244 protein-coding genes, 4 tRNA genes, 73 pseudogenes, 3 riboswitches and 1 other annotated feature (2 of these 325 cut by a window edge) are annotated in these 230,686 nt (G+C 33.7%); of the genes and pseudogenes, 57 read left to right on the plus strand and 264 right to left on the minus strand.

Translation table 11 applies throughout. The annotated features are described in order from the left end of the window. The 13 genes and pseudogenes from PWK10_RS12095 to PWK10_RS12145 all read right to left on the minus strand — a co-directional run. A protein-coding gene (locus tag PWK10_RS12095) for a hypothetical protein (protein ID WP_274766210.1) crosses the window boundary here: on the minus strand, positions 1–48 show its start. It extends 123 nt beyond the left edge of the window; only the first 48 of its 171 coding nucleotides appear in the window; it begins with the start codon at positions 46–48; its stop codon lies off the left edge, out of view. A gap of 118 nt (positions 49–166) precedes the next feature. After that, positions 167–433 (minus strand): hypothetical protein, encoded by a 267-nt coding sequence (locus PWK10_RS12100; protein ID WP_274766211.1) that lies wholly within the window; start codon positions 431–433, stop codon positions 167–169. Between the two features lie 131 nt (positions 434–564). Further along, positions 565–717 carry a hypothetical protein gene (locus tag PWK10_RS12105; protein WP_274766212.1) on the minus strand — a complete coding sequence of 51 codons (153 nt, stop codon included), beginning with the start codon at positions 715–717 and terminating at the stop codon, positions 565–567. 137 nt (positions 718–854) lie between these two features. Beyond that, complete coding sequence (locus PWK10_RS12110) at positions 855–1,124, minus strand: AAA family ATPase (protein WP_274766213.1); 270 nt, start codon at positions 1,122–1,124, stop codon at positions 855–857. Positions 1,125–1,138: 14 nt separating this feature from the next. Continuing rightward, a complete protein-coding gene (locus PWK10_RS12115; RefSeq protein WP_274768259.1) occupies positions 1,139–1,363 on the minus strand; it encodes a bacterial transcriptional activator domain-containing protein in 225 nt (74 codons plus the stop codon). A 645-nt stretch (positions 1,364–2,008) separates the two neighbouring features. Further along, entirely contained in the window at positions 2,009–2,251 is a 243-nt protein-coding gene (locus PWK10_RS18790) for a hypothetical protein (protein ID WP_342455512.1), read from the minus strand. Further along, positions 2,238–2,747 carry a nitroreductase family protein gene (locus tag PWK10_RS12120; protein WP_342455513.1) on the minus strand — a complete coding sequence of 170 codons (510 nt, stop codon included), beginning with the start codon at positions 2,745–2,747 and terminating at the stop codon, positions 2,238–2,240. The genes PWK10_RS18790 and PWK10_RS12120 overlap by 14 nt, the downstream gene beginning before the upstream one ends. Positions 2,748–2,803: 56 nt before the next feature. Continuing rightward, a pseudogene (locus PWK10_RS12125) lies at positions 2,804–3,429 on the minus strand (cyclodeaminase/cyclohydrolase family protein). Continuing rightward, entirely contained in the window at positions 3,398–3,994 is a 597-nt protein-coding gene (locus PWK10_RS18800; RefSeq protein ID WP_342455516.1) for an amidohydrolase family protein, read from the minus strand. The pseudogene PWK10_RS12125 and the gene PWK10_RS18800 overlap by 32 nt, the downstream one beginning before the upstream one ends. Next, on the minus strand, positions 3,955–4,605 hold the full coding sequence (locus tag PWK10_RS18805; protein WP_342455517.1) for an amidohydrolase family protein: 651 nt from the start codon (positions 4,603–4,605) through the stop codon (positions 3,955–3,957). The genes PWK10_RS18800 and PWK10_RS18805 overlap by 40 nt, the downstream gene beginning before the upstream one ends. A 75-nt stretch (positions 4,606–4,680) precedes the next feature. Next, entirely contained in the window at positions 4,681–5,583 is a 903-nt protein-coding gene (gene ftcD, locus PWK10_RS12135) for a glutamate formimidoyltransferase (RefSeq protein ID WP_274766214.1), read from the minus strand. A gap of 50 nt (positions 5,584–5,633) precedes the next feature. Beyond that, positions 5,634–7,665: pseudogene (locus PWK10_RS12140) on the minus strand (urocanate hydratase). 92 nt (positions 7,666–7,757) lie between these two features. Then, positions 7,758–9,438: pseudogene (locus PWK10_RS12145) on the minus strand (formate--tetrahydrofolate ligase). 397 nt (positions 9,439–9,835) lie between these two features. Here PWK10_RS12145 and yjeM point away from each other — a divergent pair. The 3 genes and pseudogenes from yjeM (at position 9,836) to tnpB (ending at position 13,010) form a co-directional block, all read left to right on the plus strand. Next, complete coding sequence (gene yjeM, locus PWK10_RS12150) at positions 9,836–11,353, plus strand: glutamate/gamma-aminobutyrate family transporter YjeM (RefSeq protein WP_274766215.1); 1,518 nt, start codon at positions 9,836–9,838, stop codon at positions 11,351–11,353. A 106-nt stretch (positions 11,354–11,459) separates the two neighbouring features. Next, the gene (locus tag PWK10_RS12155) at positions 11,460–11,789 is read left to right on the plus strand and encodes a hypothetical protein (protein ID WP_274766216.1); all 330 of its coding nucleotides are present in this window, start codon (positions 11,460–11,462) and stop codon (positions 11,787–11,789) included. 120 nt (positions 11,790–11,909) lie between these two features. After that, positions 11,910–13,010 (plus strand): annotated as a pseudogene (tnpB, locus tag PWK10_RS12160) (IS200/IS605 family element RNA-guided endonuclease TnpB). Between the two features lie 576 nt (positions 13,011–13,586). Here the strand turns inward: tnpB and PWK10_RS12165 are convergent. The 27 genes and pseudogenes from PWK10_RS12165 to ftcD (PWK10_RS12285) form a co-directional block, all read right to left on the minus strand. Continuing rightward, entirely contained in the window at positions 13,587–13,961 is a 375-nt protein-coding gene (locus PWK10_RS12165; protein WP_274766217.1) for an SHOCT domain-containing protein, read from the minus strand. 18 nt (positions 13,962–13,979) lie between these two features. Further along, positions 13,980–14,129, minus strand: a complete 150-nt coding sequence (locus tag PWK10_RS12170) for a hypothetical protein (RefSeq protein WP_274766218.1) — start codon at positions 14,127–14,129, stop codon at positions 13,980–13,982. Between the two features lie 124 nt (positions 14,130–14,253). After that, positions 14,254–15,959, minus strand: a pseudogene (ade, locus tag PWK10_RS12175) (adenine deaminase). 4 nt (positions 15,960–15,963) lie between these two features. Further along, positions 15,964–16,917 carry a xanthine dehydrogenase family protein molybdopterin-binding subunit gene (locus PWK10_RS12180; RefSeq protein ID WP_274768260.1) on the minus strand — a complete coding sequence of 318 codons (954 nt, stop codon included), beginning with the start codon at positions 16,915–16,917 and terminating at the stop codon, positions 15,964–15,966. A 31-nt stretch (positions 16,918–16,948) separates the two neighbouring features. Beyond that, on the minus strand, positions 16,949–17,785 hold the full coding sequence (locus tag PWK10_RS12185; RefSeq protein WP_274766219.1) for a xanthine dehydrogenase family protein molybdopterin-binding subunit: 837 nt from the start codon (positions 17,783–17,785) through the stop codon (positions 16,949–16,951). A 47-nt stretch (positions 17,786–17,832) separates the two neighbouring features. Further along, on the minus strand, positions 17,833–17,901 hold the full coding sequence (locus tag PWK10_RS18810; RefSeq protein ID WP_342455788.1) for a hypothetical protein: 69 nt from the start codon (positions 17,899–17,901) through the stop codon (positions 17,833–17,835). A gap of 44 nt (positions 17,902–17,945) precedes the next feature. Then, positions 17,946–18,185: a hypothetical protein gene (locus PWK10_RS18815; protein ID WP_342455518.1), complete on the minus strand. Its 240-nt coding sequence runs from the start codon at positions 18,183–18,185 to the stop codon at positions 17,946–17,948. Beyond that, a complete protein-coding gene (locus PWK10_RS12195) occupies positions 18,178–18,657 on the minus strand; it encodes a (2Fe-2S)-binding protein (protein WP_274768262.1) in 480 nt (159 codons plus the stop codon). The genes PWK10_RS18815 and PWK10_RS12195 overlap by 8 nt, the downstream gene beginning before the upstream one ends. A gap of 81 nt (positions 18,658–18,738) precedes the next feature. Continuing rightward, a pseudogene (locus tag PWK10_RS12200) lies at positions 18,739–18,939 on the minus strand (FAD binding domain-containing protein); the annotation flags it as partial. Positions 18,940–19,066: 127 nt separating this feature from the next. After that, complete coding sequence (locus PWK10_RS12205; protein WP_274766220.1) at positions 19,067–19,510, minus strand: FAD binding domain-containing protein; 444 nt, start codon at positions 19,508–19,510, stop codon at positions 19,067–19,069. 12 nt (positions 19,511–19,522) lie between these two features. Then, positions 19,523–20,407 (minus strand): amidohydrolase family protein, encoded by an 885-nt coding sequence (locus PWK10_RS12210; protein WP_342455519.1) that lies wholly within the window; start codon positions 20,405–20,407, stop codon positions 19,523–19,525. Between the two features lie 43 nt (positions 20,408–20,450). Next, positions 20,451–20,846, minus strand: coding sequence for an amidohydrolase family protein (locus PWK10_RS18820; RefSeq protein WP_342455520.1), 396 nt, complete (start codon positions 20,844–20,846; stop codon positions 20,451–20,453). A 47-nt stretch (positions 20,847–20,893) separates the two neighbouring features. Then, positions 20,894–22,230: pseudogene (locus PWK10_RS12215) on the minus strand (NCS2 family permease). 9 nt (positions 22,231–22,239) lie between these two features. After that, entirely contained in the window at positions 22,240–22,851 is a 612-nt protein-coding gene (locus tag PWK10_RS12220) for an adenine deaminase C-terminal domain-containing protein (RefSeq protein WP_274766221.1), read from the minus strand. Next, positions 22,848–23,486, minus strand: a complete 639-nt coding sequence (locus PWK10_RS12225) for an amidohydrolase family protein (protein ID WP_274766222.1) — start codon at positions 23,484–23,486, stop codon at positions 22,848–22,850. Before PWK10_RS12225 ends, PWK10_RS12220 begins: the two co-directional genes overlap by 4 nt. 45 nt (positions 23,487–23,531) lie before the next feature. Continuing rightward, complete coding sequence (locus PWK10_RS12230) at positions 23,532–24,044, minus strand: amidohydrolase family protein (RefSeq protein ID WP_274766223.1); 513 nt, start codon at positions 24,042–24,044, stop codon at positions 23,532–23,534. Positions 24,045–24,056: 12 nt separating this feature from the next. After that, positions 24,057–24,326, minus strand: a complete 270-nt coding sequence (locus PWK10_RS12235; RefSeq protein WP_274766224.1) for a EutN/CcmL family microcompartment protein — start codon at positions 24,324–24,326, stop codon at positions 24,057–24,059. A 414-nt stretch (positions 24,327–24,740) separates the two neighbouring features. Beyond that, positions 24,741–25,019 carry a propanediol utilization microcompartment protein PduA gene (gene pduA, locus PWK10_RS12240; RefSeq protein ID WP_008908516.1) on the minus strand — a complete coding sequence of 93 codons (279 nt, stop codon included), beginning with the start codon at positions 25,017–25,019 and terminating at the stop codon, positions 24,741–24,743. A 12-nt stretch (positions 25,020–25,031) separates the two neighbouring features. Further along, positions 25,032–25,340, minus strand: coding sequence for a BMC domain-containing protein (locus PWK10_RS12245; protein WP_008908515.1), 309 nt, complete (start codon positions 25,338–25,340; stop codon positions 25,032–25,034). A 14-nt stretch (positions 25,341–25,354) separates the two neighbouring features. Further along, complete coding sequence (locus PWK10_RS12250) at positions 25,355–25,576, minus strand: hypothetical protein (protein WP_274766225.1); 222 nt, start codon at positions 25,574–25,576, stop codon at positions 25,355–25,357. Positions 25,577–25,587: 11 nt separating this feature from the next. Continuing rightward, positions 25,588–25,850 (minus strand): annotated as a pseudogene (locus PWK10_RS12255) (BMC domain-containing protein). 13 nt (positions 25,851–25,863) lie between these two features. After that, complete coding sequence (locus PWK10_RS12260) at positions 25,864–26,184, minus strand: hypothetical protein (protein ID WP_342455789.1); 321 nt, start codon at positions 26,182–26,184, stop codon at positions 25,864–25,866. Then, positions 26,127–27,167: a UbiD family decarboxylase gene (locus PWK10_RS12265; protein WP_274766226.1), complete on the minus strand. Its 1,041-nt coding sequence runs from the start codon at positions 27,165–27,167 to the stop codon at positions 26,127–26,129. The genes PWK10_RS12260 and PWK10_RS12265 overlap by 58 nt, the downstream gene beginning before the upstream one ends. Further along, entirely contained in the window at positions 27,160–27,723 is a 564-nt protein-coding gene (locus PWK10_RS12270; protein WP_274766227.1) for a UbiX family flavin prenyltransferase, read from the minus strand. The genes PWK10_RS12265 and PWK10_RS12270 overlap by 8 nt, the downstream gene beginning before the upstream one ends. A 52-nt stretch (positions 27,724–27,775) precedes the next feature. Then, positions 27,776–28,387 (minus strand): cysteine hydrolase family protein, encoded by a 612-nt coding sequence (locus PWK10_RS12275; RefSeq protein WP_274766228.1) that lies wholly within the window; start codon positions 28,385–28,387, stop codon positions 27,776–27,778. A gap of 11 nt (positions 28,388–28,398) precedes the next feature. Continuing rightward, on the minus strand, positions 28,399–29,814 hold the full coding sequence (gene allB, locus PWK10_RS12280; RefSeq protein WP_274766230.1) for an allantoinase AllB: 1,416 nt from the start codon (positions 29,812–29,814) through the stop codon (positions 28,399–28,401). A gap of 13 nt (positions 29,815–29,827) precedes the next feature. Continuing rightward, the gene (ftcD, locus tag PWK10_RS12285; RefSeq protein ID WP_008908508.1) at positions 29,828–30,733 is read right to left on the minus strand and encodes a glutamate formimidoyltransferase; all 906 of its coding nucleotides are present in this window, start codon (positions 30,731–30,733) and stop codon (positions 29,828–29,830) included. A 170-nt stretch (positions 30,734–30,903) separates the two neighbouring features. Between ftcD (PWK10_RS12285) and PWK10_RS12290 the strand changes: the two genes are divergently transcribed. The 5 genes from PWK10_RS12290 (at position 30,904) to PWK10_RS12310 (ending at position 33,215) form a co-directional block, all read left to right on the plus strand. Further along, entirely contained in the window at positions 30,904–31,605 is a 702-nt protein-coding gene (locus PWK10_RS12290) for a cyclase family protein (RefSeq protein ID WP_274766231.1), read from the plus strand. A 104-nt stretch (positions 31,606–31,709) separates the two neighbouring features. After that, positions 31,710–32,258: a hypothetical protein gene (locus PWK10_RS12295; protein WP_274766232.1), complete on the plus strand. Its 549-nt coding sequence runs from the start codon at positions 31,710–31,712 to the stop codon at positions 32,256–32,258. A gap of 23 nt (positions 32,259–32,281) precedes the next feature. Further along, the gene (locus tag PWK10_RS12300; protein ID WP_274766233.1) at positions 32,282–32,638 is read left to right on the plus strand and encodes a hypothetical protein; all 357 of its coding nucleotides are present in this window, start codon (positions 32,282–32,284) and stop codon (positions 32,636–32,638) included. Between the two features lie 38 nt (positions 32,639–32,676). Further along, positions 32,677–32,991: a hypothetical protein gene (locus PWK10_RS12305; protein WP_274766234.1), complete on the plus strand. Its 315-nt coding sequence runs from the start codon at positions 32,677–32,679 to the stop codon at positions 32,989–32,991. A 47-nt stretch (positions 32,992–33,038) separates the two neighbouring features. Beyond that, positions 33,039–33,215, plus strand: a complete 177-nt coding sequence (locus PWK10_RS12310) for a hypothetical protein (protein WP_274766235.1) — start codon at positions 33,039–33,041, stop codon at positions 33,213–33,215. Positions 33,216–33,389: 174 nt separating this feature from the next. Here PWK10_RS12310 and PWK10_RS12315 read toward each other — a convergent pair whose 3' ends face one another. From PWK10_RS12315 to PWK10_RS19960, 6 genes and pseudogenes are all read right to left on the minus strand, one after another. Continuing rightward, the gene (locus PWK10_RS12315; protein ID WP_274766236.1) at positions 33,390–33,536 is read right to left on the minus strand and encodes a helix-turn-helix domain-containing protein; all 147 of its coding nucleotides are present in this window, start codon (positions 33,534–33,536) and stop codon (positions 33,390–33,392) included. A 282-nt stretch (positions 33,537–33,818) separates the two neighbouring features. Continuing rightward, complete coding sequence (locus PWK10_RS12320; RefSeq protein WP_274766237.1) at positions 33,819–34,025, minus strand: hypothetical protein; 207 nt, start codon at positions 34,023–34,025, stop codon at positions 33,819–33,821. Then, positions 34,022–34,621: a hypothetical protein gene (locus tag PWK10_RS12325; protein WP_274766238.1), complete on the minus strand. Its 600-nt coding sequence runs from the start codon at positions 34,619–34,621 to the stop codon at positions 34,022–34,024. Before PWK10_RS12325 ends, PWK10_RS12320 begins: the two co-directional genes overlap by 4 nt. A gap of 81 nt (positions 34,622–34,702) precedes the next feature. Continuing rightward, positions 34,703–35,058, minus strand: a pseudogene (locus tag PWK10_RS12335) (PucR family transcriptional regulator ligand-binding domain-containing protein); the annotation flags it as partial. After that, positions 35,059–35,319 (minus strand): hypothetical protein, encoded by a 261-nt coding sequence (locus PWK10_RS12340; RefSeq protein ID WP_274766240.1) that lies wholly within the window; start codon positions 35,317–35,319, stop codon positions 35,059–35,061. It lies immediately after the preceding pseudogene. Between the two features lie 28 nt (positions 35,320–35,347). Further along, positions 35,348–35,647: a LysE family transporter gene (locus tag PWK10_RS19960; protein ID WP_446715375.1), complete on the minus strand. Its 300-nt coding sequence runs from the start codon at positions 35,645–35,647 to the stop codon at positions 35,348–35,350. A gap of 179 nt (positions 35,648–35,826) precedes the next feature. On the opposite strand from PWK10_RS19960, the pseudogene speD reads away from it, so the two are divergent. Then, positions 35,827–36,650 (plus strand): annotated as a pseudogene (gene speD, locus PWK10_RS12345) (adenosylmethionine decarboxylase). 193 nt (positions 36,651–36,843) lie between these two features. Then, positions 36,844–38,157 (plus strand): uracil-xanthine permease family protein, encoded by a 1,314-nt coding sequence (locus PWK10_RS12350; protein WP_342455521.1) that lies wholly within the window; start codon positions 36,844–36,846, stop codon positions 38,155–38,157. A 30-nt stretch (positions 38,158–38,187) separates the two neighbouring features. Here the strand turns inward: PWK10_RS12350 and PWK10_RS12355 are convergent, their stop codons facing one another. The 3 genes and pseudogenes from PWK10_RS12355 to PWK10_RS18830 form a co-directional block, all read right to left on the minus strand. Further along, positions 38,188–39,393, minus strand: a complete 1,206-nt coding sequence (locus tag PWK10_RS12355) for a DUF438 domain-containing protein (RefSeq protein WP_274766241.1) — start codon at positions 39,391–39,393, stop codon at positions 38,188–38,190. Positions 39,394–39,540: 147 nt separating this feature from the next. Continuing rightward, positions 39,541–40,754: pseudogene (locus tag PWK10_RS12360) on the minus strand (carboxypeptidase M32). Next, entirely contained in the window at positions 40,751–40,957 is a 207-nt protein-coding gene (locus PWK10_RS18830; RefSeq protein WP_342455524.1) for a hypothetical protein, read from the minus strand. The pseudogene PWK10_RS12360 and the gene PWK10_RS18830 overlap by 4 nt, the downstream one beginning before the upstream one ends. Positions 40,958–41,175: 218 nt before the next feature. Here PWK10_RS18830 and PWK10_RS12365 point away from each other — a divergent pair, with 218 nt between their 5' ends. Beyond that, on the plus strand, positions 41,176–41,799 hold the full coding sequence (locus PWK10_RS12365; RefSeq protein WP_274766242.1) for a hypothetical protein: 624 nt from the start codon (positions 41,176–41,178) through the stop codon (positions 41,797–41,799). A 48-nt stretch (positions 41,800–41,847) separates the two neighbouring features. Here PWK10_RS12365 and PWK10_RS12370 read toward each other — a convergent pair whose 3' ends face one another. The 36 genes and pseudogenes from PWK10_RS12370 to PWK10_RS12560 all read right to left on the minus strand — a co-directional run bounded on the left by PWK10_RS12370 (position 41,848) and on the right by PWK10_RS12560 (position 65,760). After that, positions 41,848–42,186 carry a cupin domain-containing protein gene (locus tag PWK10_RS12370; protein ID WP_274766243.1) on the minus strand — a complete coding sequence of 113 codons (339 nt, stop codon included), beginning with the start codon at positions 42,184–42,186 and terminating at the stop codon, positions 41,848–41,850. 12 nt (positions 42,187–42,198) lie between these two features. Further along, complete coding sequence (locus tag PWK10_RS12375) at positions 42,199–42,423, minus strand: DUF1858 domain-containing protein (protein ID WP_008908489.1); 225 nt, start codon at positions 42,421–42,423, stop codon at positions 42,199–42,201. Between the two features lie 146 nt (positions 42,424–42,569). Beyond that, on the minus strand, positions 42,570–43,004 hold the full coding sequence (locus tag PWK10_RS12380; protein WP_274766244.1) for a substrate-binding domain-containing protein: 435 nt from the start codon (positions 43,002–43,004) through the stop codon (positions 42,570–42,572). A gap of 46 nt (positions 43,005–43,050) precedes the next feature. Beyond that, positions 43,051–43,587, minus strand: a complete 537-nt coding sequence (locus tag PWK10_RS12385; RefSeq protein ID WP_274766245.1) for a LacI family DNA-binding transcriptional regulator — start codon at positions 43,585–43,587, stop codon at positions 43,051–43,053. Between the two features lie 44 nt (positions 43,588–43,631). Further along, on the minus strand, positions 43,632–44,348 hold the full coding sequence (locus PWK10_RS12390; protein ID WP_342455790.1) for a DUF1861 family protein: 717 nt from the start codon (positions 44,346–44,348) through the stop codon (positions 43,632–43,634). Beyond that, on the minus strand, positions 44,338–44,436 hold the full coding sequence (locus PWK10_RS12395; protein ID WP_274766246.1) for a hypothetical protein: 99 nt from the start codon (positions 44,434–44,436) through the stop codon (positions 44,338–44,340). Before PWK10_RS12395 ends, PWK10_RS12390 begins: the two co-directional genes overlap by 11 nt. A 157-nt stretch (positions 44,437–44,593) precedes the next feature. Beyond that, positions 44,594–45,500: pseudogene (locus tag PWK10_RS12405) on the minus strand (glycoside hydrolase family 130 protein). A gap of 21 nt (positions 45,501–45,521) precedes the next feature. Next, entirely contained in the window at positions 45,522–46,088 is a 567-nt protein-coding gene (locus PWK10_RS12410) for an oligopeptide/dipeptide ABC transporter ATP-binding protein (protein WP_274766248.1), read from the minus strand. After that, positions 46,085–46,267, minus strand: coding sequence for a hypothetical protein (locus tag PWK10_RS12415; protein ID WP_274766249.1), 183 nt, complete (start codon positions 46,265–46,267; stop codon positions 46,085–46,087). The genes PWK10_RS12410 and PWK10_RS12415 overlap by 4 nt, the downstream gene beginning before the upstream one ends. Further along, entirely contained in the window at positions 46,264–46,380 is a 117-nt protein-coding gene (locus tag PWK10_RS19965) for an ATP-binding cassette domain-containing protein (protein ID WP_446715253.1), read from the minus strand. The genes PWK10_RS12415 and PWK10_RS19965 overlap by 4 nt, the downstream gene beginning before the upstream one ends. A gap of 20 nt (positions 46,381–46,400) precedes the next feature. Continuing rightward, positions 46,401–46,523, minus strand: coding sequence for a hypothetical protein (locus PWK10_RS12420; protein ID WP_274766250.1), 123 nt, complete (start codon positions 46,521–46,523; stop codon positions 46,401–46,403). A 63-nt stretch (positions 46,524–46,586) separates the two neighbouring features. Continuing rightward, a complete protein-coding gene (locus PWK10_RS12425) occupies positions 46,587–47,501 on the minus strand; it encodes an ABC transporter ATP-binding protein (protein ID WP_274766251.1) in 915 nt (304 codons plus the stop codon). Then, positions 47,501–48,091, minus strand: a complete 591-nt coding sequence (locus PWK10_RS12430; RefSeq protein WP_274766252.1) for an ABC transporter permease — start codon at positions 48,089–48,091, stop codon at positions 47,501–47,503. The genes PWK10_RS12425 and PWK10_RS12430 overlap by 1 nt, the downstream gene beginning before the upstream one ends. Beyond that, positions 48,091–48,375 (minus strand): hypothetical protein, encoded by a 285-nt coding sequence (locus PWK10_RS12435; protein WP_274766253.1) that lies wholly within the window; start codon positions 48,373–48,375, stop codon positions 48,091–48,093. The genes PWK10_RS12430 and PWK10_RS12435 overlap by 1 nt, the downstream gene beginning before the upstream one ends. Continuing rightward, complete coding sequence (locus PWK10_RS12440; RefSeq protein WP_274766254.1) at positions 48,372–48,731, minus strand: ABC transporter permease subunit; 360 nt, start codon at positions 48,729–48,731, stop codon at positions 48,372–48,374. The genes PWK10_RS12435 and PWK10_RS12440 overlap by 4 nt, the downstream gene beginning before the upstream one ends. After that, entirely contained in the window at positions 48,695–49,048 is a 354-nt protein-coding gene (locus PWK10_RS12445) for an ABC transporter permease subunit (RefSeq protein ID WP_274766255.1), read from the minus strand. The genes PWK10_RS12440 and PWK10_RS12445 overlap by 37 nt, the downstream gene beginning before the upstream one ends. A 24-nt stretch (positions 49,049–49,072) precedes the next feature. Beyond that, the gene (locus tag PWK10_RS12450; RefSeq protein ID WP_274766256.1) at positions 49,073–49,357 is read right to left on the minus strand and encodes a hypothetical protein; all 285 of its coding nucleotides are present in this window, start codon (positions 49,355–49,357) and stop codon (positions 49,073–49,075) included. A 21-nt stretch (positions 49,358–49,378) separates the two neighbouring features. Next, positions 49,379–51,178: an ABC transporter substrate-binding protein gene (locus PWK10_RS12455; RefSeq protein ID WP_274766257.1), complete on the minus strand. Its 1,800-nt coding sequence runs from the start codon at positions 51,176–51,178 to the stop codon at positions 49,379–49,381. A 181-nt stretch (positions 51,179–51,359) separates the two neighbouring features. Further along, positions 51,360–52,699, minus strand: a pseudogene (locus PWK10_RS12460) (sodium-dependent transporter). Positions 52,700–52,737: 38 nt separating this feature from the next. After that, positions 52,738–52,964: a binding site (T-box leader), on the minus strand. Between the two features lie 68 nt (positions 52,965–53,032). Continuing rightward, positions 53,033–53,771 (minus strand): annotated as a pseudogene (locus tag PWK10_RS12470) (ROK family protein). Further along, positions 53,732–53,926, minus strand: coding sequence for a hypothetical protein (locus tag PWK10_RS12475; protein ID WP_274766261.1), 195 nt, complete (start codon positions 53,924–53,926; stop codon positions 53,732–53,734). The pseudogene PWK10_RS12470 and the gene PWK10_RS12475 overlap by 40 nt, the downstream one beginning before the upstream one ends. A gap of 70 nt (positions 53,927–53,996) precedes the next feature. After that, positions 53,997–55,157 (minus strand): glycoside hydrolase family 38 C-terminal domain-containing protein, encoded by a 1,161-nt coding sequence (locus PWK10_RS12480; RefSeq protein ID WP_274766262.1) that lies wholly within the window; start codon positions 55,155–55,157, stop codon positions 53,997–53,999. 223 nt (positions 55,158–55,380) lie between these two features. Then, on the minus strand, positions 55,381–55,635 hold the full coding sequence (locus tag PWK10_RS12485; protein ID WP_342455792.1) for a hypothetical protein: 255 nt from the start codon (positions 55,633–55,635) through the stop codon (positions 55,381–55,383). After that, complete coding sequence (locus PWK10_RS12490) at positions 55,581–56,621, minus strand: glycoside hydrolase family 38 N-terminal domain-containing protein (protein WP_274766263.1); 1,041 nt, start codon at positions 56,619–56,621, stop codon at positions 55,581–55,583. The genes PWK10_RS12485 and PWK10_RS12490 overlap by 55 nt, the downstream gene beginning before the upstream one ends. Before the next feature lie 12 nt (positions 56,622–56,633). Next, positions 56,634–57,005, minus strand: a complete 372-nt coding sequence (locus PWK10_RS12495) for a hypothetical protein (protein WP_274766264.1) — start codon at positions 57,003–57,005, stop codon at positions 56,634–56,636. A gap of 110 nt (positions 57,006–57,115) precedes the next feature. Further along, entirely contained in the window at positions 57,116–58,777 is a 1,662-nt protein-coding gene (locus PWK10_RS12500) for a glycoside hydrolase family 38 C-terminal domain-containing protein (RefSeq protein ID WP_274766265.1), read from the minus strand. Next, positions 58,774–59,432: pseudogene (locus PWK10_RS19970) on the minus strand (glycoside hydrolase family 38 N-terminal domain-containing protein). Before PWK10_RS19970 ends, PWK10_RS12500 begins: the two are co-directional and overlap by 4 nt. Continuing rightward, positions 59,411–59,575, minus strand: coding sequence for a hypothetical protein (locus PWK10_RS12515; protein WP_274766268.1), 165 nt, complete (start codon positions 59,573–59,575; stop codon positions 59,411–59,413). The pseudogene PWK10_RS19970 and the gene PWK10_RS12515 overlap by 22 nt, the downstream one beginning before the upstream one ends. Positions 59,576–59,587: 12 nt before the next feature. Further along, positions 59,588–60,669: pseudogene (locus PWK10_RS19975) on the minus strand (ABC transporter ATP-binding protein). A 432-nt stretch (positions 60,670–61,101) separates the two neighbouring features. Continuing rightward, positions 61,102–61,536 carry a hypothetical protein gene (locus PWK10_RS12530; RefSeq protein ID WP_274766271.1) on the minus strand — a complete coding sequence of 145 codons (435 nt, stop codon included), beginning with the start codon at positions 61,534–61,536 and terminating at the stop codon, positions 61,102–61,104. Positions 61,537–61,547: 11 nt separating this feature from the next. Beyond that, complete coding sequence (locus tag PWK10_RS12535; RefSeq protein WP_274766272.1) at positions 61,548–62,261, minus strand: carbohydrate ABC transporter permease; 714 nt, start codon at positions 62,259–62,261, stop codon at positions 61,548–61,550. A gap of 247 nt (positions 62,262–62,508) precedes the next feature. Continuing rightward, positions 62,509–63,624 carry an extracellular solute-binding protein gene (locus PWK10_RS12540; protein WP_274766273.1) on the minus strand — a complete coding sequence of 372 codons (1,116 nt, stop codon included), beginning with the start codon at positions 63,622–63,624 and terminating at the stop codon, positions 62,509–62,511. Between the two features lie 2 nt (positions 63,625–63,626). Next, positions 63,627–63,959 (minus strand): hypothetical protein, encoded by a 333-nt coding sequence (locus PWK10_RS12545; protein WP_274766274.1) that lies wholly within the window; start codon positions 63,957–63,959, stop codon positions 63,627–63,629. A 96-nt stretch (positions 63,960–64,055) separates the two neighbouring features. Beyond that, positions 64,056–64,226: a hypothetical protein gene (locus PWK10_RS12550; protein WP_274766275.1), complete on the minus strand. Its 171-nt coding sequence runs from the start codon at positions 64,224–64,226 to the stop codon at positions 64,056–64,058. 149 nt (positions 64,227–64,375) lie between these two features. Beyond that, the gene (locus PWK10_RS12555; protein ID WP_274766276.1) at positions 64,376–65,044 is read right to left on the minus strand and encodes a hypothetical protein; all 669 of its coding nucleotides are present in this window, start codon (positions 65,042–65,044) and stop codon (positions 64,376–64,378) included. An 11-nt stretch (positions 65,045–65,055) separates the two neighbouring features. After that, a complete protein-coding gene (locus PWK10_RS12560; protein ID WP_274766277.1) occupies positions 65,056–65,760 on the minus strand; it encodes an alpha-amylase family glycosyl hydrolase in 705 nt (234 codons plus the stop codon). A 372-nt stretch (positions 65,761–66,132) separates the two neighbouring features. On the opposite strand from PWK10_RS12560, the gene PWK10_RS12565 reads away from it, so the two are divergent. The 3 genes and pseudogenes from PWK10_RS12565 to PWK10_RS12575 all read left to right on the plus strand — a co-directional run bounded on the left by PWK10_RS12565 (position 66,133) and on the right by PWK10_RS12575 (position 68,293). Beyond that, positions 66,133–66,471 (plus strand): LacI family DNA-binding transcriptional regulator, encoded by a 339-nt coding sequence (locus PWK10_RS12565; protein ID WP_274766278.1) that lies wholly within the window; start codon positions 66,133–66,135, stop codon positions 66,469–66,471. Between the two features lie 44 nt (positions 66,472–66,515). Then, entirely contained in the window at positions 66,516–67,148 is a 633-nt protein-coding gene (locus PWK10_RS12570; protein WP_274768268.1) for a substrate-binding domain-containing protein, read from the plus strand. Between the two features lie 30 nt (positions 67,149–67,178). Beyond that, positions 67,179–68,293: pseudogene (locus PWK10_RS12575) on the plus strand (glycerate kinase). A 28-nt stretch (positions 68,294–68,321) separates the two neighbouring features. On the opposite strand, the gene ppaX reads toward PWK10_RS12575, so the two are convergent. The 3 genes from ppaX to PWK10_RS12590 form a co-directional block, all read right to left on the minus strand. Further along, positions 68,322–68,960 carry a pyrophosphatase PpaX gene (ppaX, locus tag PWK10_RS12580; protein WP_274766279.1) on the minus strand — a complete coding sequence of 213 codons (639 nt, stop codon included), beginning with the start codon at positions 68,958–68,960 and terminating at the stop codon, positions 68,322–68,324. A gap of 69 nt (positions 68,961–69,029) precedes the next feature. Next, positions 69,030–70,697 carry a glycoside hydrolase family 13 protein gene (locus tag PWK10_RS12585; protein WP_274766280.1) on the minus strand — a complete coding sequence of 556 codons (1,668 nt, stop codon included), beginning with the start codon at positions 70,695–70,697 and terminating at the stop codon, positions 69,030–69,032. Between the two features lie 12 nt (positions 70,698–70,709). Continuing rightward, positions 70,710–70,892 carry a hypothetical protein gene (locus tag PWK10_RS12590; protein WP_274766281.1) on the minus strand — a complete coding sequence of 61 codons (183 nt, stop codon included), beginning with the start codon at positions 70,890–70,892 and terminating at the stop codon, positions 70,710–70,712. A 166-nt stretch (positions 70,893–71,058) separates the two neighbouring features. Here PWK10_RS12590 and nadA point away from each other — a divergent pair. The 3 pseudogenes from nadA (at position 71,059) to nadC (ending at position 74,059) form a co-directional block, all read left to right on the plus strand. Continuing rightward, positions 71,059–71,960, plus strand: a pseudogene (nadA, locus tag PWK10_RS12595) (quinolinate synthase NadA). 1 nt (position 71,961) lies between these two features. Then, a pseudogene (locus PWK10_RS12600) lies at positions 71,962–73,254 on the plus strand (L-aspartate oxidase). Continuing rightward, positions 73,235–74,059: pseudogene (gene nadC, locus PWK10_RS12605) on the plus strand (carboxylating nicotinate-nucleotide diphosphorylase). The pseudogenes PWK10_RS12600 and nadC overlap by 20 nt, the downstream one beginning before the upstream one ends. Positions 74,060–74,077: 18 nt before the next feature. On the opposite strand, the gene PWK10_RS12610 reads toward nadC, so the two are convergent. The 4 genes and pseudogenes from PWK10_RS12610 to PWK10_RS12625 form a co-directional block, all read right to left on the minus strand. Further along, the gene (locus PWK10_RS12610; RefSeq protein WP_008908452.1) at positions 74,078–74,266 is read right to left on the minus strand and encodes an H-type small acid-soluble spore protein; all 189 of its coding nucleotides are present in this window, start codon (positions 74,264–74,266) and stop codon (positions 74,078–74,080) included. Between the two features lie 60 nt (positions 74,267–74,326). Then, positions 74,327–75,108, minus strand: a pseudogene (thiD, locus tag PWK10_RS12615) (bifunctional hydroxymethylpyrimidine kinase/phosphomethylpyrimidine kinase). A 41-nt stretch (positions 75,109–75,149) separates the two neighbouring features. Continuing rightward, positions 75,150–76,382, minus strand: coding sequence for a S41 family peptidase (locus PWK10_RS12620; protein ID WP_274766282.1), 1,233 nt, complete (start codon positions 76,380–76,382; stop codon positions 75,150–75,152). Positions 76,383–76,402: 20 nt separating this feature from the next. Beyond that, a complete protein-coding gene (locus PWK10_RS12625) occupies positions 76,403–76,702 on the minus strand; it encodes a hypothetical protein (RefSeq protein WP_274766283.1) in 300 nt (99 codons plus the stop codon). 197 nt (positions 76,703–76,899) lie between these two features. On the opposite strand from PWK10_RS12625, the gene PWK10_RS12630 reads away from it, so the two are divergent. From PWK10_RS12630 to PWK10_RS12640, 3 genes and pseudogenes are all read left to right on the plus strand, one after another. Beyond that, positions 76,900–77,202 carry a DUF2325 domain-containing protein gene (locus PWK10_RS12630; RefSeq protein WP_274766284.1) on the plus strand — a complete coding sequence of 101 codons (303 nt, stop codon included), beginning with the start codon at positions 76,900–76,902 and terminating at the stop codon, positions 77,200–77,202. Positions 77,203–77,508: 306 nt separating this feature from the next. Further along, positions 77,509–77,777: pseudogene (locus PWK10_RS12635) on the plus strand (DUF3793 family protein). A gap of 65 nt (positions 77,778–77,842) precedes the next feature. Continuing rightward, positions 77,843–78,232, plus strand: coding sequence for a bacteriohemerythrin (locus PWK10_RS12640; RefSeq protein WP_274766285.1), 390 nt, complete (start codon positions 77,843–77,845; stop codon positions 78,230–78,232). Between the two features lie 19 nt (positions 78,233–78,251). Here the strand turns inward: PWK10_RS12640 and guaA are convergent. The 9 genes and pseudogenes from guaA to PWK10_RS12685 form a co-directional block, all read right to left on the minus strand. Then, positions 78,252–79,782 (minus strand): annotated as a pseudogene (guaA, locus tag PWK10_RS12645) (glutamine-hydrolyzing GMP synthase). 66 nt (positions 79,783–79,848) lie between these two features. Next, positions 79,849–81,297 (minus strand): annotated as a pseudogene (gene guaB / locus PWK10_RS12650) (IMP dehydrogenase). Positions 81,298–81,380: 83 nt separating this feature from the next. Beyond that, positions 81,381–81,481: riboswitch (purine riboswitch) on the minus strand. Between the two features lie 57 nt (positions 81,482–81,538). Beyond that, positions 81,539–81,961 carry a type VII toxin-antitoxin system HepT family RNase toxin gene (gene hepT, locus PWK10_RS12655; protein WP_274766286.1) on the minus strand — a complete coding sequence of 141 codons (423 nt, stop codon included), beginning with the start codon at positions 81,959–81,961 and terminating at the stop codon, positions 81,539–81,541. After that, complete coding sequence (gene mntA, locus PWK10_RS12660; protein WP_008908444.1) at positions 81,958–82,377, minus strand: type VII toxin-antitoxin system MntA family adenylyltransferase antitoxin; 420 nt, start codon at positions 82,375–82,377, stop codon at positions 81,958–81,960. Before mntA ends, hepT begins: the two co-directional genes overlap by 4 nt. An 11-nt stretch (positions 82,378–82,388) precedes the next feature. Further along, positions 82,389–83,542, minus strand: a pseudogene (gene larC / locus PWK10_RS12665) (nickel pincer cofactor biosynthesis protein LarC). A gap of 1 nt (position 83,543) precedes the next feature. Then, positions 83,544–84,304: pseudogene (gene larB, locus PWK10_RS12670) on the minus strand (nickel pincer cofactor biosynthesis protein LarB). Next, a pseudogene (gene larE / locus PWK10_RS12675) lies at positions 84,304–85,111 on the minus strand (ATP-dependent sacrificial sulfur transferase LarE). The pseudogenes larB and larE overlap by 1 nt, the downstream one beginning before the upstream one ends. Before the next feature lie 37 nt (positions 85,112–85,148). Further along, positions 85,149–85,334 carry a Uma2 family endonuclease gene (locus PWK10_RS12680; protein ID WP_274766287.1) on the minus strand — a complete coding sequence of 62 codons (186 nt, stop codon included), beginning with the start codon at positions 85,332–85,334 and terminating at the stop codon, positions 85,149–85,151. Next, on the minus strand, positions 85,307–85,699 hold the full coding sequence (locus tag PWK10_RS12685) for a Uma2 family endonuclease (RefSeq protein WP_274766288.1): 393 nt from the start codon (positions 85,697–85,699) through the stop codon (positions 85,307–85,309). The genes PWK10_RS12680 and PWK10_RS12685 overlap by 28 nt, the downstream gene beginning before the upstream one ends. Before the next feature lie 302 nt (positions 85,700–86,001). Between PWK10_RS12685 and adhE the strand changes: the two genes are divergently transcribed. Further along, complete coding sequence (adhE, locus tag PWK10_RS12690) at positions 86,002–88,587, plus strand: bifunctional acetaldehyde-CoA/alcohol dehydrogenase (RefSeq protein ID WP_274766289.1); 2,586 nt, start codon at positions 86,002–86,004, stop codon at positions 88,585–88,587. Between the two features lie 31 nt (positions 88,588–88,618). On the opposite strand, the pseudogene PWK10_RS12695 reads toward adhE, so the two are convergent. Both PWK10_RS12695 and PWK10_RS12700 read right to left on the minus strand, forming a co-directional pair. Next, positions 88,619–89,820 (minus strand): annotated as a pseudogene (locus PWK10_RS12695) (Nramp family divalent metal transporter). Positions 89,821–89,885: 65 nt separating this feature from the next. Then, on the minus strand, positions 89,886–91,133 hold the full coding sequence (locus tag PWK10_RS12700) for a sialidase (protein ID WP_274766290.1): 1,248 nt from the start codon (positions 91,131–91,133) through the stop codon (positions 89,886–89,888). 450 nt (positions 91,134–91,583) lie between these two features. On the opposite strand from PWK10_RS12700, the gene PWK10_RS12705 reads away from it, so the two are divergent. Further along, positions 91,584–91,712, plus strand: a complete 129-nt coding sequence (locus PWK10_RS12705; RefSeq protein ID WP_008907973.1) for a hypothetical protein — start codon at positions 91,584–91,586, stop codon at positions 91,710–91,712. Positions 91,713–91,734: 22 nt separating this feature from the next. Beyond that, positions 91,735–92,079: a hypothetical protein gene (locus PWK10_RS12710; protein ID WP_274766291.1), complete on the plus strand. Its 345-nt coding sequence runs from the start codon at positions 91,735–91,737 to the stop codon at positions 92,077–92,079. Between the two features lie 195 nt (positions 92,080–92,274). Here the strand turns inward: PWK10_RS12710 and PWK10_RS12715 are convergent, their stop codons facing one another. From PWK10_RS12715 to PWK10_RS12740, 6 genes are read right to left on the minus strand one after another with little or no spacing between them, the layout of a single operon-like run. Further along, positions 92,275–92,715 (minus strand): hypothetical protein, encoded by a 441-nt coding sequence (locus PWK10_RS12715; protein ID WP_274766292.1) that lies wholly within the window; start codon positions 92,713–92,715, stop codon positions 92,275–92,277. Positions 92,716–92,759: 44 nt separating this feature from the next. After that, entirely contained in the window at positions 92,760–92,966 is a 207-nt protein-coding gene (locus tag PWK10_RS12720; RefSeq protein ID WP_274766293.1) for a hypothetical protein, read from the minus strand. Beyond that, positions 92,963–93,433 (minus strand): alpha-amylase family glycosyl hydrolase, encoded by a 471-nt coding sequence (locus PWK10_RS12725; protein ID WP_274766294.1) that lies wholly within the window; start codon positions 93,431–93,433, stop codon positions 92,963–92,965. Before PWK10_RS12725 ends, PWK10_RS12720 begins: the two co-directional genes overlap by 4 nt. Continuing rightward, a complete protein-coding gene (locus PWK10_RS12730) occupies positions 93,433–94,257 on the minus strand; it encodes an alpha-amylase family glycosyl hydrolase (RefSeq protein ID WP_274768269.1) in 825 nt (274 codons plus the stop codon). Before PWK10_RS12730 ends, PWK10_RS12725 begins: the two co-directional genes overlap by 1 nt. An 8-nt stretch (positions 94,258–94,265) precedes the next feature. Then, a complete protein-coding gene (locus tag PWK10_RS12735) occupies positions 94,266–95,102 on the minus strand; it encodes a hypothetical protein (protein WP_274766295.1) in 837 nt (278 codons plus the stop codon). A gap of 59 nt (positions 95,103–95,161) precedes the next feature. Then, positions 95,162–97,231, minus strand: coding sequence for a pullulanase X25 domain-containing protein (locus PWK10_RS12740; protein ID WP_446715376.1), 2,070 nt, complete (start codon positions 97,229–97,231; stop codon positions 95,162–95,164). Between the two features lie 282 nt (positions 97,232–97,513). Between PWK10_RS12740 and PWK10_RS12745 the strand changes: the two genes are divergently transcribed. The 4 genes from PWK10_RS12745 (at position 97,514) to PWK10_RS12760 (ending at position 99,211) form a co-directional block, all read left to right on the plus strand. Beyond that, complete coding sequence (locus tag PWK10_RS12745) at positions 97,514–97,675, plus strand: hypothetical protein (RefSeq protein WP_274766297.1); 162 nt, start codon at positions 97,514–97,516, stop codon at positions 97,673–97,675. Further along, positions 97,672–98,118, plus strand: coding sequence for a PDC sensor domain-containing protein (locus PWK10_RS12750; RefSeq protein WP_274766298.1), 447 nt, complete (start codon positions 97,672–97,674; stop codon positions 98,116–98,118). The genes PWK10_RS12745 and PWK10_RS12750 overlap by 4 nt, the downstream gene beginning before the upstream one ends. Before the next feature lie 161 nt (positions 98,119–98,279). Continuing rightward, the gene (locus PWK10_RS12755) at positions 98,280–98,486 is read left to right on the plus strand and encodes a hypothetical protein (protein WP_274766299.1); all 207 of its coding nucleotides are present in this window, start codon (positions 98,280–98,282) and stop codon (positions 98,484–98,486) included. A 35-nt stretch (positions 98,487–98,521) separates the two neighbouring features. After that, a complete protein-coding gene (locus PWK10_RS12760; RefSeq protein ID WP_274768270.1) occupies positions 98,522–99,211 on the plus strand; it encodes a methyl-accepting chemotaxis protein in 690 nt (229 codons plus the stop codon). 34 nt (positions 99,212–99,245) lie between these two features. On the opposite strand, the gene groL is transcribed toward PWK10_RS12760, so the two are convergent. The 9 genes and pseudogenes from groL to PWK10_RS12800 all read right to left on the minus strand — a co-directional run bounded on the left by groL (position 99,246) and on the right by PWK10_RS12800 (position 106,492). Then, positions 99,246–100,868 carry a chaperonin GroEL gene (gene groL / locus PWK10_RS12765; RefSeq protein ID WP_008909804.1) on the minus strand — a complete coding sequence of 541 codons (1,623 nt, stop codon included), beginning with the start codon at positions 100,866–100,868 and terminating at the stop codon, positions 99,246–99,248. 22 nt (positions 100,869–100,890) lie between these two features. Beyond that, positions 100,891–101,166, minus strand: coding sequence for a co-chaperone GroES (locus PWK10_RS12770; RefSeq protein ID WP_008909805.1), 276 nt, complete (start codon positions 101,164–101,166; stop codon positions 100,891–100,893). Positions 101,167–101,553: 387 nt separating this feature from the next. Next, on the minus strand, positions 101,554–102,795 hold the full coding sequence (locus tag PWK10_RS12775; RefSeq protein ID WP_274766300.1) for a hypothetical protein: 1,242 nt from the start codon (positions 102,793–102,795) through the stop codon (positions 101,554–101,556). Further along, positions 102,768–102,899 carry a hypothetical protein gene (locus PWK10_RS19980; protein ID WP_446715254.1) on the minus strand — a complete coding sequence of 44 codons (132 nt, stop codon included), beginning with the start codon at positions 102,897–102,899 and terminating at the stop codon, positions 102,768–102,770. Before PWK10_RS19980 ends, PWK10_RS12775 begins: the two co-directional genes overlap by 28 nt. 51 nt (positions 102,900–102,950) lie before the next feature. Further along, positions 102,951–103,806: pseudogene (locus PWK10_RS12780) on the minus strand (DNA-3-methyladenine glycosylase family protein). Between the two features lie 71 nt (positions 103,807–103,877). Continuing rightward, the gene (locus PWK10_RS12785) at positions 103,878–104,102 is read right to left on the minus strand and encodes a hypothetical protein (RefSeq protein ID WP_274766301.1); all 225 of its coding nucleotides are present in this window, start codon (positions 104,100–104,102) and stop codon (positions 103,878–103,880) included. Next, positions 104,099–104,758 carry a glycosyl hydrolase family 18 protein gene (locus tag PWK10_RS12790; RefSeq protein ID WP_274766302.1) on the minus strand — a complete coding sequence of 220 codons (660 nt, stop codon included), beginning with the start codon at positions 104,756–104,758 and terminating at the stop codon, positions 104,099–104,101. The genes PWK10_RS12785 and PWK10_RS12790 overlap by 4 nt, the downstream gene beginning before the upstream one ends. An 11-nt stretch (positions 104,759–104,769) precedes the next feature. Beyond that, positions 104,770–105,777, minus strand: coding sequence for an SH3 domain-containing protein (locus PWK10_RS12795; RefSeq protein ID WP_008909809.1), 1,008 nt, complete (start codon positions 105,775–105,777; stop codon positions 104,770–104,772). Between the two features lie 73 nt (positions 105,778–105,850). Then, positions 105,851–106,492, minus strand: a complete 642-nt coding sequence (locus tag PWK10_RS12800; RefSeq protein ID WP_274766303.1) for a redox-sensing transcriptional repressor Rex — start codon at positions 106,490–106,492, stop codon at positions 105,851–105,853. 194 nt (positions 106,493–106,686) lie between these two features. Between PWK10_RS12800 and PWK10_RS12805 the strand changes: the two are divergent. Together PWK10_RS12805 and PWK10_RS12810 are read left to right on the plus strand one after the other, a co-directional pair. Continuing rightward, positions 106,687–108,074: pseudogene (locus PWK10_RS12805) on the plus strand (ISLre2 family transposase). 154 nt (positions 108,075–108,228) lie between these two features. Continuing rightward, positions 108,229–110,125: pseudogene (locus tag PWK10_RS12810) on the plus strand (ABC-F family ATP-binding cassette domain-containing protein). On the opposite strand, the gene PWK10_RS12815 reads toward PWK10_RS12810, so the two are convergent. From PWK10_RS12815 to PWK10_RS19990, 19 genes and pseudogenes are all read right to left on the minus strand, one after another. Next, positions 110,116–110,610, minus strand: coding sequence for a response regulator (locus PWK10_RS12815; protein ID WP_274768271.1), 495 nt, complete (start codon positions 110,608–110,610; stop codon positions 110,116–110,118). The pseudogene PWK10_RS12810 and the gene PWK10_RS12815 overlap by 10 nt on opposite strands. Before the next feature lie 32 nt (positions 110,611–110,642). Continuing rightward, a complete protein-coding gene (locus PWK10_RS18835) occupies positions 110,643–110,852 on the minus strand; it encodes an ATP-binding protein (protein WP_342455793.1) in 210 nt (69 codons plus the stop codon). A gap of 162 nt (positions 110,853–111,014) precedes the next feature. Continuing rightward, positions 111,015–111,161 (minus strand): annotated as a pseudogene (locus PWK10_RS18840) (histidine kinase dimerization/phospho-acceptor domain-containing protein); the annotation flags it as partial. A 25-nt stretch (positions 111,162–111,186) separates the two neighbouring features. Further along, entirely contained in the window at positions 111,187–111,582 is a 396-nt protein-coding gene (locus PWK10_RS12825) for a hypothetical protein (protein WP_274766304.1), read from the minus strand. Between the two features lie 269 nt (positions 111,583–111,851). Next, positions 111,852–111,992 carry a hypothetical protein gene (locus PWK10_RS12830; RefSeq protein WP_274766305.1) on the minus strand — a complete coding sequence of 47 codons (141 nt, stop codon included), beginning with the start codon at positions 111,990–111,992 and terminating at the stop codon, positions 111,852–111,854. Positions 111,993–112,056: 64 nt separating this feature from the next. Continuing rightward, positions 112,057–112,338: a hypothetical protein gene (locus PWK10_RS12835; protein WP_274766306.1), complete on the minus strand. Its 282-nt coding sequence runs from the start codon at positions 112,336–112,338 to the stop codon at positions 112,057–112,059. A gap of 252 nt (positions 112,339–112,590) precedes the next feature. Beyond that, positions 112,591–113,612, minus strand: a pseudogene (gene tsaD, locus PWK10_RS12840) (tRNA (adenosine(37)-N6)-threonylcarbamoyltransferase complex transferase subunit TsaD). 204 nt (positions 113,613–113,816) lie between these two features. Then, entirely contained in the window at positions 113,817–114,230 is a 414-nt protein-coding gene (locus PWK10_RS12845) for a nitroreductase family protein (protein WP_274766307.1), read from the minus strand. A 5-nt stretch (positions 114,231–114,235) separates the two neighbouring features. Continuing rightward, positions 114,236–114,601: a nitroreductase family protein gene (locus tag PWK10_RS12850; protein WP_274766308.1), complete on the minus strand. Its 366-nt coding sequence runs from the start codon at positions 114,599–114,601 to the stop codon at positions 114,236–114,238. A gap of 10 nt (positions 114,602–114,611) precedes the next feature. Then, a pseudogene (gene thiI / locus PWK10_RS12855) lies at positions 114,612–115,745 on the minus strand (tRNA uracil 4-sulfurtransferase ThiI). Continuing rightward, positions 115,742–116,877, minus strand: a pseudogene (locus PWK10_RS12860) (cysteine desulfurase family protein). The pseudogenes thiI and PWK10_RS12860 overlap by 4 nt, the downstream one beginning before the upstream one ends. A 12-nt stretch (positions 116,878–116,889) precedes the next feature. Beyond that, positions 116,890–117,581, minus strand: a pseudogene (locus PWK10_RS12865) (heparan-alpha-glucosaminide N-acetyltransferase). Between the two features lie 62 nt (positions 117,582–117,643). Further along, positions 117,644–118,162 (minus strand): Uma2 family endonuclease, encoded by a 519-nt coding sequence (locus tag PWK10_RS12870; RefSeq protein ID WP_342455525.1) that lies wholly within the window; start codon positions 118,160–118,162, stop codon positions 117,644–117,646. 131 nt (positions 118,163–118,293) lie between these two features. Beyond that, on the minus strand, positions 118,294–118,704 hold the full coding sequence (locus PWK10_RS12875; RefSeq protein WP_274766310.1) for an ABC transporter permease subunit: 411 nt from the start codon (positions 118,702–118,704) through the stop codon (positions 118,294–118,296). 471 nt (positions 118,705–119,175) lie between these two features. Then, positions 119,176–119,724, minus strand: coding sequence for a carbohydrate ABC transporter permease (locus tag PWK10_RS12880; protein WP_274766311.1), 549 nt, complete (start codon positions 119,722–119,724; stop codon positions 119,176–119,178). Positions 119,725–119,729: 5 nt separating this feature from the next. Further along, complete coding sequence (locus PWK10_RS12885; RefSeq protein WP_274766312.1) at positions 119,730–120,446, minus strand: hypothetical protein; 717 nt, start codon at positions 120,444–120,446, stop codon at positions 119,730–119,732. A gap of 84 nt (positions 120,447–120,530) precedes the next feature. Further along, complete coding sequence (locus PWK10_RS12890) at positions 120,531–121,796, minus strand: sugar ABC transporter substrate-binding protein (RefSeq protein ID WP_274766313.1); 1,266 nt, start codon at positions 121,794–121,796, stop codon at positions 120,531–120,533. Between the two features lie 248 nt (positions 121,797–122,044). Next, complete coding sequence (locus PWK10_RS19985) at positions 122,045–122,335, minus strand: SH3 domain-containing protein (protein WP_446715377.1); 291 nt, start codon at positions 122,333–122,335, stop codon at positions 122,045–122,047. A 68-nt stretch (positions 122,336–122,403) separates the two neighbouring features. Further along, a pseudogene (locus tag PWK10_RS19990) lies at positions 122,404–125,574 on the minus strand (metallophosphoesterase). A gap of 485 nt (positions 125,575–126,059) precedes the next feature. Between PWK10_RS19990 and istA the strand changes: the two are divergent. The 6 genes from istA (at position 126,060) to PWK10_RS12930 (ending at position 130,081) form a co-directional block, all read left to right on the plus strand. Next, complete coding sequence (istA, locus tag PWK10_RS12905) at positions 126,060–127,058, plus strand: IS21 family transposase (RefSeq protein WP_342455794.1); 999 nt, start codon at positions 126,060–126,062, stop codon at positions 127,056–127,058. Then, a complete protein-coding gene (locus tag PWK10_RS12910; protein WP_274766316.1) occupies positions 127,055–127,228 on the plus strand; it encodes a hypothetical protein in 174 nt (57 codons plus the stop codon). Before istA ends, PWK10_RS12910 begins: the two co-directional genes overlap by 4 nt. A 40-nt stretch (positions 127,229–127,268) precedes the next feature. Then, positions 127,269–127,469 (plus strand): hypothetical protein, encoded by a 201-nt coding sequence (locus PWK10_RS12915; RefSeq protein ID WP_274766317.1) that lies wholly within the window; start codon positions 127,269–127,271, stop codon positions 127,467–127,469. After that, positions 127,457–128,206 (plus strand): IS21-like element helper ATPase IstB, encoded by a 750-nt coding sequence (gene istB, locus PWK10_RS12920; protein WP_274766318.1) that lies wholly within the window; start codon positions 127,457–127,459, stop codon positions 128,204–128,206. Before PWK10_RS12915 ends, istB begins: the two co-directional genes overlap by 13 nt. A 47-nt stretch (positions 128,207–128,253) precedes the next feature. After that, on the plus strand, positions 128,254–129,144 hold the full coding sequence (locus PWK10_RS12925; protein WP_274766319.1) for an AAA family ATPase: 891 nt from the start codon (positions 128,254–128,256) through the stop codon (positions 129,142–129,144). Between the two features lie 571 nt (positions 129,145–129,715). Further along, entirely contained in the window at positions 129,716–130,081 is a 366-nt protein-coding gene (locus PWK10_RS12930) for a hypothetical protein (RefSeq protein ID WP_274766320.1), read from the plus strand. 1,215 nt (positions 130,082–131,296) lie between these two features. On the opposite strand, the gene PWK10_RS12935 is transcribed toward PWK10_RS12930, so the two are convergent. The 28 genes and pseudogenes from PWK10_RS12935 to PWK10_RS13080 form a co-directional block, all read right to left on the minus strand. After that, positions 131,297–131,983, minus strand: a complete 687-nt coding sequence (locus PWK10_RS12935; RefSeq protein ID WP_342455795.1) for a substrate-binding domain-containing protein — start codon at positions 131,981–131,983, stop codon at positions 131,297–131,299. A gap of 211 nt (positions 131,984–132,194) precedes the next feature. Next, complete coding sequence (locus PWK10_RS12940; RefSeq protein WP_274766321.1) at positions 132,195–132,305, minus strand: LacI family DNA-binding transcriptional regulator; 111 nt, start codon at positions 132,303–132,305, stop codon at positions 132,195–132,197. A gap of 64 nt (positions 132,306–132,369) precedes the next feature. Continuing rightward, positions 132,370–132,627: a GH36 C-terminal domain-containing protein gene (locus tag PWK10_RS19995; RefSeq protein ID WP_446715378.1), complete on the minus strand. Its 258-nt coding sequence runs from the start codon at positions 132,625–132,627 to the stop codon at positions 132,370–132,372. Beyond that, positions 132,516–133,736 (minus strand): alpha-galactosidase, encoded by a 1,221-nt coding sequence (locus tag PWK10_RS12945; RefSeq protein ID WP_446715379.1) that lies wholly within the window; start codon positions 133,734–133,736, stop codon positions 132,516–132,518. The genes PWK10_RS19995 and PWK10_RS12945 overlap by 112 nt, the downstream gene beginning before the upstream one ends. Before the next feature lie 21 nt (positions 133,737–133,757). Then, positions 133,758–134,275: pseudogene (locus PWK10_RS20000) on the minus strand (glycoside hydrolase family 36 N-terminal domain-containing protein); the annotation flags it as partial. Then, positions 134,245–134,451, minus strand: coding sequence for a hypothetical protein (locus tag PWK10_RS12955; RefSeq protein ID WP_274766324.1), 207 nt, complete (start codon positions 134,449–134,451; stop codon positions 134,245–134,247). The gene PWK10_RS12955 and the pseudogene PWK10_RS20000, both read right to left, overlap by 31 nt. Continuing rightward, complete coding sequence (locus PWK10_RS18845; protein ID WP_342455796.1) at positions 134,448–134,645, minus strand: Beta-galactosidase C-terminal domain; 198 nt, start codon at positions 134,643–134,645, stop codon at positions 134,448–134,450. Before PWK10_RS18845 ends, PWK10_RS12955 begins: the two co-directional genes overlap by 4 nt. Before the next feature lie 18 nt (positions 134,646–134,663). Beyond that, positions 134,664–135,610: pseudogene (locus PWK10_RS18850) on the minus strand (beta-galactosidase); the annotation flags it as partial. A gap of 5 nt (positions 135,611–135,615) precedes the next feature. Further along, positions 135,616–136,391: pseudogene (locus tag PWK10_RS12970) on the minus strand (beta-galactosidase). A gap of 212 nt (positions 136,392–136,603) precedes the next feature. Next, positions 136,604–136,825, minus strand: coding sequence for a family 43 glycosylhydrolase (locus PWK10_RS12980; RefSeq protein ID WP_342455797.1), 222 nt, complete (start codon positions 136,823–136,825; stop codon positions 136,604–136,606). Continuing rightward, positions 136,801–137,426 (minus strand): annotated as a pseudogene (locus PWK10_RS20005) (family 43 glycosylhydrolase). The gene PWK10_RS12980 and the pseudogene PWK10_RS20005 overlap by 25 nt, the downstream one beginning before the upstream one ends. After that, positions 137,378–137,545 (minus strand): hypothetical protein, encoded by a 168-nt coding sequence (locus tag PWK10_RS12995; RefSeq protein ID WP_274766331.1) that lies wholly within the window; start codon positions 137,543–137,545, stop codon positions 137,378–137,380. The pseudogene PWK10_RS20005 and the gene PWK10_RS12995 overlap by 49 nt, the downstream one beginning before the upstream one ends. 41 nt (positions 137,546–137,586) lie before the next feature. After that, positions 137,587–138,333, minus strand: a complete 747-nt coding sequence (locus PWK10_RS13000; protein WP_274766332.1) for a glycoside hydrolase family 2 TIM barrel-domain containing protein — start codon at positions 138,331–138,333, stop codon at positions 137,587–137,589. Between the two features lie 5 nt (positions 138,334–138,338). Then, positions 138,339–139,325: a glycoside hydrolase family 2 protein gene (locus tag PWK10_RS13005; protein WP_274766333.1), complete on the minus strand. Its 987-nt coding sequence runs from the start codon at positions 139,323–139,325 to the stop codon at positions 138,339–138,341. 17 nt (positions 139,326–139,342) lie between these two features. Next, positions 139,343–141,390, minus strand: a pseudogene (locus PWK10_RS20010) (glycoside hydrolase family 43 protein). A gap of 12 nt (positions 141,391–141,402) precedes the next feature. After that, the gene (locus PWK10_RS13015) at positions 141,403–141,828 is read right to left on the minus strand and encodes a carbohydrate ABC transporter permease (protein ID WP_274766334.1); all 426 of its coding nucleotides are present in this window, start codon (positions 141,826–141,828) and stop codon (positions 141,403–141,405) included. A gap of 37 nt (positions 141,829–141,865) precedes the next feature. After that, a complete protein-coding gene (locus PWK10_RS13020; RefSeq protein WP_274766335.1) occupies positions 141,866–142,288 on the minus strand; it encodes a hypothetical protein in 423 nt (140 codons plus the stop codon). 11 nt (positions 142,289–142,299) lie between these two features. Next, complete coding sequence (locus PWK10_RS13025) at positions 142,300–143,181, minus strand: carbohydrate ABC transporter permease (protein ID WP_274766336.1); 882 nt, start codon at positions 143,179–143,181, stop codon at positions 142,300–142,302. A gap of 41 nt (positions 143,182–143,222) precedes the next feature. Beyond that, positions 143,223–143,519, minus strand: a complete 297-nt coding sequence (locus PWK10_RS13030) for a hypothetical protein (protein ID WP_274766337.1) — start codon at positions 143,517–143,519, stop codon at positions 143,223–143,225. Between the two features lie 44 nt (positions 143,520–143,563). Beyond that, complete coding sequence (locus PWK10_RS13035; RefSeq protein WP_274766338.1) at positions 143,564–144,505, minus strand: ABC transporter substrate-binding protein; 942 nt, start codon at positions 144,503–144,505, stop codon at positions 143,564–143,566. Positions 144,506–144,677: 172 nt separating this feature from the next. Next, a pseudogene (locus PWK10_RS18865) lies at positions 144,678–145,826 on the minus strand (galactokinase). A gap of 5 nt (positions 145,827–145,831) precedes the next feature. Continuing rightward, positions 145,832–146,188, minus strand: a complete 357-nt coding sequence (locus tag PWK10_RS18870; protein ID WP_342455798.1) for a hypothetical protein — start codon at positions 146,186–146,188, stop codon at positions 145,832–145,834. After that, on the minus strand, positions 146,185–146,817 hold the full coding sequence (galT, locus tag PWK10_RS18875) for a galactose-1-phosphate uridylyltransferase (RefSeq protein ID WP_342455528.1): 633 nt from the start codon (positions 146,815–146,817) through the stop codon (positions 146,185–146,187). The genes PWK10_RS18870 and galT overlap by 4 nt, the downstream gene beginning before the upstream one ends. Positions 146,818–146,966: 149 nt before the next feature. Next, on the minus strand, positions 146,967–147,830 hold the full coding sequence (locus PWK10_RS13060) for a hypothetical protein (protein ID WP_274766343.1): 864 nt from the start codon (positions 147,828–147,830) through the stop codon (positions 146,967–146,969). Positions 147,831–147,891: 61 nt separating this feature from the next. Continuing rightward, positions 147,892–148,335 carry a hypothetical protein gene (locus PWK10_RS13065; RefSeq protein WP_274766344.1) on the minus strand — a complete coding sequence of 148 codons (444 nt, stop codon included), beginning with the start codon at positions 148,333–148,335 and terminating at the stop codon, positions 147,892–147,894. Then, complete coding sequence (locus PWK10_RS13070; protein ID WP_274766345.1) at positions 148,329–148,637, minus strand: hypothetical protein; 309 nt, start codon at positions 148,635–148,637, stop codon at positions 148,329–148,331. The genes PWK10_RS13065 and PWK10_RS13070 overlap by 7 nt, the downstream gene beginning before the upstream one ends. A 46-nt stretch (positions 148,638–148,683) precedes the next feature. Continuing rightward, entirely contained in the window at positions 148,684–149,010 is a 327-nt protein-coding gene (locus tag PWK10_RS13075; RefSeq protein ID WP_342455799.1) for a restriction endonuclease subunit S, read from the minus strand. Positions 149,011–149,595: 585 nt separating this feature from the next. Continuing rightward, positions 149,596–149,967 (minus strand): N-6 DNA methylase, encoded by a 372-nt coding sequence (locus tag PWK10_RS13080; RefSeq protein WP_274766347.1) that lies wholly within the window; start codon positions 149,965–149,967, stop codon positions 149,596–149,598. 106 nt (positions 149,968–150,073) lie between these two features. Here PWK10_RS13080 and PWK10_RS13085 point away from each other — a divergent pair, with 106 nt between their 5' ends. Both PWK10_RS13085 and PWK10_RS13090 read left to right on the plus strand, forming a co-directional pair. Then, positions 150,074–150,445: a hypothetical protein gene (locus PWK10_RS13085; RefSeq protein ID WP_274766348.1), complete on the plus strand. Its 372-nt coding sequence runs from the start codon at positions 150,074–150,076 to the stop codon at positions 150,443–150,445. 41 nt (positions 150,446–150,486) lie between these two features. After that, positions 150,487–150,885 (plus strand): cache domain-containing protein, encoded by a 399-nt coding sequence (locus tag PWK10_RS13090; RefSeq protein WP_274766349.1) that lies wholly within the window; start codon positions 150,487–150,489, stop codon positions 150,883–150,885. Between the two features lie 182 nt (positions 150,886–151,067). Here PWK10_RS13090 and arcC read toward each other — a convergent pair whose 3' ends face one another. The 6 genes and pseudogenes from arcC to PWK10_RS13115 all read right to left on the minus strand — a co-directional run bounded on the left by arcC (position 151,068) and on the right by PWK10_RS13115 (position 155,865). Continuing rightward, the gene (gene arcC / locus PWK10_RS13095; protein WP_274768275.1) at positions 151,068–151,997 is read right to left on the minus strand and encodes a carbamate kinase; all 930 of its coding nucleotides are present in this window, start codon (positions 151,995–151,997) and stop codon (positions 151,068–151,070) included. 72 nt (positions 151,998–152,069) lie between these two features. Continuing rightward, a pseudogene (gene argF / locus PWK10_RS13100) lies at positions 152,070–153,058 on the minus strand (ornithine carbamoyltransferase). Positions 153,059–153,077: 19 nt separating this feature from the next. After that, positions 153,078–154,295: an arginine deiminase gene (gene arcA / locus PWK10_RS13105; protein WP_274766350.1), complete on the minus strand. Its 1,218-nt coding sequence runs from the start codon at positions 154,293–154,295 to the stop codon at positions 153,078–153,080. Positions 154,296–154,618: 323 nt separating this feature from the next. Beyond that, positions 154,619–154,747 (minus strand): DUF1576 domain-containing protein, encoded by a 129-nt coding sequence (locus PWK10_RS20015; RefSeq protein WP_446715255.1) that lies wholly within the window; start codon positions 154,745–154,747, stop codon positions 154,619–154,621. Then, on the minus strand, positions 154,707–155,660 hold the full coding sequence (locus PWK10_RS13110) for a DUF1576 domain-containing protein (RefSeq protein ID WP_274766351.1): 954 nt from the start codon (positions 155,658–155,660) through the stop codon (positions 154,707–154,709). The genes PWK10_RS20015 and PWK10_RS13110 overlap by 41 nt, the downstream gene beginning before the upstream one ends. A 25-nt stretch (positions 155,661–155,685) precedes the next feature. Further along, on the minus strand, positions 155,686–155,865 hold the full coding sequence (locus PWK10_RS13115) for a hypothetical protein (RefSeq protein ID WP_274766352.1): 180 nt from the start codon (positions 155,863–155,865) through the stop codon (positions 155,686–155,688). A gap of 96 nt (positions 155,866–155,961) precedes the next feature. On the opposite strand from PWK10_RS13115, the gene PWK10_RS13120 reads away from it, so the two are divergent. From PWK10_RS13120 to PWK10_RS13130, 3 genes and pseudogenes are all read left to right on the plus strand, one after another. Further along, a complete protein-coding gene (locus tag PWK10_RS13120; RefSeq protein WP_274766353.1) occupies positions 155,962–156,150 on the plus strand; it encodes an MATE family efflux transporter in 189 nt (62 codons plus the stop codon). Between the two features lie 82 nt (positions 156,151–156,232). Continuing rightward, on the plus strand, positions 156,233–157,291 hold the full coding sequence (locus PWK10_RS13125) for an MATE family efflux transporter (protein WP_274768276.1): 1,059 nt from the start codon (positions 156,233–156,235) through the stop codon (positions 157,289–157,291). 34 nt (positions 157,292–157,325) lie between these two features. After that, positions 157,326–158,779, plus strand: a pseudogene (locus PWK10_RS13130) (aminoacyl-histidine dipeptidase). 71 nt (positions 158,780–158,850) lie between these two features. Here the strand turns inward: PWK10_RS13130 and PWK10_RS13135 are convergent. Then, positions 158,851–158,997, minus strand: coding sequence for a DUF6485 family protein (locus tag PWK10_RS13135; protein ID WP_446715256.1), 147 nt, complete (start codon positions 158,995–158,997; stop codon positions 158,851–158,853). A 200-nt stretch (positions 158,998–159,197) separates the two neighbouring features. Between PWK10_RS13135 and PWK10_RS13140 the strand changes: the two genes are divergently transcribed. From PWK10_RS13140 to PWK10_RS13160, 5 genes are all read left to right on the plus strand, one after another. Next, entirely contained in the window at positions 159,198–159,284 is an 87-nt protein-coding gene (locus PWK10_RS13140) for a hypothetical protein (protein WP_274768277.1), read from the plus strand. Then, a complete protein-coding gene (locus tag PWK10_RS13145) occupies positions 159,281–159,430 on the plus strand; it encodes a hypothetical protein (protein WP_274766354.1) in 150 nt (49 codons plus the stop codon). Before PWK10_RS13140 ends, PWK10_RS13145 begins: the two co-directional genes overlap by 4 nt. A 5-nt stretch (positions 159,431–159,435) precedes the next feature. Beyond that, positions 159,436–159,486, plus strand: a complete 51-nt coding sequence (locus tag PWK10_RS13150) for a hypothetical protein (RefSeq protein WP_274768278.1) — start codon at positions 159,436–159,438, stop codon at positions 159,484–159,486. 48 nt (positions 159,487–159,534) lie between these two features. Continuing rightward, positions 159,535–159,610 (plus strand) — tRNA-Trp (locus PWK10_RS13155). Positions 159,611–159,687: 77 nt separating this feature from the next. Continuing rightward, positions 159,688–159,933 carry a hypothetical protein gene (locus PWK10_RS13160; RefSeq protein WP_274766355.1) on the plus strand — a complete coding sequence of 82 codons (246 nt, stop codon included), beginning with the start codon at positions 159,688–159,690 and terminating at the stop codon, positions 159,931–159,933. Positions 159,934–159,988: 55 nt separating this feature from the next. Here PWK10_RS13160 and PWK10_RS13165 read toward each other — a convergent pair. The 7 genes and pseudogenes from PWK10_RS13165 to PWK10_RS20020 form a co-directional block, all read right to left on the minus strand. Then, positions 159,989–162,225: pseudogene (locus PWK10_RS13165) on the minus strand (heavy metal translocating P-type ATPase). A 63-nt stretch (positions 162,226–162,288) separates the two neighbouring features. Continuing rightward, positions 162,289–162,642 (minus strand): ArsR/SmtB family transcription factor, encoded by a 354-nt coding sequence (locus tag PWK10_RS13170; RefSeq protein WP_274766356.1) that lies wholly within the window; start codon positions 162,640–162,642, stop codon positions 162,289–162,291. A 96-nt stretch (positions 162,643–162,738) separates the two neighbouring features. Further along, positions 162,739–163,188, minus strand: coding sequence for a ribosomal protein S18-alanine N-acetyltransferase (gene rimI / locus PWK10_RS13175; RefSeq protein WP_274766357.1), 450 nt, complete (start codon positions 163,186–163,188; stop codon positions 162,739–162,741). After that, on the minus strand, positions 163,181–163,429 hold the full coding sequence (locus tag PWK10_RS13180) for a hypothetical protein (RefSeq protein ID WP_274766358.1): 249 nt from the start codon (positions 163,427–163,429) through the stop codon (positions 163,181–163,183). Before PWK10_RS13180 ends, rimI begins: the two co-directional genes overlap by 8 nt. 47 nt (positions 163,430–163,476) lie before the next feature. Next, complete coding sequence (tsaB, locus tag PWK10_RS13185; protein ID WP_274766359.1) at positions 163,477–163,878, minus strand: tRNA (adenosine(37)-N6)-threonylcarbamoyltransferase complex dimerization subunit type 1 TsaB; 402 nt, start codon at positions 163,876–163,878, stop codon at positions 163,477–163,479. Beyond that, a complete protein-coding gene (gene tsaE / locus PWK10_RS13190; protein ID WP_274766360.1) occupies positions 163,875–164,306 on the minus strand; it encodes a tRNA (adenosine(37)-N6)-threonylcarbamoyltransferase complex ATPase subunit type 1 TsaE in 432 nt (143 codons plus the stop codon). Before tsaE ends, tsaB begins: the two co-directional genes overlap by 4 nt. Before the next feature lie 94 nt (positions 164,307–164,400). Beyond that, positions 164,401–166,198 (minus strand): annotated as a pseudogene (locus tag PWK10_RS20020) (heme NO-binding domain-containing protein). A 134-nt stretch (positions 166,199–166,332) separates the two neighbouring features. Here PWK10_RS20020 and PWK10_RS13210 point away from each other — a divergent pair. After that, complete coding sequence (locus PWK10_RS13210) at positions 166,333–166,899, plus strand: HD-GYP domain-containing protein (protein ID WP_274766364.1); 567 nt, start codon at positions 166,333–166,335, stop codon at positions 166,897–166,899. 264 nt (positions 166,900–167,163) lie between these two features. Beyond that, entirely contained in the window at positions 167,164–167,565 is a 402-nt protein-coding gene (locus PWK10_RS13215; protein WP_274768279.1) for an HD-GYP domain-containing protein, read from the plus strand. 24 nt (positions 167,566–167,589) lie between these two features. Here the strand turns inward: PWK10_RS13215 and PWK10_RS13220 are convergent. The 9 genes and pseudogenes from PWK10_RS13220 to PWK10_RS18890 all read right to left on the minus strand — a co-directional run bounded on the left by PWK10_RS13220 (position 167,590) and on the right by PWK10_RS18890 (position 173,285). Then, positions 167,590–168,152 (minus strand): annotated as a pseudogene (locus PWK10_RS13220) (ECF transporter S component). A 74-nt stretch (positions 168,153–168,226) separates the two neighbouring features. Next, a riboswitch (FMN riboswitch) is annotated at positions 168,227–168,341 on the minus strand. A 32-nt stretch (positions 168,342–168,373) separates the two neighbouring features. Beyond that, entirely contained in the window at positions 168,374–168,628 is a 255-nt protein-coding gene (locus PWK10_RS13225) for a helix-turn-helix domain-containing protein (RefSeq protein WP_274766365.1), read from the minus strand. A gap of 55 nt (positions 168,629–168,683) precedes the next feature. Beyond that, on the minus strand, positions 168,684–169,040 hold the full coding sequence (locus tag PWK10_RS13230) for a cyclic nucleotide-binding domain-containing protein (RefSeq protein WP_274766366.1): 357 nt from the start codon (positions 169,038–169,040) through the stop codon (positions 168,684–168,686). A gap of 80 nt (positions 169,041–169,120) precedes the next feature. Continuing rightward, positions 169,121–171,276, minus strand: a pseudogene (locus PWK10_RS13235) (Tex family protein). After that, on the minus strand, positions 171,206–171,799 hold the full coding sequence (locus tag PWK10_RS13240; RefSeq protein WP_274766367.1) for a GGDEF domain-containing protein: 594 nt from the start codon (positions 171,797–171,799) through the stop codon (positions 171,206–171,208). Before PWK10_RS13240 ends, PWK10_RS13235 begins: the two are co-directional and overlap by 71 nt. A 246-nt stretch (positions 171,800–172,045) precedes the next feature. Further along, complete coding sequence (locus tag PWK10_RS13245) at positions 172,046–172,339, minus strand: hypothetical protein (protein ID WP_274766368.1); 294 nt, start codon at positions 172,337–172,339, stop codon at positions 172,046–172,048. A 127-nt stretch (positions 172,340–172,466) separates the two neighbouring features. Continuing rightward, positions 172,467–172,751: a CorA family divalent cation transporter gene (locus PWK10_RS18880; protein WP_342455529.1), complete on the minus strand. Its 285-nt coding sequence runs from the start codon at positions 172,749–172,751 to the stop codon at positions 172,467–172,469. A 43-nt stretch (positions 172,752–172,794) separates the two neighbouring features. Further along, complete coding sequence (locus PWK10_RS18885; RefSeq protein ID WP_342455530.1) at positions 172,795–173,154, minus strand: CorA family divalent cation transporter; 360 nt, start codon at positions 173,152–173,154, stop codon at positions 172,795–172,797. Then, entirely contained in the window at positions 173,151–173,285 is a 135-nt protein-coding gene (locus tag PWK10_RS18890) for a hypothetical protein (protein WP_342455531.1), read from the minus strand. Before PWK10_RS18890 ends, PWK10_RS18885 begins: the two co-directional genes overlap by 4 nt. Positions 173,286–173,569: 284 nt before the next feature. On the opposite strand from PWK10_RS18890, the gene PWK10_RS13255 reads away from it, so the two are divergent. From PWK10_RS13255 to PWK10_RS20025, 4 genes are read left to right on the plus strand one after another with little or no spacing between them, the layout of a single operon-like run. After that, the gene (locus PWK10_RS13255) at positions 173,570–174,058 is read left to right on the plus strand and encodes a hypothetical protein (RefSeq protein WP_274766369.1); all 489 of its coding nucleotides are present in this window, start codon (positions 173,570–173,572) and stop codon (positions 174,056–174,058) included. Positions 174,059–174,087: 29 nt separating this feature from the next. Then, positions 174,088–174,264 (plus strand): hypothetical protein, encoded by a 177-nt coding sequence (locus tag PWK10_RS13260; protein WP_274766370.1) that lies wholly within the window; start codon positions 174,088–174,090, stop codon positions 174,262–174,264. Beyond that, positions 174,261–174,572 (plus strand): M28 family peptidase, encoded by a 312-nt coding sequence (locus PWK10_RS13265; RefSeq protein WP_274766371.1) that lies wholly within the window; start codon positions 174,261–174,263, stop codon positions 174,570–174,572. Before PWK10_RS13260 ends, PWK10_RS13265 begins: the two co-directional genes overlap by 4 nt. Before the next feature lie 41 nt (positions 174,573–174,613). After that, positions 174,614–174,952 (plus strand): M28 family peptidase, encoded by a 339-nt coding sequence (locus tag PWK10_RS20025; protein WP_446715380.1) that lies wholly within the window; start codon positions 174,614–174,616, stop codon positions 174,950–174,952. 24 nt (positions 174,953–174,976) lie between these two features. Here PWK10_RS20025 and prfB read toward each other — a convergent pair. From prfB to PWK10_RS13310, 9 genes and pseudogenes are all read right to left on the minus strand, one after another. Further along, positions 174,977–176,085, minus strand: a pseudogene (prfB, locus tag PWK10_RS13270) (peptide chain release factor 2). A 12-nt stretch (positions 176,086–176,097) separates the two neighbouring features. Continuing rightward, positions 176,098–178,596 (minus strand): preprotein translocase subunit SecA, encoded by a 2,499-nt coding sequence (gene secA, locus PWK10_RS13275; RefSeq protein WP_274766372.1) that lies wholly within the window; start codon positions 178,594–178,596, stop codon positions 176,098–176,100. Positions 178,597–178,703: 107 nt separating this feature from the next. Next, positions 178,704–179,235 (minus strand): annotated as a pseudogene (hpf, locus tag PWK10_RS13280) (ribosome hibernation-promoting factor, HPF/YfiA family). Positions 179,236–179,690: 455 nt separating this feature from the next. Further along, the gene (locus PWK10_RS13285) at positions 179,691–180,311 is read right to left on the minus strand and encodes a ComF family protein (protein ID WP_274766373.1); all 621 of its coding nucleotides are present in this window, start codon (positions 180,309–180,311) and stop codon (positions 179,691–179,693) included. A gap of 17 nt (positions 180,312–180,328) precedes the next feature. Next, on the minus strand, positions 180,329–180,691 hold the full coding sequence (locus tag PWK10_RS13290) for a hypothetical protein (protein WP_274766374.1): 363 nt from the start codon (positions 180,689–180,691) through the stop codon (positions 180,329–180,331). A 391-nt stretch (positions 180,692–181,082) separates the two neighbouring features. Then, positions 181,083–181,907, minus strand: a complete 825-nt coding sequence (locus tag PWK10_RS13295; protein ID WP_274766375.1) for a hypothetical protein — start codon at positions 181,905–181,907, stop codon at positions 181,083–181,085. 22 nt (positions 181,908–181,929) lie between these two features. Then, a pseudogene (gene recD2, locus PWK10_RS13300) lies at positions 181,930–184,141 on the minus strand (SF1B family DNA helicase RecD2). Positions 184,142–184,150: 9 nt separating this feature from the next. Further along, positions 184,151–184,339, minus strand: a complete 189-nt coding sequence (locus tag PWK10_RS13305; RefSeq protein WP_274766376.1) for a hypothetical protein — start codon at positions 184,337–184,339, stop codon at positions 184,151–184,153. Next, entirely contained in the window at positions 184,308–184,667 is a 360-nt protein-coding gene (locus PWK10_RS13310) for a hypothetical protein (protein ID WP_274766377.1), read from the minus strand. Before PWK10_RS13310 ends, PWK10_RS13305 begins: the two co-directional genes overlap by 32 nt. A 128-nt stretch (positions 184,668–184,795) precedes the next feature. Here PWK10_RS13310 and PWK10_RS13315 point away from each other — a divergent pair, with 128 nt between their 5' ends. Continuing rightward, entirely contained in the window at positions 184,796–185,035 is a 240-nt protein-coding gene (locus PWK10_RS13315) for a hypothetical protein (RefSeq protein ID WP_274766378.1), read from the plus strand. Here the strand turns inward: PWK10_RS13315 and PWK10_RS13320 are convergent. Next, the gene (locus PWK10_RS13320; protein ID WP_274766379.1) at positions 185,032–185,319 is read right to left on the minus strand and encodes a hypothetical protein; all 288 of its coding nucleotides are present in this window, start codon (positions 185,317–185,319) and stop codon (positions 185,032–185,034) included. The two genes, PWK10_RS13315 and PWK10_RS13320, sit on opposite strands and share 4 nt — an antisense overlap. A gap of 193 nt (positions 185,320–185,512) precedes the next feature. Between PWK10_RS13320 and PWK10_RS13325 the strand changes: the two genes are divergently transcribed. After that, the gene (locus PWK10_RS13325; protein WP_274766380.1) at positions 185,513–186,022 is read left to right on the plus strand and encodes an MFS transporter; all 510 of its coding nucleotides are present in this window, start codon (positions 185,513–185,515) and stop codon (positions 186,020–186,022) included. A 39-nt stretch (positions 186,023–186,061) separates the two neighbouring features. Here the strand turns inward: PWK10_RS13325 and PWK10_RS13330 are convergent, their stop codons facing one another. The 7 genes and pseudogenes from PWK10_RS13330 to PWK10_RS13360 all read right to left on the minus strand — a co-directional run bounded on the left by PWK10_RS13330 (position 186,062) and on the right by PWK10_RS13360 (position 188,758). Continuing rightward, complete coding sequence (locus PWK10_RS13330; RefSeq protein WP_008907755.1) at positions 186,062–186,208, minus strand: YvrJ family protein; 147 nt, start codon at positions 186,206–186,208, stop codon at positions 186,062–186,064. 69 nt (positions 186,209–186,277) lie between these two features. Beyond that, positions 186,278–186,433: a DUF2922 domain-containing protein gene (locus PWK10_RS13335; protein ID WP_274766381.1), complete on the minus strand. Its 156-nt coding sequence runs from the start codon at positions 186,431–186,433 to the stop codon at positions 186,278–186,280. Positions 186,434–186,473: 40 nt separating this feature from the next. Further along, a complete protein-coding gene (locus PWK10_RS13340) occupies positions 186,474–186,698 on the minus strand; it encodes a DUF1659 domain-containing protein (RefSeq protein WP_008907753.1) in 225 nt (74 codons plus the stop codon). A 115-nt stretch (positions 186,699–186,813) separates the two neighbouring features. Next, positions 186,814–188,003: pseudogene (gene metK / locus PWK10_RS13345) on the minus strand (methionine adenosyltransferase). Between the two features lie 123 nt (positions 188,004–188,126). Continuing rightward, positions 188,127–188,229, minus strand: a riboswitch (SAM riboswitch). A 284-nt stretch (positions 188,230–188,513) separates the two neighbouring features. Next, positions 188,514–188,599, minus strand: a tRNA-Tyr gene (locus tag PWK10_RS13350). 3 nt (positions 188,600–188,602) lie between these two features. After that, positions 188,603–188,677: transfer RNA gene (locus PWK10_RS13355), tRNA-Thr, on the minus strand. A gap of 5 nt (positions 188,678–188,682) precedes the next feature. Beyond that, positions 188,683–188,758, minus strand: a tRNA-Val gene (locus tag PWK10_RS13360). 247 nt (positions 188,759–189,005) lie between these two features. Between PWK10_RS13360 and PWK10_RS13365 the strand changes: the two are divergent. After that, positions 189,006–189,744: pseudogene (locus PWK10_RS13365) on the plus strand (tRNA lysidine(34) synthetase). Between the two features lie 10 nt (positions 189,745–189,754). Here PWK10_RS13365 and PWK10_RS13370 read toward each other — a convergent pair. Then, complete coding sequence (locus PWK10_RS13370) at positions 189,755–189,994, minus strand: hypothetical protein (protein WP_274766382.1); 240 nt, start codon at positions 189,992–189,994, stop codon at positions 189,755–189,757. A 147-nt stretch (positions 189,995–190,141) separates the two neighbouring features. Between PWK10_RS13370 and yyaC the strand changes: the two genes are divergently transcribed. Then, positions 190,142–190,594 (plus strand): spore protease YyaC, encoded by a 453-nt coding sequence (yyaC, locus tag PWK10_RS13375; RefSeq protein ID WP_274766383.1) that lies wholly within the window; start codon positions 190,142–190,144, stop codon positions 190,592–190,594. A gap of 106 nt (positions 190,595–190,700) precedes the next feature. On the opposite strand, the pseudogene mreB reads toward yyaC, so the two are convergent. The 53 genes and pseudogenes from mreB to sleB form a co-directional block, all read right to left on the minus strand. Continuing rightward, a pseudogene (mreB, locus tag PWK10_RS13380) lies at positions 190,701–191,622 on the minus strand (rod shape-determining protein MreB); the annotation flags it as partial. A gap of 78 nt (positions 191,623–191,700) precedes the next feature. Beyond that, positions 191,701–191,955: a sporulation transcriptional regulator SpoIIID gene (spoIIID, locus tag PWK10_RS13385; protein WP_008907747.1), complete on the minus strand. Its 255-nt coding sequence runs from the start codon at positions 191,953–191,955 to the stop codon at positions 191,701–191,703. A gap of 112 nt (positions 191,956–192,067) precedes the next feature. Further along, positions 192,068–192,445 carry a peptidoglycan DD-metalloendopeptidase family protein gene (locus PWK10_RS20030; RefSeq protein ID WP_446715381.1) on the minus strand — a complete coding sequence of 126 codons (378 nt, stop codon included), beginning with the start codon at positions 192,443–192,445 and terminating at the stop codon, positions 192,068–192,070. Positions 192,446–192,447: 2 nt separating this feature from the next. Then, entirely contained in the window at positions 192,448–192,864 is a 417-nt protein-coding gene (locus PWK10_RS13390) for a hypothetical protein (protein ID WP_274766384.1), read from the minus strand. 85 nt (positions 192,865–192,949) lie between these two features. Further along, complete coding sequence (locus PWK10_RS13395; RefSeq protein ID WP_342455800.1) at positions 192,950–193,192, minus strand: SpoIID/LytB domain-containing protein; 243 nt, start codon at positions 193,190–193,192, stop codon at positions 192,950–192,952. Positions 193,193–193,292: 100 nt separating this feature from the next. Then, positions 193,293–193,979, minus strand: coding sequence for a SpoIID/LytB domain-containing protein (locus PWK10_RS13400; protein ID WP_274766385.1), 687 nt, complete (start codon positions 193,977–193,979; stop codon positions 193,293–193,295). 80 nt (positions 193,980–194,059) lie between these two features. Next, a pseudogene (gene murA, locus PWK10_RS13405) lies at positions 194,060–195,312 on the minus strand (UDP-N-acetylglucosamine 1-carboxyvinyltransferase). A gap of 16 nt (positions 195,313–195,328) precedes the next feature. Beyond that, the gene (locus PWK10_RS13410; protein WP_274766386.1) at positions 195,329–195,529 is read right to left on the minus strand and encodes a YwmB family TATA-box binding protein; all 201 of its coding nucleotides are present in this window, start codon (positions 195,527–195,529) and stop codon (positions 195,329–195,331) included. Then, on the minus strand, positions 195,526–195,738 hold the full coding sequence (locus PWK10_RS13415; protein ID WP_274766387.1) for a hypothetical protein: 213 nt from the start codon (positions 195,736–195,738) through the stop codon (positions 195,526–195,528). Before PWK10_RS13415 ends, PWK10_RS13410 begins: the two co-directional genes overlap by 4 nt. Positions 195,739–196,117: 379 nt before the next feature. Further along, positions 196,118–196,372, minus strand: coding sequence for a hypothetical protein (locus tag PWK10_RS13420; protein ID WP_274768281.1), 255 nt, complete (start codon positions 196,370–196,372; stop codon positions 196,118–196,120). Positions 196,373–196,427: 55 nt separating this feature from the next. Next, positions 196,428–197,810: a F0F1 ATP synthase subunit beta gene (atpD, locus tag PWK10_RS13425; protein ID WP_446715257.1), complete on the minus strand. Its 1,383-nt coding sequence runs from the start codon at positions 197,808–197,810 to the stop codon at positions 196,428–196,430. A gap of 14 nt (positions 197,811–197,824) precedes the next feature. Next, a pseudogene (gene atpG / locus PWK10_RS13430) lies at positions 197,825–198,662 on the minus strand (ATP synthase F1 subunit gamma). A 5-nt stretch (positions 198,663–198,667) separates the two neighbouring features. Then, positions 198,668–200,180 (minus strand): annotated as a pseudogene (gene atpA / locus PWK10_RS13435) (F0F1 ATP synthase subunit alpha). Positions 200,181–200,190: 10 nt separating this feature from the next. Continuing rightward, a pseudogene (locus tag PWK10_RS13440) lies at positions 200,191–200,723 on the minus strand (F0F1 ATP synthase subunit delta). 251 nt (positions 200,724–200,974) lie between these two features. Next, a complete protein-coding gene (locus PWK10_RS13445; protein WP_274766390.1) occupies positions 200,975–201,187 on the minus strand; it encodes a F0F1 ATP synthase subunit B family protein in 213 nt (70 codons plus the stop codon). A 64-nt stretch (positions 201,188–201,251) separates the two neighbouring features. Next, positions 201,252–201,488, minus strand: coding sequence for an ATP synthase F0 subunit C (gene atpE / locus PWK10_RS13450; RefSeq protein ID WP_008907736.1), 237 nt, complete (start codon positions 201,486–201,488; stop codon positions 201,252–201,254). A gap of 14 nt (positions 201,489–201,502) precedes the next feature. Continuing rightward, positions 201,503–202,201: pseudogene (locus PWK10_RS13455) on the minus strand (F0F1 ATP synthase subunit A). After that, positions 202,176–202,616, minus strand: a complete 441-nt coding sequence (locus PWK10_RS13460) for a hypothetical protein (RefSeq protein WP_274766391.1) — start codon at positions 202,614–202,616, stop codon at positions 202,176–202,178. The pseudogene PWK10_RS13455 and the gene PWK10_RS13460 overlap by 26 nt, the downstream one beginning before the upstream one ends. 195 nt (positions 202,617–202,811) lie before the next feature. Further along, a pseudogene (wecB, locus tag PWK10_RS13465) lies at positions 202,812–203,964 on the minus strand (non-hydrolyzing UDP-N-acetylglucosamine 2-epimerase). A 9-nt stretch (positions 203,965–203,973) separates the two neighbouring features. Further along, a pseudogene (locus PWK10_RS13470) lies at positions 203,974–204,980 on the minus strand (glycosyltransferase family 4 protein). A gap of 86 nt (positions 204,981–205,066) precedes the next feature. Continuing rightward, positions 205,067–205,513 (minus strand): deoxycytidylate deaminase, encoded by a 447-nt coding sequence (locus tag PWK10_RS13475; protein WP_008907730.1) that lies wholly within the window; start codon positions 205,511–205,513, stop codon positions 205,067–205,069. An 8-nt stretch (positions 205,514–205,521) separates the two neighbouring features. After that, a complete protein-coding gene (upp, locus tag PWK10_RS13480; protein ID WP_274766392.1) occupies positions 205,522–206,151 on the minus strand; it encodes a uracil phosphoribosyltransferase in 630 nt (209 codons plus the stop codon). Positions 206,152–206,162: 11 nt separating this feature from the next. Next, a pseudogene (gene rpiB / locus PWK10_RS13485) lies at positions 206,163–206,611 on the minus strand (ribose 5-phosphate isomerase B). 52 nt (positions 206,612–206,663) lie between these two features. Then, the gene (locus PWK10_RS13490) at positions 206,664–207,023 is read right to left on the minus strand and encodes a low molecular weight protein arginine phosphatase (RefSeq protein ID WP_274766393.1); all 360 of its coding nucleotides are present in this window, start codon (positions 207,021–207,023) and stop codon (positions 206,664–206,666) included. 14 nt (positions 207,024–207,037) lie between these two features. Beyond that, positions 207,038–207,109 (minus strand): arsenate reductase/protein-tyrosine-phosphatase family protein, encoded by a 72-nt coding sequence (locus tag PWK10_RS13495; protein WP_274768283.1) that lies wholly within the window; start codon positions 207,107–207,109, stop codon positions 207,038–207,040. Positions 207,110–207,119: 10 nt separating this feature from the next. Next, positions 207,120–208,153: pseudogene (locus PWK10_RS13500) on the minus strand (L-threonylcarbamoyladenylate synthase). Positions 208,154–208,400: 247 nt separating this feature from the next. Next, the gene (locus tag PWK10_RS13505) at positions 208,401–208,637 is read right to left on the minus strand and encodes a ZIP family metal transporter (RefSeq protein WP_274766394.1); all 237 of its coding nucleotides are present in this window, start codon (positions 208,635–208,637) and stop codon (positions 208,401–208,403) included. Beyond that, the gene (locus tag PWK10_RS13510) at positions 208,625–208,891 is read right to left on the minus strand and encodes a hypothetical protein (RefSeq protein ID WP_274766395.1); all 267 of its coding nucleotides are present in this window, start codon (positions 208,889–208,891) and stop codon (positions 208,625–208,627) included. The genes PWK10_RS13505 and PWK10_RS13510 overlap by 13 nt, the downstream gene beginning before the upstream one ends. 59 nt (positions 208,892–208,950) lie before the next feature. Beyond that, the gene (locus tag PWK10_RS13515) at positions 208,951–209,268 is read right to left on the minus strand and encodes a hypothetical protein (RefSeq protein WP_274766396.1); all 318 of its coding nucleotides are present in this window, start codon (positions 209,266–209,268) and stop codon (positions 208,951–208,953) included. A 284-nt stretch (positions 209,269–209,552) separates the two neighbouring features. Beyond that, positions 209,553–210,621 (minus strand): annotated as a pseudogene (prfA, locus tag PWK10_RS13520) (peptide chain release factor 1). A gap of 48 nt (positions 210,622–210,669) precedes the next feature. Continuing rightward, positions 210,670–210,984 carry a N5-glutamine methyltransferase family protein gene (locus PWK10_RS13525; protein ID WP_274766397.1) on the minus strand — a complete coding sequence of 105 codons (315 nt, stop codon included), beginning with the start codon at positions 210,982–210,984 and terminating at the stop codon, positions 210,670–210,672. A gap of 20 nt (positions 210,985–211,004) precedes the next feature. Beyond that, positions 211,005–211,526, minus strand: a complete 522-nt coding sequence (locus tag PWK10_RS13530) for a N5-glutamine methyltransferase family protein (protein WP_274766398.1) — start codon at positions 211,524–211,526, stop codon at positions 211,005–211,007. 13 nt (positions 211,527–211,539) lie between these two features. Continuing rightward, positions 211,540–212,199: pseudogene (locus tag PWK10_RS13535) on the minus strand (DUF1385 domain-containing protein). Beyond that, positions 212,142–212,423, minus strand: a complete 282-nt coding sequence (locus tag PWK10_RS20035) for a hypothetical protein (RefSeq protein ID WP_446715258.1) — start codon at positions 212,421–212,423, stop codon at positions 212,142–212,144. The pseudogene PWK10_RS13535 and the gene PWK10_RS20035 overlap by 58 nt, the downstream one beginning before the upstream one ends. Before the next feature lie 202 nt (positions 212,424–212,625). Next, positions 212,626–213,534 (minus strand): transposase, encoded by a 909-nt coding sequence (locus PWK10_RS13540; protein ID WP_274766399.1) that lies wholly within the window; start codon positions 213,532–213,534, stop codon positions 212,626–212,628. Between the two features lie 78 nt (positions 213,535–213,612). Continuing rightward, entirely contained in the window at positions 213,613–213,822 is a 210-nt protein-coding gene (locus PWK10_RS13545) for a DUF3006 domain-containing protein (protein WP_274766400.1), read from the minus strand. 58 nt (positions 213,823–213,880) lie between these two features. Then, complete coding sequence (locus PWK10_RS13550; RefSeq protein WP_274766401.1) at positions 213,881–214,456, minus strand: thymidine kinase; 576 nt, start codon at positions 214,454–214,456, stop codon at positions 213,881–213,883. Between the two features lie 45 nt (positions 214,457–214,501). Continuing rightward, positions 214,502–214,717 (minus strand): 50S ribosomal protein L31, encoded by a 216-nt coding sequence (gene rpmE, locus PWK10_RS13555; protein ID WP_008907717.1) that lies wholly within the window; start codon positions 214,715–214,717, stop codon positions 214,502–214,504. 181 nt (positions 214,718–214,898) lie between these two features. Continuing rightward, positions 214,899–216,269: pseudogene (rho, locus tag PWK10_RS13560) on the minus strand (transcription termination factor Rho). A 207-nt stretch (positions 216,270–216,476) separates the two neighbouring features. Then, positions 216,477–217,124, minus strand: coding sequence for a fructose-6-phosphate aldolase (gene fsa, locus PWK10_RS13565; protein ID WP_008909972.1), 648 nt, complete (start codon positions 217,122–217,124; stop codon positions 216,477–216,479). A gap of 1 nt (position 217,125) precedes the next feature. Beyond that, complete coding sequence (locus PWK10_RS13570; protein ID WP_008909971.1) at positions 217,126–217,518, minus strand: hypothetical protein; 393 nt, start codon at positions 217,516–217,518, stop codon at positions 217,126–217,128. Next, positions 217,485–218,504, minus strand: coding sequence for a glycosyltransferase family 39 protein (locus tag PWK10_RS13575; protein WP_342455532.1), 1,020 nt, complete (start codon positions 218,502–218,504; stop codon positions 217,485–217,487). The genes PWK10_RS13570 and PWK10_RS13575 overlap by 34 nt, the downstream gene beginning before the upstream one ends. Before the next feature lie 779 nt (positions 218,505–219,283). Beyond that, positions 219,284–219,709, minus strand: a complete 426-nt coding sequence (locus PWK10_RS18895) for a glycosyltransferase family 2 protein (protein WP_342455533.1) — start codon at positions 219,707–219,709, stop codon at positions 219,284–219,286. Between the two features lie 37 nt (positions 219,710–219,746). After that, positions 219,747–221,355, minus strand: a pseudogene (locus tag PWK10_RS13585) (CTP synthase). 83 nt (positions 221,356–221,438) lie between these two features. Further along, positions 221,439–222,079: pseudogene (locus PWK10_RS20040) on the minus strand (MBL fold metallo-hydrolase). A gap of 31 nt (positions 222,080–222,110) precedes the next feature. Next, the gene (locus PWK10_RS18910; protein ID WP_342455536.1) at positions 222,111–222,200 is read right to left on the minus strand and encodes a helix-turn-helix domain-containing protein; all 90 of its coding nucleotides are present in this window, start codon (positions 222,198–222,200) and stop codon (positions 222,111–222,113) included. Positions 222,201–222,202: 2 nt separating this feature from the next. After that, positions 222,203–222,505, minus strand: coding sequence for a hypothetical protein (locus tag PWK10_RS13595; protein WP_274766402.1), 303 nt, complete (start codon positions 222,503–222,505; stop codon positions 222,203–222,205). Beyond that, a pseudogene (locus PWK10_RS13600) lies at positions 222,472–222,952 on the minus strand (sigma-54 factor interaction domain-containing protein). The gene PWK10_RS13595 and the pseudogene PWK10_RS13600 overlap by 34 nt, the downstream one beginning before the upstream one ends. 273 nt (positions 222,953–223,225) lie before the next feature. After that, the gene (locus tag PWK10_RS13605; protein ID WP_274766403.1) at positions 223,226–223,657 is read right to left on the minus strand and encodes a DUF1934 domain-containing protein; all 432 of its coding nucleotides are present in this window, start codon (positions 223,655–223,657) and stop codon (positions 223,226–223,228) included. Positions 223,658–223,673: 16 nt separating this feature from the next. Then, positions 223,674–224,480, minus strand: coding sequence for a glutamate racemase (gene murI, locus PWK10_RS13610; RefSeq protein WP_274766404.1), 807 nt, complete (start codon positions 224,478–224,480; stop codon positions 223,674–223,676). A gap of 453 nt (positions 224,481–224,933) precedes the next feature. Next, positions 224,934–225,104 (minus strand): annotated as a pseudogene (locus tag PWK10_RS13615) (small, acid-soluble spore protein, alpha/beta type); the annotation flags it as partial. A gap of 75 nt (positions 225,105–225,179) precedes the next feature. Further along, positions 225,180–226,463, minus strand: coding sequence for a germination protein YpeB (ypeB, locus tag PWK10_RS13620; protein ID WP_274766405.1), 1,284 nt, complete (start codon positions 226,461–226,463; stop codon positions 225,180–225,182). An 89-nt stretch (positions 226,464–226,552) separates the two neighbouring features. Then, positions 226,553–227,188, minus strand: a pseudogene (sleB, locus tag PWK10_RS13625) (spore cortex-lytic enzyme); the annotation flags it as partial. A gap of 177 nt (positions 227,189–227,365) precedes the next feature. On the opposite strand from sleB, the gene PWK10_RS13630 reads away from it, so the two are divergent. Both PWK10_RS13630 and PWK10_RS13635 read left to right on the plus strand, forming a co-directional pair. Continuing rightward, positions 227,366–227,602 carry an MGDG synthase family glycosyltransferase gene (locus PWK10_RS13630; RefSeq protein ID WP_274766406.1) on the plus strand — a complete coding sequence of 79 codons (237 nt, stop codon included), beginning with the start codon at positions 227,366–227,368 and terminating at the stop codon, positions 227,600–227,602. 34 nt (positions 227,603–227,636) lie between these two features. Further along, on the plus strand, positions 227,637–228,302 hold the full coding sequence (locus PWK10_RS13635; RefSeq protein WP_274768285.1) for an MGDG synthase family glycosyltransferase: 666 nt from the start codon (positions 227,637–227,639) through the stop codon (positions 228,300–228,302). A 173-nt stretch (positions 228,303–228,475) separates the two neighbouring features. Here PWK10_RS13635 and spoIIR read toward each other — a convergent pair whose 3' ends face one another. The 5 genes and pseudogenes from spoIIR to PWK10_RS13660 form a co-directional block, all read right to left on the minus strand. Further along, a complete protein-coding gene (spoIIR, locus tag PWK10_RS13640) occupies positions 228,476–229,096 on the minus strand; it encodes a stage II sporulation protein R (protein ID WP_274766407.1) in 621 nt (206 codons plus the stop codon). 57 nt (positions 229,097–229,153) lie between these two features. Next, on the minus strand, positions 229,154–229,795 hold the full coding sequence (locus PWK10_RS13645) for a Ger(x)C family spore germination C-terminal domain-containing protein (RefSeq protein WP_274766408.1): 642 nt from the start codon (positions 229,793–229,795) through the stop codon (positions 229,154–229,156). After that, positions 229,792–230,160, minus strand: a pseudogene (locus PWK10_RS13650) (Ger(x)C family spore germination protein); the annotation flags it as partial. The gene PWK10_RS13645 and the pseudogene PWK10_RS13650, both read right to left, overlap by 4 nt. Before the next feature lie 29 nt (positions 230,161–230,189). After that, complete coding sequence (locus tag PWK10_RS13655) at positions 230,190–230,327, minus strand: hypothetical protein (protein WP_274766410.1); 138 nt, start codon at positions 230,325–230,327, stop codon at positions 230,190–230,192. Continuing rightward, on the minus strand, positions 230,324–230,686 hold the 3' portion of the coding sequence (locus tag PWK10_RS13660; RefSeq protein ID WP_274768286.1) for a GerAB/ArcD/ProY family transporter. It continues 147 nt past the right edge of the window; 363 of the gene's 510 nt are visible here — the last part of the coding sequence; its start codon lies beyond the right edge, outside the window — the gene reads right to left on this strand; the stop codon is at positions 230,324–230,326. The genes PWK10_RS13655 and PWK10_RS13660 overlap by 4 nt, the downstream gene beginning before the upstream one ends.

Consider the following 230,686-nt stretch of genomic DNA (forward strand, 5'->3'; position numbering starts at 1 on the left):
CTTTACTGCCTTTAATCTCTCTCCTGCACCTTCAAAGTGGTAAATCAACCCTTCATAATAATAGGCATCCTTCTTATCTCCCTTTAATTTAGCTTCAATAAGGTTGGCTATTTTAAGATGAAGTATCCTCTTTTAGCCTCCGACAGATTTTCATAGACAAAGTCCCTTAGCTTTTGGTGGGTAAATTTATAAAATATATCTTCTTTTTTGTTTCGGTCAAAATGAATTTATAAATAAGCTCATCTAAAATATCTAGTAGCTCATCGTCCTCCATATTGGATAAAAGTTTAATATATTCATAGGGTGCCTTATCGTAAAACATGGATATTATATCTAATACCCTTTGAGCTCCCTTGGATATCCCTAAAAATCTCGTATTGAGTATTTCCTTTAATTTTACATTAAAGCTTTCTAACTTTTTTCCGTTCTTCAAAAGGTTTACATATTCTACAATAAAAAATGTGTTACCTTCCGTTTCAATGTAGATGTTCTGTAAAATTTCATCAGGAACTTCCTTTGAAAGGGCCTTTAGGACAAAATTTTTGGTATCTTCTTTGTTAAACCTTAAAAGCTCAATTTTTCTATCCTGTCGTATTTTACGATTTCAGAATAGAAGTTATTTATCTTTTTATCATATCTTGCAGTTAGAATAAAGGAAAGGTTTTTTCTTTCTATGGCTAACAGCTTTTTTAGTATTGAAAGGCTGATATTATCCATCCAATGCAGATCCTCAAATATAAAAAGGAGTTTATGTTTGTTTGATAGGTTTAAGATAATACTCATAACAATTTCTTCAATGAGTTTATACTTGTTGGTATCGTAATTTATTGCTTCGTCGATTTTAAAAACTTTTTCTAAGGAAGGAAAAAGGATGATAGGGCTATTTTCCAGGATTTTGGAATGTCCTCCATCTTAAGTTCTTCACCAAGGGAATTTAAAATATCACCCCAGGGTTTTAAAATATAGCTCTCCTCCGCTGCATAGCAGTTTACCTTTATTATTTTACATCCTTTAAAGGAGGCTAAAAATTCTTCAACCAGCCTTGTTTTACCTATTCCTGCTTCGCCTACTATTAATATATTTTTAAAGTTTGAGCCATCAGTAAAACTCGAAAAGTTTTGCAATAGTTTTGAATATTCTAAATCTCTACCATAAAAAATTTTTTCTTCTCATCTTTTCTTTCTAAAATTATTTTTTCATAAAGATTTTTAGTTTTTGCCTCAGGATTTATTCCAAGCTCCCTTGATAGCTTTTCCTGAAAATTTTTATAAAGCTCAACAGCTTTATTTATCTCACCGTTTTTTGCATAAACTTGCATTAAAATCCTTATAGCCCTTTCATCAAATTCATCTACAAGGAGTATCTTTTAGCATAATCCTTTGCTTCGTTAATTTTATGTTCCTTAATAAATAGGTTTATTTTGTAATATAGCCTTTTTTGTATATTTCCTTTAACTCTTCTCTTTTTGCATTACAAATTCCTCAAAGGGCTCACAATCCTTAATGCAAAATCCTTCTAAAAAATCACCTTTATATTCTTCTATGGAATCGCTGTTTAAAAAATTTATAACATCGCAGTTTATATTAAGTTCAGGGTTTAAAGTAAGGTTGGATTTACCGAAAGATATAAAAACTTCTATGTTAAAGGCTTTTTTACAGAGTATATTGCATTTCTTAAATTTTTTCTACCCGTCTCCTCGTCCTGGTCAGCCCAAAAAGGCTAATTAGCTCTTCCCTTGTTGCATCCCTTTTAAGAAGCATATAGTAAAAAGAGCCTCAGCCTTTTTAAATGGAAATGTTATCGTTTTATTGTTAAAGGTAACTAAAGGACTTCCAAACAGCTTAACCCTCACCATCATAACCCCTTTTAAAAAATTTGACATTTAGTTAACTTATTTATTATTATACACCTTTTCTTTTAAAAAGAATATAATTTGTATAAAACAAAGCATAAACCCCCATATTTATTTAATATGGAGGTTTTGAATGTAAAAGTATATTAAATGATTTTATCTAAAATTTTTCAAATAAACCGATGCAGATCTATTCATTTCCTTTGCAAAATCTGAGGCATATTTTCGGTTGTGAATCGCTTTAATCTCTTCTATTGTATCTTTTCCTTCTAACCCAGCCTTTTCAAACCTTCTTTCATGCATTTTTATATGTTCTTCTTTTGTTAGTCTTTTATATTTATTTTCAAACACTAAAAATTCTTTATCAAACCTTGCTGGTTTTTTTCTATTTTTGTGCATCAGTAGGATACCCATATACAACCATTGCAGCAGGAATAACATAATCAGGAAGATCAAGTATTTTTCTAACCTCTTCACAGTTTTCTAAAATATCTCCAATATAGCAGGAGCCTATACCAAAGGATTCTGCTGCAATCACTGTGTTTTGTGATGCTATTATTGCATCAGCACATGCAAGGAGTATATCTCCTTCTCCTGGTTTTCTTGGTTTGCATTCTGCATAGCTGTAAGCATCATACCATCTTTGATAATCTGCAAGAAATATTAAAACAAAAGGCGCCTTTGCAATGAAGGGCTGATTGTCGCATAATACCGAAAGCTTTTCCTTTAAATCATTATCCGTAATTTCAATTATGCTATAGAGCATCATGGCACCTGCACTGGGTGCTTCAAAGGCTGCATTTAATATCTCTTCTTTTATTTCCTCAGGAATTTTTCTATCCTCAAAGACTCTAACAGATTTTCTGTTTTTTATAAGCTTTATTACATCGTTCATAATAACCCTCCAAATATTATTTAAAAGCACCCTACTAAAATGGTAGGGTGCAAATTTTACAGTTCAACCTTCGCTAAGATTTCCTTTTCTAATTTATGTGACCTTTCTTCAAGTTCCGCAACTTCCTTTGAAACTTTGTTTACAAACTCTTCATCCTTGATTGATGCAAGATTTATTTTTACGTTTAATAGGGCTGAAAGGATTGCTGTTCTTGCCATCATGCAAGATACAGCACCATCAGTTACAGCATTTTTGTTTCCCTTTACTATAACTTTCTCAGCAAGATCAAATATCTTTTCAGCATCCTTTGCAACTTCAAGGGGAACAAGGGCAGCTTCTTTAAGGGCACTTTGAATTGCCTCTCTTCTTCTTTCCTTTTCTTCATCTGTGTCCTTTGGCATCTTAAAGGCATCCATAACTTTGTCAAAGGCCTTTGAGTCTTTGTCTATATCTTCTAATAATTTATCCTTAAGTTCCTTTGCCCTTTCTAATATTTCCTTCATTTCCTCTTGAACTTCTTCATATCCTTTTTGCCAATAGTTAGGTTTGCAACCATACCTGAAAGGGCAGCAGCAAGTGATCCTGCAAGGGCTGCAACGCTTCCGCCGCCTGGCACTGGTGATGCGCTAAATGTCTCTTCTACAAATCCTTTAACTGTTTTTTCTATAAGCATATCTATCATCCCTCTCCTTATCGTAAATCAATTTTCCATTCTTAAATACCTTTTCAACTATACTAACCCCAATATGATATGGAATAAATTTATATGATGGATGTTCTAATATTATTATATCTGCCTTTTTGCCTACATCAATGCTTCCTATTTCCTTTTCCCTTCCTACTGCCGCTGCAGCATTTATCGTAACAGCGGTTATTGCCTCCTCTAAGGACATATTCATATAAAGTGTTGCAAGAGCAATCACAAGAGATAAGTTTTCAGTAAAGCAGCTTCCTGGGTTAAAATCGCTGGCAAGGGCTACAGCTAGTCCACTATCTATCATATATCTTGCTCTTGCAAAATTTTCCTTTAAGCTAAAGGCTGTTGCAGGAAGAAGCGTTGCTATAACTCCCCTTTTGGCCATCATCTCTATTCCTTTATCGCTGGCTTGCAATAGGTGATCAGCAGAAACTGCTTCAACCTCTGCAGCAAGTTCAGCACCGCCAAGGGATACTATCTCATCGGCATGGAGCTTTAACTTAAATCCCATCATCTTTGCAGCAAGAAGAAGCTTTCTTGATTCATCCACAGAAAATACATTTTTTCGCAGAAAACATCCACAAATTGTGCAAGATTCTTTTCCTTTATGTAGGGTAATACTTTTTCTATTATAAAATCTATATATTCCATGTTTCTGCATCTGTATTCCCTTGGAATTGAATGGGCACCAAGAAAGGTTGGAACTATGTCAATTGGATGAATATCATTTAATTCTTTATAAACCTCTAGCTGCTTTATTTCCGTATCAAAGTCAAGGCCATATCCTGATTTTCCTTCAACAGTTGTAACCCCAAAGCTTAGCATAGAGTCAAGCCTCTTTTTGCCAAGCTCAATAAGCTCCTCTTTGCTTGCCCTTCTTGTGGCCTCAACTGAGTTTATTATTCCTCCACCCTTTTCCATTATCTCCATATATGTGGCACCCTTGAGCCTTAGGTAATATTCATCGGCTCTGTAGCCGCCAAATACAAAATGGGTGTGGGAATCTATAAATCCAGGCAATACTGCCTTTCCCTTTGCATCGTAAACTTCATATTCCCTTTCATTTATTTCCTTTAATATTTCTTCAGTTTTTCCAACTTTTTTAATTATTCCATCTTCTACTAATACTGCACCATTTTCGATTATATTTAGCTCCCTCATATCTTCCCCTTTTTAGGAGAAGTGCCGCTGCAGGTTACAAGTTCACTGGCATTTTTTATTAAGATTTTCATATTATCACTCCATAATTCTGTTTTCAAGAATCTGGTCCATTGAGAAATCTTCTACTCCAAGGTAATAAACTGCAGTATCGATTAAAGCTTCCATAGGAACAAGGCCTATTATTTCGCTGCCTATAACAGGAACGCCATATCTTCTTGCCTCAACCTTGATAAGTTCAAAGGCTCTGTAAAGGGCGGTCTTTGTATAGTCGGTCATGTTCATTGAAACTTGAACAATACCTCTATCTTTAAGCTCTACTCCTATGGCTTTACAGTATCTTAATCCTCCATTTAAGAAACGAACATTTCTTGCAATCTTGTTAGCAATTTCTATGTTGTTTGTTCCAAGATTTACGTTAAAGGCAACAAGGGGCATTCTTGCACCAACTGCAGTAACTCCAGCTGTTGGATGCACCTCTTGAGGTCCAAAATCAGGCTTCCATTCAGGCTGCTTTATCTTTTCAAACATTCCTTCAAATTCGCCCTTTCTGATGTTTGCAAGGTTTTCCCTATCAGGACTTGTTGCTGACTTTTCATAAAGGAAGATTGGAAGGTTATATTTTTCTGATGCTTCCCTTGCAAATTCCTTTGAAAGCTCAACTGCTTCAGTCATAGTCATATTTTTCACAGGTATAAATGGAACAACATCTACTGCTCCCATTCTTGGATGCTCTCCCTTGTGGTTTCTCATATCTATAACTTCAATTGCAACTCCCATCGCCTCAAGCATAGCCTCTTTAACCGCCTGTGGTTCGCCAACTACAGTTACAACAACTCTATTGTGGTCAACGTCTCTGCTGTAATCAAGTAGTTTAACTCCTTCTTTTCCTCTAAAAGGATTAACTATTTTTTCTATTTTATCAAGGTCCCTTCCCTCGCTAAAATTGGGAACGCATTCAATTATCTTTGTCATTGCCATAATGATTGCTCCTTTCCTTTAAATATTGGATGGGCCAATGGCCCATCCTATTATCTTTCTATTCCATGCTTTTTAAATGCAAAGTCAACTACTTCCTTTACAAGGCCATCGTCTGCAAGATAAGGGAGTGTAATATGGTCTGTTGTGCTCTTTTTGTTGTGTTCCATTGAAACTTCGATTGCATGTTCGTTTCTCGCCCAAGCTCTCCTTGCAACTCCTCCCATAACGTCCCACATCATAGCGCTCTTTATTATCTCATCTACTCTTAAGCTTCCATCAAGCACAAGGCCAAATCCACCGTTTATGGACTTTCCAATTCCAACACCGCCACTGTTGTGGAGGGCAACAAGGCTCATTCCTCTTGCTGCATTTCCTGCAAAGCAGTGGGTTGCCATATCAGCCATTATGTTGCTACCATCCTTAATGTTAGCTGTTTCTCTAAATGGTGAGTCAGTTCCTGATACATCGTGGTGGTCACGGCCGAGCATTATAGGACCTACTTCTCCCTTTCTTACCATTTCGTTAAACTTAAGGGCTATTCTTGTTCTTCCTTCTGCGTCTTGGTATAGGATTCTTGCCTTTGTTCCAACAACAAGCCTATTCTTTTCTGCATCCCTGATCCATATCCAGTTGTCTCTATCCTGTGGTCTTCTGTTTGGATCTATGCATTCCATAGCAGCTCTGTCGGTCCTTCTTAGGTCTTCTTCACTGCCGCTTAGGCATACCCATCTGAATGGTCCATAGCCATAATCAAAGAGCATTGGTCCCATTATGTCTTCAACATAGGATGGGAATATAAATCCATTCTTTGATCGCCGCCCCTTGCAATTTCCTTAACTCCAGCGTCATAAACTGCCTTCATGAAGGAGTTACCATAGTCAAAGAAGTAGGTTCCTCTTTCAACAAGTATTTTTATAAGTTCATAATGTCTTCTAAGGCTTCTATCTACTAATTCTTTAAACTTTTCTCTATCAGTTTCAAGAAGCTTTGTTCTTTCTTCAAATGTAAGTCCCTGTGGGCAATATCCTCCCTCATATACTGCATGGCAGGAGGTTTGGTCTGATAATAGATCAACATGGACGTTGTTCTTTACTATATATTCAAGAAGGTCAACTACATTTCCATAGTATGCAATTGATATAGGTTCTTTTTATCAAGGTGTTCCTTTGCAACCCTAAATACTTCATCAAGATCTGATGAGATATATTTTACCCAGCCTTGGTTGTATCTTGTCATTATTCTTGAGTAGTCAACTTCAGCTATTATTCCAACTCCGTTTGCAATTTCTACTGCCTTTGGCTGTGCACCTGACATTCCTCCAAGACCTGAGGATACGAAAAGTCTTCCTCTAAGGTCTGCATCATGGCCAAGGCCAAGCTTTAATCTTCCTGCATTAAGTATTGTATTGTATGTTCCGTGAACTATGCCTTGAGGTCCTATATACATCCATCCGCCGGCAGTCATCTGTCCATAGTTTGCAACACCCATCTCTTCAGCAATTTCCCAATCATGTGGATTGTCAAACATACCAACCATAAGGGCGTTTGTTATAATTACCCTTGGGGCATCTGGCTTCGATCTAAAAAGCCCAACAGGATGTCCTGATGCAACAACAAGTGTTTGGTCTTGAGTCATAACCTCAAGATATTTTTTAATTAATCTATACTGCATCCAGTTGTGGCATACAGATCCTGTTTCACCGTATGTTACAAGCTCATATGGATAAAGCGCCACATCAAAGTCAAGGTTGTTATCTATCATAACTTGGAAGGCCTTACCTTCAATGCAGTTTCCTTTGTATTCATGGATTGGCTTTGCCTTTATATTTCCTTCTGGTCTAAATCTGTATCCGTAAATTCTCCCTCTTGTTAGAAGCTCTTCCATAAACTCTGGTGCAAGCATTTCATGATATTCTTCTGGAATGTATCTTAGTGCATTTTTAAGAGCAATCTCAGTCTGTTCCCTCGTTAGCCTAAATCCTCTACTTGGCGCTCTTCTTATGCCTTCAACAAATTTAGGATATTCAGGTATTTCGTCGAGTTTTATTTTCATTGCACTTTTAATATCAAGATTAGTAATCATTATCCCACTCCTTAAAATCTTAATTTTAGGTGCCTGGCACCTTAGTTTAAGTTTCTAAATGTAAAAATCTTAAATCTTAAGTGCCTGGCACTTTAAAATAATCCTACTATATTGCCGTTTTCGTCTATATCTATCTTTTCAGCCGCAGGAACCTTTGGAAGTCCAGGCATTGTCATTATATCCCCTGTTAAAACAACTATAAATCCTGCACCGGCAGATAATCTAACTTCTTTAACTGTTATATCAAAATCCTTTGGTGCACCAAGTAATGAAGGATTATCTGAGAAGGAATATTGAGTTTTTGCCATACAAATTGGTAGTTTATCAAGCCCAAGTTCCTCTATCTTTTGAACCTGTTTCATTGCCTGTGCTGTAAATGTTGCACCATTTGCTCTGTAAATTTCCTTTGCAATCTTATCTACCTTTTCAACTATTGAGAGGTTAATATCATATAAATAATTGAAGTTAGGCTTGTTGTTTTCAACAAGGTTTACTAATTTATTTGCCATGTCAATTCCGCCTTCGCCACCCTTTGCCCAAACTTCGTTTAATGAAACTTCTACATTGAGCTTTTGGCATAATTTATGAAGAAGTTCAATTTCAGCCTCTGTATCGCTTACAAATCTGTTTATCGCAACTAAGACAGGAAGACCAAATTTTCTTACGTTTTCAACGTGTCTTTCAAGGTTTTCAAATCCCTTTTCAAGAGCTTCTAAGTTTTCTTTTGAAAGATCTTGCTTTGCAACTCCACCATGCATCTTAAGAGCCCTTATTGTTGCAACTATTACAACTGCATCTGGTCTAAAGCCAGCATAACGGCAAACTATGTCAAAGAATTTTTCTGCACCAAGGTCAGCACCAAAGCCTGCCTCTGTTACAAGATAATCTGCAAGTTTTAATCCAAGCTTTGTTGCTATTATACTGTTTGTTCCATGGGCAATGTTTGCAAAGGTCCTCCATGAATTAGTGCTGGTGTATTTTCCAATGTCTGAACAAGGTTTGGCTTTATTGCATCCTTCATTAAAACTGCCATTGCACCTTGAACATTTAAGTCTCTTATTGTAACCGGCTTTCCGTCGTAAGTATAGGCAACAACCATTCTTGCAAATCTTTCCTTTAAGTCCATAAGGTCGCTTGCAAGGCAGAGGGCTGCCATAACTTCTGATGCAACTGTAATCATAAATCCGTCTTCCCTTGGGAATCCATTTGCCTTTCCGCCAAGGCCAACAACGATTTGCCTTAGTGCTCTATCATTCATATCAAGAACCCTTTTCCAAACTATTTGCCTTGGATCTATTCCAAGGGCATTTCCCTGATGGATGTGGTTATCTATAGCAGCTGAAACCAAGTTATGAGCTGCAGTTATAGCATGCATATCGCCTGTAAAATGTAAGTTTATATCCTCCATTGGAACAACCTGTGCGTATCCTCCACCTGCTGCACCACCCTTTACTCCAAAAACAGGACCTAAGGAGGGTTCTCTTAAGGCTATTATTGCCTTTTGCCTATCTTGTTAAGGGCCTGTCCAAGTCCTACAGTAGTTGTTGACTTTCCTTCTCCAGCTGGAGTTGGATTTATCGCTGTAACTAGAATCAATTTTCCATTTGGTTTATCCTTTAATCTCTTAAAAATATCAAGAGAAATTTTTGCCTTATATTTTCCGTAAAGCTCTACTTCGTCCTCTTCGATCCCCCACTCTTTTGCTATATCCATTATGGGTTTTAACTTTGCACTTTGTGCAATTTCAATATCACTTGGAACTCTAATTTCCATAACCCTACCCCTTTCTTTTATTTCTTTATATTATATTTTACATTTTAAGTGTCTAAAAATCGTCTAAACATTATTTAAGATTATGAATTAATTATGAAGTAAAATTTAATTTTAATATTTATTAAAATATCATTTTAAGATTTAAGGCAAAAATATTTTAATTTTGTTTTTTCAAAAAAAGACATAACAATGATTTTTGTTGTGCATTTTTTATGTTAAACAATGTTTTTATTCAATTTTTAAGCCTTATTTTGATAACTTGGTCTTATTTTATCCCATCCGTCTAAATTTATTAAATTTACAGAATTTTACTACTTTTTGTAGAATTATTGATTTTATTGTCGATTTTAGTATAATGTATATTTGTGAACAAAATGTAAAAAAGGGAGGTTTTATAATGTCACACGGTCCAAATAAAGGCCAAAAGTTAACATTGGTATCATTAATTCTTATGATCTTTACTTCCGTGTATGGCTTTAACAACATTCCAAGATCCTTCTACAAGATGGGATACGCTGCTATTCCATGGTATATTCTTTCAGCTATAACATTCTTCGTTCCATTCGCTCTTATGATGGCAGAATTCGGAGCTGCCTTCAAGGATGAAAAGGGTGGAATTTATTCATGGATGGAAAAGTCAGTAGGACCTAAGTTTGCATTCGTTGGAACCTTCATGTGGTATGCTTCATACATCATCTGGATGGTTAACGTATCATCAGGTATTTGGGTTCCACTTTCAAACGCTATTTTTGGTAAGGACACTACTAAGAGCTGGGCATTCCTTGGTTTACAAGGGCCAAAACTTCTTGGTGTTTTAGGTATTCTATGGATACTTTTTGTAACTTACCTTTCATCAAAGGGACTTGAAAAGATTAAGAAAGTAACTTCACTTGGTGGATCAGCAGTTGCTGCATTAAATATCTTACTTTGGGTAGGTGCACTACTTGTTCTTGTATTAAATAAAGGACACCTTGCTGAACCAATAGTTGGACTTTCAACATTTACTCAATCACCAAATCCAAAGTTTGCTGGAAACATCTTAGCTGGACTTGCATTCGTAGTTTATGCTATATTTGCTTATGGTGGAATTGAAGTTGCAAGTGGACTTGTTGACCAAACTGAAAATCCAGAAAAGACTCTACCAAAGGGAATTGCAATTTCAGCTGCTATAATTTCAGTTGGTTATTCATTAGGTATTTTCCTTGTTGGTATATTCACTAACTGGGCAAAGGTTATAAATGTTGATGGCGTTCACCTTGGAAATGCAAGCTACGTTATAATGGGTAACCTTGGTTACCAAATTGGTATGGCATTAGGCACAAGCGAAGCTACAGCAATTGCTATGGGACAATGGATTGCTAGATTCATAGGACTTTCAGTATTCCTTTCAATAACTGGTGCATTCTTCACATTAACTTACGCACCACTTAAGCAAATGATCGAAGGAACTCCTGCAGAACTTTGGCCAGGAAGATTCGGCGAAGTTAAGGATGGAATGCCAAAGTTTGCTATGTGGGTTCAAGGAATCACAGTTGCTGTAATGATAGCACTTGTTTCCTTCGGTGGAGATTCAATGGCAAAATTCTTCGATATTCTTGTTATGATGACTAACGTAGGTATGACATTACCATATATGTTTATCTCTTATGCATTTGCTCCATTTAAGAAGAATACTAATATTCATAAGCCATTTGAAGTATTCAAAAGCTACAACAGCGCATTGTTCTGGACAGTAATCGTTACTTTAACAGTTGGTTTTGCTAACTTCTTTACTGTTCTTGAACCAGCGCTTCAAGGAGATAAGCTAACAACATTCTGGTCAGTAGCAGGACCAATCTTCTTCTCAATCGTTGCACTTGCAATATATGGAAGATATGAAAAGAAGGTAGCTAATAAGGCTGATAAAGCTGCATAATAAAAAGTCCGGCAAATGCCGGGCTTTTTTATTCTAATAATTTTTTAATAGGGGTAACCCCGCATAATAGTTATCAAACAATTGTGTATTGACAGGAGGTCTTAACATGCGAAAAATATTATCAAAATCATTTCTTTTCATTCTGATTTTAACAATGTCTCTTGTTTTAAACCAACAATTCATATTTGCAGCTACAACGCTAGGTTCCAACGATCATTTAAAATCTGCTTTCTTTTCTCATCTTGTTTACTATAATCTTGATAACTATACTAACAAAAAATTGATAGATATTAATTTTTCTGGGGATAAAAATATAGCAGAATTCTCAAATGGATTTATAGATGCAATCATGGATAAAGAAACATACGAAGGAAAAAAACTATCAATTTATTTGAAACAAAATAATTTGATTAAGAAAGCGTCCACACACTCTTGACTTTAGTCATGAGTAAGGACGCTTAAATAATAACATATGTTATCTGTGTATCATAACTTATATTAGTTAAAAGTTTGTTTTGTGTAACAACATATGTTAAAATAACTATGAGGTGAAAGTATGGAAAAAGCTTTTAAATTTAGGCTTTATCCTAATAAACAACAAGTAGAGCTCATAAATAAAACCTTTGGTTGTGTTAGGTTTGTATATAACTATTATCTTGCAAAACGAGAAGAAATATATAAAATTCAAGGTATAACATTTAATTATAAAGATTGCTCTGCTGATTTAACAAAACTAAAACAAATTAATATATGGCTAAAAGAAGCAGATAAGTTTGCACTTCAAAATTCGCTCAAAGACTTAGACAAAGCATTTAAGAATTTTTTGAAGGCAGAGCAAATTATCCAAAGTTTAAGTCAAAGAAATGTAAATATCAAAGCTATAGAACAACATTTACAAATAATAACATTGAAATTAAAGGAAACAAGATCAAGCTACCCAAATTAGGCTGGGTAAAGTTTGTAAAATCAATGGAAGTAAAGGGTAAAATACTAAATGCAACTATAAGTAGAACTCCAACAGGGAAATATTTTGTTTCAATTTGTTGTAGGATAGAAAAAACTACAGAAAAGTCTAAAACTAACAAAGTAATCGGTATAGATTTAGGAGTAAAGCATTTCCTGATAGATAGTGAAGGTAACAAAATATCCAATCCTAAATATCTTATAAAGTTAGAAAAAGACTTATTAAGGAACAAAGGAAGCTTTCTAAAAAACAATTAGGTAGTAGTAACTATAAAAAACAAGCTAAGAAAGTAGCCAAAATACATGAGAAGATAAGAAACCAAAGGGAAGATTTTTGCAAAAGCTGTCCTCTAAAATTATAAACGAAAACCAAGTTATAATTTTGGAGGACTTAAAGGTTAAGAATATGTTAAGAAATAACAAACTATCAAAGTCCATATCAGATGCAGCATGGTCAAAATTTGTAAACATGCTTGAATATAAAACATTATGGTATGGAAGAACAATAGTAAAAGTAGATATGTTTTATCCATCAAGTCAAATATGTAGTGTATGTGGTTATAAAAATGAAGAAGTAAAAGACTTAAACGTAAGGGAGTGGGAGTGTCCAATATGTAGGACAGTCCATGATAGAGATGTAAATGCAAGTAAAAATATATTAAAAGAAGGAAAGAGGATATTAGGTATAGCATAAGTAAAAACAGTAGGGTAGGGACTACCCGAATTAACGCCTGTGGAGATAGTAGGTTACGAGGTTGATGAAGCAGGAATCCCGCGACTTTAGTCGTGGGAGGTTCAAGCTCCCCATTCAACAGATCTTCTAGATAGAATAAAACAAAATAAAAACTCATTTAAAGGTAGACTTAACAATTACTATGCTTCATACGATATATGGAAAGATTTTACTTACTCAATAATGAAGGAAAAACAATCTTACTTTGATGTTAATTGGTTAGACTATAAAAAAGAAAATTATATAATTAAAACTCTAGATCAAAATAACTTAATCAAACAAAATTGTGTAAGTATAGAAAAAAGCTTAAAAACTTTAGAAGCATTAAAATATGAAATTCAGCAATCTGCATATAGAAGCTTGAAAACCGAAGCTGAAGCAAATTTAAGGCTAACATTACATAAAGTAACAAATTTTTACTTATATTTATACAAATAACATCTTGTATTGCTATCTATAATTAGTCTAACACAAGTTTTAACCCCACCTTCTTTTATAAAGGGTGGGGTTTTATTTGGGGATCCAAATGAACTTAATTTAGTTGTCGTTATCGTTTCTTTTATTATCATTATCTATTTTTAAATCATCCTGCGCCATATCACTCTTTACTTTTTGTTCTTTATATATCTTTTTAATTTTCTTTCCTAATATAAGTTCCTTTTTTCTTAAGTATTCATCCTCTGTTATTTCACCTAAAACAAACTTTTTATTCAACATTTCAAGTGCAAAATTATTGTTCATCATATACCTTCTTATTAAAAAGTAAATGATAACAGCAGCAGCTAGAATTAAAGCCAACATCATTAAAAGTCCTATCCAGTGAAATCCAAAGCCTCTTTCCCATAGACCTCCTTCAAAACCTCTTCCGTAAAATCCCGGTACACCTGGAAAACCTTTAAAACCTCTATGCATATCATCACCTCATTTTATTTAATAGTCTTTTTTAGTTATGTAATCCTCTTCGCTTATCTCTCCATTTACAAGCATTAAGTCAAGTTTTTCACTTGCAGAGGAAAAACTTGCAAAATGGCCTTTACATAAATAAACTAAAGCTACAATGATCAAGATGTCTAATAACAACATTTTCAACACTCCCTTCATCTTTCTTGATTGTTATTCTAATGCCTATTTGTGTCAATTCTGTGGCAATAATTATGAATAATTTGAAAATAAAAAAGCACTTAGGCACAGCCTAAATGCTTTTTTATACTTCAAATGTAAAATTAATTACATTAAATAGTCCCATATCGGTTAATTTTAGCTCTGGTATTACAGGCAGAGCTAAAAAGGCAAGGGTCATTACAGGGTCAAAATCCCGAGATACATTAAGCCTTTCATAGGCTATTTTTATAATCTCCGATAATTTTTAGTTTACCGTTTCTATATCCTCATCGCTCATGAGCCCTGCAATTGGAAGGGTAATGTCGATAAAACTTCTCCCTTTGAAACTACCGTTACTCCACCCTTTACCCTTTGAATCTCTAAGGCTGCAGTAACCATATCCCTATCGTTATCGCCAATTATAATCAAATTATGGGAATCGTGGGCTATAGTTGTAGCGATGGCACCACCCTTAAGTCCAAATCCTTCAACAATGCCAAGGCCTACATTACCTGTCCCTTTGTGCCTTTCAATTACAGCAAGTTTTAAAAGGCCTTCATTGTCTTCACATCTAAACTCCTTATCCCTTAAAAGCACCTTCTTTTTCACCTTTTTTGTTACAAGGCTAAAGGGCAAGAGCTTAATTATATTTGCAACATCCTCCTTAAGCTTTAGCCTAAACATATCTTCATTGATATCCTTTATATTTATCCTATTTAAAACGCTGCTGTCTACAACCTTTTTAACATCAAATAACGGTCTTCCATCCTTTGCAACAAGTTTTCCATTTTTAAATACCATTATCGGCTCAAAGGATTCAAGGTCTTTAAATAAAACTATATCAGCATCATACCCTATAGATATAGCTCCTTTTCCCTTAAGGTCATAGCATTCCGCCGCATTTAATGTAGCCATGGCAATTGCAGAAATTGGATCTAAGCCATTTTTAACAGCAACCTTAAGATTATTATTAATATGTCCATCTTTAATTATATCTTCAGGATGCCTATCGTCGGTGCAGAAAAGGCATCTTCTTAAATTGTATGGGTTTACCGCCTTTATAAGTTCAGAAAGGTTTCTTGCTGCAGAACCCTCCCTAATTAAAATATACATTCCAAGCCTTAATCTATCTAAAAGCTCCTTTGTAGTTGAACATTCGTGCTCAGTTTTTACCCCTGCTGCCACATAGGCTGCAAGTTCTTTATCTTCAATGGAAGGTCCGTGTCCGTCTATAATTTTCCCCCTTGCGGCATTTATCTTTTTAAGGACCTTTTCATTACAGCTTATTACCGATGGATAATCCATAAGCTCCCCAAGGCCTAATATCCTATCATTATCTATAAGGGCTTTTATATCCTCATCTGAAAGGACAGCCCCAGAAGTTTCAAATTGAGTTGCTGGAACACATGATGGGAACATTAAAAAGACATCTAAAGGAAGATTCTCACTTGCCTTTAGCATATATTCTATTCCACTTGTCCCACAAACGTTGGCTATCTCGTGGGGGTCTGCAATTATACAGGTAGTTCCTTTAGGAACTACTGCCTTTGCAAATTCACCTGGAGTTACAAGGGACGATTCTATATGAACATGTCCATCAATAAGGCCAGGAGATGCATATAGTCCTTTTCCATCGATTTCCTCTTTTCCTTTATAGCTTCCTATAGCAACTATTTTCCCATCTTCTATTGCGATATCTCCCTCTATAATTTCATGGGAAAATACGTTTACTATTTTTAAGTTCTTTAAAACCAGCTCTGCCCTTTCCTTTCCCTTTGCTATTTCTATCCTTCTTTTTAAATCTAACATCAAATCACCCTTTACTTTGAAGTGCTAATAATACCCTTTCAGGGGTTACGGGGATCTCATAAAATCTTACACCAATAGCGTCATATATTGCATTTAAAATAGCTGGTGCAACAGGAATCATAACAGGTTCTCCAATTCCCTTTGCACCATAGGGTGCAGTATCCTCAGGATATTCTATAAGAACCTTTTCAATTTCAGGAATATCTAAGGATGTTGGAATAATATATTTTTCAAAGCTTCCATTGGTCATTTTGCCATCTTTAAGGCCAATATCCTCCATAAGGGCATATCCAACCCCCATTGCAAAGCCACCATCAATTTGACCTTCTACAAGGGATGGGTTAACCGCTCTGCCTACATCTAAAACATGTTTTGCCCTTAATATCGAAACCTCCCCTGTTTCAGTATCCACCTCAACCTCCACAGCACAGGATGCAAAGGTATACGGCCAATAGGGAGCTCCCTGTCCATTTTCATCCATCTGGGTAGTATGGGCTGTAAAAACTCCTTCTGCCTGAAGATCTTTATTAAGCTCACCAATTTCCATAAAGCTTACCTTTTTTGAAGGATATGATTTAACATAAATTAATCCGTCCTTAATACACAAACCAACTTTAGTATTAACTCCTAATATTTTAGCAGCCTCATCTAATATTTTTTCTTTTAAATTTTCGCAGGCGATCTTTACTGCATTTCCAGTATTATAGGTTTGTCTTGAGGCAGCTGCAGTTCCTGCATCTGGAGTTTTGGATGTGTCTTCATTTATCAATACTATATCTTTATCTAAAAGCCCTAACGTTTCTGCAGCAATCTGGACCATTACAGTTTTGGCACCTTGACCTACCTCCGTTGCACCAACGGATATTTCAACCTTTCCATCCTTTAATAGCCTTGCATAAGCCCTTGATACATCAGGGAATCCATTGCCATAACCTGTTCCATAAAATATGCACGCAATGCCCTTTCCTCTTTTTTCAAAATATCACCACCTAAAAGGACTTTAATTCTTCAATACATCTTTCAAGAGGGACAAATCCCTCAAGAACTTGACCTGTCGCAGTTTCAGAACCTTCTCTAAAGCAATTTTTAAGCCTTATTTCAATGGGTGTTAAGCCTAGTTTCTCCGCTAAAATATCCATCTGCTGTTCATAGGCTATAGGAACCTGTGTTGCCCCAAATCCCCTCATGGCACCTGTAAAGGGATTATTTGTGTAAACTGCAAAGCTGTCTACTTTTACATTTGGAACATAATATGGCCCCGTTGCATGGACCGCTGACTTTCTTAAAACATTCATAGCCCATGAAGCATATGCACCAGAATCCCCTATAATTTTTGCTTCTAAAGCTAAAAGGGTTCCATCCTTAAGAGCCCCGGTTTTATAATACATTTTCATTGCATGCCTTTTTGAGTGGGCCAGGAAGGATTCTTCCCTTGAGTAAGCTGTTTTAACTGGCCTTTTTAAAGTTAAGGCTGCAATAGCAAGATGAATTTGAACAGTTATATCCTCCCTTCCTCCAAAGGCACCGCCAACTGCTGGTGTTAAAACTCTTACCATTTCTTTATTAACTCCTAAGCTTTCTGCAATTTCCTCCTGATCAAAGTGGGGATATTGTGTTGATGCAATAACTACCACCCTGCCATCCTCATCTAAAAATGCAACACCGGCCTCAGGCTGTAAAAAGGCATGGTCCACCATTGGAACTTTGTATACATTTTCAACTATAACGTCGCATTCCTTAAAGGCCTTTTCTACATCGCCACGCCTTATTTTAAAATGATAAAACACATTATCCCTATCATGAACCTTTGGACTATCTTCCTTCATTGCCTCCTCAGAGTCAAAAACAGCGGGAATATCTTCGTATTCAACTTTTATAAAGTTTTTGCATATTCGGCTATTTCCTTTGTTTCTGCAACTATGAAGGCTATTGGATCTCCTATTCTTCTTACCTTTTTACTTGCAAATACTTCATGGTCCTTTAATACTACACCATGATGGTTTTCCCTGGAACATCCTTATACGTAAATACTTTTATAACCCCGTCGATTTTTTCCGCCTCTTTTGTATCCACCTTTATAAAAGCATGGGGTCTTGTGGATCTTATTGTAATCCCAAAGGCCATGTTTTCTAAATAAATATCCTGAGGATATATTGCCCTGCCATCGACTTTATCCTTTGCATCAATCTTATTAATGCTCTTTCCTACTATTTTAAGATCATTCACCATCCCCACCCCTTTTAAGCTTGGCTGCTTTTTTTACTGCACTTACTATCTTATTGTAGCCTGTGCACCTGCAAAGGTTTCCTGAGATAGCTTCCCTTATTTCTTCTTCCGTAGGATTTAAATTTTTATCAAGAAGGCTCTTTGCTGCAAGCACCATTCCTGGGGTGCAAAATCCACATTGAACTGCACCTTCCTCTATAAAGGAATTTTTAATTACATCATCTTCCTCTATCCCTTCGATTGTAATTATCCTGCTTTTGTCTGCTTGGAAGGCAAGAACAAGACATGAATTTACAATCTTCCCATCCATTATAACTGTGCAGGCGCCGCATTCTCCTTCACCGCAGCCTTCCTTAGTTCCTGTTAACTTAAGTTTGTCCCTTAAAAGATCAATAAGCCTTAAATTTTCCTCCACATCAAGGCAGTAATCCCTTCCATTTATGTTAACTTCAATTTTTTCAAAATCATTCACCCCTTTGCAAAGATAAAGGGCATTTAAAAGGGCCTTTTTAAAGACTCCCTTTGCTGCAATGCTCTTAAACCTTGCCGTTTGTCTTCCCTTTAATCTTTCGAATATAACCCTTTCTAAAAGAGTCTCAGCCTCTTCTATTGTATTTTCATTTATGATTCTTCCAGTAAGATACTCTTCAATTTCTAATTCCCTCATTGGGAATTTTCCTATTGCGCCGCTGGCAATTCTAACAATTTCTATTCTATTCATCTCATCGATTTCTAAAAATACAGCAAAACTCAACCTTGAAATTGCAAGGGCTTTTCTAAGGCCTAATTTATAAAAACCAAGTCCTTGATTTTTTAAAGGATTTTTAAATTTAATTTTTGTTAAAATCTCGTCCCCTTCAAGTTCTGTTTTTCCTTTGTCTTTAAAAAATCCTTAAGATAAATTTCTCTTTTTTGCCTTTTCCTTCTATCACAAGAATGCTGTCAAGGGCAAGAAGCGGCGGAACAGTGTCTGCAGCTGGAGAGGCATTGCATATATTTCCACCTACTGTTCCTCTATTTCTAATTTGAGGTGAACCAACGCTTCTTGCAGCATCTTTAAGTCCCTTAAGGTTTTTGTTTAACAGGATACATTCACAAATTTCAGTAAAGGTGGTTGCAGGACCTATTTCAATGTATTCTAAAGTCTCTCTAATTCCTTTTAGCTCATTAAGGGAGCTTATATCTATTAGGGCCTTAGGATTTTCCTCGCCTTTTCTAATTTTGATAATAAGGTCCGTCCCCCCGGCAATTATCTTTGTATCACCCTTGTATTTGCTTTTATACTCCAATACCTCTTCTAGGCTTTTAGGTTTTATAGCTTCCATAATGTTATCCCCCTAAATTAAGCTAACCTGTTTTTTGATTATTCTATTTACATCCTCCTTGAGGGAATTTTCATCTATTGTAAGAAGTTTTCTATCCTTCATTAAAATCTTCCCATCCACAATTGTCGTCTCAACATCCTCTGCCTTTGCTGAATAAACTATTTGTGATATTATATCAACTTCCTCCGTAGGCATGTTGTGAAGCTTATTAAGATTTAAGATAATGATATCAGCAAGTTTGCCCTCTTCAATGCTTCCTAACTTATCCTCCATGCACATAGCCTTTGCACCGTTTATCGTGGCCATCTCTAGCACCTTCATCGCAGGCATAACCGTTGGGCTTAAAAGTCTTGCCTTTTGAATTAGAGCTGCTGTTCTCATCTCTATGAATATGTCAAGGTTATTATTGCAGGGTGCACCATCTGCTCCTATCGATACATTAGCTCCCATATCCAAAAGTTCAGGAATCTTTGCTATACCTGAAGCAAGCTTTAAATTTGAGCTTGGGCAGTGGGCTATCTTAGTCCCTGTATCTGCAAGTATTTTCATCTCCTCATCATCAAGCCATATACAGTGGGCAAGAACAACCTTTTCACCAGTAAGTCCTAACTTATGAAGATAAAGAATATTTCTCATTCCCCTATCCATTTCAACAAATTCAATTTCCCCTCTATTCTCAGATGCATGGGTATGCACTAAGCAATCGTATTCCTTTGCAAGATCCCTAACCTTTAATAAAAGATCTTCTGTGCAGGAAACTGCAAATCTTGGATTAAAGGCATATTGTATCCTTCCAGCCTTTCCGTGCCATTTTTTAAGAAGTCTTAAGCTCTCTTTTATAGAGTCTTCTGCATTTTCCATTAACGTCTTTGGAACTTCACTTCCGTAATCCATCATGCATTTGCCTGCAACAGCTCTAAAGCCTGTTTCATATATTGCCTCAAAGGCACTTGTCAGTATGATGAACTGTTTCCATATCTATGATAGAGGTTGTTCCGCACTTTATAAGTTCCGCAATTCCAAGCTTTGCAGAGATATAATTGGACTCCTCTGTATGTCCACCTTCAAGGGGCCATATTTTTTTCTTCAACCAATCTAGAAGTTCAAGATCATCGGCCTGGCCTCTAAATAGGGTTTGGGTAAGATGAATATGGGTTTGAATAAATCCAGGCAAAACCACCTTACCTTCTGCATCTATAACTTCATCAGCTTCAACGCTTATATTTTCTTTTATTTCCTTAATTTTATTGTCTTCAATTAAAATATCAGCCTTTAATATTTCTCTATCTTTATTCATTGTAACTATTAATCCATTTTTTATTAAAATTCTTTGCATCTTTATCCCCCCATTAGATTAAGGATGAGGCCTAGGCCTCATCCTGATTATAGAATACTCTTTAATATGAATAGGATAGCCAATATATACATCGTAACAGAGATATCCTTTGTCTTTCCCGATATGAGTTTTAATACAACGTATGATACTATACCAAATACTAAACCTTCTGCGATGCTGTAAGTAAACGGCATCATTATTATTGTCAAGAAGGCTGGAATTGCTTCTGTATAATCTTCAAAGTCGATCTTAAATATAGGTGATAACATGAATAAACCGATGATTATTAAAGCTGGCGCTGTAGCTGCAGCTGGAACTATTGTAAGTATTGGTGCAAACAATAGTGAAAGAAGCATTAAAACTGCAACTGTTAATGCTGTAAGACCAGTTCTTCCGCCTTCAGCAACACCTGCTGCACTTTCAACGTAGGTTGTAACTGTGCTTGTTCCAACTATTGCACCAAAGGTTGTTCCTATCGCGTCTGCTAAAAGAGCTTGTCTTGCTCTTGGAAGTTTTCCACTCTCATCCAGCATGTCAGCCTTTGATGCAACTCCAACTAATGTTCCAATTGTATCGAACATGTCAACAAATAGGAATGTAAACATTACAACTAAGAATTCACCAGTAAAGACCTTACTAAAGTCAAACTTAAATAATATTGGTGAAAGTGATGGTGGTGCACTTATTATTGATGCTGGCATTGGAGTAACCTTTAAAGGAATTCCTAAAACTGTTGTAACCAAAATACCGATTAAAAGTGCTCCCTTAACTCCCTTTGCAAGAAGATATCCAGTTATTATTAAACCTATAATAGCTAAGATAACTTCTGGACTCTTTAAGTTTCCTAATGTAACTCCTGTTGCTTCTGAGTTTACAACAAGTCCTGCACTTCTTGCACCTATGAAGGCTATAAAAAGTCCTATACCAACGCTAACCGCATGCTTAATTGATTTAGGTATAGCATTAACTATTGCTTCACGAACACGGGTTACTGAAAGTATTATGAATATAATACCTTCTATGAGGATTGCTGCAAGGGCAACCTCCCATGAATATTTCATCCCAAGAACTACCGTAAATGCAAAAAGGCATTAAGCCCCATTCCTGGTGCAAGAGCAAAAGGATAATTTGCATGGAAGGCCATAACTAAAGTCGCAACTGCAGCTGAAAGAGCTGTTGCTGTAAATAAAGCTCCCTTATCCATTCCTGTATTGCTAAGTATCTGTGGATTAACTATTAAGATGTAAGCCATTGTCATAAATGTAGTAAATCCTGCAATAATTTCTGTTCTAACATCGGTCTTATGTTCCTTTAGCTTAAATATCCTTTCTGCCCAAGCTGAAAATGCCGAATTAGTTTTTACTGTTTCAGGCTTGGTTGACACAAAACCCCCCTATTCAATTATTGGACTTAAAATTTTAAAATTATTTACGTCGATAAGCCCTTTGTCGGTAATCTTCCATTTTGGACTTGTAGTTAAAGCCAAGAATGAAAGATGCATAAATGGTGCATGAACTTTACATCCTAAGACGTTTCTTGTTATGTCTTCTAATTTCTTAATCTTTTCTGCCACCTCATGTCCGTCAAGTTCATCTGTGATTAGTCCACCAACTGGAAGTCTTAGCTCTTCTAAAATTTTTCCTCTGTTTGATATTGCAATACCACCTCCCATTTCAATTACTCTATTTACTGCAATTACTATATCTTTAATATTGCAGCCAACGGCGATAATATTGTGGGCATCATGGGAGACGCTCTCTGCAAAGGCACCCTCTTTAAGTCCAAAGCCTTTAACAAAGGCCTTACCTATCCCATTAGTTCTTCCGTATCTTTCTACGCAGACTATTTCTAATGCATCCTTTTGTATATCCGGTAAAACTATGCCTCCACTTACCCTTAATTCTTCTTCAAAGGTATCCGTTAAATTTTGATCTGGAATAAGACCAATGCATCTTACCTTTTCGTAAGATTTATTGCTCCTTATTGCAATATCTTCTTCGGTCACCTTTGAACATTTAACTGACCTTTTACTTCATCTGGATATGTGTATTTTGGAAGATCAATGATAAGTCTTCCCTTAACAGCAACAAGCTTTCCTTCTATAAATACCGCCTCAACCCTCATGCTTTCTAAATCATCAATAATCGCAATGTCAGCAAGGTATCCTGGTAAAAGCGCACCTCTATCTTTAAAGCCAAAATATTCAGCAGGATTAATAGTTGCCATCTGAATAGCTTTAACAGGTTCAACGCCCTCTTTAATAGTTCTTCTTATGATTTCATTCATATGGCCTAGAGTTTCTAAATCTGCTGCAACCATATCATCAGTTGCAAGGATTAGTCTTCTTGTATCTAAGTTTTCCTCAGTATATGCCCTTATACATTCTGCCATGTTCTTTTGGGTTGAGCCTTCCCTCATAAATACATATACACCCTGTCTTAGCTTTTCAATGCACTCTTCCTTTGTTGTTGTTTCATGGCAGGAACATCTTGTTCCTGTTGCTATTATGTGGGCAGCAAGTTCAGAGCCAAAAGCTCTGGCGCATTTCCATCTACGACCTTGCCTATTGATTTGGCATATGTAGTTGAAGCTAAAGGTCATCAATAATCTCCGGTGTATTTCTATAAACATGTTTTGCATTGCTAAATCCCTGAAGTTCTCCTATTCCAATTATGTTTTTATAGTTTAAAGGTCCTCCATGTCCTTTGATGTTATGTCGTATCCTGCAGTTTCAAGTTTAGGACAATCAGGAGTTAAAGATGGAATAACAAGATGGACATGATTTGGAACGTTAGATATTTCATCTGCCATAGCCTTAATACCTATGGGGCCTAATGCGTTCCCTATTTCATGGGGATCTGCTACTAAGGTTGTTGTTCCAGATGGGATTGAAAGTCTTGAAAATTCCGTTATTGTTAGCATGCTACTCTCAAAGTGCATGTGGGAGTCAATAAATCCCGGCGATATGTATTTCCCCTTAATATCGATTACTAAAGTATTATCTCCTATTAGCTTATCAGCCTCCCCAACCATTAAAATATATTTTCCCTTTATTGCAACATCAGCTTCGTAAATTTCCCCTGAAACTACGTTAATAACTTTTCCTCTATGTAAAACTATATCTGCATGCCCATTCCCCATTAGGATATCAATAAGTTGTCTATATTCTATTGCTCTTTTAACATTTTCAAGTTTCAATATGCCACCTCCTTATCCTATGTCAACCCTATCCACTATTCCTACGATGGCAATATCGATTGGAGCCTCCATCCTTCTTGCTGCAAGTCTTGCTGCTGTTCCTGATGTTGTATAGATTACAATTTCACCTATTCCAGCGCCTACTGTATCTACTGCAATAAATGGATTCCCGAAGGGTTTATAATTATAATCAACCGGCTGCGTTATGAGAAGTTTGCAACCGGTTAATCTTTCGTCTTTTCTTGTTGCTACAACTGTTCCGATGACCTTTCCAAGGTTCATATATTTAACCTCCTTATACTGCTGCAGAAAAGATTTGTAAGGAATATAGTCAAAGTTTAATTTTCTTTGACTATAATGATTCCCTTTTTCCTTGCAGCATCCTTTGCAAGGGAGTGAGAATTGCGTCATGTGGCAAAAAGAGCTTTTCAACATTCATGTTTAAAATATCATTTTCGGTTAAAACAACTCTTTTACCATTATGATGGTTTAACTTTTGTTCTGTTGCGGTTTCTGTTTTTTGTCTTTATCTTGATTTAAAAAGCTTTCTAAAGTAACGTAAGATGTCTTTTTGCTCCCCTCTTTTTTCCCTTTAATCTATCCGTCAGATCTTTTAAGATGGAATCTGCAAAATCCTTTTTATCCATCATATTCACCCTTAAATTTTTTCAAAGTTGAAAAAATTGAGAACCGTCCCTATTGTTCACTCTTTAGGATAACCCTTTCAACTTCTGCGTGTGGTCTTGGTATTACATGAACAGCATGAAGTTCTCCAACTTGTCTTGCAGCCTCAGCACCAGCATCAACTGCAGCCTTAACGGCACCAACGTCGCCTCTTACCATTACAGTAACAAGACCAAATCCTATCTTTTCATATCCTACTAAAGTAACATTTGCAGCCTTTACCATAGCATCTGCAGCCTCGATTGCTGCTGTTAATCCCTTAGTTTCAACTAAACCTAAAGCTTGACCCATAAAACTTACCTCCTATTCAATATTTTTTATGTTTTTCTTTAGCTCATTTAATATCTTATCAAGTTCCTCATGAGGTCTTGGAATGACCTTATAATATGCAACTTTTCCAACTCTATTTGCTGCCTCTACCGCAGCATCTACAGCAGCCTGAACTGCTGCAACTTCCCCTTCAAAATGAATTGAAACTCCAACGGCTTTGTTTACACCAATGACTCTATCCATTCCCACAAGATTAACATCTGCAGCCTTTGCTGCTGCATCCATTGCAGCAACAGCTGCACTAAATCCTACAGTTTCCACAATTCCTAGTGCCCTTCTCAATGCTACACCCCTCATCACTTTAGTAGCTTCTCAAGGTCATCGATTGTTATATAGCCTTGGGATACTACCTTTACTTCCCTTGATGCATTAGTGCTGAATCCATTTTTATATAAAATCTCCTTTAATATTCTTTCTTCCTTCTCTCCTAAATTTCCTGCCCTTTTTTCTGAAATTTCCAAATTTTTATCTGCCAATGTTTTTTCAATAAAGTTGTTAAAGGCAACCCTATTTAACATTTAATCACCCCTTAAAACATCCTATCAACTTCATCATGGGGTCTTGGAATTACATTGAAGGAAATAACTTCAGAGATCTCTTCTGCAACTTTTTGCCGTTTTCAACAGCCGCTTTAACAGCTGCAACTTCTCCACTTACCGTTATTGAAACCAAGCCTGAACCTACTACTTGATAGTTCATTATTTTGACATTTGCAGTTTTAACCATCGTATCGGCAGCTTGAATAGCAGCAACAAGACCTCTGGTTTCAACAATACCTATAGCTTCCCTCATCCTATCACCTCAATTAAACTTTAGGAATTTTACATCTTTCAAACCTTTCATTGTTAAGGGGCTTTGTGGCATCAAGTCCTAATTTATCTGTGACTCCCCTTAATGTATGGGATGGATCTAATGTCGTTCCACAGGCATCTTGAATTACAACAAGATCCTTTGAAGCCTGAAATCTTGTTGCTATTGCAAGCTCAACATCCTCCATGTCGAATATATCTATATCATCATCAACAATAACAACATGCTTTAAATCCTTTATGCTGCTTAAGGCTCCAATTATAGCAGTTTTTCCATCGCCCTCTTGTTTTTCTTTATGGAGGCTACTGCATGAAATCTATAACCTCCTGCTAATGTGACATGAACATCCTTAACATCTACAAGCCTTTTTAAGGAATAATAAAGCTCAACTTCCCTTAAAAGACCATTTGCAAGATGTTCCTCTCTACATGGAAAGGCTGTCTGATAAATTGGATTATTCCTGTGCATTATAGCCTTAATCTCTATTATTGGATGCATTCCCTGCTGTCCATAATATCCCATAAGCTCCCCAAAGGGGCCTTCCTTTTCCCTCCTATTTGGAACCATAATTCCTTCTAGAACTATTTCAGCATGGGCTGGAACTTCTAAATCCACAGTTTTACACTTTACAACTTCTAGCGCTTCTCCCCTTATTGCACTATCGATCTCGTATTTATCTACCCCATAAAGTTCGCTACTAACCTGTGATGCAAGTAAAAACGGAACATCATATCCTAAAACAATAGCAACCTCTAATGGCTTATTCTGTTTTTCCATTTCTAAAAACTGATTTGTAAGATAAGGGGATGCTATAAGGGCACTTATTTTATTTTTGTCTATCACTTGGAACCTTCTAATTGATGTATATCTTTTTCCAGTCTTTATGTCCTTTACAACTAACATGCCAGCCGTTATGTATGTAGAAGAATCCTTTTCATGAAAATATGGATTAGGAAGTGTTCTCACATCCACATTCCCTGTAATTATGTTTTCCATAACAGGCCCATAATTTAAAAGCTTTACAGGTTTTGGGTTTGCAATTGCCTCCATAAGTTTAAAAATTCTTTCTTCATGTCTTATTCCTGTAAGCTTATATAAAACTTCTCTATCGGTATAAAGGGCTCCGCATACAGGCATCCTATAACCCTTTACCTTGTTAAATATAATAGGCCTTCTGTTTTTATATTTTTTAAGTATACTTCCAAGCTCAAACCTAGGATCCACTTCATTATTAACTTCCATCAAAAGTCCCATTTGTTTTATTTTATTAAGTTCATATCTTAACATCTGCCTATCCATTTTGTTCACCCCATCTTGTAAAGAGGCTATGCTCTATATCTAATTGATCGAGTATCCTTCCAACCATAAAGGCAACAAGGTCGCTAATGGATTTTGGATTATTATAAAAGGCTGGAGAGGCAGGCATTATTTTAACTCCTATTCTTGAGAGCTTTAGCATGTTCTCAAGATGAATAGGGCTCAAGGGTGTTTCCCTTGGAACAAGGATTAATTTTCTTCCTTCTTTTATACAAACATCAGCAGCCCTTGTTAAAAGACTTTCTGAATATCCATTAGCAACCGCCGATAAAGTCTTCATAGAACATGGCACAATAACCATGCCATCAGTTTTAAAGGAACCGCTAGCAATTGCTGCCCCTAAATCTTTGTTGTCATATGAGTAGCTTGCAAGCTTTCTTACATCTTCTAATTTATATCCGCACTCGTGCTCTAAAACATATTCCCCCATCGTGGAAACCACAAGGTGGGTTTCGATGTTTAGCTCCTTTAAAACCTTTAAAAGACCTACCCCATATATTGCACAGCTTCCACCTGAAATACCAACTATAAGCCTCATAAGCACCACTCTTTACTTAAATATTGGACAAAGGGGCAGATTACCTGCCCCATTATTCAACTTTATTTTCCCTATCTCCAGCACCTGTCCATGGATCTATGCCCTTTTCCCATGCATCTATATATTCATCGATTGTCATTATTTTTGAAAAGAGGCTAAGATCCCTAAGTCCTGATTCATGCATTTCTTGAGTTTTTGATTGGGTTCCATCTGATAAAACAATAACCTTGTATGCACGATGGATAGCATCTGATGCTGTGCTTCTTACACACACATTTGTCCAAACTCCTGTTAAAACAACAGTGTCAATGTCTTCTTCCCTTAAGTATAAATCAAGATCTGTGTAGGCAAAGCCTGAATGTCTTCTCTTTTGAACTATATATTCATCTCCCTCTGGCTTTAACTCTTCGATAAAATCTGAACCCCAAGTTCCCTTAACAGCATGAACTGGTCTTACCCTAAAGTCTGCATCGTTCTTTCTGTGGGCTTCTTGGATATGAACAAGTTGAACTTCGTCCTTTCCGTTTGCCCTTCTTTCTCTAACCCACTTAAAGAGCTTTTGAAGATTAGGCACTATAAGGTCTGCACCTGGGCATCTTAAAGTTGCCTTTTCACCAACAAAGTCATTTAACATATCTATAACCAAAATCGCGTGTCTTGGCATATTAATCCTCCTTAGAATTTGATTACCCTATCAAGCTTTTGAATACTTTGTCTCTTTATCCATTGACCATATCCTGGCTTTCCAACTATACCCTTTTCATCATCATAAACTAATGTTCCACGAACTATTGTCTTTACAACTTTACCCTTTAGCTTCATTCCATCGAATGGAGTGTATTTATTGAGGCATTGCATCTTTTCCTTTTCAATTACCCATTCTTTGTTAAGGTCAATAATTGTAAAGTCAGCATCTGATCCTATCATTAAAGCACCCTTCTTTGGATAGAGTCCATAGTGCTTTGCTGCATTAGTTGATAATATTTCAACTAATCTTGAAAGGGATATTCTTCCCTTGTTATATCCTTCGCTAACTATAATTGGAACCATAGTCTCTGTTCCTGGAATTCCAGGGAAGGCAGTCCAAATTGTCATGCCTGGAGCATCCTTTTCAGTTGGAATTTCGTATGGTGCGTGGTCTGTTGCGATAAAGTCAACGCTACCATCTTGAAGACCTTGCCATAATTCTTCGTTGTCCTTCTTTGTTCTTATTGGAGGTGCTATTTTTACAAACTGCTTAAACTTAGTCATGTGTTCTTGATAGTTTAATGTAAGGTAGTGTGGGCAAGTTTCTGATGTAACATCAATACCCCTCATCTTTGCTTCCTTAACAAGTTTTGCTCCTATTCCTGTTGACATATGAACTACATGGAATCTTGCTCCTGTTTCCTCTGCATAGCTTATGCATAGCTGAATTGCAACCTTTTCAGCAAGTTCCATTCTTGCCTCTGCCCAAGCTGGTGCATCCATCCTTCCTTCTTCCTGGAACTTTTTAACCATGTAATCGCAGATTGCAAAGTTTTCAGCATGAACTCCAACTGGAAGACCTGTTTTTGCTACTTCATAGAATATTTCAAGCATTTCTGGGTCAGTAACCCTTGGATACGACGGAACTGATGGAGTCATGTAAACTTTAAATGCCACAACTCCTTCCGCTGCCTGTTCTTCTATTACTTTTAGATTCTTATTCCTTACATCTTCCCCAGTAACTCCACCCCACATAGCATAGTCGACTATTGCCTTGTCCTTTATAGCATTAATCTTGTTATGAAGTTCTGCAACCCCTCTTACTGATGGAACTGAACAGCATGGCATATCGATTATAGTTGTAACTCCGCCAACTGCCGCACCGCTTGTTCCTGTTAAGAAGTTTTCTCTGTGGGTAAATCCTGGGTCCATGTAGTGGGTATGGGAGTCGATACATCCTGGTAATGTTAAATGTCCTTCTGCATCGATTATGTTGTCAGCTTCAATCCCCGCAATATTGTCAACAAAGCCTGCAATTTTCTCATCCTTAACAAGTATGTTTGTCATAACTGTTTCGTCACCATAAGGTATTCTTGCATTTTTAACAATTAGATCATACCTCATAATTTATCCTCCTTTAATCCATTAAATGATATTCAATAATTTGTTCCTTTCTAAAGTTTTCAAGGCCTAAGAAATATTCAAGGGAATTTAAAAGATAATCAAGCTTAACTGGTCCTACTATTTCTGAACCGGTAACCTGCACTCCATATCTTGCAGCCTCTGACTTTATAAAGTTATATGCCCTATAAAGTGGAGTTAAACCGCAGTCAAACATATTCATTGAAACAACAACACCGCTTCTTTCTGGGAATTTGATTCCGACTGCCCTAACAGTTGAGAACCCACCGCTTGGTCCTCTTACTGCCTTTGCTATTTTCTTTGCGATATCTAAATCTTCAGTTGCAAGGAATACGTTATATGCAGTTAATCCTTCATAGTCGGCACTTACTATTGTTGCACCAGCTGTAGGATGAAGGGCTGCAGGCCCAATATCTGGGCGTCTTTCCTCTGTATGGGCAACCTTCTTTAATCCTTCATATTGTCCTTCCCTTATATTTGATATTGATTTTCTAAATTCATTTCTTGCATTTTTTCCTGAGAAGTAAACAGGAACTTTATATCTTTCATAGATTTCCTTTCCTATTTCTTCTGCAAGTTGAATAACTTCTTCAATAGTTATATTTCTAAATGGGAAAAGAGGAATTGTATCCTGAGCGCCTATCCTTGGGTGTGTTCCCTGCTGCTCTTCCATATTAATAAGCTCATAAGCCTTTCCTGCCATATTAAGTAGTGCTTCCTTTAAAGGCTCTGGCTCCCCTATTACAGTAACAACAGTTCTGTTAAAGTCATATTCAGGTTCGTAGCTTATAAGCTTTACACCCTCAACATTTCTTACTTGATCAACGATTGCTTCAATAACTTCCTTTCTTCTTCCTTCACTAAAGTTTGGAACGGCTAATACATATTTCTTTTCAGCCAATTCGATCCCCCTTCAAAATACATGTTTATTAAAGTTTTCAACAAATATTATCAAAAACCTTTATATAGTTTTTATAATATCCTTATCGATTTTTACAAATTTCTTCTTGTATTTTTGTGTAATATTTATAATTGAAAGGAGTATAATTAAAATTAAATTCATTTTTGGGGGTGTTTTTATTGCCGTTTAAAGTAATAGATTTATCTCAGGAGATATATCAAGGCATGTCAGTATTCCCAATGCATCAAAAGACATTTATAATGGTTAATATGACGCACGAAGAGAATATGAAACAGACAGGAAGCAAAACATTAGGTTTTTCAGCAAGAAATTTACTTATAAGCGAGCATGGCGGAACCCACTGCGACGCCGTTTGGGAATATAAACCTACAGGAGCAACGATTGAAAAGATGCCACTTGAATATTTCTTTGGTAGTGCCGTTTGTATAGACGTATCCTTTGTTCCTGCATCAAGATACATAGAAGTTAAAGACCTTCAAATGGCAATAAAAAATTCAGGACAGGAAATCAAACGTGGAGATATAGTTCTTTTATATACAGGACATTATGATAGGAACTTTGGAACAGAAAAGTGGCAGACTGAATATACAGGCCTTAGCTACGATGCTGCAAAATACCTTGCTGAACTTGGAGTTGTAAACATAGGAGTTGATTCCCCATCAATAGATCACCCTGATGATTTGGATTTTTCAGGCCACCTTGTATGCGGAGAATATAATATAACCAATACAGAAAACCTTTGTAATCTTGATAAAGTTGTTAACAAAAGATTTTTATACTTTGGTCTTCCCCTTAAAATAAGGGACGGTTCTGGATCACCAATAAGGGCAATAGCACTTCTAGAAGAATAGGAAACCCATTAGGGTTTCTTTTTGTTGATTTATGTAGCAATAAGTAGAAGTATTACATAATGTAATAGTAGGTTAGTAAAATTTTTTCAATTGGAGGGAAAGTTATGACATGTAATAAGTGCATGGGTGATAACTACTTTGACTGGTGTTTTAAATGGCTTTGCAAAGAGGAAGAAGTTGAAAATGGAAATGGGAATGGACAAATTCCTTCTTGTGATGCTGGGTATATTTATAGGCTAGAAGGAAGCGATTTTGTTAATTTTGATGAAGGTTCAGCTATTGAGTTTCAAGGGGCAGTTTTAAGGGGTGGGATAGGCTTTCAAGCTTCTTCACCTACAGATATAACGATAAGTTCTCCTGGACTTTATAAGGTGACATTTTATTTGAATTGCCAAAGCAGATCCATCGTTGGATTACAGCTTGTAGTTAATAACACTCCTCAACCCGTTTTACCTCAATATACCTACAAAAACAATGCAGCCAGCCAATTTATATATGGTCAGGCCTTAATTGAAATTACAGCACCTAATACAATTTTAAGAATATTTGTTTTAAAAGACGTTACATTGGATAAAACTCAACAAAATGAACCACAGAGTGTTAATGCATCCGTTCTTATAAAAAGGTATGCCAAAGCTAATAGAGCTAAATAAAATAATAATAAGGAGGAATATGTATGTCCCAAAATAGTATTCCAGATGAAATATTAACTCAATTTGAGAGCATCGATGCTATTGCTGAAGCTGAATCAGGTATTTTAACTTGTTTAAGTAACCTTTTATATAAACCGACATCCTCGGAAGATCCTACTCCAAGCTCACCATCTTTGCTTTTTAACATTTATAAGCTACTAACTGATGACTATAATAATGTCTTGCCATTAACTTCAGAAGTTGCATCTTTAATCAAGAAAATACTTTTAGCTTATGCCTGCAAAGAATTTGCAGTAGCTGAGATAGTAAATGCCCTTGCATGTAAGCTTGGTTTGGTAAAGGGACTAGTGCCGGATGAAAAGGAAAAATGCTGCTGTTAATTTAGGATAGCTAAATTTTATAAAATGGAGGGAATAATATGCCTGCAATAGAACCAAACAATCTAGACCTTGAGTCAATGGAGGTTATAATGGCTGCAATTGCCAATGAGCTTAAGGGACTTGCGTGGCTATTTTGTAATGTTTTAAAACCGTCCCTTGAGAAGACAGTTACAGATCCTAGAGATATAAATCAAATCAAAGAACAACTTTCCTTGTTAAAGTCTATTCTCTGCGGTTATACCGTAAAGGAAAAGGCTATTGCCGATATAATTAAAGCTGTTGCTAAAAAGGAAGCTGCTGATTTAGGAGTAAGTCCCAATAAAGTATGTGAATGTCTAAAGTGTAAAAATTAGCTGCCCATAAGGGCAGCCTACATAATCAATTAAAGGGAGTTATTAATATGGGAATGGATTATCCTTTTGAATCGAAGGAATGTAAAATAAATAAATCTGTAGAGAACATTTTAAATTCTGAGGCTGAGATAGCTGAATGCCTTAGCTGTCTTTTTTGCAATATTTCAGATGAGTTAAAAGATGTTTATCCCATCGAAAAAGGGTTTTACTTACAAAACAATTAGTAAACGCCTACGCCTGCAAGGAAAAGGCGATGGCCGATTTATTAAAATCCCTAAGCTGCCTTAGCATAATTCCTAAAAAGCCATGCAAAAGAAGGGTTGATTTAGATAGAATTCTTTCGGTCTTAATATTTTTATTCATTCTTAGAAGAATCTTTTATTGCTGCTAATCACTTTTTAATTTTTAATGACATCTCTTATTTTAAGTGCTAAATGCAAGCAAAGTCTATCATTTTCCTTTTCAACATCAAGACCTGTAATTTCTTTTATCCTCTGAAGCCTGTAAAGTATAGTATTATAATGCGTATATAAAACCTCTGACATCCTTTTTAAATTTCCATTGCATTCAAAATATGTCTTTAAAGTCTTTACAAATTCTGTGGATTTTTGCTATCATATTCGTCCAAAACTTCTATTGTGCTTCTATAAAAATCCACTATTTCATCTTTTATTTCTTCATTGCAAAGAAGTTTATATACTCCAAGATTATCATATAAAACTATATTTCTGTCGTTTAAAATATCAATCGCCCTAATAGATTTTTGTGCTTCCTTAAAGCTCTTTTCAATATTTTTTATTCCCCTTAAACATCTTCCAACCCCTACTTTATATTCTAAAAAAATTTTTTGTTAAAAGGTCTAATACTTCATCCTTGAAGACATTTATTCTTCTTTTTACATCCTCATCCCTTTTAAAACAAAGCAGAATATCGATTTGATCCTTTCGACCTACCACCAAACCGTTTAGCTTTAATTTTGATAGTATTTCTTCTAATATATTCGAAAGATAAATATTGTCACTATATAAATTCAAATCAGCTTTTTTATAGCTTCTTTTATTTTTACTATTATATAACAGAAAATATCCTCTGGACCAAAATTGTAAATGCTAAAGCTTCCTTCAGCCTTTTTCTTTCTTTTTTCGTCATTAGAGCAGAGATCTTCAATAAATTCAATTTTATGAGTATTTTCTGCCTCCCTTAAGGATAAAAGCTTTAATATTTCTACAGCCATAGTGGTTGCAGCGATCTCCAAAACTGAAAGGTCAAATCCACCAAGAGGTGTATTTATTGCCCAGGAAAAAATATGGCCGTAAATTGTATTTTTAACTACAATAGGCATAACCATTCTTGAAACATTTTTCCCTTGAATTCTTTCTACCGATTCATAGAATTTCTTTTCTAATGTCCCTTTGTTTTTGGTGTAAAACTCTTCAAAATTTTTCTTTAGCTTCTCCTTTGTATACTCTTCAACTCCATCAAGTTTTAAAATGTTTTTTTCCGGGTAATTCAGTTTAAGAATTACAGGATTTTTTATGTTTTCATATACTACATTTATAATCTCCCTCAATACTTCCTCCCTTAGCATTATATTCATCATGCTCTCATAAACATTTTCCAGCCTTTGCAAGAGTATCGTCTGCTTGTTGAAAATCTCTTTAAATATGGGGGTGATTATTTCTGAAAAGGGAGTTGCATAATAAAGGTCTATTATAGGAAACGAAATACTATTTGCAAGCTCTATAACAGATTCGTCTAATTTTTCTATGTAGGGATAAATTTTAATCCCGAGACCTGAAAGTTTCTTTTGGCTGCAGGATAATATAAATTTTTTTGAAATTCTACATCATTTGTTAAGGCATATGCCGTTGTAAGTAAAAGCTCTCCTTCGCTAACCCAATTCAAAATATCCGGATCCGCCATTATATTTACCCTTGAAACTGTATTTTTTATTCCCCCAAACCCTGCGATTATTTTGCTTCTTTCCATACATTCCATCTTTAAAACATCCTCTATGGTAATTCCATTTTGCCTTGCCATACCCATCCCCCTAGAAATTTTCTTCATTTAATTAATCAATAAAAATCCATAGAGTAAAAATCCAATTCCTATAATAAACATAATAGTTATCATGGCCTTTTCTGTCCCTTTATCATTTCCTTCTATAAATCTTCTAAATCCCTTTAGTGCTAAAATGTTTAAAACAATAAACCATGCTGCCATACCTATTATCAAAAACACCAAAAAGGAATAATATATAAATGGTCCGTTATCACTAAATCTATGGATAATAGTTCCGCTAACAGTTATCCAAAAGGAGTGAGTCATCGGATTAAAAAGGCAAGGAAAAATCCCTTTAAAAATGGCGTTGACTCATATTTTTTATAAAATTATTATTAGGTGCTTTTTTTAAATCTAAAATTGCAAATACTATAATTAAGAGTCCGCATATTATAAAAAACATTGCTTCTAACCTTTTATTATCGTTAAAAAGGCTAAAAAGCCCTACATTTATTAAAACTAAATCTAAAGCATCCGCGCTTATGGCGCCAAGGGCAACTTTTATTCCTTCTTTTATTCCCTTTTTTAATGTTTGTTTAATCGACTCAAGCCCAGCAGGGCCTAAAGGTAGGGCAAAAATATTCCCGTTATAAATCCAGTTATTATAGTCGTAATAAGCTTAAAAATCTGCTGCATTTTACCACATTCCTTACTTTAAATTTTTATCTTCATTATAATTATAATATATTTTACTATTTAGGTAAAAAATAATTCTTGACAAAAAATAGAAGATTTATAATCAATTTCGTCGAATAAATTTTTGAAAACGAGGGGATGAAATTGGCAAAGGAAAATAATGGTAAAATCAAACTATACGGCTTCAACAACCTAACAAAATCATTAAGCTTTAATATTTACGATGTCTGCTATACAAAAACGATGACGAAAGAAAAAGATACATCGAATATATTGATGAACAATATAACTCTGAAAGATTGACAAAAATCTTAACAGACGTTACAGAAATGATAGGGGCAAACGTTTTAAACATCGCAAAGCAGGATTATGATCCTCAAGGTGCAAGTGTTACTATACTTATTTCCGAAGAGGAAGTTCCACTATATGTTCTTGATCCAAGCTGCAATAAAGGTGTTCTAACTCCAACAAGGGAAAACATTGTAGCTCACCTTGATAAGAGCCATGTTACTGTTCATACTTACCCTGAGAGCCATCCAAAAAGAGATATTTGCACCTTTAGAGTGGATATAGATGTTTCAACTTGTGGAACAATATCCCCATTAAATGCGTTAAATTATCTAATAAAAAGCTTTGATTCTGATATAATCACCATTGATTATAGAGTTAGGGGTTTTACAAGGGACATCGATGGCAGAAAACATTTTATAGATCACGAAATTTTCTCCATCCAAGACTATATTGAAGAAGATATTTTAAGAAGATATGATCTTATCGACATGAACGTTTATCAATCAAATATTTTCCATACAAAGATGAAGGTTAAAAACCTTGACCTTTCAAATTACCTATTCGATATTGATGAAAACAGCTTGTCAGAAGAAGAAAAATCAGAAATCCTTAAGAAATTAAATAGAGAGATGACTGAAATTTTCTACGGAATAAACATAAACAACGTTTAATCTACGGGCACAATATTTTATATTGTGCCCGTTAATTTTTATAAATATTTAACACTTTCAAGATATTGAATTCCCTTTATTTTTTCCTTTTCATCCTTTAAAACAAATTTTACGACAAGTTTTTTGTTAATAAATTACAAACAATTTCATTTAAACTTTAAGTGAAAATTTTTTACTTATGAGGGGGTATTATATGGGTGAGATTGTTAAGCAGACGACAATCAAAAGGAACGAAATAGTTTATAAGGTTGATGACAGACCTCCACTACCTTTAAGCATCGTCCTTGCTCTTCAGCACATCTTGGCTGCCTTTGGAGGAATTGTTGCAGTTCCTTTGATTGTCGGACAAGCAATTGGAGTAAAAATCGACGACCTTTCTTATCTTGTTAGTGCTGCAATTTTTATGGCAGGTCTTGCAACGTTTATTCAAGCAAGAGGAATTGGAAAATGCGGAGCAAGGGTTTCTTGTATGATGGGAACGGACTTTTCATTTGTAAGCGCTGGAATTTTAGTAGGTCAAAGCATGGGACTTGCAGGGTATTTTGGTGCAACAATTTTAGGTTCCTTTGTAGAGATTATATTAAGTAGATTCATTAAGCCTTTGATGAAATACTTCCCACCAGTAGTTACAGGAACTGTTGTTACCTTAATAGGACTTACCCTTTTGCCAGTATCCATAGACTGGGCAGCCGGTGGATATGGCGCTCCTGATTATGGAAGTCTTCAAAACATATCAATTGCAATGGTAGTTCTTTTAATTGCCCTTTTCTTAAACAAATATGGTAAAGGAATCGTAAGTAGCGCGTCGGTTTTAATTGCTATATTCTTTGGATACATAATCTGCTCTTTCCTTGGTATTTTAGATTTTAAGCCCGTTTTAGACGCAAAATGGATTGAACTTCCAAGAATATTTAAATATGGAGTAAATTTTAGTCTTGTAGGAGTGTTACCTTTTATAGCTCCCTATCTTGTTACAACAATCGAAACTGTTGGTTGTCTTATTGCAATAGGTGAAGCTTCCGAAAAACCTCTATCAAGCGAAGAAGTTTCTGCAGGTATTTTAGCTGATGGTGTTGGAAGTTTTCTTGCAGGATTTTTCGGTGCCGGACCAAATACATCCTTTAGCCAAAACGTTGGGTTAATCCCACTTACTAAGGTTGCAAGCAGATACGTTATGATAGTAGCATCAATACTTCTTATGCTACTTGGTATATTCCCAAAGATTGGTGCCTTAATTGCAATAATGCCAAACCCTGTATTAGGCGGTGCAGGTATTGTAATGTTCGGTATGGTAGCAGCTGCAGGAATTAAAACCCTTTCAAGATGTGAACTAACTACAAGGAATCTTTTAATCCTTGCAGTTTCCATCGGATTAGGTCTTGGTGTTACTGTAAGGCCTGACGTTATATCCCATCTTCCGCAGGCCCTTAAGATGTTCTTTGGCTCAGGTATAAGCACAGGAACTATAACAGCCTTCTTATTAAACATAGTTTTAAAGGATGAATAAAAGGTTGCCACAGGGCAACCTTTTATTCGCTTAATAATCTTTTTCCCCCTCAAGTTCCTTTATTGGTTTGATATTTTGTGTAACTTCTAATGTCCCTAAATACTCTCCTTTTTCATCCCTTACTGCAAAGTATCGAATATATACATATAAATTCCCCATCCTTATCCAAAAATCTTCATGGTCTTTTTTGCCCGATTTGAAATCGCTAAGCATTTTTTCAACTATATGAACGCTTGCAGGTGGATGGCAGTTTTGAACCTTTCTCCCTATAACAGCCTTTGTCCTTGCAAAAATTCTTTCCTTCCCTTGAGAGAAGTATTTAACTACGTCATCTTTATCGATAAAAGTTATATCAAAGGGTAAAGTGTTTAATATATTTAAAAGTTCTTTTATACTCAAAAATCCCGTTTCAAATTTGATGTATCCTTTTTGAATATCTTCTTTTTCTTCCTTTACAACATTAACCCTTTCTGGAACCCATCTTGCTATTGGCTCTACTAGGCAGTATCCTATTTCATCAGACTCTTGCATAATTTTAATCCATTCATCTTCTGTAAAAGTATCAACAGTCATTGGAAATAGTATATTTTCTTCTTTGAAAATCATTTCTGCTACTTTATTTATTGTTTCTTCAATTTTACTAATTATTTCATCCTTTTCGCCATTGTAGTTCAATAGCATTTTTTTATTTTCTTTAATAAGATCCCTTATTTCATCATCGACTCCCCACATTACTTTCGGTGGTGCAGTTATCCCGTATTTTTCAAGGTATGGAAATATTAAATTTTCTTTTCTTGAATAGTGCTTATCTATATCCCATAGCTCGTTAAATAAAGTTACTAGTTTTAGTGCGTTTTCCTTTGAATCATTGTGCTTAAAATTCTCCATTTCTTCTCTAATTTTATCTAAAAGCTTTTCTATGGCTCTGTTTTCATTAAAGAAGGTATTAACAGGGTGCCCAGGTATATCTTTGGGGTCAGTTGGCCTATGAATTTCCTCTATTGACCCCTTAAACATAGCTGCATGAACATCGCAGAGCCTCTGAACCTCTGTTACCGGCATACCTTCCATTATAAGAGCCTGCTCTAGTTCTGAAATTTCCTTTGCTGAAACTCCTGAGAAAATCCTTTCAAACTTAGATTTAACTTCGTCAAAGGGCTTACCATCATGAAGCTCCATTATAAGTTCCTTTAACACCTTTTGTCTATATTCTCTGTTGTTTATTACCTCGCTCATAATTACCCTTCCTTTCTGGAATTTTTATACTTTTATTTTAACCATATATTAGAAAACAATATGTAACATATGTCACAAACTAAAAAATTTTTAATTAGCACTACTATTATTTTATCCAAATTTAAAAAATCTGCCCAAGCGGGCAGATTATCTTAATTTTGCTTCTACAATTTTCTCGCACCTTTTTATAAAATACTCCGGATTTAATTTTTCACCTGTTATCTTTTCTATAAGCTCTGATGGTGTGTATAAAGAACCATATCTGTGAATATTTTGATTTAACCATGACTTCATGCTTAAAAAGTCACCGTTTTCTATTCTTTCATAAAAGTCTGGAATATCCTTAAGTATTTTATTTAATATTTGGGCACCATAAAGGTTTCCTAGTGCATAGGATGGGAAATATCCTATCATCCCTCCTGACCAGTGGACATCCTGCAATATTCCTTCACTATAGTTTTGCACTTCAACGCCAAGATAATCCTTATATTTTTGATTCCATATCTTTGGTAGCTCGTCAACATCGATATCTTCGTCCATCATAAGCTTTTCCATTTCATATCTTATAATTATATGCAAACTATATGTTATCTCATCAGCATCAACCCTAATTAAGGATGGCTTTATGGAGTTTACTGCATCGTAAATATCATCTACAGAAAGCCTTTTTAGCTCTGGGAAAAGATTTGTAACATCAGGGTAGATATTTTTCCAAAATTCCTTTGACCTTCCTATTATGTTTTCATAAAATCTTGATTGGGATTCGTGGATACCCATCGAGGTTCCAGTCATCAAAAGTGTTCCTTTTAAATCTTTAGATATATTTTGTTCATATATTGCATGTCCCATTTCATGTATATTGGATAAAAGACCTGTTATAAAATTTTCTTCATCATATCTTGTTGTTATTCTTATATCATTTACCCCTAATTCTATAGTAAAAGGATGTGCACTTTCATCTATTCTACCTGAGGATAAGTCATATCCTAATTTTTCTGCTATTATCCTTGCAAATTCCCTTTGCTTTGTTATCGGATAATGTCCTTTTAATATATGGTCTTTAGGTTCATAGTTGGCTTCCTTTAACTTCTTTAATAAATTTATTATGGCATCCTTAAGGGGCATAAATATCCTATCAAGCTCCTCTTCCGTCATTCCCATTTCGTAGTTATCAAGAAGGGCATCGTATCTTTTTTCTTATATCCATAAAGTTCAGCAAATTGTTTGTTATAACTTATTATCTTTTCAAGGTAGGGCTTAAAAAGGTTATAATCTCCCTTTTTCTTTGCCTCCTCCCATACGCTCTCTGCAACTGATACTAAATTTACAAACTCTACATAAAGTTTTTCTGGGATTTTCATAGTCCTATCGTATTCTTTTTTAGCTTTCTTATTGATGCACTTATTATTTCATCAAGATTTTCACATGTTGAAAAATATTCTATAAATTCCTTAACTTTGTCCGATGTGATGAGCTTATAATGCTCTCCTGCCAAAAATCCAGCAACTTCCCCTCTATATGGAACAGCATTTTGAGGAATGTTTACCCTCATATCCCAATGCACAAGACCTAATAGGCTATTGAGATACTCAATCTTAGTTAAATATTCTTTAAGTTCCTGCTTTTTGCATCTAAACTTTCCACATTATCCCCCCTAAAATTTTACAGTATATATTTTAATTATGCCTGTAAATATTTTCTAGGTCAAGAAAGAAATAAGCTTATTTCTAAAATTGAATATTTATTGTATAATAAAAATAGCTCTTTGGAGGTGAAGGATTAATGGAAAAAATATTAAATTTGATATTAGAAAAACTCGATAAAATAGAAAATGTTCAAGCTCAAATGCAAAGCGACATCGCTGATCTTAAAGTTAACCAAACACAAATTCAAAACGACATCGCTGACCTTAAGGCTAACCAAGCTCAAATGCAAAAAGACATTAACGATCTTAAAGCTAATCAAACACAAATGCAAAGCGACATCGCTGACCTTAAGACTAACCAAGCTCAAATGCAAAAAGACATTAACGATCTTAAGGCTAATCAAACACAAATGCAAAGCGACATCGCCGACCTTAAGGCTAACCAGGCTCAAATGCAAAAAGACATTAACGATCTTAAGGCTAATCAAACACAAATGCAAAGCGACATCGCCGACCTTAAGACTAACCAAATAAAATTAGAGAAAAGAGTAGAAAATGTAGAAGTTCAACTTACAAAAGTCATTGAAAAACTCGATAATATTGAAAAGAAAATTAATGATATAGAAGCCATAAACGCTACAAGACATACTGAAATTTATATGAAACTGGAAAACATGACTGAAGATATAATTTTCCTTAAGCATAAAGAACATCAAACTGAAGAAGACCTATTTAAACTAAAGCTTAAAATTGCAAAATAATTTTTAAAAGGGTTGTTTCAAAATCTTGAAACAACCCTTTTTAAATGATTATTGGAAAATCACTATAAGAAGCATTTTAAACCTTTCCTTTGCAAAGAGGGCATGGGGAATATTGGCTGGCATTACTATTGTTTGGCCCTTCTTTAAGTAAAACTTTTCATCTCCAATTGTAATTTCTGCTTCACCATCTAAAACATATACAAGGGCATCTCCCGGAGCAGAATGGGCTGAAATTTCCTCACCCTTGTCAAAGGCAAATAAAGTAACACTGTGGGCTTTGCTTTGGGCTAAGGTTCTACTAACAACCGTCCCCTCTTGATATTGAACAAGACTTTCCATTTCAAGTATTGCCTTATGCTCAATGTTTTTTATAAATTGTTCACTCATTAAAAATCCCTCCTATTCTATTATTTCAAATCCATTTTTAATAAATTCATTTTTTATTTTTTCTATGTCAAACCCTCTTAGCATTGCTCCCTTAGGTATTGTCATTACTCTACCTACTGTGTTTAACATACCTGGCTTTACTATCTCAGTAAAACCAAGCCTTTGCATTATTCCAACAATTTCGGGATATTCTTCAACCAAATCTTTCAAGTTCCTTTTAAAGTCTATTCTTTTCATTTTCATCAGCACTTTTTTAATTTTGATTTTATTATATCATTTTCTATGGATAAAAATGTAATTTAAATCACAAAAACAAAAATTTTTAAATGCAAAAGGCACCTACTTTAAGCTAAAGTAAGTGCCTAAAAACTTAAATTATTTTATCACCTATCGTTAAGGGATTTTACTGTCCCTCTTTCAATAAGCTTAACATCTAATTCAATATGTTCAATATGAGCATTTCTGTTTTCCATTCTCCACAACAGTCTTTTTACTGCCTTTTGCCCCATCAACTCTTTTTCTATTCTCATGGTTGTAAGATTAGGATTTACTAATGAACAGAGTTCTATATCATCAAATCCAATAATCGATATATCATCAGGGACTCTAACACCAAGGCTATTTAAAGAATTAAATAATGTGAGTGCAGCATCATCGTTTGAACATATAAATGCTGTTGGCAACTCCTCTAAAGACAAAATCATTTCTGAAATTTTTTTATAATCCTTTTTAAACACATATTTTTCTACATCCTTGATTATAGAATATTTAAATAATTTATTTATTGTTTTATCATCATAGTTATAAAACCTTCTCATGCATTCACTATAACCAAGCCATCTTTCCTTGAAACTTAATGTTAAATCAATCTCCCCAAAAACCTATTTTCTTATGACCTTTTTCAAGAAGATAATTAGTCGCTTTATAGGAGCCAAAGAAATTCTGAGTTAAAATTGCATCAGTTGGCAATTTAAAGGATGCATGATCCACTAAAACAACTGGAATATTATATTTCAATATTTTTTCCAGATAATTATCATTAATCGCCCCAACAATTAAAATTCCATCCACCTTTTTATTAGTTATACAAGTAGGAACCTCAAAAGTATACTTGTCTAATAGGCTAACTATAATAACATAATCATTTTTTCTTGCCTCATTTTCTATTCCGATTATAACCTTTGAATAAAAATATACATCCCTAAAATATCTGCTTTCTATTAATATACAGATATTTTTGCTTTTATCTTTATTATTAGAACTGCTGACCTTTAAATATCCTAATTCATTAGCAATTCTAATCACTTCTGCTTTAGTTTTTTCGCTGACCCCATCCTTGTCATTCAGGGCAAGTGATACAGCATTTATTGAAATATTAAGCTTTTCAGCTATATCCTTCATCGTTACTTTTTCTTTTTGAGTTTATTCAATAGCCGCCACCTCTTTTAAACTTTTAAATTCTCATATTCTAAAAATGGATCCTGTATTTCTATTTGGTGGGCTTCTGCATCGCTAACTCCTGCATAAAGAATTGCCTTTCCGTTTCCAATTCTTGTTAATCCTCCGCTGAATATTACATCCTTAAGATCATCACGTTTGCTCTCACCCTCCTGAAAATCATCCCTAACAGCAATTATTTTTATTAGTGTTCTTTCAAAATTTGTTGGGTTAAAGGCAAATACCATAGAATAGTAATGCCTATTCATTTCACCGTCAAAGCATGCAACGTGGCCTAAAACTCCTATAAGTCCATTTTTCAAAAGATGTAATTCATTTGCACCTCCCCATTCTTCCTCATCGAACTGTCCTTCAATTAAAGGTGCACTAACAATAACATCTTCATTTAACTCATCTAATGAATTAATTAATGTAAAACCTATTTTGCCTCTACCTCCAATTTGACCTTGAGGTCTTGTAAAGACAGCAATTTTACCATTTCTTAAATCTAATATTCTTATATCCTTCATCATTTCAGGGCCTTGAGTAAATCTTTTTAACGAATATATATCCTTTCCTCTAAAAAATACTGTTCTATATCCTAATGCACCTTTTATTTCTTTATGGGGATATATCTCAACTCCACCTAATATTATTTCATCCTTTATAAATGTAAAAAAGGATCTTGAAGTTCTAATACTGGTGCATCCTTCATTAGCACATATTTATCATTTTTTTCCTCAAAAACATAACCTTTGAATGTTCACTATCTCTTTTTTCCACTCTTCCTGCTATTACTCTTTTCCCAAGCATATTAAATGGTGCTGTTATGTTATAAACATCAAAGCCCTCTACTCCTTCAAAAACTATTTTTTACTAACTTTTTCCTGCCTATTATTCAAATATTCTTCTAAAAGTTCTTTACATCTTTTATCATTGAAATGACTTTTTAGCATAAATATTCCTCCCGTCAAAAACAAACTTTATCCTTTTCTATTGCAGCAACTCCAATTACAGTATCAGCTGCACCGTAATAAACATAGTATTTGCCATTTGCTTCTACTGCTCCACAGCTAAATACAACATTGGGAACAAGTCCCTTTTTCTCCCAATCAAGCTCAGGTTCTAATATAGGATAAGGTAATCTTTTTATAACTTTAGATGGATCCTTTAAATCTAGTAAAGCTGCACCGAGCCTATATACATTGTAATCATCAACTGCATGATAAAATAAAAGATACCCATCCTCCCTCTTTATTGGTGGCCCAGCAATTCCTATTTTTTGATTCCCATGTTCCTTTTATAGGTTCCATAATTACCTTATGACCTTCCCAATTTATTAAATCATCTGAATATGCAATCCAAATATTTGGATGTCTTCTATGGAAAAGAACATATTTATCCTCAATTTTATCCGCAAGTAGTGCTGCATCCTTGTTAGGTTCATCTAAGACTACCCTATGCCCCTCCCAGTTTTTCATATCCTTTGACCATGCCATGCAAATTCGAAAATTGTCCCATGTCACTCCTCCAAATCCGGTATATAGCATGTAATATGTATCGTTTATTTTAGTTATCCTTGGATCCTCTACTCCCCAAGCCTCCTGCTCTGTTGTCCCAACAAAAATTGGTTCATTAAATCTTTTAAAGTTTATTCCATCATCGCTTACTGCATATCCTATAGAGGATACAAATTTATTTTCTTCATATGGTCTATCTGTATTTAGAACAAATTTATTATTTGATGCCCTATAAAACATGTGAAACTTTCCATCTTCATAAATAACAGCAGCATTAAATACCGCAGCCTTTTCCCATTCATTAGTAAAATCAGGTGTTAATACAGGTTCTAAAGTCAATCTCTCTAGCTTGAACATCAATTATCCTCCCAACGCTTTTTAGTTGAATAATTTCCAGTTAGGTAGTTCCATATATCTATGGCAACTTACAAAATGTAAATCATTTACTTTTTCTAAACCCGGCCTTTTTAAACAAATATCCTTTGAATAATTACATGCATGAATGAAAGGACATTCTTTTGATTCGGGCGTCCTTTTTGGTGGTTCGTAGGATTTCAATTCCTCAACTATTTTTCGTTTTGATAGCTCCGGATCTGGAACTGCTGTTGATGAAATCAATACTCTAGTATAAGGATGCTTTGGATTATTTATTATTTCATCACAGCTTCCAAATTCAACTATTTTACCACCATATATTACAATCAATTTTCCATCGCCTTCAGCAAAATATTTTGCAGCTCCTATATCATGAAGGATTAATATAATGGATATATTTAATTTTGAATTGATATCCTTTAGTAATTTAATTATAGATGCCCTAAGGGACATATCTATCATGCTTATGGGCTCATCTGCTACTAATATTTCAGGATTAACTGAAAGAGCCCTTGCAATTGCGAGTCTCTGTCTTCCTCCACCTGACAAATGATGGGGGTATTTATTCAAAAATAATTTGTTGGCGTCAATCCAACCAATTCAAGTAGCTCTTCGACCTTTTCCTTTACTTCGTGTCTTTCACATATCCTATTAAACAGGATTGGGTCCTTTAATATGCTAAAAATATCTTTACTGGGATGTAAAGAAGCATAAGGATCTTGGTGAACATATTGAATCTTGATCCTCATTTTTTGTATTCCTTAGAATTCAACTTGCTTAAATTTTCTCCGAACCAATAAACTTCACCCTTTGTAGGACTTTCTAGGTCACACATTATTTTAGCTAGGGTGCTTTTACCCATACCGCTTTCCCCAATTATGGCTATCTTTTCACCTTTTTTATATTTAAGCTTACATCGTCTAATGCTAATTTTTTTACTTTATTAAATAATCCAATTGAATAAATCTTTGATACATTTTTTAATTCTAATACAGAACTATTCATCTACATCTCCTCCTGCACTATTATATAGAAAACATGCAACCTTAGAATTATCATCTAATTTTATTAAATCAGGCACTTCTTTTTGCATATTTCACTTGCAAATTGACATCTTGGATGAAATTTACATCCAGGAGGAGGATTTAATAGGCTTGGAGGATCTCCTTTTATCCCCTTCGGTTCATCATCCTTTGATAGGATGGACATTATTGAATTGATTAATCCCTTTGTATAGGGATGTTTAGGCTCTTTAAAAATTTTAATGGTATCAGCCTTTTCAATAACATGTCCACCATAGACAACTACTATATAATCAGCAAGTTCTGCAGCTATTGCAATATCATGGGTGATAAAAATTATGGTTATTTCTCTATTTTCTTTTATTTCCTTTAAAAGCTTTACAATATGTGCCTGAGTAATTACGTCCAGAGCCGAAGTTGGTTCATCCAAAATCAATATTTTAGGATCAAATAAAAGGGCTAAAGCGATTAGAACCCTCTGTTTCATTCCGCCTGAGAGCTGGTTTGGAAAGCTATCAAGAACTGTTCCCGGCTCTAATCTTACAAGCTTTAAAAGTTCAGATGCCCTTTCCCTTATCTCATGGTTGGACCATTTAATATTATGGGACCTTACTGTATCAATAAAATGATCTATTACCTTCAAAGTTGGGTTTAAGGATTGCTGAGCTGCCTGTGGAACATAAGCTATTTCTGTCCACCTTATTTTTCTTAAATATTCATAATCGCTTTTTAATATATCATTATCCTTATAAAACACCTTGCCACTGCTTATCCTTCCATTTGGTGGTAAGCTCATAGTGATTGCCTCAATAAGAGTGCTTTTACCTGATGCGCTTTCACCAACAACAGCAGTAACGCTGTTTTCAATGATGTCAAGATTTATATTATTAGCAGCCTTAATCGTCCCTTCTTTAACAATGTAATGTGCACTTAAATTTTCAACCTTTAATAGCGTCTTCATCATTCATGCCCCTGAAGTTTAGGATTAAATGTTTCTTCTAAGCTCTGTGTAAATATAATTCCTCCATATATGAGAAGAATTATATTTAATATTATGAAAAACGGATAATGAAATGCCCTAGGCGTATATAAAGCTCCAGCCTGATAAAGGGCATAATTAAGCATGATTCCCCAATGGGTAGAGTCAAACTTTGCAAGGCCTAAGAACATAAGCCCAATCGTAAATTCCATTGCACCCTTTAGTTGCATCGCAAAATTTACAAGGATATATGGCGCGACAAGCGGGAAAATATCTTTAAATATAATGTAATAAAGAGGCATATTGAGCATTTTAGAAGCCTCTATAAATTCTTTATTTTTTATAGACATAACCTGGGCAGAAACCTGTTTTGCAAGGGGTGCCCAAAGCCAAAGGGCTACAATTAATGAAATCTGAATCATATTAAGGTTTGAATCAGCAAATATTGCAGCCATTATCAATAACGCTGGGAATGATGGGACTACTAAAAATATAGAAATTATCGCATCTACAACTTGTCCTATTTTCCCAGTTAAATATCCCCTTAATATCCCTAAGATGGTTCCAATCACTACTGCAAAAAACTGGATGTCATGCTTAAACCTATAACAGTTCTTGCCCCATTCACAATCTGGGCAAAAATATCTATTCCAAAATAATCTGTCCCAAAGGGATGTTTTAAAGAAGGTGCTAAATACCTGTCTGAAAAGTTTGATTCTAATGATAATGGAACTATATATCTTCCAAAAATAGCCATAATGACATAAAATAAAATTATTATAAATCCTATAAAAGCTTTTTTATTATACTTAAATAAACCTAAGTCTTTTGTTAATTTAATCCTTAATTCACTCATTTTATCTTCACCCTCGGATCAATTAATGAATATAATATCTCTGCTAAAAAAGTTGCTATAATAACCCCAACAACAATTAATGAGAACAATCCTGTTAATAGCCCATAATCTCTAAAAGCTATAGCCTTGCCAAAATAAAAACCTATTCCGGGATAATTAAATATGGATTCTACTAAAGTATTCCCTCCTAGCATATAGCCAAAGGCAATTGCAAGGCTTGCCACCAAAGGTAAAATTGCATTATTCCTTATATATTTTCTTGCAATGGTTGAATCTTTAACTCCCCTTATCATCGCAAACCTAATATAATCCTCTTCCATTATTTGTGATGTATTTCCCTCATTGCAAGGATCCATACCGCAATTTGAGGAATTGATATAGCTACTATTGGTCCTAAGGCATGTTTTATTACACTGATTATAAAATCTATTGAAAAGGATGGTTCCATATCTACTGGATATGCTCCTCCTAAAGGAATAATCCTTAATTTAATTGCACCTATGAATAAAATTAAAACAGCTAAAACAAAAGGTGGAATAGCTTGAATTATGCTGGATACAAATGAGATTGAAATATCAACTGCTCGCCCTCTTTTTGTGCCGAAAAAGCACCTAAATAAACTCCTATTATAAAACTTATCAATATAGATATAAAAACAACAAGTAGCGTCCAAGGAAGGGATTTTGCAACTATTTCATTAACGGGTTGTTTGGTAATATGTTGAATAGCCAATGTTTCCTCTTATAAATTGATTTAAAAACTTTACATATCTAATAAATAAAGGCTCGCCGGTATCTATTCCCATCATTTGATGAGCAATCTCCAGCGCCTTATTTATATCCATATTTCTTTGTTGTGATATTGAAACAGCCAGGCCATAAGCGGGATCGCCTGGCATCTTATTGATAAGGAAAAATATCCCGCTTATGGCTATAAACAATACAAATAACAAATAAATTAATCTATTTAATATAAACTTCAAGTCTACCTCCTCCAAGTTCAATTATTTTGATTTTAATACTCCCTCAGTAATTAGCAGGTTATATAATCTTTCTATTCCTCCAGGAGCTAATGACCATCTTCCATCTTGTGCTGATGGCCATCCTGTTAATCTTGCACTTGAATAATATATTGGAAGAACCTTTTCAAATAGTGGAACAACTGGTAAGTATTCATTTGTAATATAAGCTAGTTTTTGAATTATTTCTGTTGCTTTCTTGCTGTTGTTTATATTATCCTTTAATTCATTTACAAGGTCATATGGTGAATATTGTCCCCATGGAGTATTAAATTTTTCCTTTGATGGGAATGCTGTAATATTAGCGATATCCCCCTGATAAAGTCTTGAATATCCAGTCATTGGATGTGGATATCCCCACCATGCTGAACCAAATTCAATAGCACATTCATAATCTCCGCTTCTCATTACCTGATCTCTCATTCCATCTGGTATTAACTTCATTTCAACCTTAAATCCGAATTTATTAAATTGCTGAACAACTTCCCTTGCTGCTAATACCCAGTCGTTGTGAGGTCCGTATACTGAAAGAACAAATTCAACAGGTTCATTTGAAGGAGTATACCACTGATTATTCTTCTTTGTATATCCAGCCTTCTTTAATATATTTTCAGCTGAAGCAGTATTTGTTGCATATTTAGTCATTTTACTCAATGTAGTGCTGTTTACCCATTTGCTTTGCATGCTACTTAAAACGCCAGTATAATACTGTCCTGCAGCATTAGCCTGCCATACTGAAACGTCCTTAACTTTGTTTTTCTCTAACAGATAAGCTATTGCCTTTCTTAAATTAATATCTTTAAATAACTTATTATTAAAGTTAAAAACTAATGCAATTTCTGATAAGTCTGATACAGCCTTAACATTTAAATTAGGATTTATAAATTTCAACTGTTCTACAACATCCTTTGGCATATTAGGATGTGCTGCATCAAGTTCACCTGATACTAATGATGCCCATACAAATTCGTTAGAAGACCATCTTCTAAATACTACCCTTTCCGTAGTATTTTTATTAGCAAGCCAGTGATATTTATTTTTGCTTAAAATCATTTCAGACTGAATTATCTTAGTTGGTTCATATGCACCAACAACAGGCATTCTCTTTAATGTTTTATATGGTGAAAATTTATTTACTTGATCTCTTAATGCTGAGCTTAACTTTTCATATTGCTTCTTCGTTTCATCAGATACTGCTTTTCCAGCCTGTGTATCATAGAATATTTTCTTTCCAAGTTCAGCAACTTGTCTTGCTTGTGCGTTCCACTTTGAATATACATGATATGGAACTAAAGAACCCATAGCACCATCTGTTAGTATGGTATGCATAAATGAAGCTGGTGCATCCTTCCACAAAGTAAATTCTACAGTATTTGGATTTATAGCTCTTACTGTTTGTATTTCGTATGGCCATTGCCACATAGCTTGAATAAAGGCTACTGTATTAACAACATCCTGAGCTGTAAATGCTTTTCCATCTGACCATTTTGCATTTTTTCTAAGATATACTGTTAATTTGTTTCCATTAATTGTCCACTTTTCAGCAAGCCTTGGAATATACTGACCTGTTTGTGGAATATAGTATGCAAAAGGTTCATATACAAACCACCAAGCACCACCTACAGCCCCTGGGCCAAATGGATTTCCGTGAAATGGATATGGCCAGTCTGATGCAAGCCTAAGATCGCTAGTCTTTTTTGTTGCTGCAAATGTGATGTTAAAACTTGAAAAAATCAATGTAAGTGACATGAAAAACGCAAAAATTTTAATTAATGTTTTTTTCATGAATTTTACCCCTAAATTAAATTTAATCTTTTTAAATTGATAAATATTTTTTATTCACACCCCTCCCATAATTAATCTTAAAATATATATCTATTCCGTAAATTTTCAAAATAATTATATTACTCTGTAAATTATTTTTCAATTTAATTTAACTTGAATTTTTTATAATTTAACTTGAATTTTAAAAAATGCTATTTATAAATATTATCCCAATCATAATGGGAGTAACATATTTTAAAATTAACAAATAAATCTTCAATAGTTTTACATTTTTTAACTTCATTTTATTTGTAATTTCATTAATAACCTCTTCTTTCCCAGCAAAATATCCAACAAAAACAGAAATCAAAATTCCACCTAATGGCAAGAGAATGTTAGAGGATAAATAGTCGAATATATCAAATATAGTCCTTCCTAAAAGCTTTACATTTGATAAAACATTTCCTTCAACCGAAAGGGCTGCTAAACTTCCAAATAATGCAATGAAGATAGTAGTAATTAAAACGCTTTTTCTCCTATCTATTTTTTTAACTTCTATAAGATAAGCAACTGAAACTTCAACTAAGGAGAGCATTGCAGTTGTTGCAGCAATTGATGTTAATAAGAAAAACATAAATAAAAGAACGTTCCCAAAGGGTAATTTTGAAAATATAAGCGGAATTGTTATAAACAATAGCCCTGGACCATAGGATGGTTCCATTTTAAAAGCAAAAACTGTTGGAAATATCGCAAGCCCTGCAAGAAGGGAAATTAATGTATCTGATAATGCAACCTTTAAAGCTGTTGACATTAAATCATTATCATCAGTAAAGTAACTTGCATAGGTTATCATTGTCCCCACACCTAAAGATAGCTTAAAAAACGAGAGTCCTAAGGAGGTTAATATGCTGCTTGACTTGAGCTTTGAAAAATCTACAGCAAACAAAAATTTGATTCCCTCGTATGAGTTTTCTAAAGTCAATGCTCTTATGTCACAAATTAAAATCAGGATAAATAGGACAGGCATTAATAATTTTGTTGCCCTTTCTATTCCTCCTTTGACTCCCATCATAAGTATTATGGCGACTACTAAAAGAGCAGTTAATTGCCATAGAATAACGTCTTTAGGGCTTGTTATCATATTTATAAATATATCCCTTGAGGATTCTAATGTAACTCCATTAAATTTTCCAATCAAACTTTTAAATGTATAGGAATAAACCCATCCTGCCACAGCACTATAGAAAAACATGATTAATAGGGAGGCTAAAATACCCATGTAACCTACTATTCTCCATTTCCTTCCTCCAAGCTTTTCAAAGGCTAAAACAGGATTTAATCTTGTTTTTCTTCCTATGAAAAATTCGCTTATCATAACAGGGATTCCAACTATTAAAACGCATATCAAATAAACAAATAAAAATGCTCCCCTCCGTTCATTCCGATAATATATGGGAACCTCCATATATTGCCTAAACCTATAGCAGAACCCAATGTAGCTAAGAAAACTGCCAAACTTGAAGAAAACTTTTCCCTTTTCATAATTGAACCCCCTATAAAAAATTAAAGGCACTTAACCCTTTTAGGGCGAAGTGCCTTCGCGGTGCCACCTAAATTGAGCAAAATGCTCATCTTTTCGGATGCCAACACATCCTATCCCTGTAACGTAGGAAATCCGGCGCGGGCTACTTTATTTCACCCTGCATCTTGTGAACCCATTCAGCATAATGGATCGTATCGGGCTTCCACCATCCCCAACTCGCTGTAACTACCAACTATGCCTACTTCTTTCACGCATTGATTTTGGCTTTTATATAATTTGAAATCAATAATAATACGATTTTAACCCAAAGTCAATTAAATTTTCTTAATTTTTTAAAAATTAATATTCAAAACGGCAGCACCAATTGCACCAGAATTTTGGCCAAGTTCTGCCTTTACAATTTTGCATGCTTTAAAACTTGCCTTATAACATCTTTCCTCTACTGTTTTAATCATTATAGGGTAAAGTATATCAAAACCATTGGAAACTCCTCCACCTACTGCTATAACCTCTGGATTGTAATTCATAATTATATTTGCAATTCCAACACCAAGATAAAAGGCTTCCCTTTCAATAAGCTCCCTTGCTAAATTATCCCCCATTTTGTAGCCTTCAAAAACATCCCTTGCAGTTATTTTTCCATCCTTTGCAATATCTCTTATAACGCTTCCTCTTCCCTTTTCTATTTCTCCCTCTGCAAATTTTGCAAGGGCTGTTCCTGATGCATACATTTCAAAGCAACCATAGTTTCCACAATGACACCTTTCACCGTCAAAGTTTATACTTGCATGTCCAAATTCTGCTGCGTTGGAGTTTGCCCCATCATATAGTTTACCATCTACTATTGCTCCTCCGCCTATTCCTGTGCTTACAGTTATATACACAAAATTTTTGTCCCCTTACCAGCACCAAAAAGTATTCAGCTAGAGCAGCACAGTTGGCATCGTTTTGAAGCTTTATAGGTCTTTTAAACTCATCCTCTAATATTTTAACTAAAGGAATATCAATCCACCCTGGTAGATTTGGAGGATTTAAAACAATTCCCTTTTTGCATCTAACGGTCCCGGCGATGCCACCCCTATACCTTCTAAATCTGAAATATTAATTTCAGCATCTTTTAATACTTTATATACCGTTTCCTTCATTCTTTGAATAACTTTCTCAGGGCCTTCATGGGCTAAAGTTGGCAGGGTATAGGTGGAAATTATTTTCCCTTCATTAGTCATTAATATAGTATTTATTTTGGTTCCCCAAGGTCAATACCGCATAAATATTTATCCATAATCTCACCCATTTTTAAATATATATTTTTAATGTCACTATTTCTTTTGGTTTGAAGATTAAACTAATATAATTATTACTGTGATTTAGTTCATCTTTATCTTCTTCTAACATGTTAGAAAGCAAAATTCTATTAAAATTAAAATTTAACTTTATTTTAGCAGATTGTTCAATCCCTGTTATATTAAATAATCTAATAATTATTGCATCATCAAATTCTGCCTTTTTAAAAGCCGATAAAATAACACCCTCCCCTTCAACTTGTAGTAGAGAAAATTTATTAGGTAAAACACTTTTCGTTCCTTTATTTGAATAATAAGCAATTAAAGGCGTTTCATATTCAAAGGCTCTTTTGAATACATTATCCCTAATACAATCCTTGCTATGAAGAACAATTGAATATTCAAATGTTCCTTCTCCTATGCATTGTGCATCTTTTGTAAAAATAACCGGCGTTGTGCAGGGTTGACCATCTTTTGAATTTGGAAGAACATCCCTAAACAAATAACTTACTGATCTTAAAAGGGTTATACTTACCTCTACATTCTTTTCTTTTTTAGTTTGATATTCATAAATACCTCTTGTAGCAAGAGTAAAGGCCTTTTTATCGTCTGAAATGCTTACAAATAATTGCATAGGTTTAAATGGTGTTTCAATTTCATTTTCACTTAAGTCGCACTCATTTATTTTTACATTTCTTTCTATTATATCAAAGGGAATATAGGCATTTTCCTTTTCTGTATTTATACCCGAATTAAAATTAACTGTCAATATATGGTCCTTTGCATTATTTTGAATTTTTGTTTTAAAATCAATTCTATCGATTCCTTTATAGAGGATCACATATGAAATTATTTTATTAATTACCTTGTCTTCGCTTCTTTTAACAAATCCATCAACGCCGTCTGGGACTTCCATTTCAAATTCAAGCTTTATGGTAGAAGATATATCGCTATTTTTTATTATTGATAAATTCTTTAATATTGGCAAAATTACTTCATCCCTAAAGGCAGGAGAATATTCGTATTCGTTTCCTGCATCGGATCTATCTTGAAACAAATGCATTCTTTCATAGTAATTAGAATTTTTCTTATCAAAGATATTGAGTGTTCCATCTGGGTTTACTTCTATTTTATAGTATTCATTTTCTATAAGTCTACTAAAAGTATATTCCATAGATTTTTGAACATATCTTCTTTTTCCCTTAAAAGTTTTGGGGTTACTTTATAAGTTTTATATCCTAATGGGGGAATCTTTTCAGCAATAAACCTTATTTTAAAGCAAATAACTCGTTGTTTTTCCTTAGATTTATGCTTAAACTCATTTAATTTAACTTTTTCATAAATATCAATTATTTCATAATCTACTTCCTCTTCACCATCATAAATTGATATATCTTTTACATTTTTTCTGAAGGAAACTCAATATAAGCTTCAACAACATCCCTTCTTTCCCAATTAAGAGGATTAAAAACAACCAATGCCATATCTTCATCTTCAAAGTCCTTCATATCAATTAAATTAACAATATTCTCCATTGCTTCTTCTGTTAATCTTCTGCTTATTTCAAAGCTGTGTTTATATCTATGTTCTACATCCTTCATGGTTTCATCTGAAGAGCATCCACATATACTGTCATGGGCATTATTCTTAATAAGCTCTTTCCAGGCCTTTTTATAAGATTTTTAGGATATTTAATGTTGAATATGGCCCCCAAAGTATTCAATGGCTCACAATATTTTTCAAGTTGTATTTCACACTTTTTATTCATTTGCTTTATTAAATATCTTGTCGAATAAACCGATGGATTTATTTGGGATGAATTAGCATCCCTAAGCTCTCCCGTAATTTTTAAAAGTTCATCAAATTTAACATTCTTCTTAACTTCTTCAATATAATCATCAACGGATGATTGAAGGATTTCTATATCTTTAACTTCCTCTTTAACCTTCTCTAATAGTTCAGGTAGATTTTCCTGAGGATATAGGTGATCTGATCCATTTAGAAGCAAATAAACTCCACTTTTATTTGTAGGCTTTAGCCTATTTAAAACCTCAAGTAAATGTTCCGTGGGTGATTTTCCCAAAAGTCCAAAGCTTTTTAAGTTCCAATATCCAAGTTTTAAATGAATCCCTAAAATGCTTGATCCATCCTCAGAATTAAATAAAAATTCGCTATCTGGACATCTTTTATTATCAAGACCTCTAAAGAATAATACATTGTCAATATTAAAACCCCTTAGTATTTGTGGTAGCTGCGAAATATGGCCAAAATTGTCCGGCAGATACCCTGAATATGACTTCCTGCCAAATTTAGCAGCTATATCATGCCCTAACAAGAGATTTCTAATTAAAGATTCCCCGGATGGTAAAAACTCATCCGGGATAACATAAAAGGGTCCAATAATTAGTTTGTTGTTTTTTACAAGTTCCTTTAATTCTTCATATCTTTCTGGATTTATATCTATATAATCTTCAAGGGGGATCGTTTGTCCATCAAAATAAAATGATTTAAAATTATCCTTTTTTAAAATATCTAACAATTCATCCATCATGTCGCATAATCTAATTCTAAATTCATTAAATGTCCTATACCATTCCCTATCCCAATGGGTTGTAGAAACCACATAAACCTTATCCATACCGTCACTTCCTTATAAATATTCTTCCACCATCTCTAGGGCTCTTTTCTTTACTCTACTTAAGTTTAGCTTATATCCAATATCCCTTAATTTTTCATCAAGTTCTTTTAGAAAACTTTCATATTCATCTAAATTTTTATCTTTATTCATTTCTAATAGCGTTCTTTTTGCAAGTAAATAAGATATTTCTGCTTCTAAATATGCTCTATTAAAACTTTCCTTTTCTAGATCTGTTTTTGAAGCTTTCATAAGCTCAAATAATTTAATAGCCCTTTCCCTTTCTTTTTCTACATCTTCTAAGGTAACTAAAGGTGATGATATATAATTTGAAAAATCTTCACTAAAATCACTTTCATTTAAAAGATTAAATTCTGCTTTTTCCAAAACATCTTCTTTACCCTCATAAACAATCTTTATTGTCGTGATTTCCTTAGGTTTTACATTAATAGTTATGCCTCCATTATTAATTTGTAAACTTTCAATTTCATCTTCAATTAACGTAACCTTAGATGCTTTTTTGCATTTAATAATGTTCTTATACTGATTTCTTTTTCGTTTTCATCTAAGTTTACAAACCTTATTATTAATCCTTGTCCGTCTTCTGAGGGTTTTATTGAAGTTACTTTAACATTTTTATCTAAAAGCTCTATAAATCCTAAATCCTTTTTAATAGTTCCCCTATGCCTATCTGTCTCAACAATAATTAAAGGCGAATTATACAATGCATGGTAATTAATAAGATCTATATTACAGTCATGAGGAATAACAGCATATTCAAAAACCATCTCCCTTAAGCATTCTGCTTCAGGAGTAAAAATATTAGGTCCAGCATCGCCTTCTCTTGTCAATAAATTTTCCTTTGCTATCCTATCTACTGCTCTAAAAAGAGTTATGGCTACAACATTATCCTTAATAACTTCATACTCATAAAGTCCCTTAGTTAAAATAGCAAGTCCTTCACTTTTATCATTGATATCTATTAATCCTTTTGTTAGTTTAGTTCTTGAGGCAAAAGGTTCCCTTGCTCCCTTTATTATCCTTTTAACACTATCAGGAATCTCATAATATTCTGGATCTACATCAACTTTTTCATTATATATGTCATATTGAGTATAGGAATCGACAAAATCTGTTTTTATATTTGTAGGAAATAATACCCTTAATCTATGATCCTTTGCAGTATTTTTTATAAAAGTTTTAAACTTTATCACTTTTGAATCAGCCTCTATTGTTATGTAATTTACTATTGGTAGATCAATTCTTTTGTTTGATCTTAAATTATCTTCTAATTTTTCTGGAAGGCTAAGAACATATTCTATCCTTGCAACTATTCTTAAAGAGCTTTCTTCAACAATTTCTATTTTGGGTTTTAAATTCAACGTATTAATTTTCTCATCGTTGATTATATGACTAAAATTATACTCATCTCCTGCATCAGCTTCATCTTCAAAATAGCATAGATTTTTGTATTCTCTCTTAGTTTCTTTATCATACAAATCGAATGTTCCGTTTTCATTTATTTTTATTAAGAAAAACTTATTTTCGATTACATTATCATAAACCTTTATTCCATCGTGTTTAATTATTTCTCTATTATCCTTCTCTTTAAAAAATATCCTCTTAAATCCAAAGGGCCTTATCTTCTCTAAAAATAATACTATTTTGCCGTCAGCTCTTTCAAAAATTATATCTTTACACTCTTCATCAACAGGTATTAAGCCCTCATAATTATCCTCTAATACTATAATTTCCTTTCTTTCCAATGGATAAAGATTAAATATTACAATTTGTTCTTTACTATCTACATTCGTATCTATCAAAGGAATTATTTTTAATAAAGACTTTTCTATTCCTTCTGAAGTAAATTTTTCAACAATTTTATATCTATCTTCCATATCCCTATGAACATCATCTATACTTACCCCGCAAATGCTATCATGGGGGTGATTCTTTAAAAGGGTTCTCCAAATAGTATCCCTATCTATATCAATGCTCTGTCCTAATATATACCCCATTCCAATTAAAGGCTCTAGCTGCCTTATTAGTTTAGTTTCACAATTGTAATTCTTTATTTTAAGATAATTTCTAGTTGATATAACGCCTGGAAAAACTGAAATTAGTTTTCCACAGTCCAATATTTCACTTATTTTAATCATTTTTTCTTTATATTTTTTATATTTTCAAAGTATTCCTGTGGCAATAATTGCTTAACTTCTATATCTTCAAATTGTGTATCCTCCAAAAGTTCTAAAACATCATCAGGATATATTTCCTGATCATATCCGTTCATTATTAGCACATTATTAGAAAACGTAAAATCTTTAATCTTTTCAAATTCACTTTCAATTCTCCTTTTAAATATTTCTTTAAATTCACCTAATCTCATCCCATTTCTATAACTTGCAATTAAATATGAAGCTAAAACTTCACTTTCATCTGGAGATTGCCATATAAATTCCGATTTTACATTATCATCTTTAAATTTAGCTCCCCTCCATACAACCAATGAATCTATTCCAAATTTTTGTGTATTTGTGGGCACTGACTAACTTGTCCAAAATTATCTAAAAGCCAACCTATCATCATAGGTTTACCAAATTCTTTTGACGTTTTAAGCCCATACAATATATTCCTTACTAAACACTCTTCATCAACTATCTTCCAATCCGTTTGCATATAATATGGACCAATAACTAAGTTTCCCTTTTCGACATAATATTTTATCTTGTTCTTATATTCCTCTATATTTAATCCTTTTTTATTAAGTTCATCCAAATAATCTTCTAAAATTAAAGTTTGTCCATCAAGCACAAACTTAAAATCCGGCTTTTTTGAAAAACACCAAATAATGAATCAAAGAACTTTAAAAGCCATTCGTTCGTATATGGACTATTAAGATACCATTCCCTATCCCAATGGGTATGTGAAATTATTGATACTGTCCCTTTTTTCATTTTGCTCCCCTATTAATCCTCGTCTTTATCAAATAAATGAACTTTATTTTCTTTAAACCTCAAGTAACATCTTTCATCCATAGGAACATGCTTTTCTGGCTCCACTCTTACGGTTATCAAATGCCTTCCCATTTCAACGGTTATGTAATCATCGGAGCCTAATGTTTCTCTTATAGATGTAATACCACTTAAAGAATTATTATCTTCTTCAAAAGTTATTTCTATATCCTCAGGCCTTATTCCAAGGACAACATATTTACCCTTTATTCTTTCTTTTATTTTTTTAATTAATAAATCTGGAAGTTCTATTTTTCCGTTTTCAAATACAAAATAATTTTTCCCTTCAATAGTCGTTAGCTCACCATTTATAAAATTCATAGCCGGGCTTCCTACAAAACCAGCAACAAACTTATTGGCAGGGTTGTTATATATTTCAGATGGTGTTCCTATTTGCATTAATTTCCCATCCTTCATAACAGCTATTCTATCGCTCAATGTCATAGCCTCTGCCTGATCATGGGTTACATAAATTATAGTTGATTTTAACTTTTTATGTATTCTTTTAAGCTCTGTCCTCATTTTTACCCTTAATTTTGCATCTAAATTAGACAATGGTTCATCAAGAAGTAAAACCTCTGGATCTAATACTAGCGCTCTTCCTAGGGCTACTCTTTGTCTTTGTCCACCTGAAAGTTCAGCAGGCTTTCTGTTTTCAAGTCCCTTTAGATCTAAAAGATCTAAAACCCAATTTAGCTTTTCTTTTCTAGTTTTTTCTGGAACCTTTTAATCTTAAGTCCAAAGGTTATATTGGCTTCAACCGTCATGTGTGGAAATAGTGCATAGCTTTGAAATACCATTGCAATACCTCTGTCCTTTGCAGGGATTTCATTAGAAAGTCTATTACCAATATAAAGCTCACCTTCACTTATATCTTCAAGTCCTGCTATCATTCTAAGGGTTGTTGACTTTCCACATCCCGAAGGACCAACAAGACTTAGAAATTCACCATCATTTACATTTATGTTTAAGTCCTTTACTGCATGATAACCATTAGGATATTTCTTATTTATATTTATTAACTTTAATTCTGCCATTTTCTTACCTCCATCCTTTACTTAACTGCTCCCTTAACCATTCCAGCAATCATATACTTTTGCACAATAAAAGTAAATATAATAACAGGTATTGAAACAAGTAGTGATAATGTTGAAATAGATACTAAATTAGGTGAAAAGGAACCAAGTAGCGTCTTTAAATAAACAGGTAATGGAACCTCGCTGGAAACCGAAGTAGCTGTGATAAAATAAGAAAATACAAACTCATTCCATGAAAGTAAAAAGGAATAAATAGCTCCTGCTGCAAGCCCAGGTGCTGCTATAGGTAAAACTATTCTTAAAAAGCATAAAACCTTGATGTTCCTAAAATCAAAGCTTGTTCTTCTAAATCAACAGGTATAGTTTCAAAAACGCCCTGAGCTATAAAAATTATATATGGTAAACTAAGTAAGCAATGAGCTAATGAAATTTTTATTTCATTAGGAAGGTTATAGAAAAAGATTTATTAAAAATGTATGAAACAGGAATAACTGATGATATATCAGGATAAAACCTTATGGCGAGTATCAAAAAGAGCAAAACTGCTTTTCCATTAAACTTAAATCTTGCCAGGGAATACGCAGCTGGTGTTCCTAAAACCAAGGAAAAAGTAACTGTCAAAAGAGCTATTTTAAGACTAAGCCACCCATTCCCCCAAAATCTTTTGTCTCCTAAATAATATCTATACATTTCAAAAGTGGGTTTAAAGGGCCACCAAGGAACAGGATATTCCCCACCAGTTATCCAGCTTCTTCTATCGCTTATGGAATATTTGAACATTATATAAATAGGAAATATTACTAGAAAAATTGATAAAATTAATAATAGTAGCCATATAATTTTATCTGCCTTTATTTTTTCATCCAATCACCACCTATTTATGCTCTGATGAGATACCTATTTATTTTATTAAGAACATAAGTGAGAACATATGATGTAACTAATATACAAATAATTAAAACAACCCCTACCATTGCTGCTGTCCCTGGATCCATTAATTGGACATAATATTTTTCTATTAGAACCCCTAGAATAGGATATGAAGGCGCTAATATGTAAGGGAATATAAATTCCTTCCATGCTTCAATCGATCTTAAAATTAACACAGAACTTATCGATGGCATAAGCATTGGAATTGTTATATAAAAGAAGTTTTGAATTGCTGTTGCTCCCATAGTCCTTGCAGCTTCATATTGTTCCTCGTTTATTTGTTGTAGTCCAGATAGTAATATAAGCATGGAAATAGGCGTATCTCTCCACACTTTGCCAAATATAGATAATCCCATCGATGTATATGGGTTGCTTATAAAAGAAATCTCATAATCGACGATTTTAGGGAAAAAGCTGTATCTACCCATTAAAAGGCTAGTTATATGTCCGCCTTTACTAAACAAAATCAATAGAACTGAAGTTGTAACTATGGTTGGAATTGCAAGGGGAAGTAATAAAATACTCCTTACTATACCCCTTCCTGCAAAACTTTTATTTATTAGCATAGCAGTTATAAGACCAGTGATAAGTTGTAGAGGCGTTACAACTAATACAAATATTAATGTTCTCTTAAATGCCTCTGAAAATTCCTTATTAAACATAGGATCATTGAAAATTTTTATGTAATTATATAAAGTAGGTGATAAAACTTCATCCCCACCAGCATACTTAGTAAGTGAAAGCTTTAGAAGATAAAAACCGATTACTACAGCAAAAACCTATATATAAAAATGCTGGTAGCAAAGAATAAATTAAAAATGCATTCTTTTTAATACCCTTTAAAATCCTTCGCAATATATCACCTCATTTATTAAAATTTAGAACTGTGGACAAAGCCACAGCTCTATTTTATTTATTTAATTCCTGTTTTGCCCTTGGAGCGTAAACATTATCAAGAGTTTTTGAATAATCTTTATCGCCTACAACTATATCATACCATGCTTCAAGGTAAAGATTTTGAATTGCTGGCCATTGTGGAACCATTGGTGCAGGTAATATTCCTTGTTTTTCTTGTTCCATAGCAGTTTTAAATACATCCTGCATCCATGCTTCCTTAAAGCTTTCACTTAGATTTTCATATATGTCCTTTCTAATTGGCATCATACCAAAGTTTGAACATTCATTAGCATGGTTTTCTTTGTTTGTAATAAATCTTGCAAGGGTATATGAAAGTTCCTTATCTGGAGTGGACTTTGGAATTCCCCACCACCAACCAGCAGCTTGTGAGTGATGTCCTCCTATTCTTGCTGGTTGTCCATCTTTTATTTCTAAAGATGCTCCCATTGGCATAATTGCAAGTCCCATATCATCTGGATTAGCAAGGAATCCTTGCATCGCTGGGTTGCTACCTCCGTGTATAAAGAAGGCGTCAATTTGATGCATAAAAGCTAAGAATACTTTACCTTGTGCCATTGCATTCCAAATACCGCCACCTGACCATTCTTCCTGCCACATGGCTGGGTTATATAAACCATTCTTTTTAAAGAAGGCTTCCCATTGGAAGGTATCCTTAACAGGTTGAGTGTTCATTGCAAGCATATCTTCTTGGTTTCCACCCATTTGATAAACCTTTGTCATAATTTCAATAACAGTTCCTTCATATTTCTTTGCTCTATGTGCTATTCTTGGTTCTTTAGTTCCATTGTATGGCGTATTTGCCCAATAGTATCCTACAACAGCTAAGTCATACCAATCCCATTGATTTGGATCTGCCTCTAATGTATAGCCATCAGGCAAACCATAACCATTTTCCTTTTTAAACATTTCATTTATTTGTGGCTTCATTTTTTCCCAGTTATTTACGGCATCTTCTACTTTAGATTTTAAATATAAAAGAGTATTAGTCTCTAGTTTTCTTGGAATATAATATACTTTACCATCAATTGTTGCCATTTCAATTGCCTTATCAACATATTCTTTAATATCTTCTTTATATTGATCACCCGCTACTTCATCTAAACTCATAATCAAACCTTTTTAGCAAGTGGATAAATTTGCATAAAAGGAACTTTAACTAAAGCAATTGTATTTTTGTCCTTATCAAGTTCTAAAATATTGTAAAGGTCTGTATCTTTTTCAAAGGTTCTAACATTAACCTTAACCCCATATTTTTGTTCAAAGGCAGCTACTATGTTTTCTCTAAACCACTTATCCTGTGCCTCCATCATACGAATGTAAATTGTAACTTCTTTACCCTTAAATTTATCAGTATCATCATTTGCAATTTGTTTACTACATCCACTAAAAAGGCCTGTTAAAACAGCTAAGCCAATTAAAAAACTTAACATTCTTTTTAACATCGGATTTCCCCCTAATTAATTTTATATGTTTATTTCTTAAGAAACAAATAAATTTGAAATTTCCACCTCCCCTAAAATATAGAATATTTATTTTGTTTAAATATAACGTATCCAAATAAAATCATATGGTTCCAATACAACCTCTATACAATTATCCTTTGTAACTACTATATTGTTTTTAGTAAGAGGAATAATATCTCCCTTCGTAAATTTTATTTCCTCCATAGTTATTTTCAATGTTATTGTTTTGTTAGTAACATTGTTCAATGATAATATCTTTTCCTTTTGTGATGAGCGCAATATAGCAATTACATCCTGCGAAATATCTAATATTTCTTGTTTTGCATTAGGATGGAAAGCATCATGTTGTTTTCTAATTTTAAGTAGATCTTTAAAATTGTTATAAACCCTATTTCTTATGCTTTTTCATCTTTAATTTCTTCCTTTACCTTATAATAGTCAAACTTTTCTCTATTGATAGTTCTATTTTGTCCTGTAATCTTTACCCCTTCATAATAATTTTGTGATCCTAATATGCTATGGACATAAATTCCTGGAATCCCCTGTAAAGCTAATATTATCGAATAGGCGTTTATAAACTTTCTTATTTTTATTTCATCATCTTCTTCATGATCAGAAAGTGCATTAAAATAGGATATATTAAGTTCGTAAGGTCTTTTTGAACCATCAGGGTTAAATTTATAAGAAACTAATCCACCACGTCTTTTAGTTATCTCAACGAGCTCGTCTATTTCCTCTTCATCTACTATGCCTCTTATCGGATTTAGTCCTATGCCATCATGAGAGGCTAAAAAATTAAAAAATGTAGTTTCATCTGAAAAAGGTTCTATCGTCTTTGCCCAATCGTTAAACACCTTTGAACTTTGTCTTATAAAGGTATAAAGAACTAAAGGTGGTAAAGGAAATTGATAAACCAAATGAGCTTCGTTATTTCCATCACCAAAATAAGATATATTGTCCTTATGAGGAACGTTTGTCTCAGTTATAATCTTTACACCAGGTGCTACATAGTCTAATATATCCCTAAACAGCTGAACAATAAGATGAGTTTCTTCTAAGTGCATGCAAGTTGTTCCTATCTCCTTCCACAAAAACCTATTGCATCCAGTCTTATTAAATCTGCACCCTTCTCAACATACAATAATAAAACTTTAATCATATTTAAAAGAACTTCAGGATTTTTATAATTTAAATCTATTTGGTCTTCACTAAAGGTTGTCCAAACATATTTTGTTCCAATTTTAGTTTCAAATGCTGTTAAAAGTGGGAGGGCCCTTGGTCTTATAACTTTAGAAAGATCGGTTTTAGGATCCACTACTATAAAATAATCCTTATATTTTTCATCACCCTCTAAAAATCCTTTAAACCATTCACTTTTTGCCGATATGTGATTGCAAACAAAATCAAACATCAACTTATAATCCTTTGAAATTTCTTCTATATCTTCCCATGTTCCAAGATCCTCATTTACAGTTTCATAATCTATAACTGAAAACCCATCATCAGATGAATATGGATAAAATGGCAATATGTGAATAGTATTTATATAATCTTTAAAATATTCATCAGAAAATCTTTTCAAAAACTTTAGAGGTTTTTCTCTATCTCCCTTAAATTGATCCCCATATGTAATTAAAATAACATCTTCTGAAGAAAAATCTTTACTTCTCCTTTTACCCTCCTTCACATTATCCAACATTTGCATTAATCTTATATAAATCTGATCTATATCTTGGTCTTTATATATCCTTTTTAGTTTTTCTTTAATTTTTACTGTCATGCAAACCCTCCTGTTAAAATCGTTTTCATTACCAATTTATTTATTTCTATGAATTGTTTATTAGTAAATATCAATAAACTATATAACTAAGCATTATCTTATATAAATAATCAGCAAATACATAATCTAATTTAAATATTATGTTCATAAAAGCGTTTTCATTATTATCATAGGATAATTTCAGAACCATTACAAAAGCTATTTGTGTAATTAATCATCATTTTTCTTGCATTTTCTCCTTCATTTTCTTTATATCTCTTATTTTTAGAAAATTTATAAAATTGTTATGAAAATGTTTTCATAAAATATTGAAATGCTTCTTAAATTTCTTTATAATTTAGTTAAACCACATTTTAATCTGGAGGTATTAAAATGCCAGCTACAATAAAGGATGTCGCAAAACTTGCAAACGTTTCTATCTCTACAGTTTCTAGAGTTATAAATAATTATGATAATGTTAAACCAGAAACAAGACAGGCTGTTTTAGATGCAATTAAAAAGTTAAATTTTAAGCCAAACAAATTAGCCCAAAGCTTAAGCTCCAATGCCTTTCCAGCCATTGGCGTTGTTTCTTTATCTAGATTTTCTAATGAAGCGTTTTTACCAATTGTCCTACAAGCTATTGGTGAAGTTACTGAAAATAAAGGATATGAAATCGTTTTAAATACCTCTAAGAATGAAGATGAGGAAATAAAAAATGTATATCCTTAATAGAAAGTAGGATTGTTCAAGGATTTATTATCTTAAGTTCAAAAATAAATGATCTTTTAGTAGAAAAACTTTATGAAATGCAGTTCCCCTTTGTTCTATTAGGTAGGAGTATGAATGAAAGACTTGCAAATGAAATTTATTCTGTTGATACAGATAATTATACAGATTCTAAAGAAGCTGTTAAATATCTCTTTCAAATTGGCCATAGGAGAATAGGTTTTATCCATGGCCCACTGAAATATGTAGTTAGCCAAGATAGATTAAACGGCTATATAGATGCTCATAAGGAAGCACTTCTACCTGTTGATTATTCTATTATAAAGGATGGAGGCTATACTATAATCGATGCCTATAGAGCAACAAAGGAAATATTAAAAAATCCTTCTATTCCTTCGGCTATATTTGTTAACGATGATCTTAAAGCTATTGGAGCCTATAGAGCAATAATTGAAGCAGGCCTTAAAATACCTGATGATATTTCTATATTGGGGCATAACAACTATGAGATATCACAAATTTTATCTCCTCAGCTTTCAACAATAGACGTTCCAATTAAAATGCTTGGGGCAGTTGCTACACAAAAATTATTTGATTTAATTGAAAATAAAGAAGTAGAAACAAGAACCATATTGGAAACCCGTTTTATCGAAAGAAATTCCTGCAAGAAATTAACTTAATTTAAGTAAAGTAATATTTGGAGGGGTATCATGAAAATTCTCATCTGTCCAGATAAATTTAAAGGTAGCCTATCGGCCCTTGAAGTTGCAAGATGTATAGAAAATGGAATATTAAAGGTCTTTCATGAAGCCGAAATTTATAAGGTTCCAATGGCGGATGGTGGTGAAGGAACCTGTCAGTCTTTAGTTGATGCAACTAGTGGAAGGATTATTAAAACTATTGTTAAAGATCCCCTTTTTAGAGATATAGAAAGTTTTTACGGTATATTAGGCGATGGTGAAACTGCTGTAATAGAGATGGCAGCAGCCTCGGGGCTTTATCTTCTTAAAGAAAATGAAAAAATCCTATGATAACAACAACCTATGGAACAGGCGAGCTTATAAAGGATGCACTTGATAAGGGGTGTAGAAAATTTATTATAGGAATTGGCGGCAGTGCAACAAATGATGGCGGTGCCGGTATGGCTATGGCCCTTGGTGTTAAGTTTTATGATGAAAATGGAAAAGAAATTGGACTTGGCGGTGGAGAACTTGGAAAAATAAGATATTTTGATACTTCAAACTTAGATAAAAGATTATATGAATCTTCATTTATTGTTGCCTGTGATGTAACTAATCCTTTAATTGGTGAAAACGGTGCATCTAAAGTTTATGGTCCCCAAAAGGGGGCAACTAAAGAACTGGTGGAAGTTTTAGATAAAAATCTTAAACATTATGGAATTTTATTAGAAACGCGCTTTAATAAAAAAATAATTGATGTTCCAGGTTCAGGTGCGGCAGGTGGGCTTGGTGCAGGTCTTTTAGCCTTTTTAAATGCAACTTTAAGAAACGGAATTGAAATAGTTATAGATACATTAAGGCTTGAGGATAGGATTAAAGAAACAGATATCATAATCTCTGGTGAAGGAAAAATAGACAGCCAAACCGCCTTTGGAAAAACAATATGTGGCATTGCAAAACTATGTAAAAAGCATAAAAAACCTCTAATTGTCATTGCAGGAACCGTTGAAGATGTTGACAATCTTTATGAAATTGGAGTTAGCAGTGTATTTTCTATAATAAATAGGCCAATGCCTTTAGAAGAAGCCCTTAAAAAGGCACCTGTGCTTATCGAAAATACAGCAAAAACATATTTAGGCTTATAAAATCTTTAAATTAAGGCACCTTTCACCTTTAGGGTGCCTTAAAAAATTTCAAAATATCCCTTAAATCTTCTATTACAAAATCTGGTTCAAAGTTTAAAAGTTCCTCTAAATCTAACATAGTATATTTAACAAGACAGGTTTTTGCTCCTGCATTTTTACCACATAGGATATCGAAATGGGAATCTCCAACGAATAAAACATCCTTAGGCTCAAGTCTTAACTTTTCACATGCCTTTAAAATTGGCTCAGGATCTGGCTTGTGTTTTACTGTATCCTCTGGGGTTATTACAACATCTAAATAATCCAAAAGGTTAAATAACCTAAGACCCCTTTCTGCCATTACCCTTCTTTTAGATGTTACAACTCCAAGAAGTATTCCTCTTCTATTTAGCTCCTCCAATGTTTCCCTTGCATAATCCATCTCCTTAACCATGCTGTCGTGATTAATTTCATTGTATTCCACATACGTTTTATACATTTCTTCAAATCTTTCGCTATCGAACCTAGATAGGGTAATCTTTAAGGGTTCGCCAAAATATTTTACTATTTCCTTATCATCAGGAATATAATCTAAATGCTTCTTGAAGGTATGCTTATAGGACTCTAAAATCAGATTGTTTGTATCGATTAAAGTTCCATCAAGATCAAACAAAACTGCCTTAAACAATTCTTTTTCCTCCTATGTAAGTTTTCTCATAATAAAAATAATAAAATAAAGAGGTTGAAACTTCAACCTCTAAAATAGATACACCCTTGCTTCATATGGCCTAAAGTGCATCTTTTCCTGCAATTTTTCTTCATCATAATTGCTGATTAAAAGTTTCATATCCTTTTCTAAAAGTTCCTTTGGTAGATTTATTTCAACCTCGTCCTTTGAAAAATTCATTAAAACTAAAAGATTTTGACCTTCAAAATGCCTTGTATAGGCAAATATTTTCTCATCATCTTCAAATAAAAGATTAATATCGCCATACACTATTACAGAATACTTTTTCCTAAGTTCAATTAGCCTTTTATAGTAATAAAAAATCGAATTTTTATCTTCAAGGGCTTTTTTAACGTTTATCTTCTTATAGTTTGGATTAACTTTAATCCAAGGTGTTCCTTTTGTAAAACCTGCATTTTCGCTGTCATCCCACTGCATAGGAGTTCTTGAGTTATCCCTTCCCTTTTTATAGATAGCTTCTAAAAGCTCTTTTGGATGATGCCCTTTTTGAAGCATTTCGTTATACCAATTTAATGTTTCTATATCCCTGTAATCCTCTATTGATGGGAACCTTACATTTGTCATTGCTATTTCTTCACCTTGATAAATATAGGGCGTTCCCTGCCAAGTATGGATAAAGGTTGCAAGAAGCTTTGCTGACTCTACCCTATACTCCTTATCATCCCCAAACCTTGAAACCAGCCTTGGCTGGTCGTGGTTATTTAAATAAACTGAATTCCACCCCTTTTCCTTAAGCCCATTATACCATTTATACATTATCCTTTTGAAATCAGTAAGCTTCCATGGCTTTACGTCCCATTTGTTTTTCCCAGAGTCTATATCCATAAGCTCAAACTGGAAAATCATATTAAGCTCATTTCTGTCATAATCCACATAAAGCCTTCCAATCTCTGGAGTAACCCCGGGAGTTTCACCGACAGTCATTATATCGTATTTTGATAAAACTTCCCTATTCATCTCCTGTAGGTATTCATGAACCTTAGGTCCGTTGGCGTAATACTTAAATCCTGGTTGTTCTCCTTTTTCTTCTGCTTCATAATCATAAGGGAGCCCCTCAAACTTTGAGATAAAGTTTATAACATCCATTCTAAATCCATCTATTCCCTTATCAAGCCACCACTTCATCATTTTGTATACTTCTTTTCTTACATTTTCATTATCCCAGTTAAGGTCCGGCTGCTTTACTGCAAATAGATGAAGATAATATTCATCGGTGTTTTCATCATACTGCCATGCCGAACCTGAAAAGAAGGATGTCCAGTTGTTTGGCGGATTGCCGCCTTTCCCTTTTCTCCATATGTAAAAATCTCTATAGGGATTATCATTTGATTTTCTAGATTCTATAAACCATATATGTTCATCTGAAGTATGATTTACAACAAGGTCCATAATAATTTTAATTCCCCTCTTATGGGCCTCAACAAGGAGCTTATCAAAATCCTCCATAGTTCCAAACTCATCCATAATATCGTAATAATCGCTTATATCATATCCATTATCGGCGTTTGGGGATTTGTAAATTGGATTTAGCCAAATTATGTCCACCCCAAGTTCCTTAAGATAATCAAGCTTTTCAATTATCCCCTTTAAATCCCCGATTCCATCCCCATTTGAATCATAAAAACTTCTTGGATAGATTTGATAAACAACGCCTTCCTTCCACCATTTTCTCTCCATATTAGTCCTCCTTTAGTTGTCATTATTTTCATTTTTCTGTTCCTTTAAAACATCTCTAACAGCCCTTTTAATGCTATCCTCCATGTTTATTAAATTTTCTTCAATTGCACGTTTAACTGCTTGATAAATTACAAAATATAGGATTGCGATGTTTATAAGAAAAAATATAAGGGTTATTATTGGATTTAAAAACATTAAAATCATCCCCTTTATAAACTTTTATTCAAATTATCTCATAGATAACAATATTTTGTAAATATTATAAATAACCAAACTTTTATGGCAAAATAACTTAAGTAAAGTTGCTATTACTGTATTGCTTATATATAATATTGTATATACAGATGTAAAGGAAGGTGTAATGATGATAGAGGAAATAAAGAAACTAAAGGAAGAAAAGGATGCTCTAATCCTTTCCCATAACTATCAAAGGCCTGAGGTTATAGATATTGCCGATTTCGTTGGTGATTCCTTTTACCTTAGTCAGGTGGCAAAGGATTCAGATAAAGGGACAATAGTATTTTGCGGCGTTGATTTTATGGCTGAGAGTGCTAAAATTCTATCACCTGATAAGAAAATTCTTCTTCCTGTTAAGGATGCAGGATGCCCTTTAGCTGAGATGGTGGATATTGATGAATTAAAAGATTTAAAGAAAAACATTCAGATGCAACATTTGTCTGCTATATAAATACAAGCGCTGAGGTTAAGGCCCTTTGTGATGTCGTTGTAACATCCTCAAATGCTGTTAGGATAATAAAAAGGATAGAAAATAAAAAAATTGTTTTTCTTCCTGATAAAAACCTTGGGGAATTTGTAAAAGAGCAGGTTCCAGAAAAGGAAATAATCCTTTGGACTGGTTTTTGCCCAACCCACCGTAAAATTTCTAAAGAGCATATACTATCAATAAAGGAAAATATTAAGGATTTAGTAGTTCTTACTCACCCAGAATGCGAAAGGGATGTTAGGGAAATATCTGATTTTATAGGCAGCACAAAAGAGATAATAGATTATGCTACTAAAACAAACTACAAAAACTACCTTATTGCAACCGAAGAAGGAGTTATCCATACATTGAAAAAGCTAAATCCAGACAAAAACTTCTACATTCCAGGCCTTACGGCAACCTGCCCTAACATGAAAAAAACGAGGCTTATAGATGTATATGAGAGCCTTTTATATTCAAGATATGAAATCCATGTTGACGAGGAAATTGCAAAGGGAGCTAAAAAAGCCCTTGAAAATATGCTAATGCTTGCAAGGTGATATGATGATAAATTGTGATGTTTTAATAGTCGGAAGTGGAGTCGCCGGACTATATGCAGCGTTAAATTTAAGAAGAGATCTTAATATAATATTAGTTTCCAAAACTACTTTAAAGGAAACCAACACCTACCTTGCCCAGGGTGGTATTTCAACTGCAAAGGACGAGGAGGATATAGAATCTTTCATTGAGGACACTCTAAAGGCTGGAAATTACAAAAACAATTTAGAGGCAGTAAAGGTTTTGGCAAAAGAGTCGATGGAAAATATTAAAAGGCTCATCGATTTTGGCGTGGAGTTTGACAATATAAATGGAAGGCTTTTATTTACAAAGGAAGGTGCCCACAGCACCAATAGGATAGTTCATGTTAAGGATTGGACAGGTAAAGGCGTTGCAAAAACCCTTATCAAAAATGTATTAAAGAGAAAAATATCAAGGTTTATGAAAACACAAAATTAACAGACCTTATATCTGAGAATAACAGATGTCTTGGCGGGATATTTATAAAGGATGGAAAGTGCTTTAATATCTATTCAAAGGTTACAATCCTTGCAACCGGAGGTATTGGAGGCCTTTTTAAAAATTCAACCAATCAAAGGATTTTAACGGGAGATGGCCTTTCCGTTGCTATAAGGCATGGTGTTAAAATAAAAGATATCGAGTTTATCCAATTCCACCCTACCGCCCTTTATGAGGAAAAGGATGATAGAAGATTTTTAATTTCGGAAAGCCTAAGGGGGAAGGTGCAGTCCTTTTAAACCACAAGGGTGAAAGATTCGTTGACGAGCTTTTACCAAGGGATGAGGTTTCTTTAAGAATATTAGAGGAAATTAAAAAGTCAAATAAACCCTATGTCCTTTTAAGTGCAAGGCACCTTAACAGCTCATACTTAAGGGATAGATTCCCTACTATATATAGCGAATGTTTAAAAAGGGGAATAGATATAACTAAGGATTTAGTTCCTGTCGCGCCAGCTCAGCATTATTTTATGGGTGGAATTGAAGTCGACCTTTTTCAAAAACATCAATGGATAACCTTTATGCCGTAGGTGAGGTATCCTGCACAGGAGTCCACGGCGAAAATAGGCTTGCCAGCAATTCCCTTCTTGAGGGGCTAGTTTTTTCAAGAAGGGCTGCGGAGGATATAAATAAAAATATAGATGGTATTAAGCTGATAAAGGCTTGTAAAAACAGCCTAATTAACATCGATGAAATAGAAAGAGAAAATAAAAGGATTGTTATAAAAGAACTTAAAAAGAAAAGGTGGGATCTTAAGGATGAATTTATCGATGATTGATAAACTAATACAGGATGCATTAAATGAAGATGTTACTTATGAGGATATAACGACTGAGGCTATAATCCCTGACGACCTTTATCTACAGCAAACCTTATTGCAAAGGAGGATGGAGTATTAGCAGGGCTATTCGTTTTTAAAAGAGTGTTTGAGCTTTTAGGCGAAGTTGAAATTGAAGGCTTTAAAAGGGACGGAGAAGAAGTTAAAAAGGGGATATAATATGCACCCTTAAAGGAAAAACTAAAAACATTTTAATAGGTGAAAGGACCGCCCTAAATTTTATCCAAAGGATGTCTGGTATTGCAACCCTTACACGGGAATTTGTAAAAAACTTGAGGGCACAAAGGCAGTTTTGCTTGATACCAGGAAAACAACGCCAAATCTTAGGATATTAGAAAAATACGCAACCAGGATGGGCGGTGCAGTGAACCATAGATTCAACCTTTCCGATGGGATTCTGATTAAGGACAATCACATCAAAGCTGCAGGAAGTATAACAAGGGCTGTAGAACTTGTAAGAAAAAGATACTCTAATTTAAAAAAGATTGAAGTTGAAACGGAAACTTTAGATATGGTAAAGGAAGCCCTAAGCTGCAACGTTGATATAATAATGCTTGACAATATGAATCTTGACCTTATAAAGGAAGCAGTAAAACTTATAAATGGAAGAGCTCTAATAGAGGTTTCTGGGAACGTCAATCTTAACACAATAGGCGACATCGCCAAAACAGGAGTCGATTTTATTTCAACAGGCGCAATAACCCATTCATATAAATCGCTGGATTTGAGTTTGAGGATAGTTTAAAAATAGGGACGGTTAAAGTTAATGAACCGTCCCCGTTTCATGCAAATCATTTACCGATACTGTAAGGTGCATTCCATTATCAAGCCTTCTTACTTTTGCTACGTTTCTTGTATCGTCAAGTTCTTCAATCCATACAGGCTTATTTTCATATTGAACTTCAATGCTTTTTGTTGAATTTAGAATTTCCTTTACTCTATTTTTATCCATCATCTCACCTCAAGGTTAGTATGCAACCTTTTTATATAATTATTCATTCATCATTTTTATTTAATCTAAATCTAAAAAATGGTCAATAGGTCCAACACCGTATCCAATGCTGAAGGAATTTTCAATTGCCCCTTGAATATATTCTTTACTCCTTTTAACTGCATCGACTATTGAATAACTTAATGCTAAATTACAAGCTATGGCAGATGATAAAGTGCAGCCTGTTCCATGGGTATTTTTACTTATGAGCCTTTTACCCTTAAAATATGTAAAATCCTTTCCATCATATAAAACATCAATTGGTTCACCATCAAGATGTCCACCCTTTATAAGGACGTTTTCTGCTCCAAGTTTATATATTTTATTACAAGCCTTTTCCATATCTTCGATATTTTTTATCTTAATTCCAGCCATCAAACTTGCTTCATCTATATTAGGAGTAATTATAGTGCATAAAGGAATTAAATCCTCTACTAGTGTGCTTATGGCTTCATCCTTTAAAAGCTTAAATCCACTTTTAGAAACCATTACAGGGTCTAAAACTATGTTTTTGCATTGTAATAGGTTAAAGCCTTCGCTACTGTTTTTATGATTTCACTTGAGGATAGCATGCCTATTTTAACTGCATCCACATCTATATCTTCATATATTGCTCTAATTTGCATTTCTATAAATTCCTTTGGTAAATCAAAGGCTGCCAAAACACCTTTTGTGTTTTGTGCAGTAACTGACGTTATAACACTCATGCCGTAAACAAGATGGGCTGAAAATGTTTTTATGTCCGCTTGAATTCCTGCTCCTCCTGAGCTATCCGAACCTGCAATCGTCAAAACCTTTTTCATGTTTACACCCCCAAAAAAATTAACTTTATATTCAAGCAAAATCATTGGTCATTTATCATTTTAATCACATAATTTAATACTGTATCGTAGGGATTTATCACATCAAAATGATTTTCTTTGTATTTAACATATTCAACAAAATCATCAAACCTTTGTTCCACATAAATATCTGGCTGTGTATGATATTCCTCATTTGGGGTTCCATCGGGATTTAATCCCATTTCAAGGGGGAACCTAATTAAAAGTCCAGAGTTAGGCAAAGAAACAATCGCAGGGTCCATTCCTATTCCATCACCACCTGTTGTTGTCCCTACTAGGGTTGCAAATTTTGTTGCTTTGCAAAAAGCCGCAAAGGCCTCGGCAGATGAATAAACATAATCGTCAACCAGCAAAAATATTTTTCCTTTAAATCCAACTGGATTCTTTGGTCTTATTTCATCCTTTGAGTCTAAAAAGCTTTTAAATAAATTTTTGGTTTCTTCTGGATAATTTAATTCATCCGGAAGTTTTTCTATTGGTTTTGTTCTTATTTTTCTTGACTTTAAAAAGGGTTTTATATAATCTCCTCCCCTATAAAGGCAATAAAATTGAGTGGATAAAGGTTTCTCTATTAGTGCTGGGACAATATTTTCCATATAATAGCCTTCGCTTCCACCACCATTGCCCCTTATGTCTATTATGAGGTATGGGTAATCCTTTATGCTCTTTAAAAATGAATATATACCCTCCTTATCCTTTTCAACATGTTCATATGAAAAGGACCAAACCTTTAAATAGGCAATTTTGTCCTTTTGAATTATTTTTGTTTCATAAACTTTATCAGTATTTATGTTATATTTATTGGTATTTTCAACTTGTATCCCAGTTAACTTCTTTTTAATTATCTTCCCATCTAAAGTTTTAAATCGTAATTCTTTCCTTTCATTATCATTACAAGTTATAAATAGGTTATTGGTTTTAAGTTTGTTTCTTTTAAAATCATAGGTTGTATACATTTTATTCATGTTATTTTTTATATATTCATCTACTTTAATACCATCTATACTAATCAAAGTTGAAAACCTTGGAATATCATATTGTTTTAAAAAATCTTTATCGCCTAAGTTTGAATATATTATATATTTACCTTCCACATACTTAAAATCAATAGGAATAATCCTTTTACTTTTAGGCAATATCATAGTCCATTTTTTATATTTAGCTTCAACATTTTTATTGTTTATTACCCTATTCCAGGAATAATTTCCTGATCCCTTATAAAACTCCCTATACATATCATATCTATCAGGGCCTATTATATTTGTATGGGCATTTTGTAAAAGATGTAAAATCTCATCGATGGCAAAATAAAATTCAACATTGTTTTTGTTTTAGCAATTGTCCCTTTAAACTCCTCCCTTTTTTCAAGCCAGTCAAAACCAGTTTTCCTTTTTGAAACTTCTAAATAAGGATAGTTATCCTTTAAAACATTATATAAATAATCGAAATCCTCTAATTTTTCATCAATACTAAGTTCAGGTAAATCCTTATTTTGTGCCTTTAATAAAACATCTTGTATTTGATGGTGAAATGAAATCCCAATTAATAATACCAAAAATAAAGCTCCGATAATAAATAAACTTAATTTAACTTTTTTATCACCATAACCCCACCTCATAAACTTTAGATTAGGCATTTTTGTTATATTATACCAAATATAAAAAATCAATTATAGTGCCAGTTGACAAAAGAAATATAAAATTATAGAATATAATTGATAATAATTATCAATATCATGTAGGGAGGTTGCTTATGTCCGCACTTATAATAGGTGGAGATAAAGTGCAAACTATAATAAAAGGATTGAAGGATAAGGGATTTAATATAATTGAACATATCAGTGGCAGAAAAGCTAAAGACAAAATAAAGGGATGTATCTTGAATAACAGTAAATATGACATAGTAATAGTTTTAATCGATTATATTAATCATTGCTTGGTATCAAATCTAAAGAACAATCTTTGTCATTGCAACGTAATATACTGCAGACGCTCATGGCCAATAATCTCAGGAAAATTAGCAGATTACATGGAGGGTAAAAATGACCATATTTAATTTGTTTAATCAGACAAAGAAATACGATTATAGATCCTACATAATAAGCAGAATACTTTATCACGCTGCACCTACTATCTTTTCATCTAAACCATCTACTATAATTAATTTTGACAATATAGACCCATCCTTTTGCATGATATTGCCTTCGATAAAGGCAGAGTTGCAGAAAAAGTTTCGACTCTACACTTTTGAACTTTTTAAAAATAGTAATAGATGTGTAGTTCTTTTTTATAGGAAGGACCTTTTTTGAATGTTTTCAGGGAAAACATTTGTTTCCTTTCAACCTTTGGATATAAACACGATATGACTTTGAGCCAAATTTTAAACCTTTTAAAGGAAAAATATACCCTCTCCTGCCCCCATGAAATAGGAATTTTTTAGGTATTCCACTGGAAGATGTAATGGCCTTTATAAATGATGAAAAGGATTTTAAGCTTTGTGGTTATTGGAAGGTTTTCGGTGATGTTGAAAGGGCAAAGCAAATTTTCAATGAATACGATAGAGCTAAAAATCTAGCTTTAAATTACATCTATAATGAATATATGCTTCATGAAAATAAACTTCTAAATTAACTTTACTTAAGTAATTTAATCAATTATCATTAAATTAGTTTATTAATTTCATGGGGGTGCCTTGTATGATTAAATGGAGGGAAGATTATTCAATAGGAGTAGAAAGTATTGACCAGCAGCATAAGCATTTGATTGAAATCGCCGGCAGAGTCTATGATGCTCTTAAAAATCAATTTTATGTGGACAAGTATGACAAAATAGTAGAAATTTTAAAGGAACTTGAGGATTATACTATCTATCATTTTGGAGAAGAAGAAAAATTTATGAAGGAAATAGGATACGAAGGATATTTTATGCACAAAATAGAACATCAAAAATTCATTGAAAAAATTCAAAGTATAGACCTTGAAAATATAGATGAAGAGCAAGATAAATACCTTCTTGATATTTTCAACTTCATCGCCGATTGGCTTGTAAATCATATATTAGAAAAAGATAAAGCAATAATAAAATAAAGTGCAGCAAAGCTGCACTTTATTCCCATTCAATTGTTGCAGGTGGCTTTGAAGTTATGTCATATACAACTCTATTTACTCCCTTAACTTCGTTTACTATCCTTGAGGATACCCTTGCAAGCACCTCATAGGGGATTCTAAACCAGTCGGAGGTCATGCCGTCTACACTCTCAACAGCCCTTAGGGCTATCGTATAGGCATAAGTTCTTTCATCCCCCATAACTCCAACGCTTTTTATATCAGGTAAAACGGCAAAATACTGCCATATATCTCTGTGAAGTCCTGCCTTTTTTATTTCTTCTCTAAATATAAAATCCGCCTGCCTTAAAATGTTTAATTTATCCTCAGTAACTTCACCTAAAACTCTTATTGCAAGGCCTGGACCTGGAAAGGGCTGCCTTGATATTAAATCCTCTGGAATTCCAAGCTGCCTTCCAACTTCCCTAACCTCATCCTTAAAAAGCTCCCTTAGGGGTTCAACAAGTTCAAACTTAAGGTCCTCCGGAAGGCCTCCAACGTTGTGGTGGCTCTTTATTGTAGCTGAAGTTTTTGTTCCGCTTTCAACAACATCGGGATATATCGTCCCTTGAACTAAAAATTCAGCTCCCTTAATTTTATTTGCCTCCTCCTCAAAGACCCTTATAAATTCTTCGCCTATAATCTTTCTTTTTCTTTCCGGATCTGAAACTCCCTTTAATGTTTCTAAAAATCTATTCTTTGCATTTACCATTATAAGGTTCATGTTAAACTTTTCCTTAAATGTTTTATAAACCTCCTCGGCTTCATTGAGCCTTAAAAGACCGTGGTCCACAAATATGCATGTTAAGTTATCTCCTATTGCCCTGTGGACCAAAACAGCTGCAACTGATGAGTCTACTCCTCCCGATAGAGCACAGATTGCCCTTTTGTCACCTATTCTTTCTTTAATCTCCTTTATCTTGTCATCTACAAAGGAGGACATTGTCCAGCTTCCACTTAAGTTGCAGATATTAAAAAGGAAATTATTAATTATTTCCCTTCCAAATTGGGTATGATGAACCTCAGGGTGGAATTGAAGGCCAAATATTTTTCTCTTTTCATCCTCCATCGCAGCGATAGGACAGTTTTCACTTGATGCTGTTACTCTAAAACCTTCAGGAAGTTTTACTATTTGATCTGTATGGCTCATCCAGCATATAGCCTTTTCCTGTAAGCCTTTAAAAAGATTAGAAGATAAATTAAACTTTATTAACGTATTCCCATATTCCCTAACCTCTGCCCTATCAACCTTACCACCAAGGCTCTCTGCTATTAGCTGATCTCCATAGCATATACCTAAAATGGGGATATTTAATTCAAATATTTCTTTATCTATTTTAGGTGCCCTTTCATCATAAACGCTATTTGGCCCTCCTGAAAAATTATTCCCTTTGGTTTTGCCTTTTTATCCTTTCAACAGCTTCATCATAGGTAACTATTTCGCAGTAAACCCTGCTTTCCCTAACTCTTCTTGCAATAAGCTGGGCATATTGCCCTCCAAAATCAACTATAATTACAAGTTCCTTTTCCATAATCTCCTCCTAATAATTTGGTAATTTATAGAAATATCAAAAAGTCAAAATGTCAAGTAGCAGGCACTAAAGTGTTGTATAATTAGGTGACTCCTTTGTTATTTGAACATCATGGGAATGGCTCTCCCTAAGTCCCGCTGATGTTTGAACAACAAATACTGCCTTTTCATGAAGTTCTCTTATATTTTTGCACCGCAGTAGCCCATTCCTGCCCTAAGGCCTCCAACAAGCTGATATATTGTATCACCTACAGGCCCTTTATAGGCGACCCTTCCTTCAACTCCTTCAGGAACTAATTTCTTGCTATCCTCTTGGAAATATCTATCCTTGCTTCCTTTTTGCATTGCACCTAAAGAGCCCATTCCACGATAAACCTTGTATCTTCTTCCTTGATATATTTCCTCTTCACCCGGGCTTTCGGCACATCCTGCAAGCAAAGACCCTAGCATTACAACATCAGCACCTGCAGCAAGAGCCTTTACTATGTCTCCAGAGTATTTGATTCCTCCATCTGCTATTATTGGAACCCCATATTTTTCGCTTCTTCTGCACAGTCCATAACAGCAGTAAGCTGCGGAACTCCAACTCCTGCTACAACCCTTGTTGTGCATATTGAACCCGGACCTATTCCAACCTTTACGCAATCAGCCCCTGCCAGGATAAGGTCCCTTGTTGCCTCGGCTGTTGCAACATTTCCTGCTATTATTTGTAGCTCTGGGTATTGATTTTTAATATTGTAAACTGCATCTAAGACCCCCTTTGAATGTCCATGGGCTGTGTCTATCACAATTACATCAACCCCAGCCTCATATAGGGCCTTTACTCTGTCCATCATATCCTTTGAAACTCCAACGGCTGCCCCTACAAGTAGCCTTCCCTTTTCATCCTTTGCTGCATTAGGGAACTTCTCTGCCTTTTCGATATCCTTTATTGTAATAAGGCCTTTAAGATTAAATTCCTCATCTACCAAAGGAAGCTTTTCTATCTTGTGTTTTCTCAAAATTTCTTCTGCCTCCTTAAGGCTTGTTCCAACAGGGGCAGTTATAAGGTTATCCTTTGTCATAACTTCCTTTATCTTTTTGTATAATCCTTTTCAAATCTAATATCCCTGTTTGTAATTATTCCAACAAGCCTTCTGCCAACAACTATCGGAACACCTGATATTCTATATCTTGCCATTAGATTATCAGCATCTTGAATTGTATCCTCAGGAGATAAGAAGAAGGGATCTGTTATTACGCCGTGTTCTGATCTTTTTACTTTGTCCACCTCAAGGGCTTGTTCTTCAACGGACATATTTTTATGGATTATTCCAATGCCGCCTTCCCTTGCCATAGCAATAGCCATTTTAGCTTCAGTAACCGTATCCATACCTGCACTCATTATTGGAATATTTAATTTAATTTTTTTAGTAAGATAAGTTGATGTATCAACATCCTTTGGTAGAACCTCTGACTTTTGTGGAACTAATAAAACATCATCAAATGTATAGGCTTCTTTTATTATTCTTGTCATATTATCCCCCTTTTCAAATGGTTTTTAATTATTATTTACATAAAACAAAAGGCATACTACGAGTAAAGCGTAGTATGCCAAAAAGCATATTAAGCCTTACTCATAGTCGGGTAGTTTACGGCCACCCGGTAGAGACTCAAGGCCATATTCCTTGGATTATATGAGCAGGTAATGTCAAAATATATCGTTTTTTAGTATTATATTATTAAAAAACGTTGCGTCAAGGACCAGATACAAAAATTTATATATTCATTGATATTGTATCTACAAATCTTTTTATATCCTTAAGATTGTTTTGCAGAACATTATAAATTGTTTCGTTATCCACTTCTATATACATATGAACTATCCTGTTTCTAAATTTTGCCATTAAGAAATAAGTTTCAATGTCGTTTTTGTCAATAATTCTATTTTGATACAATATTTCAAAAGAATCTCTATTACTTTCAACCTTCCCCCATCTATTTCTTGCAATAATATGGTTTGCAATGTCAAGCATTGCCTCAATAGATGTTTGTAAAAGATACTTTGCACTATCAACATTCCTAAAATCATTTAAAAATTCTTCCTTTGTAAAATTCCTTAGCTCTTCAAGTTTTTTAAGGTTTTCCTGGATAAACAAAAGCTTATTCCTAACTTTGTCGTAATCTATATTTAAAATCATCCGTTAACACCTCTATTTTTAAAATTTGAAAAGAAATCTCTGTTAAAGGAATCAATAAAATATTTTGCATCTCTGTATTTTTTATAAACTAATTCAATAAAATCGCTAAGCTTTATAGAATCAGCAACATAAATTTCTCTTCCCTCATTAATTGCTTTAACTTGAAGTGTCAAGGGAGCCTTATTTAGGTTTACAATATCTACATTATCAAATTTTAATATTTCTGTAATTTTACAAGCTATCTTTGTTTCTTCAATAAAATCAATATCATCTTCAAATAAAACCGCAAAGTCTATATCGCTATCTTCCCTTTGATATTCCGTTCCATATGAACCTATTATATAAACGGCAATTACTCTCTTATCTTCATTAAAATAATTAACTAAAGCAGGAATTTTATCCTCTATAGATATCATTAAATCAACCCCTAAAGCTTGGTTCTCCTTACAAAATTATAAACATCCTTCAAAGGAAGTCCCCTCTCCATTGAAATCCTTTTTAAATCCTCGAATTCAGGGGATATGTTTACAATTTCACCTTCGTATTTTGAAATTTTAAAATCGACTTTACCAAATTCCGTCTCCACCCTTTTGATTTCCCTTTGAAGTTCATATCTTTTTATTTTAAATTTTCTTATTCCTATTGTCGTCGTTTCTTTAAATAGAACCTCAATTATGGATTTTTCCTTGTTTTCATGGACAAGAACTGATATTACAATTCCAGGCCTATTTTTTTCATATAAACCGGAGTAAGATAAACATCAAGGGCACCCTTTTCAAATAGTTTATCCATAACATATCCGTAAAACTGAGGATTCATATCATCTATTGTAGTTTCAAGTAAAACAACTTCCTCCTTATCCTCCTCACCAAGAATAACCCTTAAAACATTAGGCTTTTCTGTGTTCTTTTTACCACAACCATACCCCACTGCCTTTACCTTCATGTTTATACCCTCAACAAATTCAGAGCAAAGCCCCTTTAAAATAGCTGCTCCCGTTGGAGTTGTAAGCTCAAATTTTCTTTCATCAGAATAAATAGGAACATCTTTTAATATATTCATGGTTGCCGGTGCCGGAACAGGTAAAATCCCATGCTGGCATTTTACGAATCCGCTTCCTGTATTTACATATGAAGAAATTATTTTGTCAGGTTTTAAATAATCTATACAAACAGCAACTCCAACAATGTCAATTATCGAATCCACCGCTCCAACCTCATGGAAATGAACCTCATCTATGCTTTTTCCGTGGACCTTTGCCTCCGCCTCTGCTAATATATTGAAAATCCTTTTTGCAATATTTTTGGCACCATCTGTAATCCTGCTTTTATCTATAATGCTTATTATATCCTTTAAATTTCTTTCATGATGATGGATATTTTCCTCTTTTAAAAAAACATAAAAGTCCGTTCCTTCTATGCCGTTTTTATTGCTTTTTCTGATTTCTATTTGATATTCTTCATCTATATTTAAACTTTTTAAATTCTCAATTAAATAATCCTTAGGAACGCCAAGATCTAAAAGAGCACCTACAGCCATATCACCGCTAATTCCTGAAAAACAGTCAAAATAAAGTATCATTTTACCACTCCGTTTCTAAAAATCCTTTGTTTATCATAGAAGCGATATATCCTGCACCAAATCCGTTGTCGATATTAACAACGGAAATACCAGCAGCACAAGAGTTTAGCATAGTTAAAAGAGCAGAGAGCCCCCTAAAATTTGCCCCATATCCTACGCTTGTTGGAACAGCAATAACAGGAACATCCACAAGTCCAGCAAGAACGGAAGGAAGTGCCCCTCCATTCCAGCAACTGCAACAATGCAGCTCGAACCCTTAATTTTATCCATATTAGAAAACAATCTATGTATTCCTGCAACCCCAACATCAAAAATCCTTACAACATTATTTCCAAAGGCCTCAAGGGTTACTGCTGCCTCTTCTGCCACAGGGATATCTGCCGTTCCCCCTGTGACAACAGCAACCTTACCTACCTTTTCAACATCCTTTGGATTTACTATGAGTATCCTTGCAAGCTCATGATATACCATATTTTCAGAAATATCCTTTACTCTTTCATAAACCTCCTTTGACATCCTTGTTGCAAGGACATTGGCATCTCTGTTTATCATATCTAAAAGAATTCCCCTCAAATGATTAATATCTTTACCTTCAGTAAAAACAACCTCTGGATAACCAACCCTTATGGCTCTATGGTAATCAAGCTTTGCAAAGTCTAAATCCTTAAAGGGAACATCCTTTAATGCATCTAGAGCCTTCTCTACATCCAGCTCTCCTTCTTTAACTTTAGTTAGTATCCCCTTTAACGTATTCCTGTCCATTACTTTACCCCCTCATTTAAACTTCCTGTTTTATAACCCGTAAGATCTAATGAAACATATTTAAAGCCTATTTCCTTTAGCTTTTTTCAACTTCATCTATAAGTTCCATGCTAAAAAACTTTTTAAAATCATCCTTTGGAACTTCTATCCTTGCAATATCCCCATGACATCTTACCCTTACATTTTTAAAACCCTTGTTTATTAGAAAAACTTCAGCATCATCAATCATCTTTAGTTTTATTTTGTTTATCTCATCTCCATAGGGAATCCTTGTTGCAAGGCAAGCAAAGGAGGGTTTATCATAAAATTTAAGTCCCATTTCCTTTGCTAAAAATCTTATATCCTCCTTTGAAAGACCTGCCATAAGTAAGGGGCTTTTAACCTTTAGCTCTTCTATTGCTCTAAGCCCTGGTCTATAATCCTTTAAATCATCGGCATTAGTTCCATCCACAACATAGTCTATTCCAACTTCGTTGGCAAAGGAAATTAGTTTTGAAAAACAGTCCTTTTACAGATATAGCATCTATCTATTGGGTTATTTTTAAAACCTAAAACATCCCTTAAGGGATCAAACTCAATCTCCACATGCTCAACACCTAATTCCTTTGCAAATTCCCTTGCCTCATTAATTTCCCACGAAGGGTATATGTAGGATATAGCTGTGGCTGCTACTGCTCTATTTCCTAATACATCCTTAGATACCTTTAATAAAAAGGAGCTATCTATTCCCCCAGACAAAGCAACTAAGACGCTTCCCATATCCTCTAATATGTTTTTAAGTTCATTAAGTTTTGTAAAACTATCCATAAGTAACCTCCTTTTAAATTAAAAAGCCCTTTTGGGCTTAGATAAATATTTCTGTTAGATTTATCTTTAAATCATTAAAGAAAGCCGATTCTACAAAATCATCTTTTGAAAATGTTCCATATTCTATATATATCCCTTCCTTTAGAACAAAAACCTGGACAGTCTTCCCTTTAGGACTTGCAATCCAATATTCATCTACACCAAACCTCGAATATAAATCCATCTTTTTATATAATCATGGGATGCATTCGAAGGTGATAAAACTTCAACAATAAGTTTAGGAATCCCTCTATAATTTTCTGCTGTTATTTTGCTCTTGTCGCAAATCACTATAATATCAGGTTGAACGACATGTTTTTCTCCTGTATTTTCATTTTCAAATATAACGTCATAAGGAGCAACAAAAGGTTCACACCCTTTATCTTCAAAATACTCTAAAAACTTTGCAAAAAGCCTTCCTACTGTTCTTTGATGTTCTGTAGATGGTGATGCCCAAAGATAAATTTGTCCATCTATAAATTCGGCTCTTTTATCCTTAGTTAACTCTAAAAATTCTTGATAAGAGTATTTTCTTGCCTCCGGTAGCATATAACCAACCCCTAAAACATATTCATACTTTTATTATAGTTTAATTGATAATTTTTACAAGTGAAAAGAAAATACAGCATAAAAATATAACTTGTTAAAATTTTATCAGAAACTATTGATTTTTTACTTACAAAAGCTTATAATTAAATTGTGAAATAAATAACAATCAAGCAGAACATTGACAGCTAAATATTATCAAGCATTTTAATCATTTATTATATCAATAAAACCTTTATCTATAAAGAAAATACTATTTTTTATAATGTTGTTTGTTAATTTTATATCAAAGAGAGGTGTTTTGTATGTTAATTACGAACAATGACGAATTAATGCAAAGGATTAATCAAGTAAGACAGGCTCAAGAAATTTATGCAACTTTCCCACAGGAAAAGGTTGACGAGATTTTTAGAGCTGCTGCAATGGCTGCAAATGAGGCAAGAATTTATCTTGCAAAAATGGCCGTTGAAGAAACAGGAATGGGGATCGTCGAAGATAAGGTTATTAAAAACCACTTTGCTTCAGAATATATATACAACAAATACAAGGATGAAAAGACCTGTGGAGTTATTGAAAAGGATGAATCTTCAGGTATTGTTAAAATCGCAGAACCAATTGGCGTTATAGCAGCAATTGTTCCTACAACAAACCCAACATCAACAGCTATATTTAAAGCCCTCCTTGCGCTAAAAACAAGAAACGGTATAATATTCTCCCCACACCCAAGGGCTAAAAATTCAACAATAGAGGCCGCAAGAATAATTTTAAAGGCCGCTGTTAAGGCAGGAGCTCCTGAAAACATCATCGCTTGGATAGACGAGCCTTCTGTTGAACTTTCACAGCTTCTTATGAGCCAATGCGACTTTATCCTTGCAACCGGCGGTCCTGGAATGGTAAAGGCAGCCTACTCCTCTGGAAAACCAGCTATAGGTGTTGGTTCAGGAAATACACCAGCCATTATAGATGAAACAGCTCATATAAAGATGGCAGTAAACTCAATCATTCTTTCAAAAAGCTTTGACAACGGAGTTATATGTGCATCGGAACAGGCTGTTATAGTTTTAGATGAAGTTTACGATGAAGTTAAAAAGGAATTCATGGAAAGAGGTTCCTATTTCTTAAAGGATGATGAAATAGATAAGGTAAGAAAAATAATTCTTGTAAATGGCTCTATAAACGCAAAAATAGTTGGACAAAGCCCCCAAAGAATCGCTGAAATGGCAGGAATTACAATCCCTGAAAATACAAGAATAATCATCGGTGAAGTTGAAAAGGTTGGACTTTCTGAACCCTTCTCCTTTGAAAAATTATCACCAATTCTTGCAATGTATAGAGCAAAAAGCTTTGATGAAGCTCTAAACCTTGCTGTTGAGCTTGTAAAACACGGTGGGTTTGGTCATACATCCGTTCTTTACACAGATACAATAAAGTGCAAGGATAGAGTTGAAAAGTTCAGCGCTGCTATGAAAACAGGAAGAATAATAATAAACATGCCATCATCACAAGGGGCAATTGGTGATATATATAACTTTAGATTAGAGCCTTCTCTAACTCTTGGCTGCGGTTCCTGGGGCGGAAACTCAGTTTCAGAAAACGTAGGAGTTAAACATCTATTGAACATCAAAAACGTAGCTGAGAGGAGAGAAAATATGCTCTGGTTTAGGGTTCCTGAAAAAATTTACTTCAAATATGGAAGTCTTTCAACAGCCCTTAAGGAATTAAGGGATATGAACAAGAAAAAGGCCTTCATTGTAACTGATAAGGTGTTGTTTGATCTTGGATTTACAAGTAAAGTCACCGATTTATTAGATGAGCTTGGAATTCAGCACAGCGTATTCTTTGAAGTTGAACCAGACCCAACATTATCTTGTGCTAAAAAGGGTGCTGAGCTTATGAAATCCTTCTCCCCTGATGTTATAATAGCTCTTGGTGGAGGCTCACCAATGGATGCTGCAAAGATTATGTGGGTAATGTATGAACATCCTGAAGTTAGATTTGAGGACCTTGCTTTAAGATTTATGGATATTAGAAAAAGAATCTATAGATTCCCTGAACTAGGTAAAAAGGCCATGATGGTTGCTATCCCAACAACAGCAGGAACAGGTTCTGAAGTGACACCATTTGCCGTTATAACAGATGAAAAAACAGGAATCAAATACCCACTTGCTGACTACGAATTAACACCTGATATGGCCATCGTTGATCCTGAGCTTATGATGAATATGCCAAAGGGACTTACTGCAGCGTCAGGTATAGATGCACTAACCCATGCAATAGAAGCCTATGTTTCTGTTCTTGCATCTGAATTTACTAATGGACTTGCCCTTGAAGCGATAAGGCTAATATTTAAATATCTACCAACAGCTTATAGTGAAGGGGCTAAAAATCAAAAGGCAAGGGAAAAGATGGCTTACGCTTCAACAATAGCAGGAATGGCCTTTGCAAATGCCTTCCTTGGAATATGCCACTCTATGGCCCATAAACTTGGTGCTGCCTTCAATATACCACACGGCGTTGCAAATGGACTTTTGATCAGCGAAGTTATAAGATTCAATGCAGTAGATAACCCAAGAAAGCAAACTGCCTTCCCACAATACAAATACCCAAATACAAAATGGAGATACGCACAAATTGCAGACTATCTAAGACTTGGTGGAAAAGATGAAGATGAAAAGGTTGAACTATTAATAAAGGCAATAGAAGATTTAAAGGAAAAGATAGGTATTCCAAAATCAATTAAAGAAGCCGGAATATCTGAAAAGAAGTTCTATGCACAACTTGATGAACTTGCAGAACAGGCCTTTGATGATCAGTGCACAGGAGCTAACCCAAGATATCCTTTAATCAGCGAAATAAAGGAAATCTATATTAGGGCATTTGAAGGAAGATAATTTAAAGGGCTATCTCATATTCGAGGTAGCCCTATTGTTTTAGTAATAAAAGAACATTAAGAAGGGTTACGACAATCCCTATAATCCATAGCAAAATATTTGTTTTTAAATCATTTTTAAATTTACCCATAACATATTTAGAACTTGTTAAATATATTAAAAGAAAAATTGTAAAGGGAAGCTGAATGCTTAAAACTATCTGAGATATTAAAAGGCCTTTAAAGGTATCGCTGATTAACATAATTATTAAAAGTGCACAGATTATAGTCATAGTTATACCTATTTTTGTTTCTTTATCTTTTATATCATAGGTTTTGTTATAGATTCCTGAATAAATTACCCTCCAGAAATCCCTGCCGTAATGCTTGAGGAAATTCCCGAAAACAAAAGAGCAAGGGCAAAAACAAAGGATGCTAAGTTACCAAGGATTGGTCTTAAGAGGATTTGTGCCTGTTGAAGTTCTTGAACTATTATCCCGTTTTTATAAAAGGTAGCAGCTGCAACTATTATCATTGCACTGTTTATTCCCCATCCTATTATCATAGAAAAAGAGTATCTAAAAATTCAAACCTTACTTGCCTTTTTAACTTAATTTCATCCGTCCTGTCAAAATGTTTGTTTTGAATTATTTCTGAGTGTAAAAAATATTATGGGGCATTACAACAGCGCCTAAAACGCTCATTATTATAGGCATTGATCCCTTAGGAATGGCGGGAACAGTTGAGCTAAAAATAGCCTTCCCCATTCAACATCGACAAGAGCAAGTTCAAACACAAAGCAAAAACCAATAATCGATACAAAGCATATTATCCATTTCTCTATTTTATTATAGGAGTTAGTCCATATCATAAATAATGAAAAGGTTGCTATTAAAACTGCAGCCAATTTAATTGGAATAGAAAAGAGCATATAAAGGGCTATTGCTCCACCTAAAATTTCTGCAAGGGCTGTAGATACTGAAGCAAAATAGGCACTTGACAAAATTAATTTGCTTATAATAGGTTTAGTATAAGAGGTTGCAGCTTCAGATAGGCTCTTTCCAGTAATAATTCCAAGTCTTGCAGCTGTATGCTGCAGCACAATAAGCATCAAAGTAGATAAAGTAACCATCCATAAAAGCCTATAGCCATATTGAGAACCTGCCGCAACATTTGATGCCCAATTGCCGGGGTCTATAAATCCTACAGTTATTAGAAGTCCTGGCCCAATATATTTAATGAATTCCCTAACCATTATGTTTCCCCCTTAAGACTTTAACATCAATCTTGTGGGAGACATGCCCCCACAAGATTTTCCTTTTACCCCCTATATATATGCCAAAGGGCATTATCAGTTCCCCTTGCAAATACATCAATTCTATTTGGTCCCCAGGATACTGCCGCCGGTTCTGAAGTCAATTGCCCTCCAAGGTCCATCCAATCACTCCATCTTCTTCCGTCCCACCATTTATGCCATAGGGCATTGTTTGTTCCCCTTGCAAATACGTCTATTCTGTTTGGTCCCCAAGAAGAAGCTGCTGGATCTGATGTCAATACTCCTCCAAGGTCCTCCCATTCGCTCCATCTTCTCCCGTCCCACCATTTATGCCATAGAGCATTATTTGTCCCCCTTGCAAATACATCTATTCTGTTCGGTCCCCAGGATACTGCAGCTGGTGCTGACGTTAATACTCCTCCAAGGTTTTCCCAGTCACTCCATCTAGAACCATCCCACCATTTATGATAAAGGGCATTATCCGTTCCCCTTACAAATACGTCTATCCTATTTCTTCCCCATGATGCTGCAGCTGGTGCTGATGTCAAAATCCCACCTAGGCTCTCCCATTCGCTCCACCTTGAGCCGTCCCACCATTTATGATAAAGGGCATTATCCGTTCCCCTTACAAATACATCTATCCTGTTTGGTCCCCAGGATACTGCATCCGGACTTGATGTTAAAATTCCTCCAAGGTCCTCCCAGTTATTCCATCTTCTCCCGTCCCACCATTTATGCCATAGGGCATTATTTGTCCCCCTTGCAAATACATCTATTCTGTTTGGTCCCCAGGATGCAGCGCCTGGTCCAGAGGTTAAAATTCCACCAAGGCTTTCCCAGTCACTCCATCCTGATGGTGTTTGTCCCTTCATATTTTCCAAAGTAAATTTTATGAGATCTCTAATTATTTCATTTGTTCTACGGGTTGGAACTCTAAAACCTATAAATGTTGCAAAAATCCAAGGCATATCTCTTCTTAAGCTTGTGAATAATGCATCCGTCTTTTGATTAATATTTCCTGTATAGTTTTCAGCATTTCTTACAACGTAGTTAACAATTGCCCTGAATAAAAGTCGAGTAACATTCCTTGGCATTCCATAACTTCTTAGCTCAGCATATACATTTGCAAATTCTGTATCAACAAGCCTCATTATTCTATTTACCTCTTGAGTAATTTGCCTTACTAATTCATCCTCTTCGTATTCCAATTCCAAATCATCATCCCTGTAGTTCTCATCATAATCTTCATATTCCCTCCAATACTGCCACATCCAAAAGTATGGACAATACAAAGTAAAACCCCCAAATTAATACTTACATTAATATAATATAGTTCTTATATGCTTGATGTTACAAAGTAAGAAGGTAAAAATAATTTATTTTTATTAAATACTAATCACCATTTTAAATTATTTACATATATTATTTATTGTGAGTAATAATTAAAGGTGATATGTTGTATTGCAAATGCTATTTTACAAATCTAACCTGCGTTGTAAATGAAATCTTGCTATGGAGCGAAGTTTCAAGTGAACACCCAATATTTATTAAAACGGTCGCTTCCCTCACAATAAAAATCTTCCAGAATCCCTAAACCGAAGATTAGATGAAATTAGTGAAATGTTTAAGCCAATAATGAAAAAGCCGAAGCAATAAAGGGGAAGTCCCACATCACCCCTCTAGTTTATCTTGACGTAAAAAGTCTCATAGATGAATTTTTACTTCATGATGGACATTTCTTAATGCTTCTTCCAGAAATTAAACAATACGGAAAAGACGATGCTGTATGGCAGGAACTATTAGAGCACATTACACATGAACAAAGATATATGTTTGAATTATTTACTAATTTTAAGGATTTATTAGACTAATCAATATAGATGGAGGGAGTTTATGTATCATCACATGTTTATGTGTCCTTTTTATCACTATATGATGCCAATGATGGGAATGGAAAAAATGCAAAGCATGCCTTATATGATGCAAATGCCGATGATGCATATGCCTATGATGTGGACGCCAATGATGCAAATGATGCCTATGCTTATAGATATGGATGATGAAGATGGTTATGAAGATAGGGAAGAAGACAGAGTTTCTGTTGAGGAGATTTTAAACAAGATTGAGAAAAACGATCCTCAAATATTTGCAATCTTAAGGGCCTATGGAATCCCAATGCCGGTAGCAAGAAGATTAGTAAGAAGAATAATCCGTTTGACCTTGAAATATTCAAAATAAGCCAGGCTCAGATTGTTGACAACCCCTCTTTGGTGTTCAGACTTTGCAAGAGCCCCGTGAATGGATTTCAAAGAGGCATCTCTCATGAGCCCTAGCAATTAGAATTGCTTAGCGAAATGAGCGAATGCCAGGGAAATCCTTCACGGGCCTTATCAAAAATAACTTTTAAACAGTCTGAGCCTGGCTTATTTGTTTTTAATAATCTAAAGGTCTATTTAAAATTATAAAATCTCCTAAATGCTTTGTTTCAAATTCTACAGTCTTATCTTTAAGTCTAGAAGGAACATATACAAATGTAGAACCATTAAAATAATAAACATATGCGTTATTAAATTTCTTTTTATCTATCTCTATCTTTGTTTTGAATACAGTATTATATAAAGTTTCAATGTTTGAAGAAATGTTAAATCCTATAAAATCCCTTCCTCTAATATTATTAAGCTTAGCTGATTTAATATTTGAAATATTTAATTCAAAATAATCATTTATATTCCTTAGAATATCCTTTGCTTTATAAATTACCTCTATATTCTTGTCGCAATAACTTAATAATAAATCATTCAACGAAGCTGCATATAAAACTTCCCTTGATAATTTACCACTTACACTAAACACATTCTCCTTTTCTGCATTCAAAAGCGACCTGATTAGCTTGAACTCTTCAGCATCATTTTTATGCATTATCCTTTTTCGACAACGAAACTTGGATCATAAGCAGGCTTTAAACTTTCTCCATCAATCGCTATATTCTTTACTTTATTTGCTAATATTACTCCTGATTTTTCATTTAAATTTAAATTGATATTTCCGTTTAAAACTATAATTTCTTGCCCTGAAATTAAATCTACAAACTTTGTTCCGTTTTCATAAGGAACATTTAAACTCACGCTCTTTGAATCTCCCTGTTTATAACTATGATAGCCTTATCTGAAGTCTTTTCTCTTACATATGCCAAAACATCTTTATGGGCTAATATCGGTTTAATTTCACCAGTTCTTAATACCTCATAGTTATTTCTTATATTTGCAAGTTTCGCATACCACTCAACAAGTTCCCTATCACCCTTACCCCACGGGAAGGCTCTTCTGTTATCCGGGTCATCTGCACCGTATTGCCCTGCTTCATCTCCGTAATATATAACGGGTGCACCGGGATAAGTCATCTGCATCAATGCTGCAAGCTTTAAAAGTTTCTTTGCATTTTCACTTGGAGGATTTGCTATATCCTTAACGCTCTTTTGATATCCATCAAAGGCAGAAATTGCCCTTTGGGTATCATGGGAATCTATTAAGTTAAACATAGCATAGAAGGCTTCCCTTGGATATTGTTCTCTAATTAGTTCTAACGTTTCCATTACCTTTTCTGAATCCTTTTGTCCCATAAAAAGTCTAATAGTGCTCCTCTAAATCTATAATTCATAACAGAATCATACATATCTCCTAAAAGATATCTTGTAGCGTCATCCCATATTTCACCTATTATTACATTGTCTCCTTCTTCCTTTACCACTCTTCTAAAGTTAACCCATGTTTCATCCGAAACTTCATTTGCAACATCAAGTCTCCAGCCGCTGGCACCTTTTCTTATCCAATATCTTGTATGGGAATCTTCACCATCAATAACTTCTTCAGCCCAAGATTTAACTTGATATTCAGAACCATTAAGTGCCTGAATAACAGGCATCGAGTCGAATCCCCACCATCCTTCATAGTAATAGCGCTCAGTTGGTTTTCCAACATCCACCTTCCTATTTTCTATTCTAAACCAGTCTTTGTAATGGAAATCAGTGATTCCAATGCTTCTAAAGTATTCCTGAACCCTTTTTTCTGCCTCTAATTGACTTAATCCCTCAAGGTTCATCAAATCGTAAACCCTTGACCAATATTGATAGGCCCCAAGGGGTTTGCCTTTTGTCATGTATTTTCCATATCTATCAAAATAAATTGAGTCATCAGAAACATGGTTTAATACTCCATCAAGGATTATTTTAATTCCTCTCTTTTTAGCTTCCTTAGCAAGTCTTACAAAATCATCCATAGAACCAAGTAGCGGATCAAGTTCCTTATAATCACTTGCATCGTATCTGTGGTTGGATATGGATTTAGAAATAGGATTAAAGTAGATTACATTTATTCCAAGGGCCTTCAAATAATCTAGTCTCTTTATAACTCCTTCGATATCTCCACTTACATTTCGTTACACCATTCTTTATCTCCCCTTGTTCCCTTATAGTCTTCTCTGTCCTCTAAGGATGGAACTTCAGGGATTGCATACCAATCATCATAAAATTCGTAAAGGACACTTCCCCTTGCAAATTTTTGGGAGTAGTCGTTTTTCTTATCTCCATTATAGAACCTGTCGGGAAAAATATGATATATCACAGCATTTTTCATCCAATCCGGTGTTTTAAAACCTGGAAGATATACGTTAAGCCCGTAATATAAAACCTTGCCTAAATCATCGGCCTTTCCTTTGCCATATAATCCATCATCGTCACCAAATGCCTTTACTTCTGAACCATTGGAAATTATAAAATAATACTGATACATTCCCTTTTCCTTTGGTGTATAATTAGTGCTCCAAATATAGTTATCTTCTGCAATAGTTTTTGTCATATCTATGCTTTCTTTACCATTTGGAGTTAATACAACAAGCTTAACTTGTGAAACATCCTGTCCCGTTCTTATTCTAAATTTTACATTTTCACCTATCTTAACAGCACCAAAGGGCTCCTTGAAGCTTAAATCCCTTGAATCATAATAAATTTTGCTGGTGTCTATATTTCTTTGTGAAGCGTTGTTGAATATTAAACCTGTTACATAATCGTAGCTGAATGTAACTTCTCTATCTTCGTTTAAAACAATCTCTGGATATTCATAATCATCGTTTCCAAAAAGAACCCTTATTCCTCTATATGTTCCTGCCCTTAGATAAACAGAAACTGAATATACTCCCGTTAACCTTAAATCCTTCATAACATATTCTTTGTCAAGGCCTACTAACTTTGGTCTATTCTCTCCCAAAAGTGGAACATATTTTGTAGAATCGGTTATTATATGACTTATGTCTGAATAATAGAAGGTTATATCCTGCTTTTTGTAAGCTGCATCTGAATATTAGCTCCGTCCCTTGCTCCATCCTTCCCGTAATTTTCATTCCAGGAACCCATAGCAACTTTATATTCATATATCCCAGGCGGAACATCCTTTATTGTAAATTTATAAAGGCCATCTCCTATATGCTTCATCCTTGTAATTTGTGATGATGGATCCCAATCATTTGCACCAACAAGATGCTGAACCGTTCCAACTAAAACCACCAATCTTCCTCCTGGCACTTCTGAAGCTTCCCTTACAACTTGAACTTCCTTTAAAACCTGAACATTTGAAGCTTTATCCTTTGCTGATATCTTAATTTTTATTGTGTCTTCGCCCTCTGGAAGTTGCCCTAATGTTAAAACTCCTTCATCGCTTAGAGACGCTATTTGATTTGGATTATCTATTAAGGACCACTCTACATTTTGATAATCCTCTAAAGCACCATCCTCCTTCATGGATTTTGCAATAAGCTTTATTGAAGTGTTTTGTTCCACCTCAAAGGGCACATCTATATCAACAAGTCCTGGAACATATAAAACAGAGTTATCAAAGGGTGGATTGCCTTCCTTTCGTGGATTTTGTGGGTCCGTCATCCAATTGCCATCAACAATAAATTTATAAAGATACTTACCAGGTTTTAACTGTAGGCTAATGGACCAAACATTGTCTTCTCCTTTAGTCATCAAAAGTTTTCCGTCTCCCCAATTTGTCATAGAACCCGCAAGGTAAACTTCCCTTGCTTTTCCGGTTAGATCTAAATAGTTAAATATCACCTTATTACCTTCTATTACAGGGCTACTAACCTTTGATGGAACAACAAGTTTAGAATTTTTACCACCATATCCATCGTCAACTACATTTGGATTTGATGGGTCATTTACCCAATATTCATTTCCATTTTCTGTTACAACAAATTTATACTGATATTCACCTGGATTGAGGGTTAAAACTAAAGTCCACACTCCATTTTCCTTTATCATAGGATTTGCATTTTTATCCCAACCATTAAAGCTTCCTGCCAGTGAAACCCTCTCTGCCCTATCGTTTTTGTATCTGAATATAACCTTACCATCTAAAGTTATTTCTGGGCTTATTATCGGATTTTCCAATCCTAAAATTTCAGCAACCTTGTCATAGTCATTAATACTGTCATAAAGTGCTACATTTTTTACATCCGCTATGAATATAACATATTTACCGCCTTCAGGAATGTTTAAAACCTTATTGCCGCTTCTTGGTATTCCACCGCTATCCCATGAATAGTTTTCACAAGCCTTATATTCATAACTTCCTGCATTTAAAAAGCTTCTATAAATAAATTTTCCATCGCCGTCTAAATAATCAAATTCATATCCCCTTGTTGAAGCATCCCAAGTATTACCTTCTCTAACCTGTCCTATAATTGAAACTACAGTATTTATCCACGGATTGCTAATTGAATCAACGCAAAGGTTAAGGTATGAATTTGCAAGGAAAGTTATATCTGTCTCTGCTGTAATTTGAACTTCCCTATTTTGTCCCACTTCACCATTGGACCACTTATGGTCATAGGCTACTTTGTATTCAAGCTTAGTATTTTGAGTCTTTGGTGAAAGTTTAAAGGTTCCTTTAAAAAATCCTCCTCCGATATAGCTTAAATCAAAATTGGCATCTTCAGGGTTCCAAAATTGGCCATCTTCAACAAAATCGTTGAGGTTTCCAACCAATGTTGCCGATAGTTTAAATTCCTGCGGTTCATTTACTGAATCAATAATTCTCTTATTTTTATTATCAAATCTAAATATAACTCTTTTAGGTTCAGTTAAATTAAGCTGTCTATTTTGTGACGGATAGTTTTCATCCCAGCTTCTGTTAAGTGCAACCTTGTATTCATAGCTACCGGCCTCTTTAAAATCCACAACAGCCTCATAAATTCCATTTCCATAGGGCTTCATAAAATTATTCTTATCATCGGGTTTCCAATTGTTTTCTACTTTGGTTCCCTCTAAAGTAAAGTTTCCAACCAGTGCAACTATGTCATCTACCCTTGATGAGGCCCTAACTTGTGAAGTCAGATTTAATTTAGGAAAAAATTAACTAAGAATAAGAATATAAGAATAATGCTTAGCCTTTGTTTAAACCTTTTCATCTAATCCCTCCCTTATAATTGTGCAAACGTATGCATCTATAATTATTTTACTATATTTTATATATTTTAACAATATAAGGTAATCATCAAATATTAAAGCCATGTTACAAAATATGATTATATTTGACCAATATTGACATTGTTTTGTTCATAACATTATTTATTTATGATATAATGTCTTTAGCTTTAATGATGTTAGGAGGGGAAAATGAAAATCAGTAGGTTTGGTAAAAACATAATAAAGCTAATAGCAAGTATTTCCATCTCATTTTTATTTCTAACGCTTATATCCTACTTTTTTGTGTTATATTCAGGTTTAACAAAACTTCAAAATAATGCAAAGGAAACCGTTGAACTTGCACAAAAATGATCAATGGAGATAAACTGCAAAAAGTTTGGAAATCTAAAGATATGAATTCTAAAGACTTTAAAGATATAAAGGATAGTCTAATTAAAGCTAAAAGTAATAGCGATGTTAAATTTATTTATACTCTTTTTGTAGATAATGACAAAGTTTATTTTATTGTTGATGGTGCAACAGAAGATGCAGCCTCCTTAGGTGAAGAATATGTTTATAAAAAGGAAATGTCATTAGCTATGAAAGGGAAGATATCTGTGTTAAACTTTCCCATAAAAGACAAATGGGGCACTTTTATTTCTGCCTATGCTCCTGTTAAAAATTCAAACGGGGAAATAATTGGAATTGTAGCTGCTGATATGGATATCTCAGTTTTTGAATACATTAACTCCAAGCTAATAGCTTCTATTATCTACATATTCATAATAGTTTTTATAATTGCTATCTTTTTATAAATAGATATTCTAAAAATGTTGTATTACAAATCGACAATGCCCTTACAAATATAAACGAACTTTCATCTGGAAATCTTACTGTTAAATTAGATGCTAATACTAAGGATGAAATAGAAGATATCATCAAAAAGACGAATGAATTTAGGTTAGCAGTTAATAATATGTTATTAAGTATAAAGAATAACTTTTTAACATTAAATGATCAGGCTCAAAATTTATCCTATGTTGCAAAGGAATTACAAAAGGCCTCAGAAGACGTTTCAACTTCAATGCAATCAACAAGTTATGATATGGAAAATCAAAATCAAACCATAGAAAAAATAGTTAGCTTAACTAGGGATTTCAACGATAAAATACAAAAATTGTAGCTTTAATTGAAGAGATAGAAAAGGACACTACAAATATAAATACACTATTAAAAGACGGAAGCAAAAATATTAATTCTTTTATAACTTCTATGGATGAAATAAATACTTCCTTTGGATTTGTTGCAAGAAGTATAGAAAACCTTAATTTAAATATCAATAAAATTAGCGAGATATTGGGCCTTATAAATAATATAGCAGAACAAACCAATCTTCTTGCTCTAAACGCAGCTATTGAAGCTGCAAGGGCAGGTGAAAGTGGAAAAGGATTTGCTGTTGTAGCAGAGGAAATAAGAAAGCTTGCAGAAAGATCAAAAGAATCAGCCCTAAATATAGCTGAAATAATTAATACTATTTCAAAGGAAAATGAACTTGTAATAAAAAACACCAACAATATGACAATGACTATTCAAAATCAAATTCAAAATAATAAAAATACTACTGAAATATTTAAGGAGCTATTAAATACTATTTCAAATTTAATTCCTAAGATTAATAACATATATACACATGCACTAGAAGTAAATAGCAAAAAAGATGATATCCTGAATAATTTAAATACTTCTTCTGAGAGCTTAAATAATGTTTCTTCTGTAATAACAGAAATAGCTGCAACATCAGAGGAATTATACTCATCATCAGAGGAGGTTGCAAGAGCTTCAATAATCCTTAAAGAAATGTCTGATGAGATGGTAAAAGAGATTAACAAATTTAAACTTAACGAATAAAAATTCCCTCAACCTTAAGTTGAGGGAATTTTTATTAATACATATCTGGCATTCCGCCTGGCATTGGGTTATCCTTCTTTTCTGGGATGTCTGCAACAACAGCTTCAGTTGTTAAGAATGTAGCAGCAACTGATGCAGCGTTTTGAAGTGCTGATCTTGTAACCTTAGTTGGGTCAACTATACCAGCTTCTATCATGTTGATATACTTTTCATGTAGAGCATCGAATCCGATTCCTCTTTCGCTTGCCTTAACCTTTTCAACAACTACAGCTCCGTCGTATCCAGCGTTTTCTGCTATTTGTCTTAGTGGTTCTTCAAGAGCTCTCTTCACTATGCTGATACCAACCTTAACGTCAGATTCAGTTTCCTTTGCTTCAAGTTCAGCAACAGCAGGAATTACATTGATGTAAGCTGTTCCACCACCTGGAACTATACCTTCTTCTACTGCTGCCTTTGTAGCGTTTAGAGCGTCTTCTATTCTTAATTTCTTTTCCTTTAATTCTGTTTCTGTTGCAGCACCAACCTTTATAACTGCAACTCCACCAGCAAGCTTTGCAAGTCTTTCTTGTAATTTTTCTCTATCGAAATCTGAAGTAGTTTCTTCAATTTGAGCCTTGATTTGAGCAACTCTTGCCTTGATATCCTCCTTGTCGCCTCTTCCGTTAACTATTGTAGTATTTTCCTTTGTAACCTTTACTCTTTCTGCTCTACCGAGCATAGTTATGTCAGCATCTCTTAAATCTCTTCCAAGTTCTTCGGAAATCACTTGACCACCAGTTAAGATAGCAATGTCTTGAAGCATTTCTTTTCTTCTATCGCCAAATCCAGGAGCCTTAACTGCAACACAAGTGAAAGTTCCTCTTAGCTTGTTAACTACAAGTGTTGCAAGAGCTTCACCTTCAACATCTTCAGCTATGATAAGTAGCTTTCTTCCTTGTTGAACTATTTGTTCAAGAACTGGAAGAATGTCTTGGATATTTGAAATCTTTTTATCAGTTATAAGTATATATGGATCATCAAGAACAGCTTCCATCTTTTCAGCATCAGTTACCATATATGGACTTATATATCCTCTATCAAATTGCATACCTTCAACAACTTCAAGCTCTGTTCCCATTGTCTTTGATTCTTCAACAGTTATAACTCCTTCGTTGCCTACCTTTTCCATAGCATCAGCGATAAGCTGACCTATTTCTTCATCAGCAGCTGATATAGCAGCAACTCTTGCTATATCTTCTCTTCCCTTTACATGTTGTGAAATCTTCTTAATTTCTTCAACTGCAACATCAACAGCCTTCTTGATACCATTTCTTACAAGCATTGGGTTAGCACCAGCTGTAACATTCTTTAAACCTTCTCTTATTATTGCTTGTGCAAGTAATGTAGCTGTTGTTGTTCCGTCACCTGCAACATCGTTAGTCTTTGTTGCAACTTCCTTCACAAGTTGAGCCCCCATGTTTTCATATGGGTCTTGAAGTTCTATTTCCCTTGCGATTGAAACACCATCGTTTGTTATAAGTGGTGCACCGAATTTTTTATCAAGAACAACGTTTCTTCCCTTTGGTCCTAAAGTTATCTTAACAGTGTTAGCAAGCTTATCAACGCCTCTTTGCATCGCTCTTCTTGCTTCTTCACCGAACATTATTTCCTTTGCCATCCTAATCACCCCTTCAAGTTAATTATTCTATAACTGCAAGAATGTCGCTTAAATTTAATATAGTATATTCTTCTCCATCAAGCTTTACTTCGTTTCCTGAATACTTTGAGAAGATTACCTTATCACCAACATTTAAAACTACCTTGTCATCTCTGTTAACATCTGGACCGATGGCGATAACTTCAGCCATTTGTGGCTTTTCCTTTGCACTTCCTGGTAAAACTATACCGCTTTTTGTAGTTTCTTCAGCTTCAATCTTCTTGATAACAACTCTGTCACCAAGTGGTCTAAGTTTCATCGATACCCCTCCTTACGTGTATTTTTATTTTAATATATTGGTTACTATGTAATCTTCTTGTTAGCACTCACTCTTATTGAGTGCTAATCACACTTTTAATATTAAAGAATTGGAATAATATTATCAAATTTCTATTATTAAGGCATTTTATTAAAATATGCTTATATAAGAAATTATATTAATTTATCTTATTATTTCACTTATTTTCTTCATTTTGCTCATTTTCTGGTAGTATTCTAATCTCATTAATTTTTGTATAGTTCCTTATAAAGCTAAAATAATCCATTAGTATAGAAAATCTTGAATATCTAATATCTCGTTTAGTAAAGTCAATTGTAGAATTAATAATATTATTGGATATTTGATAACTAAACCCATCCCTTAGAATTACTTTCCTTGTTTTTGATATCGCGCTAAAATATCTGAATTTAATTTATCAATGCTAATAGAAACAAAAACTTTACTTTTCCCTAATTTCAAAAGCTCCTCAATCCTATCCATGATATAGAGCCTTAATCCTTCATTTTTGTATTCTAAAAGCTCAACGGCATAGTCAAATTTTTTCCCCTTTATGCTTCTGCATATATAGTAATCTCCTAAAATTAAAAAGAACAACATTATTAATATTTGCCATTTAAATTTAAAATATAAATTAAAAATTGAAGAAAAGTAAATAAAGAAAGAAAAAGGAACTAATGTTAAATTGATATTATAGTCAAAAATTTCTAAGATCCTGTTTATTCTCTCATCCTTAAAAAGTAGATGAGTAAAATTTAATATATTTGATATTATAAAATAGTTTATTCCAAAGATGGATAAAAATAATTTAAAATCCCTTTGGTGGGTAACTAAAACAATAATAAAAGAATTTATCAAGGAAAACGAAAAATCAATAATTAAGTCCTTTTTTAGTCCAACTGAATACAAAAGATATTTGTATTTTAAAATATCTGTTTGAAGGTTATATAGTAGCCATTCCTTCCCATATAAAAATTCTTTAAAGTTAAACTCATAAATCAGATCCTTATTTAATACAAAAATCTTATCATCATAAACCTGAACATCCACAAAAGCATCCAATCCAAATTTTTGAGGATATATTATAGTAGAATTTTTCCCATCAAAATCATAAATTAATATCTTATCCTTTTTCCCCGTAATATGAAGGACAAAATTATTTTGGATAATAAAAATCTTGGCAATAATTTCATCCCTGCTTTTATAGTTAATATCCCACCCTTCAATTCGTTTGCCAAAATAGTTTATCTTTATAACTTTAAAATTATTATCCTTATCAAAACCAGCAATGTAAAGGTAATTATCCATAACCAAAAAGGTGCTGGTAAAAAGAAGGTCTGCAATATAAATATTCTTAACCTCATTAAGGTTTTGATTTAAAACCTTAATAACAGAAATATCCGAAACCCTTCCAAGGCAATAAAGGTAATTCCCATAAAAGTGAAAATCAAAGAATACTCCATCCAATAGAAGCCTTTTTTCTTCATCTGATTTTATGTAAAGATCCGTTTTATTATCATAAACCCTATAAAATATCCGTATATTTTTTCTTACTAATCCAAAGCCATCCAAAACCTCTTCTATTACTTTTTTCCATCCTCCTGACAGCAAAACAAACCCTCATGCTTATTGGGTTTATCGAAATAATATATCTTATCCTCATAGAAATCAAAGCTGGTTGGACAAATAGAATCTATTAGTTTAATTTTTTCCATAGATAGCCCCCTTTTGGAATGCTATCTATAATTATTAACAAACTAAAAAAATTAAACCCTCTTTTCCCTCGCATAATAAAAAGATATTGCTGTGCAAAACCTGCTAAATCTCCAAATTTTTGCCTTCCAAAGTCTCTAATTCTTTTTAAACTCACATCAGGGGCAAGGTAAAACCTTTGCATTATCCTTTTAACCCAAACATCCACAGGAAAGGCGTCATACTTTTGCATTGAAAAGAGCAAGACACAGTCGGCAACCTTAGGTCCAACCCCCTTAAACTGCAAAAGCTTTTCCTGTGCAGCATCCGTATCAAGGGTCATTATTTCATCTAAACTTATATTTTCTTCGTATATTCTTTTAACAGCCTCATATATGTAAACTGCTCTAAATCCAGTTCCGCACTCTTCAAGCTCATCTATGGAGGCCTCCTTTAATTCTTCTATGCTGGGGAAAGAGTAAAATTCCATATCTTTAAATATAATTTTCTTTCCAAATCTTTTAGATATATTATCAACAGCTTTTTTAATCATGGGGATTCTATTGTTTGCTGAAATTATAAAGGATATCAAAGTTTCAAAGGGCTCCTGCTTTAAAAGTCTAATACCATATCCGTGTTCAACGGCCTCTTTTAAAACCTCATCCTCCCTTAGTCTTTCCTTTATTTTCCCATAGTCCCTATCAAGGTCAAAATACTTCCTCCAAAAGTCCTCATCCTCCTTTTTTCCTCCCTCTATATAAACGTCGCCATCTTTTTATACACAAAAGCTACCCTTCCAGATACAACTCCTATATATCCGTTTTCATATTTATTCCATCTAAAGCATTGTCCACACTCAAATATATGTTCAGGCTCAAAATCCATAGCATTTTTTATAAATAACCCCTTATCATACTCTCTTAACTCCATGTCATCACCTCTTAACCAATTTCTCCTCCCTATTATACCTTATGACAAAAAATAAACCAGGCAAACCTGGTTTATTTTAGCTTCTCCTTTATAATATTCCAAAGGCTTCTATCCTCCCATCCAAGGCTCCATGCTCCAGAACCAGCTAAATCATACTGTCTTATAAAATCAATTCTCCAAGCCATTGAAGTTTCATCCTCAAGCCATACTATATATTTGTATCCGTCTAAATTATATTCAATAACATTTTGCTTTGCCCTATCGTCAAAATAAACTTGTCCACCATATTGGTTCATAAGTTCATAAGCTTTTTAGTTGTTATTGCCTGGGAGGATACCACAATATCTGTTGGTTTATTTGCGATGATCTTCATGGCATAGGATTTTGGGATATATCCTATTTTGCCGTCAGCTTCTATCTTATACCAGCTTGTAAGTTCCTCAATTAGTTTATACGAATTGCCTTTTGTTGTGGTTGCAATCTTGGTGCTACTTGTGTTTGCATTAACATAAATAGGAACGTTTGTTGAAGTAATAGCTACAGTAACATAGGGATTGTTTATCGTTACAGTTTTATAAAGTCTTAAATAAAAGGGAACACCAAGTATCAACTTTTCCTTAGGGATACCCAAATTTAATAACTCCTCAATAGACGACTTAACCCAAGGGAATGATCCTACAGAACCTGGAGTTTTTGATTCTGCAACATGTTCATCATAGGCCATTAATATCATATAGTCTACATAATTGATTAAAGCTAATCTATCATACCATTTTGACCATGTATCTGAAGTTGAAATCCTCGTAACGTCCACAGAAACAGCCATATTATATTTTTTAAGTTCAGATGACAAATCCTTTACAAAGGCAGTAAAAAGGTCTTTATTTTTCATTCCTAATGCCTCAAAATCTATGTTTATTCCATCCACATCATACTGCCTTGCAAGGGACACTATACTATCTATTACTTTTTTCTTATCGTAGGATTTGTAAATACCACATAGGCCCTTTCTGCATTAAACTCTGCAAATCTTGGCCAAACCTCATATCCATTCTTATGGGCTCTTTTTACATATTCCAAGTCGGCATTATCAGCCACATAAATGCTTGATGGGTTTTTATAATCCCCTTCAATATCAAACCAAGTTGGCGATAGGACATCAAGTCCTAATTGTGAAGATTTTATATTTACATAATCCGTATCTTCATCGTAGGTATAAATATTTTTTGATCTATTATAAACATACTGCCAAGCTAAAGTTATTTTCTTATTTGGAACATCATTTAATAATTCAACATTATCCTTATGGATATATCCGATTGAGCTACCCATTATTATTTTAAAATAATCGCCCTCTATTCCAAGAATTTTGTAAACTTCGTCCTTTAAAAGCATTCTATCGCTTTGAGTTCCATCGGTTTGCTTTAACATAAATATATCTTCTTTTATTTTGATATATCTTCCTACCAATGGATTTTCTTCTCTATTTGGAGTATAAACTGCAACATAATCCTTGTGAATATATCCCTTATTTGTTCTTAAAAAGCTTCCTGATGCCCCTATAATCGTTACAATATTACCTCTATAATACTTCCCAACAATTGGACTATTAAGGGAAGGTAACTTCCTTATATTTAATGTTGAACTCTTAACTATTACTTTATAACTTTTAAATGCTTGTCCACTATTTGAAGAATATATTTTTATATATTTTGAACTATTATAGACATATCCTTTATTAGTCTTAACAAAACCTCCTGACTTTCCAATAACGGTAAAAACTGTCCCCTTAGTATATTTCCCTACTACCTTTGAACTTAAACTTGGAAGACTTCGAATATTGACATAATTCGAAACGACCTGCATCTGATATGGCTTAAAAGTGGCTGCTTTTATTTTTAAGTTGCTAAATTGAAAAACCATTACTACTAAAATAAGAAAAATACTAGTTGTAACCCTTAATGTTTTCAATTGCTACATCCCCCTTAAAGATGCAATTTTTCGACAATTAGTTAAGTTTATTATAAAAAAAATTGGGCCTTAATCAACGCCCAATTTTTTCCTTAAAAAGTTCCGCCTCATTAAGCCTGTAACTTAAAGTTAACAAGCTTTCACTTAAATGAACATTTTCAACTATAACATCGTCAGGAACATTTAAATCGGTTGGAGCAAAGTTCCATATTGCCTTGATGCCACATTTTACAAAAATATCAGCTATCTTTTGAGCCTGTTCCTTGGGAACGCATATTATTCCTATATCCACATGGTTATTCTTTAAAAATTCCTCTAGATTGTCAACATCCTGTATTATTTTATCCCTTATGCTTATTCCTATTAGTTTAGGATTTCTATCAAAAATACCAACTAGGTGAAACCCTAACCTTTCAAAATTTGTATAATTTGCAACTGCCTGGCCTATGTTTCCCGCTCCAACAATAACGGTATTATAATTTTTATTAAGCCCCAAAATTTTTCCTATCTCGTCATATAATGCCCTTACATTATATCCATAACCCTGTTGTCCAAAATCTCCAAAGTTATTAAGGTCCTGTCTTATTTGAGATGCTGTAAAACCGATTCTCTCTGAAAGCTCCTTTGATGAAATCCTCTCTACGTCATTTCTTAAAAGCTCTCCAAGATACCTGTAATATTTAGGCAATCTCCTTACTACAGCCATAGAAATCATCGTTTTTTTCCCATATCATCACCTAACCTATTGTTTATAATTTAACACATAATTCTAAAAATTATAGCACTTTTATTTAATTATATAGCAAATTCATAGTGTAAAATTATTGTAGGACGAAAAAAGACAAAAATTTAAAAGAGACAACCCCTGTGATAAAATAAAAGTGAAAAAACACACAAACCAATAAGGGGGTGTCTCTTTTGAATAATATTATACAACAACATTTAATAAATTTCACTACTAAATTAATAAAAAATGTTGAAGAAACTATATCAAAAGAATGGGATCTAACAAAACTTGTTGATGTAGTTAAAAAAATGACTGATGAATTAGGAGCAAACATAATAAAGGACTTTTTAGAAGAATTAGATAAAACGATTAAAGAAGATGAAAAAAGGAAAAAGGGATGGGTAGTAGAAAGGAAAGACAAGAAAAAGATTGTAACAATGCTAGGCGAAATAGAATATGCAAGAACGTATTACAAATCTAAGAAGAATGGGGAATATAGATATTTACTTGATGAAATTATAGGGATAAGCAAACATGAGAAGGTAGATAAAGAAGTAAAGATAAAGCTGGTGGAGAACGCAATTAATATGTCCTATGAGGAGAGTAGTAAAATAACATGTCCGGAGAAACTAAGTAGACAGACAGTATTTAATGCAATAAGACAGGTAGGAGAAGTAGAAGTAAAAGGGAAGTAAAAGAAAAGAGGAAAGTAAGGGTGCTATACATAGAAGCAGATGAGGATCATGTGGCATTGCAGGATGGGAAGAAGGAGATGCCAAGGCTTGTATATATACATGAAGGAAGGCAAAGCAAAAATGGGAGAAACGAATTAAAGAATGTATATTACAAAGCATACGTTGGTGTAGAAGCTGAAGAAATATGGATAGATGTAGCGAATTATGTGTATGACAATTATGAAATAGAGAGCATAGAAAAGATATACATAGCAGGAGATGGAGCAAGATGGATAAAGGAAGGAATGGAATGGATTCCGAAAGCGAAATTTGTATTAGATAGATATCATTTGAACAAATACATAATAAGAGGGACAGCAAAGCGAGAAGAATATAGGCAAAAGATATGGGGAGCGATAAATGAAGGGGATAAGAAGGTTTTAAGGGAGATATTTAAGGAGTTAATAAATATAGCAGAAACTAAGACAGAAAAGGAGAGAGCAAAAGAAGCAAGGAGATATATATTAAATAACTGGGAAGGGATAGTAATATATAAAGAGGACGAGGATGTAATAGGATGCAGTGCAGAAGGGCATATAAGCCATGTATTATCAGCGAGATTAAGCAGTAGGCCATTAGGATGGAGTAAAGAGGGATTAAAGATAATGGCAAAGCTAAGGGTATTTAGCAGGAATGGAGGTAATTTAAGGGAAATAAGTATATACAAGGAAGATGTTGAAACATTTAGATTAAATAAAAAGAAGATAAAAGAAACAATTAAAAGAATAAATAATTCTTCACGAGAAGGAATAAATAATATAACAATATTAAACATTGGAAAAGTAACACCGATGTATAAGATATTAAAATCAATTAAATATGAAAATATAATTTAAAGTTTAAAAGTTTACGAAAGTCTTGATTTTAAACATTTTAGGGGGTTGTCTATAAAAATTAACCTACAATATCTTGACACTATCTAGCAAATTATTTGATTTGAAAAGATGCCTTATATATTGTAAAATACCTTATGAAGGTTGAGGTGAAACTATGGTTATTTTAGAAGCACAAAATATATCAAAATCCTATGGTGTGGATGTTATTCTAAAGGACGTAAACTTTAAAATAGAAGATAATGAAAAAGTAGGACTTGTAGGAAAAAATGGAGCAGGTAAAACAACTTTGTTTAAAATATTATCAAAACAGCTTGAACCAGATAGCGGCTCTATTTTTATAAGCAGCGGCAAAACCATAGGACTTTTATCCCAAATCGTAGATTTTGATGAGGAAAATACCGTATTTGAGGAAGCAATGAGTGTTTTTAATAATATTAAATCAATCGAAAAAGACTAAGAGAACTTGAAGTTCTTATCTCTAAAGAAACTGATTCTCTAAAACACAATATGCTTCTTGAGGAATATGGCACTTTAATGGAAAGCTTCGAGGGTTTAAACGGATATGCTATAGACAAGTGAAGTAAAAAAGTTTTAACTGGACTTGGAATAAAACAGGAGGATTTTAATAAAAAGGTTGTTTATCTTTCTGGAGGACAAAAACCAGACTTTCTTTAGCAAAGCTTCTACTTAAAAAACCTGACATTATGCTTCTTGATGAACCTACAAATCATCTTGATTTAGATGCCATTTCTTTTTAGAAAATTTTTAAAGGAATTTAAGGGAAGCTGCATAATAATATCCCACGATAGATACTTTTTAGATGTGGTTACAAGCAAAACCTTTGAATTAATAGATGGAATCATAGAAGAATACAACGGCAATTATACATTCTTCATTAACGAAAGACAAAAACGGCTTGAAGAAAAACTTAAGGACTATGAACTTCAGCAAAAGGAAATTAGGCGCCTTGAAGAAATGATAGAAAGGTTCCGATCCTTTAACAGAGAAAAGAGCATAAAACAGGCTGAAAGTAAAGAAAAAATGTTAAACAAAATAGAAAGAATTGAAAAACCTAATTTGAAGGAAAAAAGTATAGGGTTAAAATTTGAAGTAAAAGTCCAAAGCGGCTTTGACGTTTTAACCGTTGAAAATTTAAAAAGTCCTATGAAAAAGTTTTGTTTGAGAATATTTCCTTTAGCATCAAACGCAAAGAAAGGGTTGCCCTAATTGGTCCTAACGGTAAAGGGAAAACTACCCTTTTAAAATAATATGTGGATTAGAAGATTATGATATGGGCTTTGTAAAACTTGGTAAAAATCTTCATATCGGATATTATGATCAGGAGCAGAACAATCTATCATTAGAAAAACCGTCCTTGAAGAAGTTTGGGATGAATACCCTGACCTTACAACAACACAGATTAGAAATTATCTTGCAGCATTTTTATTTACAGGGGATGATGTATTCAAACCTGTTTCATCCCTATCCGGTGGTGAAAGGGCAAGGTTATCTCTTTTAAAGATTATGTTAAAAAGGCCCAATTTCCTTCTTCTTGATGAGCCTACAAATCACCTTGATATATTTTCAAGGGAAGCCCTCGAAAGGGCACTTTTAGAATACGACGGAACTATATTTGCAATATCCCATGACAGATATTTTTTAAATAAAATATTCGAAAAAATCCTCGAGTTTGATGGACAATCTATTTGTGAATACTTAGGAAATTTTGATTACTATCTCCAAAAGAAAAACTCAAAAGATGAAGATATAATCTTTACTCAAGGAAAAACCAAAACACAAATAAGAGAAGAAAGAAAAAACTCAACGAAATTAAAAGACAGAAAAAGGCTTTTGAGGAAGAATTAAAAACAATTGAATCAAAAATAGAAGAAATAGAAAATCATATAAGTAGTCTTGAAGAAATGCTATGCAAAGAAGAAATTTATTCTAATTCAGAAAAAGTAATTGAGGTTACAAAAGAATTAAACACTAACAAAAATACATTAAACGAACTTTATAACAAATGGGAAGAGCTTATTAATCAAATATAGGCTGTCCTATCGGACAGCCTGAATTTTTCTATGGCCTTTCTTAGCTCCTCAATTGAGAAGGGCTTTTGCATTATTTCATCCACATAAATTAAATCCTCTTCCTTTAATTTGCCAAGCCAACCTGTCATAAGAATAAAAAAGGTTTTAGGATATTGTTCTTTTATTCTTTTGGCTATCTCAACTCCTGTTATTCCCGGCATAGCAAGGTCACAAATAACAGCGTCAAAGCTTTTTGATTTTAGAACATGTTCTATTTCTCCGTTATCAGTTACAACTGAACAATCATGACCTAATAGGCTTAACATCTCATTGACAGCATTGGCAACATGGACCTGATCATCAATGATTAATATCTTTAAGCTATTGCTTTCGCTGCAACTTAATGTATTTTCTTTTTCCTTTACCTTAATCTCCCTTATAGGTAGTTTTATCGTAAACTCTGAACCGTAATTTTCTCTACTTTCAACCTCTATCGTTCCATCCATAGAAGTTATAATGTTATAAACAATATGAAGTCCTAAACCATTGCCCCTTTCGTTTTTAGTTGTAAAAAGGGCTCAAATATCCTTGCTAAAACTTCTTTGCTCATTCCTATTCCTGTATCTTTTACTTTAATAACAACGTATTTATCCTCATTATAGGAATTTATTTCTATCTTTCCTCCGTTAGGCATTGCATCAACCGCATTTGAGATTAAATTTACAAAAACTTCCCTTACCTCCGTCACAATTCCTTCAACGAAAGCACCTGATTTTAAATCCAATAAAACATCTATTTTTTTATCTTCAACTTGAGCTTCATAGACCCATTTAGGTTTAGTGATCTCTACTGAATGGATGATAGCCTTATCTATATCAACATATTCAACAACCTTATTTCTTCTGCTTGAAAATTCCTGTATTCTTTTTACTATTTTAGCTCCATCCTTTGCGCTTTCCTCTATCATGTCTAAATACTTAATAAGCTCTTTATCGTCAATTTTATCTTTAAGAACCTGGACATATCCAAGGATAGGGGTTAAAATGTTGTTAAATTCGTGGGCAACTCCCCCGTAAGCTCCCCTAAAGCTTGAAGTTTACTGGCAAGAAGCATACCATCTTGAATTTTTTGTAGTTTTTAAACTGAAGTATCATTTTAGCAACTGTTTCACAAACTTTATATAAAAACTCCGCATTTTCATTTAAGGTGTTATTTACATCCCTCGATGCTAACCATAAATATCCAAAATTAATATCATTATATTTTATCGGCAATATTGCACAGGTAAATATATTATATTTATTCAATATTTCCTTAAACCTTTCTTCTACATCCTCGGTATTAATTAGTATATATTTTACTTTATTAAAGTATTTTTCTATTCTACTTTTTATTTGCTGCGTATAATAAAGTTCAATCATCTTTTCAGGAACATTATAAGCTATGATATCACTAACCTGTTCTAAACTTGGAGACAAATCAACAAGACCAAAGGAGGCATAGTTAGTATTGCATATATACTTTAGGGTGGTTTCGATTATTTCCCTTTCATCCCTTTTATAAGAAATTTCCGTGGATAAGTTGCTTATAAATCCAAATATCTTATTCTCCCTTACTGATTTTTCCCTTCGTTTTAAGAAGGTGTAAACTATGCCTAGGGTTTCCTCATAGGAAAAACTTACAATATCCTTATTATGAACAAATATTTCATTAATTACCTTGTATATGAAATTTGGATTTAGGTGGGTTATCGCAAAAAGCCATCAACACCAAATTTATCGATATTATATATTGAAAGTGCTGATACTGGATAGGATTTAAATATATCATCTAGTTTCTTTTCATAGTAATATAATTTATCCTCAGCATATTCGCTTTCAAAAAACATTCCCGATCAGCTACAATAGCCACCCCTGAAAAACCTTCAGCTAAAGCTGATTTTATTGTTTCAACTAAAAGGTGGGTATTAATGTAAACCTTTTTGTCAACAAAATAATCATAAGCAGAATCAATAACAAGCCTTCCACCTTCAACAAGAGAATTAAAATTATATCCGCACTGCTCCAAAAAAACTCTAGCTCATTTATATTTTGATTGTGTCTATAAAAAATACACTTTTTATTGTTTCTAAGGGCCCAATCAAAATAAAGAGCTATAATATCGACAACATTATCATCATCTGAAGAAATTAAATGATATCTAACCCCATCCTTGAAGTATTTATCCAGCTCCATAAATTCCTCCTGATTCTACAATCTTCTACAAATATTTTACTAATAATCCCCTTACCTTATCAATAGACATTTTGTACAAAACGATAAAAAATAAAAATATTATGTAAATTATCCACACAATCCACAAACTTATCCACATAATTTTGTCTTAAACTTCAAAGGTTGTAGGGATATTTTCCACATTATCCACAGTAAATTTTCAACAAACCTAACACCTTGTCCACAAAATTTGATATGAACTTAACAGGTTTTCTACAATCTTTCCCCAATCTTTAGATTAGGAAAGGCATTTAATGAGAGCTGCGATTGTCTGCCGCTTTTGTATGAAAAATATCCACTTGATGCTATCATAGCTGCATTGTCTGTGCATAGTATATTTGACGGATAATAAAACTTGAATCCATTTTTCTTGCTTAAATTTTCAAGTTCTTTTCTCAATCTTGAATTTGCAGCAACTCCGCCTGCAAGGGCGATTTTATTTACGTTAATTTTCTTTGCTGCCCATATCGTTTTGTTTGATAATACCTCCACCACAGACTTTTGAAAACTTGCTGCTACATCCTCCTTTTTAACTTCTATCCCCTGCATCTTCATTTTATTTAAATAGTTTAAAACAGCTGATTTTAATCCACTAAAGGAAAAATCAAAGGAATCCTCTTCTAAATAGGCCCTTGGAAAATCAATTGCATCTTCATTACCTTCTTTGGCTAATCTATCTATTAAAGGTCCACCAGGATATCCTAAATCTAAAGCTCTTGCTATTTTGTCAAAGGCCTCTCCAGCAGCATCATCCCTTGTTTTTCCTAATATCTCATAGGAATCGTAACCCTTAACATATACAAGATGAGTATGCCCTCCCGATACCACAAGGCATAAAAAAGGTGGTTCTAAATCCTTATGTTCTATATAATTTGCACAAATATGTCCTTCAATATGATTAACTCCAATAAACGGCTTTTTGTCGAAAAAGAAAGTCCCTTAGCAAAGGATAATCCAACTAAAAGGGCACCAACAAGGCCTGGGCCATAGGTTGCAGCAATTAAGTTTATATCATCTAATAAAACGTTTGCTTTATCAAGGGCTTCCTTCATAATAAGACTAATTATTTCAACATGCTTTCTTGAGGCTACTTCAGGCACTACCCCTCCGAACTTTTTATGGATATCTATTTGCGAGTAAATTATATTAGATAAAACCTCCCTACCATCTTTTACGACAGCTACCGAAGTTTCATCGCAGCTTGTTTCAATTCCTAAAGTCAAAAATTCCTTCATTCGACCCTCTCCTTTAATGAAAACTATATATTTTCTATATAATACTAATTTATGTCGAAAGATTTTTCTACATTTTTCGTCAAAAAAATGCTGATTTTTACAAAATCTTAACACACAAAATCAAAAATGATGCTATAATATAATTGCGGCAACAAAAAACCCCAACCCATTTACCCAATCAACCCGGGATCCCCCGGGATTTTTTTATTCCTTTTCGATTATACTAGTTATATAGATACATCCTTCTTTTTCTTTGTTTGCAAGCCTCTTAAAGTTTAAATTAATGTCGAAATATCTGGCAGCAATATTTAAGTGTTGAAGGGCTATCCCTGCATCAATTCTATTCATTTCAATCATGTGAAAAATATTTTTGGAACTTTTAATATACATATCGATAACATTTTGATTCTTATAAAATCTCCAGGGCTGGCTATTCATGGCTGAAGGTGAAAGCCTTACAGCATCCATTATAAACCTCCAGGTATTATCAAAATCCCCAAAACAAAACTTTTCTAATTCCATTCTTCTTTTAGATCCTATAATAAGTTTTATATAGTCCGTTGCATCCTTAGGATAGCCAAAAGCCACTACAATAACTGGCTGATGGCTATCCTTCATTTTAATTATCTTTTTACATTTTTCTTATCGTATAATCCCCCAATATAACATGTTCCAAGTCCCATCTCAGTCATTTTAAGCACGATATATTCCAGGGCATAACCCACGTTTTCAAGATAGCCCTCCTTTATCTCTGACGTTGCAATTAAATAATGGGGTGCAATTATTTTGCCATAGCTTCCTATAACTCCTTTTAGTAAATCTAAAAATTGGCTTCCATTTTCAACAAGATGCAGTTCCATATCTATGTTATATAATTTTGGGTGTCTAGATATAAGCTCATAAACTTCTTCAAGCTCTGCAACTGTAATTGGTTCTTCTTGATATTTTCTTACTGATTTTCTCTTAAATATGGCCTCATATTCCCCCATAAATATCCTCCTAGATATTAATAATCTCAACATTATTTACAGCATCATCAATTAAAGCCTTAATATCTAATGCTTCTTCTGATTTCTCAATATCTTGTAGTCTCGGTTTTGTCTTTGGATGTTTTGGAACAAAAATAGTGCAGCAGTCCTCATAAGGAAGTATTGAGATATCATATGTTCCTATTTCCCTTGCAATATCCATAATATCCACCTTATCCATTCCAACAAGCGGTCTAAATACAGGCATCGCAACTACACTGTTTGTAACAAACATGCTCTCTAAAGTTTGGCTTGCTACCTGTCCTAAGCTCTCGCCAGTTGCAAGGCAAAGAGCTCCTTCTTTTCTTGCTATTTCCTCGGCAATACTCATCATGAATCTTCTCATTATTATTGTAAGTTCATCCTCACGACATTTTTCTATTATCTCCATTTGGATCTTTGTAAAGGGAACTACATATAATTTAAAGGAACCTGTGTATTCTGATAGTTTCTTTGCAAGGCTTATTACCTTTTCCTTTGCCCTCTCGCTTGTATATGGGTGGCTATGGTAATAAACCCCTACAAGTTCAAGACCTCTTTTGGCAAGCATGTATCCTGCAACCGGGCTGTCGATTCCACCGGATAAAAGCAATACACCTTTGCCTGCACTTTTATAGGGCATACCCCCTGACCTTCTAAGTAGTTTGAATAAATATATGCATCCTTTCTTATTTCTATCATTAAAGTAACTTCCGGATCATGAACATCAACGGAAATATCCTTTATATTCTTTAATATTGCTCCCCAACTTTTTTAGAAAGTTCAAGGGAGTTTAATGGGAAACTTTTATCCTGCCTTTTACATTCTACCTTAAAGGTTTTAAAATTAATTTTTTCATATGATCAACTGCAGCTTCGCATATTTTTTCAACATCCTTTTCAACAACCGTTGCCTCTGCCACACCTAAAACTCCAAATACTTTTCTTAGCTTTTCTATTGTTTCATCGGTGTAGTTTTCTATTATAATTCTCCCAGACTCTTTTATTATATTTGCTTCCTTTCCTATTCTTTGCCTTATATTTTTTATTAAAAGGTCCTCAAAGGTTTTCCTATTTAGTCCCTTTAAGGTTATTTCACTAGAATACTTTACTAAAATCTTTTTCATCTTTTGAACCTCCTCAAAAATTTTAACAAGTTCTTTAATGCGTCGATTGTTTTATCAACCTCTTCCAATTCATTCATGTGGGAAAAGCTAAACCTTATTGTTCCTTCAACTTCTTTTTCATTAAGTCCTATTGAAGGAAGAACATAGTTCCTTTGTCCAGCCCTTTTAGCTGAGCATGCTGAACCAGTAGAAACATAAATTTCATAATCCTCAAGGCCATGTAAGAGAACTTCCCTCTAACCCCTAAGAAGGATACGCTAAGTATATTATCTATATGCTTTTCATCCTGTGGGCTGTTTATTCTAATATCCTCAATCTCCTTTAGCCTTTCTATAAAATGTCTTTTTATTTCCTTAACCTTTTTCATGTTTTCTTCAATATTATTATATGCAATTTCAGCAGCAACACCAAACCCTGCGATACCTGGAACGTTTTCAGTTCCTGACCTTAAATCCTTTTCCTGACCTCCACCGGTTAATAGGGATTTTAATTTTAAATCTTTTCTTATGAATAAAGCTCCAACACCCTTTGGACCATGTATTTTATGGCTACTTAAAGATAAAAATCAACATCCAATTTTTTTACATCTATCTTTATCTTTCCTAATGCCTGAACTGCATCAAAATGAATCCTTGCCTTTTTACTCTTTGATCTTACTATCTTTATTATCTCCTCAACTGGCTGTATGGAACCTATTTCATTATTTACATACATTATCGTAACAAGCCTTGTATTATCTTTAATTGATCTTTCAAGCTCATTAAGGTCGATTATACCATCCTTATCAACAGAAAGATATGTAGCCTCAATGCCCTCATCCTCGAGCTGTTTTACAGCCTCTTTAACGCTTTTATGTTCGATGGAGGAAGTTATAACATGGTCTCCCTTTTTAAAAGGCCCTTTAAAACAGTATTGTTTGCCTCTGTTCCACCTGAAGTAAAATATATTTCATTAGGGTCAGCGTTTATTAGCCTTGCTACCCTCTCCCTTGCAAGGCTTATTTTTTCTCCGCTTCAATTCCAAGTTTGTGGGCAGAGGATGGATTCCCAAAGTTATTTATAAGGCAGTCTAAAACTTCATCAACAACTTCTTTATATGGCCTTGTTGTTGCACTATTATCAAAATATATCATAAGTATTCCTCCCTATTTTTGTAGATTTCTTAGTAAATAGATTATCACTAAGAATACTGGCTGATGAATGATATATATAAAAAGCGAATTTCTACTTATAAATTCTAAAGCCTTAAATTCTCTATTAACATTAAAAAGCCTTCTCCCTTTAGAGTAAATGCTTTTGTAGGCTACTATACCTAAAATAAAGTAAGAAATATATGGGAATATAGGGAAATAATCAATTGATGCAAAGCCATTATAGTAGAGCCCAAAGGGTAATAATAAAAAGTATCAACAGTAATATTTTTAAATACATATCCTAAATAATAAGAAATAATTACAAAAGGAATTAAAATTCTATTATTGAGTTTAGACAGCAAAGGATATAGCATCATGCAAACACCTAAAAAGTGGAGTATGCCAAATCTTACATATTCGTATTCTATAAAGATATAAGTTGCTATGGTAACTAAAATCCCTATCCCAAATACTCTTAATCCCCTTTTAAATGAGTTTTTGCTAAATCCGCTGGATATTCCAGCAACAAAAATGAATAGAAATTGTCCTATATTTGCTATAATTATCCAAAATAAACCTTCTAAATTAATATCTTTAGGCCAATAATACTTTATATCATATGCTAAATGATATATTAACATTATTATTATGGCTATAAATCTTAAAAGATCAAGTTCAAAAATTCTTTTTTCATCCTTCCCCATCCTTTAAAATTTAAAAATTTCACCTACATTTATACTAAAGTCTTCAAATATTTCCACTTTAGCTATATCTTCCTCTCCATAAATTTTAGGTTTTCCATATTCTCCGTTATTATTAAGCAAAAAACTATAACTATTTTTTCGATGGGATTTACTATCCAATATTCCTTTACTTTAAATTTTTCATATAAGTTTAGCTTTTTAATATAGTCTATTGATGCAGTTGAAGGAGATACTATTTCTATAATCATATCCGGGGCACCCTTGCATCCCCTTTCATCAAGTTTAGATTTATCACAAATTATAGATAAATCCGGCTGAACAACAGTATCAGCCTCATCCTCCCTCTGTCCTTCTTTTATTAACCTTACATCAAAGGGTGCTGCATAAACCTTGCATTCTTTGCCCAAAAGAAAATTTGAAAATATCCTTGAAAGATTCATGGAAACTTCTTGGTGAATTCTTGATGGCGCCACCATATTATAAACATAACCATCTATAAGTTCAACTCTTTCACCCTCAGGTAAATTTAAGTATTCTTTATATGTCATCTTTGTTTCAATTCTCTTAAATGCTTCACCCATAACACCAACTCCATAATCATTGTTTAATTTAATATTACATAAACAAGGTATTTTTAGCAATAGAAAAAGGGCTACCATTAGAAGATAGCCCTTTAAAAACAATATTTCAATTCAAATATTAGAAAACTATATCAGCTCTTTACTGCACCTGCAGATAATCCTTCAATTATATATTTTTGAATAAATGTAAATATAATAACAATCGGTATGGCAACTAAAATTGCACCTGCTGCAAAGGTTGTAAATTTAGTATTTGCTTGTCCTGTAACCATTTCTAAGAGTCCTACTGCTAATGTTTTCTTATCAGCAGTTCTTAAAACCAATCTTTGGAAAATGAAGTCCATCCATGGTCCTGTAAAACTTGTCAATGCAAGAAAAACAATAATTGGTTTTGCAAGTGGCATTATGATCTTTGTAAAGGTTGTAAAGTTTGAAGCCCCATCAACTCTTGCCGCTTCATCTAAACTTCTTGGAATTTGGTCAAGATATCCTTTGACTACCCATGTATTGCCTGGAATTTGTGCTCCAGCATAAAATAGCACCAATCCAATGTGTGTATTTAATAGATTTAATTGCATTAACAAAACATAGATAGCAGTAAGAGTTAAAAGCTTGGAAATACTTGTAAAACAAGTATTGTCATTAGTGTTAACTTCTTTCCTTTAAATTTAAACCTTGACAAAACATAAGCTGTAAAAGAAGTTAGTATCACAGATAAAATCATATTCATAAAAGCAATTTTCAATGTGTTCATATACCAAATTGGATAATCTGTTTTTGTAAAGAGTTCTTTATAATGAATAAAAGTAGGATTCTTAGGAAACATAGTAGAACTATATAAGCTATTACCTGGATTTAATGATGAACCAATCGTCCAAACAACAGGGAATAATACAACAATTGAATGTATTATCAAAAAGTATATAAAAATATTCTTAATATCATTTTTTTAGGACTTAATTTCTTTTTATATGAAGGACTAATAAATTCCTTTCTTTCAATATTAGAAACCATCATTGTATCAAATCCTCCTCTTTAAATGACCTTGTTCTAGTGAATGAATATGCTACGATAGGTGCTATCATTAAGAAAATTAAAATAGTAACAACCGACGCCATATGGTATTGTTGTTGATCTAAAGTCATTTTATATATCCAGGAAATCAATAAATCTGTATGTCCTGCATACCTATATTCAGGATTTACAGGTCCTCCATCAGTTACTGCATAAATTAACATAAAGTTATTAAAATTGTATGCAAAACTCATAATAATTAATGGTGCTGTTGAATAAAAAACTAAAGGTAATGTTATATGGAAAAACTTATGAAATCCTGTTGCACCATCTATATCTGCGGACTCATATAAATCCCTAGATATATTAGTTAATATACTTGTCATAAGAGCCATAAAGTAAGGTGCACCTAACCAAAGATTAATTAATACTAACACTATTTTTGCATTTAAAGGTTCTGTTAACCAATCTATCCTTGGCAATCCAATTTTTTCTATCATGTCATTTATTATTCCTGGTCCACTGAACATAAGCCTCATAACAAGCATTGATATTAACCCTGGGATAGCATAGGGCAATATAAAAATACTTCTCCAAAACTTTTTATTTTAACCTCAGCAGAATTTATTAGCATAGCCAAAAATAGTCCACCAAAATAACTCGTAAAAGTTGCTAAAAATGCCCAAATAATTGTCCATTTTATTGTTCCCTTAAGTGTTGTGCTCCATATATCCATACTAAAAAGATCTTTAAAATTACTAAATCCAACCCAATCAACTAGATTCCTTGGTGGTAAATGATAAGGTGCTGAAAAGTTTGTAAATGCGACAAGAACAGTAAATATTATTGGTAATAAAATTAAAAACATAAGAGACAAAAGTCCAGGAGTTAAAACAATATAGGGAAACATTCTATCTAATTTATCATGTATTGTCAGTTTTTTATATTCAATCCTTTCAGCATTAACTCCTGCATCTTTAATATTAAATAAATATAAAAATATTACTAAAAGCAATATTAACACAGCTATTAGGCCTTGAAGCATTAAAAATATTGAATGATCAAAAACAGCTTTCCCGTTAACATAATGAAACTTTACTTCACCCAAAGTATACAATCCCCAAAAAGCATTAGCAAAATTAGGGATATTAATTAAAGCTAAAATTTCAACCAACATAAAAGATATTCCTTTTATATACTGCTTATTGTATATCTGTCCTAGTCCCATGAAAAGTGCAGATAAAAGCATCGACTTTTTCTTTTTCTCCATCCTTTTCCCTCCTAAAAACAAATCCTCATTTTAAATATAAGGCATGGAAGTAAACTTCCATGCCATTAAATTTTAAATAATAAATTATTTTTGTGAAGCTATTGCGTCCTTTATAGTTTGAACAGCCTTATCAAGAGCTGCCTTTGGTTCCATCTTTCCATCCCAAATAGCTGAATATGCTGCAGCCATTGGTTCCCAAACAAGAGCCATTTGTGGTATTGATGGCATTGGAGTTGAGTTTTGTGCTTGAGCCATAAATCCTGCAACTATTGGGTCATCCTTTATCTCTTGCTTATCCATTAATGCTTTAACTGGAGGTATTTGTCTCGTCATTTCGAATCTCTTTAAAAGCATCTCATCTGAAGTTACAAAATCCAAGAAAAGTTTAGCAGCATTAGGATACTTTGTAAATGAGCTTAAGTATAATCCTCTGATTCCTGAGAATGATATTGGCTGCTTTCCATTCATTGTTGGAAGTGGAGCAACACCAAAGTTAACTCCAGCCTTTTGATATCCTGCAACTGCCCATGGTCCATTGATTATCATAGCAGCTTTCTTTGCTGCAAATTGCCCATCCATGAATTGATAGTTAGCATCCTTTTGCTTTACATCAAATATACTTCTTAATGATTTAAAATACTTAGCACCTTCAACTGCACCTTCGTTATTTAATCCGATATCGTCCTTATTTGTTCCATTATCTCCAAATACATATCCTCCAAATGCTGTTAAGAAGCAATGTGAGAAGTATGAGTTTCCAACATCCCACATTAAAGCATATTTCTTTTCCTTTGGATTGTTATAAGTCTTTGCAAATTCAACTATTTCTTCAAAAGTCTTTGGTGCTTCCTTTACTATGTCCTTGTTATAGAATAACGCATATGTTTCTATTGCTGTTGGATATCCATAAATTGTTCCTTCATAGCTTACACCGTTAATAGCTGCTTCGAGGAAGTCATTCTTGAATCTATCAGGATTATGATTTGGTTGAATTAAACCTGCTGCTACCATTTTACCAACGTGGTCATGTGGAGCTGAAATTATGTCAGCGCCAACGCCTGCAGGTCCATCTTGTTGTAACTTTCCTGATGTTTGAGTATGATCAACTGGTTCAAATTTAACCTTTACACCATATTTGTTTTCAAATTCTTGTGCTGCAAACTTTATAAATTCTCCTTCTGGTCCGTCGCTTTCCCAAACAACAAGGCTTGCACCTTCTTCTGGCTTAATTTCTTCTGCCTGTTGTTGGTTGCCTTGGTCTTGTGTTTCATTTGAAGTCTTCTTAGCACAGCCTGCAAATACTGACACTACTAATGTGAGTGCCAAAATAAGGCTTAAAAGTTTTTTCATAAAGATCCCCCTTTAATTTTAATTTTAAGTAAGCTTGGACAATTTTAATATTTAATTTCACAGTGCAAAAGCACTGTGAAAACGTTTGAACAATTTTATTATACACCTTTAATTCAATTTTTTCAATTCAAAAATTATTTTTAAATTCGATTTTTTTCAACAATTTTATTTCATAAAAATCAACTATATATTAAATATATATTAATTAAAATTTTCAAAAATGATAAAGAGGTAGCAATGCTACCCCTTTACTTAGTATAAGCTTTATATATATATCCTGTCTTCCCTTTGTAGTTAATCTTTAACCAATTTCCAACCTGTCCTACTACTTCAACCTTTGTTCCCTTCTTTAATGAACCAATTGCTCTTGCTTCCTTCTTGTATGAGCTTCTTACATATAGGCTTGATGCTGTAACAGTAACATATTTCTTTGGCTGTGGCTTAATAACAGGTTTATTTTCAACTGGTTTTTCTTCTTTGCCTTCCTTAACTTCATCTTTAACTGGGTCTTCACCAGCTACTAAATATCCAACCTGCACTGGTGCAATAACTTTAACATTTCTTAACTCTTCAATTAATGCTTCCCTTATTGGAATTCCTGTATCTACTACATTTTTAGCACCTTTAAAATCGTAACTGTCACCACCCTGATACATAAAGTCATTAGTAACAACGGTATAATATTTATCCATTTCCACCTTTGTTCCATCGTCAAGCCTCATTGAAGTTATTCTTTCACCCTGCTTAGCGTTTGGATCATAGTAAACTTTAACACCTGCAAGTTGAACCCAACCTATTGTTTGGTTCATTATACCATTTTCTATTGCCTTCTTAAGATCAGCACCTGAAAGTTCCATCTTAACAAGAGTATTATCAAAGGGCATTACTTCATACATCTTTCCAACGGTTATATCTCCCTTTGGAATAGATGTTCTTAATCCTCCACCATTTGTAATACCAATTTGAACGCCAGCTCTCTTTCTCATAACATCGCTTACCCATTCTCCAAGAAGGGATAAGCCCTGGAATCTATCATGTGGTAAATCAACTTCAGTTTTTCCTATAACTTCATCAAGTATTGGTTTTAAGTCTTTATCATACTTATCATATATAGCCTTAACCTCAGCATCATCAGCTAAAGTTGTGCTAACTGATACAACTGAAGGTTCAATTCCTATAAGGTATCCATAGTGATTGTATTTTAATGTTAATTTTCCTAAAGTTCTTCCGTTATAGTATGCTTGAACGATTGGCTTGCCATTTACATATCCTGAAACTGTCATATGGGTGTGGGCTGTAATTATACCATCAAGATATTTAACCTGTGCAAGATCCGCACCTTCACCAGATATAACCTTAGTTGTAGCATCCTGTGCTGTTCCAAGATGAGTTAATGCAATTAAAATATCTGCCTTTCCTTCAGGAACATAACCATTCTTAATTAGATATCCCCATTCTTCAGCTGTCTTTACTGGATCTGCAAAAATAAGGTCCTTCACGTTTTCAGGTTTTGTCTTATAGGCAGTCTCTGGTGTTGCAAGGCCAAGGAAGGCTATCTTTACGCCATTTACTGTTACATACTTATATGGCTTTGCCCATGTTACAGGTTTTCCTGTGGTCTTATCAATAATATTTGCAGCCAAGAAATCAAAGCCACCTTCTTCTGCCCACTTTGGTATTAAATCCAAGCCCCAGTCAAATTCATGGTTACCAACAGCAGATGCAACTATTCCTAAATTCTTTAACATATCAGATACCGGTTTTCCTTTTAGTAAGTTAGACATAGCTGAACCTTGATATATATCTCCTGCTGCAACAACTATAGTATTAGGGTTATTCTTTTTAATATCCTTTATTGCAGTTGCAAGTTTTGCAGCACCTGGGTTCTTTCCTTCTGTCTTTAATGCACCATGGAAGTCGTTGAAGGATATTATTTCAATTGTTTTTGTAATATCCGGAACCATATCCCATGTAACTGATTTTACATTTGGTGTTCTTCCATCTGCTGAAGTTGGAAGGCTCATCTTGCCGCTGTTTACAAGCTCTACAACTTTATCATGTTTATCTTTATCCCAGCTGTAGCCTATAAGTTTCCAATTGTTGCTGCATTCTGGATAAATTACTCCACCCTTTACTTCCTTTATGTATTTTGCAATCATTTCTCTAACCTGTGGAGTATCCTTCATGTCAACTTCTGAATTAAATACAACTTCAACATTTTCACCCTTAAATAGTCCTGTGTCCTTGTTTAAAAGATGCGTATTAGCTCTATAATTGTTTACAGCAAGCTTTATTATATCGTCATCCTTAACAGGAGTATCATTCATATACCTTAAATTCTTTATTCTGTTTCCAGGTTCTGCTGAAATATCTATTTCATATTTTACTCCATAGAACATGTCATAGTTGTATATTCTTATATTTGGATTAAATGAAATTGTAAGGTCCCCTGGCTTAAATGTGTTATAATAGCTTGCTGACCATTCCATGTATTTTTGAGTTGTTTTCCTGTTACTTTTAAAACATAAAGGCTGTTATCATATTGATAAATCAATGATGTATCAGACTTTTTGATAGGTCCTGCCTTAATATTGGATCTGGAATTAAATAGTGCTGCAGCTGCAACGTCTGCTTTTCCGTAATACATCTGAACTTTATTTATAAGCTCAATCATTGCTGTAGGCTGAAGCTGTGCCTGTGGAATTCCCTTTATTTCATCGGCTGGAGCTAGATCCCCACCAACAAGCTCACCTATAACTGTATTTGCATCAGCAAGGGCTATTTCATGATATGGTTTTAATTTTTCATAAAGCTCTTTATCTTCATCATAAACAATAGTTGGCGATGAAGATGAGCCTGTATAAACATCAATAAGCTCAGAATTTACGTCAGTATTTCTATCTGCAATTACGTATTTTCCGTTTGCATTCTTTGTAAGCTTAATTGTAATTCTTGCAAGTTGTGCGCCGTTGCTTGTAGGCTCTGTAATTACTACGCCATTAACAACATTTTTAGCAACCTTTGCATGAGCGTGTCCTGCAACAATTGCAGCAAGTTCTGGAACTGCCTTTGCAAGCTCATCTGCACCGTCGTTGCCATACTCAGGGGTTGGACCCATATGTTCAACTGCGATGATAACGTCAACTTGGTCTTTAATCTTATCTACTACTTTTCTTGTCTCTTCAATTGGATTTGTTACGGTATAGCCTTTTAGGTTTTCAGCATCCCACTTTGTTATATGTGGGGTTACCATACCTACTATACCAACTTTTACCCCGCCTCTTTCGATTATTGCATAGGGTGCTCCTAATGTTGTTCCATCCTGTTTATATACGTTTCCACAAAGTGCCCTTCCTTTGAATTGGGAAGCTATCTTTTCAAGAGTTGGAATACCATAGTTAAATTCATGGTTTCCAAATGTCCAAGTATCGTATCCCATTTCGTTCATTGCTACTATCATTGGATGTTTTTCAGAATTGTTAAATAGCTGATTTGAGTTGCCTTGAATTGTATCGCCATTGTCTACTAAGATAGTGTTTGGATTTTGTGCTCTGAATTTTTTAACCGCAGAAAAGATCTGAGCAAGACTACCTGTTTTGCTAACTGAGTTTGTTGCATAATCGTAGGATACAAATCTTCCATGAAGGTCACTTGTTGCAAGGATTTGGATTTCAACTGTGTCTGAATTTGCACTAGCTTTAATAGGTCCAAGGATTGTAAAAATCATTAAAAGCGTCAAAATCCATGAGGTCAATACCTTAAAATACTTTTTCATCATATCCCCCTAGAAGTATTTTTAGAGTGTATTAAAATTATAATCCTTTTTTAAAAGTTTGTAAATATTTCTTATGTTTCAAAAAATTTAACTTTTATGACTTTTTATAGTATAATTAAGTTAAAATTAATCTTAGGAGGTCAAAAATGGAACTTAATAAATTCATCGAATTTAAAGAAAAATTAATAAAAAATATCTCAAATATAATTGTTGTAAGTGGTAAAATAAAATGGAGAGATTTCGGAAGTTAAAAATCCCGAAAATTTACCAGTAATATATACAGCAACTATCTTCTCCTGTTAAAATTTAATTAGTTTAAGATAACAGGGGAGATATTGTGGGAATCATAAATGGTAAAAGAAGGGATGGAGATTGTTTTCTGAAATCAAAAACCTAAAGGGAAATGGCTTGAAAAAGTCTCAAATTGCAAGATATCTGGGGGTGGATTACAAAACGGTTAGTAAATACTTCAACATGACACCTGATGAATTTTCAGATTTAAACAGAAAGAGAAAAAGAAAAAGCTTGATATCTACAAGGATCAGATACTTCAATGGCTTAGCACTTATCCTGATTTATCATCGGCTCAGATAACTGACTGGATTAAAGAAAGATATGGCAATGTTCCGTGTTCTGAAAGATCAGTAAGGGCATATATAAGTTCCTTGAGAAGTGAATACAAAATACCAAAGCAGGGACACAAAAGACAATATGAAGCAGTAGAAGAATTAGAAATGGGATTCCAATCACAGGTGGATTTTGGTCAGATTTGGGTTGATACTATAGATGGCTCAAGAATAAAGCTGTATTGCTTTGCCATGGTTCTATCACATTCAAGAATGAAGTTTGCCTACTGGCAGGCCAAGCCTTTTACTACTGTTGATTTTATCGAAGCACACGATAAAGCATTTGAATTCTTTGGTGGAAGCACTAAAGAGATTGTTTATGATCAAGATAGGCTTCTTGCAGTTGATGAAAACTTTGGTGATGTAATATATACTGAAGAATTTCAAAAATATGTGGACTTTATGAAATTTAAAATTAGATTATGTAGACCATATGACCCAGAAAGTAAGGGGAAAATAGAAGCGGTAGTGAAATATGTTAAGAATAATTTTGCAAAACATAGAATTTTTGAAGATATAGATTCATTTAATAAATCCTGCTTAGAATGGCTCGATAGAACAGGCAATGCAAACGTTCATGGGACAATAAAAAGAATACCGAAAGAAGTGTTTGCACTCGAAAAACAACACTTAATTCCGGTATCCCCAAAACAAAATTCACCTAAGAACATTTTAACCTATGTCGTTAGAAAAGACAATACCCTATTGTATAAGCAAAATAGGTATCAATTACCCAAAGGAACTTATGAACCTGGTAAAAAGGTTAATGTTGTTATCGAAGGTGAATTTATCAAAGTTTTGGATATTGAAAAAAATAATTTAATAGTTAAGCATAGGATATCCAATGAAAGGGGAAGTTGATAAAACTTTCGCATCCTGAAAGAGATAGAAATACTGAACTTGATAAGCTTTATGATGATGTTTTTAGATTGCTTGGCTTTTCAGAAGAAGCTAAAATCCTGTTAGATGAAATCAGAAAAGAAAAAGCAAGATATTTTAGGGATCAATTAAGTCTTTTAAAAAAGCAGTAGAAGGCATTGATGCTGATGTAATTAATAAAGCTTTAATGTATTGCTTGGAAAGAAGGATGTATTCAGCTACGCTTTTAAAGAAGCGGTTGAATATTTCAATCTTAAAGAAAAAGAAAAAATAGGCACAGAAAAACAGAAAACAAATCCTATCCCTGAAAAATACAAGAATGTAAAACCTGACATAAGAAGCATTGAAGAATATTGTAAGATAATTGGAGGGATAGGGCAATGGATAAGATAAAGATAATCAAAGATTATGCGAGGAATCTTAAGCTTGGGTATATACGGGATAACGTCCAGAAGATTATTGATGATGCAGATAATAAAGATTTATCATACCATGATTTGATAATAGAGCTATTAAAGGGTGAGATAGAGCAAAGAAATAGAAAGGCACAGGAAAGAAGGCTAAAACAGGCTGGATTTCCTGTGATAAAAACAATAGAAAGCTTTGACACAGAGTTTCAAAGATCAATAACTAAAAAGCAGATAAACAGGCTTTTAGAGATGGACTGGATAGATAATATATATAACCTAATATTTTTAGGACAACCTGGAGTAGGTAAAACGCATCTTGCAATAGCACTTGGATACAAAGCTGTTGAAATGGGATACAAGGTAAGTTTCACAACGATGGACAGGCTAATGTATCATTTAAAAACACAGGATATATCAAGGAAAAGCAAAAGTAAAATAAATAGGATATACTCTTCAGACCTTGTCATAATTGATGAAATTGGATATTTACCGATTTCACATGAAGAAGCAAATATGTTTTTTCAATTAATATCAAATCTACATGAACAAACGTCAATAATTATCACATCTAATAAAGGGTTTGAAGAGTGGAGTGAGCTTTTGCAGGATGTAGCATTAACCACAGCTATATTGGACAGGCTAACCTACCGATGTGAGATTTTTAATATGACAGGCAAAAGCTACAGGTTGGAAAACAGGAAGTCGCTATTTAATGATTAGATGGAAAAATTTCGGGATAAAAATTTCCGAAATTTCTCCAAAAGTACTTGCCGATTACAATTGTTGGAAAGGATAAGGAAATTGAACTAATTATTACTTCCTTTATATCCTCTGGACATATATTATTAGAGGACATTCCAGGCGTTGGTAAAACAACCCTTGTTAAGGCCTTTGCAAAATCCTTAGGCTTAGAATTTAAGAGGGTCCAATTTACTCCTGACCTTTTACCATCTGATTTAACTGGAATCAATTTTTATAATCCAAAAACAAGTGAATTCCAATTTAAAAAGGGGCCTTTATTTGCAAACATCGTCCTTGCCGATGAAATAAACAGGGCAACCCCAAGGACGCAGTCTGCCCTTTTAGAGGCAATGGAGGAAAAACAAATAACCGTCGATGGTCAAACTATTAAACTTCCTATTCCCTTCATGGTTTTAGCGACACAAAATCCTATAGAAAGCTATGGAACCTTTCCTCTTCCTGAGGCACAAATAGATAGATTTTTAATGAAAATTAGTCTTGGATATCCTGAAAGGGAGGAAGAATTTAAAATTATTGATAAATTTGTTAAAGGGGATTTTGAAAAGGATATCGATGCTGTTGTAGACTTTGATGAAATTAAATATGTTAAAGAAAACTACACTAAAGTTAAAGCAAATCAAGATGTTCTAAATTATATATTAGATATAATAAAGGCAACAAGAAATGATAGCAGAATTGAACTTGGCGTAAGTCCCCGTGGAACGCTTGCACTTTTTAAATCTTGCCAAGCCTTTGCTGCATTAAACGGAAGGGATTTTATAATTCCAGAGGATGTGAAATACCTTGCTCCCTATATACTTAGCCATAGAATATTAACTAAGCAAAGCTCTAAAGAGAGCTTTTACATCATAAATAGCATACTGGAGAACACTCCCGTTCCTTTAGAAAATTTTTAGGGGTGAAATGATGTTTATATGGCTATTTATTTTAATACTATTAGGGATATATATTAATTTTTATCTAAGAAAAACGCCTTTAAAAAACTATTTTATTCAGTAAAATTCTCTAAAGAAATTGTAGAAATAGGTGAGGAATTTGAAATTATATCAATAATAGAAAACAAAAAGATATATCCAATTACATATCTAAATATAAGCCAGGAATATCCGGAAGAATTTGAGTTTATAGAGGGAAATAATTTTAAAGGTGCATATAAAACAAAGATGTCTGTCCTGCCCTTTCAAAGGGTAAAAAGATCCTTTAAGGTTTCATGTTTAAAAAGAGGGCGATACATATTAAAAAATGCAGAGATAACCTGCGGTGACACTTTTGGATTTGAGACGATGACACAATTTTATGAATCCTTTGCAGAAATTGTTGTCCTCCCAAAATCCTATAGCCTAAAAAACTAACACCCTATGGTTCATACACCGGTGATATATCAGTAAAAAGATGGATCATTGAGGACCCTTTGGTTAACATCGGAATAAAGGAATATACAGGAAGGGAACCTTTAAAGCAAATCCATTGGCCTTCTTCTTTAAAACATCAAAAATCATGGTTAAAGAATACGATTTCACGACTGACAACAACCTTTTAATTGCTTTAAATATTGAAACCTGCAAGCCCTTTTGGCAAAAAATCGACGGAGATGCAATTGAAAGATGTATATCCATAACAAGGAGCTTAGTGGATGAATTTGAAAGTCTAAAGGTGCCCTATGGTTTGATTTCAAATGCCCAAAATTTTTTAAACAGCACATTATACCGTCCAGGGCTTGGTCTAAACCATAGATTAAAAATTTTAGAATCCCTCGGCAGAATAGATTACAGCATATTTTGCCCCTTTGAAGATATAATTAAAACAAAAATTCTATTAAAAACACAACTATAGTAGTTATAACTCCTATAATTTTAGATGAATATGTAAGTCCTATTAATAATCTTACAAAATTTTATCAAAAAGTAGTTTTAATAACTTTAAATACTAATAATATAGGGAAGGTAGCCAAACAAATTGAAATATATTTTGAAGGTGAGTAAAATGAAAATTTTTTATGTAATAAACAGGCTTTCAATTTTTTACATTCTTCTTTATTCCCTTTCCTTCATATTTTACGGCTTAATTTATAGCATAAATCCCTTTATAAGATATACAAGTCTAATTATTTTATCAGCTATAGTTTTAGTTTTCTCTTTTAAAGAAGAATTGTCATATTATTATTTCCTTGATAAATTTCAAATTGAAATAAAAATAATACTTGGTCTCTTTGGCTTTTTCTTGATTTTTTTCAAATTTCCTTCTTAAACAAAATATCCGGTATATTATTTGTTTATCTAGTATCTTCAATCATACTATCAAGGAGCTTAAGGATTGAAGAAACCCTCTCGGATAATGCAGAGAAGCTAAATAAAAAATAAATTATATTATTCTCTTAACCTCAGTAATAATTAGCATAGAAAAATTAAGACAGGCTTTATTAAAATTCTTAATCCTTATTTACAACAGAATAATAGAAATATTTTTTATCTTTTTCTTGGTTTTTCGTTATTGTAGCAAAACTACTTGAAAAATTATTTAAAGGCTTAAGGATAAAAGTGGCCTCTAACGGTCAAGAAGGAATTCTACAAATAAAAGATGTAAAAAGAATTATAGAAAACAAAGAAAATAAAAATCTTTTTGTTTTTATAAATCAATGTCAATTATATTTCAAATACTAATATTTTTACTATTTATATTTTTAATTTATAAGATTTTTTAAGATATTATAATTCCTCCAAAGAATATGCAAAATTCAAAGAAGAAAGGGAATTTATTAGGGATAATTTATCGATAAACAAGATATTCAAAAGAATCGCAAGACCAACCAATAAGATTAGATTATATTATCAAAAATATTTGATTTATATAAATAAATTCAAACAGCTAAAAACCTCCGATACAACGCTTTCAATAAAACAAACAGCTGACTCTTTAATATCGCCTGACATAAACGAATTTATAAGGAATATTTATATAAAAGAAAGATATGGTGAACAAATTTTAAATCCTTATGATAAAGATAAATTCATTAAAACCATCAAAAATATAAAAAAGCACGTAATATGATCACGTGCTTTTTCTTATTATCAGCTTAGTTTCAATAACATCCGTATCGCTGTAAAGATTTTTATCTTCAATAAGATCCAAAAGCTTTTGTGCCGCCCTTTCGCCTAAAAGTCTCATGTTTTGATCAACGGTTGTAAGTTTTGGATTTGTCATTTGTGAAAGTATTATATTGTCAAAGCCTATTATAGCGATATCATCAGGAACCTTAAGGTTTAGTTCATAGCATCCGTTTAAAACTCCAATTGCCATAAGGTCATTGCAGGCAAAGAAGGCAGTAATTTCTTTCCCCAATTGATATTTTGATGATAACTCAATCAAAACCCTCATCGTATTCTCAACAACATCTATGTTGTTTCCATCTTGAACAGTAATAACTATGGGCTCAATTCCTATATTTTTCATATATTCTTTATATAAATTCTCCTTTATATCATAGGAATAACTGCTCTCTCCTCTTATAAAGGCAATATTTTTATGCCCTAATGAAATCAAATGTTCAAGGGCCTCCTTAGTTCCCTTTTCTTCATCTGATAGGACAAAATTTGTTCTAACGTTTTCATGATAACCATTAATACAAACAACAGGAATCTTTTTAGAAACCTCTTCTATAAATCCATTTTTCATATTTTCCGTTTGAGGGTCAATAAGGACTATCCCATCTACATATCTTTCTAAAAATTTGTCTATCCTTCTTTTTCAGAATCCGCTCTACCCCTTGAATCGCTAATATATACATCATAATCCCTGCTTCTCATAATCCTTTCAATTCCATGCACAACTTCAGTAAAGAACATATTTGTAAGTCCAGGGACTACAACCCCAATACTATTTGTTCGTTTATTTATAAGGCTTCTTGCAAGGGGATTTGGTTGAAAATTAAGCTTTTTAATTGCAGCCTCTACCCTCTCCCTTGTCTCCTTTTTACAGGATAATTCCCATTGATAACCCTCGAAACTGTTGTTATAGAAACACCAGCTTCCCTTGCCACATCTTCAATGGTATATTTCATAATTGTCCCTCCAAGGCAACATTTCTTAATCCGATTATACATTACTTTAGCGCTGTAGTCACCACTAAATCTCCTTTAATCGAATTAATTGGCTTGAAAAATCTCCATCTAATATAAGTTCTAACCCTACATTTTTTAAATAAGCTCCACCTTTTCTAACAATTTTATCACCGTATTTAACTTCATATATTTTATCGGCATTTAATCCCTTTAATTTAACTTTATATTGTTTTCTCCCGAATTTTTCATATAACTTAAATACAAAAACGACTGATTCCCCTTGATAAACATACTGAAGAGCATGGATTTCATCTTTAAGAATGGATTTAATTCTAAAAGATCTCCCTTTTGAACTATATGCCTTATTTCTTTATACTGCTTTATCTTCTCCTTTGCCAATTCAATTTCTTCCTTTGTCCATTTATTTATATTTCCTCCAATACCAAGTGAGCCCATCATAGCAACATGAAATCTAAATTCAAGAGGAATGGTCCTTCCATTTATAAAATTTGGGCAATCTGTTACCCAGCATCTCATAGTATTTGCAGGATAAACATAGCTTACAGACTCTTGAATAAATAGCCTATCTAAAGCATCGGTATTATCACTTGTCCAAAATTCATCGAAATAATTTAAAACTCCAAAATCCATTCTCCCTCCTCCAGAGGCACAGGCCTCAATCTCTATCCCCTTATGTTTTCCCCTTAATCTTTCAATTAGATCAAACACAGCCTTAGAATGTAAGAGCCAAATCATCTTCTGTTCTTTTATGTCCAAATTAAGAGCCCCAGCCTCAGAAAAGGGCCTATTCATATCCCATTTTATATATTTTATATTGTAATTAGTAAGCAACCCATCCAGCACATTAAAAATATACTCCTTTACTTCATTTAAACTTAAGTTTAATACCAGCTGATTTCTTGAAGTTGTAAGTTCTCTGTTGTTAAACCTATATACCCAATCAGGATGCTGTCTATAAAGTTCGCTATCAGGATTTACCATTTCAGGTTCTATCCATAAACCAAAATCCATACCAAGCCTGTTAACTTCATGGATTAACTCCTCCAGCCCATTTGGAAATTTATCTCTATTTACCTTCCAGTCCCCTAAGCCTGCTGAATCGCTATTTCTTTCTCCAAACCATCCATCATCCACAACAAACAATTCACAACCTATATCCTTTGCCTTTCTTGCCAATTCAATCTGTTCATCACATTTAACATTAAAAAGAGTTGCCTCCCAGGAATTAAACAGGACCGGCCTTAAGGAATTTCTAAGGTCAACAGGTAGGATAATATCCCTTACAAATCTATGAAGCCTATGGGACATATCTGAATATCCTTTATCTGTATATCCAATATATGCTTTAGGCAGAATAAGTTCCTCTGATGCCTTTAACCTGTATTCAAAGTCAAAATCGTTTAACCCCATTAATAGCCTTGTATAGTAATAGGGAGTGACTTCAACTAAAATTTTAAAATTACCAGTATATTCTAATGCTCCAAAGTAAACCTCACCCTTATCTTCACTTGCATCAATATCTATTATAAAATATGGATTATTGTTATGTCCTGTGTTACCCGTTCTGCTTTCAAGGATTAACTTGCCCCCATCTAATCTTTGTTTAAACCTTCTTCCTTCTCCTGCCCAATGCCCCAACACATTTGTTATGTTATATCCTGTTCCATCTATATTAATTTCACATGAATAGGCCTTTTCAATAAAAATATCTTCTTCTCCTAAATTTTTATTTCTACCCATCTTGCAATAATATCGTATTCCTCATATATTTTATAATTTAAAAATATAGCTATTGGATAAAATTTATCCTTTAGCCTTATTCTTAACACATCCTCTTCAATAGCAAAACCGTCATATTCCAATACCAAATCCCTTGTCCCATCGCTAAATCTTACCTTAACAGCCGGCTCTTTATATCTTAGTCCCCCCAAGGTGTATATTCTTCCCATGCTATATCGCAGCTGGAATCATTAGAGGATATATCCCTAATTTCAAAGTGTTCAAAGTCCTTCTCATCAGCTTTATTCCCAAAATAAATATGCCTTAAGAGGCCCTTATAAGGCCCAAAGGCATATTGAATATTCTTCCCTTCCAAAATAAATATATTATTTAATACCTTTATCATCTATATCCCCCGACTATTTTTACTTCAAAGGGCGAAAGTGTATATTCTCCAAAAGCTTTTTCCTCTTCAGTATGGTTTATTATAAATAAATATTTTTTCCCATCATACTCCCTTTTGTATATTTCAATTCCTTCCTCCGAATTATAATGCTCTAAACTCAGCTCTTTAATAACTTCAATTGCAATTTCATCCACAATAAAGTCTTCTACTCCACCACCAATGTAAAAAACTTTGCCATCTTTATATCTGTTTACGGTTACGCAGGCAAACTCCCTATAAAATTTATCGGCATATTTGTATAAGGATTTTGCATCGATTGGCCTTATAATATCCCTCCATACCTTTACCTTTGCCCTTTTGCCATTGCTATTTTCTATTTCTACAAATTGTCCTTCCTGTAGTGCTTCCACCTCTAAAACTTCGATGCCTGCTAAGTTTCTGAATATCCCAGGTAAAACTTCTCCTAAGATTAAATTATTATTTCTATCCTTAATCCCAGCTCTAAAGGACAAAATTAAAACTCCACCCTTTTCAACAAATTCCTCTAACTTCTTTTTAAATTATCATCCTGGATCATCATCACAGGTAGGAGTAGAACCTTGTATTTAGAAAAATCCTCCCTTGTTGAAATGACATCAATATTAACATTTTTCTTATAAAATAGCCTATAAAGCCTTAGGGCTTCCTTCACAAAATTAAAGGCAGTGCTTTGGGGTTGAATCCTCCATGACCAAATATTTTCATAATCATAAATAAGGGCAATGTCGGATTTAATAGGAGATCCTAAAATTTTTTCGTATTTAATTATGTCATTAAAGAAATCCTTAACCTCATTAAATTTTCTTCCCTCTCTATTATCATGGTCAATTACTCCAAAGCAAAATTCCTCCGTCCCAAAGGTTGCTGCCCTGTATCTAAAAAACAATATAGCCTCTGCACCATGGGCAACCGCTTGATATGCCCACATCTTTGCTTGGTTAGGTCTTGGAAGATAGCCTATAATATTATGTCCTTGAGCCCCCATAAGTTCTTCTAATATCCAAAAGTTTTTCCCTTTAAGTCCCCTTACAAAGTCAAGGTTCATAGCAATTTCTTCAGGAGGTATTGGCTCCCTTAAGCCTCCCCAAACTGGATAATTGTCATAGGAGGCTATATCCATATTTTTCACAAGCTCTTGATGGTCAAACAATTTATCAAAAATCCTCCGGCTATATTGGTCGTTATTATCTTTTTAGCGCCTAAAACTCTTTTTAATATATCCACCTGAAAATTAGCATAATCAACAATAGACTTTGAACGGAATCTTGCATAATCAAGTAACAGTGAAGGATTATGAAAGGTTATAGTTTTTAGGGGCAGTGGAACTTCATCAAAATCATTATATGTTTGACTCCAAAATACCGCCCCATAGGTTTTGTTTAAGGCGTCTATTTCCTTATATTTTTCCCTTAAAAATTTTCTAAAGGCTCTAAGGCAGTTTTCACAATAACAAATATCGCTTCCCTCATGGCCAAACTCGTTATCCACCTGCCATGCTATAATATTTTCCTCATGCTTATAATGCTCTGCTAAGGCCTCAACTATTTTTCTTGTATATTCATAATAAATCCCACTGTTAAAACAATACTGCCTTCTTCCACCAAAACTTCTTGCAATTAAATTTTCATCCTTTGAAAGTATTTCAGGATGTTTCTTTACAAGCCAAGCCGGTGGTGTTGCAGTTGGTGTCCCCAAAATGACCTTTATTCCATTTTTCTTTAATTTTTCAATTACCATATCAAAAATGAAAAATCAAAATTTCCCTCTTCCTTTTCGATGATATGCCAAGCAAACTCACCAATTCTAACTACATTAGCACCAAGCTTTTTAATCCTATCTATATCCTCGTCTAAATATTCCAAAGGCCAGTGTTCTGGATAATAGTCAACACCAAGTAGCATAATAAGCCTCCTTTATTGTTTTATAGAACCTGTTATAGATTGAATAAAGTATATTTATAGTGTAGTTAATATATAATGCCCTTAATAAACTCTAAAGGAAATTAATCGTGTCTAAGTATATTTAACCCCCTTTTATCAGGGGTTTTTAAAATTTTTTCGAATATGCTTATCTTTTATTTACATTTGTCATAATTACAAACTTAAAAGCAAATTCAACATGATGGCATTCTTTGAGGTGTCATCGTCGGTCCAATAACAAAAATATTACCTTCCTTATCAAATTCCATTCTGTCTATGCAAACCTGCCTATTTCCACTTGGGTTTTCTGGATATGTATGGATATGGTAAACTAAAAACATTTCGGTCCCATCAGGTGAAATTGTTACGCTATGGTGTCCAGGTCCTGAAATTAACTCATTGTTAGAATATAGTATAGGATTTTTTCATATTTTGTAAAAGGTCCTAATGGCTTATCAGAGGTAGCGTATCCTACTGAATAGTCCCTACTTGCATAAAAGTTGGCAGAATACATTAGGTAATATATACCTGATCTTTTTATAACAAAAGGTCCTTCATTCCAAAGCCATTCAGGTCCTGATTTTAATTCCCATTCCTGTTCTGGTTTTAATAATAGTTTTGGTTCTCCCTTAAGGTTCAACAAATCATCAGTAAGCTCTACCCCATATATATGACTTTCATGTTTCCCATCTATTATGTTCTCTGAACAATCCCTTGAAAAATACATATATTTTTTCCCATCATCATCAAAAACACATGAGCATCTATAGCTGCATACCCCAAATCAAACATAGGTCCATTAAAATAATCTTCAAATGGTCCTAAAGGTGATTTTGAAATCGCAAGGCCAATTCTTAAGCTGTTATTTTTCTTCCACCTGCATGTATAAAACATATAATACATATCCTTAAATTCTACAACTTCAGGTGCCCAAAAATCTTGATATCCCCAAAATTTTTCATCCGCCTTTAAGCAATAACCATATTCTTGCCAATCAACAAGGTTTTTGAATACCACACCTTAAATCCATCTATTGCTGAAGTGGCATAACAATAATACATTCCATCCTTTGCTTTTAATACGAACGGATCTCCAATTTCTTTTATTGATAAGGGGTTTGTGTAATATTTTTCCATTCTTGTCCCTCCTTAAAAATTCACCTGGGAGATGCCAGGTGCTAACCATTTATTATTTTTTTAATCTTTTCTGGATCAAATTTCATTTTATGATACCAATCCATTAAACCATTCATTTCTTGTTCTACATCAGTAAGTTGAGTATAGCAGAACCCACAAATATAAGGGATATCCATTATAGCATGTGTTATTTTCTTAAATCTTTCCAGGAATTCTTCTTCTGTTCTAACCTTATTACCATAACCCCAACCTTCCACATTTGAAAAAGCTATTCCTCCATATTCACTAAGCAATATAGGTTGTCCTTCATACTTATACCCTTCAGCAAAATTAAATTTGGGATTTATAATCGATGGTGCTCCGTTGACAATCTTCTCTTTCTCTAAATATAGCTTTCTAAAAATCTCTCCATCTTCAATATAATCATGTATTGTTAAAATGTCGCTTATAGTATGTTCCCAACCATCATTAGAAATTATAAGTCTTGAAGAATCTAATGATTTAATATAAAAATATAATGCATTTGCAAGGCTTTGTTGTTTTTTATTATTATAAATTTCATTTACACCCCAAGACTCATTCAAAAGGGTCCAAGTTATTATACACGGGTGATTATACTGTTGCTTAACAGCTTCCTGCCATTCATAAATAATGTTTTCTATAGCTATATCGTTAAATTCATAAGTTGATGGCATTTCTGCCCAAACCAAAAGGCCATATTTATCACAATAATATAAAAATCTTGGATCTTCAATCTTTTGATGTTTTCTTAAACCGTTAAATCCCATATCTTTTATTTTTTGATATCCTCTACGAACCATTCATCGCTTGGTGCAGTTAAAAGTCCATCTCCATAATAGCCTTGATCAAGTATAAGTTTTTGATAATACTCCTTGTTATTAAGAAGTATTTTACCATCTCTTATGCTTATTTTTCTCATTCCAAAATAACTCTCAACTTCATCCTTAATATTTCCATTATGAATAATTCTAAATTTTATATCATATAGTTTTGGTTCCTCAGGACTCCAATAATAAATTTTAAATTGAGCATTATCATCACAAACATCTAAAATAAATTTTTCTCTTTTTTGTTTTATTTCCGTCCAAAACTTCTTAATCATTTTACCTTCAAATGATATTTCAACTTCTAAAAGGCCATTTTCTAAAATGTTATTAAAATAGGCTTCTACTTCAATTGTTCTATCATCTATATCTGGAGTTATCTTTACCCTTTCTAAATGAAAATCATCTAAATTTTCTAACCAAACAGTTTGCCATATTCCTGTTGTTCTTGTATACCAACAGGCAAAATTATCTGCCTTCCATGTTTGTTTACCCCTTGGTTGTGTGCAGTCAAAGCTTCTATCTTCTACTCTGAGATACAAATCATTTTCACCATCATTTAAAAAGTCAGTAATATCAAATCTAAATGCAATATGTCCTCCTTTATGACTTCCTACAAAATTTCCATTAATATAAAGTTTAGTAAAATAATCAACAGCTCCAAAGTTTATGAAAATTCTTTTATCATTTTTATTAATATTTATTTTCCTATGATACCAAACTATATCGTGAACACTTCTATCCCCTATTCCGGATAATTTGCTCTGATAACAGAAAGGCACTAAAATTCTTCTTGAAAATTGCTTCCCTAAAAACCACTTTTCTTTTTCACCTAAATTAGCATCATCAAATTCGAAATCCCATTCACCATTTAAATTAATCCAATTGTTTCTTTTAAAATTTGGTCTAGGATACTCATTTCTAGGTATGTTCATTCTAGCCCATCCCTTCTTTAGTAATTTAATTTTAAGATATAAAAATTATCAAGATAAACAATACTATCTAAACTATTTATTCCAACACGCGATTTTGATATATTCCAATCTATTTTGCATATTTCAACTCCATCTAAATATAATCCTAAAACTTCATTAATCTTAACAACTCTTAAGCTATGATACTCCCTCAAATTTAATTTTTCTTTAAATAAATCTTTTACTCTAAACCTTTTATTGTATATTCTTCCATTAATAGCTTTTTCAATAATTATATTATCATCCTTTACTGAAACTCCAATATAATTTTTATTATCAATATAACTAACTAAAAATTTATGTTTCTTATTTTCTTCATATCTAAAGTCAAAACCCATCTCATAATTTGTAAGATCTTCATTTACTATCTTTTCCTTACCCTTTTCTATTAAAAGTTCACCGTTCAGTATTTTAAGATCAGAAAATAATCCCGTATCGTTATCGAAATTATCTTCAAAATAAGTAGTATATGCTATTCCATCATAGGAAACATCAGTTTTTTCAAAGAATAACCCTATATTGCCATTGTTTATATTAATCCTTTCTGTAAAATATAAAACTTTATCTATATAAAGCTTTATTAGATTGCCATTCTTATAAAGCAAATATTGATGATAGGTATCTTCTTTAAAATTATCATTTAACTTCTTTTCTATAATTTTTTCTTTTCCTTGATAGACATATTTTAAAATAATCTTTTTATTATATGGATTTAATGTAACGGTAACGTTATTATTTTCATCCAAATAGGAAGATATAAATCCTGCTTTTGAATTTTTATTATAACTATTTATTTTCATATTAACTTCATAAACATAGCTGTTAGAATTAACTTTATCATTGACTATAAAACCGTCATTGGAATTTGAAATAAGCTCATTTTCCTTTATTAAAAATTCACCCTTTATTATCCTCCAAGGTTCTTTAACTTTTTCTTCCTTACCATCAAACCAGTCTTGAAAATCTGGTTTTTCAGGTATAGGTCTATTATCCGCAGTCGGTCCATAGGTAAAAAGTTTATCATAATTGAAATATAGCCTATCTACTGCTAATTGCCTTTGAGGCCCTGTTTCCTCATATCTTTTAGTGTGGTAAACAATATAATAACAAACGTTATTAGGTGCAAAGGTAATATCATTATGTCCCGGGCTCATTGCACTTTCATTTGTCTTCATTATTGGATTTTTCTCATACTTTTTCCACGTTAAGTTGTCTGCCATACCAAGATTGCTAATAGGTTTATCAGCCGTTGCATATCCAACCGCATAGGATTTATCTGCGTAATTTCCTCCAGAATACATGAGATAATACTTACCATTTTTTTAAGAACTACTGGTCCTTCATTTATAACTTCTTCCCAAGGTTCAGATATGCTTATAACCCTAGTTTCTTCTGTATCAAAACTAAATGGATCCTTCATGTGTCTTACAACAATTCCATTAAAGCCTCCACCTACTTGATTGTAGTAAAAATATTTTTCACCATCTTCATCAACAAAAACAAAACCATCTATAGAATTTATATCTGTAACAATTGGATTATTTTCATAATCTCTAAATGGTCCTAAGGGATTATCAGAAATGGCAACCCCTATATTTCTACTTTCTGCTCCCTTTGATGGGTCTCCTGCAGAGTAGTATAAATAAAATTTTCCATTCTCATAGTGGATAGCTGGAGCCCAAAACCAATCAATGTTCCATACTCCTTCAAATATTCCGTTCGAAGGAGGGCCAGAATAAGCAACTCCTTTGTATTCCCAATTCACAAGATCTCGTGAGTGAAATACATTAAACCCAGGGATATCTGAAGTCCCATAAAGATAATATTCTCCGTTGTATTTTATAATAGTTGGATCTGCTATATTTATAACACTTGCACCATCTGGAACATATACAGGATTTTTATAAGTTGGGACAGAAAAATACAATTCATTATTAACATCGATATTCTTATCTAATTTAATATAAAATGCTAATGAAAAAGAAAAAATAATAATTAACCCTAATAGTATTCTTTTCAAATACATCACTCCTATGGATTACTCCTTAAGCCCACTTAATGCAATACCTTTAACAAAATATTTTTGTCCTAATAAGAATAATAATATAGGTGGAACAGCTGAAATTAATGCACCGGCCATTAATATTCCATAATTATGAATATATGTTCCTTGGAATATAGCAAGTCCTGCAGGTAAAGTTCTATTAGCTGCGTCATTTGTAACTAAAATAGGCCACAAAAAGTCATTCCAATTACCCATAAATGTAAATACAGCTAAAGTCATTAGAGCAGGTTTAGATAGTGGAAGAATTATTCTAAAATATATTGTAAAATAACTTGCACCATCAATTAATGCTGCTTCGTCTAAATCTTTAGGAATTCCCTCAAAAATTGCCTCAATAAAAATACTCCAAACACTCCTCCTAAACCCGGAAAAATCATAGCTGCAGGAGTATCTATCCAACCTAATTTATCTACAATTACATATGCAGGAATAAAATTTATAACCCCGGAATCATCATAGTAGCCATCATTGTCCAATAAATGGTTTCTTTATATTTAAATTTTAATCTTGCATAAGCAAACGCAGCAAGGGAGTCAAACAATAATATCAAAATTGTATGCGATAAAGCTATGAATAAGCTATTAAAAAACCATCTTAAAATTGGAGCATTTTCTTTGTCACTAAAGATTATTCTAAAATTATCCAAAGTTACTCTTTTAGGTATCCATCTTACAATAGGATCAATTACATCGCTTTCTGGCTTAAAAGCAGTTGATACAATCCAAAGCAAAGGAAGAAGCCATAATGTAGCTAGTATAACTGCTACAGAAAATAATAAAATTTTTTCTAATTGTTTTTTATTTTTATAGCTTTTCGTAAAATTAATTTTAGCTGTTTTACCTGTTTCTAACTTTTGCACAACAATCACCTCTATTCCTTTGGAGACAGCAGTTTATATTGGATTATACTAAATACAATCATCACTAGTCCCATCATTATAGCCATAGCTGAGGCTGAACCCATTCTATATTGGCCAAAGGCTACATCTCTAATATACATTAAAAGAACTTTCGTCGCATTTCCTGGGCCACCCCTTGTAACCATATAGGGCTGACCAAATATATTAAATTGTGCTAAAGTAGTCATTATAACTATAAATAATAAAGGTCTTTTTAACCCTGGTAATGTTACATACCAAAATTTCTGCCAACCGCTTGCGCCATCTATATCAGCAGCTTCATACAGCGTCTGTGGAATATCTTGAAGACCTGCTAAAAATAATATCATATTACCACCTATTATCCACCAAACGGTCATAGCAACAAGAGAAATCCATGCCCAAGGTAATTCTGCAAGCCATGGTATTCTTCCAATACCCAATTTTTCTAAATAGTAATTTACCAAACCTGCATTTGTATCTAGCATCCATAGCCAAATAAGTCCAACGCACGAAACCGATAAAACATTTGAGGCATAAAAAACACCTCTAAAAAAATTTCTAAACTTAAGATTTGGTGAATTTACAAGAAGTGCTAAAGCTAATGCAATAATAATCAGCGGCGGAACACTGAATATAACAAATTTAAATGTGTTGCCAAAGGCATTCCAAAACTCTAGATAATCAATTGTATCAGGTTTAAATAAATCAATATAATTTTTTAGACCAACAAATTTAGGTTTTGTCAAGTAGTCCCATTTATTTAAACTAATCCATATTCCAAGTCCAGTTGGTAAAATCATAAACACAATAAAAAATATAAACTGAGGAAGTATAAATAAATAGGGCTCAATTTTTTGCAACTTTTTATTCATCCTGCCACCTCTTTTCTAGAAAAGGAGGCAAAAAGCCTCCTTTATTCTTTATTTGCTTGAACCTGTTTTCGTGCTTTATCAGCAGCCTTTTGCAATGCTGAAGCTGGTGTGTCCTTTCCTAATATAACATTTGTTACAGCTTCTCCACTTGGTCCCCAAGCATCTGGGAAATATGGCGATGACACTGGGAATACAAGATAATCAGCCTGCTGTGCAAAGCCCATTTGATGCTTTAATGACTTAAATTCTTCACTTTCTCTTACTGAATTTCTAGCAGGAACTTGACCTGCCTTTGCCCATTCAATACTATGCTTTGTTATATAATCAATAAATGTCATAGCAGCTTCAAGCTTAACTGGATCCTGCTCCTTTTGTTTGAATATTACAAATTGATGGGATCCTGCCCAAACTGCTTTTGTTTACCCCATTGTGGAACTGGTGCTGTTGCAAAATTCAATCCCTGTTGTTCTTCGAAACCAGCAATCATCCAAATGCCATTTAAATGGAAGCCAAGTTTACCTTGTTTAAATAATGTAACTTCGCCATCCTGTGTTATGTTCTTAGGAGAAATTTGATATTTAAATACAGTATCTGCTAAAAATTGTAGTGCATCGATTGCTTCCTGTGATGTATAAAGTGGTTCTGTTCCGTCATCACTGGTTGCTTTTCCACCGAATTGATGAAGAACTGTCCAATATATTTGATGGCTTGGCCATAATGTAGGCATTGCAAATCCCCATTGGTCAATTTTTCCGTCACCATCTGTGTCTTTAGTCATTGCCTTTGCCATAGTTAAAAATTCTTCCATATTTGTTGGCGGATGATCAAATCCTGCTTGTTTTAATAGGTCAACATTATAGTAAAGTCCAAGTGGATGCACATCTAAAGGTATTCCATAACGTTTTCCTTCATAAATCCCTGCATCCCAAACAGCTTTGATAAAATCTGATTCTTTAAGATCTAGTTTCGCTGCGAGCTCATCAAGTGGAATTATAACACCCTTCTTTGCATATTTAGGCAATGTATCAACGTGCATTATACCAATATCTGGTGCTTTACCACTTGTAACTGATGTAATAATTTTATCATAATATTGTCCCCATTGCATAACTTGAGTTTTTACATTGATCTTTCCTTCATACTCTTTGTTAAATTGATCTATAATCTTTTGCATACCCTTCCCATCAGGTCCAGTAAATCCGTTCCAGAATTCTAATTGAACATTTTTAAACTCTGTTGGTTTATTACTTGTTGATTTTGAACAGCCTGAGAAAAGCGAAACTAACAATGTTAATACTAAAAGAAAAGCAGATACTTTTTTCATATAGACCCCCTAAAATTTTATTTTTCAAAAGTTTTTATAAATTTTAAACCATCCCCCTTAAGAAAACGTTTTTTAGAAAACCTTTTCTATAATAATTTTATATTATAGACAATTAAATTTCAATAATATTTTAGCTATTTATTAATATTTTTCTATTGCATTTTTAATATATTTAAAAAAGCATTTTAACTCCATCATCTATCCGGCTTATATAGAAACTTGGAGATATATTTGTTATTTCTTTATATTTTACTTCTATCTCTTTAATAAATTCCTCCAACAAATTGTTTTCCACAATTGCTATCCCACATCCACCAAAGCCTGCTCCGGTCATTCTTGCACCTATGCAGCCTTCAAATTTTAATGCTTCTTCAACTATCGTATCTAAATGCAGTCCAGTAACCTCATAATCATTTTTTAATGATTCATGGGATTTTACAAGAAGTTTCCCAAATTCTTTTATATTACCACCCTTCAAAAACTTAACCGCTTCTTTTACTCTTTGATTTTCAGTTATAACATGTCTTGCCCTTGTTTTTAAAAGGTTATCCTTTAAAAGCTCTAAATCTTCTAAAGTAGCATGGCAAAGGTTTTCTATTTTCTTATAATCATTTATATGTTTTAAAGCCATCTCACATTCATATCTTCTTTCGTTGTATTTTGACTCAGACAATTCCCTTTTTTATTTGTATTCATTATTACTAATGTATATCCCTTTAAATCCACAGGAACATATTCATATTCTAACGTGTTACAATCAAGGAGTATAGCATGATCCCTTTTACCCATAGCCACAGAAAATTGATCCATAATGCCGCAATTTACACCTATAAATTCATTTTCCGCCCTTTGACAGATTAAAGATAGCCAAACTCTATCTATTTTATCCCCCAATATTGGATATAACATTATATAGCCAGTTAAAATCTCTAAGGCTGCTGAACTTGAAAGGCCAGCTCCATCCGGCAAAGTGGATTCTAGGTATATATCAGCACCTTTAAGATTATATCCCTCTTCTTGAATGTATTTAATAACTCCCTTGGGATAGTTTCCCCATCCATCCTCTTCCTTGAACTGAATATCGTTTAAAGTAAATTCTACTTTGTTAACCATGTTTTTGAAACCAATCTTACTTTTTATCATCCCTATATCCAACAGCAGCATATATCCCAATAGAAAGAGCACAGGGGAAAACTAATCCACCGTTATAGTCTATATGCTCACCAATTAAGTTAACTCTTCCCGGTGAGAAAAAATATTGAATATCACCTCTTGTCCCAAAGTTATTCTCAAATCCATCCTTTAAAAGTGACTTGTCCAAGAAACTCACTCCTTTTTGCTGCTAACGAATTTTTCAAGGGCCCTTCTTAAATTTTCTGCAGCCTCCTCAACAGCCATAGTGTTTGCTGCTGCCCATGCCCCCATTTCAGATGAAGCATAAAACTTTAATTTATCCTTATCCCTAAGGGGAGGATAGAACTCTATATGGAAGTGATAATACTTTTCTGAGTCCTTGTATTCCTCTGAATTAACAGGCGTTTGATGAATACACATCATGTAGGGAAAGAGTCTATCAAATAAGGAATCAAAGGCCCCGGTTATATTCTTTAACATCTCTGCAAGGTTCCATTTTTCTTTATCTGTAAACTCAGTAAAGTTTCCTTTATGGGCTTTGCTTACTATAAAAACACCGTAGGGATAGTCAGTAAAAAGGGGATATAGGCTATAAAACTATCATTCTCGTAAATTATCCTTTCCTTAAAGTCAGTTTCCTCTTCATTCATCTGGCAAATCATGCATTTACCTTTTTCAAAGTAGTATTCCTTACAACTATCAAGTTCAACCTTTAGCTTTAGTGGAACAAAGGGATATGCATAAAGCTGTCCATGGGGATGGGGCATAGTAACTCCCACCTCTTCCCCTCTGTTTTCAAATTCAAAAATATACTTTATTTTTTCATCTTTAGAAAGCTCCCTAAATCTTTCAGTCCAAAGGTTAACAAGCTTATATATATGCTCTACTGAAAGCTCAGGCAGTGTTTTAGTGTGCTCAGGAGAATAAAGTATTACTTCACATTTTCCATAGTTCTCAGCCACGCGATAAAGATCCGAACCCTCGACATCGGGTTTATCCGGATTAAGCTTTAGCGCTGGAAAGTCGTTATCATATTTTAAAACATCATAATGCTCAGGAACCCTTCCCGAACCTGGACAAAAGGGGCACCAATCCTTTGGCATGTTTGGACGTGCTTGTCTATTTGAAGCAACCATTGTCCATGTTTTTAAAAGAGGATTCCATCTTAGCTCCGACATCCTACCCCTCCTATCTAAATCACATAATTTATATTTTCATCCTATAGAGCTTTGCAAAATTTTTAGCCTAATAATTACAAGCGTATATGATATTTTGTCTAACCTCTATTAGAAAACGTTTTCTATTATCATTATAAACCACTATCCTATTATTTGTCAATTATGCTATATAATTCTCCATCAAAAATTTCCCATTCTTCAATATGTTCTATATGTTCATCGGGTTTTATCCTTTTTAAAGGCGATAATGTTTCCATCTCAAGCATAAAGTTGTTTGTATATGTCTCGTAGGATACTCCAAAGTCAGGGTAAGCTTCTCCCTCTATATGCTGATATCTTTTTATAAAGGTTACTCCATGGTTTATATATGCTGCCCATCCAGATTGGTTGTTTAATCCTATTTTAAAGGGAACTATTGCATTTTCATCCTGCCTTATGATTATATACTTTTCACCCCAGGTAACTCTTTTATCATTTAGCCTTGTATATGGCCATATTGCAATATTCATATTAGGTAAAAGTTCTGTATCCTTAGTATTAATAGGAATTATCTCAACTCCTCCTTTGTCCATAACAGTAAGGGCCCAAACTGAAAGTTCGATATCCCATGCGTTTTTATTTATAATCCTATGGACAATCTTTACCTTGCTTTCCCTTTCATCTAAAATAATCTCCATCTCTTTAATAACTTGTCTCCATTTTTCATAAATTGAAACCTTAATTCCACCTTCTATTTTTTCGTAATCAACAGGGTAATTATCCGGATAATAGGTTCTTGGATTTGCCTCCGGTGAATGCCAAAGCCTATGGCCTCCATATATATACCAATATTCATCACCAGACTTTACTTTAAACTCTGTGTTTTCACAAAATAAATTCTCCCTTCCCTTAAAACCAAACCTTATAATCCTTGGTCCAACATCTAAAGTTACTAAAAGATCGCACTTTTCGTTTGAAAGCTCAAGGCATCGTCCAAAACTTTTGTAGCTTATTTCTTTTACTGTGATACTCATAATAATCCCCCTTTAGAAATCCTTTTCTGTATTGTTAAAAATATAAGCTCGTGGAGCGAGCTTATATATTCTTCAAAATAATCTCCAAAAGCTCCTTTATATCCTTATTATGCTGCTCTGAAGCTAAGGCAAAGGATATTAAAACCTTCTCAAATATATTAATATTGTTCTCATCAACAATCCATGCATAAATATTTTCCTGTTTCTTTTTCAATATCTTAAAGTATGGGCAGACATAAATCATACTTTGGTATCCTGCTGCAAGCTGCATCTGTTTTCTTTCCATTTCAATAAAATAATCTTTATCCTCAAGAATTGCTAAAGGTAGAATCCTTTTAAATATTTTAAATTTATCAAATAAAACTTCCTCTGTTTTTTCACCTACAATCGGAAAATTATCAAGATAATTTTTCTTTTCATGTATTTCTTCTGTTAAGCTGATAATCCTTTCTATATCAGAAGTCCTTAAAAAGCCTAAATCCAATGCATATTTTATAATCACCATAAGCTCTGCAGGATACTTTTTACCCTTTGTCCATTTCTTTCCCGAATGTAAAGGTAATTATCACCCTCTAAATACTGAACTTTATAGCCATCATCGCTTTTTACCTTTGTGTCATATCCAATCTGCCATTCTACATATGCACTTTCAACCATTAAAGCCTCATCTGGTTTTAAAAACCTTTCCCCCATGTAATTTCTTCTTTCCTTTAAGCGTATTTTAGAAGCGTTATTTTTAATAAAAAAATTAATATGAATCTTGCCATCCTCAACAGTAATAGTAGGATTTATAATGATTTTTACCACAATAAAACCCCCTAATATTTTATTCTACATAAAAGCCAAAAATCCTTTATGTTAATTCCTCTTCCATTATCTTTGATAATTCTATAATGTTTTTATCCTTGTTTTTATCATATATTTTAGTAATTTTATCCCAAGGAATTTTTATATCTAAAAGCTTTTGTTTTGATATATTAGGTGTTCCCGTCCCTATACAGCGTCTTTTCATTTTATCCTTAAAATTTTTAGTTAAAAAGTATGAACAAAGGGCTATGCTATATTCTTTATTCTTAGGCCTTATAATATGGAACCAATCATCTGCTACGCTTCCCTTTGTAATTTCGTCTATAACTATGCACCTTCCCATAGTTCCCTGTCCAACTCTGCAAAATACTATGTCGCCTTTTTAAGAATATATTTTTCATTTATTTCACCTTTAAAATATAAAATATTATCCTCTAAAAAAGTTCCCCATCCAACATTTTTGCAGTTATGTAAATTCTGTCAGTCCTTTCAGTCGTGATCCTTTCCTTTCTTTCTTCTTTATAAAATCCCTTTCCTGAGAAGGCTTCATCAACTAGATCTATAAGCTTTACTCCATCGCTATCTTCATCATAGAAATAATAAAGGGGATTTAAGTTGTTAATATCTAGTAATTTTTCAATATAATTTACTTCTATCGGGGTTAATTTAGTGATAAGTCCAAATTTACATATATCGTTGTTGGGATTATCCCTTTTTATCCCAATTATTATGATAGTCGACGCATTATTTTTAAAAATACCTGGTTCAAGATAAAGAATCTCTTTAAGCTGAATTTTTTATTTAAAAAGTCCCTAACATCCTGAAGATTTGAAGCACCTGCTATACCTAAGGGCAGAATTATCCCCAAAACTCCATTGGGCTTCAAAGGTCAATAAATTTTTCCAAAAAAGCACTTCAATTGCTTGGGATCTCTTACCTTTTCCTAACTTGAATCTACTTAGGATATTTTTATCTTCAACCCTATTATATTTTGAAGAAAAGGGTGGATTCCCAACAGCCATGTCATATTCTTCTCTTTTTCTAAAGTTAAGGCGTTAAGTATTTTTACCCTATCTACAAAATCAAGGGCTAATAAATTAAAAACCTCCTCATCGATGTCATATCCCTCAAAATATAAAATCCCCTTATCTTTTAGAGAAGTTAAAAAGCTCCCATCACCACAGGCTGGGTCTATGGCCTTTATGTTACTAATTTCTCTTCCAAGGTAATATAAACATCTTTCAACAATAAAGTTTGAAATTTCTAAAGGTGTAAAGTATTGCCCATATATCTTTTCCTTTTTATTAAAATGCTTTTGAATTTGATCCATTTCCATCCCTCTACTCATCGTTTGGCGTTACTTAAATTATATTTTTTATGTCCCTTTATGTCAAACGGTGAAGCATAACAATACAATATATTAAGGGGTGGTTTTCATGAAATTTATTAAAAAGAATTGTAAGATTTTAAGATATATATTGCTCCTTGTAATATCCATCATTCCAACATTATTTACCAGTGCTTCCTTCTATCGAATAAACATGAATACAAGCATAGAAGGAGTTGCAAAAACTTTAGAGATAATTGCAAGAAGACAGCTTGTTTCAGTTATAGACTGGAAAAACGAATTTTTATATGATCTTAACGCCCTTGCACAATTAAGTGCCTTTCAAAACTTAAACATAAATGAATTATCAAAGATAATAGAATACATGAAATTCAATAAACCCGCCTACAGGGAAATATATGTTATAAATTCTAAAAATGAAATACTCTATGGATATACAGCCAATAAAAAGAATTTTTAAATTCCTTTGTAATTAAAAATGCCCTGAGCGGAGTTGAAAAAATGTCGGAGGTTACAAAGGTTAATAACAAGCTTTATATTGATATCGCAGTTCCGATATTTAGCGAAGATAACTCCATTGGAGCTATATGTGCAAGGATAGACCTTGAATATTTAAACGATCTTATGAAATCAATAGAAAAGGACGAAACTATAGAATCCTTTATAGTCGATAAAAACGGGCTTTTCCTTACCGATTCAAGACATCTTCCAGATGCTGTAGGTAACCTTAAAATTGACCTTCAAAGAGTAAAAACAAGCATAGACTTTTCAAAGACTCTAGCTTATAAAGATTATAGGGGGACAGATGTTTACGGATGTTACTTTAACGTTAATGACACAGGATGGACGTTAATCGTTCAAAAAGATGCGGACTCTGTAAAAAACAAAATCAAACCATAATAGATATAGGGAAATACACCTCTTTATTTCAGCTTTTAGGACTTTTAGCCCTTAGAAAATTAAAGGAGGATAACGCTATATCAAAGGAAATGGCGGATTTGATTGAAGATAATATAAAAAGAGAAAAAGTCCTAACAGGACTTATATTCAAAAGTGGGTGTCTAGAAGACAACCCACTTTGATTATCTTGTAACTACTGTTCCAGTTAATCCTTTTAGTGCCTCCCTTGCCTTTTCAAGGGATGTTATTACAGCCTTTCTTCCTTCCTTTGATTCAGCAAACATAACAGCAGCTTTAACCTTTGGAAGCATTGAACCTGGAGCAAAATGGCCTTCCTCCATATACTTCTTAGCTTCCTCAACTGTCATTGTATCAAGGTCCTTTTGGTCTGGTTTATTAAAGTTAATTGCAACCTTTTCAACAGCAGTAAGGATGATAAGCTCATCTGCATCAAGAATTTCTGCTATCTTTTCTGAAGCAAGGTCTTTATCTATAACTGCTGCAACACCTTCTAGTGCTCCATCTTCCTTTTGAATAACTGGAACACCACCACCTCCAACAGTTATAACAACATGTCCTGCTTCAACAAGTGTCTTTACGATTTCCTTTTCAACAACATCTATTGGCATTGGTGATGGAACAACTCTTCTCCAACCTCTTCCAGCATCCTCCTTCATAACATAGCCCTTTTCAGCCATGAGCTTTTTAGCTTGTTCTTCTGTAAAGAAGGAACCTACTGGCTTTGTTGGGTTTTTAAATCCTGGATCGTTTTTATCAACTACAACTTGAGTTACAATTGCAGCAATGCTCTTATTTATATTTCTTCTAACCATTTCTTCTCTTATAGCCTGTTGTAGATGGTATCCTATATATCCTTGGCTCATTGCACCGCATTCTGGGAAGGGCATAACAGGGTTGTTTTCATTTACTGAGTTTGCCATTTCATAAGTTGCAACAATTTGTCCAACTTGTGGACCATTTCCATGGGCGATTATAACTTCGTGGCCATCTTCGATAAGGTCAACTATAGCCTTTGCAGTTTGATGTGCTGTTTGAAGTTGTGCTTCTGCTGATATATCCTTTGGATTTGCTTGAAGAGCATTTCCCCTAATGCAACAACTATTCTTGCCATAAATAAACTCCTCTCCTTTGTTTAATTTAAGGGCAGCTATGCTGCCCTTTTATTATAGTGTAGCCACCATAACAGCCTTTATTGTATGTAGTCTGTTTTCAGCTTCATCAAATACAACTGAATGTCTGCTTCTAAACACTTCATCTTCAACTTCTCTTACGTCAAGTCCTCTTTCCTTGGCTTCCTTTGCAACCTTTGTTTCAAAGTCGTGGAAGGATGGTAAGCAGTGCATGAAGATTACATCTGGATTTTCAGTCTTTTTAATCATATCCATAGTTACTCTATACTTAGTTAAAAGTCTTACTCTTTCTGGCATTTGATCTTCTTCACCCATTGATACCCAAACGTCAGTGTAGATTACATCTGCTCCCTTTACAGCCTCATCTATGTTATCAGTAACTTCAATCTTTGCTCCTGTTTCCTTTGCAACTTCCTTCATTTCTTCAACAACCTTTGAATCTGGCCATAATTCTTGTGGTCCTAAAAGAACATAGTGCATTCCCATCTTTGCAGCACCATACATTAGGGCATAAGCCATGTTGTTTCTAGTATCTCCAACGAAAACCATCTTAACCTTGTTAAGTGGCTTTGCAACATGTTCTTCGATTGTCATAAGGTCTGCAAGAACCTGTGTTGGATGGTCGATATCAGTTAAACCATTCCATACAGGAACTCCTGAGTATTTAGCAAGAAGTTCAACTGTTTCCTGTTTAAATCCTCTAAATTCGATTCCGTCATAGTATCTTCCAAGAACCTTTGCAGTATCTTCAAGTGATTCTTTTTACCCATTTGTGAGTCATTTGCACCAAGGAAAGTAACATGTGCACCTTCATCAAGTGCTGCAACTTCAAAGGCACATCTTGTTCTTGTTGATGTCTTTTCAAATAATAGAACTATGTTCTTTCCTTCTAAAAGATTTTGTCTTATTCCTGCTCTTTTCTTTGCCTTAAGGTCATGGGATAAATCAAGTAAGTATCTAATTTCTAGCGGAGTAAAGTCCTTAAGAGTTAAAAAGCTTCTTCCTTTTAAATTTACTGGCATTTTTTATTCCTCCTTTTTATTATAAGTTTTCTCTATAAAGTGGCATACTCATACATCTTGGGCCGCCACGTCCCCTTGATAATTCGGAGCTTGGTATTGTAATAACCGTTATGCCCCTTTTAGTTAGTATTTCATTTGTAACATAGTTCCTTTCATATGTTACAACAACACCCGGTGCAATTGCAAGTGTGTTAGAGCCATCGTTCCATTGCTCCCTTCCTGCAATTATAAAATCTCCACCACCACATTGAATAAGCTCAACGGATGAAAGATTTAGTGCTTCTGCAAGTATTTTGTTTAAAGGGCTTGTGTTGTGCTTAAATTTAATCGTATTATTAGCACCCTTAGTTACCTCATAAACGCTAAGGGGTCCTTGAACTCCAGGGTGTATTGTAAACTTATCATAATCAACCATAGTAAATACAGTATCAAGATGCATAAATGCTCTGCATTTTGGAATTTCAAATACCAAAACCTTCTCAAAGGAAGTATTAGCGTTAAAAAGGTTTCTTGCAACAGTTTCAATTGCCTCAGCTGAAGTTCTTTCGCTGCAACCTATTGCAACAACCTTGTCGGATAAAACAAGCTCGTCTCCACCCTCTATAGCATAGGGCATTGACCTGTCATACCAAAGAGGTGTTCCTTCAAAGGATTTATGGTATTTTATTATATATTTTAAAAATAAAGTCTCCCTTCTTCTTGCTTCTGTCCTCATTCTGTTTAATGTAATGCCGTTCCCAATTGAAGCACCAGGGTCCCTTGTAAAATAAAGGTTTGGCATAGGATCAAGATAAAATGGATAATCGTCCGCCATAAGCTCAACTAAAGATGTTGGTTCTTTAACTTCTATTTCATTTTTCCTAACGCCAGCCATTATTTTATCTACCATTTGTCTTGCTGGCATTTTGCTTAAATACTCAATAAGGCTTTCTTTTAAGGATGGCGATGTAATTCCGCTCTCTTCTAAAAACTCTTTTAAAAACTCTAATTTAACCTTTTCGTCATCTAAAACTTCTGCCGATAATTCCTCAAGATAAACAACCTCAGCACCGTTTTCCCTTAAAACTTCGGCAAATTTGTCATGCTCCTGTTGAGCAATTTTTAGATAAGGAATATCATCAAACAAAAGCCTACCAAGATACTCCGGAACTAAATTTTCAACTTCTTGGCCAGGTCTGTGAAGAAGAACCCTTTTGAGCCTCCCTATTTCAGAAGTTACATTTATAAAATGCTTCATTCCAATTCCTCCTAGGCTGTTTTAACTACATATACATTATACATCGTTTGTATAACAAATAAAAATGTTAGAAAATTTTTAATAATATCGTTTTATGTCGTTTTTCTGAAAATATATGTTATATGCTTTAATATAATCCTTTTTCCTCTTGTATGCTTTGGAAATCTTTTAAAATTTATAAATATTCAAACAATTCAATAAAAAAGCATCAAGATTTTTGCATAAAAATACAGCAAGGCTATAAAATCCTTACTGTATTAGTGTTTCCTCAATAAATTTATACAATACAAGGTTGTTTTTATAAATTTCTATTTTAAATTAGTCTAATATTTATACTCAATATTTTTTCTTAAAATTGCTGAAAAAATCGGAACTAAAACAATGGCGACAATTCCTCCTGCAAAACCATTGTTATAAAGATTTAAACCCCCATGTAAATAGCTCATGTTCATTACAACCGAAACATGGAAAAAACCAGCTATTATTCCAAAACCAGCCAAATTCTCCTGCAATAGGTGCAAGGTTGGTTCCAAATAACGACGCAAGTATTATCGCCTGGGAATTTAATTCCCATATGTTTAGCAGTGAAGAAATCACCGTTCCTAACAGAACTGGTAAAGTATTAACAAGGTGTTTCCCTAGGGCCCCAAAACCAACAATAGTTAAAATAGCACCAATTACAGGTCCAGTTAGTTCCCCTCTTATCAAAAGAACATAAATAATGAAAATTAGACCTAACATTCCCATATTTATAAAGGTTATACCTTCTCCAAAGTCATTAAAATAATCGCTATAAAGTCTTCCTGTAGTTTTTGAAAGCAGTTTATATTTTTCTATAACCTGCCTCTCATTTAAAAGTCCATAGATGATAAATGCAATAAATATTGCTGAAAACAATAGAGTAAATTTAAAGTTATTACCTGTAGATAAAATGAGCTTTCTCTCAAAATCTATACCAAAGGCCCTAAAATTAGACATCATCATGGTGGCCATAAGCCCACCGGCAAGGCCCATATTATAAAGGCAATATCCCTGATGAAGTTTTAGGGAAAACTTTGCAAGAGGCGAAAGACAAAATCCGATAAATACAGCTATTAATATTCCTAAGGATATGCTAAAGGCTTTGCCTAATATATTTAAAAAGGCAAGCTGAACAACAGCAGGGGACAATGTGGTTCCAAACAAGGCAATAAGAATATAATTCTTAAAACTATCCTTTTGATATAACGAATATAAATAAACTCCCAATATCGTCGGCCAAATATTAACTATATTTTTCCCAAAGAGTGAAAAGCCCACCGTTGTAAAATAGGCAGCAATCAAGGCTCCATTTATCTGAAGCCTATTTATTCTGTATAATGTCAAAACTGCAAGTCCAACAAGTCCGGCATTAAAAAGGCTCCTTCAATCCCCCAACCGCAATGTAATCCGTAATTAAAATATCTGATTCTTTAACAATGTCAACAAGTCCCTTTATAATTTTTATAGGTTTTTCAATTATAAAGGGTATTACCAAAAGAACTAAATTAAAAATAAAAATCACAAAAAAGATTTGTTTCTCAAATTTCATCCCCCTCAAAAAATTTTAATTGTATTAATTTTAATTAAATTATATTATAATTATACTGTATTTTTGACAATTTATCTATAAAGGGTGGGGGACAATATGAAAATAAAAGAAATAAGAAGAAAAATAATTTCCATGATACTTCCTATTACAATAGAAAATATCCTTCAAATGACCGCCGGACTTATATCTATGGCTATGATAGGTAGAATCGACGAAATATCTATAAGTGCAATTGGAATATCAAATAGAATAATTCAATTTATCTGGGCCCTTTTAAGGGAATAGCAACTGGAGTTACTATATTAGTTGCACAGTCTTTTGGAGCAAAAACATTGAAAAGCTAAACAAAACAATCCTTCAAGGAATTATAAGTTCAACCCTTTTATCGTTGTTATTTTTCATATTAGTTTTTTTAAATTCAAAAACACTTCTTTTAATATTTAATCCTAAACCTACCCTATTATCCTCTGCCAGCCTATATCTTAAGATAACCTCCTTTAGTATTCCCTTTATAGTTCTAATGCTCTTAACAGCCGGGATATTTCAAGGAATGGGGAATGCAAAAACCCCTATGTATGTAACCTTTTCCATGAACATATTAAATATTATATTTAGTTATCTTTTAATCTTCGGAAAATTTGGATTCCCTAAACTTGGACTTGTAGGGGCAGGAATATCCTATGTTACTTCTTACATATTGTCATCTTTATTAGGATTATTTTTATTAATTAAGAAAAATAAACTATTTAATTTTAAACTTTCATTTGAAGCAAATCTTATAAAAAGGATTTATTTTTTAGGGACCCCATCCTCCTTTGAATCTATATCATGGCAGGTTGCAGCAATAATACTTACAAGGCTTATCCTATCCTTTGGTGAAACAGCCCTTGCTGCATACCAAGTCGGCCTTCAGGCTGAGTCCATCTCCTATATGCCTGCCATAGGTTTTGGAGTTGCTGCAACATCATTTATTGGACAGGCAATAGGCGCTAAAAATATAGAGGATGCTAAAATATATTTCAAAGAAATACTAAAGGGTTCCATATTAATTACAAGTATATCTACAATACTTTTAATTTTCTTACCAAAACAAATAATGGGACTTCTAACAAACAGCAAAAACATCATAGAAATCGGTGCCCTATATTTATTCATAATGGGGCTTGTTCAAGTTCCCCAAAACATGTCTATGGTATTTTTAGGGGCCCTAAGGGGAGCCGGGTTTACTCAAGTAACCATGCTTATTGCGCTAATAGGGCTTTGGGGAATTAGAATACCGGGAGTTATATTAGTATCTAAATATCTAAAATTAGGAATAATATATATTTGGATAGTTATGGCACTAGATCTTTTAGTAAGATTTATCCTCAGCATAATTTTATATAAATCAAAAGATATTTACACTAAAGATGTTAAAGATTTATAATAAAATTGTAAAATTATTTTGCGAGGTGAATTTTATGTCAGTTTTATCCCATCTAGAACCAAAGGAAGTATTCTATTATTTTGAAGAAATCACAAAAATACCCCATGGCTCAGGCAACGAAAAGGCTATAAGCGACTGGCTTGTTAATTTTGCAAAGGAACACAATTTAGAAGTAATCCAAGATAAGGCAAACAACATAATCATCAAAAAGCCAGGAACAAAGGGATATGAAAATGCTCCAACTGTAATTTTGCAGGGACACATGGACATGGTTTGTGAAAAGAACAAGGATACTGTCCATGACTTTGAAAAGGATCCTTTAAAACTAAGAATAGAGGGAGATTATATATACGCAACAGGAACTACCCTTGGTGCAGATAATGGAATTGCAATGGCCTATGCCTTAGCAATCCTTGCATCTAAAGATATTCCACATCCTCCCCTTGAAGTTTTATTAACTGTTGAAGAGGAAACTGGAATGGGCGGTGCTATGGCCCTTGATGGTTCACTTTTAAACGGAAGAATATTAATAAACATGGACTCTGAAGAGGAAGGGAAGCTTCTTGTTAGCTGTGCAGGTGGAGTTAGAACAAGACACGTTTTAAATATAGATTGGATTAATGCACCACAAAATTTAAGCCCATATGTAATAAGCATTAGAGGCCTAAAGGGCGGACACTCTGGTATGGAAATAGATAAAGGACGAGGAAACTCAAATAAGATAATGGGCAGAATTTTAAATGACCTTTAAATAATATTGAATTTGAACTTGCTGAAATAAACGGCGGTTCAAAGATGAATGCAATTCCAAGGGAATGCGATGCTGTAATTTTAATAGAAGAAAAAGATATAGAAAAACTTGAAGCTAAAATAAAGGAATGGGATGCTATATTAAAGAATGAACTAAGTGCATCTGATCCTTCAATATCAGTTTCAGTAAATAAGCATAATGCAAAGGTTGAAAAGGTATTTTCAAAGGAAACAAAGGAAAAGGCAATTGCAGCTCTTATGCTAATTCCAAATGGAATCAAAACTATGTCAATGCACATCGAAGGGCTTGTTGAAAGCTCAACAAACCTTGGTGTTGTTGCAACAGAAGGAAATACAGTAAGATTTGAAAGTGCTGTAAGAAGCTCAGTAAGAAGCTTAAAATATGCTATATTAGAAGAGGCAAAAACAGTTGCAAAGGTTCTTGGAATTGAGCTTATAGCAGATTCAGATTATCCAGAATGGCAGTATAATCCAAACAGCAAGATTAGAGAAATAATGATAGACGTATATAAAGAAATGTTTGGGAAAGAACCAGAAATTTATGCTATCCATGCAGGAGTCGAATGTGGTCTTTTAGGAGAAAAACTTGGTGGTGCAGATATGATCTCCTTTGGACCAAATCTCTATGACGTTCATACTCCAGAGGAACACATGAGCATATCGTCAGTTCAAAGAATGTGGAAGTATCTTCTAAACGTTCTCGCTGCAATAAAATAATTATATAATAAGAGCCCTCTCTAATAGAGGGCTCTTATTTTCCTCTATCCTTTATAAAATTCCTAATCGATCTATCCCAAGTAGCTTCCCCTCTTTAGTAAAAAGCATCCTGGAATTTCGCCTTTACTTCTATGATAGGCAACACATTCACAGCATTTTCCCCTTCTTGAACATGACGTATATGTGCAGGTGCAGCCCTTAAGATTTTTGAAACGCAATCCATAAACATCCCCCTTTAAAATTTTTTATTTTTAGTATATCAGTCCTAAATTTATTCATCAATAGAATTTATGCTATAATATTAATAGACAGCCTCAAGGGAGGTATGAGCATGTTTTTTATAGGCATATTTGGAATAGAAACAAAGCAGGATGAGGTAAAAGAGATTAGAAATGTAATCTGTAAAAAATGCGGCCGAATGTCTTCTTACAAACTCATTAAACAATATAATATGTTCCATTTTTTCTTTATTCCTGTTTTTAAGTGGAATATTAGATATTTTTGATTTCAAGATGCTGCGATTCAATTTTTGAAATTTCATTGGATTATGGCAAGGAACTTGAAAGACAAAAAGCTCCTATAATCGATGATAATGAGCTAACAGAACTAAACTTTGATTATGGATATCTAAAAAATGCCCAAGCTGTTTAGCAGAGATTGACACCAATTACAAATATTGTCCTTACTGCGGACACAAAATTAATTAATTTCCTATTGATTTTTATTTAAAATCAATATATAATATATATTGTCTTAGGGGTATAGCTCAATTGGTAGAGTAGCGGTCTCCAAAACCGTTGGTTGGGGGTTCGAGTCCCTCTGCCCCTGCCAAAAGCCAAGCTAAAAGCTTGGCTTTTTTATTAACACTTTCTGCTTTCCTTCATATCATAATACTAAGGGGGATAGCAATGGGAATGCCTAATATACCAGATATTAGTCCTACAATAAACTTAAGGGACAATGACGTTATAAATCTTCTTTTAGCATCAATTGCACTTGAAGAATTTAGCCTTGCTGCCATTATGAATGCAGAAGCAGAAAAGATTCAGGAGCTTTTGGGTGGAAGAAACTGTGCATCTTTACAGGACATGATAACCCTCGATAAATCAGTCGAAAGAATACTAAGGGATGTTATCAAAAAGAAATACTATTAGAATTTAAGTTTGAAAATGTTCTTGATCTAATAGAAGCAAGAGGATAGCAGTAAAGCTATCCTCTTGTTATTCTTATTGAGTTTAAAACCGCCAAAAGGGCTACTCCAACATCTGCAAAAACTGCCTCCCACATGTTTGCTATTCCAAAGGATGCCATAATCATAACGAGTATCTTGACAAATAAAGCAAGATAAATATTTTGCCATACTATTTTTTTAGTCTTTTTTGCTATATTCATGGCAGTTAAAATATTTTTAAGCTGATCGTTCATAATAACTATATCTGCAGCTTCAATGGCAGCATCTTGGCCTAAAGCTCCCATCGCAATGCCTATATCTGCTCTTGCTATAACCGGTGCATCGTTAATCCCATCTCCTACGAAAATTATTTTTCCATCTTCCTTTTGAATTTCTAGCTCCTCAAGTTTTTCCACCTTTTGATCAGGCAAAAGACCATAATAATAGTTATCAATGGCAAGCTTTTCTGCAACATCTGATGCTACATCTTTGTGGTCTCCTGTAAGCATTATTGTTTTAATGCCCATCTTCTTAAGGAAATCAATTGTCACCTTTGCGTCCTCTTTAATTTCATCTTCAATAACTATGCATCCTATAAATTTACCATCTACAGCTACATAAACCTTAGTTCCAACATCATAATCTTCCCTTATATTAATTCCTCTATCTATCATAAGTTTTGCATTTCCAACCAAAACCTCATTATCGTCTATCCTTGCCTCTATTCCAAATCCTGATATTTCCTTGTGTTCCTTTATTCTCGACTTATCTATGTCCCCATATTCTTTTAAAATACATTGTGCGATAGGATGATTAGAATAAAATTCTGCATAGGCTGCATATTCCAAAACCTTAACTTTATCAATTCCACCTTCTGACCTTATATTTTTTATCCTAAGCTTTCCCTTAGTTAGTGTTCCAGTCTTGTCAAAAACTGCCATATTGACATAATTTAAAGCTTCAAGATAGTTGCTTCCCTTTACCAAAATTCCATTTTTGATGCTGCACCAATTCCTCCAAAAATCCAAGGGAATTGAAATAACTAGGGCACATGGGCAGGATACTACAAGGAAAATCAAAGCCCTATATATCCAAGGAGAAAAGGGATGTCTTAGTATTATTGGTGGAACACATGCTATTAAAAGGGCTAATAAAACTACTATCGGAGTATAAACCCTTGCAAATTTGGTTATAAAATTTTCAGTTTTAGCCTTTCTTCTATTTGCTCCCTCAACAAGCTCTAAAATTTTATTAACTTGAGATGCCTTAAATTCTTTAGTTACTTTTATCTTCAATACTCCGCTCTTATTTATAAACCCTGCTAAAACCTCATCTCCCACAACAACATCCTTTAATACTGACTCTCCTGTAAGGGCAGATGTATCTAAGCTTGAGTTTCCTTCTATAATTATTCCATCAAGGGGAACCTTCTCTCCAGCTTTAACAACGATAATATCCCCTATCTTAACATCATCAGGATTAACTCTTTTTAATTCATGCCCAACCATTAAATTTGCATAGTCAGGTCTTATATCTAAAAGCGCTTTTATTGATTTTCTTGACCTTTCAACAGCTAAATCCTGAAGCGTTTCACCAACTTTGTAAAAAGCATTACGGAAACCGCTTCGGGCATCTCACCTATTATAAAGGCACCTATGGTTGCAATTGACATTAGAAAATTTTCATCAAAAACTTGTCCATTTTTTATATTTTTAACTGCCTTTAGCAATATATCATATCCTATAATTACATAAGACAAAATGAATAATACTTGTCTTAAACTATTCTTAAATAAAAATGCCAATAAAAACAAAGAGGCTCCTAATACTAAAAATATAGTCTCTCTATTCAAATTGGTTTTAACCTTAATTTCCTTATCTTCCACTTTAACATTAGGTTCGTATTTATTGACGATTAATTTTATTTGGGATAAAATATCCTCCCAGTTTTTCTCATCATCTATCGTAAGTATTAGCTTTTGAGAACTTATATTAATACAAGCATCCTTAACTCCATATATGTTTTTTACATCCTTTTCAATCTTAGCAGCACAATTAGCACAGTTAAGCCCAACTAAGATTAGGGTTTTATTTAACATTCTCTTTATAGTCTTTTCTTTTATTATAATATCCGGCTCTATCGACAAAATTATCCTTTCAATTTCATCGAATATTATTTCATAATTATCTGTATCTATATCAATCGCAAGGGTTTTATTTACAAAATCTATAGAAGCATCCTTAACACCATTTAACTGTCTAATTTTCCCTTCCATCTTCGACGCACAATTGGCACATCCAAGTCCATATAAAATAAATTCCTTTTTCAAAAAATCCCCCTATTCTTCACTAACATGCGACAATCCCAAATCAAAAATCATCTTTACATGTTCATCATCAAGAGAATAATAAACAACCTTGCCTTCCTTTCTAAACTTTACAAGCCTTGCAGCCTTTAAAACTCTTAATTGATGTGATACCGCAGATTGGCTCATGTTTAATAAAGCTGCAATATCGCAAACACACATTTCAGATTCAAAAAGGGCACAGATTATCTTTATCCTCGTTGTATCACCAAGAACCTTAAATAGTTCAGCTACATCATATAATCTTTCTTCCTGCGGCATCAAATTCTTAACTTTTTCAACAACATCCTCATGAACAACTGTGCAGGAACATCTTTCTATTTCCATCCAATCACCTCTTATATGAATATATGTTCATATGTTCAATTTTATGTTACCACTTTTCCTATTTCTTGTCAACGAAAAAGGCTGCCATTGGCAGCCTTATAAATCATACTTCCACATTATAATCGCATCCTCACCGGTATCCGAATAATATCCCTTTCTTCTTGCAACTTCAATAAAACCGTATTTTTTATATAAATTTATCGCAACTGTATTGCTAACTCTAACCTCTAAAGTTAATGCATGTATTTTATTTTCCCTAGATATATTTATAATATCCTCCAAGAGCATATTCCCAAGGCCTATCCCTCTAAATTCAGGGTGAACGGCGATGTTTGTAATATGTCCTTCCCCATATAAAAGCCAAAGTCCATAATAGCCTATAACCCTTGTGCCCTTTTCAATAACCCTATACTTTGCAACTTTATTTCGTGTTATCTCCGACAAAAAAGCCTCATAGGTCCAAGGCGTTTTAAAACTCAAATGTTCAATCTTAACGACATCATCTATATCCTCAAGCTTCATATCCCTTATTAAAAAATCACTCAAGCTTTATTCCCACCTTTTTCTCATATTCCCTTTCTGCTTGGGATTTTCTTATGTAAATAGGACTAAAGGTAAATATATCATCCTCCATCCCTTCCATAAGCCTTAAAAGGGCAAGTTCCCCAAGGGCACTTGCCCTTGGTAAGTTTGAAGTATTAGTTGAAAGGTAAAAATTATTGCCCTCCAGCTTTTTCCTGTGGATTTTTACAGCATCTCCGCAAAATAGTGCTTTTTCTTCCTTCACCCTTTCAATAAGTTCGTCTATGTGTAAAGCTTCATAATCGCTAATTTTTATGAGCCTTCCCCTTCAAATCTATAAAGTGCAGTATAAACATTATCCCTTAAGGCATCCATTATAGGGACAATAATTCCATCAAAGCCAACCTGCATAAAGGCCATTGCATCCAAGCTTGAAACTCCAATAAATTTTAAATTCTTCCCTTGAGCTATTCCCTTTGCTGCAGCAACTCCTATCCTAAGACCTGTAAAGGAGCCAGGACCACCGGATACAGCAACTGCATCTATATCATCAACTGATAAATCCAAGGTTTTAAACATATCTTCTATTAAAGGGAAGAGCAGAACAGAATGCTGAAGCTTATTGTTTATAAAAATTTCACCCTCAACCTTTTCTTCAGTAACTATCGCAACCGATGCTACAAAAGAGGAGGATTCTATCGCTAATACCCTCACAATATCAGCTCCTTATTAAAATTTAAAATTTCTATCTCCCTTGTATTATCATCTAAAATCCTAATGTTTATCTTTATTGTATAGTCTGGTAAAAGCTCCTCAACTAGATTGCCCCACTCAATAACAGAAACACCTTCACCGTATATGTATTCCTCAAAACCTATCTCATAAAGCTCTGATATATCTGAAATCCTATAAACATCAAAATGATATAGGGGCATTTTACCATCGTATTCATTAACTATAGTGAAGGTTGGACTTGTAATATCCTCATGCACTTCTAATCCCTTTGCTATACCCTTAACAAGATGGGTTTTTCCTGCACCTAAATCCCCGTTTAAGCTTATTACATCTCCCTGTTTCAAAAGCTTTGCAATCTTTAACCCTATTTCAAAGGTCATCTCCTGCGAATTGGACTTTACCTTCATCCTTCCACATCCTTTAGTAAAATTCATATATATTTTATAATACCAATTGGCATTTTACAACAAAAATATCCCTAAAAGGGAATCCTTTTAGGGATTATAGTCTATAAAGATCAATATCCTCCTTAAATTGTTCCGTCATCCTCTTAAATTCAGAAATATTATGGGTGAGCTTTTTAATTTCTTCTGCATAGGTTGCAACATTAGCGCTAACCTCCTCAGAAGATGCAGAGTTTTCTTCGGCAATTGCTGCAAGGGATTCAATTTTGCCATAAATCTCAGCTATTGACTCAGTTTCCCTTTCAAGTCTATTAGAAGTTTCAATCATCTTGCCTGCAACTTGAACTATCTTATCTTTAGCTACCCCGCTCTTTTCTATAGCATCCTTCAATACAATACTTTCATTGCTAAGTTCATCAAATTGAACTCCTATTCCACCAACTAAACTATCTATATCCTCAATAAACTTTGTAAGATTTTCATTGATTTCATTGACAGCCCTTTGGGACTCTTCTGCAAGCTTTCTAACCTCATCTGCAACAACTGCAAAGCCTCTTCCTGCTTCTCCTGCCCTTGCTGCCTCAATTGAAGCATTTAAGGCTAAAAGGTTTGTTTGGGCAGCAATCGATGATACCATTGAAACGATTTCTGTTATTCCCTTTGCCCTTTTTGTAATTCTTGGCTGTTTTCTATTACATTTGAAAATTCATTTAAAATTTTATTTAATTTATCTACCGTATTGCTTACATTAGCAAAACTATCTTCTATCTTTTCAACAGCATCCTCAAGCTCATCTTTGTTTTGTATCTCGATCTGAACGACTGTCTTTATAGATTCAACATTATCGTTCAATAGGGCAACTGATGATTCCGTCTCCTGTGCCTGCATCATGGCAGCACCTGCAACCTGCTCAACCACTGAAGATATCTCATTTGAAGTTATGTTCATCTTTTCTGCTATATCTGAGAGTTTTCCGGAGAAGGTATTCATCTCATCCGTCATACCCTTAAAGGATACAAAATCCTGTCTTACCTTGGTCTTATACGTCTTTAATAGATTGAATATTTCTTCAAAAACGTCCGTTGTCTCTATATCCAATTTTTCTGAATAATCATTGTTGTTTATTTTTCCTATCTCTTCCTTTATTACATCAAAGGGTTTTGTTAAAAGATAGGAGGCTATAAAGGGTGAAAGTAAAGCATATACAAAGGAAATAAAACCTGCAATTTCTTTATTTATAGCAATTGTAATTCCATTTAATATCGAATATATTATAAAACTTAAAAGGGCAATTTTAACGTTTAAATTTTTAGTTATTCCAAAGGAAAATAACTTGTTTAACCTATACTTTTTCTTAATATATATTTCATCTTGAAAGGTTAACTTTAGCTTTAGCATATCCTGCGTCTTTTCTATCTGTTCTACTTCAATTTTTTCATTAAAATATTTAGATGCTCCTTCTAAAAGTCCCAAAAAGTAATCAAACATTCCCCTTTTGGATCTATAAGTAAAAATAGCCTCCCTTGAGGAAATAGCTTCAAGGTCTAGAACAGGTGGTCTTGCACCTGTAATCCTTTTTGTTACTTGTCTGTGAACATCGTTCATGGATTTTAAAAATCCATAAAGGCTGTCATGTTTAAAAAGGCAGGATAATCCTTTGACCAAGTTAATACGTTATCTATTCCAATTTCCCTCCAAAGAGCTTCATAGGATTTTCCTGAAAGCTTTGCTATATTTGATATTAGTTTATATACCTTTTCATCTTCAACATCCTCCAAAGGTGAAAAAATTTTATCCCTACTAAAGCCGATAAACTCAAGGGATTTGTCGACAATCTCATTATTTGTAATTTTCCTACAGGTTCTTATCCATGTAGAAACCGCAGTTCCCTTCATTTTAACACCCCCAAATTCATTATAACATTTCGGACAAAATTCTTCAACAAATAACAATTATCTTTAAGAAGGGTGGAATTTCGTTAAAATTAAGTTTATAATAACCTTGTAACAAAAATTTAAAGGGTGATACTATGCTAAAATTAAATTCCCATGATTTATTGTCCTCCTTAAGCCTTGCCATTGATCTTTGTGAATATGCTACCTTTAATGAAAATATTAATTCAAAAATGATTTTTGGGTCAACCTTTCAACATAAATTTTTAAATCATTCCAAAAGAACAACATATATATCAATGAAAATAGGTCAAAAAATTTCAAAGGATAAAATATTCTTAAGGAATTTATTTATTACTTCCTCCCTTCATGATATAGGTATAACTGGCACCGGTCAACTAATTGAGGCCCATTTAAAATCTGAATTTATATTAAACCATAGTAAAAACGGGAGCATCCTTATTGATAAACTTCCATTAAACAAAACTATTTCAGATGCCGTTAAGTTTCATCATGAAAACTATGATGGGACAGGCCCCTTCATGCTAAAAGGAGATGAAATTCCATTAATCTCCCAAATAATTAGGCTCTCAGATGCCTTTGAGCTTATGTATGATGAAAATATCCCTAATTTCATGCAAAGGCAGTTTATATTGGAAAATATTAAATCAAGTAAAGGAAAATTATTTTCCCCTACATTGTAGATCTATTTTTAGATGTGCAATCAAAGGAATATTTTTGGTGGGATGTTGAAAACATAGGCAATTTTCAAGATATATTTGATTCTATAAAACCTGAAATAATAAGCACATTTACATTAGAAGAACTGAGGCAAATGTCATATGTGTTTGCCGACATAATAGATAAAAAAGCCCCTTTACTTACACACATTCCACAAATCTTACAAAATTAGCATTAAAAATAGCTACTTATTTGGGCTTCGATGAGGAAAAAGAGTTAAATTTGAAATTGCAGCTCTCCTTCACGATGCTGGGAAACTTGCCATCCCAAATTCAATTCTAAATAAAAACGGTGCTTTAGACTCTAGAGAAATAAATATAATAAAAAGCCATACCTATTATACAAGGTTGATTCTTTCAAGAGTAAAGGGACTTGAGGATATTACCAACTGGGCTGCAAATCATCACGAAAAACTAGATGGAAGTGGATATCCATTAGGTCTTGATAAAGAAGGATTATCTTTAGAAGAAAGGATTATGGCAGTTTGTGATATATACGAGGCTTTGACTGCAGATAGACCCTATAGAAAAGGGCTTCAAAAGGATAAGGCCATAAGTATAATTCAATCTATGGTTGACAAAGGAGAAATATGCAGCACAGCATTAAAATATCTTAAGGAAGTAATATAAGGCACCCTTCGGTGCCTTATATTTTTATTTATGGAGTATCGGCGATACCCTTTTGTATATAAGAATAGTTATTAGCGATGCAAAAGTTCCTTTTAACAAATTAAACGGTGCTATGCTATATACAATTAAGGAATTAACATCCTTTATGTTCTTATTAACCTTAGATGCCCATTCTACAATTGCGCTTATTGGGAAACCTAAAACTTTTTCATATAAAGGTAAAAGCACAAAATAGTTTAATAGTGATGCTGATATCACCATTATTACTACCCCTAAAAGCAGGCCAACCATTGCTCCTTTTCTTGTTTTGTTTTTAGAATAAATATAGGCTGCAGGGAGAACAAAGGAACACCCAACTAAAAAGTTTGCCATCTCGCCTATTCCTGCCGTTTGACTTTTGATCACAAAATGGAGTAAATTTTTCATAAGTTCAATTAAAATTCCTGACAAAGGTCCTAGTGCAAAGGCCCCAATAAGAACAGGAACTTCACTTAAATCGATTTTTAAAAAGTCTGGGAAAATAGGAAGGGCAAATTCAAAAACATAAGAATAAGAGCAATTGCAGAAAGAATAGAAATTTTGATCATTTTTGATAGATTTTTGACTTGATTTTTTCCATAAAAAACCTCCCTTTTTTAGGGGCAAAGGGAGAAAAAGATAATAATACCTTCTCCCATCCAGACTTTAACTGCCGGCCCTGGAATTTCACCAGGTCAGCCTTTCGGCTCGCGGGCTTTACCGCCGGTCGGGAATTTCACCCTGCCCCGAAGATATTCTGTATACATATTATCAAATTTTTCTAATAATTTCAAGAAGTTTTTATTTCCAATAATCTACCATATTCTTTGATTGTTATTTGTTTTCTATTCCCTTCTATTATACCTTTCCCTTTTAAATCAGATAGCATCCTTGATACAGTTTCCCGCGACATGTTTAAAATTTTAGAAATTTCTCCTATGTTTATATCTAAATCAATAGTAATCTTACCATCTTCTTCCCTTCCAAAAATATTAATATGTTCTATTAAAAAGTTAATAAAAATTTGTTTGCTGTCCTTTAACATTAAATTAGCCTGCCTTATGTTGAGATTTCTAAAGGATTTTATAACTAAAAAGAAATTAAATCCCTAAGTTCAAAAGAAAATTGCAGCCTTTTTTAAGGTATAATGCATCTACAGCTAAAACAACACAGCTTGTTAGAGCCTTATAGGTTGCAATTTCCTCCATACCTAAATAGGAGGATAAGGCAAAAAGCTCTCCAGGAAGAACATATCCAACAGAATATTCCCTTTCTTCAATATCCTTTTTAATCAAAATAACCTTTCCCGTATCTAAAAAATATATATAATCATCCTTAAAGGCTTCCCTCGTAATTATTTCATTTTTAAAGTAAATGATTCTTTTTAGTCCACCTTTAAGTTCGTTTTCTAATATTTTTCTATAGTCAACCCCAACCATGAATGTATCTTTTTTCATCCTACCCTCTCCCTTTTAAGGCTACAATAAAATTATCGGAAGAAATTAACAATAATTAATAGTCCGAGAAAACTCCCGGACTATTCAACATTTTTCATAGAAAGGGCTATTCTTTTTCTTTTAATATCTACATCTAAAACCTTAACCTTTACGATATCTCCAACCTTAACAACTTCCATTGGGTGTTTTATAAACCTATTGGAAAGTTCAGATTTATGGATGAGTCCATCCTGATGGACTCCTATATCTACAAACACACCAAAATCGGCAACATTCCTTACAGCTCCCATAAGAATCATGCCGCTTTTCAAGTGTTCCATCTCCATAACGGAAGACATAAATATTGGTGGTGGAAGCTCCTCCCTTGGATCCCTTCCAGGTTTTTTAATCTCCTTTATTATGTCTACAAGAGTTGGAACACCGCAGTTTATCTTTTTGCTATTTCCTCTACTCCACCGTTTTTTTCAACAAATTCATCAAGATTAGATAGATTTCTTAACTTCACATCCTCAATATTAAGTCCTAGTATATTTAAGAACCTTTCACAAGCTTCATAGGATTCTGGATGCACTGCAGTATTGTCAAGGGGATTTTGGCTCTCAGGGATTCTTAAAAATCCTGCACACTGTTCAAAAGCCTTTTCCCCAAGCCTTTTAACCTTTAAAAGCTGTCTTCTATCTGTAAATTTTCCATTTTGTTCTCTGTATTCTACTATGTTCTTTGCAATAGCAGCGTTTATACCTGAAACATAGGAGAGCAAAGATACCGATGCCGTATTTAGATCAACTCCAACGTTGTTTACAACATCCTCAACCACACCCTTTAAAGTTTCATCAAGCCTTTTGGGATACATCATGTTGGTATTGTCCAACGCCTATAGACTTTGGGTCTATCTTTACAAGTTCTGCCAAAGGATCCTGAAGCCTTCTTGCAATGGAAATAGCCCCCTTAAAGAAACATTAATATCGGGGAACTCTTTACTTGCAAGCTCAGATGCAGAATAAACCGATGCCCCAGCTTCAGAGACAACTACATAGTAAAGTTTTTTACCGCTTTCCTCTTCTGTTTCCTTTATAAGCTCCGATATAAAAACTTCAGACTCCCTTGATGCCGTCCCATTGCCAAGGGATATAATATCAACATTATGCTTATATATAAGCTCCTTCATTATTTTTTACTTCCCTCAATGTCATTTTGAGGCGCTGTCGAATATACCGTTGCTGTATCTAAAAGCTTCCCTGTCTCATCTACAACGGCAACTTTGCATCCGGTTCTAAATCCAGGGTCAAAGCCTAAAACAACTTTTCCCTTTACTGGCGGCTGCATAAGAAGGTTTCTTAAATTCTCTGCAAAAACCCTTATTGCCTGTTCCTCTGCCTTTTCTGTTAAATCGTTTCTTATTTCCCTCTCAATCGAAGGCTCAATAAGCCTTTGATAGCTATCCTTTATAGCCCTTTGCAGGATCTCCTTATCCCTTTCACGCTTTATTATTTTTCCCTCAAGATATGCCAGTATTTTTTCGACAGGAGCTTCTATCTTTACAGATAAAAATTCTTCCCTTTCACCTCTGTTTATTGCCAAAACCCTGTGGGGAAGTATTGATTTTACAGGTTCTTTATAGTCATAATACATCTCATAGGGTGAAGTTTCATTCTTCGTAGCCTTCGTTATAATTATCCCTTCTCTGAAGGTTATATTTCGAATAAATTTTCTGTAATCGGCATTATCCGATATTTCCTCGGCAATAATGTCTAATGCCCCCGATATCGCATCGTCTACTGTTAGAATACCCTTTTCGCTATCGATAAATCCTTCAGCAATTTTATATAGTTCATCATCATAGCTTTGCGAAATAATAATATTTGCTAAAGGTTCTAGTCCCTTTTCTTTTGCTATAGTAGCCCTAGTTCTTTTTTAGGTCTAAAGGGTCTATATATATCGTCAACCTCCGTTATTGTCTCCGCCCTTTCAATTGCCTCCTCTATTTCCTTTGTAAGCTTTCCCTGTTCTCCTATAAGCCTTTTTACCTCTTCTTTTTTGCCAGGAGGCTTCTTAAGTAACTAAGTCTATCATAAAGCCTTCTTAATGTTATATCATCAAGGCCACCTGTGACTTCCTTTCTGTATCTTGCAATAAATGGAATGGTATTGCCTTCATCTATAAGTTTAACAGTATTTTGAACTTGTCCTTGACTTATATTGAGCTCCTTTGAAAGTATGCTTATTATATCCATCAAACCACCTCAAGTTTAAATTTCCTTTTTCTTTATACATATCATTGTCAGCCTTAAGTATCACATCATCTAAGCAATTACACATATCAGAGTCACAATATCCAGCACTAAACTTTATGGTAATGTCGTCTATAGGATTTGATATTAAATATTCCCTAAATATTTTAATTTTTTCTTTAAGTTCATCTATACCTTTAAAATTTATTATTGCAAATTCATCACCTGCATATCTAAATACTATAGAATCATTAGAAAAATATCTTTTTAAAGCTGAAGCAAAATATTTAAGGACCTCATCGCCCTTTTTATGTCCAAAGGAATCATTAATCCCTTTAAAATCGTTTAAATCGATAATGCAAAAAGCAAAATATTTTCTACCGGATAATAAATTCTCAATAATTTCCTCTAAACTTCTCATGTTGTAAAGCCCAGTCAGGTAATCGATCTTCAATATATTTTTCAAATCATCCATAAGCTTTGCAATTTTTATGGCTGCTTCTAATTGGGTAGTTATATATTTAATCACTTTGACATCATTCTTATTGAAGGCATCTTCTTTTCTTGTATTATCAACATTTATAACTCCAAAAACTCCCCATCAACATATATTGGAGCAGAAAGGGTAGAACTTATATTCAGGCAATCATTTTCTAATAATTTTTGTAATTTTCCTTATGCAAATTTTTATCATCAAACTTCCTTGGATTTTTAATAATAGCAGGTTGAGTTAACCTTGTTGACTTATAAAGATAAAGCTCTTCCTTTTTAAGATTTATTTTTTTAAAATCTCAATATCAAATCCTTCGGCAGCCTTATATTCTAATGCATCCTTTTCCTTGCTATAAATTAATATACTTCCAGTCTCCGCATTCTCAATAAGGTCTATCGTATACTTCAAAAGTTTTGGATAAATACTATCAAGGCTCTCAAAATTTTCAAGCTCGCTTGCAACCTTTAATAGGGTTTCATTGGTTTTTAACACCTTAATATTTTGCTTTTTTAAATTTATAGTTCTAACCAAAAGTATGATACAAAGTAAACTTAAAGAAATATTTAATAATTCCATAACCCCCGACCTTTCTAGAACATATCCTTTTTAGCAAGGATATAGGTAACAAGAGCTGAAATACCGCTAATAATAAGTATTACTATATAAAATCCATAGGGATGTTCACCAAAGGGAACAGGAACGTTCATTCCAAAAGTCCCGATATAACAGTTGGAATAGAAAGAACTATGGTAATAGATGCTAAAAACTTCATAACTATATTTAAATTATTTGAGATAATAGAAGCAAAGGCATCCATAGTTCCACTTAAAATGTTGCTGTAAATGTTTGCCATTTCAATCGCCTGTTTATTTTCTATTATAACCTCTTCTAAAACATCCTGATCCTCTGGATATTTCTGCATTATCTCAAGTTTTAACATTTTTTCTAATGTAATTTCATTGGATTTTAACGAAGTTGAAAAATACACAAGGCTTTTTCTAATGAAAGAAGCTGAATAAGCTCTTTATTTCTCATGGACTTATGAAGCCTTGCCTCAATAATATGGCTTGTTTTGTCAATTTGCTTAAGATAACAAAGATAATATGATGCCACCTTGTAAAGTATTTGAAGTATAAATCTTGATTTTTTAAAGGTAAAAAGGATTTTACTTTGTTTGCAAGAAAATCGTCGATTACTTTATTTTCCTTTAAACAAATCGTGACTATAACATTATCGTTTAAAACAATGCCTAAAGGTATTGTATAATACTGAAGGGATTTTTCCTTGACATCCATAATAGGAATATCGATGATAACCGAAATCTGTTCACCGTCAACTTCGATTCTGGAACTTTCCTCCTCGTCAAGGGGTGCCCTTAAAAATTCTATCAAAAGGCCTGTTTTTGCGAAACGTATTCAAGTTCTGTCTCCGTTGGATTAGTAAGATTAATCCAGCACCCCTTTTCAATGCTATCGATTTCAAATGTCTGTCCTTCCAAGTTGGTTTTAAATATTTGCAGCATATTTCCACTCCCTTCCTGAGCCTATTTAGGCTCAGGAAGGACCTAAATAGGCTCTATATTAAATTAATGCAACTGACGGGTAAATCTTCCATATAGAACACCTCATCACAAAAATTTTTATCCATTTTTACTTTACAACATCGTAAGAAAAAAACAAGTTTAAATTTATCCATATAAATTCACACAAAAATCACAGGGTTATCAACATATTTATTCACAAGCTGTTGATAACCCTGTGGATATTGGAATATAATAGAAATATATGTAATTAATGGGGTGGTCCTGTGAAAAAATTAATGGGAATTATAATGTCCTTTTTTATCCTTCTCCAATCCATTGTGTTTGCAGCTCCCTTTAACTCCCAAAACGTTTTTAACCTAATAAAGGAACTATCTAATGAAAAATATCGTGGAAGATTATCCGGTGATATAGGAAATGAATTAGCCTGCGATTTAGTAGCTGAAAAATTTAAAAGGGCTAATTTAATACCAATAGGAGATAATAAAACCTACTTTCAATCCTTCTACGCCTTTGTTCCCTTCATTAACGGCAAAGCAAGTTTTAAAGTATATGATAGTAATAAACTTATTAAGGAATATGTTTATGGAACCGATTATAAAGAAGTAATATATGGCCTTTCAATTGGAGGAGAAGTTAAAGGTAAAATTTATTCCGATGACTCTAAAAGGGAAATATATTTATTGCTATTGATAGACCCTTTGAATCTAATTCTACATACGATTTTGATAAAGAGCTTTTATCAAAGGGTATAAAGGCGATAATCTATATATCAGATAATAGAATGGATTTCAAAAGCACCTATAAGTTTCAAAATGAATACAAAGAAGGTCTTGTAAAAATCGTATTAGACAATAAATATTTTGATGAAATACTTAAATTTCAGAAAAAAGGATATACCTTTGAGATAAAAAGCCCATTAGAATTTAAAAAGGTTAAAACAAAAATGTCGTTGCAATGAAAAGGGCATTAAAAAAGGAAGGCTATCCAGTAATTTTTACAGCCCATATCGACCATGTGGGATTTGATGCCATAAACAGAATTTATCCTGGGGCCCTTGATAACGCATCCGGTGTTGCTTTTTTAGTGGAGCTTGCCAACTTCTTTAAAGACAAATATACCAGTAGAGACATTATATTCGTTGCCTTTAACGCCGAAGAAGAGGGACTTTTAGGATCATACTACTTTGTAAATCATCCCCCTGTTCCTTTGGAAAATGCTGAATGTATAAATTTTGATATGATCGGCACTAAAAGGATATCCCTCTAACCGCATTAAAATCTGTATACTCATTAAACAGGAGCGATTCTATCGATGCTTTTCTTAATAGTCATAAGCTAGGTAGAAGTTATGAAGACAATAGCGATCACGTTCCCTTTAACCTTAAAAATATAAGCGCAGTTACTTTCATCCACGATGACACGGATAAAATTCATACTCCCTATGATACAATTGAAAACATTAGCGTCAATAAAATAAACGAAGCCTTCTTAGTAGTTGATGATTTTTTAAAGGCAAGGAAAGTTTTTATAGAAAAGAGCGAAATAATTGAGAATAGATATGTAGTTTATATATTAACTTCAATATTTTTAATCGTGTTTGTTTTGATATATTCAAATGTTTTAAAAAAGGAAAAAACCATATCATAAAAAATAGACCCGGAATATCCGGATCTATTTTTTATTTTCCATCTTTAAATATGCATTTATAAAATCGTCGATTTCTCCATCCATAACAGCTTGAATATTTCCAATTTCAACTCCGGTTCTATGATCCTTAACAAGGGTATAGGGCTGGAATACATAACTTCTTATCTGGCTTCCCCAGCCTATTTCCTTTTGCTCTCCAGTAAGGTCCTCTATCTTTTCCTTTCTTTCCCTTTCTTTAAGCTCAATTAGCTTTGCCTTTAGCATCTTCATTGCCATTTCTCTATTGGAGTGTTGGCTCCTTTCGCTCTGGCAGGAAACTACTATTCCAGTTGGAAGGTGGGTTATTCTAACGGCAGACTCAGTCTTGTTAACATACTGCCCACCTGCCCCACCTGAGCGGAAGGTATCTATCTTTATATCTTCATCCCTTATTTCTATATCCTGATCATCGGTAATTTCAGGTAAAACTTCAACAGAAGCAAAGGATGTATGCCTCTTTCCTGCAGCATCGAAGGGTGAAATTCTTACAAGTCTATGAACACCCTTTTCAGCTTTTAAATAACCATAAGCATATTCCCCTTTTATTTCTAATGTTACGCTCTTTACTCCTGCCTCATCACCTGGTAAAAGTCTACGGTCTCTACTTTATAGCCTTTGCCTTCCGCCCACCTTGTATACATCCTTAAGAGCATAGAAGCCCAATCGCAGGCCTCTGTGCCACCTGCTCCAGCATGGATGGTTAATATAGCATCGTTTTTATCGTATTCTCCAGAGAGCATCGTCTCTATCCTAAAGGCTTCTATATTTTTTCAAGGTCGTGCCTTTCTTCTGCGATTTCATCAAGATGAGAGTAGTCCTCCTCTTCATCACAAAGCTCAATTAAAACCTCAAGATCCTCCACTCTTTTTAAAAGGCTCTCATATCTTTCTACTTTATCCTTTAGGGATTTTGCCCTTTGAACTATCTTTTGAGCCTCCTCAATGTTGTTCCAAAAGTCAGCATCCTGCATCTTGGTTTCTAATTCTTCAACTTCCTTTTTAAGCCTTGGGATGTCAAAGAGAAGCCCCCACTTCTTCTAGGATTCTTTTCATTGGTTCAATTGCTGAATAATGTTCTTCAAATTGAATGTGCATCCTATCGCCTCCTTATACGTTTCTTCCACAACAATTTTTATATTTTTTACCGCTTCCACATGGGCATGGATCGTTTCTTCCTATTTTTTCTGATTTTCTAACAGGCTGCTTTTTAACAGAATCATCATAGTTCGTTGAAGTAGGCTCTGCTACCCTCTCCCTTTCAACCTTTCTTTCAGGTTTTACTCTAAACAGGAATCTTAATGTATCTTCTTTGATGCTATAGATCATCTCATCAAACATATTCATACCTTCAATTTGATACTCCTGAACAGGGTCCCTTTGTCTATATGCTCTAAGGCCTATTCCCTGCTTTAGATGTTCCATAGCATCTATGTGGTCAATCCACTTTGTATCAACCGTCCTTAAAAGAACAACCCTTTCGATTTCTCTAAATATGTTTTCTTCAAATTCCTTTTCCTTTTCCTCATAAGCTTTATTAATTGTATCTGTAATTTTTTCTAGGATTTCATCCTTTGAAAGCGGATCTAACTGCTGTTCGCTAATTTTTACCATAAATACGTCTTCAATATATCTTGAAAGTCCCTTAAGGTCCCATTCTTCCCTATGCCTATCATCAGTTACATGGGCATTGACTATAGATGTAACAACATCTATGATCATACCCTTTATGCTGTCCTTTAAGTTTTCTCCCTCTAAAACCTTTTTCCTTTGGGAATATATTATTTCTCTTTGTCTGTTTAAAACATCGTCAAACTGCAATAGGGATTTTCTTATTTCAAAGTTGTTTGCCTCAACCCTCTTTTGGGCCTGTTCTATTGCATTTGTAACCATCTTACTTTCAATAGGCTCATCGTCAGGAAGACCAAGCTTTGATACTATATCCTTTATCCTATCTGAACCAAAGAGCCTCATCAAATCATCTTCTAAGGAAACATAAAATCTTGAACATCCTGGGTCCCCTTGACGGCCAGCACGTCCTCTTAGCTGATTGTCTATTCTCCTTGACTCGTGCCTTTCGGTTCCTATTATTTTAAGTCCTCCAAGTTCAGCAACACCCTCACCAAGTTTTATGTCGGTTCCACGACCAGCCATGTTTGTTGCAATGGTTACCATACCTCTTTCTCCGGCATGGGCAACTATTTCTGCTTCCTTTTCATGGTATTTTGCGTTGAGAACCTGATGAGGAATACCTCTTTTCTTTAACATGGTTGATAGCATTTCTGATTTTTCAATGCTTATCGTTCCAACTAGAACAGGCTGCCCGGTTTTATGGGTTTCAACTATTTCCTCAACGATGGCATCAAATTTTGCCTTTTCTGTCTTATATACAACATCCGGATGGTCTACTCTAATCATAGGCCTATTTGTTGGAATTACTATAACATCAAGTCCGTATATTTCTCTAAATTCTGCCTCTTCGGTTTGGGCAGTTCCTGTCATACCGGCAATTTTTTCATATAGTCTAAAGTAGTTTTGGAAGGTAATAGTAGCAAGGGTCTTTGACTCCCTTTCTATTTTAACTCCTTCCTTTGCTTCAATTGCCTGATGAAGGCCATCTGAATATCTTCTTCCATACATCAATCTTCCGGTAAACTCATCTACTATAATAACTTCCCCATCTTTTACAACATAATCGATATCCCTTTTCATAAGGGCATGGGCCTTTAGGGCTTGAATTACATGGTGCTGTATCTCCATGTTCTCTGGATCTGCATAGTTTTCAAGATTAAAGAATTTTTCTGCTTTATCTATACCGCTTTGGGTTAATGTAACTGCATGTTGTTTTTCGTCAACTTCATAATCTTCATCCTTTTTCAATGTCCTAACAAACATGTCAGCAACTTCATATAGCCTTGTTGATTTTTCACCAGCACCTGAGATTATAAGAGGAGTTCTAGCTTCATCTATAAGGATTGAGTCAACTTCGTCAATTATGGCATAATGAAGGTCCCTTTGAACCATCTCTTCTTTGTAGATAACCATATTATCCCTTAAATAGTCAAAGCCAAATTCATTATTAGTTCCATAGGTGATGTCGCAATTATATGCCCTTCTTCTTTCCTCTGCATCAAGGTCATGGGTAATAACACCAACAGTAAGACCTAAAAATTCATAAATCTTACCCATCCATTCCCTGTCACGCTTTGCAAGGTAGTCGTTTACAGTTACAACATGAACTCCCTTACCTGTTAAGGCATTAAGGTAAGCAGGCAAAGTTGCCACTAATGTTTTTCCTTCTCCTGTCTTCATTTCAGCAATTCTTCCTTGATGAAGAACGATGCCACCTAAAAGCTGAACTCTAAAATGCTTCATTCCAAGGGTTCTCCAAGCAGCCTCCCTGACAACTGCAAAGGCCTCTGGCAAAATATCATCGAGGGTTTCGCCCCTTTGAAGCCTTTCCTTAAACTCGAAGGTCTTATTTCTAAGCTCTTCATCTGAAAGACCTTCCATAGTTTTTTCAAGGCTTTCTATTTTATCGACTATTGGCATTAGCCTTTTAATTTCCCTTTCACTGTGAGTTCCAAATATCTTTTCTAAAAGTCCCATCCTACCACCTTCCTTTAAAGCAATACTAATATTTTAACATATTTTAATTAATTTAACAATCACAAGAAATAAGGCACGATTAACGTGCCTTCACGATTAATCGTGCCTTATATTTCTGGCTCTATTATACCGTAGTTACCGTCCTTTCTTTTATAAACCACATTAACCTCTTCTGTATTTGCATTTCTAAATACAAAGAAGTTATGGCCTAAAAGCTCCATTTCAAGTATTGCCTCTTCGACATCCATTGGCTTTACTGAAAACCTTTTTTCTTAACTATCTTGCCCTCTTCATCCTCATCGTAATCCCTATATTCAGGTATATCTAAGAATTTCAATGTCTCTCCATTGTGAACCCTCTTTTGTAATTTAGTTTTATGTTTGATTATTTGCCTTTCTATTTTTTCAACTACATTATCTATGGATGTATACATATCACCGCTTGATTCTTCGCCCCTTAATATCATCCCGTTAAATGGTATTGTAACCTCAATTATCTGCCTATTCTTTTGAACTGATAAAGTAACATGCGCCTCCTGTTCTGGACTAAAATACTTTTCAAGCTTGCCAAGCTTTTTTCTACAACATCCTTTAGAGCATCTGTTAAAACTATGTTCTTTCCCGTAATCATAAATTTCATAAGATCTACCCCTTTCAAGTGGTCTAAGGGAAAAATTTCTTATTTTAATTTTAATATTTTCTGAAAATTTAATCAAGTCCTTTTTACTAAAGTGTGAAAAATGTTAATATGTTGATATTTATCTGTGGATAATGTGGACAAATTTGTGCATAACTTGAATTTCAAAGGGTTTTTATCAACAATTAATGTTAATATCTTTTTATATTTTGTGCAAAAATATAAAAAGAAATACAAAAGGATATGGCATTGATTAGCTGACCTGGTCTTTGCCCCCACACTCGCCTGCTGGGAGTTTTGCTTAAGGTGTATGCCTCTCACTAATCCTCCTCTCGGTTTTACCGGCAGGACTTACTTCTAAGCCGCACCATGCTCATCAGACTTTGTCTGACTTACGTGGGTCGTTTCGCCTGCGACTGGCATCGACTTTCAACCACAGACCTAATCATGCCATATCCTTATGACGCAAAGGTCAAAACTATTACTTTTTTAGCCTTACACTTTTTTAAGGCTTCGGATGCATAATGGGCTGTTGCCCCGGTTGTAAATACATCATCCACAATAAGAATTGTTTTCCCTTGAAGGTCCTCGTTACAATCAAAAACCCCCTTAACATTATACCATCTATTTTCATCTTTGAATAGTGTTTGAGACTTAGTATCTTTTATTTTTTCTATGCAATCGTTAAAAGGAATAAACGTGAGCTTTGAAAGTTCCTTTGCAATTAAAAGAGCTTGATTGTATCCTCTTAGTTTCAACCTTCTCTTGGAAATTGGAATTGGAACAATGAGATCAAATTTTATTTTATTCTCATCTATTGTATCCTTCATAAAAAACGCTATAACTTTGCTCAGTTCAACTTTTTCTTTATATTTCAATCTTCTTACTATGTCCTTAGCTACCTTGTCATACTTAAATACAGAATATACCTCATCAAAGGCTACCTCTATAGGATAAGCATTTATAACCCTTTTAGATAATTTGCTTTTTAAAATCTCCGTATAGCAGAAGGTGCAAAGTCCAAATTTTTCTTCTTGAAGTCTTCCATAGTTTAAACAATATTTTGTTTCAGGAAACAAAATATTGAAAAGGGCATCTATTGCTTCACAAACCCCTTTTCCCAGGCGGCTTTGTTTAAACTTCTTATACACTTTTTGGCTAAAGAGATTCCCTCCGTTTCATTTTCGGCAACAAATAAAACCTCCCCAACTTTTTTGTTTTTCCCAAGGGCTGCAAGGGCAGATAAATAAATTAAAATTTCTTCGTCATAACATTCATCATGGGCATTTAAAACTATAACGTTTACATTTTCTGAAAAGTTTTTAGAAATACTAAAATCGCTGGTTAAATATATCCTTTTTGTTCCCTTCAAAAACGTTAAAAAATCGCTTTTTGACTCAATTTGATTTTTATTTATACCCTCCATTATAAGGTAATTCAATATTGTTGATATTTGCATCCTCTTAGGGATAAAAACTATTGTTTTGCTTCCATCCTTGATGGACCATCTTAAAGTATCTAAAGCAAGATCAGGAAGATAAAATCCCTCCCTTAGAACCTTTGATATCTCAATCCTTGGTTCAGGAATTAGATGGTTGCCATGAGAATAGGGTAAAAATGTAATTTCAAAGCTGAGTCCTTTATACCTTTCGGGATTTATACAAGCTACTATAAACTTCCCCTTGTCCTTGCAAGCCTTTTTGCCGCAAAGTGCAGCAATTTCTCTTTATTAAATGCCCTATAAATATCGTTCAATAAAACCAAATCAAAGGCTTTGTAAAAAGGAACATAATTAGATTTGTAGGATATAACTATATCGTTATTTCTAAAATCTTCAAATTTATCATGAATTATTGATATTTTTTGTTATAAAAGGTTGATTTTAAATTTTCTAATGCTTCATATGCCTCATTAAAGCTTGTTATATATAGGACCTTACCACCAGTTTTCAAAACTTCGGAAAAGGAAGGGTAAAGCATATCTAAACTAAATGAATGGGGAGCTGAGAAAATAAGCCCATTATTTTTCTTGGATTTTATAAAATCTAATAGATCAAGGGCGATATCTTCCTTTACGTCCTTTAATTTAGGAAGTTTATATCCTAAACCTTGTCTTAATGAGAAATTATAGTTATCTGCAGCATAAATCAATAGATCCGATTCTTTAAAATTAAATTGGCAGCCTTCGCAAACCCTTCTTCTACAGAAATTGCAATAAAGTTTTTCTCCTTCTTCTCTAAAGGCAGGAAGAATTGAAACCCTTCTTTCACAGTATAATACCTGTAATATATCAAGCAGATAATCATATTGATAATATCTTTTAAAATGATCGATGATATCATTTAAGGTTAAAACCCTACCTATTATTTTACCCTCCACAAATTCTATATCTTCCTTTGATGGTAGAACATATCCTAAAGATATTTTTTTATATTCTGCCTTTAGACTATTTTTTTTAATCTCCTTTTTCACTAAAAAGTCAGTATTTTTTATTATTTTATCAAGCATAGATGTTTTATTTATTTTATCAATAATGCTCTTAGCCCTATCAATTGAAATCTTACCTATTACCTCAAAGGATTCAATATTTCTTGTCCTTTTTAAAATTTCGTGGTCTATATACGGATTAAAGGAAAAATCATATATAGCCCCACCCGTCCCCTTGGCTTTATACAAATAAACCTCCATCGGATCACCTCTATTTAATTGACGAAATAACATCTATTATTCTGTTTTTTAGACCAGAAAATCTATTAAAGGTTTTGTCGTTTGAGATCATAAAGCTTAGGGCTTGTTTCATCCCGACAAGCACCACAAGTTTCTTAGCCCTTGTCACAGCTGTATATATTAAATTTCTCGTCATAAGCATCGGTGGCCCAAAGGAAACTGGAACAACTATTACAGGAAATTCGCTTCCTTGACTTTTATGAATTGTTATGGCATAGGCTAGATCCAGTTCATCAAGATTTGAAAAGTCATACACCACCCTTTTATCATCGAAGGCAACAGTCACCTTTTGTTCCTCATCGTCTATTTTTTCTATAAAACCTATATCACCATTAAAAACTCCAACCCCTGACCATCTATCGAAAAATCCCCTTCCCATTGTAGACTGTAGTTATTTTTGGTTTGCATAACCTTATCGCCTTCTCTAAAAATGATGTCTCTAACCTCTTTTTCTGCCTTTTTACTCGAAGGAGGATTTAAAATCCTTTGAAGCTCTTTATTCAAATTCAATACTCCATTTTCTCCCTTTCTCATAGGAGATAAAACCTGTATATCCTTTAAAGGGTCAAAACCCTCCTTAAAGCTTGGAAGCCTTCTGTCTACAAGATTTAAAATCTCTTCTAAAATATCTTGAGGATTGTTCTTTTGAATAAAGAAAAAATCTTTATCTTTTTCATTAAGAAAAGGCATCTCACCATTATTTATTTTATGTGCATTTATAGCAATAAGACTCTCATTTTTTGTCTAAATACTCTATTTAATCTAACAACTACAACACCCTTGCTTTCTATTATATCCCTTAAAACATTTCCAGGACCTACAGAAGGGAGCTGATCTACGTCCCCAACAATAATAAGCCTTTTACCCATGTCGATGGCCTTTAACAAACTATTCATAAGGAGGATATCCACCATCGAGGCCTCATCTACTATGATCACATCCTGATCTAATGGATTATACTCATCCCTTGCAAAGCAAGGGCCATTTTCAGATTCTAAAAACTCCATCTCAAGGAGCCTGTGAATAGTTTTTGCTTCTTCTAAAGTGGCCTCCGTAATTCTCTTTGCAGCCCTCCCTGTTGGAGCACAAAGGGCAACCTCAAGACCCTTTTTATTAAAAATTTTTATAATACATTTTATTATCGTAGTTTTCCCTGTGCCAGGACCTCCAGTTATTACACAAACACCATTCGAAACTGCCTTAATTATTGCCTCCCTTTGTTCATCAGCTAATTTAATATTATTTTCCTTCTCAAAATCCTTAATCTCCTTATCTATCCATTCAAGATCTTCTTTAATTGTTTGAAGGGATAATTCTATAAGTTTTTGGCAACCTTAAGCTCAGCAAAGTAATAAGGTGATAAATAATAAACTTCTTGATTATCTATATCATCCCTTACAACATCCTTTGACTCAATAAGGCTTATAATCTCATTTTCTATAAGCTCATAGGGGATGTTAAGTAGTTTATAGGCCTCCTCCAAAAGCTCCAATTTAGGAAGATAAACATGTCCGTTTGATATGCAGTTTGCAAGGACATATTTTATTCCTGCCCTAATTCTATATTTTGAAGTTAAATCTATCCCAATGCTTCGTGCTATTTTATCTGCCGTTTTAAATCCTATTCCATTTACCTCATCACAAAGTCTATAGGGGTTTTCTTTGACGACCCTTATTGTTTCATTTCCATATCTTTTGAAAATTTTAATCCCTAAGTTTGTTGAAATACCATAGCTTTGTAGGAAAATAAGGACATTTCTTAATTCTCTCTGTTCGTTGAAAGCTTCAGAAATCCTTTGGGCTTTTTTTCTCCTATTCCGTCAACTTCTGTTAACCTTTCCGGGTTCATTTCTATTATCTCTAAAGTGTCTTTGCCAAACTTTTCTACAATTTTTTAGCAGTTACCGGACCTATTCCAGGAATAAGCCCTGATGCCAAATATTTTTCTATTCCTTCTATGGTATTAGGCTTAACCTCTTCGTAGCCAGTAAGCTTAATTTGTTGTCCAAAGGTCGGATGAACTACCCACTCGCCTGAAACCTTTATTCTAATTCCTTCGCTAATATAGGGCATTGTTCCTACGACTGAAATGAGCTCATTATTATGTCTTAGTTTGATAACTGTATATCCATTTTCTTCATTTCTAAAAACTATATTCTCAACTAATCCTTCTATTTCTATCATTCTCATCACCTATTCCAAAAGCTTTTTAAGATAGAGTATCTCATTTAATATAAAGGCAATATCCCCCTTTGTCGCAGGGGCGTTAAAGTCAAATTTATCTAATTTAATTTTATCACAAAATTCCTTTTCTAAAGTTTTAACTAATTTTGTCCTTTTAATAACAGACCTATAGCTTTCTATAAAAAAATTTTTGTCCATCTTTTAAAAGGATTTCTCCTTCTTCTATTTTATCAATAAAATGAAAATTAATATAGCCATAAACTTCATCCCTTGACGTCCTGGGTTTTCTAATTTTTATTGGAAGTAAGATTTCCTTTTCATTTAATACAAGAGGAATAATGTTCTTTTGATTTAACACTTTTCTACATTTTCTTCTAACCTCTTTAAAATCCAGCATTCTTTCTTTAAATATGTTTTTGAGCATATTGGAAAGTTTTATATAAACAATTCTTTCTCCCTTTTCATCCTTTACCTTGCAAACATCCCCTACTCCCTCTAAATAGAAAGGCAAGATATATATAAGCATGATATCAACCCCTTCCATTTTATTACAAGAAAATTATAATACGAACATTTGTTCGGTGTCAAATTTTAATTTTTCTTTCAATTTTTTTAATTTTTTGTTATAATCTTTATGGGGATGGGGGTGTTATATTGTCTAAATTAAAAAATAACTTTTTCCTTAATAATTTAAACGGAGTTTTGCAGATCATCGCAGTGAATTTAGTTACTTCCTTTGCAGGACTGTTTTTAAAAAGATTAAATGCAAATGATGAGCTTGTCTCGCTTTTTAATTCACTTCCAGCTTTTTTCAGTATCCTTGCGATATTTATAGGTGGAATTATTTTAACAAATACAAAAACAAAAAGCGAACAACATCCTTCGCTTTTTTAATAACGAGGTTTTTTATATTTTAATCGCACTTGTTCCCTTTTACCTGATAAATTAAGGCCAATAGCCTTTGTAATATTATACAGTGCAATGAATTTTCCAAATTCTATTGCAGTATTTTTATGGCAGTCATTTATTGCAGACATATTTCCACCTGGAGATAGGGAGGCAAGTTTAGCATCAAGAAACAGCATTGCAACAATAGCAGGAACTGCAACAACTCTTGTTACAGGATTCCTACTGACTTCTCTTTCAAAAATAAATCCCAGCTTATAACCTTTTATCAAATAGCCTTTGTTATAGCCTTTTTTATTGGAATAATCGAGGTTATAACTTTATTAATGCATAAAGAGAGAAAAATGCTGCATATGCAGAAGTTTCAACTAACGGTAATAAAATATCTTTAGATTTTTTGATAAACCTTCCAAAACATAAGGAATATTTTGTTTTTATAATCTGCGTCATCATTTTTCATTTTACATGGCAAATGGCTTGGCCACTTTTTTAACCTATGAGGTAGATTATCTTAAAACGAACGAGATGTGGGCAGCTATTATATCGACTATAAACGGAATTGCAATGGCATATGGATATAGGTTTTGGGGACGTTTTTCTAAAAATAACGGCAATTCTGCTGCAATAACTATTGCCTCATTAGGCATGGCCCTTGCACCCTTTTTCTATTCTATATCTACCAAAATATATCATGTTACATATTTTGTTGCTCTTACAGGCTTTAGTGTATCAGGGGTTATGTTACTTCTTTTAAACTCGTTATATGAGGTATCCCCAAGAGAAAATAGGACCTCCTTTATCGCCTTTTATAATCTTGTAACTAATATAACTTTAGTAATTTCTCCTTGGATAGGAATGAGACTATCGCATTTTACAGGCATAAAAACTGCCTTTGTGATAGTAGGATTTTTAAGAATCCTTTCTGGATTGACGTTTCTTATGAGGCATAAAAAACAACAAGTTGAAGTATTATAATTATCAAAAATAGGATTAAGAGTGAGGGAACCCCCGCCCTTAATCCTTGATCGACGCAATTGTTCTCGATAGCTCATTTATGCTCTCGGAAAGTTTCTCCAGTTTACCTTCCACCCTAACTAGGAGGTAAATGGATAAAACTATTGGAAAGCCTAAATTGGCTATCTGATTTAAAATACCATCCATATTATCACCCTTATCTTACGGCATAATCAGTAACATCCCTTGAAATCACGCTTGCCCCCATTATTGAAACTAAATTCCCGCCTGTTGAATCAAATATGTTTTTGCTAATATAAGCTGCATTAAATTCCTTATTTCCTCCGTCGTTATTCCATCCTTAACATAAGGGATGTTTATTGAAACATTTCTACCTGCTGTATTTTGGAAAACCATCTGTAAAGTCTTCATCAAAATCCCCCTTTCTTTAAGTGTTAAAAGGTCATTCCCATTAAGCATTAATAAGCTGTGATACGTCTTGTCTTACAACGTTTTGAATTGGTCCTTCAAGTAATGTTTCAATTGCTGCAACAACATCAAAAACGTCCTGATCAGCTGCAGTTGGTTTTACCCTTCTTAGTGTTACAGCCCTTTCGATGTCATTGCCGTTTTGGTCAACCCCAAGCTTTACCCTAAAAACAACATTTGAAGTAACCTTTACTGCTGTAACTGCCATCTCTCTCACCTCCTTAACAAATAAATAGGGACGGTTCTTAATTTTTTATACAATCAAAAAATTAAGAACCGTCCCTAAAACTTAAACTTAGGTGCCAGGCACCTAAGTTTAAGTTTTACATCATTTCCGCAACTATCTTCTTGATTTCTTCTACTTTATCAAGTCTTTCCCATGGAAGATCAAGGTCTGTTCTTCCAAAGTGTCCATAAGCTGCAACTTGTCTATAGATTGGTCTTCTAAGATCAAGATTCTTTATAATAGCAGCTGGTCTTAAGTCGAATACTCTATTTACTATTTCAACTATCTTATCATCTGGAAGCTTTCCTGTCCCAAATGTTTCGACTTCAATTGAAACTGGTCTTGCAACTCCTATTGCATAAGCTATTTCAATTTCAAGCTTATCAGCAAGTCCTGCAGCAACAAGGTTCTTTGCTACCCATCTTGCAGCATATGCAGCTGAACGGTCAACCTTTGTTGGGTCCTTTCCTGAGAAGGCCCCGCCACCATGTCTTCCGTATCCACCGTATGTATCAACTATTATCTTTCTTCCTGTTAAGCCTGAGTCTCCGTGTGGTCCACCGATTACGAATCTTCCTGTTGGGTTAATTAAATATTTTGTATTTTCATCTAAAAGATTAGCAGGAACAACCTTTCTTATAACATGTTCTATAATGTCTCTTTCTATTTGTTCCCTTGTTACTTCTGGGCTATGTTGTGTTGAAACAACTATTGTATCTACTCTTACTGGTTTGTCATCATGATATTCAACTGTGACTTGAGTCTTTCCATCAGGTCTTAGATATTCTAAAGTTCCATTCTTTCTAACTTCAGCAAGTCTTCTTGCAAGCTTGTGAGCGAGTGCTATTGGAAGAGGCATGTATTCTGGTGTTTCATTGCAAGCAAAACCAAACATCATACCTTGGTCTCCTGCTCCAATAGCTTCTATTGCGTCCATTTCTCCCTTTTAGCTTCAAGAGCCTTGTCAACGCCCATTGCTATATCTGGTGATTGTTCGTCTATTGAAGTTAAAACTGCACATGTATCTGCGTCAAAACCATACTTAGCTCTTGTATATCCTATTTCTTCTACTGTCTTTCTTACTATCTTTGGAATATCAACATAGCATTTTGTTGTTATCTCTCCCATAACAAGAACCATACCAGTAGTTACTGCTGTTTCGCAAGCAACTCTAGCTTCAGGGTCCTGTGCAAGTATCGCATCTAGTATCGCATCTGAAATCTGGTCACACACTTTATCTGGATGACCCTCTGTAACTGATTCTGAAGTGAAAAGTCTTTTTACCATTCTAAAACCTCCTTTTTAAAAGTATCTTACTTTTATATTATTTTTCATTTTTAACTATTTTTATAAGCTCTAAACATTATGTATTAAAAAAGCCCCTTCTGACAAGAAGAGGCTTAATACTCGTCCTCATCTCCCAGAATGTTTCCATTCTGCAGGAATTGGCACCTTGCTTTATGCAGGTTGCCGGGTTTCATCGGGCCCGTCCCTCCACCTCTCTTGATAAGGATAACCTTATCATATTTAATTTTAGCGCGAACTGCCTCCACTCTTTGAAAGGGTGGGTTCGTGGTTAAGATAACTTTTGTTACCAGATTCTCCACGCTCAAAGGACTGTTCCGTCCCCAACAATACCACTATGTGGTTGGTTTAGCTTGATTTCGCTATATAATTATTTTATATTTTATATTTTTTTAAGTCAAGAGACATTCATCACCCACACAGAAGTGGCGACTTCTGCCACTGATTAGTTAAAATTTTATACAAATAAAAAGACGCTTTAAAGCGTCTTTTTGGTGGAGCGGGGTGGATTCGAACCACCGAAGGCGTCTGCCAACAGATTTACAGTCTGCCCCCTTTGGCCGCTCGGGAACCGCTCCATGTGGAGCCGGCTATAGGACTCGAACCTACAACCTACTGATTACAAGTCAGTTGCTCTACCATTGAGCTAAGCCGGCATATCTGGTGGGCACCACAGGGCTCGAACCTGTGACCCTCTGCTTGTAAGGCAGATGCTCTCCCAGCTGAGCTAGGCGCCCACGCTTTATTTTGTTTTCCCGTCGCTCACCAGCGACATTATTAAGTATACATAAGATTACTCTTTTTTCAACGTTCATTATTTATTATTACACTAAATTATATCTTTTATACTCACATTATCTCTTTATTTCTCTTGTTTTCTCCTATATATCATAAAAAATTTTAATCAGAATTAAAATGCTTCTTCACAGGAAAGCATAAATACTGATATATTTTATATATATAGGTCTCAAGGCAGTGGTAATTATGCAAAGAATACTTGGTAGATTAAGAAAATGTATTCAGGAGTTTAACATGCTCCAAAATGGTGATAGGGTTGTTGTTGGGCTCTCAGGTGGCAAGGATAGCACTCTTTTACTATACGCCCTTTCCCTTTATCAAAGGTTTAGTCCACAGAAATTTGAACTAGGTGCAATAACTATAGACATGGGACTTGAAGGGATGGACCTTACCCCTCTTATAGAATTTACTGAACGACTTAACGTCCCATATAAAATAGTGCAAACTGATATTGCTAAAATAGTATTTGATATAAGAAAGGAAACAAATCCTTGTTCTCTTTGTGCAAAATTAAGGCGAGGTGCTTTATACAACACTGCAAAGGAAATGGGATATAACAAAATAGCCCTTGCCCATCATGCAGATGATGCAATAGAAACCCTTTTAATGTCCTTATTCTTCGAAGGCAGAATAAGCACCTTCTCGCCAATAACATATTTTGAAGATAAAGACATTTATCTAATAAGGCCCTTTGTTTATCTATATGAAAAGGATATAAGAAGTGCTGCAAAGAAAAATAATATCCCTGTAGTAAAAATTTATGTCCTGCCAATGGTAAGACCCAAAGGCAAAGCATAAAGGAACTTATATGGCAACTCCAAAAACTATTCCTGATATTAAAGATAACATGTTGGGTGCTATTGAAAATATTGAAGAACTTAATATATGGGATAAGGAAAAATTGAGAAGTTTATGTAATAAATAGGGCATATGCCCTATTTGAAATTAATATTTACATCATAATAATTATCGAAAATGTATCCTGCTTCGTCTTCAATTGTGTTTTCATCATAATAAAACACACCTTCTACTTTTTCCGCCTTTAATGTAAATATAGAAACTAAAGTCATAAAAGTAATTATAATAACGATGATTATATTAAAATACTTTTTCAAGTTATCACCCCTCTTAGTTTTTTCTTTATTATTTTTTCTTAAAATAGCAAAAATATACAACCTCCAGTAATAAATGTTTCTTTAAGTCTGTATATATGAATTGAGGGGTGGTTAGTTGAGATCTTCAAACTATGATACCATAGTGGCGGTAGTAAATTATAAGGAAGAAGGTGCCAAAGAGGCATTGGCAGAATATCTATCAAATTTTTGAGGGATAATACACTGATAGTATGCATAGGAACTGATAAATGCATAGGAGATAGTTTAGGACCACTGGTTGGCACATTTTTAAAAGAAGCTAATTTCCCACTACCTGTAATAGGCACACTTCAAAACCCTGCCCATGCTGTAAATTTAGAAGAAATACTTTGTGATATAAGCTGCCAATATCCAAATCACTTCATAATAGCAATAGATGCATGTTTAGGATTTGAAGATAACCTAGGTGATATTCAAATAAAATCAGGTCCTGTTCACCCAGGAAAAGGAGTAGGAAAAAATCTTCCGACCGTTGGGGATATATCAATAGTCGGAGTTGTTGATTCTATAGATATTAAGGAGGGTTATTGGTTGAAAAATATCCGATTAAACTTTATATGGGATATGGCTAAAATAATCTCAGAAGGTTTAATTTTGGCTGCAAAACAAAAAGGCATGTAACTCATGCCTTTTTAGCTGCTTTTCTTGGTCCCTCGTCTACTAAATAATCTAAATAATCTAACGAGATACCTGTTCCCTTTGCAACGCAAGATATAGCATCCTCAGCAACTTTTACAGGAACCTTTGTTCTTTCTTGAATATATTTATCAAGTCCCCAAAGAAGGGATCCTCCCCTGTCATAATTATTCCATTGTCGCTGATATCAGCTGCAAGCTCTGGAGGAGTTTTTTCAAGAACCTGATGAACAGCATCAGTGATAGCTTCAACAGGCTCCGATAGAGCAAGCCTTATCTCTTCAGAGGTTACTAAGATATTTTTAGGAAGGCCGCTTATTAAATCTCTTCCCTTTATTTCCATTGAAATATCCTCGTCCCTTTTGTAGGCACAACCTATGTTTATTTTTAATTCCTCCGCAGTTCTTTCTCCAATCATTAACTTATACTTTTTCTTCAAGTATGAAATTATCGCATCATCAAATTTATCTCCAGCAACTTTTATGGATGATCTTACAACGATTCCACTCAAGGAAATTACTGCAATATCCGTTGTTCCACCACCTATATCAACTATCATACAACCATTAGGCTTTGAAATATCAACACCTGCACCTAGTGCTGCCGCAATTGGCTCCTCGATTAAATAGACTTCCCTTGCTCCGGCATTATAAGCAGCATCCTTTACGGCTCTTTTTTCAACTTCTGTAGCTTCACATGGAATACATACAACTACCCTTGGCCTTAAAAGTTTTTTACTACCATAGGCTTTTTTATAAAATGCTTTAGCATCTTTTCTGTTGTATCATAGTCTGATATAACTCCATCCCTTAAAGGCCTAACTGCAACTATATTTCCTGGGGTTCTTCCTATCATCTGTCTTGCATCTTCTCCAACAGCTAATACTCTATTTGTGTTTTTGTCAAGAGCAACTACTGATGGTTCTCTTAGAACGATCCCCTTTCCCTTTACATAAACCAAAACACTAGCAGTTCCCAAGTCTATTCCTATATCATTACTACCAAACCAGAACATATTTTCACTCCCTACCTATATACTGCAATTATAATATTCGATAAAAATTTGCAAAATCCTTCTTGGTAGGGAAAATTTTTATGCATTTGCTGATTTATATTTCAATTTCGTTGCCTTTCCTCCCCTTATATGTCTTTCTGCCTTATTTATTTCTAAAATCTCCTTTGCTTCTTTTGCTATCTGAGGATTGATTTTGGGAAGTCTTTCTGTAATATCCTTATGAACCGTGCTCTTGCTAACCCCAAAGGCTTTTGCAGTTTTTCTTATGGTTGCTCTAGTTTCGATAATATATCTTGCAACTTCCAAAACCCTTTCTTCTATATAGTCCCTCATCTATTAACCTCCCTTTTACACCTTAATTAAATATATGTCCTTGAAAAATCAATTATTTCTAAAAAAGAGCGCTTGCAAAACCTATGGCAATTCTGCAAGGCCCTTTGGAAAATTACTTTATATAGTCAAGAGGATTAACTGTAACTACATCTTTTCCTTGCTTTTTAATAACTGCAAAGTGAATATGACTTCCTTCTATGCTGCTTGCTTCTCTAATGGATGTATCCCCAACAAATCCTATAACATCGCCCTTTTTAACTTTGTCTCCCTTTTTAACCTTTAACTCTTGAGCAAGATTGCCATAGACGGATTGAATACCATTGCCATGGTCTATGATTACAGTAATTCCATATCCAGTTTTTAAATTTAATCCTTCAATAATCTTATCATCAGTAATAATATCAATAACCTTTCCATCTGCAGCAGCCTTAACTTCTGTTCCGATATCAGCAGCTATATCGATACCCTCATGAGTCTCCCATTGCTGCAGAGTTACAGAGTATTGAAGATTTTCTTTGTCAAAATTTTTGTAATCTCGCCCTCAACAGGCATAATCATTTTAAATGCTGGGGCTGGATTTGAAGCCTTTGAAGAAGCCTTTTCATTATTGGGCTGCTCTTTATCTGTTTGAGTTTTATTATCTTTATTCTGAACAGTTGATTTTGGAACCTGAGCAACTTGCATTTCTTTTATGTTTGATAATTTCTCTTCAACTAGCGTAGGCTCATTATTTGGTTCAGTAATCTTTTCTTCTGTTTTAATTGGAGCCTTTGCAAGGTCTTTACTTATTTTTGCATTATTCCTTGAAACATAAACTGCTGCAACTGCTACTACACACAAACAGATAAAGAGCACAACATAAAACATTTCTCTTTGAAGCATCCTTTTAAAATTATCTTTAAATCCCATAATTACACCTCCTGTAAAATAGTTTTGTCCAAATAATCCCATTTTATACATGCAAAAATAAAAAGTTAGGGTTGTTGCCCTAACTTTAATACATCTTCAATTTTTGAATTTCAACTCCTCTATAATAATGTTTAATTATATCTTCATAACTATATCCTCTTTTACCCATTTCGTTTGCTCCCCACTGACTCATTCCAACACCATGCCCATACCCTTTAACAGTGAAGGTTACATTTTTAGTGTCTATTTTTATCGTAAAGGCAGCACTTTTGAGGCCCATCGCCCATCTTACATCGATTCCTGTAAATTCTTTATCTCCTATCTTTATCCTGTTTACTCTCCCCCTTCAGTCCATTCAAGTATCTTTATCTGATTTGCCAATCTACCTTCACTTAAATTGATATTAGGACTTAATTCCTTCATCCTCCTTATAAACTCTTTTTACTCATAACTACTGTTGTTATATAGTTTGGAGCAACCTCCTCATAGGGGCTTTCAACGCTTACCAAATAGGGCTCTTGATAACCAAATACATATCTACTATCCTCTGTTTTGCCCCCGCTTGTCGAATGGTATTTAATATGCTTTGCTATTTCTCCATTATATGTTATAACAAGCCCTTTGGTAGATTCTACTGCCTCCATTATTTTATTCCAGTTTTCTAAGGCACTATTAGCATCCCATAGCTTTAATCTCTCCTCCTTTGAAATCCATGCTTGGCAGTGGACATCGCTGCACACATCAACCCCTTGATGTTTATTACAACCACTTCCTCCTAAAGATATCATATTTGCTATAACAAAGGTTCTTGCTGCAATTGCCTGTGCCTTTAATGCCTCAATATTAAAAGATACGGGCATCTCGGCTGACACTACACCTGCAACATAATCCTCAAGATCAAGCTCTATTACTTTATTGTTTTTAACATCAAACATCTTAACCTTTATATTTGAATCTATCTTTGCTATCTCCTTAACATTGTTATTCGTTACAATAGGGAACTTATTCAATATTACAGGTAGTTTAATTCCTTCTCCTACTCCGCCCAATATAGTAACAGGAACAAATATGACTATAAAAGCTACTAAAAATACAAAATATCCTATGTATTTCAATTTTCTCCCCCAAAGCAAACCTATTACATTTTATTTTTATATAGCTTTATTTATTCAAAAAATAAACTGCCATAAGGCAGCTATATTCTATCTATATCAGCACCTAATTTTTTAAGTTTTCCAACCATATCAACATATCCCCTATCTATATGATAAATCTCTGAAACTTCAGTTATCCCTTCTGCAATAAGTCCTGCTATAACAAGTGCCGCCCCTGCTCTAAGATCAGTTGCCTTTACCTCTGCTCCTGTAAGTTTTTCAACTCCTTCCACAACAGCACTTCGTCCGTCAATTTTAATATTGGCACCCATTCTTTTAAGTTCATTAACATGCATAAATCTATTTTCAAATACCGTCTCAGTTATTATAGATACACCATCTGCTATGCTTAAAAGTGCCATAAATTGCGCCTGCATATCCGTTGGGAATCCTGGATACGGCATGGTTTTTATATCAACAGCTTCTATCCTTCCATTTGCTTTGACTTTTATTTTATTTTGTTCTTCCTTTACATAAATACCAGCCTCTTGAAGCTTCGCTGTAATTGATCTTACATGTTCTGGTATTACATTTTCAATGGTTACTTCACCACCTGTTATGGCAGCAGCTACCATATAAGTCCCTGCCTCTATTCTATCAGGAATAACCTGATGAATTGTCCCTTTTAGCTCTTTGACACCCTCTATCTTTATAGTGTCTGTCCCTGCTCCTATAATTTTTGCACCCATCTTGTTTAAAAACTTGCAAGGTCAACAATTTCAGGTTCTTCAGCTGCGTTTTCTATAACAGTTTCACCATCTGCTAGGACAGCTGCCATCATTATATTTTCTGTTGCACCTACAGACGGAAAATCGAGATAAACTTTAGCCCCCTTTAGTCTTTTACATGAAGCCTCAACATATCCATGGCCAAGATTTATGTCTGCACCTAACTGACTAAAACCCTTTAGATGAAGATCTATCGGCCTTGAGCCTATGTTACATCCACCTGGCAAAGATATTCTAACCTTACCGAATCTTGCAAGAATAGGGCCCATGACTAAAAAGGATGCCCTCATTTTTCTAACAAGTTCATAGGATGGCTCATAGGATTTTATATCCTCAGCCTTTATCAATAATTTACCTTTATTTTTATCTATAAATAAATTAACCCCTAAGGAATCTAAAACGCTTAAAATCACATTGACATCCTCCAAAAAGGGAATATCCTCAAGAATACAGCCAAATCCTGTAAGTAGCGATGCTGCAATGATTGGTAGAACAGAATTTTTAGCAGCACTTATCCTAACCTTTCCACTTAATTTTCTACCACCATTTATAACTATCTTGCCCATAATACTCCTCCATTCATCAATACTCAACTGTTATTATTGGGGTTCCTACAAGTATGTAAGTGCAGCCATCGCTACCATCTCTAATTGCAATATTAATATTGAATATTTTACCATTTAGACTTAAATTATCGCTAAAATGCATAGAATAACCTATTAAGCTAATATATCTATCTTCTTGAATCATATTTATTTGTTTTAATCTTAACGTTTTTATCATTTTAAAAAGAAGCTCCTTTTTTCTTCATCAGATAATTTTTTATTTATTTTCCCTTCCATTAAACTATAAAAGGAAGGTCTATTTTGCATATGCTTTTTAAGACTCAACGACCTTCTTATATTATCTATAATATTCATATCCCTTAAAGCTTGTGAATAAAAAATACTTAATAAATATTCATTGCCATTTTCTTTGCTACTTACCCTCAATTGGGCCCCATCAAATTCTATAACGTGTCATTGCCCTTTGAAACTTTTATAGGTTTTAACTTGATTTGGGACAAGACCTTATTTTGAATATCCTCTAAATTTATTTTTGACTTTAAACTAATGTTATATTCTAAACTTGCACCTATATATTCTATTCCATTTTCATCAAAAATTTCATGGTCCTATGCATTCCTTCGTTATTATGAGGAAAATTAAAAAGCAAAAACAAAATAAAGCTGTTAATCCCAATAAAAACCTTTTCATATTCCTCACCCCTCTCTTCTCAATTATTTCCATTTAATTTTTTTTATTCAATGGGGACGGTTCTTAATTGTTTAACATTTTAAGCAATTAACTTCTCATCTTTTCTCCTTATTTTTTAGCTTCTTAAAATAAAATAAGCTGATGAAGAATTAGTTCTCCACCAGCTTTGCAAACGATGTGAATATTTTACATTTATTTTTTCAAAATCCAAAATTCCTTCAAAAACTTGAAACTCAATTTTTTTCTCATTTGTTTTTATTTCTATTACTCTCGGAACAAGTCCTACAATTGTAGTAGCATGTCTTGAAAGTATTTGTATTTTTCCTGATAAAGAGTTTAACAAAACAGATTCAACATCTCCTTCAAAAATTTTTGTTCAGGGGTATATATTTCTAACTTAAAAGCCACCTTCTCACATCCTTTTATTATAAGGTTTTAGCCTTTTCAATAGCCTCATCAATAGTTCCAACCATATAAAACGCAAGCTCAGGAAGATCATCATGCATTCCATCTAGAATCTCTTTGAATCCTCTTACAGTTTCCTTTATTGGAACGTATTTTCCCTTCATTCCTGTAAATTGTTCTGCAACATGGAATGGCTGTGACAAGAACTTTTGAATTTTTCTTGCTCTCGAAACAACAACTTTATCTTCTTCAGATAATTCATCTATACCTAATATCGCTATTATATCTTGTAATTCCTTATATCTTTGAAGTATGCTTTTTACCCTTTGAGCTACTTCATAATGTTCTTGTCCTACTATTCTTGGGTCTAATATTCTTGATGAAGACTCAAGTGGGTCAACTGCCGGGTAAATTCCAAGCTCTGCAATCGATCTTGACAAAACAGCCATAGCATCAAGATGAGTAAATGTTGTTGCAGGTGCTGGATCCGTTAAGTCGTCCGCAGGAACATAAACCGCCTGAACAGATGTAATAGAGCCATTTTTTGTCGACGTTATTCTTTCCTGTAGAGCACCCATTTCATTTGCAAGAGTTGGTTGATATCCAACTGCAGATGGGATTCTTCCAAGTAGTGCTGAAACTTCAGATCCCGCCTGTGAAAACCTGAATATATTATCTATAAACAAAAGAACATCATTGCCATTATCTCTAAAGTATTCCGCCATAGTAAGCCCAGTTAACGCAACCCTCATTCTTGCACCAGGTGGTTCATTCATCTGTCCAAAAACAAGAACGGTTTTATCTAAAACTCCAGATTCCTGCATATCATAATAAAGGTCATTTCCTTCTCTTGTTCTTTCTCCAACGCCTGTAAATACAGAAAGGCCACCGTGTTCTTTTGCAATATTGTTAATCAGCTCTTGAATTAAAACAGCTTTACCAACCCCTGCACCACCAAACAATCCAATTTTTCCACCCTTTTGATATGGGCAAATAAGGTCTATTACCTTTATTCCCGTTTCAAAAATTTCAGGCTCAACTGCCTGTTCTTCAAACTTTGGTGCAGGCCTGTGAATTGGATAAAATTCTTTTGCGTTAACTTCACCTTTATTATCGATTGGCTGTCCTAAAACATTAAATAACCTTCCTAAAGTTTCTTCACCAACAGGAACTTTTATTGGTGCTCCTGTATCTATTGCCTCCATTCCCCTTACAAGCCCATCGGTTGAATCCATTGCAACAGTCCTTACTATCTCATCTCCAAGATGCTGCATTACTTCTGCAACTAAAATTTTATCTCCTGTTGGAATGTGAATTGCATTATATATATCCGGAAGTTTTCCCGCTTGAAATCTAATATCTATAACAGGTCCTATTATTTGAACTATTTTGCCCTTATTCATAATTTCACCTTCCATCAATTTGAATTTAATGCCTCGGCTCCACTAACTATTTCTGTAACTTCTTGAGTAATTGTTCCTTGCCTTATCCTGTTATATTTTAATTGTAACTTGTCCAAAAGTTCACCGGAATTTTTGTTGCACTATCCATTGCGGTCATCCTCATTGCAAATTCCGATGCAAGGGCATTTGCTAAAGAATTATAAATAAAAGATTGTAAATAAATTTTTGCAGAAAAATCAAACACTTGTAATTTATTCGGTTCTAATAAGATTTCTTTATTTTTTCTTGAATTTTTTCAAAAGGAAGTATTTTTAGCATTTCAACTTCTTGTCTTACAGAATTAATAAATTTTGTATAAACAATATAAATATTTTTTACCTTACCTTTAATAAAATAATCATCAATCAAGTTGAATATCATTTGAGCATCATCAAAACTAGGGAACCTTTGAATTGGAATATTCATTAATACGTTATATTCTCTTCTTTTAAAAAATTGATAACCTCTATCTCCAATTAATATTAGATAATCCTCTTTTGCAACTTTTTCATTTGCAAAATTTATTATATTAGAATTATAACTTCCGCAAAGCCCTGTATTGGAAGTAATTATTATATATAAATCTTTGTCTTCATTGTTTTCAGAAAAATATTTTGAATCATAGACTTCATCACAATATAATTTTCTAAAAGTGTTTGAAACTTCATTGAAATATTCATCGGCAAACTCCACAATTTCCCTTAGCCTCTTAAATCTTGCAGTAGCAACAAGCCCCATTGCCTTTGTAATCTTTTGTGTATTTTTTATGGATTTAATTCTTCTTTTTATTTCAATAAGTTCCCCTTTAGACATACAAATCACTCCTCAAATTTAAAAGAAGCTATAAACTCTGTTATTGCCTTGTTAAGCTTATTTTTAATCTCATCATCAAGTTCTCTTCTTTCTGTTATCAAATTCCTTAAACCTGCCTCATGGATCTTTATATATTCTAAAAACTCTTTTCAAATTTTTTAATAGCTTCTACAGCAATATCATTTAAATAGTTATTAACAGCTGCATAAAGTATAATAATCTGGTCCTCAACATCCATAGGAGAATATTGGTCTTGTTTTAGAACCTCAATGAGCCTTTTGCCCTTTTCAATCCTTTGTCTTGTTTCTTTATCAAGGTCGGAACTAAATTGTGCAAATGCTGCAAGTTCTCTATATTGTGCAAGCTCAAGTCTTAGCATTCCTGCTACCTGTTTCATAGCCTTAATCTGGGCAGAACCTCCAACTCTTGAAACTGAAATTCCAGGATTAATAGCAGGCCTTACCCCTGATGCAAACAAATCGGATTCCAAAAATATTTGCCCATCGGTTATAGAGATAACGTTAGTGGGAATGTAAGCAGTAACATCACCTGCTAACGTCTCAATAATCGGAAGAGCTGTCATAGATCCTCCACCAAGCTCATCAGACAGTTTCGCTGCTCTTTCAAGAAGTCTAGAATGTATATAGAATATATCCCCTGGATATGCTTCTCTTCCCGGAGGTCTTCTTAATAGTAAGGACATAGTCCTATAAGCAACTGCATGTTTTGACAAATCATCATATACTATTAAAACATGCCTTCCATTTTCCATGAATTCTTCTCCCATAGCACAACCGGCATAGGGGCTAAATATTGAAGTGGTGCAGGTTCCGATGCTGTAGCTGACACTACAATTGTATAGTCCATAGCCCCAAAACTTTCTAAAGTATTTACAATTTGCGCTACCGTTGACTGCTTCTGTCCAATTGCTACATAGATACATATCATATCCTTACCCTTTTGATTAATAATTGTATCTATCGCTATGGCTGTTTTGCCTGTTTGTCTATCACCTATTATAAGTTCTCTTTGACCTTTCCCAATTGGAACCATTGAATCTATGGCTTTAATTCCAGTTTGCATAGGTTCCTTTACAGATTTTCTTTCAATAACCCCAGGTGCTAACCTCTCAACAGGTCTTGTTTTATTAGTTAATATGGGACCTTTTCCATCTATGGGTTGTCCTAGAGGGTTTACAACTCTTCCTATTAAGGCCTCTCCAACGGGAACTTCAACAACCCTTTTAGTCCTAACAACAATATCCCCTTCTTTAATTCCTTGGTCTGATCCAAATAAAACTGCCCCCACATTATTTTCCTCAAGGTTTAAAGCCATACCATAAATATCGTTTGGAAATTCCAAAAGTTCTCCCGCCATAACATTGGCAAGGCCATATATCCTTGCTATACCATCTCCAACTTGAACAACTGTTCCTGTATCTGCAAGATGAATTTCATCTTTATATTTTGAAAGCTGCGCTTTTATTATTGAACTTATTTCATCTACCTTTATCATAATTAACCACCTCTCAATTAAGGAGCATTTTTTTCATGGTATCAAGCTTTGTTTTAACAGTTCCATCTAAAACATCATCCTTAACCCTAACCCATACTCCTCCTATAATATCTTGATCTATAACCTCATCAAGTTCTATTTCACAATTATACTTTTTGATAGTTTGTTTTTTAATAAATTCCTCTCTTCATCGGTAAGCTCAACGGCTGTTTTAACAAGTGCAATCTTTATTCCCTTGTGTTCTAGTGCAAGCTTTCTATAATCTTTATAAACATGCCTAAAATCTTCAATTCTATCATGTTTAATAAGCAAATTTAATAGTTTAATTATTTCCTCGCTAACTCTTCCTCTAAAAACATTGCTAATAACGCTAGTTTTATTTACCTGAGAAATCTCTGGGTGTTTTAAGAATTCTAAAAGATCATCCGAAGCTTCAAAAACTTCCAATATACCCTTTAAATCCTCAAGATATTCTTCAAGTTTATTTTCTTTAAGGGCAACTTCATATAATGCATGAGCATATTTTAATGAAGCAGCATCTCTCATATTAACTACCTACCTTATCTATAAAATCCATAATAAGTCTATGATGCGTTGTGTAATCAAGCTCCTTTTCTATTGCCTTTGAAGCTGCTAAAAAGGATAAATCAACAATTTGCCTTTTGATCTCGTCCTTGGCCTTTTCTATTTCAAGTTTTGCATCTTTTTTAGCCCTTTCTATTATTATTTCTGATTCTTTTTTGCTTCATTTAAGATATCTTCATACAATTGATTTGCCTTTTTCTTATAATCCTCAATTATTTTTTCCCTTCTATTTCAAGACTTTTCAGCTTTTCTTCATATTCTTTTAAAAGCTTTGTAGACTTATCATAATTTTCATTTGCCTCTTTTATCTTATTCTCTATTGATAATCTTCTTGCTTCCATGATGTTATTAAATCTATCAAAAAGTATTTCTTTAAAATAATATATAATATGAAGGTATTTAAAATAGTAAAAAATACTGTCCAAAATTCAATAGCCACGATATCACTCCTTTTTTAAAGGCTTGCCCTAGGCAAGCCTTTAATTTGAATTATTTTGCAAATACAAATATAAGTATGATTGCAACTAGAAGGCCATAGATAGCTGTAGCTTCTGAAAAAGCGCTACCAATTATCAAGGTTGAAATGATATCGTTTTTAGCTTCTGGTTGTCTTGATACAGCTTCAACAGCCTTCCCAGTTGCAATTCCTGTTCCTATCCCTGCTCCAATTCCAGTCAAAGCTGCAATTCCTGCAGCAATTGCGATTATTGCCATTGACATTGACATAAATATTCCTCCTTTTAATGTTCTGCTGTTATTTTAATAAATATCATTGTAAGCATAATAAATATTATCATTTGAATTACACCATCGAATAATGAAAAATAAATATGAAAGGGTATTGGGATAACTGCTTGAAATATTGGTAATGGAAAATGAATCAATTTTGTTAAATAACCCAATGCCTTATATAAAAGTTCTACAATAATCACTGCAGCCAAAGTATTACCAAAAAGTCTAAGGCTTAAGGATACTGGGACAACTAGTCTTTCTATAATGTTGAGCGGTAGCATAAATGCAAAAGGCTCAGCAAAAGCTTTAAAATAATGTATTATTCCGTTTTTCTTTATTGCATTTGCTTGTATTATCATAAAAGATATAATAGCAAGTCCCAAAGTTACTGAATAATCTGCAGTTGGAGGTCTAAAACCAAATAGATCAAATACGTTCATGAACAAAAGGAAAATTGCCAAAGTTCCAATAAAAGGAACAAAATTTATATATTTTTCTCCCATATTTTCTTTTACCAAATTATTTATAGTTTCTACAACTAACTCCAAAAAGATTGTAATTTATTGGGGATAGTTCTCAATTTTTGAAGAAATAGAAAGTAAAATAGTTATAATTGCAATTATTACCCACTGTATTATAATAGCTTGATATATCGGTATCTTTATGCCAAATAATAAAATTTCAAATATCGGTCTTGCCTTTTCCATCTTTATCACCCTTTTTTAAATTTTTAGGGACAGTTCTAAATTTTTTCAAGAAATCTTTTTTAATTATATCTATAATGCTATTGCCTAGAATTGATATATAAATAACAGCAATCCCCAAAAATACCATAAAAATATTAGCATTATATTTCTCAACATAAAGAATTAAAATAATAGAAAATGTTAAATATCTTATCACAAATAAAAATGTAAATACTTTAATAAACTTTTTCCCTTTATTTAGAATGTATTGGATCAAAAATACCTGATTAAAAAAGTTAAAAAGCCCAAGTATAAAGCCAAATATAAAATCTAATGTAATTTTCCTATTGAAAAGAATTATTAAAAAGCTAATCAAAATAGCTATATAGATAGAAATCCAAAACTTCCTCTTAAGCAACGCATAAATCCTTACCATACATCACCACTTTCAAAAATTTAAAACCGATATCTAAAAGATATCGGTATATTAAACATGTATTAATTTTATCACTTTAAATATTTAAGACAAGCTTTATATTATTAAATAATATCATATTAAACATCGTATTGCTTAAAATAACAAAAAGGCTTATAGTTTACTTTTATTTTATTTAAAAAGCTTTAATTTCCACTAAAAACTTTTATAATCCTCCGGTCGTTTTTGTATATTCCAAAATAATAAAGTATAGCATCTGCAATCCTTTCGGATGCTCTACCATCTCCATATGGGTTTATTGCGTTGGCCATCTTTTTATATTCATCCTTATCTATTAACAACCTTTTTATGTTTTCGTAAACATTATCCGTTTCTGTGCCCACTATTTTTGCTGTTCCCGCCTTAACTGCCTCTGGTCTTTCCGTTACATCTCTTAAAACAAGAACCGGCTTCCCAAGGTGGGGTGCCTCCTCCTGAAGTCCTCCTGAATCTGTAACTACCATATAACTTCTATCCATTAAATTATGAGTTTCCTTAGTATCAAGAGGTGGTAATAGATGCACCCTATCTACATCGGCTAAAACCCTGTAGGCAACCTCCTTTACAGCAGGATTTAAATGAACAAGATATATGATTTCAACATCTTTAAATTCTAATGCAATCTTTTTAAGTGCCTCGCATATATTTTCAAGGGGCTGTCCCCAATTTTCTCTTCTATGGGCAGTTACCATTATCACCTTTTTATTTTTAAAATCTATGGAATTTAATTCCTGTGTTTCAAAAACATAATTTCTTTCAACGGTTGTTTCCATAGCATCAATAACGGTATTGCCGGTTACAAATATAAACTCTTCATTTACTCCTTCCCTTAAAAGGTTTTCCTTTGCTGTTTTTGTAGGTGCAAAATGAAGGTCTGATAATGCCCCTGTAAGTTTTCTATTCATCTCCTCTGGAAATGGGAAATATTTATTAAATGATCTTAATCCTGCCTCAACATGTCCTATTTTAATTTGATTATAGAAGGCGGCTAAACTTCCCGCAAAGGTAGTTGTCGTATCGCCATGAACTAAAACTATATCAGGCTGTGCTTCTTTAAATATATTCTCAAGTCCCTCTAAAACCCTCGTTGTAATACCAGTTAAAGACTGCCTTTCCTTCATTATATTAAGGTCATAATGGGGATTTATATTAAAAAGATCTAAAACTTGATCCAGCATCTCTCTATGCTGTGCTGTTACACAAACTACCGATTCAAACTCTTCCCTTTTTTCAAGCTCCTTAACAAGGGGGCCATCTTTATTGCTTCTGGCCTTGTTCCAAATATAGTCATAACTTTTATCCTTTTCATTAAACCACCTCATTTCTTACTTAATAAACCAAACTCAATTGCAAAGGATAATGTTACCGCAAATATTATTATCAAAAGGGCAAAGGAATTTTTAGCAGTTAAAAGCATTGCAAGGATTGAAACAACACCAAAAACAAAACTAATAAAATACATAATTAAAACAGCTTGCCTTTGATTAAGGCCAAGATCTAAAAGTCTATGATGCAAATGTCCTCTATCGGCCTCACTTATGGGTCTATTGTTTAGTTTTCTCCTTATCATTGCAAACAATGTATCATATATTGGAATTCCAAGGGCAATTATGGGAACTGCGATTGCAAAGGCTGCAGCAGATTTTATTGCCCCTTGTATTGAAATTGCAGAAAGTAAAAATCCCAAAAGCTGGGCACCACAATCGCCTAAAAAATGCTTGCTGGATTAAAATTAAAGGGTAAAAATCCAAGGCATGCACCGGATAATATCAAAGTTAAAACTATAGCCGTCGAACGTCCGCTAATTAAAGATACAACAAATAAAGATAGGGAAGATATAAAACAAACTCCCGCTGCAAGTCCATCAAGCCCATCTATCAAATTTACAGCATTAGTAATTCCAACAACCCAAAGTAGAGTAACTAAAGTTCCAATATTCCCTATAAACAAAGACTCTCCTGCTTTAGTAAAGGGAATTGTTATGTATTTTACTCTAACATCGAAGGCTATTAAAATCAAAGCCGCAATAAATTGAAACAAAAGCTTTTGTTTTGGTTTTAAATTATATAAATCATCTAAAAAGCCACCTATAAAAATAACTACTGCACCTACTACTATTCCTATAATATTCTTATCGAAAATCAAAAACATATAACTTGATACGATAAATGATACTAAGATTGAAAGACCACCTATCCTTGGAATAGGCTTTTTGTGAATCCTTCTCTCATCCTTTGGAATATCTATTGCATTTATCTTGAAGGCTAATCTCTTGACGATCGGGGTTAAAATAAATGAAAAAACAAATGATACTAAAAAAATCATAGGATACTCCAACATTTTTTCACTTCCTCAATGTTTTTGCACAAAATATATTTTACCAAATAAATAAAAATAAGGCTATCCCAAAATTAGGATAGCCTAAAATTAACAATTTCAACACCAGATTCTTTTAGCATGGAAAGTGATAACTCATCTGGATAGTCTCCGCTATAGACTATTCTTTTAATTCCAGATGCTATTATTAGTTTTGCGCATATTATACAAGGCTGATTTGTAATGTATATAGTTGATCCTTCAATTGAAATACCGTATTTTGCTGCCTGAACTATTGCGTTTTGCTCAGCGTGAAGGGCACGGCAGAGCTCATGCCTTTGCCCCGATGGGATATTCAGTTCCCTTCTCAAACACCCGACTTCATCGCAATGCCGCATCTTTGGTGGAACGCCATTATACCCAGTTGTAAGTATCCTATTATCCTTTACAATAACTGCCCCAACTTGTCTTCTAAGGCAGGTTGATCGCTTTTTTATTGTCTCGGCAATCTCCATAAAATATTCATCCCAGGACGGCCTCATAATAACACCTACTTTGTTCCAAAAATTCTATCGCCTGCATCCCCAAGACCTGGAACTATATACCCATGTTCGTTTAATCTATCATCTACTGCTGCAACAAATATCTCTACATCAGGATGAGCCTTTAAAACCGCCTCTATTCCCTCTGGAGCAGCTATAAGGCACATAAGCTTTATATTTCTTGCTCCCTTTTCCTTTAAAAGGTGAATTCCATCGGAGGCAGAACCTCCTGTTGCAAGCATTGGATCCACTAAGATTATATCCCTTTCTGATATGTCTGATGGAAGCTTGCAGTAATATTCAACAGGTTTTAATGTTTCAGGATCCCTATAAAGGCCTATATGCCCAACCTTAGCAGCTGGAATAAGTTTTAACATACCATCAACCATCCCAAGCCCTGCCCTAAGGATTGGAACGATAGCAACCTTTTTCCCTGTAAGCATCTTTGCCTTAGTTTTGCAAATTGGAGTTTCTATTTCAACCTCTTCAAGCTGAAAACCCCTTGTTATTTCATAGGTCATGAGCATCGCAATTTCCTCTAAAAGCTCTCTAAAATCCTTTGAGCCTGTATTTTTATCCCTCATTATGGAGAGCTTATGTTGAATTAGTGGATGGTCAATTACTGTAACCTTATTCATAAATATCCCCCTTATTTCATGTATTTATTTTCAATTTCTGCTATTTTATCTATTCTCCTTTGATGCCTTCCTCCCTGAAACTCTGCACTTAAAAAGTCTCTATTATATCAATGGCGATTCCAGGTCCTGTTATTCTCTCTCCGATTGTTATTATATTAGCATTGTTGTGTTCCACACAGGCCTTTGCTGAAAAAGTATCTGTAACATGGGCTGCCCTAATTCCCTTTACCTTATTTGCGGCAATCGACATTCCTATTCCTGTTCCGCAAACTAAAATGCCCTTATCATATTCACCCCTTGCTACAGATTCTGCAAGCAAAAGGGCAAAATCTGTATAATCACAGGATTCGGTTGAAAAGGTTCCAAAATCCTTAACCTCTATTTTTCGGCCCTCTAAATGTTTTTTTATAATCTCCTTTAAGTTAAAACCACCGTGGTCTGATGCTATTGCAATTTTCATATTACCCCTCCTTTTGTATATACAAAAAGGAAAGCTAAGGCACTGAAAGTGCCTAACTTTCCTTTAACTTCTTTAAAAGAATTTCAATAGCTTGTTTAATTTGGTTTGCTGATGCACGATAAACGTCTAGATCCCCTCCAAATGGGTCTTCGATGTCTAAATCTTCGCCTATGTATTCCATAAGGGTAAAAACCTTGTCAGAAAATTGAGGATATTTTGAAAGAATAGCATCCTTATGCCCCTTAGTCATTGTAAGGATAAGATCAGAATTTTCTATTAGATCCTTTGTAAGGGGTCTTGATAAATGGGATGATATGTCTATTCCCATCTCACTAAGGGCTAAAATAGCATTCTCTGAGGCTGCCATGCCAAAGGGTGCAAAAACCCCAGCTGATGATACTTCAAGATTCAAGTTTTCATTTTGTATTAATTTTTTGCAATACCCTCAGCCATCGCACTTCTACAGGTGTTACCTGTGCAAACAAATAGAATTTTCATGGCAAACCTCCTACATTTCAATAAGGTTATTTCCAGATGCTTTCTTTAGTCGATTCATTATGGCTGAAAAAAGCCCCTCTTCTTTAAAGCCAATTGAAAGTATTAAATCTACATTAGTTTTATCGAATTCCCTTAGCTTATCGAATAAATTTGCAGCAATAGTCCCTGGGTCCTTTATGCTTCCTAAGGAAACTTTAATATCAGCATCTATTTTATCCATAATCTCATCCACAATCAAAACTCCAACGGTTTTGCCTTGCCTTTTCATATTATACACGTTTTCCTTAATATATTCAACAACCTTTTGGGTATCTCCCTTTATTACCTTTAAAGGGGCTTTTGGCGCATAATGCCTATACTTCATACCAGGAGATTTTGGCTTAAAATCCTTATCTTTTATCGCTGGATCAACCAAAACCTTACCAACAACCTCTTCAAGGTCCTCCCTTGTAATAAATCCTGGTCTTAAAATCATAATGTCCTCATCTGTTGCATCAACAACAGTAGATTCAAGACCAACCCTACACCTTTCACCGCCTATTATCATGTCCACCCTTCCATAAAGATCCTCAATGCAGTGCTCTATTGAGGTTGGACTTGGCCTTCCAGAAATATTTGCACTTGGTGCAGCAATTGGAACACCAGAAAACTCTATCAGCTTTCTTGCAAGCCTATTTTCAGGCATTCTGATTGCAACGCTGTCAAGGCCAGCTGTAACAACATCAGGGATTAAACTTGACTTTGGCATTATAATCGTTAAAGGTCCTGGCCAAAAGTTTTCCATCAAAATCTTTGCTTTATCTGGAATATATTTTACATATTTTGAAATATCAAAGCTGGCAACATGAACGATTAAAGGATTATCCTGCGGTCTTCCCTTTGCTTCAAAAATTTTTTGCAGGCAGCCTCATCAAGGGCATTTGCTCCAAGCCCATAAACTGTTTCCGTTGGGAAAACTACAAGGCCTCCCTGTTTTATAACCTCAGCAGCTTCTTTTATCTTTTCCTCGTCCCTTTCGTTTATTCTATAAACCTTTGTATCCATAATTATCCTCCTAACCGAAAAAGAAACCAATAAAAGTCCTAAAAGTAAGCCTAAAAGAGTAGATAAGGTTGATAAAATCCCCTTTGAAAGTTCTTTGCTCTCTGGAATTAACTCCCTACAACAATATATAGCATAGTTCCTGAAGCAAATCCAAGGCATAACGATACAAAAACATTCGAAATATTTCCAAGAACAGCTCCAAAATAAGTTCCTATCGCCGTAGGAAGGGCTGTTAGAGCAGTTAATATTAATATCTGCCACCTTTTAAGCTGCTCTGAAGAAGGGGTGCGGCAACAGCAGCTCCCTCTGGAATATCATGAAAGGCAATAACAATGGCTATTTTTAAACCAAAGTTTATTCCCTTTATAAACCCTGTGCCTATGGCAAGACCTTCGGGGAAATTGTGGGCCGATAGAGCAAGGGCTAAAAGAAGGGCAGTTTTAAGGTGCTTTCCATATTTTTTTATTATGTTTAAGTAAGACAAAAATAATCCAAAATTATAGCAAAGGATATCCCAATTATCGTTCCGACTACCGCTAGCAGCAGCCCTCCGGTTTCTATCGATTCCGGTATAAGGTCAAAGGTGACAACCGACAACATAAGGCCGGCTGCAATGCCTATTATGCTTGACATTAATATATTATTTGTCTTTTTAAGAATAACTATTAAAAATGCTCCAAAGGTGGTTCCAAAGGCGCAAACTAATGTTCCAATAAGGGTTATGGTTAATATGTTCATAAAATTTCATCTCCTTAAAATATTCCTTTTAAAAATTTATTTTAAGGAGATGAAATATATTACGATAAGTTGTATTCCTCCATAAAAAGTTTTATATATTCCATTGCTTTCCTTGAAAACTCTGCTTCAAAACAGTTTTTGTAAAGCTTATAAAGATAAAAATATTTTTTAGCGCCGCCCTTTTTAATGATATAATAATAAAACTCATCTTCATTATACTTTTCATTTAAAATCTTATAAACCCTTTTAAAATCTCCATTTTCATTAAGCTTTAAAAGTCTTTTAACTCTTTTGCCCTTTATGAATATAACTATATCAAAATCATCTTTATTGCTAATAACATCCACATAAACAACCTTTGAGGGTTGTAATGGCAAATTTCCCTTTAAGGGCTGATGGATTTTGATTTTTTCAAAGGATATATCAACACTAAACTTTGACTCAAAGTATAGTTTAAAAATGTTTATTAAAATTAAAAGTTCAATAATAAGGGCATAGGCAATAGTAAAGTAACTTTGCCAGCCTTTTACTACACTTAAGCTTATGGCTGCAAAGGTAAGATAAGCAACTAATATAAGAATAAAAAAGGAAATAAAATAATTTCTATTGAGCCTTGCCCTTTCTTTTTTATGGCCTTTTTAATCGAAAACATAATATGGGATTACTCCCCAACCTCCTTTAGCTTTTCAGCCTGATCGGCAGTAATTAGGGCATCTATAACCTCATCTATTTCCCCATCTAAAAAGGCTTCAAGCTGATAAATTGTAAGGCCTATTCTATGGTCAGTAACTCTTCCTTGTGGGAAATTATAGGTTCTAATTCTTTCGCTTCTATCTCCAGTTCCTACTTGGCTCTTTCTTTCTGCAGCTATCTGACTTCTTTGTTTTTCAAGCTCTATCTCATAAAGCTTTGCCTTAAGGATCTTCATCGCCTTTTCTCTGTTTTTTAGCTGCGATTTTTCATCCTGGCAGGATACAACAATACCTGTTGGAAGGTGAGTTATTCTTACTGCAGAGTCGGTTGTATTAACATGCTGTCCACGTGGCCTGAGGATCTAAAAACGTCAACTCTAAGATCATTTGGATTAATTTCAACCTCAACATCATCAACTTCTGGTAATACAGCAACCGTTGCTGTTGAGGTATGGATTCTTCCTCCAGCTTCAGTAACAGGAACTCTTTGAACCCTGTGAACTCCGCTTTCGTATTTCAATCTTGAATAGGCACCCTGCCCTTTTACCATAAAAATAACTTCTTTATATCCGCCAAGATCATTAGGGCTTGATGAAACAAGTTCTGTTTTGAAGTTATGCCTTTCTGCGTATCTTGTATACATTCTGTAAAGATCCGCTGCAAATAAAGCTGCTTCATCCCCACCTGCACCAGCTCTAATTTCGATAAATACGTTCTTTGCATCGTTAGGATCCTTAGGTAGGAGTAATAATTTTAGCTCCTTTTCTACCCTTTCCTTTTCTTCAGAAAGCTCCTTTAACTCCTCTTCAACAAGGTCCTTCATTTCCCTATCTATGTCATCCTCTAAAAGTTCCTTATCTTCCTTTATTCTTTTTAATATTGTCTTATATTCTCTATATTTTAAAACTATTTCTTCTAATGAATTGTGCTCTTTACATAATTTTTGAAACAAATTATTATCAGCTATAACTTCAGGATCGCTAATCTTTTTGATAGTTCCTCATATTTTTCTTCGATAAAATCTAATTTTTCTAGCATGTTTCCACCCTCCAAAATATTAATCATGAAATATTATAGCAATTAAATCTACAAATTATCAACATATTTTGCTATAACCACCCTATCAAGACTTGCAAGATCTTTAAAAATTTCTATATCTTTATAACCTTCTCCCTCTAATATTTTTTTAACATCCATTCCCTGATTATATCCTATTTCAAAGGCTATATATCCATTTTTCTTTAAATATTCTTTAGCCTCTTTTGATATTTCCCTGTAAAAGTATAGCCCATCCTCCCCACCTGATAGGGCAAGCTTAGGCTCAAATTTTTTAACCTCCTCCATAAGATCTTTAATTTCCTCCTCCTTTATATAGGGAGGATTTGAAACTATAAGATCCACTCTGCCCTTCAAATCATCATCTAAATTTTTAAGAAGATCTGATTTTTTAATATAAACCCTATCTTGAACATTATTTTTTCTGCGTTTAATCGTGTGATTTCAAGAGGATTGCTGTCTATGTCAAGGGCATAAACTGTGGAATCTTTTTTATTATAGGCTATTGCAATTGAAATTGCACCGCTCCCACAGCCTATATCTATTATCTTTGGACTATTTATATTTTTTAAAATTTCAAGGCACTTTTCAACAAGAACTTCAGTATCCGGCCTTGGAATCAATACGCCTTCCTTAACTATAAATTTAAGGCCATAAAATTCCCACTCGCCAAGAATATACTGTAGCGGTCTTCCCAATGCCCTTTCTTTAATCATATCTAAAAAGGATTTTTCTAAAGTTTCATCTATTTTATCATTTAAATGGCAGTGAATATAGGTTCTGTCTTTTTTAAGGATATAGGATAGAATTATTTCTGCATCTTGGATTGGTTTATTATTATTCTTAAGAATATCCTTTGCTATATTTAATACTTCAAAATAAGTCAAAGTATCACCAACCTTAATCTAACACGTTTTTAAGGGCCTCTAGGGCAACTTCTATTTGAGATTCATCCGGCTCTTTTGTTGTTAATTTTTGCAGCATCAGCCCTGGATAAGAAAGCATCTTAGAAAGCTTGGATTCAGATTTTCCAAACCATCTTATAAGCTCATAGGAAAGTCCTGCAACAAGGGGGATTAAAATAAGCCTTGATAATATTCTTATTAAAAGATTGGGCCAGCCTAAAAAGCTAAAGATAAAAATGCTAATTAGCATGACTATGAGTAAAAAGTTCGTCCCACACCTTGGATGAAGAGTTGAAAACTTTTTGCATTTTCAACGGTAAGCTCAAGCCCTGCCTCGTAGCAGTGGATGCCCTTATGTTCTGCACCATGATACTGAAAAACCCTTTGAATGTCGTTTAGCTTGCTAATTAAAACTATATAAAGTAAAAATATCGTAAGCCTTATTATTCCCTCTAATATATTTTTTATAAAACCGCTTGTTTTTATAAAGGTTGCTGCAAAGGTTGGCAAAACAAAAAAGCAGCATCGCAAAAATTAGAGAAACGATAATTGTAAATCCCATTTCAAAGGCTTCATATTTCTCTTTTAGTTTATTTTTTAGATATCTTTCAACCCTTGTCTCCTCAGCTTCGAAAAACTGTGCTGAATAAGACAAAGCCTTGACTCCCGTAATAAGGGAATCAAAAAAGCAGCAACTCCTCTTATGATCGGCATGCCTAATATTTTATGCTTTTTGCTAAGGGGGACATTTTCTTCAACGCTTACATTAATGTTTCCCTTTGCATCCCTCACTGCAATTGCAATCTTCCTCTCACCCCTCATCATAACCCCTTCTATAACAGCCTGTCCTCCTATGGGGACAGTTCTTAATTGTTTCATCTTTCCATCACCTCTTTTTGGGGACGGTTCTTAATAGTTTTACATATTAAAAAGTTTTAAAATGTCCCAAATCCCATTTAATTTTTATAAAATTAATGAATCGTCCCTAATGCTTGTCCACTTAATGTGCACTAAAACATATTATAATATATCTTCTTTTTATAAAAAGAAAATTTTTTGTTAAAACTTCTTGTCCTTATTTTCACTTGTTATCCAAAAATTTTTCCAATATAAATTTATATTTTGAATCATTATTGACAAGCTCATATCCTATGTTGAATAAGACAGCTACCCGCGCAGAAGTTATATTTCCAATTATTTTGCATATTTGGCTATAGCTGTATCCACAAAAACACCTTAACAGATAAACTGCTATTGCTCTAAACTCCTTTGATTCTTTTCTATACTTCAAATATAAAAGCTTTCTTTCTACTCCTAAATTTTCTTCTAAAAAACTCAAAATGTCTTGAGGTGAATATTCCCTTCTTAATATAGTTCTATCGCTTCTATATTCTCCAGGTTGATCTTCAAATTCAATAGTTTTTCTTATTTTATTATCTTTACATGAGAATACAAACTTATAATAGCTCTCTCTAGCCTTTTTAACATTTGAACCAAAAAGCCCCAATATAAAACCCTCATCGAGTATCTCAAACTTATCATGAGCAAGTCCAAGATATACTGATAAGCTGGAATACTCATACCTTTCTGGACATTCCCTATATTCTTTTATTGCCATAGGATTGTTATGAATATATGCCGATAATGTCAAAAGATATCTTTCGTCTTTAACAATTATGCTCTTGAATCTATCATGAAATAGATGCCCTTTTCTTTGGTATATTCTATTAAAATATTGAGCATAGCACTGATTAATACTATGCATAATTTTTGAAATATCAAAACCATTGGAATCAATTATGAGATGAACATGATTTGTCATTAGGCAATAAGCGTAAACTTTAAATTCATATTTCTCCTGATATTTTTTGATATATCCCATAAATACCTTCTTGTCAGCATCACATCTAAAAAGATCCGTATCGCTTATACTTTTGCACATAATATGGTAAATCGAATCCTTTGACTTTAATCTTGCACATCTAGGCATACTATCTACAACCCCTATGCTTTTTGTAGATAGTATGCCCATTATTTTGGGTATTTATGCAACAAATTGCAGTATATGTTAATCTTCCCAAAATTCCAAGAATTTCTTGGATTCATTTTTTCGTTTTATGGTTTCTTCTTTATCAACATATATAGTTGATGCAAAAACGATAACGTCTCCTTCTTTTGCCTCTTTAGGTATCAACTGACGTTTGATGCTCTCTACCTTTCCATCATCAAAGACGATTATTGCAAATTCACCTTCAAACCTATCTATAACTCCCCTCATTATAACCCCTTCTAATTATTAAAAATTTACTAAGATATAAAACTATTAAGAACCGTCCCTATTTTAAAACAATATGGCACTTGCGGCAACGAGCTTCATAGGCTTCTTTAGCTCCCACTAGGACGATAGGATCAGAATATTTAGCAGGCTTACCATTGATTAGCCTTTGGGTTCTTGTTGCTGGATTGCCACAAACAACGCATATAGCTTGAATTTTATCTACAAATTCAGCTATAGCAAGAAGCTTTGGAACTGGTCCAAAGGGTTCTCCCCTAAAATCAAGGTCAAGACCAGCACAAATAACTCTTTTGCCTTTATCCGCTAACTTTTTACAAACCTCAACTATTTCATCATCAAAGAACTGAACCTCATCTATTGCGATAACATCAGTATCTTCGCTTACTAGATTAAGTATTTCCATTGAATTTTCAACTGAATATGCTCCCTCTTTATCTCCATTGTGGGATACTACTTCTGTTATGCTGTATCTATTATCTATAGAGGGTTTAAAAACTTGAACCTTTTGCCTTGCTATTTTAGCTCTTTTTATCCTTCTTATTAGCTCCTCACTTTTACCGCTATACATTGGTCCAACAATCATTTCTATCCAACCATGATCCTTTGGGCCATACATGATAAAACCTCCTTAAAGAAAAAGACCGGCGTCCCGGTCAAAAAATTATTCTTCTTCTTTGATATTGTATTTTTTCATGAACTTTTCTAATCTACCACCAGCTTCAACTATCATCTTTTGCTTTCCAGTGAAGAATGGATGGCATTTTGAGCAAATTTCAACCTTAATTTCCTTCTTAACTGAACCTGTTACAAAAGTATTACCACATGCACACTTAACAACTGCTTCATGAGTGTAATTTGGATGGATTCCTTCTCTCATCTTGTTCACCTCTTTCTATTTTAAATAAGTATTTTAATTTATTCTTTCCCTTTTAACCCTAAAAATTATACCATACTTATATATAATTATCAACCTTTAATTATAAGTTTGTTTATAATTTAGAGAAAATGTAATTTACATGAAAATAAAACAATTAAGAACTGTCCCTATGTTGTTCCCCTTAAATTAATTTGGGGAACATTTGAACGAATTCTTTATTATTTTTAGTCTTTAAAAGGGCGTGGATCAATTTTTCAGTTGCCTCTTGGGTAGTTTCCGTTGCTAAAACACGCCTTATTGCCATTACGGCATTGTATTCTTCATTTGTTAATAAAAGGTCTTCTCTTCTTGTTCCGGATTTGTTTATATCAATCGCTGGGAATATTCTTCTTTCTTGAAGCTTTCTATCTAAGTATACTTCCATGTTACCTGTTCCCTTAAATTCTTCGAAAATTACATCGTCCATACGGCTTCCTGTTTCAATAAGGGCTGTTGCAAGGATTGTAAGACTTCCACCTTCTTCTATGTTTCTTGCAGCCCCAAAGAATTTTTGGGCTGAATCAGGGCACCTGGATCCAAACCGCCTGATAGTGTTCTTCCGGTCGGGGAAATTGTTAAGTTATATGCCCTTGCAAGCCTTGTTAAGCTATCAAGCAAAATAACCACATCTTTTTTAGTTCAACCAATCTTTTGGCCCTCTCAAGAACCAATTCTGCAACCCTTGTATGATTTTCCGGCTCTTCGTCAAAGGTGGAATAAACAACTTCCCCTTGTATAGACCTTTGCATGTCAGTAACTTCTTCAGGTCTTTCATCTATTAACAAAACAATCAATTCCACATCCGGATGATTTCTTGTTATAGCATTTGCAATCTTTTTAAGCAAGACGGTTTTCCTGCCTTAGGAGGTGCAACAATAAGTCCCCTCTGTCCCCTTCCAATAGGAGCTAAAATATCGATAAGCCTTGTAGCAAGTTCATTGCCTGATGTTTCAAGGGTTAATCTTTTAGTCGGATATATTGGAGTTAAATTTTCAAAGGCTTTTCTTCCTTGTATTTTTTCTGGTGGTAGTCCGTTTATCTCTTGAAGATACAAAAGAGCCCTGTATTTTTCAGTTTCATTTGGAATTCTTGCTTTACCCTTAACTTTGTCTCCTGTTCTTAAGTTAAATTTTCTTATCTGGGAAGGCGAAACGTAAACATCCCTTGGCCCCTGTTGATAATTATCAAGTCTTAAAAAACCATATGATTGATTTTCGATAAGTTCAAAAATACCCTCTACCGTATCCGAATCAACTAAAAGTTCTTGAAGTTTATTTCTTTTGTCTACATCTATATCATGAAGTTTAATTTCTTCCAATTCCTTTTCAACTTCTGGTATGATAACTGGAATATCCTCTTTAATATCTTTCTCATCATTATTTTCTTCCTGTAATTTAAGTATTTCTTCAATTAGCTCACTTTTTCTAAATCTTGTGACTGATTTAATTCCAAGTTCTTTACCTAATTCCCTCAGCTCATCCAAAGTTTTTCCTTTTAATTCTTCAAAATCCATAAAATACCTCCTGGTTGCAGTTTTATTTAAAATTTAATAATAGGGAAACAAGTCGCGAAATGGGAAACACAGAGGATACAGAAAATCGAATATATGGTAAGTATTATTTTATAAAAAATTAGCTGAATTGTAAAGTATCATGGGAAGTTGTTGCAAAAATTAAACAAATAAGAACCGTCCCTATTAAAAAAGCTGCCAGCTGGCAGCTTATTTCTTAGGAACCTTCTCCCAATCTTTTAGGAATCTTTCTATGCCTATATCTGTTAATGGATGTTTTGTCATTTGTTCTAATACTTTAAATGGAACTGTTGCAATGTGCGCACCTGCAAGGGCAGCCTTTTCAACATGAATAGGATGTCTTATGCTTGCAGCTATTATTTCTGTTTCAATACCATAGTTGTCAAAAATTCTAACTATTTCTTCAATCAAATACATTCCATCCTGACCAATGTCATCAAGTCTTCCAAGGAATGGGCTAACATAGGTTGCACCTGCCTTTGCAGCAAGAAGTGCCTGAGCTGATGAGAATATTAAAGTCACGTTAGTCTTTATTCCTTCCTTTGAAAGAACCTTTACAGCCTTTAAGCCTTCAATAGTCATAGGAATCTTTATAACTATGTTTTTATGTATCTTTGCAAGTTCCCTTGCTTCCTTAATCATACCCTCATGATCAAGGCTAATAACTTCAGCACTAATAGGTCCATCCACTATATCAGTTATCTCCTTAACTACTTCTACAAAGTCCCTACCTTCCTTTGCAATAAGGGATGGATTTGTTGTTACACCGCATATAACTCCCCAGGAGTTTGCTTCCCTTATCTCATTTACATTCGCAGTATCGATAAACAGCTTCACTTTAAACCCTCCTTACACTAGATTGATAATTAAAACCTAAAAGTTTTAAAAGCTCATCAAAATCATTTTCATACCTATCTATTATAGCATTAATTGCATCATCTTTTCCAGCAAAAGCTATTTCAAAACCATTAAAGGAGCAGTTTATTATCTTTAGAGGTTTTTCAATTATGTCCTTTAGTTTAAACTTATATCTGTGGATTCTATCGCAAAAGACACATTTGATATCTAAAACCACTTCCTTGTTCACTATCTTATAGCTTAATAAACTTCCACCGCATTCACATTTTAATCCCTTAGCTTCCTTTGCCTTAAAAAGATCTATATCAATTTTTTTAAATTTTCCGCAACTACTACACTTTACTGCAATAACAAACTTAGGTGAAATAAACATAGTAACACCTCCTTTTTAAAAATATTCAACGTCCCAATTAAAAATCCTTCTTTTGTCGAATAAAAAATTTTTTGTAGAATATAACTACAAAAGATTATTAAAATAGGCATCAAGGGATAACCGTATCTTGAGAAAGTAAAATAAGGAATATATACAATAATAAAATAAACAACTATATACTTTAATATTTTAGCTATCCTACCAAAGGATAAAAGCATCCCTAAAAAGCCAAGAACTATTATAAAATTATGGACATAATTAACATATTTTAATCTTACTCCAAAAACATTCCTCCAGTAAAAGGGACTATTAAACAAATAAATTTGTTTCTTTATAAGATACCAATATAAATATCCCTTAGGATCCTTGTTAAGCTGACTTATAAACCTTTCCTTAGCTATCTTCCTTTCAATCTCATCATTTCTTATTTCATCATCAGAGGTTTTATATGGGACATGATCTTTACTTTGGTCGTAATTTACATAGGTTGCTTGAAGCATTGGATTTCCGCTTGACAGTGTAAACGGAATAAATCTTTTAAAGATCAAATAATTCCTTATCCACCATGGACTTAATATAAATACAAAAATAATTGCAACTTTAAAGCTGATTTTTACACACCATTTATAATCAAATCCTTCTCTTATCCAATAAATAACTAATACAACCGGAAGTAGAGCAACCACCGGCTTAAAATATAAGCTCAAACTCCAAAACAAACCGCTCAAATAATAATGCCTTTCATTATCCTCCTTTAATGCTACGACCAAAAAATATAAACTACATAAAAATAAAAATTTAAAAATTCCTTCCGTTAGCACAACTTGAGTCACAAAATATTCGGGAAGATATAAGGCATCTATTAAAGATGCTAAAGCCCCAACCCTTTCGTTAAAAACTTCCTTTGCCAACAAATAAATTAAAACAAGGGATACTCCTTGTATGATGGCTTGAAAAATTCTAAAGGCTAGGACTGCCTTAAACAAAGAAAAAAGGATAAAAATAAAGCCAAAATAATCGGAAGCCCTGGCATAATATAAACCGTATCCAGCTTACTTCTATAAATAAGTCTCCCTTCCCTTAAAAGATACAATCCACTTCTTATGTATTTAACATCATCATTGTTTAAAGATATAAAACTTCCAAGATAATAATTTTGACCAAATCTTATGCTAATATATATATTCAACAAAACAAAAATAATAACTAAAACTAGAAGCCTTTTTTCAACCTAATCCTCCTCTTCTAACCTTTCCTTTAAAAGCCCCACCTCTTGAACCAATCTTATTATCTGTCTTTGAAGCTTTGATATAATTATTAATAGATATAAAATACAAAAATCGAAAAAATAAGCACCGACTCTAACCCCTTAAATTTTAAAAATACAAAAATGAAAAGTAAAAAATAAAAGCCATAAGGAAAATCTAATATCCAAAATCCTTTCCTTAGAAAAGTAGTAAATTAATAATAAAAAATTATAGTAAACAAATCCTTCACTCCCTAAGATTTCAAAAGTAATGAAAGTGTTACCTTAAGGGCATAATAAATAGATTTCATAGGGGTTATTGAGGATCTTCCCTCCTCACGCTTATTCATCTTTACAGCAACTTCGCTAATTCTTAGATTAGAAGACTTAGCATAGCTTATAGCTTCAACTTCAGGATAATCATAGGGATAATACCTACAAAAGCATCTATCGCCCTTTTGCTAAAGGCTCTAAACCCCGATGTAGGATCTGTTATTCTTTGTCCTGTAATAACCGAAACTAAAAAAGCAAAAATTTTATTCCCAAACGCCTTAAAAAAGGTGGTTTATAGAAATACCCCTCTAAAAATCTTGAACCTACGACAAGATCATATCCTTTTTCAATTTCCAAAATCAAATCATCTATATATTCAGCCCTATGCTGCCCATCTCCATCAAACTGAATAGCGACATCATAATTCAACCTTTTAGCATACAAAAGCCCCGTCTGAACAGCACCGCCAATACCCAAATTACAAGGAAGGTCAATTACCTTACACCCTTCCTCCTTTGCCTCTAAATAAGTATTATCCAAAGAACCATCGTTTATAACAACAATATCCCAATCCTTTGAACTTTCTTTTAGCTGTCTTATAACCCTTTTAATATTCTTCTCCTCATTAAAGGCAGGAACAATAATCAAAATCCTCATAGCATCACCATACATATTATTCCCAAAATCCCAAAAATATTTAAGGCGTGCATTATTTTGCACGCCTATTTTCAAGGGACGCCTTTACAAAATCCCTAAATAAAGGATGTGGCCTATTGGGTCTTGATTTAAACTCTGGATGGAATTGCACCCCAACAAACCATCTATGATTTTTCAATTCAACTATTTCAACCAGCCTATCATCGGGTGATGTTCCTGCAATAACAAGACCCTTTTCCATAAGCTTTGTTCTATATTCATTGTTAAACTCATATCTGTGTCTGTGCCTTTCATATATAACTTCATCCTTGTAGGCCTCATAAGAGAAGGTGCCCTCCTTTATCTTACATGGATAAAGGCCAAGCCTCATGGTTCCTCCCTTTTCATCTATATCCCTCTGTTCTGGCATAAGGTCAATTACAGGATATTTAGTTTCAGGGTCTATCTCTGAGCTGTTTGCCCCTCTAACCCTGCAACATCCCTTGCAAATTCAACTACCGAAAGCTGCATTCCAAGACAAATTCCAAGGAATGGAACATTGTTTTCCCTTGCATATTTAATGGCTAAAATTTTTCCTTCAATTCCCCTATCTCCAAAGCCTCCAGGCACTAATATCCCATCAGCATCCTTTAATATTTCTTTGTAGTTTTCCATATCAACATGGGCAGCATTAACCCAATCTATTTCAACCTCACAATCATTTGCAATCCCTGCATGTCTTAAGCTTTCAACAACAGACATATAAGCATCCTTAAGCTCAACATATTTTCCAACAAGGGCTATCTTTACCTTTTCCTTTGGATTTTTTAATTTTTCTACCATGTTTCTCCAATCAGAAAGTTCAGCATCTGAACACTTTAAGCCAAGTTTTTTACAACAAGATCGTCTAGCCCCTCCTCATGTAAAAGCAGAGGAACTTCATATATAGTATCCGCATCCATATTTTGTATTACAGCATCAGCAGAAACATTACAGAATAATCCGATCTTTTCCTTAAGCTCTAAGGATAAAGGTTTTTCGGTTCTACAAACTATTATATCAGGTTGAATACCGATGCTTCGTAGTTCCTTTACTGAATGTTGTGTAGGCTTAGTTTTTAATTCCCCTGATTTTCCAAGATAGGGCACCAAAGTTACATGAATAAATAAAACATTTTCCCTTCCAACATCGTATTTTATCTGCCTTATTGCTTCTAAGAAGGGTAAACTTTCAATATCTCCTACTGTTCCTCCAATTTCTGTAATAACTACATCAACTTCCCTTTCCTTTGCAACTCTATATACTCTTTGTTTTATTTCGTTGGTAATGTGGGGGATAACTTGAACTGTTCCTCCGAGGTAATCTCCTCTTCTTTCTTTTTGAATTACAGACCAGTATATTTTCCCAGTTGTGACATTGCTATTTTTAGACAAGTTCTCATCGATAAATCTCTCATAGTGACCGAGGTCAAGATCTGCTTCAGCTCCGTCATCGGTGACGAAGACCTCACCATGCTGATATGGGCTCATGGTTCCTGGATCTATATTTATATATGGGTCAAACTTTTGAATAGAGACTTTTAGCCCCCTTGCTTTTAACAATCGCCCTAAAGAAGCTGCTGTTATTCCCTTACCAAGAGAAGATGTAACTCCGCCTGTTATAAAGATATATTTCGTTGCCATAACGCCCCTCCTTTGTATTATTAACTTTTATATTTTACTTCAAAAACAGAAAATTATCAATAAAAAATAAAGGCTTTTCGCCTTTATTTATAGTTTAAAACTATTACCTTTAATTCATTCATATTAAGATCTTCATTCTTAATTTCAACTACCTGTCCCTTTAGTCTTTCAACATTAGAAAATTTCTTTATAAAATTATCGACAGGATCTAAATTAAACTTTAAAGGCTCTGTTTTATAGTGCATTGGAATTACTATCTTGGGATTTAAAAGTTTTACAATAGTTTCTGCCTTATCAGAATCTACTGTAAAGATTCCTCCAACAGGGATTAAAAGAACATCAACCCTTCCAATCATCTCAACCTGCGCAGGCGATAATACATGACCTAAATCCCCTAAGTGGCACACCCTAATTCCATCAACATCAAAAACATAGACGATGTTATCGCCTCTTTTTGGCCATTTTCCTCATCGTGATATGTATGAACTCCTGTAATATTTATGTCCTTGACATAAAAATTTCCAACCTTACTTACCACCTCAAAGTTTCCCTTAACGCAATCTATAAAGTTATGGTCAAAATGTTGATGGCTAACGGTTACTATATCTGCTTCAACCTGTGGAAGTGGATATCCTACATTATCATCAAAGGGATCCGTTAAAATTCTTACCCCCTTTGCCGATGTTATCTTAAAGCATGCATGTCCCAACCATTTAATTCTCATGTTATCCCTCCTAAGTTTAACTTAATAATATTCATATGCCTAACTTTTTAATTTTATACTGTAAAGTCTGCCTTGGAATCTTTAAAAAATTAGCTGCTTTTGATACATTTCCATTATACAAAGCTAGTGCCTCTTCGATGAGCTTTTTTCATATTCACTTACTAATTCCTCAAGCCCCTTATGCTCCATTTTTATATAATGAGGAAGGTCTTTAGGAGTTATAAAGCCTTCATCCTTTATATTCATTATTGCTTCAATAACGTTTTTTAGCTCTCTAATGTTGCCTGGCCAATCATAGTTATAAAAATACTCAAGTGCCTCCTGGGATATACCTAAAATGTTTTTATTAAATTTTCTATTAAATGCATTTATAAAATAATCACATAATTCTATTATATCCTCTTTTCTTTCTTTAAGCTCAGGCAATTGTATGTAAAATACACTAAGCCTATAAAAAGATCCCTTCTTAATAAACCTTTTTCGATACAAATTTCAGGTTCGACATTAGTTGAGGCTATAACTCTAACATCGACTTTAACTTCCTTTAAATCCCCAATCCTTCTTACAATTCCATCCTCTAAAACCCTAAGAAGCTTTCCCTGAAGTTCTATTGGCATGGAATTTAGCTCATCCAAATATAATATTCCTCCATTTGCCAACTCAAAAGCCCCTTTTATCAAGGGCCTCTGTAAAGGCTCCCCTTACAGTTCCAAATAATATGCTCTCCAAAAGATTGGAAGGAACTGCAGCGCAATTTTGGCTAATTAAGGGCTTTGTCCTTCTATTTCCAATATCATGAATATATTTTACTAAAACCTCTTTTCCAGTTCCTGTTTCACCATAGATTAAAAGTGGGGATGGAGAATTAGAAATTTTTGTGCATAAGCCTTTATTTCTTTTATTTTGTTGCTTTTACCTATAAAATATTCCATTTCTTCACCCCATTTTAAATTTTCATAAAATTATATTAGCATCATATTCCAATATAAACAATAGAATAATTTATCTAAAAATAAGAAAGTTTGTCGCAAGATACTATGACAAAATTTTATGTTAAAGTAAATTCATGACAAGTTTAGTCGCCACTTAAACTTAAACTTTAACTTTAAGATAGCTTTAAGTAAAAAATTAGCACCCAAAAAGGTGCTAGTTTTGTCCTTCTGAAGTTTTAATGTTTAATTCTAAAAGGTTGTCAATATATCCCGTATCGTTTGTATTAACCTTATATTCCAGTTTAACCTTCCCGCCGTTTTCATCAACATCAACCTTAACAAGGGTTGGTTTAATCATAATGTTTAAGACCCCAAAGGGTGTGCTATATAGGCTAACAGTAGTTTGGCCCTTTTTAAATTCAATATCTGAATTAGTAGTTCCTCTTCTTACTATGCTAACCCTATCCTTTTCCATTTTTAGGGTGGTTCTTGTCCCTTCCATTCCAGAAATTTCCGTCTCATCATATTCAGCAATATATTGACTTCCTGATTTATAATATTCACCTTCTGTAATTAGTTCAATAACTTCCTTTTCTCCATCTATATTTTGAATTGTCTTGACTGAAATTAGTGCCTTCTTTTTCATCCTATCATCACCTTTATCAATATTTTTCAATATCTATCTTTTTTATATTTATTATATCATGCTCTAAAAAATTGCCTCCAACTTTTTTAAATTTTTCCGGATTATCGCTAACATAGTATTCATATTGTGCAGCTACATTTTGACTGTTTTCTATTCCCTTTTCAGTTAATATATTTTTTAATTCCAATGCCGTTTCCCTTGCAGGATTAATAAGCTTAACCTTATGCTCTAGCACATCATCAACAACCTTCATAAGAAGTGGGTAATGGGTGCATCCCATAACCAAAGAGTCGATGTTAGAATCCTTAAGGGGCTTTAAATATTCCTCCGCAACCATATAAGAAACCTTTGTATTTGCCCATCCTTCCTCAACGATTGGGACAAATAACGGGCATGGATAAGCATAAATTTCAGCTTCCGGAAGTAGCTTTCTAATAGCCCTTTCGTAGGCCCTGCTATTTACTGTTCCTTCTGTCCCTATAATGCCGATTTTTTTATTTAAAGTTGCCTTAACGGCAGCAAAAGCTCCAGGTTTTATAACTCCTATTATAGGAATATCAAAGGATTCCTGAAGGACATCAAGACTCACCGCTGATGCTGTATTGCAGGCAACAACAATGGCCTTAACATCCTTGGTTAGCAAAAACCTTGTGTTTTGAAAGGCATATCTTGTAACCGTTTCAGCGGATTTTGTTCCATATGGAACCCTTGCTGTATCACCAAAATAAACTATATTTTCATTTGGCAAAAATTCCATGATTTCCTTAACTACAGTAAGCCCACCAATTCCTGAATCGAATACCCCAATCGGTCTTGTATCCAATCTAATCCCCTACCTTTATCTGTTACTATATATATTATATTTAAAATTCGTCCTTATTAATAACAAATACATAATAAAACAACAAGGTAAGTTTGTAAAGAAAAAAATATGCTTTAAGAAAGTGTATATTAGGGTTAGAATGCTAAAAATTGTTTACTTAGAAATAGTTAAAGAATGTTTGCTAAAATATTCAGATCCGAGACAAACTCTCTTTGGCGTTCAGACTTGCAATAATCTCGACAGGATTAGGGCAGGGTTAGAAAAGGTTTCTCCTATTAGCTATGGCAATTAGAATTGCTTAGCAAATTGAGCGAATGCCTGGGAATTGCCTGTCGGTGTTAATCAAAAAATAAATTTTTCAACAATCTGCCTTAAATTTTTTGTTATTTAAAAAAATTAAGAACCGTCCCCAAAAATTAAAAAATTAAGCGGGTGCAGAAGCACCCACTTACCTTTTTCCTCCACAAGTTTTGAAGCATATCTTATTGCTGCCGCAACTAAGTTGCCGCAATCCCTCGATGGAACTGAACCCCAGCCTTCTCTTTGAACGATGTCGTAAACGCCGAGCTCCTTTGCAAGCTCGTATTTTAAGGCATCTGACATAATCCCATGCCTTCTTGACATCTTTATCCCCCTGTTTTGTTCCTATTTATATTTTCCCCCAAAACAAATCCCTTAATCATGAAATATTTTCAAATGCTACATAGTAAGCTCTCCATTGGGAGTATCTATGATTTTTAATATCTTCTCCTCCGTTCCATCCTGCGCATTAATATAAACTAAATATTTCTCTCCCTTATAGGTTCCATAAAACTCGTAGCAGAATACTTCCTTTAAAGATTCCATTGGAATAATCGTTAATCTGACGTTCTTTATATCAAGCTTTTGACTTACATTTTGTCTTGCCTCGCTAGCTGTTATCCTTGGCTTTGGGATATTCCTTTTTGTATGGGCAATCAAATAATGTTGTGCCTCTATTCCAACTATATCGCCGTTGTCAAGGGCTATTTTAAGTTTAATTTGGTCAGGATAAATTAAAACCTTATCTTGAACATAAACATAGTTTATTACAGCAACATTGTCATATTTTAGAGAATACGTGGGAATCATGGATTTATATCCGTTATCTTCCAAAAACTTCAAGCCTATCTTAACTGCCTTTTCTATTTTAATCCTTTGCTTTCCTACTTCTCTTGGGTCAAGCATATAGATTAGGTTACCACCGTTTTTGCTTATGTCGATGTTTATGTCATCGCCCTTTCTTCCCTTTACTTTAACAGAAAGGGCATAGGCAGGAACCTTATCGCTGGTCTTGTCGCTATAAATTGAAATTGACTCTACCCTATCCTCTCCAATAATCTTTTTCGCAATTCTTTTAGCTTCTTCTAAAGAAACTTCCTTTTCCTTTAAAACCCTTGGCTTTATATTTAATACGTTTTCTGAAAATGGTCCATCATAAATTAATGTTGGATACTCCTGAAGTTCCTTTGCAATCCTTTCAAATTTCATATCAACCGTTTCCGCAAGGTTCCTTCTAAACATCGATGAACCTGCATTTTTAATTTCCGTCCAGTCTATATTCCCCTCACTTATCTCCCTTTCAAGTTGATGAAGCTCATTGTTTAGGTATCCTGCAAAATCCGTTAGCTTATCAACGGTATTCATATCTGCCTCAGAAAGGCTCTGGCCAGAGTTTATAGTCTTTAAAAGGGCAAAGCAAAAATCACCCACCTGAGTTAAAAATTTTGTTGTCTGAGCTATTGCACTGTGGTTTATAGGAAGGGAATTTAGCTTATCCTGTGCTATACTTGCCTGCCTCCAAATATCGCTAAAAAGTATTAAGGCCTGTTTTGGTGATGCTGTAACCCTTGACTTTGACAGAGAAACCTGTATTCCTTCAACGTTTGAAATAAGCTCATATAAGTTCTTTTGATATTGTCCCTGAAGGTAATTCCTAAACTCCTTTCTATCAAGATAAAGCAAAAGCTATATGTAGATGTTCCAACTACAATTATAGAAACTACAATCGCAAGAAAGGACCTTTTATTAAACATACTAACCCTCCTATCTGCAAAAACATGCTTTCCTATTCTTTTTATCACTGGTCTTGACCATATCCACTTATTTGTCGTCTTTGCTGGATTGTAATAGTATATTGCACCACCTGATGGATCCCATCCATTTAGAGCATCGTTGGCAGCCTTTTGAGGTGTTGGCTCCAGCTTTGCGTTTATCTGACCATCGGCAACAGCCGTAAAGGCCCCAGGCTGATAGATAACTCCTGCAATAGTTTTAGGGAATCTTGGATCCCTTGTTCTATTAACTATAACTGCACCTACTGCCACCTGCCCTACATATGGCTCTCCTCTTGCTTCACCGTTTATTGCCCTTGCAAGAAGGTTAACATCAGTCCTTTGGGGTTTAGCACTTGTCTGACCTTCATTTATTCCAAGGGCCCTTAAAGTATTGCTGCCTACTATTCCATCCGCTTTTAGTCCCTTTGCCCTTTGAAATCTTTTTACCGCATCCTGAGTATCTTGACCGAAATAATTATCAGGATTTCCTTTAAAATACCCTAATGCCTTTAGCTTTTCCTCAATTCTTTTTACTATATCTCCTTTAGAACCTACTTTGTATGAAGCCGCTTCTATATCCTTTATTTGAATAACTAATTGAGCTATAAAAATACTATTAAAAGTGGAAGGAATATTTGAACTAACCTTCTCATAACACCCCTCCTTAAAAACAATTCTAAAGATATTTTTTACATTTTTTTCAATGATATGTATTAAATTAAATATTTTTTAAGTTTATGTTAATCCTTTGTAATATTAGCCAAATTGCCTTTAAAATGCTATATAATAAAACAAGAGGTGGTGATTAATTTGAAAATTCTATCCCTAACAATTTCAGCAGGAAAAGGGCATCAAAAGGCAGCAGAGGCCGTAAAGGAATACTACATAAGAAATAACATTCAAGTTGAATTTGAAATGATAGATGCTCTAAAATATATAAATCCTATAGTTGACAAGCTAATAATTGGTGGCTATTTAAAATCCTTAAAAAGACTCCCAAACTTTATGGAAAGCTTTACTACTACTCTGAAAACGAGGATGCTTTAGCCTCCATTTCAAATTTAATTCATGACCTTTTTCAATCAAACTAAAAAATCTATTAGAAGAAATGATGCCGGATGTTATCCTCTGCACCCATCCCTTTGCAATAGAAATGATGTCGATTTTAAAAAGAAAGGGTAAAACTAATATCCCTGTTGCTGCAATACTTACAGATTATGCACCACACCCTTTTTGGATTCACGAATATATCGATGCCTACATAATTCCAAATGAGGATTTTATAGACGACCTTTTAAACCTTGGGGTTGCAAAAGAAAATATATATCCTATAGGAATCCCAGTATCTTCCGCCTTTTTAACAGAAATCTCTAAAAAAGAAGCGAGGGAAATTTTACAGCTTGAGGATAAATTAACTCTACTTTTAATGGGTGGAGGCCTTGGAATTGGAAATATAAAAGAAATATTTGAAAAGCTTATTTTTAGCAATCTTGATATTCAAATAATAGCCGTTACAGGATATAATACCATTTTAAAAAATCAGCTTTTAAATCTTTCGTTAAAATCCAATAAGAAAACTAAAATATTAGGATACACCGATAAGGTTAATCTTTTGATGTCCGCCAGCGACCTTCTTATAACAAAACCTGGTGGGCTTACAATAAGCGAAGCATTGGTTAAAGGACTTCCCTTAATCCTTTCAAATCCTATACCCGGGCAAGAGGAAAAAATACAGAATATCTTTTAAACTGTGGCATTGCAGCCTATGTTAAAAAGGTAGATAACATTCCTTCAATAATAAACCAGATAATCTCAAGCCCCTTAAGATTAAAATACATGCAGGATATGGCAAAAGAAAAGTCAAAGCCAAATGCAGCAAAGGATGTAGGGATCTATTAATAAAAATGGCAAAGAAGGAATTCATCTAAGTCCCATCTTTGCCCTTTTTATTGTATTTGAAATTATTTCTAAGCTTTTTAACCTAAGCTCCAATTTATTTCTTTTGTTTCCTTTAAAAGTCTCAACGCTATTTTCCTCAAGGGCCCTTTTTAGCATTTCTTCGCTTTTAGGATCAATTTTCCCTCTTGTGATGTCTATAAAACATAGGGGCGGAAACATGACACACCACCAATTTTTACCCTCTCCGCTACCAAGAACAACCCTTAAGGCCATATATTCTCCTGGAGGAACAACTACATCGCCATATTTTTTTACAGGAAAATTAAAATTTCCAAGATAAACCATTGATTTATAATCAAACCCATTTTCCTCTAAAACCTTATTAGCAATTTCTTCGATTCTCGAAATATTTTTAGAAAGTATCTTAAAGCTTTCATTATAATCCTTTATATCCTTAATTTCAGGATAAATTTCCCTTAAAATTTCATCCCTCACCTTTAATTTCACATTCTGATCATCTAAACTGTCGCTGTTTGCAATAACATGGAATCTAATAATACCATCTGTCCTTTGAATTGATCCTACTAAAAATGGCAGAATAAAAACTATAATGCAAATTAAAAGTGCTAAAATCCTTTTCATACTTTGTCCCCCTTATTTTACCTTTAACATAGAGTATTCCCCTTTTTTAAATTTTATTCACCTTATTACTCCAACTCTTCTTATAAATGCTTCAACCTCAAAATTAAATTTTGCATTCCTAAAGGCTTCATCCCAATTTTTTTCGTATTTTTTAAAAAGATTATATCTATGCTTTTTCGTCCAGCTCTTTAAATTTAAATAATCAAATCCTATATCCTCTTGAAAATGCCTTACAGCCTCTTTAAGTTCAATTTCAAATTGGTTACTAATACTTTTTTCAATGTCCTTTATTATATCAGATTTTAATATCTCTTCTGTTATAATAAAATTCTCTAGATCCCCCTCTATTTTTACCTTAACATCAAACACCAATCTTCCATTTTCTTCATTAAGTTTTATTTGTGATATAGAAGATGTTATATTATAAGATAAAATTTTTCCCTTATAAGAATACGATATGACATGAGATAAAGTCTTTCCTTTATAATTAAATAGTTTCTTTCCTTCATGAAGTTTATTAGCAATGATTGAATAGCTCCTTATATATCTATCATCAAGTTCCCCTATATATTTAAAATCCTTCATTAAAGCTACATTCTTAATAACAATTTCATCCTTTTCCCTACTTATAATTGGAAGCATACCAAGCCCACTTGACTTCATATCCCCTAAAAACTCATTTAAATTAACGCTAATCATGGTTGTAACTCTTGTTTGATTTTTAGAATTTTAATTATATATAAAGGCAAAAATTTTTCAAGTTTTGGAGTAACTTTTATAACATCCTTTACATTCCTTGTAGCAACAATATAGGCAGATCTATTCTTTTTAGGATCCCTGTCTATCCAATCTAAAACAATCTTAAGATCATCCTCATCCTTTAAAAGTTTTTCGCCTAAAATTACAAGCTTTTCATGCCCTAAAAAAGGCTCTCTGTTTTGCTTTTTCTGTATTATTCCAATAGCTTCAGGAAGATTTTGTGCCCTTACTGTAATCTCCTCTACAACATCCGATCCTCCGCCCTGTATTTTCCCAGGGTTTGGAACCAAAAACGTAACCTCAAGATTTTGATTTTGAAACTCGTAAAAAGGCTTTAAATCATTTTCACTTTTTTGTCCTCAACTTTGTCAACGGCAATTGCATATATAAACATCCTATCCTCAATCTCCGTCTTATCCCAGCATCCTGTTAAAATTAGAGGGACCAATAAAAGCATTATAAGCCTTTTCATCCTCTTGCCCCCTTTATCTTCGATGCTATAAACATCAATATCGGTAAAGCTATTATTGTATAATATCCAAGGAACATAACTAATTTATCTGTAAGCTCAAAGGTTTCAGCTATACTATCAGGAATTAAAGAAATTACATATATTATCGGCAAAAACAATATTGCTGTGTGTTTTATCTCCTTTTGTTTAATTAAGTTAGAACCAACTATGCTGTAGGCAAAAATGAGCATTACAATTGTAGTAAATATAAGCACTATCCAAAGGGAAAACAACAAACCTTCAATACCTTCTATGAAGGCACCTGGAATATCTGAAGATTTTATAAGGGATAGCGTAGGATATAAAAGAGTAGAGGTATA

This window comes from Caloramator sp. Dgby_cultured_2 (assembly GCF_028872215.1).
Taxonomy (GTDB): domain Bacteria; phylum Bacillota; class Clostridia; order Clostridiales; family Caloramatoraceae; genus Caloramator; species Caloramator australicus.

What these genes read in the sequence shown, in the direction of transcription:
- PWK10_RS12705 (WP_008907973.1), top strand. Translation starts at nt 91,584, where the DNA reads ATGCTTCTTCCAGAAATTAAACAATACGGAAAAGACGATGCTGTATGG.
- PWK10_RS12120 (WP_342455513.1), bottom strand. Translation starts at nt 2,747, where the DNA reads ATGAACGATGTAATAAAGCTTATAAAAAACAGAAAATCTGTTAGAGTC.
- upp (WP_274766392.1), bottom strand. Translation starts at nt 206,151, where the DNA reads ATGAATAAGGTTACAGTAATTGACCATCCACTAATTCAACATAAGCTC.
- PWK10_RS13340 (WP_008907753.1), bottom strand. Translation starts at nt 186,698, where the DNA reads ATGGCAGTTACAGCAGTAAAGGTTACTTCAAATGTTGTTTTTAGGGTA.
- PWK10_RS13080 (WP_274766347.1), bottom strand. Translation starts at nt 149,967, where the DNA reads ATGGATCAAATTCAAAAGCATTTTAATAAAAAGGAAAAGATATATGGG.
- PWK10_RS12500 (WP_274766265.1), bottom strand. Translation starts at nt 58,777, where the DNA reads ATGATTAAAATAAGTGAAATATTGGACTGTGGAAAACTAATTTCAGTT.
- PWK10_RS13210 (WP_274766364.1), top strand. Translation starts at nt 166,333, where the DNA reads ATGCTAAAATTAAATTCCCATGATTTATTGTCCTCCTTAAGCCTTGCC.
- yjeM (WP_274766215.1), top strand. Translation starts at nt 9,836, where the DNA reads ATGTCACACGGTCCAAATAAAGGCCAAAAGTTAACATTGGTATCATTA.
- PWK10_RS12870 (WP_342455525.1), bottom strand. Translation starts at nt 118,162, where the DNA reads ATGGGTGAAGCATTTAAGAGAATTGAAACAAAGATGACATATAAAGAA.
- PWK10_RS12685 (WP_274766288.1), bottom strand. Translation starts at nt 85,699, where the DNA reads ATGCTACCGGAGGCAAGAAAATACTCTTATCAAGAATTTTTAGAGTTA.
- PWK10_RS12490 (WP_274766263.1), bottom strand. Translation starts at nt 56,621, where the DNA reads ATGGATAAGGTTTATGTGGTTTCTACAACCCATTGGGATAGGGAATGG.
- PWK10_RS12535 (WP_274766272.1), bottom strand. Translation starts at nt 62,261, where the DNA reads ATGTTTAATAAGGAATTTTCAGAGGCATTTAAGAGAACATTAATATTT.
- PWK10_RS13545 (WP_274766400.1), bottom strand. Translation starts at nt 213,822, where the DNA reads ATGAGGGGAGTTATAGATAGGTTTGAAGGTGAATTTGCAATAATCGTC.
- PWK10_RS12630 (WP_274766284.1), top strand. Translation starts at nt 76,900, where the DNA reads ATGTCCGCACTTATAATAGGTGGAGATAAAGTGCAAACTATAATAAAA.
- PWK10_RS12380 (WP_274766244.1), bottom strand. Translation starts at nt 43,004, where the DNA reads ATGAGAAGGTTTTATAACTATGATGATAAAACAATAAATAAATTATTT.
- atpD (WP_446715257.1), bottom strand. Translation starts at nt 197,810, where the DNA reads ATGAATAAGGGCAAAATAGTTCAAATAATAGGACCTGTTATAGATATT.
- PWK10_RS12710 (WP_274766291.1), top strand. Translation starts at nt 91,735, where the DNA reads ATGTATCATCACATGTTTATGTGTCCTTTTTATCACTATATGATGCCA.
- PWK10_RS13035 (WP_274766338.1), bottom strand. Translation starts at nt 144,505, where the DNA reads ATGAAAAAAGTATCTGCTTTTCTTTTAGTATTAACATTGTTAGTTTCG.
- PWK10_RS18805 (WP_342455517.1), bottom strand. Translation starts at nt 4,605, where the DNA reads ATGAGGGAGCTAAATATAATCGAAAATGGTGCAGTATTAGTAGAAGAT.
- PWK10_RS12940 (WP_274766321.1), bottom strand. Translation starts at nt 132,305, where the DNA reads ATGAAATATACCATTGAAGATGTGGCAAGGGAAGCTGGTGTTTCTATA.
- rpmE (WP_008907717.1), bottom strand. Translation starts at nt 214,717, where the DNA reads ATGAGAGAAGGAATCCATCCAAATTACACTCATGAAGCAGTTGTTAAG.
- PWK10_RS12890 (WP_274766313.1), bottom strand. Translation starts at nt 121,796, where the DNA reads ATGAAAAAACTTTTAAGCCTTATTTTGGCACTCACATTAGTAGTGTCA.
- PWK10_RS12210 (WP_342455519.1), bottom strand. Translation starts at nt 20,407, where the DNA reads ATGATGGATTACGGAAGTGAAGTTCCAAAGACGTTAATGGAAAATGCA.
- PWK10_RS12800 (WP_274766303.1), bottom strand. Translation starts at nt 106,492, where the DNA reads ATGATTTCTATGGCTGTAGTAAGGAGATTGCCTAAATATTACAGGTAT.
- PWK10_RS13655 (WP_274766410.1), bottom strand. Translation starts at nt 230,327, where the DNA reads ATGAAAAGGCTTATAATGCTTTTATTGGTCCCTCTAATTTTAACAGGA.
- allB (WP_274766230.1), bottom strand. Translation starts at nt 29,814, where the DNA reads ATGAGGTATGATCTAATTGTTAAAAATGCAAGAATACCTTATGGTGAC.
- PWK10_RS19980 (WP_446715254.1), bottom strand. Translation starts at nt 102,899, where the DNA reads ATGGAAAAAATTAAACTAATAGATTCTATTTGTCCAACCAGCTTTGAT.
- PWK10_RS12300 (WP_274766233.1), top strand. Translation starts at nt 32,282, where the DNA reads ATGTCCCAAAATAGTATTCCAGATGAAATATTAACTCAATTTGAGAGC.
- PWK10_RS12385 (WP_274766245.1), bottom strand. Translation starts at nt 43,587, where the DNA reads ATGAAGGATATAGCTGAAAAGCTTAATATTTCAATAAATGCTGTATCA.
- PWK10_RS12415 (WP_274766249.1), bottom strand. Translation starts at nt 46,267, where the DNA reads ATGAGGATCAAGATTCAATATGTTCACCAAGATCCTTATGCTTCTTTA.
- PWK10_RS12830 (WP_274766305.1), bottom strand. Translation starts at nt 111,992, where the DNA reads ATGTTTTTTGAAAGCGAATATGCTGAGGATAAATTATATTACTATGAA.
- PWK10_RS13005 (WP_274766333.1), bottom strand. Translation starts at nt 139,325, where the DNA reads ATGAACATACCTAGAAATGAGTATCCTAGACCAAATTTTAAAAGAAAC.
- PWK10_RS13510 (WP_274766395.1), bottom strand. Translation starts at nt 208,891, where the DNA reads ATGAACATATTAACCATAACCCTTATTGGAACATTAGTTTGCGCCTTT.
- PWK10_RS13265 (WP_274766371.1), top strand. Translation starts at nt 174,261, where the DNA reads ATGAAAAGGGCATTAAAAAAGGAAGGCTATCCAGTAATTTTTACAGCC.
- PWK10_RS12785 (WP_274766301.1), bottom strand. Translation starts at nt 104,102, where the DNA reads ATGAACCAATATGGTGGACAAGTTTATTTTGACGATAGGGCAAAGCAA.
- PWK10_RS12340 (WP_274766240.1), bottom strand. Translation starts at nt 35,319, where the DNA reads ATGACTCACTCCTTTTGGATAACTGTTAGCGGAACTATTATCCATAGA.
- atpE (WP_008907736.1), bottom strand. Translation starts at nt 201,488, where the DNA reads ATGTCAATGTCAATGGCAATAATCGCAATTGCTGCAGGAATTGCAGCT.
- PWK10_RS13230 (WP_274766366.1), bottom strand. Translation starts at nt 169,040, where the DNA reads ATGAAAAAAGATACATTCATGGTTGGGGTTGACTATAGAAAAATATTA.
- pduA (WP_008908516.1), bottom strand. Translation starts at nt 25,019, where the DNA reads ATGGGTCAAGCTTTAGGTTTAGTTGAAACTAAGGGATTAACAGCAGCA.
- PWK10_RS12350 (WP_342455521.1), top strand. Translation starts at nt 36,844, where the DNA reads ATGGGTGAGATTGTTAAGCAGACGACAATCAAAAGGAACGAAATAGTT.
- PWK10_RS12305 (WP_274766234.1), top strand. Translation starts at nt 32,677, where the DNA reads ATGCCTGCAATAGAACCAAACAATCTAGACCTTGAGTCAATGGAGGTT.
- PWK10_RS18890 (WP_342455531.1), bottom strand. Translation starts at nt 173,285, where the DNA reads ATGCTGCAAATATTTAAAACCAACTTGGAAGGACAGACATTTGAAATC.
- PWK10_RS12640 (WP_274766285.1), top strand. Translation starts at nt 77,843, where the DNA reads ATGATTAAATGGAGGGAAGATTATTCAATAGGAGTAGAAAGTATTGAC.
- PWK10_RS12435 (WP_274766253.1), bottom strand. Translation starts at nt 48,375, where the DNA reads ATGAGTGAATTAAGGATTAAATTAACAAAAGACTTAGGTTTATTTAAG.
- PWK10_RS12420 (WP_274766250.1), bottom strand. Translation starts at nt 46,523, where the DNA reads ATGAATAGTTCTGTATTAGAATTAAAAAATGTATCAAAGATTTATTCA.
- PWK10_RS12755 (WP_274766299.1), top strand. Translation starts at nt 98,280, where the DNA reads ATGTTATTAAGTATAAAGAATAACTTTTTAACATTAAATGATCAGGCT.
- PWK10_RS12365 (WP_274766242.1), top strand. Translation starts at nt 41,176, where the DNA reads ATGGAAAAAATATTAAATTTGATATTAGAAAAACTCGATAAAATAGAA.
- PWK10_RS12725 (WP_274766294.1), bottom strand. Translation starts at nt 93,433, where the DNA reads ATGGAAACGTTAGAACTAATTAGAGAACAATATCCAAGGGAAGCCTTC.
- PWK10_RS13090 (WP_274766349.1), top strand. Translation starts at nt 150,487, where the DNA reads ATGTCGGAGGTTACAAAGGTTAATAACAAGCTTTATATTGATATCGCA.
- PWK10_RS13605 (WP_274766403.1), bottom strand. Translation starts at nt 223,657, where the DNA reads ATGAAAAAGAAGGCACTAATTTCAGTCAAGACAATTCAAAATATAGAT.
- PWK10_RS13460 (WP_274766391.1), bottom strand. Translation starts at nt 202,616, where the DNA reads ATGGTAAGGATTTATGCGTTGCTTAAGAGGAAGTTTTGGATTTCTATC.
- PWK10_RS18820 (WP_342455520.1), bottom strand. Translation starts at nt 20,846, where the DNA reads ATGCAAAGAATTTTAATAAAAAATGGATTAATAGTTACAATGAATAAA.
- PWK10_RS13140 (WP_274768277.1), top strand. Translation starts at nt 159,198, where the DNA reads ATGTCTTCTTACAAACTCATTAAACAATATAATATGTTCCATTTTTTC.
- PWK10_RS12105 (WP_274766212.1), bottom strand. Translation starts at nt 717, where the DNA reads ATGGATAATATCAGCCTTTCAATACTAAAAAAGCTGTTAGCCATAGAA.
- PWK10_RS12475 (WP_274766261.1), bottom strand. Translation starts at nt 53,926, where the DNA reads ATGACTAATGAAGGGAAAATAATTTCCACCTATACCCTGCCAACTTTA.
- spoIIR (WP_274766407.1), bottom strand. Translation starts at nt 229,096, where the DNA reads ATGAAAAGGATTTTAGCACTTTTAATTTGCATTATAGTTTTTATTCTG.
- PWK10_RS12955 (WP_274766324.1), bottom strand. Translation starts at nt 134,451, where the DNA reads ATGATAAAGGTATTAAATAATATATTTATTTTGGAAGGGAAGAATATT.
- PWK10_RS12375 (WP_008908489.1), bottom strand. Translation starts at nt 42,423, where the DNA reads ATGAAAAGAATAGACTTTAAAAGGAACTTGAAAGATTTGGTTGAAGAA.
- PWK10_RS13550 (WP_274766401.1), bottom strand. Translation starts at nt 214,456, where the DNA reads ATGTATGGCCCAAAGGATCATGGTTGGATAGAAATGATTGTTGGACCA.
- PWK10_RS12850 (WP_274766308.1), bottom strand. Translation starts at nt 114,601, where the DNA reads ATGGGGGAATATGAGGCCATATTTAAGAGAAAATCAGTAAGAAAATAT.
- PWK10_RS13260 (WP_274766370.1), top strand. Translation starts at nt 174,088, where the DNA reads ATGGATTTCAAAAGCACCTATAAGTTTCAAAATGAATACAAAGAAGGT.
- PWK10_RS12545 (WP_274766274.1), bottom strand. Translation starts at nt 63,959, where the DNA reads ATGTTAAAAAGAATGTTAAGTTTTTTAATTGGCTTAGCTGTTTTAACA.
- PWK10_RS12270 (WP_274766227.1), bottom strand. Translation starts at nt 27,723, where the DNA reads ATGAGGCTTATAGTTGGTATTTCAGGTGGAAGCTGTGCAATATATGGG.
- PWK10_RS13060 (WP_274766343.1), bottom strand. Translation starts at nt 147,830, where the DNA reads ATGAGTATCACAGTAAAAGAAATAAGCTACAAAAGTTTTGGACGATGC.
- PWK10_RS13065 (WP_274766344.1), bottom strand. Translation starts at nt 148,335, where the DNA reads ATGGTGATTATAAAATATGCATTGGATTTAGGCTTTTTAAGGACTTCT.
- PWK10_RS13390 (WP_274766384.1), bottom strand. Translation starts at nt 192,864, where the DNA reads ATGGGATTTAAAGATAATTTTAAAAGGATGCTTCAAAGAGAAATGTTT.
- PWK10_RS12585 (WP_274766280.1), bottom strand. Translation starts at nt 70,697, where the DNA reads ATGGAGAGAAAATGGTGGAAGGAAGGCGTTGTTTATCAAATCTATCCA.
- PWK10_RS13475 (WP_008907730.1), bottom strand. Translation starts at nt 205,513, where the DNA reads ATGAGGCCGTCCTGGGATGAATATTTTATGGAGATTGCCGAGACAATA.
- PWK10_RS12540 (WP_274766273.1), bottom strand. Translation starts at nt 63,624, where the DNA reads ATGAGTTTAGATGAAGTAGCGGGTGATCAATATAAAGAAGATATTAAA.
- PWK10_RS13170 (WP_274766356.1), bottom strand. Translation starts at nt 162,642, where the DNA reads ATGGAAATAGAAAGATGTTCCTGCACAGTTGTTCATGAGGATGTTGTT.
- PWK10_RS13645 (WP_274766408.1), bottom strand. Translation starts at nt 229,795, where the DNA reads ATGATTAGCGTTAATTTAAATGAGTTTTTAGGGGATATGAAGTCAAGT.
- PWK10_RS13540 (WP_274766399.1), bottom strand. Translation starts at nt 213,534, where the DNA reads ATGCCTAGATGTGCAAGATTAAAGTCAAAGGATTCGATTTACCATATT.
- PWK10_RS13115 (WP_274766352.1), bottom strand. Translation starts at nt 155,865, where the DNA reads ATGAAATTTGAGAAACAAATCTTTTTTGTGATTTTTATTTTTAATTTA.
- PWK10_RS13330 (WP_008907755.1), bottom strand. Translation starts at nt 186,208, where the DNA reads ATGGATGGTATTTTAAATCAGATAGCCAATTTAGGCTTTCCAATAGTT.
- PWK10_RS12555 (WP_274766276.1), bottom strand. Translation starts at nt 65,044, where the DNA reads ATGCACTTAGAAGAAACTCATCTTATTGTTCAGCTGTTTAGGGATATA.
- PWK10_RS18790 (WP_342455512.1), bottom strand. Translation starts at nt 2,251, where the DNA reads ATGCACAAAAATAGAAAAAAACCAGCAAGGTTTGATAAAGAATTTTTA.
- PWK10_RS12680 (WP_274766287.1), bottom strand. Translation starts at nt 85,334, where the DNA reads ATGGATTTATATTCGAGGTTTGGTGTAGATGAATATTGGATTGCAAGT.
- PWK10_RS12590 (WP_274766281.1), bottom strand. Translation starts at nt 70,892, where the DNA reads ATGTTTTTAAATCCAATAATAACCCTTATATTTTTTCTTATAAACATC.
- PWK10_RS12885 (WP_274766312.1), bottom strand. Translation starts at nt 120,446, where the DNA reads ATGGAGAAAAAGAAAAAGTCGATGCTTTTATCTGCACTTTTCATGGGA.
- PWK10_RS12225 (WP_274766222.1), bottom strand. Translation starts at nt 23,486, where the DNA reads ATGCAAAACATGTTTATAGAAATACACCGGAGATTATTGATGACCTTT.
- PWK10_RS12310 (WP_274766235.1), top strand. Translation starts at nt 33,039, where the DNA reads ATGGGAATGGATTATCCTTTTGAATCGAAGGAATGTAAAATAAATAAA.
- PWK10_RS12565 (WP_274766278.1), top strand. Translation starts at nt 66,133, where the DNA reads ATGCCAGCTACAATAAAGGATGTCGCAAAACTTGCAAACGTTTCTATC.
- PWK10_RS12835 (WP_274766306.1), bottom strand. Translation starts at nt 112,338, where the DNA reads ATGGAGCTGGATAAATACTTCAAGGATGGGGTTAGATATCATTTAATT.
- PWK10_RS12610 (WP_008908452.1), bottom strand. Translation starts at nt 74,266, where the DNA reads ATGGATAAAAATAGAGTAAAGGAAATTCTAAATTCAACAAAAAGCATT.
- PWK10_RS12275 (WP_274766228.1), bottom strand. Translation starts at nt 28,387, where the DNA reads ATGCCAAGACACGCGATTTTGGTTATAGATATGTTAAATGACTTTGTT.
- PWK10_RS18895 (WP_342455533.1), bottom strand. Translation starts at nt 219,709, where the DNA reads ATGTATGGTGATGCTATGAGGATTTTGATTATTGTTCCTGCCTTTAAT.
- PWK10_RS13030 (WP_274766337.1), bottom strand. Translation starts at nt 143,519, where the DNA reads ATGACATTTATTGATTATATAACAAAGCATAGTATTGAATGGGCAAAG.
- hepT (WP_274766286.1), bottom strand. Translation starts at nt 81,961, where the DNA reads ATGATTTTAAATATAGATTACGACAAAGTTAGGAATAAGCTTTTGTTT.
- PWK10_RS12440 (WP_274766254.1), bottom strand. Translation starts at nt 48,731, where the DNA reads ATGGATCCTTGCAATGAGGGAAATACATCACAAATAATGGAAGAGGAT.
- groL (WP_008909804.1), bottom strand. Translation starts at nt 100,868, where the DNA reads ATGGCAAAGGAAATAATGTTCGGTGAAGAAGCAAGAAGAGCGATGCAA.
- PWK10_RS12250 (WP_274766225.1), bottom strand. Translation starts at nt 25,576, where the DNA reads ATGTTAAATAGGGTTGCCTTTAACAACTTTATTGAAAAAACATTGGCA.
- PWK10_RS13245 (WP_274766368.1), bottom strand. Translation starts at nt 172,339, where the DNA reads ATGGAATTATTAAATATTTCTTTAAGTTTACTTTGTATCATACTTTTG.
- PWK10_RS20035 (WP_446715258.1), bottom strand. Translation starts at nt 212,423, where the DNA reads ATGAAACAATTAAGAACTGTCCCCATAGGAGGACAGGCTGTTATAGAA.
- PWK10_RS13570 (WP_008909971.1), bottom strand. Translation starts at nt 217,518, where the DNA reads ATGTTTATTTCACCTAAGTTTGTTATTGCAGTAAAGTGTAGTAGTTGC.
- PWK10_RS12425 (WP_274766251.1), bottom strand. Translation starts at nt 47,501, where the DNA reads ATGAAGACGCTATTAAAGGTTGAAAATTTAAGTGCACATTACATTGTT.
- PWK10_RS12945 (WP_446715379.1), bottom strand. Translation starts at nt 133,736, where the DNA reads ATGGGGTTAAACGATTTTGACTTTGAATACAGGTTAAAGGCATCAGAG.
- arcA (WP_274766350.1), bottom strand. Translation starts at nt 154,295, where the DNA reads ATGAAGCATTTTATAAATGTAACTTCTGAAATAGGGAGGCTCAAAAGG.
- PWK10_RS13000 (WP_274766332.1), bottom strand. Translation starts at nt 138,333, where the DNA reads ATGGGATTTAACGGTTTAAGAAAACATCAAAAGATTGAAGATCCAAGA.
- PWK10_RS12480 (WP_274766262.1), bottom strand. Translation starts at nt 55,157, where the DNA reads ATGGAATATACTTTTAGTAGACTTATAGAAAATGAATACTATAAAATA.
- PWK10_RS12355 (WP_274766241.1), bottom strand. Translation starts at nt 39,393, where the DNA reads ATGAGCGAGGTAATAAACAACAGAGAATATAGACAAAAGGTGTTAAAG.
- PWK10_RS13310 (WP_274766377.1), bottom strand. Translation starts at nt 184,667, where the DNA reads ATGCTTATATATATCTTGCCTTTCTATTTAGAGGGAGTAGGGGATGTT.
- PWK10_RS19965 (WP_446715253.1), bottom strand. Translation starts at nt 46,380, where the DNA reads ATGGGTAAAAGCACCCTAGCTAAAATAATGTGTGACCTAGAAAGTCCT.
- tsaE (WP_274766360.1), bottom strand. Translation starts at nt 164,306, where the DNA reads ATGAAGGTAAAGTCCAATTCGCAGGAGATGACCTTTGAAATAGGGTTA.
- PWK10_RS12455 (WP_274766257.1), bottom strand. Translation starts at nt 51,178, where the DNA reads ATGAAAAAAACATTAATTAAAATTTTTGCGTTTTTCATGTCACTTACA.
- PWK10_RS12265 (WP_274766226.1), bottom strand. Translation starts at nt 27,167, where the DNA reads ATGGATAGGCAGATGTTAAGATATGAACTTAATAAAATAAAACAAATG.
- PWK10_RS13085 (WP_274766348.1), top strand. Translation starts at nt 150,074, where the DNA reads ATGAAATTTATTAAAAAGAATTGTAAGATTTTAAGATATATATTGCTC.
- PWK10_RS12165 (WP_274766217.1), bottom strand. Translation starts at nt 13,961, where the DNA reads ATGCATAGAGGTTTTAAAGGTTTTCCAGGTGTACCGGGATTTTACGGA.
- PWK10_RS13120 (WP_274766353.1), top strand. Translation starts at nt 155,962, where the DNA reads ATGAAAATAAAAGAAATAAGAAGAAAAATAATTTCCATGATACTTCCT.
- PWK10_RS13290 (WP_274766374.1), bottom strand. Translation starts at nt 180,691, where the DNA reads ATGCAAATATCAACAATATTGAATTACCTTATAATGGAGGGTATAAAT.
- PWK10_RS13225 (WP_274766365.1), bottom strand. Translation starts at nt 168,628, where the DNA reads ATGTTAAAGGACAGCAAACAAATTTTTATTAACTTTTTAATAGAACAT.
- PWK10_RS13025 (WP_274766336.1), bottom strand. Translation starts at nt 143,181, where the DNA reads ATGAATAAAAAGTTGCAAAAAATTGAGCCCTATTTATTTATACTTCCT.
- PWK10_RS12235 (WP_274766224.1), bottom strand. Translation starts at nt 24,326, where the DNA reads ATGAACCTTGGAAAGGTCATCGGAACAGTTGTAGCAACAAGAAAAGAC.
- istB (WP_274766318.1), top strand. Translation starts at nt 127,457, where the DNA reads ATGGATAAGATAAAGATAATCAAAGATTATGCGAGGAATCTTAAGCTT.
- PWK10_RS12185 (WP_274766219.1), bottom strand. Translation starts at nt 17,785, where the DNA reads ATGAAGGAAGATAGTCCAAAGGTTCATGATAGGGATAATGTGTTTTAT.
- secA (WP_274766372.1), bottom strand. Translation starts at nt 178,596, where the DNA reads ATGGGACTTTTAGAAAAGATATTTGGAACTCACAGTGAAAGGGAAATT.
- PWK10_RS12620 (WP_274766282.1), bottom strand. Translation starts at nt 76,382, where the DNA reads ATGTATAGGGAGTTTTATAAGGGATCAGGAAATTATTCCTGGAATAGG.
- PWK10_RS13410 (WP_274766386.1), bottom strand. Translation starts at nt 195,529, where the DNA reads ATGATAAAAACGTTAAGATTAAAACAAATAAATATGATTCAAGAAGAT.
- spoIIID (WP_008907747.1), bottom strand. Translation starts at nt 191,955, where the DNA reads ATGAGGGACTATATAGAAGAAAGGGTTTTGGAAGTTGCAAGATATATT.
- ftcD (WP_274766214.1), bottom strand. Translation starts at nt 5,583, where the DNA reads ATGGCAATGACAAAGATAATTGAATGCGTTCCCAATTTTAGCGAGGGA.
- galT (WP_342455528.1), bottom strand. Translation starts at nt 146,817, where the DNA reads ATGTCGGAGCTAAGATGGAATCCTCTTTTAAAAACATGGACAATGGTT.
- PWK10_RS12770 (WP_008909805.1), bottom strand. Translation starts at nt 101,166, where the DNA reads ATGAAACTTAGACCACTTGGTGACAGAGTTGTTATCAAGAAGATTGAA.
- mntA (WP_008908444.1), bottom strand. Translation starts at nt 82,377, where the DNA reads ATGATATCTATAGAGGATAAAATTCCTGCTTTAGTTAATTATTTTAAT.
- PWK10_RS20015 (WP_446715255.1), bottom strand. Translation starts at nt 154,747, where the DNA reads ATGAACATGAGCTATTTACATGGGGGTTTAAATCTTTATAACAATGGT.
- PWK10_RS12515 (WP_274766268.1), bottom strand. Translation starts at nt 59,575, where the DNA reads ATGAAAAAAGGGACAGTATCAATAATTTCACATACCCATTGGGATAGG.
- PWK10_RS13325 (WP_274766380.1), top strand. Translation starts at nt 185,513, where the DNA reads ATGGCAAATGGCTTGGCCACTTTTTTAACCTATGAGGTAGATTATCTT.
- PWK10_RS12370 (WP_274766243.1), bottom strand. Translation starts at nt 42,186, where the DNA reads ATGAGTGAACAATTTATAAAAAACATTGAGCATAAGGCAATACTTGAA.
- PWK10_RS12995 (WP_274766331.1), bottom strand. Translation starts at nt 137,545, where the DNA reads ATGGAAAAATATTACACAAACCCCTTATCAATAAAAGAAATTGGAGAT.
- adhE (WP_274766289.1), top strand. Translation starts at nt 86,002, where the DNA reads ATGTTAATTACGAACAATGACGAATTAATGCAAAGGATTAATCAAGTA.
- PWK10_RS13160 (WP_274766355.1), top strand. Translation starts at nt 159,688, where the DNA reads ATGGGAATGCCTAATATACCAGATATTAGTCCTACAATAAACTTAAGG.
- PWK10_RS12880 (WP_274766311.1), bottom strand. Translation starts at nt 119,724, where the DNA reads ATGCTTGTTATGAGGCTTATGTTCAGTGGACCAGGAATAATAAATGAC.
- PWK10_RS13305 (WP_274766376.1), bottom strand. Translation starts at nt 184,339, where the DNA reads ATGGACAAAAATTTTTTTATAGAAAGCTATAGGTCTGTTATTAAAAGG.
- PWK10_RS12745 (WP_274766297.1), top strand. Translation starts at nt 97,514, where the DNA reads ATGAAAATCAGTAGGTTTGGTAAAAACATAATAAAGCTAATAGCAAGT.
- PWK10_RS12845 (WP_274766307.1), bottom strand. Translation starts at nt 114,230, where the DNA reads ATGAAGGATAGCCATCAGCCAGTTATTGTAGTGGCTTTTGGCTATCCT.
- PWK10_RS12295 (WP_274766232.1), top strand. Translation starts at nt 31,710, where the DNA reads ATGACATGTAATAAGTGCATGGGTGATAACTACTTTGACTGGTGTTTT.
- PWK10_RS13335 (WP_274766381.1), bottom strand. Translation starts at nt 186,433, where the DNA reads ATGAAGACTTTACAGATGGTTTTCCAAAATACAGCAGGTAGAAATGTT.
- PWK10_RS12205 (WP_274766220.1), bottom strand. Translation starts at nt 19,510, where the DNA reads ATGGAAGCTATAAAACCTAAAAGCCTAGAAGAGGTATTGGAGTATAAA.
- PWK10_RS12315 (WP_274766236.1), bottom strand. Translation starts at nt 33,536, where the DNA reads ATGTCAGAGGTTTTATATACGCATTATAATACTATACTTTACAGGCTT.
- PWK10_RS12560 (WP_274766277.1), bottom strand. Translation starts at nt 65,760, where the DNA reads ATGACAGTAAAAATTAAAGAAAAACTAAAAAGGATATATAAAGACCAA.
- PWK10_RS12815 (WP_274768271.1), bottom strand. Translation starts at nt 110,610, where the DNA reads ATGGATGGAACGATAGAGGTTGAAAGTAGAGAAAATTACGGTTCAGAG.
- PWK10_RS12395 (WP_274766246.1), bottom strand. Translation starts at nt 44,436, where the DNA reads ATGCTTGGGAAAAGAGTAATAGCAGGAAGAGTGGAAAAAAGAGATAGT.
- PWK10_RS12750 (WP_274766298.1), top strand. Translation starts at nt 97,672, where the DNA reads ATGATCAATGGAGATAAACTGCAAAAAGTTTGGAAATCTAAAGATATG.
- PWK10_RS12155 (WP_274766216.1), top strand. Translation starts at nt 11,460, where the DNA reads ATGCGAAAAATATTATCAAAATCATTTCTTTTCATTCTGATTTTAACA.